This window comes from Streptomyces zhihengii, assembly GCF_016919245.1.
Classification (GTDB): domain Bacteria; phylum Actinomycetota; class Actinomycetes; order Streptomycetales; family Streptomycetaceae; genus Streptomyces; species Streptomyces zhihengii.
On the sequence record NZ_JAFEJA010000001.1, the window covers coordinates 6,248,571 to 6,412,500 of the forward strand.

Genomic DNA, 163,930 nt, shown 5'->3' on the forward strand with positions numbered 1-163,930 from the left:
CTCGGCGGTCAGGTAGACCCCGGGCCGTCCGGGCACCGCGATCGGCGGCCACCCCGGAGTCGCGCGCAGCGCGTGCGCCGGGCGCGGGCGGTACGGGGCGGGCGTCTCCTTCGCGAAGGTGTGGACCCGGGAGACGTCGGCGAGCATCTGTACGAGACCCTCCTCGTCGCCGAATCGTCGCCACATCTCCGCCGCGTGCAGCGCGCTCGCGAGTCGGCGAGGGTCGTCCGGGCCGAGGGCGGCCCACTCAGGCGTCCCGTACGTCGGGAGGTCTTCGTCCGTCCATGCGATACGGGCGCCAGCCCACAGTTCCGTCAGGGCGTGCGCACTGACACGCGCCTCTGGGCTTGACTTGCGATCACTCAGGTAACCGGGCATTCTGGCTCCGTCGAGTAACTGATCTAGCCGCTGTGAACGGCTTGGTCTACGAAAAGCCCCGGTTCCCGCCGGGGCTTTCGTCTTTCACCACCACAGCCCCGGTCGCCGAGTTCGGCGCCGGGGCTGTTCGGCTGTGGAGGGGCTGGTCTAGGCGGCCTGCGAGACCGTGTCCTCATCCACCGGCGGGGCGACGGTCACCGTCCTGAAGAGGGCCCGCAGCTCGGTGATCTCGCCCCCGGTGAGCGGGGGGCGAGCGGCGACGAACGCGGCAATGAAGTCGTCCGTGGACTGCCCGGGGCTCGGGGTGTGCCAGCCGTCCATCAGGCGGCACCCCGCTTCTGGGCGGTGTCGTTCTTCGCCGTCCGCCCGTTGCGGGGGAAGGTGGCGACGAGCGGGGCGAGCGCGTCGGCGAGGGTGGTCATGCCGACCGCCTTGGCGTAGTTGTGCAGCACGCTGACAGACGGGGTGGAACGGCCGGTTTTGTACAGCGTGATCGCCGTGGAGTGCAGGCCGATCCGGCGACTGACCTCGGCGGCGGAGAGGCCGGCCGCGAGCCGGGCGGCGCGCATGGGCGTGACGTCGGGCATGGGTTCCCCCTGGTGGATTGGTGCCGAACTCGGCGGCGATGAACTCGCCCTGACCGGCCATAAGTGATCAGTTCCACTAGAAACGGCCGTAACTTGAGTGCAGGGCCGTGAGCTGTGAGAACGCGTGAAATCACCTAGGTAAAACGGGGGGCGGCTCAGACCAGCGCCCCGAGGAGCGGCCCCGCGAGGGCCGGCGGGCACGCGTTGCCGATCTGCTGCCCGATGTCCTTCCCAGACCATGGCCAGTCGCCGGGGAAGGACTGGAGGGTCCCCGCCTCGCCGGGCGTGAACCGGGACTGCTCCACCCCGTCCAGGCCCACCACGCGGTTCCGGAAGATCTTCCCCGTCACCGTGAACGCGGGCTCGGAGGAGTGTCGACGCCCCCGATTCCTCGGGTCGCCGCCGGTGCCGTAGTTGGACACCACCTCGAACTCGCCCCGGCGCGGCATGACGTCGCCCATGGTCCGCGTGGCCAGGCGCCCGAGCACGGGGTGCGTACGGTGCCGGTCGTGCGTCGGCGAGGGGAGCGTCACGGAGCCGTCCAGGCGAGCCAGGAGCACTGCCCGGCGGCGTGTCTGCGGCACGCCGAACTCCTCCGTGTTCAGCACCCCGTATGCCGTGCTGTAGCCGAGCCCGGTGAGCACTTCGGCGTACGCCTCCCACACGGGGAGCACGGTGGGCACCTGTTCCAGGAGGATCGCCCGGTACGGGGCCCCGTCGCCGTGTGCCTCCAGGGCCCAACGCAGCGGTTCCAGGACGAGGGAGGTGCGCTCGTCCAGCTCGCCCGCGGCGGCCACCCTGCCTCGTACGCTCGCGTCTCGGACGGCGGCGAGCACGGTGGTGAGTACCCGACGTCCGGCGCCGTTCCCGGTGACGCTGAAGGTCTGGCACGGCGGGCCGCCCGCGAGGACGTCCTCGCCCGGCGCGTCCTCGGGGCCGTAGTCGCGAACATCGCCGTGGACCGTGGGGAGCCCGGCGGCCCGGCGGGTGGCGACCGCACCGGCGTCCCACTCGAACCCGGTCAGGTTGACGCCCAACTCTCGGGCCGCACAGTCGATTCCGCCGGGGCCGGCGAACAGGTCGGGCATCGGTCCTTCACCGCCCCGTCTTGCTCGTGCTCGCGGCCCGGCCGAACACCGTGCGGCTCGTGTTGGTCGCCGTGTTGGTCGTCTGCGAGACGGGCCCGGCGTAGTTGTTGGTCACCGTGGTCACGGCCGTGCCCGCGTCCTTCGCGGCGCGTCCGGCGGTCCGGAGGAGTCCGCCGAGGGCGAGCGCGAACACCGAGGGTGCGCCCGCCGCGACGGCGAGGGTCACGGGGTCCACGGTGCTGAGCGCGAGGAGCACGGCGGAGATGCCCGCACCGGCGAGTGCCGTGCCGCCGCCGGCAGCGAGCATCACGGTGGCCAGCTCGGTCGTGCGGGCCGACTGCGGCGCCCGGCCCGGCTGCGCCACGGGGAGCGCCCCGGTCGGCTGTGGCGGGGAGCCGTCGCGATACGACGTCGGGACCGCCGTCCCGAGGAGGTAGGCCGACGCGTCGCGCTCGGCCGGGGAGAGGTCCACGGAGTCGTTCACGATGCCCTCCAGGGCGTGAGAGAGGGCCCGACGGGAGTGCCGGGCCCTCGGGTGATCTGCGGTGGTTTGTACGTCGGCCAGCACCCCGGCCAGACCTCGGCCGGACCTCGGACGACGTCCTAGGTCTGGCCGAGGTGCGGGGCGGGTCCGTCCTAGGTGCGTCCTAGGGCGTGACCTGCGGTTTCTTTCGGTCGTCCTGGGTGGTGTCCTAGGTGCAAACCGTGATCTAACGGACCTCGGACAGGTCATCCAGTCGGTACCCGAGCGACCGCTTCCCGTCGGGGCCGTCGACCTTCGGCGTCGGCACCTCCAGGCCCTCGGCGTCCAGCCACTCGGCGAGGAGCTTCCCCGCCCGCGAGCGGAACTGTGCCTCGCTCTCCCCGTCCTCCGGGGCGTACTGCGGATCGACACCAGCGAGGTAGGCGAGCACCTCGCCCTTCGTCGCCACGCCCCGGCCCGTTGCGGTCACGGCCGCGATCAGGTGGTCCAGGAGCCGGGGCGCCGCCGGGGCGGCGGTGGCGCCGAGCGGAGCCATGCCCGGCATGGTGCCCGCCTCGGCGCGCAGCTCGGTCGCCCGCCCGATGATCTGCTCCACCTCGTCGTCCTTGTAGAAATACCCCCGGACCAGCTCCGGCTCCGCCGACTCACCGGACATCAGGATCCCCACACCACGCTGGGACTTGAGGATCGTCTGAGCGTTCTGACCGGCCGACGCGTACCCCTTGCCGAGGATGGTGTCTGACGCCTCCGGGGTCATGCACCGCATGGCCCACCGGACCGAGAGGAGGTCTCGCACCGACGTCGGCACCGAGTCGGACGAGGGCTTCTGCGTGGCCGCGAGAGACGCGATACCCAGCGCCCGGCCCTGCGAGACGATGAGCTGGAACAGGCGGTTCAGTTCCTCGCGCAGCTTCGCCGGCGCCCCGGCCACGTAGGACGCCCACTCGTCCACGAAGAGGATCGCGAGCGCGAGTCGCCGATCCTTGACGGCCAGCTCGGCGGACACCTTGCGGGCCCCGTGCTCGCGCAGCGCCGCCCGGCGGGCGGGGACCTCCATCTCCCACACGTGGGTCAGGATCGAGAGGAGCGCCTCCGGGTCGCCCGCCGTGTCGATCATCTCCGCGATCGACTCGAACGGGACGAGGTCGAACCCGGCCTTCCCGTCCGCGAGGTACAGCCGCGTGTACGGGTCGAGCGCCGCCGCGAGAAGGACGTTGTTCACGGCCGCCGACTTGCCCGCACCGGGCTCGCCGCCGAACAGACCGGAGCGCTCCACCCAATCGGTCTCGATGGGCTTGCCCCGCATGGAGACGCCCATCGGCACGGGCTTGAACAGGTCCATGCGGCCCGCCGTGAGGAGCGGCCCGGGGGAGGGCTTCCCGGTGAACGGGATGCGCAGGTTCACCCGGAGATGGATCCGTCCCTCGCGCTCGCCGCGACCCTGGTGTACCTGCGTGATCGAGACGCCCATCGCGGAGGCGAGACCCTTCACGGCCGACAGCGCCTTGTCGGTCGGCATCCCCGAGGGAAGGTCGAACACCACCTCGTACGCGTCGCCGTCCCGGGTCAGCGCCACGGGGGACAGGAGCTTCAGGATCTGATCGTCCTTCAGGACCCCCGCGTCCCGGTACGCCGCGTTCAGCGTCTCGTCGGTGAGCTTCCCGCCGTCCCCGAGGGCCACGGAGTCGGACGTCCACGTCTCGCCCGCGTCGGTGCGCCGACCGATCAGAGCCAGGACGAACGACGTGGCGGCGCAGGCCACCAGGGACCCGTTCGTGACGTCCCCGAGGGCGAGCACCGAACCGACCTCGGCGGCGACCAGCGGGGCGGCCACCGCCGACGCCCGCCACGCCCGCCGAGCCCGCGTCGCCTTGCGCACCTTGGCCAGGGCGGTCATGGCGGCGGCCGAGTCCTTCGACGCGTCGTCCATGACCTTGGCCAGCTTGTTCTTCTTGTCACCCGGGATCAGCTTGTGGGCGTGAGCCCGGCGGGCGGCCCGATACGCCTCCTGCGCCCGACGCGCCTCGTGCTTGGACCGGTCGATGTCAGCGCCCTCCACGCCCTTGACCCACCGGGTCGTCCGGGCGAGCCCCCGCCAGACCTGCGCCGCGTGCCCGTGCTCACCGCCCTGGCGGCGCACCCAGCGCCGGAACCCGTGAACGGAGTTGACTCGGGCGACGCGGCCCCGGCCCTTCCACCCGGCGCCGTTCTTCACCCATGCGGGCGTCAGCGGGGTGGTGCCCGCCGGGTCGGCGGATACCTCGGGGAGCGGGTTGGCGGCCACGGTGGCGGCGGCGGTCGGGCGGAACCCGTCGCCGCCCCACACGGACGCGTTGGCGACCAGGGCGTCCCACTCGGGGTCGGGGGCGCCCGCGGGGGTGGTCTCGTGCGTGCTCATCGTTCGTTCCCTCCATGGGAAGGGCCCGGCGGGGGTGGCCGCCGGGCCCGAGTTGGTCGTGTACGTTCGTGGCGCCCCGCCCCCTCACTAGTCCTGAGGGGGCGGGGCGCTCTGCCTGGTGCGGGTCAGTGGCTCTCGCGCTCGTCCTTCACCGCGTCGCGGATCCGCTTTGCGTACTGGTTCGAGCGACCGAGGAGCTTGGCGACCGCCGGGGTAGAGAACCGGGCCGGAGCCGCGTCGTAGAGCTTCCGCGCCGCGTCCAGGTCGGCCCCCGCGAGAGGCTCCACGTCGTCCTTCCGGGCCGTCCTCCCGGGCCGCGACAGCCCAATCCCCCCAAGGGGCCCACGCTTCTTCGCGGGGCCGCCAGAGGGGCGCTGAGAGCCATCGCTCTCGCCCTCCGGGAAGAGGTCCGAGAGGAGCGCGTCCACGGCCAGCGCCTCCGGCGAGAACCCGTCGCCGTCCTCGCCCGCGTCGCGGAACCGACGGCCCGAGTCGACCGACCGGGCGCGCAGTGCCGGCGTCATGCCGAGTACGTCCGTGCCGTGCTCGATCCGCCACGCCCGGCGCCACGCCTCCGACTCGGTCAGCGCCCCGTCGTAGTCGGCGAGCACGAGAGAGCGGGCGATGCTGGCGACCGCCTTATGGGCGCTCTCCCGGTCCCTCGTCCGGCGCTTCGCGGCCCCGTCGCGCTTCCGGTCCTCACGGGTCCGGGTGCTCGGGTGCGTCCGCCGGTCCCAGAGGATCGCGGCGAGCGGGGCGAGCACCCCGAACGCGACACCGAGGACGCCACCCCAGTGCAGGAAGTTCAACACCCCCGCGAACGCGGCCAGCGTGAACGCGCCTGCGCGCAGGGCCCCGGTCGGCCGGTGGTCCCTCTCCGCCCTCGCGGCCAGCGCCGTGAACGCCCACGTGGCCGCCTCGATCGCGAACGCCCCAAGGGTCGCCTCCAGGGTGTTCGCGCCGTGGTCCCGGAAGTAGCCGAGCTGCGAGCTGTACGACGCGACCAGCGCGGCGCCCATGACCGAGAAGACGAACAGCGTGGCCGCCTCGGACGCGGCCTTCGCGACCAGCGCCGAGCGGCGGGCACGGGCCGCCGCCCTCTTCGCGGCGCGCTCCTTCGCATCGGCCGCGTCCTGCGACCGGCGCCGCTTGTCCTCGGCCTCGGCGTCCTTCCGGCGCTCCTCGGCCCGGAGCCGCTCGGTCTCGATCTTCGCCTTCAGCTTCAGTTCAGCGTCGGCGGCCCGGTCGGCCCGCCGTTCTGCGCGATAGTCGCTCATGTCGTCCGTCCTCTCAGGACTCGTTCACGGGGATGCCGGCATGCCGTAGCTCGGTCATCCGGTTCGCCTTCCAGCGGGAGCCGGAAGGGGTACTGGCCAGGAACACCAGCCGGTTCGCCTGCGGGTGACTGACCCGCCAGTGACCGCCGGGGGTCCGCTCGATGTGCGCCCCGGCCCGGCGCAGTTCGCGCAGGAGCCGGGAGACCTCGCCCGCCATCACGCGGTACGCGGGGCCGGGCGCTTGGGCTTGGTCCGCTTCGGCGCCGGGGCGGTGGTGGTGGGCACGGCCGCCGGCGGGAACTTCCGGTTCAGCGTCCAGCCGAGGACCAGGACCAGGACCAGGAGGGCCGGTCCGGGGATCGTCCCCAGAATCGTGGCGCCGCCCTGGACGATCAGGGCGGCCGGGGCGGCGGCGGCCGGGGCGATGCCGGTCAGCAGCAGCCATGCGACGAGCACGATCAGGAGCGCGACGGCGGGGCGGATACGGAGTTTGGGCGCCTTCATGGCGGGGTCCTCTCGGGTGGGCGTGAGAGGGGCGCAGCCGTGCGCTGCGCCCGAGGGTGGTGCGGGTGGCGCTGGTCAGACGGAGGCGAGAGCCAGGGTGGCGAGTCCGAGCGCGAGCACGTGGGCGGTCTGGTCGACGTGGGCGGCCCCGCCGTGCTCGGCCCATGACGTCTGCCGCATGCGGGTCATCCACCAGCGGACGGGCCACCGGCGGTCGATGAAGGCATGCGTCCCGCCGATCCACGTCAGAGCGGCGAGCGCGACCGGCAGGGAGATGGTGGCGCCAAGCACAGTGACGGCGACCGCGAGGGCGATGCCGCAGGAGGCCACGTGGGTCGCGGCGTGAGCGAGGTTCGCCCGCCACCCCTCGGCCCCGGCGTCCGCCTTGTGCGCCGCCTGGTGGTCGGTCTGGAACGGGTAGTCGGCCGCGAGATGGCCGAGGTAGAGCAACACGAACACGGTCGCGAACACGACGGTCCCCTCAGAGATCGAAAAGCGCACCCGCCTCGGCGGGCACCGAGGCGGCGCCGAGCTTGCGCGCGGTGCGGGTGACCGCGTCGAAACAGGCGACGCAGAGCGCGCGCCCGTCGGCGGTCACGTACAGGCGACCCGAGCCCTGGCACGGCTCGGAGTTGCGGGCCCCGGAGTGCCGGGCACCGCAGCGGCCGGGGCAGGCGCAGTGCCCGCCCGCGGCCGCCACGGCCCGCTCCCACTGCGCCGTCACGACGAGCGGGCGACGCATGGTGCTCACGCCGGAACCGCCATCAAGGCGGCGCGCGCCCGGCGGAAGTCGTCACGGCGCGGCCGGTAGGTGCTCGCGGCCACGGCCACCTCGGCGGGGGTGTAGCGGGTGCAGGCCCTCGCCGGGCGGCGGCCCGCGTGGCTCGTGCCCGCCCGGCCCTCGCACCCGGCCTTCACCGCGTTGCGGCGCAGGCTCGCCGCCATGGACCGGGCGTCCGAGGGGCGCAGCCCGGCGGCGATGCAGTGGCCGGCCGCAGTGGCCACGCCCCGGCGCCGCAGCTTGGCGGCGGCCCGGTTGGTGCGCCGCCGGTCGGCGAGCACGCGGTGTGCAGTGCGTTTCATGGGTGCTCCTCACAGGTAGCGGAGGGGCGTCTGCCGTTCGGCGGCCCCAGCGCCCCTCGGTGGCTTCGTGCCGTACCGCCGTGATCGCGGTCCGAGGGGCTCCATCACCGGTGCTCCGCAGTCGCCCGCGAAGCCTTGGACTGGTGATCCGTCCCGGCCGCCCTGCCCAGGTAGCGCTTGCGCGCTGGCGGCTCGACACCCTCGCCCCGATCTGTCCCGGGACCCTTCCGCCCACGGCGATGCCCGGGGCTTTTGGGCCCCGTGCCGTTGGCGACGAGAACGAAGCTAGACCGGTTGACAACCGGATGTCAACCGGTTGACGACCGGTTGGTCCGCGCGTAACGTCAGGGCGACCAGCGAGCACAGGAGGCAGGGATGAGCGGATACGCGGAAATCGCAGCTCACTACAGGGATGCGATCGTCAACGGCGACTTGAGCCCGGGTGACTCGATGCCCTCGTATGCGGCCGTCGCGGAGGAGCACGACGCCAACCGGACCACCGTGATCCGGGCGTTCGACGTCCTCCGGTCCGAGGGTCTGATCGTCACCAAGCCGAGCAAGGGCAGCGTCGTGGCGACCCCGCCCGTGGCCGTGACGGGCGCCGGCCGGGTCGACCGGATCCGCCGCAACGGTCAGCAGTACGCGCGGGGCGAGGTGTCGAGCGGGCACCGGACCGTGCGTCGATCCATCGACGACCCCGAGGTCTGCCAGGCGTTGGACCTGGAGCCCGGCGACGAGTGCGTCATCCGGATCCGAGTGTTCGAGCGGGACGGCAAGCCGACCAGTGTCGGCCTTTCGGTCTACCCGCCGCGAACCACGGCCGTGGTGCCCGAGCTGTCCGAGGAGGCCCAGATGAACGGGTTCTTCGGCGGCCTGTACACCGAGCGGACCGGCCGGGAGGTCGTGGCCGGTCAGCGGACCGTCGGGGCCAGGCAGGCTTCACAGAACGAGCTGAACGACCTCGCGATCGACGCGCCCCCGCACGCGGCCGTGGCGGTGCTGGTGGAGCGGGTGACCTACCACGACGAGGGCGGCCCGCTCGCGTACTGGGAGGACGTCCATGCGCCCGGTTCCCGGATCGCGATCACCCCCGCCAAGTAGTCGCCCGTGCCCGCCCGTCCGCGAGCATGCCGACGCAGAAAGCCCCGGACCGCATATGGCGGTACCGGGGCTGTGGCAGTGAGAGACCCCGTCGCGGTGGTGTGCGACGGGGTCCGTGTCAGAACCTGGTGAGAGGAAATGACGTGATCGACCCTACTCCGGGCGGGACGGTCGTCTACGTGCTCGGACTGAAGGGCATGGACCCCGTGAAGATCGGCGTGTCCCGGAACCTCCCCGAGCGAATCAGGTCCCTACAGACGGGGGCCCCAGCTCAGCTTGAGATTCTGTGGACCACCCCCGGGGGTCAGTCGCTTGAGACGCGGCTCCACTCCGCGTTCCAGCGATACCGAACGCACGGGGAATGGTTCAACCTGGCGCAGCTCGGTGACCCCGTGACGATCGTTCGAGAGGCTGTACGCGCCATCCACGGGGGAGAGCCTGCGTCGATTCCCGTAGGGGCTCAACGGTGTCTGCCTTCGGCGGCGAGCGGCTCGGACGACTGGGACCCCGACTGGTGGAGGCACCGCTTCCCCGGCTCTCGGACGTATTCCCTGGACTCGCCGTGGGGTGACGACTGACCGTCCGCGAGCACGACAAAGAGCCCCGCCCGGATCGCCGGGCAGGGGCTCTGTCGTGTCTGCGCAGGCCGGGGCGGTGCTACCAGCCTCGCGCCCACCACTCGCCGAGGTGGGGGCGCTCGTCGCCGAGTGTGGTGTCCTTGCCGTGTCCCGGGTATACCCACGACTCGTCCGGCAGGGTGGCGAAGAGCTTGGTCTCCAGGCCCTCCATCAGGGAACGGAAGTCGTCTGGCTGTGTTGTCCGTCCAGGACCGCCGGGGAAGAGGCAGTCGCCGGTGAAGACGTGCGGATGGCCGTGCGGGTCGTCGTAGACGAGCGCGATCGAGCCCGGCGTGTGCCCGACCAGGTGGCGGGCGGTGAGCTCGACGCGTCCCACCCGCACGGTGTCCCCGTCGTCGACCGGTACGTCGGTCGGGACGGGGATGCCCTCGGCGTCGTCCCGGCCCGCGTAGGTGCGCGCCCCGGTCGCGGCGACGACCTCGGCGAGCGCGCCCCAGTGGTCGCCGTGCCGGTGGGTGGTGACGACCGCGGTGACCGAGTCGTCGCCGATCAGGCCGAGCAGGGTCGCGGGCTCGGCCGCGGCGTCGATCAGGATCTGCTCGCCGGTCGCCCGGCAGCGCAGCAGATAGGCGTTGTTGTCCATCGGGCCGACCGCGACCTTGGAGATCATCAGGTCCGTGAGCTCGTGCACGTCCGCCGGGCCGCCGACCTTCACCACACCGCTGTATGTCATACCGCTCAGCCTAGCCAAGCACCCCGTCCCCCAGGCCCTCAGAGGGGCGGCAGGGCGGGCAGGGGGCCGCCCGTCGTGCGCAGGGCCGTGCCGTCGCGGCGGCCCGCGAGCCAGCCGACGACGTCCGCGGGCGTGCCCGTCACCGTGACCGGCGCACCCGTGTCACCGCCGGTGGTCCACTCGCCCGCGTCGGTCACGATCCGCGTCGGGGGCACGGTCGCCAGGCCGCTGAAGCGCCGCGCGAGGAAGTCGGTCTCGCGCCCGGTGAACTCCTCCGGCAGGTCCTCCAGCTCGTAGCCGACGGCCAGGTCCACGTGGTGCAGCTCGACCTCGACGAGCCGGCGGAACGGCACCCGCGCCGCCCGGTCGGTGACCCCGTTGCGCAGCTCGACCGTGCGCTCCCAGTCGGCCGGGACGGCGCCCTGGGCGTCGAAGCGGGCGGCGCTCTCGCGCAGGTCGGCGAGGTGGGCTTGCAGCGGGCGGGGGGCGTCGCGCGCGATGTCGGCGTCGCGTGCGTCACCGCTCACGTACATCGGCAGGCCCCGGAGAACATTTACGAGCGCGTCGGCGTTACGGGAGATGTGGGCCAGCACGTGTCCCCGGCTCCACCCGGGAAGCCGTGACGGCTCGGCCGCTGCCGCGTTGTCGAGGTGGGCGGCTGCGTTCAGCAGCCGCTCGGTCGCCTCACGTACAGAGGCCAGGTCATGCGCGTGATCGATCATGCGCCTGACGATAGCTCCGCCACACGATCGGGTGAAGCGGGCTGAAGAGGTCCGTAAATCGAATGCGCGTGCTATACGCTCGGTGGAGGCATTCTTGTAAGTCAGGCATCCATCGTTCTGGCGGCCCCCCACAGGCAGGCATCAGCCGCGGCGGGGGCTGTGCCCCCGCTTCTCTCTAGAAAGGTGCGGACCGGCGTGGCCGACCGTCTCATCGTCCGTGGCGCGCGCGAGCACAATCTGAAGAACGTCTCGCTCGACCTCCCGCGCGACTCCCTCATCGTCTTCACCGGGCTCTCGGGGTCGGGCAAGTCGTCCCTCGCGTTCGACACGATCTTCGCCGAGGGGCAGCGCCGCTACGTCGAGTCGCTCTCCTCCTACGCCCGGCAGTTCCTCGGGCAGATGGACAAGCCCGACGTCGACTTCATCGAGGGCCTCTCCCCGGCCGTCTCCATCGACCAGAAGTCCACCTCGCGCAACCCGCGCTCCACGGTCGGCACCATCACGGAGGTCTACGACTACCTCCGGCTGCTCTTCGCGCGCATCGGCAAGCCGCACTGCCCCGAGTGCTCCCGGCCGATCTCGCGGCAGTCGCCGCAGGCCATCGTCGACAAGGTGCTCGCCCTCCCGGAGGGCAGCCGCTTCCAGGTGCTCTCCCCGCTGGTGCGGGAGCGCAAGGGAGAGTTCGTCGACCTCTTCTCCGACCTCCAGACCAAGGGCTACAGCCGTGCCCGGGTGGACGGGAAGACCGTCCAGCTCGCCGAGCCGCCGGTCCTGAAGAAGCAGGAGAAGCACACCATCGAGGTGGTCATCGACCGTCTCACCGTGAAGGACAGCGCCAAGCGCCGGCTGACGGACTCCGTGGAGACCGCCCTCGGCCTGTCCGGCGGCATGGTCGTGCTCGACTTCGTCGACCTCCCCGAGGACGACCCCGAGCGCGAGCGGATGTACTCGGAGCACCTGTACTGCCCGTACGACGACCTCTCCTTCGAGGAGCTGGAGCCGCGCTCCTTCTCCTTCAACTCGCCCTTCGGCGCCTGCCCCGACTGCACCGGCATCGGCACCCGCATGGAGGTCGACCCGGAGCTGATCGTCCCCGACGAGGACAAGTCCCTCGACGAGGGCGCCATCCACCCCTGGTCGCACGGCCACACCAAGGAGTACTTCGGCCGCCTGATCAACGGGCTCGCGCAGGCGCTCGGCTTCTCCACCGACATGCCCTGGGCCGGGCTGCCCGCCCGCGCCAAGAAGGCGCTGCTGTACGGCCACAAGACCCAGCTCGAGGTCCGCTACCGCAACCGCTACGGCCGCGAGCGCGCCTGGACCACCCCCGCCTTCGAGGGCGCCGTGCAGTTCGTCAAGCGGCGGCACTCCGAGGCGGAGAGCGACTCCAGCAGGGAGCGCTTCGAGGGGTACATGCGCGAGGTGCCGTGCCCCACCTGCGAGGGCACCCGCCTCAAGCCGATCGTGCTCGCCGTCACCGTGATGGAGAAGTCCATCGCCGACGTCGCGGCGATGTCGATCAGCGAGTGCGCCGACTTCCTCGGCCGCCTCAAGCTCGGCGCCCGTGACAAGAAGATCGCCGAGCGGGTCCTCAAGGAGGTCAACGAGCGGCTGCGCTTCCTCGTCGACGTCGGCCTGGACTACCTCTCGCTCAACCGCGCGGCCGGCACCCTCTCCGGCGGCGAGGCCCAGCGCATCCGGCTCGCCACCCAGATCGGCTCCGGTCTCGTCGGCGTGCTCTACGTGCTGGACGAGCCCTCCATCGGCCTCCACCAGCGCGACAACCACCGCCTGATCGAGACCCTGGTCAGGCTGCGCGACATGGGCAACACCCTGATCGTCGTCGAGCACGACGAGGACACGATCAAGGTCGCGGACTGGGTGGTCGACATCGGCCCCGGCGCCGGCGAGCACGGCGGCAAGGTCGTGCACTCCGGTTCGCTGAAGGAGCTGCTGAAGAACGCCGAGTCGATGACCGGGCAGTACCTGTCCGGCAAGCGGTCGATCCCCACGCCCGACGTGCGGCGCCCGGTCGACCCGGGCCGCCGGCTCACCGTGCACGGCGCCCGGGAGAACAACCTCCGGGACATCGACGTCTCGTTCCCGCTCGGCGTGCTCACGGCCGTCACCGGCGTCTCCGGCTCCGGCAAGTCGACCCTGGTCAACGACATCCTCTACACCCACCTCGCCCGCGAGCTGAACGGCGCGAAGTCGGTCCCGGGCCGTCACACCCGGGTCGACGGCGACGACCTCGTCGACAAGGTGGTGCACGTCGACCAGTCGCCGATCGGCCGCACCCCGCGCTCGAACCCGGCGACGTACACCGGTGTCTTCGACCATGTCCGCAAGCTGTTCGCGGAGACGATGGAGGCCAAGGTCCGGGGCTACCTGCCCGGCCGCTTCTCCTTCAACGTCAAGGGCGGCCGCTGCGAGAACTGCTCCGGCGACGGCACCATCAAGATCGAGATGAACTTCCTGCCGGACGTGTACGTCCCCTGCGAGGTCTGCCACGGGGCGCGCTACAACCGGGAGACGCTGGAGGTCCACTACAAGGGCAAGTCCATCGCCGAGGTGCTGGACATGCCGATCGAGGAGGCGCTCGACTTCTTCGAGGCGGTCCCCACGATCTCCCGCCACCTGCGCACGCTCAACGAGGTGGGCCTCGGATACGTCCGGCTCGGACAGTCGGCGCCCACCCTCTCCGGCGGCGAGGCGCAGCGGGTGAAGCTGGCGTCCGAGCTCCAGAAGCGCTCCACCGGCCGCACGGTCTACGTCCTGGACGAGCCGACCACCGGTCTGCACTTCGAGGACATCAGCAAGCTGATCAAGGTGCTGTCCGGGCTCGTCGACAAGGGGAACTCGGTCATCGTGATCGAGCACAACCTCGACGTGATCAAGGTCGCCGACTGGGTCGTCGACATGGGCCCCGAAGGCGGCAGCGGCGGCGGTCTGGTGATCGCCGAGGGCACCCCGGAGCAGGTCGCGGGCGTCCCGGCCAGCCACACCGGCAAGTTCCTCCGCGAGATCCTGGACGCGGAGCGGATCAGCGACGCGACCCCGGTGCCCGCGGCGCGCAAGCCGGCCCGGAAGACGGCGGCCAAGAAGACCGCGGCGAAGACGACGGCCGCCAAGACCACCGCCGCGAAGAAGACGGCGGCGGCAGCGGGGCGCACCCCGCGCCCGCGCAAGGCGTGAGCGTCCGGGCCGGGCGCGGGGGCAGACGCCCCCGCGCCCGGCCCGCGTCGTTCCCCGCGCATCGCAGGCGGGGACCGGCCCGCGTCGTCCCCGCACACCGTCGGTCGCGCCCGGCCGGTCAGAGCGGGGGCAGCTCGGCGGCGTACGGGGGCTCGGCGCCCGTGCGGGAGCAGGTCACGGCCGCGGCGCGGGCCGCGAAGGAGAGGACGTCGTGCCAGGCGTCCGGTCCGAGGCTCCGCAGCGCCCCGGGGGACAGGGCGTCCCGCGCGGCCAGCGCGTGCAGCAGCGCCGCGTTCACCGTGTCGCCCGCGCCGATGGTGTCGGCGACGGTCACCGGGGCCGCGGGCACCGAGACCTCCCGTCCCGACGCGGTCCGTACGGACAGGCCCGCGCCCGCCCGCGTCAGCACCACCGCCTCCGGCCCGTCGGGGCCTCCGGGGACGCCGCCCAGCCAGCCGGCGTCGTCCTCGGACAGCTTCAGCAGCGTGACGTGCGGGAGCCAGCCGGCGAAGCGCGCGCGGTAGGCGTCCGCGTCCGGGATCAGACCGGGCCTGATGTTCGGGTCGAGCAGGGTGAACAGCCCGCGCCCCGCCTCCCGCAGCAGCAGCGCCTCGTAGGCGCTCGCCCCCGGCTCCAGCACCAGCGAGCAGGTGCCCAGCGCCAGGGCGCGCGCCCCGGCGGGCAGGGCGGCGGGCAGCGTGAACAGCCGGTCCGCGGTGCCCTCGGCGTAGAAGCCGTAGCCGGCCGAACCGTCCGCGCCGATCGCGGCGACCGCCAGCGTGGTCGGCTCCGGCCCCCGCTGCACCGGCGAGACGTCCACCCCCGCGGCGCGCAGCCCGCCGAGCAGGGCCTCCCCGAAGCCGTCGTCCGACACCCGGGAGCAGAAGGCGACGTCCGCCCCGAGCCGGCCGAGGGCCAGCGCCGTGTTGTACGGCCCCCCGCCCGGCCGCGGCAGCAGCGCGGGCAGCGGTGCCCCGGCCCCGTGCGGGACCAGGTCGATCAGGGCTTCACCGGCGACGACGATCACGGGCCAGAACGTAACCCATGGCCCGGCGGGCCGACAGGGAGCCCGCCCCCGGGGCCCCGGCCGGCCGCCGGTATCGTCGGGTACGTCACCGAGGTCCCCGGACACCCGGCCCGCAGGGGCCGCGCAGGTCATGGACGTCGTGCGGGTCGCCGAGGTGTGTCACCCGCGGCGTACCCCCGGCTCCCGCCCCGGTCGCGCCACGACGAACCGACCCGTGGAGTCCCCCATGCCCGGCCGCCCGACCGCCCGCCGTACCGTCCTGAAGGGCGCGGCCCTCGCCGGCGCCGCCGGGCTCGGCGCCGCCGCCTGCTCCACGGACTCCAAGCTGGGCCACGCCGAGGTCCCGACGCCGACCGCGCCCGTCGACCTCGGCGCCGCCGACGCGGTGCCGGTGGGCGGGGCGAAGCTCTACCGCGAGCAGCGCCTGGTGGTGCACTGCCCGGCCGTCGGCCAGTACAAGGCGTTCAGCGCCCAGTGCACCCACGCCGGGTGCGTCCTGGACAAGGTGGAGGGCACCGAGGGCAACTGCCCCTGCCACGGCAGCCGCTTCGACGTCACCACCGGCAAGGCACTGAAGGGCCCGGCGACGGTGCCCCTGCCCGAGGTGCCCGTCCGAGCGGAGAACGGCACGCTGGTGGCCGGCCCGGAGGCCTGAGCCCACCCCGAGCGCCCCGCCCCCGGGGCCCACGCCCGCCCCGGCGCGCTCACTCCCACTCCCACTCGATCCCCAGCACCCCCGGCCGCACGCTCTGCTCCAGCAGGTGCACCGTGCGGTGCCGGGGGCTGACGGCGAGTTCCGTGCGGACGCCGCGCGGGGTGCCGTCCGCCGCCCCGGCGAAGCGTCGGCAGCGCAGCGGCAGCGCCCCCGGGCCGAAGCGCACCTGGAGCAGGTACTGCCCGCCCCGGCCGCCGAAGGCGCGCACCGAGGCGCCGCTGGGCCCGCCGGTGCCGTCCTCGAACCCGTAGCCGAAGACGTACGTCTCACCCACCCGCAGCGCCGCGTCGAAGAGCAGCTCGGCCGCCACCGTGCCGGTGGCCCGGTCCCGGCGGATCCGGCCGGGACGGCAGTTCTCCAGCGCGCTGACCTCCACCCGGTCCGGGTCGCACCCGCTGTCCCCGCGGTGCACGGCGAGGAAGCGGTCGACCCCGTCCCGCCGGGCCCGCACCACGTGCAGCGCGTCCCGCCCCAGCAGCCGCCGGTCGGCGCCGATGCGCACGTGTTCCTGGAGCACCAGGGTCTCCAGCCCGCCGCGCGGCGGGCCGTCCCGGGCGAGCAGGCGCTCCGCCTCGCCCGTGAGCCCGGCGAGCCCGCGGTGGGACCCGGGGGCGGGCGGCCGGTGCCCCCGGGCGCCGGCCGCGTCCGCGCCGAGCAGCCGGATCAGCGACTGGGCGGGCAGCTCCAGCACCTCCTCCAGGGCGCGCACGGCCCGCAGCGACTCGGGGCGCCGCGGCCTGCGGGCGCCCTGCTGCCAGTAGCAGAGACTGGTCACGCCGACCTTGATGCCGCGGTGCGCCAGATGGTGCTGGACCCGCTGGAGCGGCAGTCCGCGCACCGAGAGGGCAGCGCGCAGCGCCTGGTGGAAGGGGCCCGTGTTCAGCACCCGCGCCAGGTCGGCCTCGGTGTGGCCCATGCTTCCTCCGGCTCGCTCGCTGCGGTGGGGGGTGCGCCGTGGTGCGACCGCCGGGGGTGGGCGGGGGCGGCCCGCCGTGCGGGGGACGGAGGTCCTCACGTCCCGGCCGCGTCGCCGACGGCGCCGTGCCCCTGGCATTGAAGCGTGCCGGCCCCGCGCCGACAAGAATTCCGACGGCCTTGGACCATGGTCATGTCCCTGCCCGCGGGCGACCGGGGTGTCACCGCCCGCCAGTAGGGTGGGCGGCATGGCCGACCCCTCCAGCTACCGCCCCAAGCCGGGACAGATCCCCGACTCGCCGGGGGTCTACAAGTTCCGGGACGATCACCGCCGGGTGATCTACGTCGGCAAGGCGAAGAGCCTGCGCCAGCGCCTCGCCAGCTACTTCCAGGACCTGGCGAACCTCCACCCGCGCACCCGCACCATGGTCACCACGGCCGCCTCCGTGGAGTGGACGGTGGTGTCCACCGAGGTCGAGGCGCTCCAGCTCGAGTACTCATGGATCAAGGAGTTCGACCCGCGGTTCAACGTCAAGTACCGCGACGACAAGAGCTACCCCTACCTCGCCGTCACGCTGAACGAGGAATTCCCCCGCGTCCAGGTGATGCGCGGCGCCAAGCGCAAGGGCGTCCGCTACTTCGGGCCGTACGGGCACGCCTGGGCGATCCGCGAGACGGTCGACCTGATGCTGCGGGTCTTCCCCGTGCGCACCTGCTCCGCGGGCGTGTTCAAGAACCATGTGCAGCGCGGCCGCCCCTGTCTGCTCGGCTACATCGGCAAGTGCTCCGCGCCCTGCGTGGGCCGGGTCACCCCCGAGGAGCACCGTGAACTGGCCGAGGAGTTCTGCGACTTCATGGCCGGCCGCACCGGCACCTACATCCGCCGCCTGGAGAAGCAGATGGCCGAGGCGGCCGAGGAGATGGAGTACGAGCGGGCCGCCCGGCTGCGCGACGACATAGGCGCCCTCAAGCGCGCCCTGGAGAAGAACGCGGTGGTGCTCGCCGACGCCACCGACGCCGATCTCATCGCCCTCGCCGAGGACGAACTGGAGGCCGCCGTCCAGATCTTCCACGTCCGCGGCGGCCGGGTGCGCGGCCAGCGCGGCTGGGTCACCGACAAGGTCGAGGCCGTCGACACGGCGGGCCTGGTCGAGCACGCCCTCCAGCAGCTCTACGGCGAGGAGCGCGGCGACGCCGTGCCCAAGGAGGTCCTCGTCCCGGCGCTGCCCGAGGACGTCGACGCCGTCTCCGCCTGGCTCGGCGGGCGCCGGGGGGCGAACGTCTCGCTGCGCGTGCCCCAGCGCGGCGACAAGAAGGACCTGATGGAGACGGTGCAGCGCAACGCGCAGCAGGCCCTGGCCCTCCACAAGACCAAGCGCGCGGGCGATCTGACCACCCGCTCCCGCGCCCTGGAGGAGATCGCCGAGGCCCTCGGCCTGGACTCGGCGCCGCTGCGCATCGAGTGCTTCGACATCTCCCACTTCCAGGGCGACGACGTGGTGGCGTCCATGGTCGTCTTCGAGGACGGCCTCGCCCGCAAGAGCGAGTACCGCCGCTTCCAGATCAAGGGGCGGGTCGGGGACACCCAGGTCTGGCACGGCGAGGGCCAGGACGACGTCCGCTCGATGCACGAGGTGATCAGCCGGCGCTTCCGGCGCTACCTCGCGGAGAAGGACCGCACGGGGGAGTGGATCGGCGAGGACGCGCCCGAGGGCGAGGAGGCCGACGACGGGCGCCCGAAGAAGTTCGCGTACCCGCCCCAGCTCGTCGTCGTCGACGGCGGCCGCCCGCAGGTCGCGGCCGCCCAGCGGGCCCTGGACGAGCTCGGCATCGACGACGTCGCGGTCTGCGGCCTGGCCAAGCGCCTGGAGGAGGTCTGGCTGCCCGGCGACGACGACCCGGTCGTGCTGCCGCGCTCCAGCGAGGGCCTGTACCTGCTGCAGCGGATCCGTGACACCGCGCACGACTTCGCCATCCGCTACCAGCGCTCGAAGCGGACCAAGCGGATCCGCACCAGTCCGCTCGATACGATCCCGGGTCTCGGGGAGACCCGCAAGCAGGCCCTGATCAAGCATTTCGGCTCGGTCAAGCGCTTGCGGCAGGCGACAATCGAGCAGATCTGCGAGGTCCCGGGCATGGGCCGCAAGACGGCCGAGTCCGTCGTCGTGGCCCTCGCCGGGGCGGCTCCGGCCGCACCCGCCGTGAACACGGCGACAGGAGAGATCATTGAAGAGAACGACGGGGGCAGCACGCCATGACTGAGCACGACCGAGACGGAGCAGCAGACGTGAGTACGGGCAACGCCCATGAGCCCGCCGACAGCGCAGCGGACGTGGCCATCCCCGAGCTGGTGATCATCTCGGGCATGTCCGGCGCCGGGCGCAGTACGGCGGCGAAGTGTCTGGAGGACCTCGGCTGGTTCGTCGTCGACAACCTGCCGCCCGCCCTGATCCCCACCATGGTGGAACTCGGCGCCCGGTCGCAGGGCAACGTCGCCCGCATCGCCGTCGTCGTCGACGTCCGGGGCCGGCGCTTCTTCGACAACCTCCGCGAGTCCCTCGCCGACCTCGACGCCAAGCAGGTCACCCGCCGGATCGTCTTCCTGGAGTCGTCCGACGACGCCCTGGTGCGCCGCTTCGAGTCGGTCCGCCGGCCCCACCCGCTCCAGGGCGACGGCCGGATCGTCGACGGCATCGCCGCCGAGCGCGACCTGCTGCGCGAGCTGCGCGGCGACGCCGACCTGGTCATCGACACCTCCAGCCTCAACGTCCACGAACTGCGCGCCAAGATGGACGCCCAGTTCGCCGGCGACGAGGAGCCGGAGCTCCGCGCGACGGTGATGTCGTTCGGCTTCAAGTACGGGCTGCCGGTCGACGCCGACCTCGTCGTCGACATGCGCTTCCTGCCGAACCCGCACTGGGTCCCCGAGCTGCGCCCGTTCACCGGCCTGAACGAAGAGGTGTCCAACTACGTCTTCAACCAGCCCGGGGCCAAGGAGTTCCTCGACCGGTACACCGAGCTGCTCCAGCTCATCGCGTCGGGCTACCGCCGCGAGGGCAAGCGCTACGTGACCGTCGCCGTCGGCTGCACGGGCGGCAAGCACCGCTCGGTGGCCACCTCCGAGAAGCTGGCGGCCCGCCTCTCCGCCGCCGGCGTCGAGACCGTGGTCGTGCACCGGGACATGGGGCGCGAGTGACCGGACGCACCCTCCGGCTGCGACGGCTGCGCAGGACCACGCGCACGCCGGCGGCCCGGAAGCGCGGCGCGCAGCCCAAGGTCGTCGCCCTCGGCGGCGGCATGGGCCTGTCCGCGTCGCTCGCGGCCCTGCGCCGCATCACCGGCGACCTGACCGCGGTCGTCACGGTCGCCGACGACGGGGGATCCAGCGGCCGGCTCCGGGAGGAGCTCGGCGTGCTGCCGCCCGGCGACCTGCGCAAGGCGCTCGCGGCGCTGTGCGGCGATGACGACTGGGGCCAGACCTGGGCCCGCGTCATCCAGCACCGCTTCCAGTCCCAGGGCGACCTCCACGAGCACGCGGTCGGCAATCTGCTGATCGTCGCCCTGTGGGAGCAGCTCGGCGACCACGTCCAGGCCCTGGACCTGGTCGGCAGGCTGCTCGGCGCCCAGGGCCGGGTGTTGCCGATGTCCGCGGTGCCGCTGGAGCTCCAGGCGCTGGTCCGGGGCCACGACCCGGCCCGTCCGGACGACGTCGACACCGTGCGCGGCCAGGCCACCGTGGCGCTCACGCCCGGCGAGGTGCAGTCCGTCCACCTCGTGCCGCACGACCCGCCCGCCGTCCCGGAGGCCGTCGAGGCCGTGCTGGACGCCGACTGGGTGGTTCTCGGGCCCGGATCCTGGTTCTCCTCGGTGATTCCGCACCTCCTGGTGCCGGAGCTGCTGGACGCGCTGGTGGAGACGAGGGCGCGCCGGGTCCTCTCCCTCAACCTCGCCCCGCAGCCCGGCGAAACAGATGGCTTCTCACCGCAGCGTCATTTGGAGGTTTTGGGACGACACGCGCCTAAACTCGCCCTGGACGTGGTGCTGGCCGACGAGGCCGCAGTGCCCGACCGCGAGTCCCTCGACGACGCCGCCAAGCGGCTCGGAGCCGCGGTCGAGCTGGCTCCGGTGGCCTCTCCCGACGGTGTTCCGAAGCACGACCCGGAGCTGTTGGCCGCCGCGTACGACCGTATTTTTCGGATGCATGGAAGGATCGGCCCATGGCGATGACGGCAGCGGTGAAGGACGAGATCTCCCGGCTCCCCGTCACCCGGACCTGCTGCAGAAAGGCGGAGGTCTCGGCGATCCTGCGGTTCGCGGGCGGCCTGCACCTGGTCAGCGGACGCATCGTGATCGAGGCCGAGCTGGACACGGGCATCGCCGCGCGCCGTCTGAAGCGGGACATCCTGGAGATCTTCGGCCACAGCTCGGAGCTGATGGTGATGGCACCGGGCGGTCTGCGCCGCGGGTCGCGCTTCGTCGTCCGGGTGGTCGCCGGCGGTGACCAGCTCGCCCGGCAGACCGGTCTCGTCGACGGCCGGGGCCGGCCGATCCGCGGCCTGCCGCCGCAGGTCGTCTCCGGCGCCACCTGCGACGCGGAGGCCGCCTGGCGCGGCGCGTTCCTGGCGCACGGCTCCCTCACCGAGCCCGGCCGGTCCTCCTCGCTGGAGGTCACCTGCCCCGGCCCGGAGGCCGCGCTGGCGCTGGTCGGCGCGGCCCGCAGGCTGTCCATCGCCGCCAAGGCCCGTGAGGTCCGCGGCGTCGACCGGGTGGTCGTCCGCGACGGGGACGCGATCGGCGCGCTGCTGACCAGGCTCGGGGCGCACGAGTCGGTGCTGGCCTGGGAGGAGCGGCGGATGCGCCGCGAGGTCCGCGCCACCGCCAACCGGCTGGCCAACTTCGACGACGCGAACCTGCGCCGCAGCGCCCGTGCCGCGGTCGCCGCGGGTGCCCGGGTGCAGCGCGCCCTGGAGATCCTCGGCGAGGAGGTCCCCGAGCACCTCGCCGCCGCGGGACGGCTGCGCATGGAGCACAAGCAGGCGTCCCTGGAGGAGCTCGGCGCGCTCGCGGACCCGCCGCTGACCAAGGACGCGGTGGCCGGCCGGATCCGCCGTCTGCTGGCCATGGCCGACAAGCGCGCCCAGGATCTGGGCATTCCCGGGACGGAGTCCAATCTGACCGAGGAGATGGCCGACGGCCTCGTCGGCTGACGGCCCTCGGCCGCGTCCCGCGTCAACCGCCCTGCTGCCGACGCCCTTTCGGGTGTCGGCAGCGGTGTGTCCGGGGCCCGGCGCCCGCGCGCGGCCGTCGGCGGGCGGCGTTCCTTACTGGCCAGTACGCGACGCCGCAAGACATACGGGCTGTTCCTGATGTCACTCGGCAGCCTCCGGAGAGGTAGGGTCGGAGGCGGTCGGGGACATCCCTATAAAACTCGCCGGCGTCGAAAACCGGCGTACCTAACGAGGAGATCGGTTCGTGACGATCCGCGTAGGCATCAACGGCTTTGGCCGCATCGGTCGTAACTACTTCCGCGCGCTGCTGGAGCAGGGTGCTGACATCGAGATCGTGGCTGTCAACGACCTGGGTGACACCGCGACCACCGCTCACCTGCTCAAGTACGACACCATTCTGGGCCGCCTCAAGGCCGAGGTGACGCACACCGCCGACACCATCACCGTCGACGGCCACACCATCAAGGTGCTCTCGGAGCGCAACCCCGCCGACATCCCGTGGGGCGAGCTGGGCGTCGACATCGTCGTCGAGTCCACCGGCATCTTCACCAGCAAGGCCGACGCCTCGAAGCACATCGAGGGCGGCGCGAAGAAGGTCCTCATCTCGGCTCCGGCCAAGGACGAGGACATCACCATCGTGATGGGCGTCAACCAGGACAAGTACGACGCGGCCACCCACCACGTCATCTCCAACGCGTCCTGCACGACGAACTGTGTGGCGCCGATGGCCAAGGTTCTGGACGAGAACTTCGGCATCGTCCGCGGTCTGATGACCACGGTCCACGCCTACACGAACGACCAGCGCATCCTGGACTTCCCGCACAAGGACCTGCGCCGCGCCCGCGCCGCCGCGGAGAACATCATCCCCACCACCACCGGTGCCGCGAAGGCCACCGCGCTGGTGCTGCCGAAGCTCAAGGGCAAGCTGGACGGCATCGCCATGCGCGTCCCGGTCCCGACGGGCTCGGCCACCGACCTGGTCGTGCAGCTGGAGCGCGAGGTCACCAAGGACGAGGTCAACGCCGCGTTCAAGAAGGCCGCGGACGGCGAGCTCAAGGGCATCCTGTACTACACCGAGGACCCGATCGTGTCCTCGGACATCGTCAGCGACCCCGCCTCCTGCACCTTCGACTCCTCCCTGACCATGGTCCAGGAGGGCAACTCGGTGAAGATCCTCGGCTGGTACGACAATGAGTGGGGTTACTCCAACCGCCTCGTCGACCTCACGGTCTTCGTCGGCAACCAGCTCTGACCAGCGGCAGGGTCTGATTCCGATCCTGCACGAGAGCACCAAGACGTGAGTGGCAGGGCCCGGACGGCGCAACGCGGCGCCGGTCGGGCCCTGCCGCGTGTGCAGCCTTCCGAGGAGCCGTAGAACCATGAAGACCATCGACCAGATGCTGGCCGAGGGGGTCGCGGGCAAGCGGGTGTTCGTCCGCGCCGACCTCAACGTGCCGCTCGACGGCACGACCATCACCGACGACGGCCGTATCCGCGCCGTGCAGCCCACCGTCGCGCGCCTGGCCGAGGCCGGCGCCCGTGTGGTGGTCGCCTCGCACCTGGGCCGCCCGAAGGGCGCCCCGGACCCCGCCTTCTCCCTCGCCCCCGCCGCCGCGCGGCTCGGCGAACTGCTGGGCACCGACGTCGCCTTCGCCACCGACACGGTGGGCGAGTCGGCGCGGGGCGTCGTCGACGCACTGGCCGACGGGCAGGTCGCCGTCCTGGAGAACCTGCGCTTCAACCCGGGCGAGACCGCCAAGGACGACGCCGAGCGCGGCGCCTTCGCCGACGCGCTGGCGGGCCTCGCCGACCTCTACGTCGGCGACGGCTTCGGTGCCGTGCACCGCAAGCACGCCTCCGTCTACGACCTCCCCGCCAGGCTGCCGCACGCGGCCGGCCTGCTGATCGCGACCGAGGTCGGGGTCCTCAGGAAGCTCACCGAGGACGTCCGGCGCCCGTACGCCGTCGTGCTCGGCGGCTCCAAGGTCTCCGACAAGCTCGGCGTGATCGACCACCTCCTGGAGAAGGCCGACCGGATCCTCGTCGGCGGCGGCATGGTGTTCACCTTCCTCAAGGCCCAGGGCCACGAGGTCGGCTCCTCGCTGCTCCAGGAGGACCAGATCCCCGTGGTCCAGGAGTACCTGAAGCGGGCCGAGGCGCTCGGCGTGGAGTTCGTGCTCCCCGTCGACGTGCGGGTCGCCGAGCGGTTCCCGGACCTGAAGACCAAGGCGCCCTCCGACCCGGAGACCGTCGCCGCGGACGCCATGCCCGCCGGCCGGATGGGCCTCGACATCGGTCCCCGGACCAGCGAGCTCTACGCCGCGAAGCTCGCCGACGCGGGCACCGTCTTCTGGAACGGCCCGATGGGTGTCTTCGAGCACCCCGACTACGCGGAGGGCACCGCCGCCGTCGCGCAGGCGCTCATCGACTCCCCGGCGTTCACCGTGGTCGGCGGCGGGGACTCGGCCGCCGCCGTGCGGATCCTGGGCTTCGACGAGAATGCGTTCGGACACATTTCGACCGGCGGCGGCGCGAGCCTCGAATACCTCGAGGGCAAGACGCTCCCCGGCCTCGCCGCACTGGAGGACTGACCCTCGATGACTGCTGTTGACAACGGCCGCACCCCGCTGATGGCGGGCAACTGGAAGATGAACCTCAACCACCTCGAGGCCATCGCCCACACCCAGAAGCTCGCCTTCGCCCTCTCGGAGAAGGACTTCGCGGCCGTCGAGGTCGCCGTGCTTCCCCCCTTCACCGACCTGCGCTCCGTCCAGACCCTGATCGAGGGCGACAAGCTCGCCATCAGGTTCGGCGCCCAGGACATCTCCGCGCACGACTCCGGCGCCTACACCGGTGAGATCTCCGGCTCGATGCTGGCCAAGCTGAAGTGCGCCTACGTCGCCGTGGGCCACTCCGAGCGCCGTCAGTACCACGCGGAGACCGACGAGATCTGCAACGCCAAGGTGAAGGCCGCCTTCAAGCACGGCATCACGCCGATCCTGTGCGTCGGCGAGGGCCTGGAGATCCGCAAGGCGGGCGACCAGGTCGCGTACACCCTGGCGCAGCTCGACGGCGGGCTGAAGGACGTCCCGGCCGAGCAGGCCGGGACGATCGTCATCGCCTACGAGCCGGTCTGGGCCATCGGCACCGGCGAGGTCGCCACCCCCGAGGACGCCCAGGAGGTCTGCGGCGCGATCCGCGGGCGTCTCGCCGAGCTGTACTCGCAGGAACTGGCCGACAAGGTCCGCATCCAGTACGGCGGCTCGGTCAAGGCCGGCAACGTCGCCGCGATCATGGCCCAGCCGGACGTCGACGGAGCCCTGGTGGGCGGCGCCGCGCTGGACGCCGACGAGTTCGTGAAGATCGTCCGCTTCCGCGACCAGTGAGTATGCGGTAGCGCCGATCCGGCGTACCCTTGCGGGGGCCGAGGCTCACGTGTGCTGTGCGGTTTCACCCGCACGGCGGGCCCCGGTCCCCGCTTTTCCTTGCATTTCGTTGCTTTTCCTTCATTACCGTCCTGATCAGTCCGAGGAAGTTGGTCCAGCCGTGGTTATGGGGTTCTCGATCGCCCTGATCGTCTTCAGTCTGCTGCTGATGCTGCTGGTGCTGATGCACAAGGGAAAGGGCGGCGGCCTCTCCGACATGTTCGGCGGTGGCATGCAGTCCTCCGTCGGCGGTTCCTCGGTGGCCGAGCGCAACCTCGACCGCATCACCATCGTGGTCGGTCTGCTCTGGTTCGCGTGCATTGTCGTACTGGGTCTGCTGATGAAGCTGGACAGCTGAGCGGACTCCTGGCCGTACCGCGCCGGGCTGTAACTCCAATCACTGGACGCGCGTTGGGCCTTACGTAGACTGGGGCACTCGCGGCGCAGCCGCTGTGAAACGCTGTGCAGCACCATCACGCAGGGAGTTACGACCGTGGCAAGTGGCAACGCGATCCGGGGAAGCCGGGTCGGAGCGGGGCCGATGGGCGAGGCAGAGCGAGGCGAGTCCGCCCCGCGCCTCCGCATCTCCTTCTGGTGCTCGAACGGGCACGAGACGCAGCCGAGCTTCGCCAGTGACGCACAGGTCCCCGACACCTGGGACTGCCCGCGATGCGGGTTCCCGGCCGGACAGGACCGGGACAACCCGCCGGACCCGCCGCGCACCGAGCCGTACAAGACGCACCTGGCGTACGTACGGGAGCGGCGCAGCGACGCGGACGGCGAGGCGATCCTCGCCGAGGCGCTCGCCAAACTGCGGGGCGAGATCTAGACACAGAGGTCCGGCCGGGCACCGAGAGGTGCCGGCCGGACTTTTCCTTTCGGACACGTTCCGTCCTTTCGGACGTGCCCGTCTTTTCGGACGTGCCCGCGGCGCTGCCGCCTCACCGGCCCTCCTGATCAATTAGGTTGGAGGCGCAGCGGGGCATGCACGCACGTACGAGAAGAAGTGGGCTGATGTCCGAGATGAACGCAGAACGTCCTACGAGGCTCGACCAGATGTCGCAATGGGCCGCTCTGGGCAAGCACCGCGAGCAGTTGGGCGGGACCCATCTGCGCGAGCTGTTCGAGGCGGACCCGCGGCGCGGCGGCGCATACGTCCTGCGGGTCGGCGATCTGTACCTGGACTACTCCAAGCACCTGGTGACGGACGAGACGCTGGCCCTGCTGCGCGACCTCGCGGGCGCGACCGGCGTCGCCGCCCTGCGCGACGCGATGTTCCGCGGCGAGAAGATCAACACCACCGAGGACCGGGCCGTCCTCCACACCGCGCTGCGCGCCCCGCGCGACGCGGTGATCGAGGTCGACGGCGAGAACGTCGTCCCCGCGGTCCACGCCGTGCTCGACAGGATGGCGGCCTTCTCGGAGCGGATCCGCTCGGGCGAGTGGACCGGTCACACCGGCCGCCGCATCCGCAACGTCGTCAACATCGGTATCGGCGGCTCCGACCTCGGGCCGGCCATGGCTTACGAGGTGCTGCGCTCCTACACCGACCGGGAACTGACGTTCCGGTTCGTCTCCAACGTGGACGGCGCCGATCTGCACGAGGCCGTCCGCGACCTCGACCCGGCCGAGACGCTGTTCATCGTCGCCTCGAAGACGTTCACCACGATCGAGACGATCACCAACGCCACCTCCGCCCGCCAGTGGCTGCTCGGCGGGCTGGACGCCGGTCCCGAGGCCGTGGCCAAGCACTTCGTGGCCCTGTCGACCAACGCGGAGAAGGTCTCCGGCTTCGGCATCGACACGGCCAACATGTTCGAGTTCTGGGACTGGGTCGGCGGCCGCTACTCCTACGACTCCGCCATCGGCCTCTCGCTGATGATCGCCATCGGCCCGGAGCGGTTCCGGGAGATGCTCGACGGCTTCCACCTCGTCGACGAGCACTTCCGCACCGCCCCCGCGGAGGAGAACGCGCCGCTGCTGATGGGTCTGCTGGGCGTCTGGTACGGGGCGTTCTTCGACGCGCAGTCGCACGCCGTGCTGCCCTACTCCCACTACCTGTCCAAGTTCACCGCCTACCTCCAGCAGCTCGACATGGAGTCCAACGGCAAGTCGGTGGACCGCGACGGAAACCCCGTCAGCTGGCAGACCGGCCCCGTGGTCTGGGGCACCCCCGGCACCAACGGGCAGCACGCCTACTACCAGTTGATCCACCAGGGCACGAAGGTCATCCCGGCCGACTTCATCGGCTTCGCCCGGCCCGTGCCCGGGCTGCTCGACTCCCTGGTGCCCCAGCACGACTTGCTGATGGCGAACTTCTTCGCCCAGACCCAGGCCCTCGCCTTCGGCAAGACGCCCGAGGAGGTCCGCGCCGAGGGCGTGCCCGAGGAGCTGGTCGCGCACAAGACCTTCCGCGGCAACCACCCGACCACGACGATCCTCGCCGAGGACCTGACCCCGTCGGTGCTCGGCCAGTTGATCGCCCTGTACGAGCACAAGGTCTTCGTCCAGGGCGCGATCTGGAACATCGACTCCTTCGACCAGTGGGGCGTCGAACTGGGCAAGGTCCTCGCCAAGCGGATCGAGCCCGTGCTCACCGGCCAGGAGGGCGGGGAGCGGCTCGACAGCTCGACCGCGACCCTGGCGGCCGCGTACCGCGCACTGCGCGGGAGGTGACCCGGTGAGGGGGGAGGACGTGGTGCGGCTGCGGCCGCCCGCCAACCGGCTGAACGAGCGCGCCGTCCTGTGGTGGCGCGTCCGGTGCCTGCTGACGACCGCCGTGCCGGTGGGCGTCCTGGCGATCCTGGGGGCGTTCATCGAGCCCGCGCGGGCCTGGCTGTGGGGACCGGCCGCGGTACTCGCCGCGGCCGGGCTGGCCGGCACCGCGTTCCTCCCCTCGTGGTGGTACCGGGTGCACCGCTGGGAGGTCACCGACGAGGCGGTGTACGTCCGCACCGGGGCGCTGTGGCAGGAGTGGCGGATCGGGCCCATGTCCCGGATCCAGACGGTCGACACCGTCCGGGGGCCGCTGGAGCAGGCGTTCCGGCTGGCGACCGTCACCGTCACGACGGCCTCGGCCAAGGGCGAGATCCGCATCCAGGGCCTGGACCACGAACTGGCCGCGGACCTCGCCGAACGGCTCACCCGCATCACCCGGGCGACGCCCGGGGACGCGACATGAGCGAGCGGACGGCACCCGGCCTGCTCGCGGCGGGGGCCGGCGACGCCACCCCGCCCGAGGGGGAGTGGCGGCGCCTGGACCGCCGCACGGTCCTCGCCCGGTGCCTCGTCATGCTGGGCGTGGCCGGCAGCGCGGGCCTGCCCGCGCTGCTCGGCCTCCTCGGCGGGCGCCCGTTCTGGCAGGCGCTCGCCTGGGTGCTCGCGGGCGCTGCGGTGCTCGTCGGCGGCGTCACGGCCGCCGACGGCATCCGGGTGCACCGGACGGGCTACCGCCTCGGCCCCGAGCGGGTCGAGCTCCGCAGCGGCCTGCTGCTGGTCAAGAGGCGCTCGCTGCCCCGTGAGCGCATCCGCAGCGTCGACCTGACCGCCAACGTGCTGCTGCGCCTGCTCGGGCTCGTGCAGGTGCGCATCGGCACCGGCGAGCAGACCGGCAGCGGCGAGTCCACCCTGCTGCTGGACGCGGTGTCCCGCGCCGAGGCCGAGCGGCTGCGCGGCGAACTCCTGGCCCGTCCGGCCGCCGGAGCGCCTCGGGCGGACGGCGACGGGACGATCGCCTCGCTCGACCCCGCGTGGATCGCCTACGCGCCGGTCTCCTTCGTCGCCCCGCTGCTCGGCGGCGCGGCGGCCGGGGCCGTGATGCAGGTCAGCGAGTGGTTCGGAGCCCAGGCCGAGGTCATCGAATGGATCGGCGACCGCTTCGCCGAGACCCCCCTCGTCTGGGCGGTCCTCGTCATGGCCGGGACCGCGCTCGTCGCCGGGGCCGTCGGAGCGCTCGGCCTGTGGGTCGAGATGTGGTGGAACTACCGCCTGGAGCGGGAGCACGGCGGCACGCTGCGGATACGGCGCGGGCTCCTCACCTCCCGCTCGACCTCGATCGAGGAGCGGCGGCTGCGGGGGATCGACCTGGTGGAACCCCTCGGCGTGCGGCTGTTCGGCGCGGCCCGGCTGGACGCGGTCGCCACCGGCCTCGTCAAGGAGACCGAGAACGAGCACACCGACCGCAAGACCCTGCTGCCGGTGGCGCCCCGGGCCGTCGTGGACCGGGTCGCCGCCCAGGTGCTGCGGGAACCGGCCGCGCCGACGGACCCCTCGCTGCTCACCGGCCACCCGCGCGCGGCCCGCGGCCGCAGACTGCGATGGGCCCTGGCGACGGCGCTCGCGCCCGCGGCGGTCCTCGCCGTGCTCGGCGCGCTCCTGACCCCGGTACTGCTGTGGACCGCCCTCGCCTGCGCGGCCGTCGCCGTCCCGGTCGCCGTGGCGCTGGCCCTGGACGCCTACCGCAACCTCGGCCACGGCATCTCCGGCGCCTATCTGCTGACCCGCTCGGGCACCGTGCGCCGCAGCACCGTGGCCCTCCAGCGCACCGGGGTGATCGGCTGGACGGTCCGCCGTTCGCTCTTCCAGCGCCGCGCCGGGCTGCTCACCCTGACCGCCACGACGGCGGCGGGCGCGGGCGCGTACCACGTCCACGACGCGGACGCCTGCGAGGCCCTCGCCTTCGCCGCGGACGCCGTACCGGGCCTGCTGGAGCCGTTCCTGGAGCGCGACCACCCCTGACCCCGGCTTTGCCGGGACACGCGAACGGCCCCCGTCCGGCTGAGCGCCGGTCGGGGGCCGAGGTGCGCGCGGGCTACGCCGAGTGCGGGGGCAGCAGGTCCCGGGGGAGCCCGGAGGCCGCCGCGGCGTCCAGCAGCCACAGGGTGCGGGCGCGTCCGCGGGCGCCCGCCGCCGGTGCCTGCACCTCGCCCGCTCCCGAGAGCGCGATCTGGACCGCCTCCGCCTTGTCCTCGCCCGCCGCGAGCAGCCACACCTCACGGGCGGCGCGGATCGCGGGCAGGGTCAGCGAGATCCGGGTCGGCGGCGGCTTCGGCGCGCCGTGCACACCGACCACCGTCCGCTCCGTCTCACGGACCGCCGGCAGCTCCGGGAAGAGCGACGCCACATGGGTGTCCGGCCCGACGCCCAGCATCAGCACGTCGAACACGGGCACCGGCCCGTGGTCCTCGGGCCGCGCCGCCGCCGCGAGTTCGGCCGCGTAGGCCGCCGCCGCGGCGTCCGCGTCGGCGCCCTGCGGGCCGTCCGACGCGGGCATCGCGTGCACCCGGGCCGGGTCCAGCGGGACCCGGTCCAGCAGGGCCTCACGGGCCTGGGTGACATTGCGCTCGGGGTCGCCGTCCGGCAGGAAGCGCTCGTCGCCCCACCAGAGGTCGAGCCGCGACCAGTCGACGGCGTCCCTCGCCGGGGCCGAACCCAGCGCCGCCAGCAGGCCGTTGCCGTTGCGGCCGCCCGTCAGCACCACCGAGGCGGTGCCGCGGGCCGCCTGCGCGTCCACGATCCTGGTGATCAGGCGCGCCGCGGCGGCCTGGGCCATCAGTTCCTTGTCGCGGTGGACGACCAGCTCCGGGGCGCTCACTCGGCCGCCTTCCGGGCCGCGGTGGTCTTCTTCGCCGCCGTCTTCCGCTTCGGGGCCGCGGGTGCCTCCTCCGGCGCCCGCTCCCCGTCCGACGGCTTCGCCTCCCCGGCCGGCTCCGCGCCGTCGCCGAGCCGGTCCACGCCGAAGCGCAGGGCGGAGGCGTAGGTGTCGTCCGGGTCGAGGCGCCGCAGCTCCTCGGCGATCAGTTCGGACGTCTCACGCCGCTTGAGCGCCACCGCGCGGTCCGGCTGGCCCTGGATCGACAGGGTCGCGAGGGACCCGTCGGGCCGGTCCAGCACGATCGGGCCGCAGGTGGACTCCATCCGGACGGAGGTGAGGCCGGGCCCCTTGGACGGCAGCCGCCGCACCGGGACGTCCAGCCGGTCCGCCAGCCACATGGCCAGCAGCTCGCAGCTCGGGTTGAACTCCTCGCCCTCCACCTCGACCCCGGTGACCTCGCAGGTCACCTGGTCCAGGGCGGCGGCGAGCATGGAGCGCCACGGGGTGATCCGCGTCCACGAGAGGTCGGTGTCGCCCGGCGTGTACGCCTCGGCGCGGGAGACCAGCTCGCGGACCGGCTGCTCGGCGGAGTAGGTGTCGGTGACCCGCCGCTGGGCGAGCGCGCCCAGCGGGTCGGACGCCGGGTCGGTGGGGGCGTTCACCGGCCACCAGACGACGACGGGCGCGTCCGGGAGCAGCAGCGGGAGCACCACCGACTGGGCGTGGTCGGCGACCTCGCCGTACAGCCGCAGCACCACCGTCTCGCCCGTACCGGCGTCGGCGCCGACCCGCACCTCCGCGTCGAGCCGGGCCTTGGCCCGGTCGCGCGGGGAGCGGGAGACCCGCTTGATGACGACGAGGGTGCGCGAGGGGTGCTCGCGCGAGGCGTCGTTCGCCGCCCTGAGGGCGTCGTAGGCGTTCTCCTCGTCGGTCACGATGACCAGGGTGAGGACCATGCCGACGGCCGGGGTGCCGATCGCCCGGCGGCCCTTGACCAGCGCCTTGTTGATCTTGCTGGCCGTGGTGTCCGTAAGGTCGATCTTCATGGCCGGCGCCAGCTCCGTCCGTCTCGTGCGAGCATCTCGTCGGCCTCCACCGGGCCCCAGGTGCCCGCCGGGTACTGCGCGGGCTTGCCGTTGCCGTCCCAGAACTCCTCGATCGGGTCGAGGATCTTCCACGACAGCTCGACCTCCTCCACCCGCGGGAAGAGGTTCGAGTCGCCGAGCAGGACGTCGAGGATGAGCCGCTCGTACGCCTCGGGGCTGGACTCGGTGAACGACTCGCCGTAGGCGAAGTCCATCGAGACGTCCCGCACCTCCATGGAGGTGCCGGGCACCTTGGAGCCGAAGCGCATCGTCACGCCCTCGTCCGGCTGCACCCGGATGACCAGGGCGTTCTGCCCCAGCTCCTCCGTGGCGGTGGAGTCGAACGGGGAGTGCGGGGCGCGCTGGAAGACCACCGCGATCTCGGTGACCCGGCGCCCCAGCCGCTTGCCGGTGCGCAGGTAGAACGGCACCCCGGCCCAGCGGCGGTTGTCGATCTCCAGCTTGATCGCGGCGTAGGTGTCGGTCTTCGACCGCGGGTCGATGCCCTCCTCCTGGAGGTAGCCGACCGCCTTCTCGCCGCCCTGCCAGCCCGCCGCGTACTGCGCGCGCACGGTGTTCTCTGCCAGATTCCCCGGCAGCTTCACCGCGCCCAGGACCTTGGTCTTCTCCGCCGCCAGCGCGTCGGCGTCGAAGGAGGAGGGCTCCTCCATCGCGGTCAGCGCGAGCAGCTGGAGCAGGTGGTTCTGGATGACGTCGCGGGCGGCGCCGATGCCGTCGTAGTACCCGGCGCGGCCGCCGATGCCGATGTCCTCGGCCATGGTGATCTGCACGTGGTCGACGTACGACCGGTTCCAGATCGGCTCGAAGAGGGTGTTGGCGAAGCGCAGCGCCAGGATGTTCTGGACGGTCTCCTTGCCCAGGTAGTGGTCGATCCTGAAGACCTCGTTGGGCGGGAAGACCTCGTGCACCACCTGGTTGAGCTGCTCGGCGCTGCGGAGGTTGTGCCCGAACGGCTTCTCGATGACCGCGCGGCGCCAGGAGCCCTCCTTCTGGTCGGCCAGCCCGTGCTTCTTGAGCTGCTGGACGACCTTGGGGAAGAACTTGGGCGGCACCGAGAGGTAGAAGGCGAAGTTGCCACCGGTGCCCTGGGCCTTGTCCAGGTCCTCGATGGTGGCCTTGAGCTCCTCGAAGGCGGCGTCGTCGTCGAAGGTGCCCTGGACGAACCGCATCCCCTGGATGAGCTGCTGCCACACCTCCTCGCGGAACGGGGTGCGCGCGTGCTCCTTGACCGCGTCGTGGACCTCCTGTGCGAAGTCCTCGTGCTGCCACTCACGGCGGGCGAAGCCGATGAGGGAGAAGCCCGGCGGCAGCAGCCCCCGGTTCGCCAGGTCGTACACGGCGGGCATCAGCTTCTTGCGGGACAGGTCGCCCGTGACACCGAAGATCACCAGGCCCGACGGCCCCGCGATACGCGGGAGCCGTCGGTCGGCGGCGTCACGGAGCGGGTTCGCTCCGTCCATACCGGACAAGGTGGGTCAGCCCTCCGAGGGTGCGAGGCGCTTGAGCTCCGCCTCGGTCGAGGCGAGCAGGTCGTTCCAGGAGGACTCGAACTTCTCCACGCCCTCGTCCTCCAGCAGCTGGACGACCTCGTCGTAGGAGATGCCGAGCTTCTCGACCGCGTCGAGGTCGGCGCGGGCCTGCTCGTAGGTGCCGCGCACCGTGTCACCGGTGATCGCGCCGTGGTCGGCGGTGGCGTCGAGGGTGGCCTCCGGCATGGTGTTGACCGTGCCCGGGGCGACCAGCTCGTCGACGTACAGCGTGTCCTTGTACGCCTTGTCCTTGACGCCGGTCGAGGCCCACAGCGGACGCTGCTTGTTGGCCTGGGCCTTGTCGAGGGCGGCCCAGCGGTCCGAGGAGAAGACCTCCTCGAACGCCTCGTACGCCAGGCGGGCGTTGGCCAGGGCCGCCTTGCCGCGGGCCTTCCCGGCCTCCGGGGTGCCCAGCGCGTCCAGGCGCTTGTCGATCTCGGTGTCCACCCGGGACACGAAGAAGGACGCCACCGAGTGGATCTTCGACAGGTCCAGGCCGCGCTCCTTGGCCTTCTCCAGACCGGCCAGGTAGGCGTCCATGACCTTGCGGTAGCGATCCAGCGAGAAGATCAGCGTCACGTTGACGCTGATGCCGAGGCCGATGACCTCGGTGATCGCCGGCAGACCCGCCTCGGTGGCCGGGATCTTGATGAGCGTGTTGGGGCGGTCGACCAGCCAGGCGAGCTGCTTGGCCTCGGCGACCGTCGCGTGGGTGTTGTGCGCCAGGCGCGGGTCGACCTCGATCGAGACCCGGCCGTCCTGGCCGTCGGTCGCGTCGAAGACCGGCCGCAGGATGTCGGCGGCGTCGCGCACGTCGGCCGTCGTGATCATGCGGATGGCTTCCTCGACGGTCACCCTGCGGGCCGCGAGGTCCGCGAGCTGCTGGTCGTAGCCGTGGCCGTCCGAGATCGCCTTCTGGAAGATCGACGGGTTCGTGGTGACGCCGACGACGTGCTGCTGGTCGATCAGCTCGGCGAGGTTGCCGGAGGTGATCCGGGTGCGGGACAGGTCGTCCAGCCAGATCGCGACGCCTTCGTCGGAGAGGCGCTTGAGTGCGTCTGTCATGAGAGTTGCATCTCCTGTTTGTCGTGTACCGGCGTCAGCGCGCGGCGGCTTCGATCGATTCCCGGGCCGCGGCGGCGACCGCGTCGGCGGTGAAACCGAACTCGCGGAACAGGACCTTCGCGTCCGCGGAGGCGCCGAAGTGCTCCAGCGAGACGATGCGGCCGGCGTCCCCGACGTAGCGGTGCCAGGTCAGGCCGACACCGGCCTCGACCGCGACACGCGCCCGCACGGACGGCGGGAGCACGGATTCCCGGTACCCCTGCTCCTGCTCCTCGAACCACTCAACCGAGGGCATCGACACGACCCGTGTCGGGACGCCGGCGGCCTGGAGCTGCTCACGGGCCTCGACGGCGAGCTGCACCTCGGAGCCGGTGCCGATCAGCACGACCTCCGGAGCGCCGCCCTCGGCCTCGAACAGCACGTAGCCGCCCTTGGCCGCGTCCTCGTTGCGCTCGTACGTCGGCACGCCCTGGCGGGTCAGCGCCAGACCGTGCGGGGCGCCCACGCCGAACTCCTTCGTCCAGCGCCGCAGGATCTCGCGCCAGGCGATCGCCGTCTCGTTGGCGTCGGCCGGGCGGACGACGTTCAGCCCGGGGATGGCGCGCAGCGAGGCGAGGTGCTCCACCGGCTGGTGCGTCGGGCCGTCCTCGCCGAGACCGATCGAGTCGTGCGTCCACACGTAGGTGACCGGCAGGTGCATCAGCGCGGAGAGGCGGACCGCGTTGCGCATGTAGTCGGAGAACACCAGGAAGGTGCCGCCGAACACACGGGTGTTGCCGTGCAGCGTGATGCCGTTCATCACCGCGGCCATCGCGTGCTCGCGGATGCCGAAGTGCACCGTGCGGCCGTACGGGTCGGCCTCCGGCAGCGGGTTGCCCGCGGGCAGGAACGACGACGTCTTGTCGATCGTCGTGTTGTTCGAGCCGGCCAGGTCGGCGGAGCCGCCCCACAGCTCGGGCACGACCGCGCCCAGCGCCTGGAGGACCTTGCCGGAGGCGGCGCGGGTGGCCACACCCTTGCCCGTCTCGAACTCGGGGAGCTTCTCCTCCCAGCCGGCCGGCAGCTCGCCCGCGCGGATCCGGTCGAAGTCGGCGGCCCGCTCCGGGTTGGCCGTCCGCCACGCGGCGAACGACTTCTCCCACTCGCCGCGCACGTCGCGGCCCCGGTCCAGCGCGCCACGGGTGTGCGCGACGACCTCGTCGGAGACCTCGAAGTGCCGCTCCGGGTCGAAGCCCAGGACGCGCTTGGTGGCCGCGACCTCCTCGTCGCCCAGCGCCGAGCCGTGCGCGGCCTCGGTGTTCTGCGCGTTCGGGGCGGGCCAGGCGATGATCGAGCGCATCGCGATGAACGACGGGCGCCCGGTCTCGGCCTTGGCGGCCTCGATCGCCGCGTGCAGCGCGGCCGGGTCCAGGTCGCCGTTCTCCTTGGGCTGCACCCGCTGCACGTGCCAGCCGTAGGCCTCGTAGCGCTGGAGGGTGTCCTCGGAGACCGCGGTCTCGGTGTCGCCCTCGATCGAGATGTGGTTGTCGTCCCACAGCAGGACCAGGTTGCCGAGCTTCTGGTGGCCGGCGAGCGAGGACGCCTCGGCGGAGATGCCCTCCTGGAGGCAGCCGTCACCGGCGATCACGAAGACGTGGTGGTCGAACGGCGAGGTGCCGGGGGCCGCCTCGGGGTCGAACAGACCGCGCTCGTAGCGGGCGGCCATGGCCATGCCCACGGCGTTGGCGACACCCTGGCCGAGCGGGCCGGTCGTCGTCTCGACGCCCGTCGTGTGCCCGTACTCGGGGTGCCCGGGGGTCTTGCTGCCCCAGGTGCGGAACGCCTTGAGGTCGTCCAGCTCCAGGCCGAAACCGGCCAGGTAGAGCTGGGTGTAGAGGGTCAGCGAGGAGTGGCCCGCGGACAGCACGAAGCGGTCGCGCCCCGTCCAGTCGGCGTCCGCCGGGTCGTGCCGCATCACCTTCTGGAAGAGGGTGTAGGCGGCCGGCGCCAGGCTCATGGCCGTACCCGGATGGCCGTTGCCGACCTTCTGTACGGCGTCCATGGCCAGGACGCGGGCGGTGTCGACCGCTCGGTCGTCCAGTGCGGTCCACTCGAGGTCTGTGGTGGTCGGCTTGGTGCTCACCCTGAGTCAGGGCTCCTCTCCACATGTCGAATCCCGGTGACGAGGGGTGTACCGGGCGCTGCCGAGCCTACCCTCGCAAAGGTGCCCGTCCTTTCGAGCGGGCGTCATATCGGTGGCCCGGTTCTTGCGATCGCCGCGACCCGGGGGAACCCTCCGGGGGTGTTACGGGGCCCCGTCGGGGCACCCGGCCGCGGACACTGCCAGCGTGCCGCCGCGGGACCCGTTCCGCCTCCCGGGCCCCCGGCCGTCCGGGGCCGCCGGCGGAACGCCGGTGCGCACGTATATACGGACGGCTTCCCCTGACGGCTCAACACGAGCCGACCCCCGCGAAGATCGGCGTCCGGGCAACGTCTAGAGTGGCGTGGTACGCGCAAGTCCTCACCGGGTTCTCACAGCTCCCCAGCCCTTCGGGCATGGGAGAGCGCCCGCCGGGCTTGCTGGGATTTCTCTGTCAGGGGTGTGCGTGACGGCCGTCGAGTCCCGACCCGCAGGGGTCGTCTTGGCTTCCGGCCCGGGGGGCCGTCGGCCGTTCGGGGCCCGCGTCAGGGCGTTCGTGGCGCTGACGAAGCCGCGGATCATCGAGCTGCTGCTGATCACCACCGTGCCGGTGATGTTCCTGGCCGAGCAGGGTGTGCCCGACCTCTGGCTGGTGGTCACGACCTGCGTCGGCGGATACCTCTCCGCCGGTGGCGCCAACGCGCTCAACATGTACATCGACCGCGACATCGACGCGCTGATGGACCGCACGGCGCAGCGCCCGCTGGTCACCGGCATGGTCTCGCCGCGCGAGGGGCTGGTCTTCGGCCTCGTCCTCGCGGTCGTGTCCACGCTCTGGTTCGGCCTGCTGGTCAACTGGCTCTCCGCGGCCCTCGCGCTCGGCGCGCTGCTGTTCTACGTCGTCGTCTACACGATGCTCCTCAAGCGCCGCACGGCGCAGAACATCGTCTGGGGCGGCATCGCGGGCTGCATGCCGGTGCTCATCGGCTGGTCCGCGGTGACGAACTCGATGTCGTGGGCCGCCGTCATCCTCTTCCTCGTCATCTTCTTCTGGACGCCGCCGCACTACTGGCCGCTGTCGATGAAGGTGAAGGAGGACTACGCCCGCGTCGGTGTGCCGATGCTGCCCGTCGTCGCCGGCAACACGGTCGTCGCCCGCCAGATCGTCCTCTACAGCTGGGTGATGGTGGCCGTCTCGCTGCTGCTGACCCCGCTCGGCTACACCGGCTGGTTCTACACGGCCGTGGCCCTCGCCGCAGGCGGCTGGTGGCTCTGGGAGGCGCACGCGCTCCAGAGCCGCGCCCGGAGCGGCGCGACCGGGGCGAAGCTGAAGGAGATGCGGCTGTTCCACTGGTCCATCACCTATGTCTCGCTGCTCTTCGTCGCCGTCGCGGTGGACCCCTTCCTGCGCTGAGCGGCAGCCGGGAGGGTGGCTCATGCCACCCGCCCCCGCCGTGGCCAGGGCCACTACCCGCCGGTAGCATCCTGGCCATGGCAGACACCCAGGTTGAGACGAGCGCGCACGAGGCCGAGCCGGACGCGAAGGCGGCGCGCAAGGCGGCGAAGCTCGCCAAGCAGATCCAGGCGTTCTCCGCGGCACACGGCGGTGCCGAGGGCCAGCTCGCGTACCTCGGCCAGATGGGCACCCGCATCGTCCTCGTCGGCGAGGACGGCGGCTGGGGCGACCTCGTCGCGCCGAGCCACGCCGTCGCCGTCAGCGCCGCCGAGAAGTCCGGGATCACCCTCCACGAGTCCTTCGACGGCGACTTCGCCGCCAAGGTCCGCACCGGCCCCTACGAGTGGACCCGCATGGCGGGCATCCAGGTCGGCGGCCCGTCCAACGGCTGAGCAACACCTCGCACCGGGGTCGCCCGTCAGGTCCTGTGGAAGCACGGTCCTGGACAGGGAGCTCCCGATGATCGACGCCGCGTCCTCGGTGCGTCTGGTCGACCAGTACTGCCACGGGGTGCTCCGCACGGAACTGGAACTGGGCCTCGGCACCTTCGAGGCCCGGACCGACCCCTCCCCGGGGCCGCCGGCGGCCGGCACCACCCTCTTCGACACCCGGACCGGCTTCGCCGTCAGGCGCTGGTGCCCTCCGCTGCTCGGTCTCGAAGCCCACTGCCCGCCCGCCCGCTAGCTGGCCCGCCGACGCGAGCTGGGTGCGGTCGAGGCGGGCAGACGGCTGCTCAGGGGCACCGGCATCGACGCCTACCTCGTCGACACCGGGCTGCCGGGCGACCTCGCGGGGCCCGGCGAGCTCGCGGCCGCGGGCGCCGCCGACGCCCGCGAGATCGTCCGCCTCGAACTCCTCGCCGAGCAGGCCGCCGACATCGGCCCGGCGCTCGCGCGCACCGGGGCGCGGGCGGCCGGGGCGCCGGCGCAGACGCTGGAGCCGGCGCCCTTCGGCAAGCTGCTGTTCTCCAGCGGGGCGCGCGGTCTGCCGGAGTCCCATGTGGTGGGCGCCGGAGTCTTCCGCGAGGCGGTGAGCCGGGTGCTCGGCGGCCGGGTCGGCGACGGGGCCTGGTCCCGGGCGGACGCCGAACGCGTCACGGGCATGCTCGCCTCGGGGAACGCGCGGCGGGTGTACGGCCTGCCCGGCCCCTGAAGGGCCGGGCGCGGCCGGAGATCAGACGGCCGAGAGGGCGTCCGCGGGACGGCCGGGGGAGGGGACCTCGACCACGGGCCGCTCGCGCAGGCTCAGGGCGAGACGGACCACGGCGATCCACATCAGCGCCGAGCCGAACATGTGCACGCCCACCAGGATCTCCGGGACGTGGGTGAAGTACTGCACGTAGCCGATCACGCCCTGCGCCAGCACCACCAGCAGCAGGTCCCGGGCGCGGGCCCGGGTGTCGTCCGGGGCGTCCACCACCCGGAGCACCAGCCACATGGCCACGGCCAGCGCGCAGACCACCCAGGCGGCGATGGCGTGGATGTGCGCGGCGGCGGTCCAGTCCCACGGCATCCGCGCCACGTCGCTGCTGTCGCCCGCGTGCTTGCCCGACCCCGTCACCGAGGTGCCCAGCACGATCAGCAGGGCGGTGACGCCGACGATCGCCCAGGACAGCCGGCGCACCGGGCGCGGCACCCGCGGGCGCGGCGCCCCGTCGCCCTCGCCGGTGCGCACCCAGGTGACCGTCGCCACCGTCAGCAGACCGGTCGCCAGCAGGAAGTGCCCGGCCACGCTCCAGGGGTTGAGCCCCGCCCAGACGGTGATCCCGCCGATCACGGCGTTGGCGCACACGATCCAGAACTGCAGCCAGGTCAGCCGGCCGAGCCCCCGGCGGCGCGGCTTGGTGGCGCGCACCGCGATGATCGCCCAGCCGACGGCCGCGGAGAGCACGTACGTCAGCATCCGGTTGCCGAACTCGATCGCGCCGTGGAGGCCCTGCTCGGGCGTCGCGAACAGGCTGTCGTCCGTGCACTTGGGCCAGGTGTCGCAGCCGAGGCCGGAACCGGTCAGCCGGACGGCGCCGCCCGTGACGATGATGAGCACGCTCATCAGGACGGCGGAGAGCGCCGCCCGCCGCAGGATCCGGGGCGACGGGGTCCAGCGCTGGGCGATGTAGGCGAGGGGGGTCTGCACGGGCCCTATCGTAGGCGGGGGCTTGTGCATCCGTTCACGAGGGGTCGGTTCCGGGCGGAAACGTCATGCGGAAGCGCGAACCGTCCCAGTGGTCCTCCTCGTCCCACCACAGGGCGAACCGCCAGCGTGCGGCCTCGCCCGGCCGGTCCGGGGAGCGCAGGAACGCGTCCGTCAGATCGGCCGCCACCGCCGCCGCCGTGCGGTCCGTCACCGCGTCCATGCCGCGCCACGGGAACGCCATCGGCCGCCAGGAGCCGTCGCCCGCGCACACGTCGAACCGCCACACCGCCCGCCAGCACCGCGCCCGCAGGATGCGGTGCACCTCGGCGCGTTCCAGGGCGAGCCCCTCGGCGATCACGTCGGGCGCCAGGCCCTCGATGCGGCCCGCGATCACGGCGAGCGGCAGCAGCCGGTGCGGCAGCAGCTCCCGCTTGTGGAGCTGGGTGAGGCCGCCGTCGAAGGGGCAGCGCCGCAGCCTGCGTTCGAGCTGGTCGCCCAGGTGCTCCAGGACCGCGGCGTGGGCGCGCTCGGACGGGTCCGGCACCGTCCACGCGGCATGGAAGGCACGTTCCGCCCGCACCGCGGACTCGGCCGCGTCCACCGGACGGCCCAGTTCCTCCAGCCGGTCGCCGAGGAAGGCGTGGGCCTGGGCGAGCCCCTCCCGGTTGCGCGGATCGCCCTGGTCCAGGGACTCCCAGACGGCGATGGCCCGGTGGGTCGCCTCGACGGCGGCGAGACCGGCCAGCCGGTCCTCCGTCCCCGGCTGCTCGCCCTGCGGGTGGAAGGCGTAGCGCGGCAGGCCGAGATCGTCGCTGAGCGGCTCGGCGAGATAGACGGCCTGGCTGATCAGGGCCCTGGCGAACCAGCGGGCGTGCTCCGGGTCGTGGCCGGCGGGCTCGGCGCCGTGGCGGACGGCGGCGTCGACGGCGGCCAGCGCGTCGACGCGTCTGCCGATGTCGAAGTGGTGGCGGGCCAGGTCGCTGTAGCGCAGCCCGAGCCTGGCGGTGAGGGAGAGATCGTGCACGGCGTGCGGGGCGAGCGCGGCGATCAGATCGGTGAGCATCCGCTCCCGCTCGCGGGGAGCGGCTTCGGGGCGGCCCGACCTGACCTTCGCCCATTGCGCGTCAAGTCGGAGTACGGCACAGCGTTCCATCCAGACCTCCGGTCGTGCGGGTCCCGACGGAAGCATCCTGGCGCGCGCCTCACTCCCAGCGGAAGAGCCGGGCTGCGGCACCCAGTCCGAGCACGGCCCACACGGCGAGAATGCCCATGTCGGCCCACGGCACTCCCGCACCGTCCCGCAGCACGTCCCGCAGGCCGTCGGACAGGGCCGCGATCGGCAGCAGCGCGAGCACGTCGGCGACGCCCCCGGGGAAGCGGTCCAGCGGCACGATCACGCCGCCGCCCACCAGGAGCAGCAGGAAGACCAGGTTGGCCGCGGCCAGCGTCGCCTCCGCCTTCAGGGTCCCCGCCATCAGCAGCCCCAGCCCCGAGAAGGCGGCGGTCCCGAGGACGAGCAGCAGTACCACCCACAGCGGATTGCCCCGCGGGGACCAGCCGAGGCCGAACGCGATCACCGTCAGCAGCAGGATCTGGAGGACCTCGGTCGCCAGCACCGAGAGCGTCTTGGCGCACATCAGCGCCCAGCGGGGGATCGGCGAGGCGCCGAGCCGCTTGAGCACCCCGTAGCGCCGCTCGAAGCCGGTCGCGATGGCCTGGCCGGTGAACGCGGTCGACATCACCGCCAGGGCGAGGACCCCGGGGGCCAGGAAGTCCACCGGCTCGCCCGCCCCGGTGTCGACGATGTCGACCGTGGAGAAGAGGACCAGCAGCAGCGACGGGATGATCACGGTGAGCAGGAGCTGCTCCCCGTTGCGCAGCAGCATCCTGGTCTCGAACGCGGCCTGGGCGGAGATCATGCGGGCGAGGGGTGCCGCGCCCGGCTTCGGGGTGTACGTGCCGGCGCTCATCCGCGCAGCTCCTTGCCGGTCAGCTCCAGGAAGACGTCCTCCAGCGTGTGCCGCTCCACCGAGATCCGGTCGGGCATCACCCCGTGCTGGGCGCACCAGGAGGTGACGGTGGCCAGCAGCTGCGGGTCGACGCTGCCGCTGATGCGGTAGGTGCCGGGGGTCGGCTCGGCGGCCGCCGAGCCGTCGGGCAGGGCCTTCAGCAGCGAGCCCAGGTCGAGACCGGGACGGCCGGTGAACCGCAGGGTGTTCTCGGCGCCGCCCCGGCACAGCTCCTCGGCGGTGCCCCGGGCGATCACCCGGCCCCCGTCCACGATCGCGACCGTGTCCGAGAGCTCCTCGGCCTCGTCCATGAAGTGCGTGGTCAGCACGGTGGTGACGCCGTCGGCGCGCAGCTCGCGCACCAGCTCCCAGGTGGAGCGGCGGGCCTGCGGGTCGAGCCCGGCGGTCGGCTCGTCGAGGAAGACGAGCTCGGGGCGGCCGACGACGGCCATGGCGAGCGCGAGGCGCTGCTGCTGGCCACCGGAGAGCCGCCGGTAGGAGGTGCGGCCGCAGCCGCCCAGCCCGAGCCGCTCGATCAGGGCGTCGACGTCCAGCGGGTGGGCGTGCAGCCTGGCCATGTGCCGCAGCATCTCCTCGGCGCGCGCGCCCGAGTAGACGCCGCCGGACTGGAGCATCACACCGATCCGCGGGCGCAGCCGGGCGGCGTCCGCGACCGGGTCGAGGCCGAGGACGCGCACCGTGCCCGCGTCGGGGCGGCGGTAGCCCTCGCAGGTCTCCACGGTGGTCGTCTTCCCGGCGCCGTTGGGGCCGAGCACGGCGGTCACGGAGCCGGTGGCCACATCGAGGTCCAGGCCGTCCACCGCGGTCTTCGATCCGTACCGTTTGACCAGGCCCCGGACCCGGACGGCCCACTCGTCGCTCATGCGGGGAAGTCTAAGGACCCGCCCGGGCGCCCCTTCCCGCGCCCCCGGGACCCCCGCGGCCCGCGGCGTCCCGGGGACCTCCCCGTCCGCCGTCGGGACCCGCGTCCACCGCCGCCGGATGGCGCGTACGGGCGGCCGCGCCCGCGGGTGGGACGGCGCGGACGGGGCACCCGGCCGCCATGCCCGTCCTCATCGGCACCTGCGGCTGGCAGTACCGGGACTGGCGCGGCGGGCTCTACCCCGAGGGGGTGCCGCAGCGGCTCTGGCTGGAGGAGTACGCCCGGCACTTCCCGGCAGTGGAGAACGACGGCGCCTTCTACCGGCTGCCGGAGCGCGGCACCTTCGCCGCCTGGCACGACCGCACACCCCCCGGCTTCGTCATGGCGGTGAAGGCCGGCCGCTTCCTGACCCATGTCCGGCGCCTGAAGGACCCGGGGGAGCCGGTCGCCCGGCTGATGGACCGGGCGCGGGGGCTCGGGGAACGGCTGGGGCCCGTGCTGCTCCAGCTCCCGCCCACGCTCCGCGCCGACCCCGGCCTGCTGGACGCCGTGCTCGGGAGCTTCCCGCGCGGTGCCCGGGTGGCGGTAGAGCCGCGGCACGACTCCTGGTGGACCGACCGGACCGCCGGCGTCCTCGCCGACCGGGGGGCCGCGCTCTGCTGGGCGGACCGCGGCTCGCGCCCGGTGACCCCGCTGTGGCGGACGGCCGGCTGGGGGTACGTCCGCTTCCACGAGGGCCGCGCGAGCCCCTGGCCCGGCTACGGGCGGCGCGCGCTGGCGTCCTGGGCCGAGCGGCTCGCGGACGCCTGGCCGGCGAGCGGCGAGGTGTACGCGTTCTTCAACAACGACCAGGGCGGAGCGGCGGTGCGCGACGCGGCCGGATTGCTCCGTGCGGTGGCCGCCACCGGGCGCGCCGCGGCGCCGCCGGCCGCCTCCCGGGAGTGACGCGCACAGCCGCCCGGACCTGCGGCGCAGCACTCCGCGTGATCGTTTCCGCAGGTCAGCTTAGGTATGCCTAAGTGATGCACGGCACCGCGCGGTGATCCGGACGCGGCTTGTCGTTCGCCGATGAATTACGCAACAATGGCGTTGTGAAAAACGCTGGCGAGGCTCCTCAGGAGGAACTCGCGACCGGTGAGCGCTCCACGCGCAACCGTGTCGCGCGCTCCATCCTGGACCACGGCCCCTCCACCGTCTCCGACCTCGCGGGCAGGCTCGGGCTCACCCAGGCGGCCGTCCGCCGCCACCTCGACTCCCTCGTCGCGGACAACGTCGTGGAGCCCCGTGAGCAGCGCGTCTACGGCGCGCGCACCCGCGGCCGCCCCGCCAAGGTCTTCGCCCTCACCGACTGCGGCCGGGACGCCTTCGACCAGTCGTACGACACGCTGGCCGTCGACGCCCTCCGCTGGATCGAGCGGAGCGCGGGCGGCGGAGCGGCGGGCGAGGCCGCCGTGGCCGCCTTCGCCCGGGACCGCATCGAGACCCAGGGCGAGAACTACCGCGCCGCCGTCGAGGCCGCGGCCCCCGAGGACCGCGCCGAGGCGCTGGCCAAGGCGCTCAGCGCCGACGGGTACGCTGCTACGGCCCGTACCGCGCCGGTCGGCGAGCAGCTCTGCCAGCACCACTGCCCGGTCGCCCACGCGGCCGAGAAGTACCCGCAGCTGTGCGAGGCGGAGACCGAGTTCTTCTCGAAGCTCCTCGGGACGCACGTGCAGCGGCTCGCCACCATCGCCCACGGCGACGGCGTCTGCACCACGTTCATCCCGCGCGGCTCCCCCAGGAGCGGCGCCGCACAGACCACCACACCATCAGCATCTGCAAGCACGGCCGGGAGGAACCCCGCATGACTCTCCCCACGGAGACTGCCCACCCCGAACTCGAGGGTCTGGGCACGTACGAATTCGGCTGGGCCGACTCCGACGCGGCCGGCGCCGCCGCCAAGCGCGGCCTCTCCGAGGAAGTCGTCCGCGACATCTCCGCGAAGAAGAACGAGCCGGAGTGGATGCTGAAGCTGCGGCTCAAGGGCCTGCGGCTGTTCGACAAGAAGCCGATGCCGAGCTGGGGCTCCGACCTGTCGGGCATCGACTTCGACAACATCAAGTACTTCGTGCGGTCCACCGAGGCGCAGGCCGCCTCCTGGGAGGACCTGCCCGAGGACATCAAGAACACCTACGACAAGCTCGGCATCCCGGAGGCGGAGAAGCAGCGCCTGGTCGCCGGTGTCGCGGCGCAGTACGAGTCCGAGGTCGTCTACCACCAGATCCGCGAGGACCTGGAGGAGCAGGGCGTCATCTTCCTGGACACCGACACCGCGCTCAAGGAGCACCCGGAGCTCTTCCAGGAGTACTTCGGCACCGTGATCCCGGTGGGCGACAACAAGTTCGCCTCGCTGAACACGGCCGTGTGGTCCGGCGGATCGTTCATCTACGTCCCCAAGGGTGTCCACGTGGACATCCCGCTCCAGGCCTACTTCCGCATCAACACGGAGAACATGGGCCAGTTCGAGCGGACGCTGATCATCGTCGACGAGGACGCCTACGTCCACTACGTCGAGGGCTGCACCGCCCCGATCTACTCCTCGGACTCGCTGCACAGCGCCGTGGTCGAGATCATCGTCAAGAAGGGCGGCCGCTGCCGCTACACGACCATCCAGAACTGGTCGAACAACGTCTACAACCTGGTGACCAAGCGCGCCGTCGCCTACGAGGGCGCGACCATGGAGTGGGTCGACGGCAACATCGGCTCCAAGGTCACCATGAAGTACCCGGCCGTCTACCTGATGGGCGAGCACGCCAAGGGCGAGACCCTGTCCATCGCCTTCGCTGGCGAGGGCCAGCACCAGGACGCCGGCGCCAAGATGGTCCACATGGCCCCGAACACCTCCTCGAACATCGTCTCCAAGTCGGTGGCGCGGGGCGGCGGCCGGACCTCCTACCGCGGTCTCATCGAGATCGGCGAGGGCGCGCCCGGCGCCAAGTCCAACGTGCTGTGCGACGCCCTGCTCGTCGACACGATCTCCCGCTCGGACACCTACCCCTACGTCGACGTCCGCGAGGACGACGTCTCGATGGGCCACGAGGCGACCGTCTCCAAGGTCTCCGAGGACCAGCTCTTCTACCTGATGAGCCGCGGCCTCACCGAGTTCGAGGCGATGGCCATGATCGTGCGCGGCTTCGTCGAGCCGATCGCCAAGGAACTCCCCATGGAGTACGCGCTGGAGCTCAACCGGCTGATCGAGCTGCAGATGGAGGGCTCGGTGGGCTAGGCCCCCAAGGCCCCGGGCACCCGCCCGGACCCGCCGTCCCGATCACGTCCCCGGGCTCACACGGTGAGCCCAGTGAGCGGGCCCGGCGGCGGCCGCGGCCGGAGCAGAGCTTCCGGCCGCGGCCGCCGAGGGCGCGCGAACGCACCGAATGCAGAAAGCGAGCAGACCGACAGCCATGGCTGAGGCTCAGAACATCCCGGTGGGCTCCACCACCGCCGGCTCCATCGCGGTGGCCGCGGAGTCGACCGTCGCCACCCGTATGAGCGCGCCCCCGTCGTTCGACGTGGCGGACTTCCCGGTCCCGCACGGCCGCGAGGAGGAGTGGCGCTTCACCCCGCTGGAGCGGCTGCGCGGGCTCCACGACGGCACCGCCGTCGCCACCGGGTCGGGCGTCAAGGTCGCGATCGAGGCGCCCGAGGGCGTCACCGTGGAGACCGTCGGCCGCGACGACGCGCGGCTCGGCCGCGCGGGCACCCCGGTCGACCGGGTCGCCGCCCAGGCGTACTCCGCGTTCGAGCAGGCCTCGGTCGTCACGGTGCCCAAGGAGACCGTGCTCACCGAGCCGGTCCGCATCGCCGTGCACGGCGAGGGCGGCACCGCGTTCGGCCACCAGCTCATCGAGCTCGGCGCGTTCGCCGAGGCCGTCGTCGTCATCGACCACACCGGTGACGCGGTCCTCGCCGCCAACGTCGACTACGTCCTCGGCGACGGGGCCAAGCTGACCGTCGTCTCCGTCCAGGACTGGGACGACAAGGCCGTCCACGTCGCCCAGCACAACGCGCTGGTCGGCCGGGACGCCTCCTTCAAGTCCGTGGTGGTCACCTTCGGCGGCGACCTGGTCCGGCTCCACCCGCGCGTCTCGTACGCCGGCACCGGCGGCGAGGCCGAGCTCTTCGGCCTGTACTTCACTGACAAGGGCCAGCACCAGGAGCACCGCCTCCTCGTCGACCACAACGTGCCGCACTGCAAGTCCAACGCGGTCTACAAGGGCGCCCTCCAGGGCGACGACGCGCACGCGGTGTGGATCGGCGACGTCCTGATCCGCGTCGCGGCCGAGGGCACCGACACCTACGAGATGAACCGCAACCTCGTCCTCACGGACGGCGCGCGCGTCGACTCGGTGCCGAACCTCGAGATCGAGACCGGCGAGATCGCCGGCGCCGGCCACGCCTCCGCCACCGGCCGCTTCGACGACGAGCAGCTCTTCTACCTGATGGCCCGCGGCATCCCGCAGGCCGAGGCCCGCCGTCTGGTCGTCCGCGGCTTCTTCGCCGAGCTCGTCCAGCAGATCGGTCTGCCGGACGTCGAGGAGCGTCTGATCGCCAAGATCGAGGCCGAGCTGGAGGCGTCCGTCTGATGGCCTTCGTCAAAGCCTGTGCGCTGAGCGAGCTGGAGGAGGACACCCCCCGCCGGGTGGAACTCGACGGCACGCCGGTGTCGCTGGTGCGCACCGAGGGCGAGGTGTTCGCGATCAACGACATCTGCTCGCACGCGAACGTCTCGCTGTCGGAGGGCGAGGTCGAGGACTGCGCCATCGAGTGCTGGCTGCACGGCTCCAGCTTCGACCTCCGCACCGGCAAGCCGTCCGGGCTTCCCGCGACGCGCCCCGTCCCCGTATACCCCGTAAAGATCGAAGGGGACGATGTGCTCGTCTCCGTCACCCAGGAGTCCTGAGTCACCCATGGCAACGCTTGAAATCCGCGACCTGCACGTCTCCGTCGAAGCCGACAACGGCTCCCGGGAGATCCTCAAGGGCGTCGACCTGACCGTGAAGCAGGGCGAGACCCACGCCATCATGGGCCCCAACGGCTCCGGCAAGTCGACCCTCGCCTACTCCATCGCCGGCCACCCCAAGTACACGATCACCGGTGGCACCGTGACCCTGGACGGCGAGGACGTCCTGGAGATGTCCGTCGACGAGCGCGCCCGCGCCGGCATGTTCCTCGCGATGCAGTACCCGGTCGAGGTCCCCGGCGTCTCGGTCTCCAACTTCCTGCGCACCTCCGCCACCGCGATCCGCGGCGAGGCTCCCAAGCTGCGCACCTGGGTGAAGGAGGTCAAGGAGGCGATGGCGGAACTCCACATGGACCCGGCCTTCGCCGAGCGCAACGTCAACGAGGGCTTCTCCGGCGGTGAGAAGAAGCGCCACGAGATCCTCCAGATGGAGCTCCTCAAGCCGAAGATCGCGATCCTCGACGAGACGGACTCCGGCCTGGACGTCGACGCGCTGCGCGTCGTCTCCGAGGGCGTCAACCGGGTGCGCGCCACGGGCGAGGTCGGCACCCTGCTGATCACCCACTACACGCGCATCCTGCGCTACATCCAGCCCGACCACGTGCACGTCTTCGCCGGCGGCCGGATCGTCGAGTCGGGCGGCCCCGAGCTCGCCGACAAGCTGGAGGCCGAGGGCTACGAGCAGTACACCAAGGGCGGCGTCGCTTCGTGAGCGACACCCCCCGGGCCGCCGGCCCGCAGCCGGCCTCCGAGCCGCGGGTGAGCCCCGCGGGCGGAGAAGCGTACGAAAGGGGATGGGCGTGACACAGCTCCCCGGCCTCCTCGACACCGAGGCGATCCGCAAGGACTTCCCGGTCCTCGACCGGGTGATCCACGACGGCAAGAAGCTCGTCTACCTGGACAACGCGGCCACCTCGCAGAAGCCGCGCCAGGTGCTCGACGCGCTGAGCGCCTACTACGAGCGCCACAACTCCAACGTCCACCGCGGTGTGCACGTGCTCGCCGAGGAGGCCACGGCGCTGTACGAGGGCGCCCGTGACAAGGTCGCGGCCTTCATCAACGCGCCGAGCCGCGACGAGGTGATCTTCACCAAGAACGCCTCGGAGTCGCTCAACCTGGTCGCCAACATGCTGGGCTGGGCCGACGAGCCCTACCGCGTGGACCGCGAGACCGAGATCGTCATCACGGAGATGGAGCACCACTCCAACATCGTCCCGTGGCAGCTGCTGTCGCAGCGCACCGGCGCGAAGCTGAAGTGGTTCGGCCTCACCGACGACGGGCGGCTCGACCTGTCCGGCATCGAGCAGGTCATCACGGAGAAGACGAAGATCGTCTCCTTCACGCTCGTCTCCAACATCATGGGCACCGTCAACCCGGTCGAGGCGATCGTCCGCCGCGCCCAGGACGTCGGCGCCCTGGTGCTCATCGACGCCTCGCAGGCCGCCCCGCACATGGTGCTGGACGTGCAGGCGCTCGGCGCCGACTTCGTGGCCTTCACCGGCCACAAGATGTGCGGCCCGACCGGCATCGGCGTGCTCTGGGGACGCCAGGAGCTGCTGGAGGACCTGCCTCCGTTCCTCGGCGGCGGCGAGATGATCGAGACCGTGTCGATGCACTCGTCGACGTACGCGCCGGCACCCCACAAGTTCGAGGCGGGCACGCCCCCGATCGCGCAGGCCGTCGGCCTCGGCGCGGCCGTGGACTACCTGAACTCGATCGGCATGGAGAACATCGCCCGGCACGAGCACGCCCTCACCGAGTACGCGGTGAAGCGGCTGCTGGAGGTCCCGGACCTGCGGATCATCGGCCCGACGACGGCCGAGGACCGCGGCGCGGCGATCTCCTTCACGCTCGGCGACATCCACCCGCACGACGTGGGCCAGGTGCTGGACGAGCAGGGCATCGCCGTCCGCGTGGGACACCACTGCGCGCGGCCGGTCTGCCTGCGCTACGGAATTCCCGCGACCACGCGAGCGTCGTTCTATCTGTACTCCACGCCGGCAGAGGTCGATGCTCTGGTCGACGGCCTGGAGCACGTCCGTAACTTCTTCGGATGAGGGGCTGACGACGCGTGAAGCTGGATTCGATGTACCAGGACGTCATCCTGGACCACTACAAGCACCCCCACGGGCGGGGCTTGCGGGACGGTGACGCCGAGGTGCACCACGTCAACCCGACGTGCGGCGACGAGATCACGCTCCGGGTGCGGTACGACGGCTCGCGCATCGCGGACGTGTCGTACGAGGGGCAGGGCTGCTCGATCAGCCAGGCCTCCGCCTCGGTCCTGAACGAACTGCTGGTGGGCAAGGAACTCGCCGAGGCGCAGAAGATCCAGGGCACCTTCCTGGAGCTGATGCAGTCCAAGGGGCAGATCGAGCCCGACGACGCCATGGAGGAGGTGCTGGAGGACGCGGTCGCGTTCGCCGGCGTCTCCAAGTACCCGGCCCGTGTGAAGTGCGCCCTGCTGAGCTGGATGGCCTGGAAGGACGCGACCGCACAGGCACTGGCCGGCGGCACCGACGCCGAGAGGAAGACGGCATGACCGAGAACGCCGGGGCGGCCCTGAAGCCGGCCTCCGAGGAAGAAGTCCGTGAGGCGCTGTACGACGTCGTCGACCCCGAGCTGGGCATCGACGTCGTCAACCTGGGCCTCATCTACGGCATCCACATCGACGACTCCAACGTCGCGACCCTGGACATGACGCTGACGTCGGCGGCCTGCCCGCTGACCGACGTGATCGAGGACCAGGCGAAGGCCGCGACCGACGGCATCGTCAACGAGCTGAAGATCAACTGGGTCTGGATGCCGCCGTGGGGCCCGGACAAGATCACGGACGACGGACGCGAGCAGCTCCGCGCGCTCGGCTTCAACGTCTGAGCCGGTCCCGCACCGGACCCGGCAGCACCGAACGGCCATGCCCGTCAGGCACACTGACGGGCATGGCCGTTTCCCTTTACCAGATCGCGATCGACTGTCATGACGCCCCGGCGCTCGCCCGGTTCTGGACGCAGGTGCTGGACTGGAAGGTCCTCTACGAGGACTCCGCCGAGATCGTCATCGGCGCGGACGCCGCCGCGCTGCCCGGCATCTGCTTCCTCACCGTCCCCGAGGACCGCACCGTCAAGAACCGCCTCCACCTCGACCTGAGCCCGGACGACCAGGCCGCCGAGGTCGCCCGCATCCTCGCCCTCGGTGCCACCCGTACCGATGTGGGCCAGGGCGAGGACGTGACCTGGGTGGTGCTCGCCGACCCGGAGGGCAACGAGTTCTGCGTGCTGCGGCCGAAGAAGACGCTGCTGGACTGAGCCCTCGCGGCGCGGCGGGGGCGGGTGGCGCGGGCGCGAGCCCGGGCGGGTCGTCGCGTCCCGGTCGGGACGGCCCGCCCCGGGCCGTGAGGACGGTCCGGGCGGCGGTCGCCCGGGCCCGCCGCCCCGGACCGCGCCCGGGGTCGTGTCAGGCCGGGCCGTCGTGGGCGAAGATCGCGTCGTGGGCGCTGAGGGCGGCCCTGACGCGGACCACGTCGGAGCCCGAGGTGGCGTCCAGGCCGGTGGCGTCCGCGGCGCGGCGCAGCCGGTAGTCCACCGTGTTCGGGTGGATCCGCAGGTGCTCGGCGGTGCGCTGCCGGCTGAGCCCGCACTGGAGGAACGTCCGCAGCGTGCCCAGCAGTTCGGGCCGGTCGGCGAGCGGGCGGACCAGTTCGGCGAGCGCGTCGCGGGCCGGGCCCGGCCGCATGAGCTGGTACTCCAGCAGCACGTCCGAGAGCCGGTGGACGCCGGGGCCCCGGCCCGAGGCGATCGCCACCGCGCGGATCTCGTGCACCAGCCCGGCCGCCGCGGCGACCTGCTCGGGCGCGGCGGCGGTCACACCCGCCACGATCTCCACCCCGGCGACCCGGCTCATGTGGGAGACCACACCCGCCAGCCAGTTCCAGTCGTCCTCGGTCACCTTCTCGGCCGGGACGCGGCGGGGGACGAGCACGATCCCGCCGTCGGCGCCCAGCGCGGAGAGCACGGGCGCGCCGACATGGCGTTCCAGTTCGACGCGCAGGCGTCTGCGCTTGCGCTTGACGGCGATCAGCGGGCTCACCCCGTCGGCCCGCTCGTCCGGGTGGGGCCCGACGGAGAGGCCGAGCACCAGGTAGCAGGGCGGCAGGTCGAAGCCCCAGTGGGCGCTCCTGGTCCGCACGTCGTCGCCGTCGAGCAGCGCCGTCAGCACCGCCTGCCGGGCCGACTGCTCCTCGCTGGCCGCCGCCTGCCGCTCGGTGAAGTACCCGGCCACCACGGTGGCGGTCATCTGCTCCAGGAAGCGGAGCACCAGCAGCCCGGCCTCCTGCACGGCCGCCAGATCGTCCGGCCCGGCGTGGGGCGCCATCCGCTCCAGGCACTCCTGGGCGCCCACGTGGTACGCGCGGATCACCGACTCCACCGGCACGCCCTCCTCGGCCCGCTTCGCGGCCGACTGGCGGAGCACCTGCAACTGGGCGTCGTCCGGCAGCTCACCGGTGCGCAGCACGGTCGCGCAGCTCCGGATGGCCTGCTCGACGACCCGGCGGATGTCGTTGCGCAGTTCCTCGTCGGGGAGGGTGCCGTAGACCGGGACATGGTCGACGAGCCGCTCCAGCACCGCCGAGGAGAGTTCGCGCAGGGAGCCGGCGAGCCGCTGGTGCAGAGGCACGCCGCCGTAGGCAGGCGGCACATAGCTGGCACTGTCCACGGGGCGACCTCGACACCTCAGAACTTACTTGCGGGTAACCAAGGTCGCCGCAGGAGGCACGGAGTGTCAAGCATGAGCACCGGGCTCGGGGTGGTGCGCCGCCGGCACACCCGCGGCCTCGGCGAGGGCCGGCCCGAGATTCTCCTTGCGCATCCGCTGGTCGACGTAGAGCAGGGCGAGGACCAGCGGCGGGAAGACCGCCGTCACCGCCTGGCCGATGAAACCGCCGAGCAGCACGAAGGCGAACGTGACCACGGCGACCGTGATCGCCGTGCCGCTCCCGGACGAGCCGTCCGACAGCGAGGCGGGCCCCGCGGGGAGCAGGCTCAGCAACTGGAGCGGCAACTGGACGAGGTACGCGGTCGCCGCCGCCATCACGAAGGCCAGCAGCGAGACACCGAAGACCCGCCACCAGGCGCCGCGCACCAGCTCCGCCGAGCGGGACAGCGAGCGGACGACGCCCTGGCGCTCGAAGATCGCGACCGCGGGCGCCAGCGAGAACCGCACCCACAGCCAGACCGCCGGCGGGCCGGTGAGCAGCACGCCGAGCAGGCCGCCGAGGAAGATCCAGCCGAACCCGGGCGCGCCGTCGGACAGCAGCGAGATGAACGCGAAGATCATGCCGAAGAAGGTCACGGCCAGCAGTACCAGCGGGACGGCCGCGATCAGCCCGCAGAGCAGCAGGCTGCCCAGCACCGCCCACACCCTCGGCAGCACCCGCCGCCACAGCGTCCCGAACGAGCAGGGCCGACCGAGCACCGCGTCCTGGAGGACCGCCGGACAGGCCGCGTTGACCAGGGCCCCCGCCACCAGCATCACGACGACACCGGCGAGGTAGACGCCGCCGAAGGCGGAGAGCAGCGGCCACAGCTCGTCGGCGCCGGCGGACTCCGGGGCATCGGCGATGTGCTCGATGTCGTGGGCGAACACCGCGTACGCCATGGCCAGCGCGGCGCCGAACAGTGCCACCGCCCCGCCGTAGGCCACGGCGGTGAAGCCCAGCAGCTGCTTCCAGTGCCGCCCGAGCGTCGCGAACGCCCCGCCGAGGACGCCGCCGACGCCGAGCGGGGGAGCCAGCGGGATCACCCCCGGCTTCGGCGGCACGGGCGGCGGCGCCCACCCGCCGCTCCAGCCGGAGGAAGGGCCCGGAAAGGGCGGGTGGGCGTAGGTCATCTCTGGTTCCCCCGATGCCGGACGACGGCGAACGGCGGTCACCGGGTCGGCGCCGCCGGACGAACAAGGTAGCGACCGCCGCGCGCCCGTCCGAACCCGCCCCCCGCCCCTTACCTGCGGGGAAGCGCCGGGACGAACGCGCCGGGGCCGGCAGCTTGGGGCGCGATCCGCTGGGCGGGCGGGCGGTCAGCCGGTCGGGGCGGTCGAGCGGTTGGCCGGTCGAGCCGGTCGGGGCGACCCTGGTCTCTCCCCCGCAGGGGCCTGCCCGGCGGTCACCGCGCTCCCGGGCGCGGGCCCGGCCCACGCCTGCCGTCCCCGCGCCGCCTGCCGCCCCGCCCTCCCGGCCCCTCGCACCCCTCTTGCTCCTCGCGCCCCTCCGGCCCCGCGGCGTCCCGCCGCCGACGCGGCGCGACCGGGAGGTGAGACCGGTTGGCCCGGGTGCGGCCCCGGCGGTTAGGTTTCCTGTCATGACTGACTCGTCCGACAGCACCACCGCTCAGCGCACCACCGGCGCCGTGGCCGCCGGTCTCGCCACCCTCTCCGCCGAGGGCGTCGTCCTCGACACCTGGTACCCCGCTCCCGCGCTCGCCGCGGAGCCCGGCCCCGCCGGCACCGAGCGGCTGACGGCCGAGCAGGCCGTCGGGCTCCTCGGCGAAGGCGCCGCCAAGGCCGTCGGCCCGGACGCCCGCCGGGGCGTCGAGGTCGTCGCCGTCCGCACCGTCATCGCGTCCCTCGACGACAAGCCGCTCGACGCCCACGACGCGTACCTGCGTCTGCACCTGCTCTCGCACCGGCTGGTCAAGCCGCACGGGCAGAACCTCGACGGGCTGTTCGGCCTCCTCGCCAACGTCGCCTGGACCAGCCTCGGTCCGGTCGCCGTGGACACCCTGGAGACCGTGCGGCTCAACGCCCGCGCCGAGGGCCTGCACCTCCAGGTGACCTCCGTGGACAAGTTCCCCCGGATGACGGACTACGTCGCCCCCAAGGGCGTGCGCATCGCCGACGCCGACCGCGTCCGCCTCGGCGCGCACCTCGCCGAGGGCACCACCGTCATGCACGAGGGCTTCGTCAACTTCAACGCGGGCACCCTCGGCACCTCCATGGTCGAGGGGCGCATCTCCGCGGGCGTCGTCGTGGGCGACGGTTCGGACATCGGCGGCGGCGCGTCCACCATGGGCACGCTGTCCGGCGGCGGCAACGTCCGCATCGTGATCGGCGAGCGCTGCCTCGTCGGCGCGGAGGCGGGCGTCGGTATCGCCCTCGGCGACGAGTGCGTCGTCGAGGCCGGCCTCTACGTCACCGCCGGCACCCGGGTCACCATGCCCGACGGCCAGGTCGTCAAGGCCCGCGAGCTGTCCGGCGCGAGCAACATCCTCTTCCGCCGCAACTCCGTGACGGGCACGGTCGAGGCCCGCCCGAACAACGCGGTGTGGGGCGGCCTCAACGAGGTGCTGCACAGCCACAACTGATCGCGGGCGGCCGTGCTCTGCGGCCGCCTCACCGATCAACGCCCTGACCTGCTGCCGAGCTGTCGGCAGCCGTCGACGTCGGGTCAACGCCGAGCGCCCTTCCACGGACCGGGAGGGCGCTCGTGCGTCGACGGAAGGGCACGTGATCTCCGTACCCGAGCACGTGCCGCACCCCGGACCGGGGGTCAGTCCGTGCTCGGGGCCGTGAGGTCCACCCATATCCACGGCTCGCGGTGCCACGCACGCACTTCCCCTACGACGAGGTCGACCGTCACGCCCACAGGCGGCAACTCCCGGGCGAGTCGCGCCACTCCCGGTTCGCTGCTCCGGCGAATCATGTCCAGCGAGGCGCCCACGGGTTCGTAGCCGTCGAGTTCCGCCGTGAGGCCCCACGGCTGGTGACCGGTGATCACCGCTTGGACGGCTTCGCCCTGACGGAGTTCGCTGAGGGGACGTCTCGCCTTGTCTGCCATGACGGCATCATCCCTCCTCGACCCACCACCTTTCCCGGCTCCCACCCCGTCCACCAGCGCCCCCGACGTGACCGGCGGGCGCGGGAGCGTTTCGTCCGCACGGCGGGGCCGTAGCCCTGTGTTCGCTGCCGGGCGGCCCCTTCCGGCGGCGCGCTGCGCGCATGCAGGCAGGGGAGAGACCTCACCGGGGTGGTGGCCGGCCGACGGAAGGCGTCTGCTTGGATGCCGCAGGTGACGACGAATGCCTTCGCCGCCCGTGCGGACGACGCCGATGGCGACCGACTGAAGGCCCTGCTGGAACGTGCGGCCACGGGCCGGGACGGTCAGGCGTGGAGCGACCTCTGGACGGAGCTGTACCACAACGGTTCTCTGGACGTGGCTCATCCGCTGGTGCTGCACACGCTGGCGGACATGGCGGAGGCGGACGAGGCCGACGTGGCGGCTCCGGCCCTCCATCTGGCAGGCGCCCTGCTCGTGCAGGCCGATCAGCGGTACGAGAACCGGAACCTGCGGCGCGAGTACGCCCCTGACGTCGCCCGGCTCCTGGGTGCCGCGAACCGGTGGCGGCAGCTCTCCACCGCCGGGAGCGACTACTGCCCTCTGATCGAGGCGGTCCTCAACCTGGAAGGAGACATCCTCTGGGCAGAGGCCCTGTTCGAGGGCATCCTCAGCGAGGAGTACGAGCTCGAGTGCCCCGACCCCGACGGGTGCGCTCCGGTCTGGGTGGTTCTCGGAGAGCGGGGCTTCTTCAGTACGGCGGAGGACTACGCCCTCTCCGACGACGAGATCGAGACCTTTCCGCTCCACCCCGCCGACCCCCGCGCGCTGGACGGGCTCGGCAGGCGTCTTCACGACCTCGCCCTGCGGGACGGATACGACGACGTGGCGCTTGTCCTGCGCCATGTGTTCGGCGACGCGACCTGTCCCGTGTGCCGTCGGAGATTCTCCGTGGCCGGGCAGATCGCCGGCCTCGGCTGAACCCCCATCGTGTGACTCTGCGTAACCTCTGGCCCGTCTATCGGATAGTCAGGGCGACGCAGAGCCGTACGGCTCTGTCCGGACGGGCGGATGAGGCGAGGATTCAGATGAAGACCAGGCCTGCTGTTCTCACGACGGGCGCGCTGTGCGCGCTGCTCGCGGTGCCGGTGCAGACGGGGGTGGCGCAGGCGGACGAGACGCATCAGAACTCGCACAACGGGTCGCAGTTCAGTCTCGTCCGCACGGGGCAGATCGACGATCCGATGGAGGACGTGCTGGAGCACGCGGCGATCCTGGGCAGCGGGACGACGACCAGCGACGGCGGCGAATGACCGGTTCCGGTACGGCGTGGCAGGGGCCCGCCCGGAGGTCCGGGCGGGCCCGTGTGCGGTCGGCGGGGGTCAGGACGGGTTGAGGGTCCACTTCTGGTTGGCGGCGCCGGTGCAGCTCCAGATCTGGGCGCGGGTGCCGTCGGCGGAGGAATTGCCGGTGGCGTCCAGGCATTTGCCGGCCGCGGTGTTGACGACGTCGTGGGTGGCCGGGTTGTAGGACCACTGCTGCGCGCCCGTGCCGTTGCAGGTCCAGAGCTGGACGGGCGCGCCGTTCGCGGTGGAGGCGCCGCTCACGTCGAGGCACTTGCCGAGGGCGCGGACGGTGCCGTCCGTGCCCGCCGTCCAGCGCTGGGCCGTGCTGCCGTTGCAGGCGTACAGCTGGACGGCGGTGCCGTCGGCGGTCGCGCCGCCGGCGACGTCCAGGCACTTGCCCGCCAGGCCGGTGAGCGTGCCGGTGGTCCCGCCGCCGCCTCCGCTGCCGGGCGTGCCGGCCCAGGTGAAGGTGGCGGTGGTGCGGGCGGGCAGGGTGTAGGTGAAGGACTGGTTTCCCCAGTTCACCCGGACCGACTGGGCGGAGGTGCCGCCGTTGTGGGCGATGAGCGCCTTCGAGCCGTCGGGGTTGCGCCAGGCGACGTTCTGCACGGTCCCGTTGGCGGTGGAGGCGATGCGGTACGCGCCGGGCCGGACGAACTTGGTCAGGTGGCCCGTCGTGTAGTACTCGACCGTGTAGTCGACCTGACCGGCCCGCGCGCCGCCCTCCTGCACGGTGATCAGTCCGGTGCAGGTGCCGCACCCGCCGTTGTGGGGGCCCATGTTCTGGTTGAGCGCCAGGCTCCACTTGACCAGGCTGCTGCTCCAGTTGCGGGCGTAGCCGACGATGTCGGCCATGTCCTCGTTGTGCTGGTTGCCGATCCAGGTGCCGCCGGAGTGCTCGGTGCTGAACTGCTTCACCGACGGGTACTGGTCGTGCACCTGGGTGCCGACCGCCGGGTCGCCGAAGTAGCCGTGCCAGGCGATGCCGCCGAACAGCGGGTCGTTGCGCACGCCCGCGTCGTTCAGGATCGGCGCGCCGAAGTTCGCGTAGTCGCCGTAGTTCCAGTCGTGCACCAGGATCTTGGTGGTGATCCCCGCGGCGCGGAAGGCGGGGTAGACGTGGTTCTTGGTGAACTCGACCAGCCCGGACGGGTTCCAGCTCATGCCGGGGTAGTTCATCGCGGTGGGGTTGCCGGCCTGGCAGCAGTTGGGCTCGTTCTGGACCGACAGGTAGTCGACCTTCACCCCGGCCGCCTGGTAGCTCTGCACGTACTTGACCAGGTACTGGGCGTACAGCGGGTAGTACTCCCACTTCAGCCAGCCCATCTGGTCCATCCGGCCGTTGTCCTTCATCCAGCCGGGCGCGCTCCACGGCACGCCCTTCACCCGCAGGGCCGGGTTGAGCTGGCGGGCCTGCGAGGTCAGCAGGCGCACGTTCGTGTCGTAGCCGTTCGCGCCGAAGTCGTTGAGGTCGCAGCAGGTGTCGTCGAGCGAGACGTGGCCCGGCCGGGACAGGTCGGAGGCCCCGATGGGGTTGCGCACGAAGGACAGGCCGATGCCGTCGGTGGGGGAGAACAGCTTGCGCATCACCGCGTCCCGTGTCGCGGCCGAGACGGCTCCGCCGCGCAGCAGATGGGCGGTGGTGTCCGTGATGGAGGCCCCGCCGCCCTCGAACTGCTGGTAGGTGGTGTTCTCGTCCACCGTGACGGTGTGGTTCGCCGAGCCGCCGGCGGGGCCGAAGGCGATCGGGGCCTGCTGGGCGAGTCCGCGGGTGACGGTACGGCCGCCGGAGTCGGAGGTGGTGGTCAGCCAGACGTCGACCCGTTCGCCGGCCGCCTGCGCGGTGCCGGGACCGGCCATGACCAGGCACCCGGCGACGAGGGCGGTGGCGGTGAGGGAGGTGAGGGACCGGCGTACGGCGGGGCCCGGGCGGCGTCGCTCCCGGGTGCCGGGCGGCCGGCCCGCCGGGCGCCGTACCGAGGTGATCACACGCCTAATTGCGTCATGCACCTGACACTCCTTTGTGTGCCGGACCGGGCCGTTCCCGTGGGGGGTGCCCGGGCGGGGCCGAGGGGAGGGCGCGTCAAAGTCCTGAAGGCGCGCGAGCACCCGAGCCCTGGACGGGGGACTTTTCTCAAGCCATGAAGTTAAGAGGGGGGCCTCGGTGCGTCAACCCTCGGCGCAGAAGTTGCCCGCGGGTGCCCGCCGCGCGTTCCGGACGCGGCGAGTGCCCCGGCGATCGTTCAGGAGTTGAAGGGGGAGGGGTCGGGAAGGGCGCGGCTCGCGGGCTCCCGGCCGCCTGCGGCGAGACGCTCCCAGGCCGCGACCAGCCGCTCGGTCGTCGGGGTGTCCGCCGCCTGGAGCGGCTCGCGCACCGGACCGGCCGGCCGGCCGAGCGCGCCCAGCAGCGCCTTCGCCGTGACCGTGCCGGGCAGGCCCGCCGCCATCATCTCCCGCACCAGCGGCAGGGTCCGCTGGTGCAGGCGCAGGGCGCGGGCGTTGTCACCGGCCTCGTGCGCGTCGAGGATCTCCCGCAGCGGACCCGCGGCCACGTTGGCGACCGTGGAGACGAACCCCGCGCCGCCGACCGCCCGGAGCGGCAGGTTCAGCTCCTCGCACCCGGAGTAGTAAGCCAGGTCGCTCTCCGCGATGACCCGTGCGCTGCCCATCAGGTCGTACGCGCAGTCCTTCACGGCGACGATCCGCGGGTGCCCGGCGAGCCGCAGCATCGTGTCCGGCTCGATGCGGGTGCCGGTGCGGCCGGGGATGTCGTACAGCATCACCGGGAGGCCGCAGCCGTCCGCGATCCGCCGGAAGTGCGCCTCGACGGCGGGCTGCGGCGGGCGGCTGTAGTACGGGGTGACCGCGAGGACCCCGGCGGCCCCGGCCTCCTCGGCGGCCCGGGCCAGCGCGACGCTGTGCCGGGTGTCCGCCGTGCCGACGCCCGCGACGACCGGGACGCGGTCGCCCACGGCCTCGACGACCGCGCGGATCAGGGCGGACTTCTCCGCGTCGGTCGTGGTGGGCGACTCGCCGGTGGTGCCGGAGAGCACCAGTCCGTCGCAGCCCTCGTCGACCAGTAGGGCGGCGAGCTTCCGCGCGCCCCCGGTGTCGAGGGCTCCGTCGTCGGTGAAGGGCGTGACCATCGCGCACAGGGCGCGGCCGAAAGGGTGCGAAGTGGGCATGGCAGCAGTCTGCTCGCCCCGACCGCGCAGCTCCAGTTACACCTTCTGGGGTCGACGATGAAGCAACGCTGTGCGATGGGCGGTGCCGGGCGGCCTGCGACGGGCCGCCCGGCACCGCGCCGGCTCACGGGCGGAAGCGCAGCACCTGCGGGTCGTGGTCGCTGTTCTGGTCCGCGAACTCCGCGTTGATGTGCACGCTGTCGTACGTGAAGCCGGTGATCGAAGGGCTGGTCAGGATCTGGTCCAGCACCTGGCTGTTGCCGTCGTAGATGTACGAGTAGCGCTCGGAGCGCGGCAGGGAGGTGATCGCCGCGCGCAGGGCGCCGTCCGCGGTGAGGGCCTTCGTGGTGCCGGAGAACTCGAAGTCGTTGATGTCGCCGACGACGAGGACGTCCGCCCGGCGGTCGGCCTTCAGCACGTCCTTGACGAAGGCGTTGACCGACTGGGCCTGGAGCAGCCGCTTGGCCTCGGAGGAACGGTTCGGCGGCTGGTGGTGCGAGGCCAGGGACTCGTCGCCGCCCTTCGAGCCGAAGTGGTTGGCGATCACGACGACCGGACGGCCCCGGAAGGAGAACTCGCCGGCCAGCGGCTTGCGGCTGCTCTCCCAGGCCGCGTTCGCCGGGTCGATCCTGCCGGGCGAGTGGGTGAGGGCCGCGCGGCCCCGCTCGCGGACCACGCCCGTGGCGGTCGTCGCGTCACCGGCGCCCCGGTCGGTGAAGGAGACGCGCTCCGGGTTGAACAGGAACACCTGGCGGATGTTGCCGCCGGGCTCGCCGCCGTCCTTGTTGTTCTCCGGGTCCACCGAGCGCCACTCGTACGCCGGTCCGCCCGCGGCCTTGATCGCTTCCGTGAACTTCGCGACCGTCTGCCCGGCCGCGACCGTGCCGTCGTTCTTCGCCCCGTTGTCGTCCTGGATCTCCTCCAGCGCGAGGATGTCGGGGGAGGCGAGGTTCTCCACCACGCCCCTCGCCAGCGCGTCGAACTTCTCCTGCGGGTCGGACGGGTCCAGGTTCTCGACGTTGTACGTGGCCACGGCCAGTTCGCCGGAACGCTGCGGACGGGTGCGCTCGCGCTCCAGGCCGCAGTCCACGACCGTGCCGAGGGCGCGCGCGGTCAGGGTGTAGCCGCCGTACTGGTTGAAGTCGAGCGGTCCCTCGGTGACGCCGGCGAGGACGTCGCCCACGTTCGCGGACGGGAAGGGCTGCTCGGCGAGCGGGGTCAGCGACTGCACCTTGAGGCGGCCGGTGTTCTGCGCCGTGTAGGAGCCGTAGACCGTGCCGCCGCGCAGGTTGGGGTGCTCCCACGGCTTGACCGTGACCCACAGTTCCGCGTGCGCGTTGGTCGCCCCGACCACCCGGGAGGTGCCGACGCGGATGTTGGTGCCCTCCAGGGACTCCCAGTAGTCCAGCGCGTAGGTGCGGGGCCGCAGCGGGAGGCCGTTGATGCTGCCCCCGGCCGCCGCGTCGCCCTCGGGCGCGTACGCCGACGGCACGGACCAGGCGGAGACGGTGACGGGCGCGGGCACCGCGTTGCCCTGCGAGACGACCGTCACCGCCGGCTTGGCTATCTGGGTCAGCGACTGGTTGCCGGAGGCCGCACCGCCCGGCACGTACTCGCCGACCGTGCCCGAGACCAGCACCCGGTCGCCGACGGCGACCGTGGGCACCGAGCCCGTGTAGACGAAGACGCCCTCGGAGGTCGCCGGGTCGCCGTCGCCCTCCGGGTCCTGGAACCAGAAGCCCCGCGAGCCGTACGTCCGCACACCCGTCACGATGCCCGGCACGTCGGCGACCTGGCCGCCCGCGAGCGGCGACAGGCGGGTGGTGCCCTGGATGTCGTGGATGCGCACCGGGTCGCCCTCGGCGGCCCCGGCGGGAGTGGAGCCGGCGAGCAGACCCGCGGCGAGGGCGGCGGCGACCAGCGTCGCGACGGCGGGTGTTCTCGGTACGGCGGAGGAAGGCATCACGGTACTCCGGGAGGTCGGGGTGAGGGTGGTGCGCCCGGTACCGCACACGGACCGGGCAGGTTCTACGCGCGTCAATCTCTTGTCTGGGCAGGGCACTTGTCAAGGGTGCGCAGATGTACGACGGCCCAAGCCCCGGTGAACCCCGCGGGCGCTGCCCGCGGCCCGCCGGACGAATCCCCGGGCGGCGGCCGGGGCCACCCGATTACGTCTACGCTGGGAGGCGCCCGCCGCCGCGCACCAGGCGCGGGCGTCCGTAGACACGCGGAGGAGAACCGCCAGATGCCCGAAGACCGTCCCACCCTTCCGCCGGTCCTGCTGCCACCGGAGGCGGAACTGGCGCGGGCGGCCCTCGCCGCGCCGCTGCTGGCCCGGGCCGTGCGGCTCGCGCGCTGGGCGGGGCCGGAGACCCGGGTCGGCGCGGGCGGCGAACTGGTCACGGAGCAACTCGGCGCGGCGGCACGGGAGCTGGGCCTGCCCGACGGGCCCGACGACGACGGCCCCGCCTACGCGGGCGAGGCCTGGCGGGTCGCCGTGGAAACCGGCCTGGTCGAGGTCGAGGACCCGCAGGACGACGCGGCGGGGACACCGGACGACGACGAGGGCACCGCCCCGGGCGACGACGAGGACGCCGGCGGCGCGGTCGCCGGCGACAACCTCGCCCTCGTCACCAAGGGATCGCCGCAGGACGTGCTCGGCCTGTGGCTCGACGCGCTCGACGTCGTCCTCGCCGACGCCGCCGCACCCGTCATCGACGACCTCCACGACGTCATCGGCGAGGACGGCGGGATCGACTTCGACGCCCTCGACTGGGACCCGGAGGCGGAGGCCGAGTTCCTGGAGGGCGTGCTCGGCAACCTGTACCTGCTGACCGTCACCGAGGCCGGCCCCGGCGACCAGCCCGTCCCGCTGCCCGTGCTGGCCGCCTCCATGGTGGTCCCCGACGACATGGGCGAGCCCACGGACGACGTGCTGGAGCAGGTCTCCGAGGCGATGATGCGCCTCGACGACCAGTTCCGGCTGCTGGAGCCGGTCGGCCTGGTCGACTACCAGCCCGTCGACGAGGCGCTGATGGTCGAGGAGGGCGAGGAGCAGGAGCCGGCCGCCGTCGACGACGAGGACGTCTCCCGCTACGGGCTCGTGCGGCTCACGCCCCTCGGCCTGTTCGGCATCCGCTCCCGGATGCTGGAGGCCGGCGTGGCCGCTCCCGCCGTGGGCGACCTCGCGGACAAGGGCGCCGACGTGCTCCTCGGCGGCCTCACCGGCTACCCCGAACCGGCCGCGCGCGCCGAGACCCTCCAGTGGCTCGCCCCGCGCACCCCGGCCGACGCCGCCCGCGAACTGCTCGCCGCCGCCCGCGGCGGCGACCGGGACGCGCCGCTGCGGCGGCTCCACTGCCAGCAGGCGCTCGCCCTCGTCGGCGCGCACGCCGAGCCCGAGGTCCGCGCGGTCCTGGACGACGCCGAACTCGGCGGCCTGGCCCGGGTCTGGCTCGCGGAGCACGGCGCGGCGGATGTGCCGCCCCCGCCGGAGTCGATGATCTTCTGGCTGGCGATCGACACCATCGCCGCCCAGTTGGACGCCGACGGCGAGGCCGACGAACTCCAGGACCTGGTGGAGGGCCTCGTGGGCCAGCACAGCGGGTTCTTCGACGCGGCCTGGCGGGTGGAGCACCCGGCGACGGCGGACGTCCTGGAGGCGATGGGCCGCCTGCACCGCGACAAGCACCTGGCGAAGGAGGCCCGCAAGGCGGCCTTCAAGTCCCGCTCCCGGGGCGGCGGCGCCGCGTAGCGGCGCCCGGGGCCGGCCCCGGGCCGGGGTGCCTTCGCGGGGTCCGTGCCCGCGGGAGCGGCTGGGCGTGGTCCCGCGCAGAGGCTGCCCGGGGAAGGCCCGCCCGACGTCCGGCGTTCAGGCGGTGTTCGTGCGGGGGCGAGAAGGTGTGGCGCGTATCAGCCACCCGGAATGCGCCCCTCAGGAGACCTGAATGCCGCTCAGCCGCAGGGATTTCACCCGGAACTCCGCTCTCACCGGTGCCGGGGTCGCCCTCACCGGCGCCGTCGGATCGCTCGCCACCGCCCCCGGCGCCCTCGCCGCCGAGGACCGCCACGACGGCCACGACGGCGAGGCCCACGGCGACGGCCGGGGCCGCGAGCCCGGCTACGGCCCCCTGGTGCCGGACCCGGAGGGGCTTCTCGCGCTGCCCGCCGGCTTCTCGTACCGCGTCCTCACCCGCACCGGCGTCACCACCCTGGAGTCCGGCGAGTTCACCCCCGGGAAGCACGACGGGACCGCAGCCTTCGAGGGCCCGCGCGGCGCGACGCTGCTCGTCGTCAACCACGAACTCTCCGGCGCCCGTTCCGGCGTCGCCCACCCCGTGCCCGCGGCCGAGGGCCTCGTCTACGACCCCGCCGCGCCCGGCGGCTGCACCGTGGTCGAGACCCGTCGCGGCGGGGAGGTCGCCCAGTGGGTCGGCATCGCCGGCACCGCACAGAACTGCGCCGGCGGCACCACCCCGTGGGACACCTGGCTGACCTGCGAGGAGACCGAGGTCAAGGCCGGTCAGAACGGTATGACCAAGGACCACGGCTACGTCTTCGAGGTCGACCCCCGCGACCGGCGCGCCAACCGCGACCCCGAGCCCGTCAAGGCGCTCGGCCGGTTCGCCCACGAGGCCGTCGTCGTCGACCCCCGGCGCGGCCACCTGTACCTCACCGAGGACGCCTCCAACCCCAACGGCCTGCTCTACCGCTGGGTCCCGCCGCACGGCTTCACCCACGGCCGCGGCCGGCTGGGCACCCTCGCCGACGACGCGGGCGTGCTCCAGGCCGCCCGCTGCTACGACTCCGGCGGCCGGTTCGTGGACGACCTGTCCCGGGCCACCCGCATCGGCACCGTCTACGGCGTCGACTGGGCCGAGGTGCCCGACCGGGACGCGCGCACCGTGTCCCTGCGCAAGCAGTTCACGGACGACGAGGTCACCCGCGGCCGCAAGCTCGAAGGCATGTGGTGGGGCGACGGCGGCGCCTACATCGTCTCCTCCTACGCCCGCGAGGAGAGCCCCGAACAGCACGACGGCCAGGTCTGGTTCTACGACCCCCGGCGGCGGACCCTCACCCTCAAGGTGCTGCTCGGGGTGAACCCGGACCCGGACGCCGACGGCGCCTTCGACGGCCCCGACAACATCACCGTCTCCCCGTACGGCGGCCTGGTCATCGCGGAGGACGGCGACGGCGTGCAGCACCTGATCGGCGCCACCGACAGCGGCCGCACCTACCCCATCGCCCGCAACGAGCTGAACGCCGGCACCGAGGACGACCCGGACTACAGCGAGTTCGCCGGAGTCGTCTTCTCCCCGGACGGACGCACCCTCTACGCGAGCATCCAGACGCCCGGCATCATGTTCGCCATCACCGGCCCCTGGAAGCGCCAGCCGAACCGCCGCTGACGGCCCGTCCCCGCCGGGCGCGTCACCGGCACGGCTCCGGCCCTTAATTGCGTGGCGCGCCCTGCGGACCGGTCACTACAGTCCTCCCCGTGGACCCCGCCTCCCGGCGCGCGGGCCGCGGTCGCGCCGTGCAGGCGCACCCGCCGCCCGCCCGATCCCGGGAGCCGGATCCACGGGGCGGCCCGGTGCGACCGGCCGACGGATACTTCCACGACAGAGACTGCGGGTTCGAATCCCGTCCGGCTCCGTGCCGGTAGCTCAAATGGACAGAGCACCCTGTTCCGTCACCGAACCTGATCTCGGGCCGCCCGCCCCGCACTTCTCTCATCCGCGGAAATCCGGGGGGATTTTCCCATCACCCGTTTCAACAGCGCCGCAGCGCGCGACGAAGCAGCTCCCTACTCCTACGTCGACCGGCACGGACGCGTCCTCTTCGGCGACGAGGAAGCGCCGCCGGACCGGCCGCGCCCCGTGGGCCGCCCCGTCGAGGGCGGGCAGCTCGTCCGCCCGGCCGCCCGGCCGGACGTCCTGCCGCCGGCGCGCCCGCGCACCTACGAGGGCGGCCCCGGCTTCGCCCGGGACCCGCGCACCGAGCTCTTCCTTCTCGCCGTCGCCCACTTCACGGACACCGGGACCTTCTACGAGTCCGCCCGCGACCGCGACAGCCGCTTCACCTCACTGGTGAGCACCCTCGCCGTCGAGGACCCCGCGTGGACCGCCGGCCTGCTGGGCTGGCTGCGCACCGGGGCACACCTGCGCACCGCCTCGGTCGCCGGCGCCGCCGCGTTCGTGCACGCCCGGCTGGCCGCGGGCGCCGCCGGGCAGGACACGTTCAACCGCCGGGTCGTCGACTCCGTGCTCCAGCGCGCCGACGAACCGGGCGAGCTGCTGGCCCACTGGACCGCCGCCTACGGGCGGGCGGTGCCCAAGCCGGTGAAGCGCGGGATCGCCGACGCGGTGCGCCGCCTGTACGGCGCCCGCTCCCTGCTCAAGTACGACACGGAGAGCAGGGCCTTCCGCTTCGGCGACGTGCTCGCCCTGACGCACGCCTCGCCGGACCCGGCGAAGCCGTGGCAGGGCGACCTCTTCCGGCACGCGCTCGACCGGCGGCACCGCCCCGGCACGGCGCCCGTGCCCGCCTCGCTGCCCGTCCTCGGCGCGCACCGGGAGCTGATGGCGCTGCCGGCGGGGGAGCGCCGCGCGGTCGTCACGGGCCCCGGCGGGGCGGAGCGGCTGGCCGCTGCCGGGATGACCTGGGAGGCGCTGGCGGGCTGGCTCCAGGGCCCGATGGACGCGGCGGCCTGGGAGGCGGTCATCCCCTCGATGGGCCCGATGGCGCTCCTGCGGAACCTGCGCAACTTCGACGAGGCGGGCGTCGGCGACGAGGCGGCGGCCGAGGTCGCCGCGCGGATCGCGGACCCGGCGCAGGTGGCCGCCGCGCGGCAGTTCCCGTTCCGCTACCTGGCCGCGCAGCGGCACGCGCCGTCGCCGCGGTGGGCCGACGCGCTGGAGCGGGCCCTCGGGCACTCGCTGGCCAACGTGCCCGGGCTGCCGGGGCGGACCCTGATCCTGGTGGACCGCTCGGGCTCGATGTGGGACCCGCTGTCGGAGCGGTCCGTGCTCAACCGCGCGGACGCCGCCGCGCTCTTCGGCACCGCCGTCGCGATGCGCTGCGAACAGGCCGACCTGGTGCAGTTCGGCACCTCGCACCACCGGGTCGGCTTCACGCCCGGCGAACCCGTCCTGGGCGTGATGAAGCGCTTCCGGATGCTCGGCGGCACCGACACCGTCCGGGCCGTGCGCGCGCACTACGACGGGCACGACCGGGTGCTGATCGTCACCGACGAGCAGGCGGCCGACGGCCCCCGGCGCGGGGTGACCGATCCCGTCCCGGACGAGGTGCCCGTCCACACCTGGAACCTGGCGGGCTACCGCTGGGGTCACGCGCCCGCCGACGGGCCGCACCGGCATGTCTTCGGCGGACTCAACGACGCCGCGTTCCGGATGGTTCCCCTGGTGGAGAGGGGTGCGGCGGCCGACTGGCCGTGGTTGTGACCTTACCGGCATGGTCAGCGGGCGGCCGGAGGGCGCATACTGCCGTCAATGACCACGTCAGCCGGATCCCGGCGCCATCTGCCCACCAGTCCCTTCAACCGGCCCGCCCCCGACGCCGAACCGATCGAACGGTACGACGTGGGTGACCGGGTCTCCCACGACCAGTTCGGCCTCGGACGGGTCCTCGCCGTCGAAGGCGACAACGCCGCGGTGTTCGTCGACTTCGCAGGCCGTCAGGGGCGGATCCTCAGCCCCTTCACCAAACTGGCGAAGCTCTGACCAGCTCTCCGCGGGGTGCCCGCCGCCCCCGACGGGCACCCCGCGGAGAAATCACAGCGCCTGCGCCGCGGGCTTGACCATGCCGCGCACGGTGCGCGACTTCACGAAGTCGCCCATGGCCGTCATCTCCCACTCGCCGGTGAACTGCTTGATCAGCTTGGCCATCATCACGCCCGTCTGCGGCTCGGCGCCCGTGAGGTCGAAGCGGACCAGCTCCTCGCCCGTCGTCGCGTCCAGCAGCCGGCAGTACGCCTTCGCCACCTCGGTGAACTTCTGACCCGAGAAGCTGTTCACCGTGAACACCAGCCCCGTCGCGTCGGCGGGGAGGCGGCCCAGATCGACCACGATGACCTCGTCGTCGCCCGCGCCCTCGCCCGTCAGGTTGTCGCCGGAGTGCTTGACGGAGCCGTTCAGGATGGACAGCTTGCCGAAGTAGCAGCTGTCGAGGTGGTTGCGGTTGGGGCCGTAGGCGATCACCGACGCGTCGAGGTCGATGTCCTTGCCCCGGAACGCGGGCTCCCAGCCGAGACCCATCTTCACCTGGGACAGCAGCGGGCGGCCGCCCTTGACCAGGGAGACGGTCTGGTTCTTCTGGAGACTGACCCGGCCCTTGTCGAGGTTGATCTTGCCCGCGCCGGGCGCGGGAGCGGGCGGCGCCGGCGGGGCGGGCGGGGCGGCGGGCACCCGGGGGTCGGCCACCGGGGCGGGCCGGACGGGAGCGGGCGCCACGGGCGCCGGCTGCACGGGGGCGGGCGCGGCCGCGGGCTCCTCGTCGACGGAGACCCCGAAGTCGGTGGCGATGCCCGCCAGGCCGTCGGCGTACCCCTGGCCCACGGCACGGGCCTTCCAGACGCCGTTGCGCCGGTAGATCTCCACGATCACGAGGGCCGTCTCGGTGCCGAGCCGCGGCGGGGTGAAGCTGGCGAGCACGGCCCCGTCGTCGGCGCCGCGGACGGTGGCGGTCGGCTCGATGCCCTGGAACGTCTGCCCCGCCGCGTCGGGGCTCGCCGTCACGACGATCTTCTCGATGCCCGCGGGGACGGCGGCGGTGTCGACGACGATCGCGTCCGGCGAGGTGCCGCCGCCGGAACGGTAGGTGACGCCCGGGCCCTGGGGCTGGTTGTAGAAGATGAAGTCGTCGTCGGAGCGCACCTTGCCGTCGGCGGTGAGCAGCAGGCCCGATACGTCGAGCCGCACCGGGGCGGCGACGTCCACCGCCACGCGGGTGACGGTGAGAGGGATGTTCGAGCCGGGGGTCATAGCTGTCATGACTGACGTAACGAGCGAGGGCGCTTTACCGTTCCCTTACCCTTCGCGTCCGTTCCGGTGACCCCCGCGCGGCCCCCCGCGGACCGCTCCTGCGGTCCGCCGGGGTCACCGGTTGCGGGGGTGGGCGCGGGCCGTGCGTTCGTTGCCGAAGCGGTAGGCGCCCGTCCAGCGCGCCATCACGAGCTGGGCGTCGCCCGACTCCACCTCGGCGAGGAACTTCGCGGCCCGCGGGCCGCGCAGCGTGGCGGCCGTGCGGCCCCGGTGGGTGACGACGACGGTGCCGTCGCCGCGCTCGGTCCAGTCGAATCCCGTGGGTCTGCCCATGCCGGACATCCTGGCCCGGACCGGCCCCCGGGGGCACGCGCTTTTCCCGGGGGCGGGGCGGTGCGCCGCCGGCGTCAGTGGGGCCAGCGGGGCGGGTCGGTGGTGAAGTGGCCGCCGAGGCAGGCGTGCTCCGCCTTCTCCGGGTCCAGCTCCCCGTGCTCGGCGAGGAGCTTCGGCGCGTACTGCTCCGAGTCGTCCTGCGGCTCGTAGCCGAGCGCCCGCGCGGTCGACAGGTCCCACCACAGCCGGGTGTTGGCCGACGAGCCGTACACGATGCTGTGGCCGACGTCCTCGGCCGTCAGGGCGGCGTGGAAGAGCCGGGCGCCGTCGCCGGGGCTCATCCAGACGGAGAGCATCCGCACCGAGGTCGGCTCCATGAAGCAGGAGCCGATCCGCACCGAGACCGTCTCCAGCCCGTGCCGGTCCCAGTAGAGCTGGGCGAGGTCCTCGCCGAAGCACTTGGACAGGCCGTAGAAGGTGTCGGGCCGGTGGCGCGTCTCGACCGGGATGAGATCGCCCGGGGCGACCGGCCCCGGGCCGGCCGGGCGCGGCACGTACCCCACGGCGTGGTTGCTGGAGGCGAAGACGATGCGGCCCACGTTCTCCTCGCGGGCCGCCTCGTAGAGGTGGTAGGTGCCCTCGATGTTGGCCCGGAGGATCTTGTCGAAGGTCGACTCCAGCGAGATGCCCGCCAGGTGGATGACGGCGTCGACCCCGCGGACGGCCTCGCGGACCGCCTCCCGGTCGGCGAGGTCGGCGACGACGGCGTCCGGCTCGCCCTCGATGGGGACGACGTCGAACAGGCGGAGCTCGTAGCCGTAGGCGGGCAGCAGCCCGCGCATCAGGGTGCCGAGCCCGCCGGCGGCGCCGGTGAGCAGGACGGTGCGGGGTGCCGGCATCGGTGGGTCTCCCTCAGGACTCATGGCCGCGGGCTCACGGCCATGGCGTGTCACATGGGTGGTGTCAGGTGCGTGGACTCAGGTTCGTGGACTCGATTCACATCCGTGGACACGCTAGGAAGTGCTCCGGGGTGGCGTCAAGTGTCCCGCGAGGTGGGTGCGTCGGGGTGTGGATCGCCGCCCCGCTCCTTGACCTGCGCGCGCGGGCCGGACTAGCGTGGCATCGTTCAGAAATATGGACGTCGATCAGAATTGTGCACGAGCGGAGGCTCGGTGCACGGCCAGGGAGCGCCCGTGACCTCAGAACCGCTCGCCGCCGATCCCCTCGCCGCCCGGCTCACCGGGGGCAGGGGCCCGCTGTTCTTCCCCGTCACCGCGTACGGACCGGACGGCGGGATCGACCTCGCGGCCTTCCGCGCCCATGTGCGCGCCGGGGTCGACGCCGGGGCCGCCGCCGTCTTCGCCTGCTGCGGGACCGGCGAGTTCCACGCCCTGTCGCCCGAGGAGTTCCGCCTCTGCGTGCGGGCCGCCGTGGAGGAGAGCGCGGGCCGGGTCCCCGTCCTCGCCGGCACCGGCCACGGCACCGCGCTCGCGATCGCCTACGCGCGCGCGGCCGAGGAGGAGGGCGCCGACGGGCTGCTCGCCATGCCGCCCTACCTCGTCGTCGCCGACCAGCCCGGCCTGATCCGCCACTACACCGAACTCGCGGCCGCCACCTCGCTCGACGTCATCGTCTACCAGCGCGACAACGCCGTCTTCGCGCCCGACACCGTGGTGGCCCTGTCGCGTGTCGAGCGGATCATCGGCCTCAAGGACGGCCTCGGCGACCTCGACCTGATGCAGCGCATCGTCAGCGCCGTCCGCACCGCGGAGCCCGGGCGCGACTTCCTCTACTTCAACGGGCTGCCCACCGCCGAGCTCACCGGCCTCGCCTACCGCGGCATCGGCATCGGCCTCTACTCCTCCGCCGTCTTCGCCTTCGCCCCCGACATCGCCCTCGCCTTCCACCGGGCCCTGACCACCGGCGACGACAAGACGGTGAACCGGCTGCTCGACGGCTTCTTCGTGCCGCTGGTCGAACTGCGCAACCGGGGCCGCGGCTACGCCGTCTCGCTCGTCAAGGCCGGCGTGCGGCTCGGCGGACTCGACGTCGGCGAGGTGCGCCCGCCGCTGTGCGAGCCCACCGCCGCCCACACCGAGGCCCTCGCCGCCCTCGTCGCCCACGGGCGCACCCTGCTGGAGGACGCCGCGTGAGGACGTCCGCCTTCCTCTACCCGTGGGACGTCGTGGGCGACCCCGAGGCGCCCGGACGCCTCGCCGGCCTCGGGATCCGGCAGGTCACCCTCGCGTCGGCCTACCACTCCACCCGCGCCCTGACCCCGCGCCACCCCCGGCACCGGATCGTCACCGCGTCCCACGCCGCCGTGCTCTACCCGCCCGGCGCGGACCACTGGTCCGGTCACGCCCTGAAGCCCTACGAGGCGGGGGAGTGGGCGAGCGGCGACGCCTGGGGCGAGGCCGCCGGGGCACTCGCCGCCGCCGGACTCGACGTGCACAGCTGGGTGGTCCTCGCCCACAACTCCCGCATGGGCGCCGAGCACCCGGAGACCTCCGTGGTGAACGCCTACGGCGACCGCTACCCGTGGGCGCCGTGCATCGCGCGGCCCGCCGTGCGCGACCACCTGGTCGCCCTCGCGGCCGAGGCCGCGGTCCGCCCCGGCGCGGGCGGCACCGAGCTGGAGTCCTGCGGCTGGTACGGCCTCGCCCACCTCCACGCCCACGACAAGACTGCCGGGGTCGGCCTCGGGGACGGGGCCCAGTACCTGATGTCCCTGTGCTTCTGCGAGGTCTGCGAGGAGGGGTACGAGGCCGTCGGCATCGGCCGGGGCCGGGCGGCGGAGGCCGTGCGCAAGGCGCTGGAGCCCGTCTGGCAGGGCACCGCGGCGCCCGGCGCCGGCGTCCGGGACCTGCTCGGCGGCGAACTCGCCGACGCCTTCGCCGCGTTCCGCGACGGCACGGCCCGCTCGCTCCAGGAACGGGCGGTGGCCGCCGTCCGGGCCGCCGGACCGGACGGCTTCCAGGTCCTCCTGCACGCCGACCCCGAGATCCACCACTGCGGCGCCAACGCCGGCGTCGACCCTGCCCACATCCTCTCCGTCGCCGACGGAGTGGTGGTGCCGTGCACCGGCGGCCCCGGGCTGCTCGCGCCGTTCGTCCCGCACACCCGCCCGGACACCGTCCTCGCGGCGAACCTCACGGTGGTCTCGGGCATGGGCGGCAGCCCCGGGTCGCTCGCCGCCGACGCGGCCCGCGCCGCCGCCGCCGGCGCCACCGAACTGCGGCTCTACCACGCGGGCCTGGCCTCGGACGCGGACCTGGCGGCCGTCCGGGACGCGCTGGGCGCCCCGGCCTGACCCCGTCACGCCGCGGCCGGGTGCCGGAGGCGCGCCGCCCCCGGCACCACGTCACGCCGCCGCCCCGGGTGCCCTCACGGGTGCCCGGAGCGCGCGGACGCCTCCGGCACCCGGCCGCGGCGGGCCAGCAGCACCGCCACCACCAGGCCCAGCAGCCCCGTCACCGGCAGCAACAGCCGCACGTCCACGACGGCCACCAGACCGGCGCCGACCGCCAGCGTCACCGCGTTCGGCAGGAACATCAGCGTGCTCGCGGTCGCCGCCGTACGCCCCAGCACCGCGTCCGGCGTCTCGCGCTGCACCGCGGTCATCGCCGCCAGCAGCACGCACGGCAGCCCGAGACCGATCCCCGCGCTGCACACCAGCGCCACCGCGTCGTACGGCAGCGCCCGCAGCGCCACCGACACCGCGAACAGCGCCACCCCCGCCGCCGCGAGCCGGCGCTCACCCGCCCGCCGCAGCAGCGGCCCCGCCAGCAGACCGCACAGCACGGAGCCCGCGCCCTGCGCCGTGTAGAGCACACCCGTGAACGCGGGCGAGCGGTCCAGCACCGAGTCGGTCACCGCGAAGACCAGCGCCCCGTTGATCCCGGCCAGCGCCATCGCCGCCGCCCCGCCGGCCACCAGCGGCCCCAGCACCGGCGAACGCCGCAACTCCCGCGCGCCGGCCCACGCCCCGGCGAAGGGACCGGGGCCCTCCCGCGGCCCCGGCGGCTCCTCCCGCACCCGCAGCAGCGCGAACACCCCGGCCGCCGCGGCGAACGACACGATGTCCAGCAGCGCCACCGACGCCCCGCCGAACCGGGTGAACAGCGCCACCCCCACCAGCGGCGCCACCAGCTTCATCCCCTCGTTCGCCGCCATGCGCAGGCCGTTGACGTCGCCGAGCAGCCGGGCGTCCACGACCTTCGTGACGATGCCCGCCTCGGCGGCGTCCTGCATCACCGAGACGGCCCCGTACACCGCCAGCACCGTGAACAGGATCCACACCCGCCCGGCGGAGTCCACGGCCAGCAGCGGGAGCAGCAGCACCGCCATCGCCAGGTTCGACCACACCAGCAGCGGCCGCCGCCGGAACCGGTCCGCGACCGCGCCCAGCAGCGGGCCGGCCAGCGTAGGCGCCCACATCGCGAAGGCGGTCAGCGCGGCCAGCGAGTCGGAGCCCGTCAGCGACTTCACCCAGACCCCGGCCGCGAGCCACATCGCCGACGTCCCGAACCCGGAGACCACCACCCCGGCCAGGTACATCCCGGCTGCTGCTCTTCCCGGGCTCGGTTCGCCTCCGGGGCGCTCAAGACGGTCCCGACGGTCGACCGTGCCTGCCTTCCCCGGGCTCGGTTCGCCTCCGGGGCGCTCAAGACGGTCCCGACGGTCGACCGTGCTCGATCCCTCGTTCCTCGGGACCTCCGCGCGCTCTCCCTTTCGGCACCGCCCGCGCCCCTTCGGCTCACTCGCCCCTCTGCCCGGGTGCCGCCTTCGTCTCCGCACCGCCCGCACACCCCTTCGGCTCCTCGCCCGCGGGGCCCGTCCGGCCCCCGGCGAGGACGCTCGCAGCTAAGGCACCCCGTACGGATCGGGCAGTCGGCCTAGGAGGCGGCGGGCCGGGCCTCACAGCGCAGTGCGGCCGCCGTCGCCAGCGCGCCCGCTCCCTCCCACAGGCCCACCCCGAGGAAGCCCGCCGGTGCGCGGCCCGTGACCACGGCGAGGGTGAACACGGCGCAGGTCAGCAGCCGGAACGGCACCGTCCAGCGGAAGAACGGCTTCCAGTCGGACAGTGCCGCCAGCACGTAGTACACGCCCACGTTCACCGCCGCCATCGAGGAGGCGGTGACGAAGACCTCCGTGTGGTCCCCCTCCGCGCGCCGCCCCCGCGGCACGGCCTCGAACCCCATGACCGCGAGCAGCGCGCCGGGCGCCAGCAGCCCCACCACCCCCAGCAGGGCGGCGAGCAGACCGAAGACGGCCATGGTCCAGCCGGACGGGGAACGGGGCAGTACGCGCACAACGGCCTCCAGCGAAAGGGGAGTCGGGGATCACGGAGCCCCTGCATACCCTCTGCGCCCGGCCCGCGCCCACCCCTTTGTCCGCCCGTCCCCTCGTCAGCCCGCGGCGCCAAGGCCCGCGGCGCCAAGGCCCGCGGCGCCAAGGCCCGCGGCGCCAACGCCCGCGGCGCCAACGCCCGGCGGTGCGAACGCCCGCCTCAGCGCACGACGTCGAACACGTTGAGCTGGAGACCGTTGGCGTACGCCGCGTGCTCGACGAGCTTCAGCTTCTGGGCGTCCTTGTCCGTGGTGCTGAACAGGCGCTTGCCCGCGCCGAGCAGCAGCGGGAAGACGAGCAGGTGGTAGCGGTCGATCAGCCCGGCGTCCGAGAGCGCCCGGTTCAGGCCGGCGCTGCCGTGGACGAGGATCGGGCCGCCCTCCGTCTCCTTCAGCGCGGCGACCTCGTCGAGGGAGCGCAGGATCGTCGTCTCGCCCCAGTTCCCGACGAGGCCGTCCTCGCCGAGGGTGGTGGAGACCACGTACTTCGGCATCTCCTTGTACTCGGCGAAGTCCTCCATGTCCGGCCACACCGGGCTGAACGCCTCGTAGCTGGTCCGGCCGAACAGCAGGGCGGTGGCCTCCTGCTGCTCCCTGCCCTTGATCTCGTACGCCTCCGGCACGAACTCGACGTCCTTGAAGGTCCACCCCGAGTTCCGGTAGCCGGGCTCGCCGCCGGGGGCCTCCACGACCCCGTCGAGTGACACGAAGGCGGAGGTGATCAGAGTGCGCATGTCCAGGTCCTCACAGTGGTTCGGGCGTCCGGCCGTTGGGGCCGGTGCGCGCATTCGACCACAGGGGCGGGTGCGCACCAGCCGTATTGTCAGACCCCGGCGCGCGGCGGAACTCATCGGTCACCGCCCGGCGCGTTTCCCCGCCCCCGGACCGCGAGCACCCAGGGCTCAGCCGGCGAGCGCCGCCGCCATCATCTTCTGCGCGACCGGCGCCGCCAGCCCGTTGCCGCTCACCTCGGACCGTTCGGCGCCCGAGTCCTGCACGATCACCGCGACCGCGACCTGCTTGCCGCTGCCGGGGTCCTCGGCCCAGGAGGTGAACCAGGCGTACGGCGTCCTGCTGTTGTTCTCGCCGTGCTGGGCGGTGCCCGTCTTGCCGCCGACCTCGGCGCCGGCGATCCGCGCGTTCGATCCCGTGCCGTCCTCGACGACCGTGACCATCGCGCTGCGCAACTGCTCCGCGACGGACGAGGAGACGATCCGCCGCTCGTCCGGGTCCTCGTACGACTCCAGCGTCCCGCCGTCCCCGTCCACCACCTCGGAGACCATGTGCGGGGAGGCCAGCACACCGTCGTTGGCGAGCGCGGCCGACACCATGGACATCTGGAGCGGTGTGGCGGTCACCGAGAACTGCCCGATGCCGCTCAGCGCCGTCTGCGCGTCGTCCATGCCGGTCGGATACACACTGGCCCAGGCGCGCACCGGGACGTCCAGCGCGTCGTCGTTGAAGCCGAACTTCTCGGCCATGGCCCTGACCTTGTCCTGCCCGAGGTCCACGGCCAGCTTCCCGAAGACGTTGTTGCAGGAGTACCGCAGCGCCGTGCGCAGCGAGGCGTCCTCGCAGGGCGCGGCGGGGTTCTCGTTGGTGAGGTCCTTCGTGGAGCCCGGCAGCGGGTACGGGTCGGGGCTGTCGGTCCGCTCGTCCACCGAGCCGTACAGGCCCTCCTCCAGCGCGGCGGCCGCGACGACCAGCTTGAACGTCGAACCGGGTGGGAGCGGCTGGCGCAGCGCGCGGTTCACCAGCGGCTTGTCGGGGTCGTCGAGCAGCTTCTGCCAGGCGTCGCCGTCGCCGGTGCCGCTGATCGCCGACGGGTCGTACGACGGCGTGCTCACCATGCCGAGGACGTCCCCGGTCGCCGGGTCGAGGGCCACGGCGGCGCCCTTGGCGTCGCCGAGCGCCTCGAAGCCCGCCTTCTGCACGGCCGGGTCGATCGTCGTCAGCACGTCGCCCGGCTTCTGCCGGGCACCGGTCAGCGCGTCCAGCGGGTCCTTCAGCCGCTCGTCGGTGCCGTCCAGCACACCGGCGTGGATGCCTTCGAGCTGGGTGGCCCCGTACGCCTGGGAGCTGTAGCCCGTGACCGGGGCGTAGAGGGCGCCGTCGGTGTAGGTGCGCTGGTAGGCGAGATCGCCGTGCTCGGTCCGCGCCGAACCGGTGACGGCGGACCCGGCCACGACGATGTCGCCCAGCGGCTGCGCGTACTGCGCGATGGTCCGGCGGTGGTTGTTCTCGTTCGTGGCGAGTGCGCGCGCGTCGTACGCCTGCACCCAGGTCGCCCGCACCAGCAGGGCGAGCACCAGCAGCAGACTGAAGACGGCGGCACGCCGGATCGTCGTGTTCATCTCCCGGAAGGACGAGCACCCTCCGGCGGAACGTTCCGCCTCGCGGCTTTTCTCAGGATTTCCTCATCGGCGCCGGGGCCGCCCGCCGGCTGCCGGACGGATGTCCGGGGCGGGCGCGGGACCGGTCGCGGTGTGCGCGGACCGGTCAGCGCGGCGCGATGAACCCCGACTCGTACGCCGCGATCACCGCCTGCGTCCGGTCGCGGGCCCCGGTCTTCGCCAGCACCGCCGCCACATGGGTCTTCGCCGTCGCCGGGCCCACCCCCATCCGGGCGGCGATCTCCGCGTTCGTCAGGCCCCGCGCCATCAGCCGCAGCACCTCGGCCTCCCGGTCGGTCAGCCGCGCCGCCCAGGCGGGCGCGGGCGCCTGCCGGCGGCCGTACTCGGCGGCCAGCGACCGCACGGCCGCGGGGAACAGCAGCGAGTCGCTCGCCGCCACCAGCCGCACCGCCCGCACCAGCTCCTCCGCTGCCGCCCGCTTCAGCAGGAACCCGGCCGCCCCGGCCCGCAGGGCCTCGTAGACGTACGCGTCGTTCTCGAAGGTCGTCACCACCACGATCCGCGGCGGGTCCGCCATGGACGCGAGGATCCGCTCCGTCGCCCGGATGCCGTCGACCTCCGGCATCCGCACGTCCATGAGCACCACGTCGGGCCGGGTCTCCCGGACCACCGTGACCGCCTCGGCGCCCGTCGCCGCCTCGCCGGCGACCTCCAGGCCGTCCTCCGCCTCCAGGATGACCCGCAGCGCGGTGCGGACCATCCGCTCGTCGTCGGCCAGCACGATCCGGACCGCGCCGCCCGCGCTCACCGGCCGCCCCCGAACGGCAGCAGCACCGACACCCGCCACACCCCGTCGTGCGCCCCGGCCGCCGCCCGTCCGCCGAGCAGCACCGCCCGCTCCGTGACACCGCGCAGCCCCCGGCCGCCGCCGGGCCGCACCACGGGCGCCGCGGCGGGCAGCGGATTCTCCATCGTGATCTCCAACTCCTCGCCGCGTACGGCGATCCACAGGGACACCGGGTGACCCCCGGCGTGACGCAGGGCGTTGCTCAGGCCCTCCTGCACGATCCGGTACGCCTCGCGCGAGACGTGCGCCGGCACGGTGCCGGGCTCGCCCGCCACCTCCAGCGCCACCGGCACACCGCTGCGGGACACCAGCCCCCGCACGGCGTCCAGGGCGGGCCCGGACGGCTCCCCGCCGGCCTCGCCGTCCTGCCGCAACAGGCCCAGGACCCCGTCCAGTTCGGCGACCGTGCGCCGGGTCGTCTCCTCGATCGCGGCCAGCGCCTCCCGGACGAACTCCACGTCGCGGTCCAGCACACGCCGGGCGGCACCGGCCTGGAGGGTGACCGCGGAGAGGGCGTGACCGACGGAGTCGTGCAGTTCGCGCGCCAGGCGGTTGCGCTCCGCCAGTTCGGCCGCCCGCCGCTCGGCCGCCGCCAGCCGGTCCGCCGGTGCCGGGCCGAGCAGGACGACGGCCCGGCCCGCGAGCAGCGCCCCGACCGCCGCCGACACCGCCGCGAGGGCGAGCAGCATCCCGAGACCGGCCGGCGGCAGCAGCACCGCCGCCAGGGGTGAGCCGTCCACCCCCAGGTAGGTGCGCACATCCGGCAGCAGCGGCGTCAGCAGCAGTGCCACGGCGAACGGCGGCACCGCCAGCGAAGCCCCGCTGACCAGTGCCCCGACCCCCAGATGCAGGACGAACCAGCACGCCGTGCGCAGCCGTGCGGCCCTGCTGCGGGCGGGCCCCTCCGCGAAGCGGTCGGCCCCCGCGCCGCACAGGGCACGGGCCGCGCCCACCGCCAGCGGCCGGGCCACGGGGAAGAGCCCGGCGAGCGCGGCGAGCGGCAGCGCCACGGCGTAGGCGCCGAACTGGTGGGCCGCGGAACCGGCGAGGGCGTTCTCGCCGCCGCCCACCAGCGGGCCCACCACCACGGTGCCCACCAGCCAGAACGGCATCAACAGCGCGCCGCCGAGCACCAGATGGACCCAGCGCAGCCGCGCCCGGGGGCCGAGCAGCGCCCCGGAGGCGGCCCGCAGACGGGACCGGGCGCTGCTCGCGCGCCGCGGCGGCGGAGGCGGGGTGTGGCGGCTCGCGGGTCGTGCCGGCTGGTGGGTCTCGTCGTGGTGGGCGGGGCGCGCCGGTGTGGCGGTCTCGTCGTCGTGGGCCGGTCGTGCCGGTGTGGCGGTCTCTCCGCCGAGGGCTCGCCGCGGCGGCGGAGGCGGGGTGTGGCGGCTCGCGGGTCGTGCCGGCTGGTGGGTCTCGTCGTGGTGGGCGGGGCGCGCCGGTGTGGGGGCCTCCCCGTCGGCGAGTCGCGCCGCCGCGCCGGGCCCGCCGTCGCTCACGTGTCGCGCCGGCGCAGCAGGGCGGCGATCGCGCAGCTCAGCAGCAGGCCGGAGATCATCGCCCCAGCGTAGGTCAGCGTCAGCGGCACCGTGGCCCGGTTCGCGTCGTCCGACGACGGCAGCAGGGTGGCCAGCAGCATCCAGCCGCCCCACGCGCCGAGCGCGCCCGCCGAGGTCCACGCCACGGCCAGCACGGGCCGCAGCGGCCACGCCGGCACCGCCCGGAAGGCCAGCACCAGCACGGCTGCCGCGGCGACGACGGCGAACGAGGCGTGCATCGCCTCCAGTACGCGGAAGTCGGTGCTGCGCTCCGCGACGGTCCGCGGGGGCAGCGCCCGTGTCGAACCGGCGGCCCACAGCACATGCATCACGGCCGGCCCGAGCGCGAGCAGCGCGCCCGCCACGGCGCAGCCGCGCATCCGGGGACCGGTCGCCGCCGACGGCAGCTCCCACAGCGTCCCCTGCCACAGATGGCCCCAGCGCTGCCGGGCGTAGAGCACGAAGAGGGTGCCCAGGGCGATCCCCTGGACGATGAAGCCGGTGTAGACGACGTCGAACACCCAGGCGTCCAGGAACGGTTCGTCGGAGACGTCCCGGGTGCTGCTGCCGCCCAGGGCGCCCGTGGCCAGGTGCAGCGGGAAGCCGACCATGATCGGGGCGAGCAGCCCGGTGGCCGCCCACATCGGCACCGTCAGCAGCCAGGCCCGCACCCGCAGGCCCCAGGGCCGGGTCAGCAGCAGCGCCAGCACGATCACGGCACCGTCCATGAGCACGGTCAGGCCGTTGGCGGCCGCCGTGACGGCACGGTTCTCCAGCAGCACGCTGCCGTCCGGGATGCCGATCCGGCTGCCCGCGATCCAGGCGGCCTTGAGGGCGAGGTAGGGCAGGCAGGAGGCGATCGCCAGGGCGCGCAGCGCGGGGCGCAGCGGCCCGGGGCGCAGGATGCCGGACGGGACGGTCGGTGTCATGCCGTCCACCCTGCTGGCGGCGGGCGGGCGGGGGCGTCCCGCGCGGTGACGATCCGTCTCCGCCGCTCGGCGGAGACGGCCCGCCCGGAGAGCGCGGTTCGGCCCGCCCGCGTGGTGGAGGCGCGAGCGGGCCGGTGACCGCGGTGGCACGGATCCCGGGCGGTGGCACGGATCCCGGGTGGTGGTCCGCATCCGGGGCGGGGGAGCGGCGCCGGGCGCTGGTCCGTACCCCCGGCGAGGGGCGGCGGGCGGTGGTGCCGATCCCCGGCGAGGGGCGGCGGGCGGTGGTCCGTACCCCGGGCCGGGGAGCGGCGCCGGGCGGGGTCAGAGGCGGCGGGTGGCGAGGGTGAGGCGGTCGCGGGCGTCGAACAGCGCGTCCTTGATCATCTGCTCGTGCGCCGGGGTCAGCCGGGCGACCGGCACCGAGCAGCTGATCGCGTCGCGCGCGGGCGTGCGGTAGGGGATGGCGATGCCGAAGCAGCGCAGGCCGAGGGTGTTCTCCTCGCGGTCCACGGCGTACCCCTGCTCGCGGATCACCTGGAGCTCCTCGATGAGCTTCTCGCGGTCGGTGAGGGTGTGCTCGGTCAGCGGCGCGAGGGTCTCCGGGAGCATCTTGCGCACCTGCTCGTCGGTGTACGTGGCCAGCAGCGCCTTGCCCAGCGAGGTGGAGTGGGCGGGCAGCCGGCGGCCGACCCGGGTGAAGGGGCGCAGATAGTGCTGGGACTGCCGGGTCGCGAGGTACACCACGTTGGTGCCGTCGAGCCGCGCGAGGTGGATGGTCTCCGTGGTGTCGTCCAGGAGCCGGTCCAGCGTCGGCCGGGCCGCCGCGACGACCTCGTCGCCGTCGATGTACGAGGTGCCCACCAGCAGGGCGCGCACGCCGATGCCGTAGCGGGTGCCGGTGGCGTCCGTCTCCACCCACCCCAGCTCGACCAGGGTGCGCAGCAGCATGTAGAGGCTGGACTTGGGGTACCCGACGGCCTCCTGGACGGCGGCGAGCGAGTGCATCCCCGGACGGCCGGCGAAGTACTCCAGCAACTCCACCGTCCGTACGGCCGACTTGACCTGCGACCCACCCGAATCGACAGCTGACATCACTCTTCGCCCCTTCTTGACCGCGTGGAACGGCCGGAAATAAGGTCCCAGCATATTCATCACCCGGGACGCTGTTCAGAATACCGAACAACCCAGGTGGATGGCAGAGAACGGAAGGATGCCGCGGTGACAGCAGTACAAGTCTGGAGCGTCGACCCTCGCACCGGGAAGCAGCGCGAGGCCGTCGCGGTGGAGGCCACGGCGGAGGACGTCGACGCGGCGGTGCGCGCCGCGCACGCCGCCCGCGCGGGCCTCGCCGACCGCACCGTACGGGCCGCGTTCCTGCGCTTGGCCGCGCAGTTCCTGGAGGAGTCCGCGGACGCGCTGATCGCCGCAGCCGACGCGGAGACCGCCCTCGGCACGGCCCGCCTCACCGGCGAACTGGCGCGCACCCGCTACCAGTTGCGGGCCTTCGCGGACATCGTCGACGAAGGCGCCTTCCTCGGCATCGTCATCGACCACCCCGACGACACGGCCACCCCGCCGGTGCCGGACCTGCGCCGCTGGAAGGTGCCGCTCGGCGTGGTCGCCGTCTACTCCGCGTCCAACTTCCCCTTCGCCTTCTCCGTCCCCGGCGGCGACACGGCCAGCGCCCTGGCCGCCGGCTGCCCGGTCGTCGTCAAGGCCCACCCCGACCACCCCGCGACCTCCGAACTGGTGGCCGCGCAGCTCCGCCGGGCCGCCGCCCACCACGGCATCGACGAGGCCGTCGTCGGCCTCGTGCACGGTTTCGACGCGGGTGTGCGGCTGGTGTCCCACCCGCTGATCACCGCCGCCGGCTTCACCGGCTCCATCCGCGGCGGACGGGCCCTCTTCGACGCGGCGGCCGCCCGGCCCGTGCCGATCCCCTTCCACGGCGAACTCGGCTCGCTGAACCCGGTCGTGGTGACCGAGGCCGCCGCCGCCGAACGCGGCGCCGACATCGGCGCCGGACTGGCCGGGTCCATGACCCTCGGCGTCGGCCAGTTCTGCGTCAAGCCCGGCCTGGTCCTGGTCCCCGAGGGGGACGGCGGCGACCAGCTCGTGAAGAGCCTCGCCGGCACGGTGGCCGACACCCCCGCGGGCGTCCTGCTGGACGCCCGGATGCGCGAGAACTTCGTCGCCGGAGCGGCCGAACGCGCCGCCCTGCCCGGCGTCGGCGCCCCCGTCGAGGCGGGCCCCGGCGACGAGCACACCGTCCGGCCCGGCTTCCTGACCGTCGACGCCGGGCACCTCGGCGAGGGCGGCGCGCACGACCTGCTGCTGGAGGAGTGCTTCGGCCCGCTGACCGTGGTCGCCCGCTACACCGACCGCGACCAGGTCACGGCGGTGCTGTCGCGACTGCCCGGCAACCTCACCGCCACCGTCCAGCTCTCCGGGGCCGAGGCCGACGGCGACCCCTCCGCCGCGGCGCTGCTCGCCGAGCTCACCCCGCTCGCCGGACGCGTCCTGGTCAACGGCTGGCCCACCGGTGTCGCCGTGGCCCCCGCCCAGCACCACGGCGGGCCCTACCCCGCCACCACCTCCACCTCCACCTCGGTCGGCGGCACCGCCGTCGAACGGTGGCTGCGCCCGGTCGCCTACCAGACCACCCCCGAGGCACTGCTGCCCCCGGAGCTCCGCGACGACAACCCGCTCCGCCTTCCCCGGCGGGTCGACGGCCGGCAGGAGAACTGACCGCCCATGGAACTGAAACTCCCCGAACTCCCCTTCCCGCTGCGCGCCTACGGCCCCGAGGCGGACTGGTCGTACGCGGACGGGCTGCTGACCGTCACCGCGGGCCCCCGGCAGGACCGCTTCGTCCCGCCCACCGGCCCGGTGTCCGGGCCCGCGTCCGACGCCCCGCGGCTGCTCGGCGCGCCCGAGGGCGACTTCCAGCTCATCGCGCGCGTCGACGTCCGCTTCGCGGCGGCGTTCGACGCGGGCGTGCTCTACGTCCACGTCGGCGAGCGGGAGTGGGCCAAGCTCTGCATGGAGCTCTCCCCGGAGCTGCCGACCGTGTGCACGGTCGTCACCCGGGGCCACTCGGACGACGCCAACTCCTTCACCGTGGACGGCGAGCGCGTCTGGCTGCGGGTCAGCCGCACCGGCAGCGCCTTCGCCTTCCACGCCTCGACGGACGGCGAGCGCTGGACGTTCGTGCGCACCTTCTCCCTCGGCGACGAGGAGAGCGCCGAGGGCCTGCTGGTGGGCTTCATGGCGCAGTCGCCCGTGGGCGAGGGCTGCGCGGTCGCCTTCGGCGGGATCGAGTACCGCGCGGGGTGGCCGGCGGATCTGCGCGACGGGAGCTGAGGGCACCGCCGGGGGTGCGTGCCGGTTACTCCGGCAAGCGCCCCTGCGGCCCTTGCGGCCCCGCCCGCCGGTCCTGCGCTCAGGAGGCCCGGCGGCCCGCACCCCCGGCGTCCCGGCCACGTGCCGGGCCTCCGGCTTCGCCCGGGCCGCCGGCCCCGCTCGGCGGCCCGGGGCTCCGGCCCCCGGACGGACTGGCGGAGGGGCCTCCGCGGCCTGGCAGTGCGGGGGTCCGCCCCTGGCGGTCCGGTCCCTCGCCGGTCATGCGCTCAGGAGGCCCGGCGGCCCGCACCCCCGGCGTCCCGGCCACGTGCCGGGCCGCCGCCCCGCCCGGGCCGCCGGCCCCGCCCGGGCCTCCGGCCCCGGTCCGGCGACGGAGAGCACCCCCGCGCGGGGTGGCGCCGCGGCCTCCGTCCGGCGGGGCGTGGCCGCCGCCCCGGGGCCCGCCCGGGCCCGCGCTCCGGGTGGGAATGCGGGGAGACCGTCCCGCGTTGCTCCCTGAGCGGCCCCCCGGGCCGCATCCCCGCAACCCCCGGAGTGAAGAGACCCTCATGCGCGTCGAGATCTGGTCGGACATCGCCTGTCCCTGGTGCTACATAGGCAAGGCCCGCTTCGAGAAGGGGCTCGCCGCCTTCGCGCACCGCGAGCAGGTCGAGGTCGTGCACCGGTCCTTCGAGCTGGACCCGGGCCGGGCCCGGGGCGAGGTCGCCCCCGTCGTCGACATGCTGGCGAAGAAGTACGGCCGGACCCGTGAGGAGGCGCTGGCCATGGAGGAGCACGTCGCCTCCAACGCCCGCGCCGAAGGGCTCGGCTACCGCACCGAGGGCCGGGACCACGGCAACACGTTCGACATCCACCGGCTGCTGCACCTGGCCAAGGCCCGCGGCCGCCAGGACGCGCTGCTGGACCTCGCCTACCGGGCGAACTTCGCGGAGGAGCGCTCGGTCTTCGACACCGCCGTCCTCGCCCGCCTCGGCGTCGAGGCGGGGCTGGCGGAGGACGAGGTGAACGCCGTCCTCGCCGACCCCACGGCGTACGCGGACGACGTCCGCGCCGACGAGAGCGAGGCGGCCGCCCTGGGCGCGACCGGCGTGCCGTTCTTCGTCCTCGACCGGCGGTACGGACTCTCCGGCGGCCAGCCCGCCGAGGTCTTCACCCAGGCCCTGGACCAGGCATGGAAGGACCGCGCCCCCGAGCCGTCCGCCGCCCCGGACGCGGGCGTCTGCGACACGGACGGCTCCTGCGAGGTCCCGGCCTGACCCACCCCGACGAGCTCCTTCGGTGCCGGCCCCGGGCGGGTGCCCGGGCCGGCACCGGTCAGCCCCGGGCGGTCCCCGACGGGGTCAGGGCGCGGGCGAAGGCGATCCCCGGCCGCCCGCCGAGCGTCACGCTCCCGGTGCGGACGAATCCGGTGCGGGTCAGGACCGTCAGGGAGGCCCGGTTGTCCTCGGTGGTGGCGGCGCTCAGGCCGGTGAGCGCGTAGTCGTCCGCCGCCCGGGCGCAGATCGCGCGCACGGCGGCGGTCGCGAGGCCGCGCCCCGCGGCCTCCTCGGCGATCCGGTAGCCGAGGTCCGCCGAGCCGTCGGCCACGTCGACGAGGTTGATCCGCCCGACGATCCGTCCGTCCTCCACGATCACATGGAAGTGGCAGACGCCGGTGGCCTGTTCGGCGAGGAGCGCCGCGATGCGCTCGTCGAACTCGGCGAAGTACGCGTCGCCGCGGTCCGGGATCGAGGCGGCGAACCAGGCGCGGTTGCGCCGCTCGAAGCGGAGGAGCGCGGCGGCGTGATCGGCGCGCAGCCGTTCCAGGGCCGGGGCGGGAGCGTGGTCGGGTGCGGGCATGCGGGCACCCTACGGGCCGTCCCCCGGGCATCGCACCGCAATTGACCCCGGGCCCGCGGCGGCGGAGGGTGTGCGCATGGAGACCACACCGAACGGGACGGGTCCGCTTCCTTCGGCCGCCGCCGAGTTCGCTCCGGCGTCGACGTATCTGAACACCTCCGTGTGCGGGCTGCTGCCGCGCCGGGCGGTCCTGGCGGTGAACACGCTCGCCCGGGAGCTCGCCGAGGGCAGACGGGGCGGCTCGGGGGAGTGGGACGAAGTGGAGGCCGTCCGCGCCTCCTTCGCCCGGATCGCCGCGGTCGACCCGTCCCGGGTGGCGCTCGGCGGTTCGGTGTCGGTACACGTCGGGCTGATCGCCGCGTCGATGCCGCCCGGCGCGGAGATCCTCTTCCCGGAAGGGGAGTACGCCTCCGTCATCACCCCGTTCACCGTCCGCGGCGACCTCGAACTGCGCTACGCGCCACTGGAGAAGCTGGCCGACGCGGTGCGCCCGGGCACCGCGCTGGTGGCGCTCTCGTCCGTGCAGTCCGCCGACGGCCGGGTCGCCGACCTGGCCGCCGTGCGCGCCGCCGCGGCGGCCCACGGGGCCAGGACCCTGCTGGACGCCAGCCAGTCGGCGGGATGGCTGCCGCTGCGGGCGGGGGAGTGGGACTACACCGTGACCGGCGGCTTCAAGTTCCTGCTGTGCCCGCGGGGAGTGTCGTTCCTGACGGTCTCCCGGGCCGCGCAGCAGGCGCTGCCGCCGGTGCACGCGGGCACCTTCGCGGCGGAGCGCCTGTGGGAGACGGCGTACGGACCGATCGGCGAGCTGGCGCACTCCGCCCGCCGCTACGACGAGCCGCCGGCCTTCCTCGCGTACCACGCCGCGCGGCGGTCGCTCGGCCTGGTCGAGGAGGTGGGGGTGGACGTGCTGCACGACCACGCCCTGGCGCTGGCCGCCCGGTTCCGCGCGGGCCTGGCGGAGCTGGGCCACCGGGCGGTGAGCGAGGAGTCGGCGGTGGTGGCCGTCCCCGGGCTGGGGCAGGACACGGCCGAGGCGCTCGCCGCCGCCGGGATCGTGGTCTCGGTGCGGGCCGGCCGGCTGCGGGCGGCCTTCCACCTGTACAACTCGGCGGCCGACGTGGACCGTCTGCTGGACCGCCTCGCCCCCTGAACCGGACCGCGCCGCACCGCCGCGGCTCCTGGACCGGGGCGTTCCGGACCGCCGAGGGCCCGCGGACCGGACCGGTGCGGGCGGCGCCGGACGGCCGCGGCCCCCGGACCGGGCGTCACGCGGGAGCCCCGGGCCGCTGACGTCCGCGCCGCGCCCGGCCCCGCGCCGCGCCCGGCCCCCGCGCCCCGCCGACCCCCGCGCCCGGACAGCTCCGGCTACGCCTGCCGCGCGCCGCCCCCGGTGCCGCGGACCTCGGGGCAGTCGGCGGTCTCCTTGCAGAGGCTGTCCTCCACCTTGGCGAGCAGGCGGGCGAGTTCCTGCCGCTCGCCCTGGTCGAGGCCGGCGAGGGTCCGCTCCTCCAGCCGCGTCCAGGCGTGGGAGACGTCGGTGAGCAGGGCGCAGCTCCGCTCCGTCGCCTCGACCATGACCGCGCGCCGGTCGGAGGCGTCCGGGCAGCGGCTGACGTGGCCGGTCTGTTCGAGGCGCTGGAGCATCTTGGTCACGGTCGACGGGTCGAGCCCGACTTCCTTGATCAGCTCGGACTGGCGCACCGGGCCGGCCCCCCACAGCCGCATCATCAGGAATTCCTGGCCCGGGTAGAGGTCGAGGGCCTTCAGCAGCTTGCCGGCCGTGATCCGGTGGAGCCGGGCGACGCGGGACAGGGCGTGGCTGACCGGGCCGCCGCGGGCGGCGAGGGGCAGCGTCTCCGTACAGGCGGGGTCGGCCTGCGTCTCGGGCGCGGCGGTCATGGGGCCTCCTCGGCCACGGGCCGGTGGCCCTGCGGCGCTGGTCTGCTGCGGGGGCGGGGGCGGTCGGCCCCCGGGGTTCCTGTGCGTCCGGATCCTGGCGGGTGCGCGCACCCGGACGGAAGAGCTTTGTTCACGATGCTGCCACACAGCTTAACTTGGTCGGCCAATTAACCGTGTACAGTGTCCACGAGTCAATTGCTTGGCCGACCACATAACTGTTTGGGGAACGCTCATGACCACGGCATTCGACCCGGTCCTGCTCGGCGGCAAGCGCCTCGCCAACCGCATCGCCATGGCCCCCATGACCCGCAGCCGCGCCTACGGTCCGGGCCTCACGCCGACGCCGTCCGTCGTGGAGTACTACCGGCAGCGGGCGAGTGCCGGTCTGATCGTCACCGAGGGCATCCAGCCCTCCGTGGTGGGCCAGGGCTACCCGGACACCCCGGGGCTGCACACCCGGGAGCAGATCGCGGCGTGGCGCGAGGTCACCGACGCGGTGCACGCCGAGGGCGGCACGATCTTCGCCCAGCTCATGCACGCCGGCCGGATCGGTCACCCGGTGCTGCTGCCCGACGGTCTCACCCCGGTGAGCGCCTCCCCGGTCGCCGCCCGGGGCAAGGTCTACACCCACGACGGGCCCGTCGACTTCGTCACCCCCGTGGAGCTGGACGCGGACGCCGTACGCGCCACCGTCGCGGACTTCGCCGCGGCGGCCCGTGCCGCCGTGGAGGCCGGGTTCGACGGCGTCGAGCTGCACGGGGCCAGCGGTTACCTGATCCACCAGTTCCTCGCGCCCAACACCAACGTGCGCACCGACGAGTGGGGCGGCCAGGGGGAGGCCGAGGAGAACCGCGTCCGCTTCGCCGTCGAGGTGGTGCGCGCCGTGGTGGACGAGATCGGCGCCGAGCGCACCGCGCTGCGCCTCTCGCCCGGCAACCCCTACAACGACATCGACGAGCCGGCGCCCGACGCCGTGTACACCGCGCTCGCCCGGCGGCTGGAGCCGCTCGGCCTGGCGTATCTGCACGTCATCGAGTCGCGGCCGGGGCAGCGCGAGCTGGTGGACACCCTGCGCAAGCTGTTCTCCGGCCCCGTGGTGCTGAACGCGCTCAGCGAGGGCCCCACCGGGCCCGAGGCGCTCGCGCTGATCGAGGACGGCACCGCCGACCTGATCTCCTTCGGGGCGCTCTTCCTCGCCAACCCCGACCTGCCGGCCCGGCTCGCGGCAGGCGGCCCGTACAACACCCCCGACCCGGCGACCTTCTTCGGCGGCGACGACAAGGGCTTCACCGACTACCCGGCCCTCGTCTGATCCCACCGCACGCCCGGTTCCCACGGGCAGACGCACGGGTCGCAGCACGCGCACGGGTTCCGCCGCGCACGGGTCGCACCACGCGCACGGGTTCCGCCGCGCACACGTACGAGCGGGGCCGGCCTCCGAAGGGGAAGGAGGCCGGCCCCGCTCGTGCGCGCCCCGGCGACTGCCGCGCCGGGGACGTTCCGCCGCGCTACCGCACCGGGGTGAAGTCCCGGGCGCCGATGAAGTCGGGCCGGGGCACCGGCGCGGCGAACGGGTCCACCGCCGTGTTCTCCACGCTGTTGAACACGATGAACACGTTGCTGCGCGGGTACGGGGTGATGTTGTCGCCCGAGCCGTGCATCGCGTTGCAGTCGAACCAGGTCGCCGATCCGGCGCGGCCGGTGAACAGCCGGATGCCGTGGGCGTCGGCGAAGCCGGTCAGGGCCTCGTCCGAGGGCGTGCCCGCGTCCTGCATCTGGAGCGACTTCTTGTAGTTGTCCTTGGGCGTCTCACCGGCGCAGCCGAGGAACGTCCGGTGCGAACCCGGCATGATCATCAGACCGCCGTTGGTGTCCCGGTTCTCGGTCAGCGCGATCGAGACGGACACGGTCCGCATGTTCGGCAGCCCGTCCTCGGCGTGCCAGGTCTCGAAGTCCGAGTGCCAGTAGAAGCCCGAGGCGCCGAAGCCCGGCTTCACGTTGATGCGCGACTGGTGCACGTAGACGTCGGAGCCGAGGATCTGCCGGGCCCTGCCCACCACCCGCTCGTCCCGCACCAGCGCGGCGAAGACCTCGCTCAGCCGGTGCACCTCGAACACCGACCGCACGTCCTGGGACTGCGGCTCGATGATCGAGCGCTCGTCGGCCCGTACCGCGGGATCGGCGACCAGCCGGTCCAGCTCGGCCCGGTAGAGCGCGACCTCGTCGTCGCCGATGAGCTGGTCGACGGTGAGGAAGCCGTCGCGCTCGAAGCCCATCAGGTCGGCCGTGGCGATCGGCCCCGGCGTCCCGGGCGCGGACCACACGACCGGGTCCTGGCGAGGGGTGGTCACCTCCCTGGCGCCCCGGGTGGGATACAGATCGGTACGTGCGGGTGCGGTGGTCATGATCAGCCCTCCTCCGTCAGCAGCGGGTACACACCGTTCTCGTCATGGTCCTCCCGTCCGGTCACGGGCGGGTTGAAGACGCAGACGCAGCGGAAATCGGTCTTCGGGCGCATCGTGTGCTTCTCGTGCCCGTCCAGCAGGTACATGGTCCCGGGCTCGATCCAGTGGGTCTCGCCGGTCTCGTCGTTGGTGAGTTCGGCCTCGCCCTCGACGCACAGCACGGCCTCGATGTGGTTCGCGTACCACATCGACGTCTCCGTGCCCGCGTACAGGACGGTCTCGTGCAGCGAGAAGCCGACCTTCTCCTTGGCGAGCACGATGCGCTTGCTCTCCCAGGTGCCGGAGGCGGACCTCACATGACGGTCGGTGTTCTCGATGTCCTTGAACGATCGGACGATCACGGTGCTTCGGTACCTCTCGGTCGTGTGCGGTCAGGCGGTCTCGCGGACGGAGCGCGCCAGGATGCGCAGGCCCTCGTCCAGTTCGTCGGCGGAGACGGTCAGCGCGGGGAGCAGCTTGACCACCTCGCTCTCGGGGCCGGAGGTCTCCAGCAACAGGCCCAGCTCGAAGGCGCGGGCGCAGACCTTCCCGGCGCGCGCCTTGTCCTCGAACTCCATGCCCCACACCAGGCCGCGGCCGCGGAAGCTCACGCCCTCGCCGCCGAACTCGTCGACGATCGAGAGCAGCGCCCGCTCGACCTGCTCGCCGCGGGCGAGGGTCTGCTTCTCCATCTGGCCGTCGGCCCAGTACGTGTTCAGCGCGGCGGCGGCCGTCACGAAGGCCGGGTTGTTGCCGCGGAAGGTGCCGTTGTGCTCGCCGGGCTCCCAGATGTCCAGCTCGGGCCGGAACAGGCAGAGCGACATGGGCAGTCCGTAGCCGCTGATCGACTTGGACAGCGTGACGATGTCCGGCGTGATGCCCGCCTCCTCGAAGGAGAAGAAGGCGCCGGTGCGACCGCAGCCCATCTGGATGTCGTCCACGATCAGCAGCATGTCCTGCCGCTCGCACAGCTCCTTCAGCGCGCGCAGCCACTCGGGTCGGGCGACGTTGATGCCGCCCTCGCCCTGGACCGTCTCCACGATCACGGCGGCGGGCTTGTTGAGGCCGGAGCCCTGGTCCTCCAGCAGCCGCTCGAACCACAGGAAGTCCGGGACCTGGCCGTCGAAGTAGTTGTCGAACGGCATCGGGGTGCCGTGCACCAGCGGGATGCCGGCACCGGCCCGCTTGAAGGCGTTGCCGGTGACGGCGAGCGAGCCGAGCGACATGCCGTGGAAGGCGTTGGTGAACGAGACGATCGACTCGCGCCCCTTGACCTTGCGGGCCAGCTTCAGCGCGGCCTCGACCGCGTTGGTGCCCGTCGGCCCCGGGAACATGACCTTGTAGGGCAGGTCGCGGGGGCGCAGGACGATGTTCTCGAACGACTCCAGGAAGTTCCGCTTGGCAGCGGTCGCCATGTCGAGGCCGTGGGTGATGCCGTCGCGCTCGATGTAGTCGATCAGGGCGCGTTTGAGGACCGGGTTGTTGTGGCCGTAGTTCAGCGAGCCGGCACCGGCGAAGAAGTCGAGGTAGGTGTGGCCGTCCTCGTCGTGGAGGTAGCTGCCCTGCGCGCGGTCGAACACGGCGGGCCAGCCGCGGCAGTAGCTGCGGACCTCGGACTCGAGGGTCTGGAACACACTCAGGGCGGGCGGGGTGATGGTCACGGAAGTCTCCAGGTGTGGGGGGTCAGGCGGCGATCGGACCGATGCGGTACAGCACTTCCGGCTGATGCGTCCCCTCGGGGAACAGCTCGCCGTCGAAGAGGACTTCGCGGCTCAGCGGCGCATCGTGGCGCTGTGCGTAGGAGGTGAACAACCGGTCGGACGCCGTGTTGTCCGGCGTGATGGTCGTCTCGATCTCACGGACCCCGCGACCTCCGGCGACCTTGGCCGTCAGAGCGTCGAGCAGGATGCCGGCCAGACCCCTGCCGCGGTGCGCCTTGTCCACGGCCACCTGCCAGACGACGAGCGCCTCCGGGCGGTCGGGTCGTACGTAGCCGGTGACGAAGGCGATCGGTTCACCTCCCGGCCCGCGCGCCACGACGGAGGTGGCGGCGAAGTCGCGACACCACAGCAGGTAGCTGTACGAGGAGTTGAGGTCCAGGACCTCGGAGTCGCGGGCGATGCGCCAGATCGCGGCTCCGTCCTCCACTCGTGGGGTGTCGATCTCCAGGGGCTCCGCGGACTCCAGAGATCCGCGGAATTCGTCTCGGGGTCGTACAAGGTCTTCTTGTGCGGCGGTCATGTGAATTGAATTTACCGAGCAAATTTCAAAATTGCATCGCGTGCAGGGGTTGGGTGGCGGCGCGATCCGTGTTATCGCGCGGGCGCGGGCCCTCGCGCGGGCCACCCGGAATTCCCCCGTGTTTGTGGGGATATAACCGGGCGAAGCGAACTTTGTGTGGTGTCGGTCACACCTTGGACCGTTCCGGTGACGGTCGAGGATTGCCTTCGAAACGATAGGTATCGAGGCGTTTAGGCCCCATGATCGGGGGCAGCAGAATGCGGGGAGATGTTCACCCCAATTTGCTGTGCGCGTTTATCGGCAACGCTCTGTGAATTACGGTTCTTATGTTTGGGTGCGCGTTCCCGGGGGAATTTCCGCGTGCTCGGGCGCCGCCCGCGCGGAAATCCCCCGGGAGGAGTGTCACCAGGCCGCGCCCGCCGCGCGCAGCGCGCCCTCCAGGTCCACCGCGCGGCCCTGCGCCGCCAGGGCGGCGCCCAGCGCCGCGAGAGAGGACTGGACGGCGCCCCGGGTCGCGTCCACCCCGTAGTGGTTGACGCGGATCATCTCCTTCGCCAGCGCCCCGCCGCCGGCGATCAGCGGCAGCGCAGGGTCGGCCGCCAGGGCCGCCGCCACCAGGTCCCGGGCGTCCACGCCCTCCGGGGCCCGCAGCGTGGTGGCCACCGGCGCGGCCTCGCGCGCCTCGTGGACGTAGGGGGCCAGACCGCCGCCGAGGGCGAGGGCGCCCGCCCGGGTGGCCGCCGCGGCCGACGCGTGCCGCGCCGTCACGGCGTCCAGGCCCTCGGACTCGATGCGCTCAAGGCACGCCTCCAGCGCCAGCATCTCCAGCTGGGCCGGAGCGTGCAGCAGCGCCTTGCGCCCGCCGTCGATCCAGCGCTCCTTCCAGTCCAGGAGCGAGAGGTACGAGCTGCGGGGCGCGTCCGGGTTCGCCGCCATGCGCTCCCAGGCGCGGGCGCTCACCGACACCGCCGAGACGCCCGCGGGGCCGCCCATCGCCTTCTGCGCGCCGATCACGCACAGGTCGACGCCCCACGCGTCGGGCAGCAGCGGCTCGGCGGCCACCGAGGCGACCGCGTCCAGCATGAACAGCGCCCCGTGCGCCCGGACCACCTCGCCGATCTCCGCGACCGGGTTGGTGTTGCCCGTGGCGGCCTCCGCGTGCACCAGGGAGACGAAGTCGATCTCCGGGGCGGCGGCCAGCGCGTCGGCGACCATGCCGGCCGTGACCGCGGTGTGGAACGGGACCTCCAGGTCGACCACCCGCGCACCGCACGCGCGCAGCCAGTTGCCGAAGGTCTGCCCGTACGGCCCGGTGACCACGTTCAGCGCCGTGGAGCCGCGCCGCGCTCCGCCGCGGATGCAGCCCTCCAGCGGGAGCAGCGCCTCGCCCTGCGTGATCACCACGTCCTGCGCGGTGTCCAGCAGGGCCGCGACCCTGCGCTCGATGGCGGCGAATCGGGCTGCGGTCAGCGGGGCCAGGTCCAGCAGGGGGTGCGTCACGGTGTCGCTCGGCTCTCTCGGTCGTCGATCGGTCCGGTGGTCCGGTGGTCCGGTGGTCCGGTGGTCCGGTGGTCCGGTGGTCCGGTGGGTGTCCGGTCCCGCGACCGAGCGTACCGAGGGCCTCGTACAGTGCCTGACATGAGCGATCACACGGTGCTGCACGTGAAGGGGCGGGTGCTCGTCGGCCCGGGCGAGGCGCGCGACGAACTGTGGGTGGTGGACGGGCGGATCACCTACGAACGCCCCCGTGCCGAGGCGGTCACCGTCCGCGGCTGGGCGCTGCCCGGTCTGGTCGACGCCCACTGCCACGTGGGGCTCGACCGGCACGGCCCGGTCGACGCCGCCACCAGCGAGAAGCAGGCGCTCACCGACCGGGAGGCGGGCACGCTGCTGATCCGCGACGCCGGCTCCCCGTCCGACACCCGCTGGATCGACGGGCGCGAGGACCTGCCGCGGATCATCAGGGCGGGCCGCCACATCGCCCGCACCCGCCGCTACATCCGCAACTACGCCCACGAGATCGAGCCCGCCGAACTCGTCGCCTACGTCGCCCGGGAGGCCCGCCGCGGCGACGGCTGGGTCAAGCTCGTCGGCGACTGGATCGACCGCGACGCGGGCGACCTGACCGCCTGCTGGCCCGCCGGCGCGGTGCGCGAGGCCATCGCCGAGGCGCACCGGCTCGGCGCCCGGGTGACCGCGCACTGCTTCGCCGAGGACTCGCTGCGCGACCTGGTCGAGGCCGGCATCGACTGTGTCGAGCACGCCACCGGCCTCACCGACGACACCATCCCGCTCTTCGCCGAGCGGGGCGTCGCCATCGTCCCCACCCTGGTCAACATCGCCACGTTCCCGGATCTCGCGGCCGGCGGCGAGGAGAAGTTCCCGCGCTGGTCCGCCCATATGCGCCGGCTGCACGCACGCCGCTACGAGACCGTGCGCAACGCCTACGACGCGGGTGTGCCCGTCTTCGTGGGCACCGACGCGGGCGGGTCCCTGGCGCACGGTCTGGTGGCCGACGAGGTCGCCGAGCTGGTCACGGCGGGCATCCCGGCCGTGGCGGCGCTCTCCGCGACCACCTGGGGCGCCCGGGAGTGGCTGGGCCGGCCCGGCCTGGAGGAGGGCGCCCCGGCGGACCTGGTCGTCTACGACGAGGACCCGCGGGCGGACGTGCGGGCGCTGGCGGCGCCGCGGCGGATCGTGCTCCGGGGGCGTGTGGTCGGCTGACCGGGGCCGCGCGGCGGGCGCGGGGCGGTGCCGGCCGGCCGTGGGCCGGCGCGCGGCGCGGTGTTGACCGGCCGTGACCCGGCCCGTGCGGGCGTCGTTGAAGCACCTTCGCGCGCGCCCGCCGCGGCGACCGGCGCACGACCCCGCAGGGGTGACGGGAGGGGGCTCGGGGAACGTCTGTGCCACGGGAATCGAATAGGGGCGCGGAAACCTCACTTTAGGGTGAACTCACCTCAGGTGTCTGTCAGTTCACTCTCCGTGCGTAAAGATTCGGGTGTCTTCGCCGCCCGCCCACATGTCCCCGTGGACGGCAGCGGCACCGTGTCTCCCGTGGGGGTTCCACCACCGTGAACAGCAACACCTTCGTCCCGTCCGCACGCGTGCCCGCGCGCCGGCTCGCGGCGGCGACGGCCGCCGCCGCGCTGATCGCCGGACCGCTCGCCCTCGCCGCTCCCGCGCACGCCACCGGCGCCGAGGGAGCGGCGAGCGCGGTCGTGCTCCGTACGGGCCTGGACGTGGCCCTGCTCGACAAGACGGTCCACGTCCCCCTGAAGGCCGCGCTGAACGAGGTGCGTGCCCCGGGGAACGCGGAGAAGACGGCGCTCAGCGTGACGCTGGACGGCGTCGACAAGGGGCGGCCCGTCCAGGTGCTGCGCGCCGACGTGGCCACCGCGAAGGCGTCGGTCGAGGGCGGCAGGGCCGAGGCCTCCAGCAACCTCGCCAAGGCGCGGGTCCATGTCCCCGGGCTCCCGCTGCTCTCCGTGATCGAGGTCCAGCAGGTCACGTCGACGGCGGTGTGCGAGGCCGGCAGGAAGCCCGTGGCCACCTCGAACGTGCTCGGCCATGTGAAGGTCCTCGGCAAGAAGGTGACCCTCAGCGCCGGCGGCCCCACCGTCGTCGAGGTGCCGGCCGTCGGCACGGTCTCCCTCGAACTGTCCAGCACCCGTACCACCTCGACCACGGCCGCCGCCGCGGCCCTGGAGCTCAAGGTCTCGGTCGACCCGCTGGACCTGGGCGTCGCCGAGGTCGAGGGCGAGATCACGCTCGCCGAGGCGACCTGCACCTCGCCCGCCGAGGCGGCCCCGCCCGGCGAGCCGCAGGAGCCCGAGCAGCCGGAGGAGGCCGCGCCCCCGGCCGCCGACACCGAGCAGCCCGGCCGGGACGTCGCGGCGCAGTCCGCGGCGGAGCCCGAGCCGAACCTGGCCGCGACCGGCGGCAGTTCGGCGACGCCGTACCTCGCGGGCGGCGCCGGCGTGCTGCTGGTCGCGGGCGCCGCGGCGATCGTCGTCACCCGCCGCCGCTCGCGCGCCGAGGGCTGAGAGACCGCACGCGCCCGGTGCCCGTGCACCGGGCGCGTGCCCGGGCGGCCGTCCCGCCCCGCCGGGCCCCACCGAGGGGGAGGGGCCCGGCCCCGTGCGCGGCCGGGCACCGGGGTGCCCGGCCGCGCCCGGGCCCGGCGAAGGACGCCCGCCTGCCCGGCCGCACGGGACCGCCGGCCTGCCCGGGATCGCCCGGCCCCGGGCACACCGCATCCCCGCCACTGGCTCCGCACGGCGCGCGGCACATCCGGTCCGCCGCGCGGCCCACGGGCACGCCGCCCGCCCGTGGCTGCGTACGTCCAGGCCACGGGCCGTCCGCCGGTTCGGGGAGCATGTGCCGCGCACGCCACGTCCGGGCGCAGCGCCCGGGAACGCCTCGCGGCGCAGCGGGGCCCTCAGGGGCCCTGCGGCCCGGGTGCCGCGACGCGGGCACGGCCCCGTGCGCCCCGGGGGTGAGCAGGCGCCGTGCGCGCTGCCCCGGGCGGGGCGCCGGGGCCACGTCACCGCGCCGCGTGCGCAGCCGGCGGCACCGGGGCTCCGGGGCGGCTCGGAGCCCCGGCGTGACCGGGCTGCCCACGTCGCGGATGCCCCCGACAGCGGGGACCCGGGCAGACCGACGCCCGGGCCCGCGAGCACGCCGCTCCGCCCGTGGCCGCGCACGTCCCGGCACGGCCCTCCGGGCGCACGGCCCCCGGGGGCGCACCGCTGCCCCGCGGGGTCAGCCGACCGCGGTCAGGGCCTGGTCCAGGGCCAGCAGGAAACGATTCGTCGTCGCCCGGTCGCGTACCGCCAGCCGCAGCCACTCCCCGTCCAGCCCGGGGAACGTGTCCCCGCGCCGGACGGCGAAACCGAGCGACCGCAGCCGCTCGCGGACCTGTGCCGCCCGCCGGACCCGGATCAGCACGAACGGTGCCGCCGCGTCCTGGACCGCGACGACCTCGTCGAACTCCGCGAGCCCCGCCAGCAGATGGGCCCGCTCGGCCGCCGTCCGCACGGCGGCGCTCTCCGCCTCCGCGAGCGCGTCCGCCTCCATGCACGCCTCGGCCGCGACCAGCGCCGGCGTGGACACCGGCCACAGCGGCTGCGCCCGCTCCAGCGCCGCGATCGTCTCCGGCTCGGCCAGCACGTATCCGATCCGCAGCCCCGCGAGCCCCCAGGTCTTGGTGAGGCTGCGCAGCACGACGAGGCCCGGCACGTCCGTGCGGCCCGCCAGGGCCTCCGGCTCGCCGGGCACCCCGTCCATGAACGCCTCGTCCACCACCAGGTACCGCCCGGGGCGGGCGAGCGCGGCGATGTCCCTGCCCGGGTGGAGGACCGAGGTCGGGTTGGTCGGGTTGCCGACGACGACCAGGTCCGCCTCCTCGGGCACGGCGTCCGGGCGCAGCCGGAATCCGTCCTCCTCGCGCAGCAGGACGCGGCCCACCTCGTGGCCGGCGTCCCGCAACGCGGCCTCCGGCTCGGTGAACTGGGGATGCACGACCACGGGCCGGCGGACCTTCAGCGCGCGGGCGAGCAGCACGAAGGCCTCCGCCGCGCCGGCCGTCAGCAGGACCCGGTCGTCGGACAGCCCGTGGCGCCGGGCGACGGCGGCACGGGCCGCCCGGCCGTCGGGATAGGCCGCGAGCGAGCCCACGGAGCCGGCGATGCGCTCGCGCAGCCAGCCGGGCGGGGTCCCGGCGCGGACGTTGACCGCGAGATCGATCAGCCCCGGTGCGGCGTCGCGGACTTCGGCGTCACCGTGGTGCCGCAGGTCGTGACCGCCCGGCGGCCCGGAGCGTCCGGCGGGGTCGTCGTGGTCAGCGCGCGTGTACATGGCCGCCGCCGTGGGGGATGACAGGAGGACGGAACACGGATCTCTCCTCGGAACGTGGGGGGTTGAAAGGCACGACCGTCATCATGTCGTCTGCCGTCCCGTCCCGGCAGATGCCCCGGGACGCCCGGTGCCCCCGCGGGCGATGGCACATGTCACACCCGCCGGCCTTCCCACCGGTCGCGAGGTGCGTCTGGGGACCACCAGCGCACCGCCCCCGGCGAGCGCGGCGGCCTCCGCGACCGAGGGCGTGCCCACGGCGGCGAGCACCGCCGCGGAGCCGCCGGGGACCGGCACCGCGGCCAGCAGGGCGGCCGGGTACGCCGTCACGGGCACCCCGAGCCGTGCCGCCGCCGCCACGATGCCCGGCTCCGCCGCCTTCGTGTCGAGCGTCGCCAGCACCCGCACCTCGTCCGCACGCAGCCCGGCCGCGCGCAGCGTTTCGAGCACCAGCTCCACCACCTCGTCCGCCGGGACCCCGCGCGAGGCCCCGACCCCGACCACCAGCCCGTCGCCGCCGCCGTTCCCCTCCCCGCCGTCCCCGTCGGCGCGGTCCCCTTCCCCGCCACCGTCCCCGCGGACCCTCGCCCGCGCCGCCGCGACAGCCGCCGCTCCACACCCGACCGTGGCAACCGGGTGAACGGGACCGCCGGCGGTGTGCGCCGGGGCGGGCCGATGGGCTAGCAAGGGCGCATGGCGGTGTTCGTCGCGCTCGGCGCGTTCCTGATGACGCTGTTCGGCGGCTGGATGGCGCACCGCGTCACCGACCGCCGGCATCTGGTGCTCGGCCTCGCGGGCGGACTGATGCTCGGGGTGGTCGGACTCGAACTGCTCCCGGAGGCACTGGAGTCCGCGGGGCACGAGGTGTTCGGCGTGCCCGAGGCGCTGCTGCTCTTCGTCGGCGGTTTCCTCACCGCCCACCTGGTGGAGCGCCTGCTCGCGGTGCGCCGGGCCGCGCACGGCGCCGACCCCGGGGCGCGGGTCCCGCAGGTGGGGCTGACGGCGGCGGCCGCCATGGTCGCCCACAGCCTGATGGACGGCATCGCGCTCGGTGCCGCCTTCCAGGTGGGCGGCGGCATGGGCGCGACCGTCGCCCTCGCCGTCATCACCCACGACTTCGCGGACGGCTTCAACACGTACACGATCACCAGCCTGTACGGGAACACCCGCCGCAAGGCGACCCTGATGCTGCTCGCCGACGCGCTCGCCCCCGTGCTGGGGGCTGCCTCCACCCTGCTGTTCACGCTGCCCGCCGAACTGCTCGGCGGCTACCTCGGGTTCTTCGGCGGCGCGCTGCTCTACCTCGCGGCGGCGGAGATCCTGCCCGAGGCCCACCACAGCCACCCCGCCCGCTCCACCCTGCTGTGCACCGTCGGGGGAGTGGGCTTCGTCTGGCTGGTGGTCGGCATCGCCGAGTGACCTCGGGGCCCGCCGCCCCTCGCCGCCGGGCGCACGCCCGCGCCGCCGCACGCCGGCTCCGCCTCCGGGCGACCCCCCGCCCCGCCGTCCCCGCTCACGCCCCGGCCGGCCCCGCCACGCCCGCGTCCCCGGACACGCCCGCGTCCCCGGCCGTGTCCGGCGCACCGGCCGTGTCCGGCGCGCGGCGCGCGCCGACGGGCGCGGACGGCGCCACCGGCACGTCCGCGCAGGACGCCACCAGGCGCGCCGCGACCTCCGGCCGCTGCGCCCAGTGGGTGTGCAGGTAGCTGGCGTGCACGCCCCCCTGCACATAGCCCTCGACCCGCCGCTCCGGGCGGACCATGCCCCACGCGGGGACCGGCCCGGCGCCGGGCTCCAGCGCGGTGCGGTGGAACTCGTGGCCGCGCAGCCGTGTCCCGGACGCGGCCAGCGGGCTGTCGGCCACTGCGACGGCCTCCCGGTAGCCGAGCGTCAGCCGGCCCGTCATCCGCGCCTCGGCGTCCAGCACCCCGCACATCGGCTTCCCGTCCAGCGACTTCGCCAGGTACAGCAGCCCCGCGCACTCCGCCGCCACCGGCGCCCCGGACCGCGCCAGGGCGGCCACCGCCCGCCGCAGGGGCTCGTTGGCGGACAGCTCGGGCGCGTACACCTCGGGGAAGCCGCCGCCTATCACCAGGCCGCGGGTGCCCTCGGGGAGCCGCTCGTCGCGCAGCGGGTCGAAGGCGGCCACCTCGGCGCCGGCCGCCCGGAGCAGCTCGACGTGCTCGGCGTACGAGAAGGTGAACGCCGCCCCGCCGGCGACGGCCACCACGGGCCGCTCCCCGCCCCGGGCACGCCCCGCGGCCTCCGGATCCCAGGGGGCGTCCGTGAGCGGCGGCGCGGAGCGCGCCAGCGCCAGCAGCGCCTCCAGGTCGCAGCCCAGGCGCACCTGTTCGGCCTGCGCCCGCACCGCGTCCACCGCGTCGGCGTGCCGCTCGGCCACCGGCACCAGGCCCAGGTGCCGCGACGGCGTGGCCACGTCGGCGGCCCGCCGCAGCACCCCCATCACCGGCACGCCGGACTCCTCCAGCGCCTCCCGCAGCAGGTGCTCGTGCCGGTCGGTGGCGACCTTGTTGAGGATCACCCCGCCGATCCGCACCTCCGGGTCCCAGGAGGCGAAGCCGTGCACCAGCGCCGCCACCGACCGGGACTGCGACGACGCGTCCACCACCAGCACCACCGGCGCCCGCAGCAGCTTGGCCACCTGCGCCGTCGACGCCAGTTCGCCCTGCCCGGCGGCCCCGTCGTAGAGCCCCATGACGCCCTCCACGACAGCCAGTTCGCAGCCGCGCGCGCCGTGCGCGAACAGCGGCGCGATCAGGGAGGTGCCGCACTGGTAGGCGTCGAGGTTGCGGCCGGGCCGCCCGGTCGCCAGGGCGTGGTAGCCGGGATCGATGTAGTCGGGGCCGACCTTGTGCGGGGACACGGCGAGGCCACGGCCGGCGAAGGCGGCCATCAGGCCCGTCGCGACCGTGGTCTTGCCCGCCCCCGACGACGGAGCGGCGATGACGAGACGTGCTACCACTCGATGCCCCGCTGGCCCTTCTGCCCCGCGTCCATGGGGTGCTTGACCTTGGACATGTCGGTCACCAGGTCCGCGAAGTCGATCAGCTTCTGCGGCGCGTTGCGGCCCGTGATCACCACGTGCTGGGTGCCCGGCCGCGCGCGCAGCACCTCGACGACCTCGTCGGTGTCGATCCACCCCCAGTGCAGCGGGTAGGCGAACTCGTCGAGCACGTACAGCTTGTGGGTCTCGGCCGCGAGGTCGCGCTTGACCTGCTCCCAGCCCTCGCGGGCCTTGTCCTCGTTGGAGGGCTCGCCGTCGGCGGGCGCCCGCTGGATCCACGACCAGCCCTCGCCCATCTTGTGCCAGGCCACGGTGCCGCCCTCGCCGCTGGCGCCCAGCACCTTCAGCGCGTTCTCCTCGCCGACCTTCCACTTGGCCGACTTGACGAACTGGAACACCCCGACCGGCCAGCCCTGGTTCCACGCCCGCAGCGCGAGCCCGAACGCGGCCGTCGACTTGCCCTTCCCGACGCCCGTGTGCACGAACACCAGGGGGCGGTTGCGGCGCTGGCGGGTGGTGAGTCCGTCGTCCGGTACGACGGTCGGCTGTCCCTGCGGCATTACGCGGCCCTCCTGGCGGCGGAAACTTCCCTGACGTCCCTGACGAGTCCGGCGATCGCGTCGGCGCGCAGCTCGTCCAGGGTGACGGCGGTGCCGCCGAGTTCGCCGGCGAGGGTGCCGGCCAGTCCGAGCCGTACATACCCCGACTCGCAGTCGACGACGACGGCCGCGGTGCCCTCCGCGGCGTGCAGGCGCGCGGCGCGCAGCGCCTGCCCGAAGGCGTCGCCCGCACCGGTCGCCCGCCCGTCCGTCACGATCACCAGCAGCGGACGCCGGGACGGGTCGCGCAGCCGCTCGATCCGCAGCGTCTCGTGCGCCGTCAGCAGCCCCTCGGCGAGCGGTGTGCGCCCCCCGGTCGGCAGGGACTGAAGGCGCGCGGCGGCCGTGTCGACGGAGGAGGTCGGCGGCAGCGCCACCTCGGCGTCGCGCCCGCGGAAGGTGATCAGCCCGACCTTGTCGCGGCGCTGGTAGGCGTCGAGCAGCAGCGACATCACCGCGCCCTTGACGGCGCCCATCCGCTGCCGTGCCGCCATGGAGCCGGAGGCGTCCACCACGAAGAGCACGAGGTTGCCCTCGCGCCCCTCGCGGGTCGCCTGCCGCAGATCGTCCCGGCGCACCACCAGCCCCGGCCCGCTGCGCCCGCGGGCGCGCTGGTGGGGCGCGGCGGCCTGCACGGTCGCCGCCAGGTGGAGCTTGGTGAGGGTGCCCCGCGGGCGGCGCGAGCCGGTGGTGCGCCCGTGCTCGGTCCGCGCGCGGGACCTGCGCCCGGCGGCGCCGTCGCCGAGTCCGGGCACGCTGAGCATCCTGGTGCGGAACGGCTCCGACGCGCCGACGGGCCGGCGTTCGCCGGGGCCGCCCGCCGGTGCGGGGGCGGGCTCCCGGTCGCCGGAGCCGCCGGCCGGGGCGTCCTGTCCCTGCGTCTGCGGCGGCACCCCGCCACCGGGGCCCCCGTCGGGACCGCCGTCACCGGGACCGCCGTCACCCGGGCCGTCGTCACCGGGTCCGGGGTCGGGCTCGGGGTCCGGGTCGGGGTCGTCGCCGGACTGTCCGAGCGCCTCGTCGAGCTTCGACTCGTCCAGACCGGGCGCGTCGAAGGGGTTGCGCCGCCTGCGGTGCGGCAGCGCGAGCAGCGCGGCCCGCCGCACGTCCTCCTCGGCGACCTCCGCCCGGCCGTCCCAGGCCGCCAGCGCGGTGGCGGTGCGCGCCATCACGATGTCCGCGCGCATCCCGTCCACCTCGAACGCGGCGCAGGTGGCCGCGATCTGACGCAGCACCGCGTCGCCGAGCACCACCTCGGGCAGCAGCTCCCTGGCCGCGACGATCCGCTCCCGCAGCGCCGCCTCCTCCGCCGCCCAGCGCGCCGCGAAGGCCGCCGGGTCGTCGTCGTACGCCAGCCGCCGCCGCACGACCTCGACGCGCAGCGCGGGGTCGCGGGAGGCCGCGACCTCCACGGTGAGGCCGAAGCGGTCCAGGAGCTGCGGCCGCAGCTCGCCCTCCTCCGGGTTCATCGTCCCGACCAGCAGGAAGCGCGAGGCGTGCCGGACGGAGACGCCCTCGCGCTCCACGTAGGACGCCCCCATGGCGGCGGCGTCGAGCATCAGGTCGACGAGGTGGTCGTGGAGCAGGTTGACCTCGTCCACGTAGAGGATCCCGCGGTGCGCCTCGGCCAGCAGGCCCGGCTCGAACGCCTTGACGCCCTCCGCGAGCGCCCGCTCGATGTCCAGCGCCCCGACCAGCCGGTCCTCCGACGCGCCCACCGGCAGCTCGACCATCGGCGTCGGGCGGCTCGCCGCCGCGCCCCCGGTGTGCGGCCCGTCCGGGCACTGCGGGTCCGGCGCCTCGGGGCGGCAGGCGAACCGGCACCCCTCCACCACGTCCATGGCGGGCAGCAGACCCGTCAGCCCGCGCACGACCGTCGACTTGGCGGTGCCCTTCTCGCCCCGTACGAGCACACCGCCGATCGCCGGCGACACGGCGTTGAGCAGCAGGCTCAACCGCATGTCGTCCATCCCGACGACCGCCGTGAACGGATAGGGGATGCTCATCGCCTGCTCACTCCTTCACTCGCTGCCTCGACGTCCATGACCTTCACCGTGCCGCCGGGGCACCGGGCGGGACGAACGGCAGTCCCTCCGGGGGCCCCTGCTCGATCAGCCGCAGCAGACCGTCCGTGTCCGCGTGCTCCTCGATCAGGTCGCCGAGCCGGTCGAGCTGCTCCTCGCGCAGCGCCCCGAAGGAGGTGTCGGGCGCGGGCACGAAGCGCCGCCCGGCCTGCGCCGCCACCTGCCGCAGGAACGCCCGGCGGAAGCCGTCGCTCTCCAGCGAGCCGTGCCAGTGGGTGCCCCACACCGAGCCCACCCGGCAGCCGTCCAGGAAGGGCTCGCCGCCGAGCACCTCGGCGACGCCGTGGTGGATCTCGTAGCCGTCGACGCGCTCGCCCAGTGCCTCGCCCACCGGCCTGGCCAGCGTCTTCTCGCGGGCGAACCGCACCCGCACGGGCAGCAGTCCGAGTCCTTCGACCTCGCCCGCCCGGGACTCGACGTCGTCCTCGATGTGCGCGCCGAGGGCCTGGAAGCCGCCACAGATCCCGAGCACCGGCCGCCCCTGCGCGGCCCGCCGGGCGAGCGCGGCGGCGAGCCCGCGCTCGCGCAGCCAGGCGAGCGCCCGGACCGTGCCGCGGGTGCCGGGGACGACCACGAGGTCGGCGTCGACGAGCTCCTCCGGCCGGTCCACGAAGCGGACCACGACGCCCGGTTCGGCGGCCAGCGCGTCCACGTCGGTGAAGTTGGACATCAGCGGCACGGCGCAGACCGCGACCCGGAGCACGTCCTCGCCGACCGGCGGCGCGACGACGGACTCGCGCACCGCGCCCCGCAGCGACACCCGCAGCCCGTCCTCCTCGTCGATGCCCAGCCCGTGCGCGTACGGCAGGACGCCGTAGGTCCGCCGCCCGGTCAGACCGTGCAGCATCTCCAGGCCGGGCTCCAGCAGGGTCACGTCGCCGCGGAACTTGTTGACGAGGTAGCCCGCGACCAGCGACTGGTCGGCCGCGTCCAGCAGCGCCGTGGTGCCGAAGAACTGCGCGAACACCCCGCCCCTGTCGATGTCCCCGACCACCAGCACCGGCAGCCGGGCGGCCCGTGCGATGCCCATGTTCACGATGTCGGTGCGCCGCAGATTGATCTCCGCCGGGCTGCCGGCGCCCTCGCAGATCACCGCGTCGTAACTCTCCCGCAGCTCCTCCAGGCAGGCCGTCACCGGCTCGAACAGCTCCTGCTGCCGGTTGCCGTGGTAGCCCCGGGCGCTCATCTCGCCGACGGGTCTGCCCATCAGCACGACCTGGCTGGAGCGGTCGCTCCCGGGCTTGAGCAGCACGGGGTTCATCAGCGCCGTCGGCTCCACCCGGGCGGCCTGCGCCTGCATCGCCTGCGCCCGCCCGATCTCCGCGCCCTCGCGCGTCACGAACGAGTTCAGCGACATGTTCTGGCCCTTGAAGGGCGCGACCTTCACGCCCCGCCGCACCAGCCACCGGCAGATCCCGGCGGTCACCACGCTCTTGCCCGCGTCCGATGTCGTCCCCGCGACCAGCAGTCCGCCGCCGCTCATGTCCGCCTCCCCCTCGTCGCCGCGCGGACCAGCCGCGCGCCCGCGCAGACGGCCAGCGTCAGCACGCCGACCCGGCGCGACAGCCGCACCGCCCGCTCGATGTCCCCGAACTCCACCGCCCGGCCGCCCCCGTTGAGGACGGGCCGGTGCTCGACGCGCCCCGCGTACGACAGGGTCCCGCCCAGCCGTACGCCGAGCGCCCCCGCGAACGACGCCTCCACCGGGCCCGCGTTGGGGCTCGGGTGCTTGTCCGCGTCGGCCCGCCAGGCCCGTACGGCGCCCCGCGGGTCGGGGCCCGCGAGCACCGCGAGCACCGCGGTGAGCCGCGCTCCGGGCCAGCCGGCCACGTCGTCGAGGCGCGCGGAGGCCCAGCCGTAGCGCAGGTACCGGGGCGAGCGGTGGCCCACCATGGCGTCCAGGGTGTTGACCGCCCGGAAGCCGAGCAGCCCCGGCACACCGGCGACGGCGCCCCACACCAGCGCCCCGACGACCGCGTCGGAGGTGTTCTCCGCGACGGACTCCACGACGGCGCGGGCGATCTGCGCCTCGTCGAGCGCCTGCGGGTCGCGGCCGCACAGATGGGGCAGCCGGGCGCGGGCGGCGCCGAGGTCCCCGGCCGCGAGCGCGTCCCCGACGGCGCGCGCCTCGCGCCCCAGGGTGGTGCCGCCGACGACGGCCCAGGTGGCGGCCGCGGTCAGGGCGACGGATGCGGCGGGGGAGCGGCGCACCGCGCGCGCGGCGAGCAGGCCCGCGCCGATCGCGCCCCCGGCGCACACCGCGGTGTGGAGGACGCCCCGGCCGCGGTGGTCGCGCCACAGCAGCCGTTCGACGGCGCCGGCGGCCCGTCCGAAGGCGGCCACGGGGTGTCCGCGGCGCGGGTCCGCGAGCAGCAGGTCGGCGGCGAGACCGGCGGCGGCGCCGCAGGCGAACACCCGGTCCGCAGATGTGCGTTCGGCACCCATGGGGTCAGCGGCCCCCGGGGTGGGAAGGGGCGGGCAGGGCTGAGCCGCGGCCGGGCATGACGACGAGTCCTCACTCAGGGTCCGCGCCCTGGTTCGACGTGACCGGCGGTGAGAGTTCCTGGCTCCCCGGGAGGTTCCCCGGGTCACAGTGGCGGGACCGCGCCGGATTCGCACCGGACTTCCTCTGCTGCCGCCGTATTGGCCCCGGCAGTCCACCACGCCCGCGTACGCCCGTCAACTCACCCTTGACCTGCGACGGGACAGTGTGCCGAGGCCCACACCGCGGACAGCGCGGAAGCCGGGCGCGACGGCACCGCGGGGGTGCCGCCACGCCCGGCTCCCGGACGTGTCACGGGCCGCTCGCGGCCCGGTGTGCGGTCGTCAGTCGACGACCAGGTAGATGCCGAACGCGACGGCCACCGCGCACAGGGCGAAGCAGACGTACGCGCCGGTGCGGGCCAGGGCCACCGAGCCGCCGGAGGCCGTGGCCGACTCCTGCTTGCTGAGGCCGATGATGCCCAGGGTGAACAGGCCCACCAGGGCGACGGTGGCGACGAGGCTCACGCCGAACACGGAGCCGAGAGCTGCCCAGTCGATCTTCATGCTGCTGCTTCCTTACACCGTGGCCGGACGGGCCGGCTCGGTCTCGGCCGGCTCGGACGCCGGGGCCGGGATGGTGGTCTTGAACTCGCCAGCGGGCGGCGGGGCGACGGCGGCCATGGCGGTGGTGACGACACCCGCCGGCTCCTCCTCGCCCGGCTCCACGTCGTTGACGTTGGTGTGGTCGACGACCTGGCGGCGGGAGACGAGCCAGATCGCGAGGCAGGACGCCACCAGGAAGACGGCGACGACGGCGACGCCCCAGTCGCCCTGCTTGGTGACGAACTCCGAGGCCGCGGCGACCAGACCGGCGGCCGGCAGCGTCAGACCCCAGGCGACGAACATCCGGGTCGCCGTGGACCAGCGGACCACGCCGCCCTTGCGGCCGAGGCCCGCGCCCATCACGGCGCCGGAGCAGGAGTGGGTCGTCGAGAGGGAGAAGCCCAGGTTGGAGGAGGCCAGGATGACGCTCGCGGCGCTGGTCTGGGCGGCGAAGCCCTGCTGCGGCTGGAGGTCGGTGAGGCCCTTGCCCATGGTGCGGATGATGCGCCAGCCGCCGAGGTAGGTGCCGAGCGCGATCGCGACACCGGCGGAGACGATGACCCACAGCGGGGGGTTCGAACCGGGGGCGAGCACATTGCCGGCGACCAGGGCGAGGGTGATGATGCCCATCGTCTTCTGGGCGTCGTTGGTGCCGTGCGCCAGGGAGACCAGGCCCGCGGAGGCGATCTGGCCGGCGCGGTAGCCCTTGGCCGTGGCCTTCTCGTCGGTCCGCTTGCCGAGCTTGTACGTCAGCCGGGCGGCCAGCATCGCGCCGATGCCGGCGACGAGCGGGGCGGCGATCGCGGGGATCAGCACCTTGGTGACGACGACGCCGCCGTTGACGCCGGAGAAGCCGACGGACGCGACGGTGGCGCCGATCAGGCCGCCCATGAGGGCGTGCGACGAGCTGGACGGCAGACCGACCAGCCAGGTCAGCAGATTCCAGAGGATGGCGCCGACGAGCGCCGCGAAGATGACTTCAGGTGAGATGCCTGATTCGTCGACCAGACCGCTGGAGATCGTCTTGGCGACCTCCACGGAGAGGAACGCGCCGACGAGGTTCAGAACGGCGGACATGGCCACCGCGGTCTTGGGCTTCATCGCGCCGGTCGAGATGGTCGTCGCCATCGCGTTGGCGGTGTCGTGGAAACCGTTCGTGAAATCGAACACGAGCGCTGTCACGATCACAATCGCGAGCAGCAAGGTGATGTGTTCCATTTACCCAGGCAATCGTTTGACGTCATTGACGTGTGGACCGTAGGCAACCTGGATGAACGGAAGATGAACTGGGTCGGGCGCTGTGGTGACCGCAAGTGGCGTCAAGACGTTCCGTTTCCCGTTCCGGACCGCCGTCGACCGCAGGGGGCGTTCACTCGAACACCCTGTGTCGCGCCCACCCCGCCGGGACCCCGTGACGGCATCCGGCGGCGCGGGCGGGGCACGGCCTGACAGGATCGGCCCATGACCGCTCAGGCACACGGCGACGCGATCGAACAGGCATGGCGGGACCTGGTGGCGACGGCCCGCAGGACCGCCGCCGAAGGGCTCGTCGTCGGCACCTCCGGCAATGTCTCCGTACGAGTGGACGGCGATGTCGTCCTCGTCACCCCCAGCGGTGTCCCCTACGACCGCCTCGGCCCCGGGGACGTCCTCGGCGTCGGCCTGGACGGCGAGCGGGTCATCGGGTCGGGGGTGCCCACCAGCGAGCTGCCGCTCCACCTGGCGCTGTACCGGGCGACCGGCGCCCGCGCCGTCGTCCACACCCACGCCGTGCACGCGACGGCCGTCTCCACCCTCGTGTCCGAACTGCCGCCCGTCCACTACATGACCGCCGCCCTCGGCGGCCCCGTCCGGGTCGCCCCCTACGCCCTCTACGGCACGGCGGAACTGGCCCGGAACATGCTGGCCGCCCTGCGCGACCGCACCGCCTGCCTGCTGGCCAACCACGGCACCGTGGCCCACGGCGACACCCTGGACCAGGCGTACGACCGCACGGCCCAGCTCGAATGGATGTGCCGCCTGTGGCTCACGGCCTCCTCGGTCCCCGGCCGCACCCCCGCGCTGCTCTCCGACTCCCAGCTCGCCGACGCGGCCGGCCGGCTGCGCGACTACGGCCGGCGCCCGCCGGACGCCCCGCCCGCCTGACCGGTCCGGGCCGCCGGGCGGCGGCCGCCGGCTGGCAGACGTCGGCTGCCTTGCCGACACTGGAGCGGTGCGCCCGGCTACAGCGACGGCAGCGGCCGTCACCACCCTGATCGGCGTCGGCGCGGCCACGGTCGCCGCCGGACGCTACGCCAGCAGCGCCGCGCTCAGAGCGCCCGCCCGACGCGCCCTGCCCGGCGATCCGCGGCTGACCGTGCACGGGACCGAGCCCGGCAGGATCACGCTCACCCGCAGCCTCGTCTCCCTGCGACCGGGGACCTGGGGCCTCACCGGCTCCGGCGTCCACGCGGTCGTCGGCCCGGTGATCGACGGGGCCGCGGCCTCGGCCGACACCGTCGTCCGGCGGCTCGACCGGGTCGCCGACGGCGGCCTCGCCCCGGGAGCGCGGGTCCGGCTCACCCCCCGGCTCCACAAGGGCGACCCGGCCACCGCGCTCGGCATCCCCTACTCCGACGTCCTGGTCCCCGGGGAACTCGGCGCCCTCCCGGCGTGGATGGTCCCCGGTGCCCGCGGCACCTGGGTGATCACCGTGCACGGGATCGGCACCACCCGTGAGCACCCGCTGAACCTGCTCGGCTTCCTGCGCCAGCAGCGGTTCCCCGTGCTGAACCTCGCCTACCGCGGCGACGCCGGCGCCCCCCGGCCGCCGGACGGCCTCAGCCACCTCGGCGACTCCGAGTGGCGCGACCTGGACGCCGCGATCCGCCACGCCGTGCGGCACGGCGCCGAGCGCGTCGTGGTCCACGGCTGGTCCACCGGCGCGGCGATGGCGCTGCGCGCCGCGGCCGGCTCGGCGCTGCGCGACCGGATCGCCGGCCTGGTCCTGGACTCGCCCGTGCTGGACTGGGAGGTGACCCTGCGCGCCCTGGTCGCGGCCCGCCGCACGCCCGCCCCGCTGCTCCCGCTGGCGGTCCGCGCCGCCCAGGGCCGCACCGGAGCACACGCCGGCCGGCTCGCCGGAGCCGCCGACCCCCTGGCCGTCCGCGTCCCGACGCTGATCTTCCACGGCCCCGGCGACACCCTCGCCCCCTGGGACGGCTCGCGCCGGCTGGCCGGCGAGCGGCCGGACCTGGTCACCCTCCACACCGTCGACGGAGCCCCGCACGGCGCCATGTGGAACGCCGACCCCGCCCGCTACGAAGAGGTCCTCCGGCGCTTCCTCACCCCCCTGGCGTAGGGCGGCCGGCGGCACGGGACGGCTCCCGGGGAAGGCCCCGGGAGCCGTCCCGTGCCGCTCCGTTTGGGCTTTCGGGCCGTGAGCGGGAAGACTGCTCCCGTGACGTCCCGAAAGCCTGATGAGCAATTGGCGCGCAACTCCAGACTCCGTCTCGTCCGCCCGCGTCCCATGGCCAGTGCGCGACGGGCCGTGACGACCCGGCGTACCCGCCCGGCGACCCGCCCGCCGGAGGGCACGCCCGCCCCCGCCGAGCTGGCCCGCCAGGCCCGCTCGGTCCTCGCCGACGCCGTGCGCATCGCGCGCTGGGCGGCCGTCGAACGCGGCCCCGCCGCGGCCCGCTCGGTCCCCGAGGCGCGGCAGCGTGCCGCCGCCGCGCTGGACCTGACCCCGGAGAAGGTGCGCGCGGGCTGGGACCGCGCACGCCTGGCCGGTCTCATCGAGATGCACGGCGACGCCGCCCGCCCCGGCTGGCGGCTGCATGCCTGGGACCGCGACGACATGGCCGTGCTGCGCGGCTGGGTGGCCCTCTTCGACGCCTGGTCGCTGGCCCACCCCGCCCCCGCGGACGTGGCCCCCACCGCCGTGGCGGAGGTCGTCGAGGCCGTGCCGCAGGTGCTCTCCCTGCTCCAGCTCTCGGCCGGCCCCGTCGCGACCGAGACCCTCCTCGACCTGCTCCAGCAGCGCGTGGCCGAACTGCGCGAGGAACGCTGCGAGGTGCCCCCCGCCAAGGCCGAGCCGGCCAAGGCCGAGCCGGCCAGAGCCGAACCGGCCGGGACGGCGGCCGGCGAGGTCCCGGTGTCGGCGCTGCTCGACTGGTCCCTCGAAGGGCTCGCCTCCGTGGGGGCCCTGACCCTGGACCGCGGACAGGCCACGCTCACCCCGCTGGGCAACTGGGCGGTGTGGGTCAAGCTGGAGCAGATCTGCGTCGCCGCGCAGAGCCCGGCCGGCAACATCGAGCAGTCCGCCGAGGACATGCTGCGCGGCTGCGCCCGTCTGACGCCGGGCCCCGCCCGTGCCGAGTACCGGGCCTGGATCGCGGCCCGCACGGTGGCCGGCGCGGTCGGCGAGCTGCTCGGCGTCGCCCGCGGCGAGGACGCCCTGCTGCGGGGCCTGGCCTTCGAGGCGCTGCGCGTCGTCGGCGCCCCGGCCGAGGCCGAGGTGCGGGCGGCCGCCGGGGAGCCGTCGCTGCGCCCCTACGTCCTGCTCTGGCTCGCGGAGTACGACGGCGCCGACCCGGAGGACGCCGCCGACGTCCTCACCCGGGAAGAGGCCACCTGGCTCTGGGTCGACACCGCGGCGGCCGTCGCGGACCACGGCGAACCGCAGTTGCTCCTGCGCCACCTGGACTCCGCGGTGCAGGGCACGGTCCCCGCGCTGATCGAGGAGGTCAGGGCCGGCGGGCACCCCCGCACCGTCCAGGTGCTCGTGGCGCTCGCGGCCGCCCACCCGGACCCGGCGCTCGCCAAGGCGGTGCGCCGCGCGGCCTTCCAGGTGCACACCGGCGGCGTCTGACCCGGGCGCGCCGGGGGCGGGCCGGGGTCTACGACGACCCCGCCGCCCCGGGCGCGTACGTGCCGAAGCTCCAGATGTTGCCCTCCAGGTCGCGGGCCATGTAGTCGCGGGCGCCGTAGTCCTGGTCGGCCGGCGCCGTCACGATCTCGGCGCCCTGCCCGGCGGCCCTCGCGTGGTGCGCGTCCACGTCGTCGACATGGACGAAGACCCCGGCCGGGCCGGCGTCCCGCATCAGCCTGTCGAACTCGCTCCCGGTGCCCCGGCTGCCCAGCATCACCATGCCGTTCCCGTGGACGAGCTCCGCGTGGGCGACGGAGCCGTCCTCGTTCTCGTACATCGCGTGGACGGTGAAACCGAAGGCGTCCGTGAGCTGCCGGACGGCCGCCTTCGCGTCCGCGTAGACCAGCGTGGGACAGATGTTCGGTGACTGCGGCATGGCGTTCGCTCCTCGCCCGCTCGGCCGGCGGATGTGATCCGGGTCTCAGTCTGGCACCGCCGTCCGCCGGGCGCGGGCGCGCGCCGGGCCTCAGCGGAACGTGTCGCAGCGCGCCATGTCCCCGGTGCGCAGGCCCTGCCGGAACCACGCCTGCCGCTGCTCGGCCGAACCGTGGGTCCAGGTGTCGGGGGTGACCCGGCCCTGGTAGCGCTGCTGGATCCGGTCGTCGCCCACCGCGGCCGCCGCGTCGAGCCCCTCCAGGACGTCCGCCTCGCCGAGCTCGGTCAGCAGCGGCCGTCCCGTCGTCTCGTCGGGGGCCGTCGTCGCGTGCCGTGCCCAGACCCCGGCGTAGCAGTCCGCCTGGAGCTCCACCCGGACCGCTGCCGACCCGGCGCCCTGCCGGCCGTCCTGCGCGCGCCCGAGGACACCGGTCAGGTTCTGCACGTGGTGGCCGTACTCGTGGGCGACGACGTACGCCTGCGCGAACGGGCCGCCGGAGGCGCCGAACCGGTCCCGCAGGTCGCCGAAGAAGCCGAGGTCGAGGTAGACCTGCCGGTCCGCGGGGCAGTAGAAGGGGCCCACCGCCGAGGTGGCGGCCCCGCACCCGGTGCCGGTCCGGCCGGTGAAGAGCACGGTCCTGGCCTCGGTGTACCGGCCCTGGCGCCGCCGGAACTCGGCGCGCCAGTAGTCCTGCACGCTGTTGACCACCGCCACGATCCGGCAGTCCTCGCGGCTGTTGGCGTCGGAGCCCCGCCGGCAGGCACGCGCCACCTCCGCCTGCGAGGACTCGGACACCGCCGGCTCCTCCTCGCCGGACGACAGCCCGAGCTGCTCGGGGCCGACGCCGAAGAGGAGGCCGAGGATCAGCGCGACGATCCCGGCGACACCGCCGCCGATCGTGGCCCGGCCGCCGGGCACCCGGCTGCCGCGCACGTCGCGGACCTCGGAGGTGTCCAGGCCGGCGTCGTCGTCGAACTGCACGGGCGGCCTCCGCTCCTCGGCGGCGGACGCCCGCCACTCCCGGCGAGTATCGGCCGCGGCGCCCCGGCCCGCCGCCCGCGCCCCGGTACGACCCGGCCCGCGCGGGGCGCGCACGGGCGCCGCCGGACGCGGCGTGGCGCCGGTCACGGTGCGCCCGACCCCGGAAAAACACTTGCCGTGCCCCGTTAGACTGGCCGTATGGCAATTCTCCTTGTGCCTTAGACGGCGTCGAAGCGTCGCTCACCCGTCCCTTCCGCCGTCCAGACCGCCCTGGAGTCTTCCCCCGTGATCACCGCATCCGGTATCGAGCTGCGCGCAGGTGCGCGCGTCCTCATCGAATCCGCCTCCTTCCGCATCGCCAAGGGCGACCGCATCGGCCTCGTCGGCCGCAACGGAGCCGGCAAGACCACCCTCACCAAGTGCCTGGCCGGCGAGGGCATCCCCGCGGCCGGCACCATCGCCCGCTCCGGCGAGGTCGGCTACCTCCCGCAGGACCCCCGCACCGGCGACCTCGACGTGCTGGCCCGCGACCGCATCCTGTCCGCCCGCGGCCTGGACACCCTCATCCGCAAGATGCGGATGAACGAGGAGCGCATCGCCACCGGCCAGGGCGCCACCCGCGACAAGGCGCTGCGCCAGTACGAGCGCCAGGAGACCGAGTTCCTGACCAAGGGCGGGTACGCCGCCGAGGCCGAGGCCGCCACCATCGCCGCCGCGCTGGGCCTGCCCGACCGGGTGCTCGGCCAGCCGCTGCACACCCTCTCCGGCGGTCAGCGCCGCCGCGTCGAGCTCGCCCGGATCCTCTTCTCGGACGCCGACACCCTGCTCCTCGACGAGCCGACGAACCACCTCGACGCCGACTCGATCGTCTGGCTGCGCGACTACCTGAAGACCTACCGCGGCGGATTCATCGTCATCTCCCACGACGTCGACCTCGTCGAGACGGTCGTCAACAAGGTCTTCTACCTGGACGCCAACCGCTCCCAGATCGACGTCTACAACATGGGCTGGAAGCTCTACCAGGCACAGCGGGAGGCCGACGAGAAGCGCCGCAAGCGAGAGCGCCAGAACGCCGAGAAGAAGGCCGCCGCGCTCAACTCGCAGGCCGACAAGATGCGCGCCAAGGCCACCAAGACCGTCGCCGCGCAGAACATGGCCCGCCGCGCCGAGCGGCTGCTGGCCGGCCTCGACGACGTCCGGGTCGCCGACAAGGTCGCCAAGCTCCGCTTCCCCGAGCCCGCGCCCTGCGGGAAGACGCCGCTGACGGCCGAGGGCCTCTCCAAGTCCTACGGCTCCCTGGAGATCTTCACCGACGTCGACCTGGCCATCGACAAGGGCTCCCGGGTCGTCATCCTCGGCCTCAACGGCGCGGGCAAGACCACCCTGCTGCGGCTGCTCGCCGGGGTGGAGCAGCCGGACACCGGCCAGGTCACCCCGGGCCACGGCCTCAAGCTCGGCTACTACGCCCAGGAGCACGAGACCCTGGACCCGGACCGCACGGTCCTGGAGAACATGCGCTCCTCCGCGCCCGACCTCGACCTCGTCGAGGTGCGCAAGACCCTCGGCTCGTTCCTCTTCTCCGGCGACGACGTCGACAAGCCGGCCGGTGTGCTCTCCGGCGGCGAGAAGACCCGTCTCGCTCTCGCCACCCTGGTCGTCTCCTCGGCGAACGTCCTGCTCCTCGACGAGCCCACCAACAACCTCGACCCGGCCAGCCGCGAGGAGATCCTCGGGGCGCTGCGCACCTACAAGGGCGCGGTCATCCTCGTCACCCACGACGAGGGCGCCGTCGAGGCGCTGGAGCCGGAGCGGATCATCCTGCTGCCGGACGGCGTGGAGGACCTGTGGGGCGCGGACTACGCGGATCTGGTCGCCCTCGCCTGACGCGGACGGGGCTCCCCGGGGGCCGATGATCCACTCCGTCTGGATCATTCGGCCTACGTCTGCTCCGTCATCTGTGTGAGGACGTCTCGTACCACGGCGTGGCGCCTGGCGGACGCCTGCGCTCCGCCCCCTCCCGGGCGCCCGCCGGTGAAGGCGTCGCTGACCAGCAATTTCGGCCCGGCGGCTGGATCTTTTCGGCGGCACACATGAATGGAAGATGGCGTTCCGCTCGTGGCGGCCGGCCGTCCCGTCCCCAAGCGTTCCGTACTGACCCTGTCGAATGGGTGGCCAGGATGCCCGGGAGGGGTGATCATGAGAAGTCCAGAGCGCACTTCCCATGAGGAGGCACGGGTGGCCGAGACTCTGAAGAAGGGCAGCCGGGTGACCGGCGCCGCGCGCGACAAGCTCGCGGCAGACCTGAAGAAGAAGTACGACTCCGGGGCGAGCATCCGGGCGCTGGCCGAGGAAACCGGCCGCTCCTACGGATTCGTCCATCGGATGCTGAGTGAGTCCGGAGTCGTCCTGCGTGGACGTGGCGGAGCGACGCGGGGCAAGAAGGCCGCGTCGGCCTGATCTCCGTATCGGCAGAAAGGCTCCTTCGGTACACCGGTTCTTCTGCGGTGGCCACCCGGGCGGCCGGACGGCTCCCCGGGTGGTTACTGTGCAGTAGCTCATTTTCACGGGCATGACTGCACCGAACCGGAGGCGTCCCATGACTTCGCTCGACCCTGTGCTGGACAAGGACGGCGTACGACTCACCGTCGACGGCGCCGTCGCCACGGTGACCCTGACCAAGCCGGACAAGCGCAACGCCCAGGACTTCGCGCTGTGGCGGGCGTTGACGCAGGCCGGCCGGTCGCTGCCGGGCGACGTGCGGGTCGTGGTGCTGCGCGGCGAGGGCAAGTCCTTCTCCGCCGGCCTCGACCGGCAGGCGTTCACCCCCGAGGGTTTCGACGGCGAGCCGTCGTTCATCGACCTGGCACGCGGGTCCGACGCGGAGACCGACGCGGCCATCGCCGGGTTCCAGGAGGCGTTCACCTGGTGGCGGCGGCCGGACATCGTCACGATCGCCGCCGTCCAGGGCCATGCGATCGGCGCGGGCTTCCAGCTCGCCCTCGCCTGCGACCTGCGGGTCGTCGCCGAGGACGTGCAGTTCGCCATGCGCGAGACCGCGCTCGGCCTGGTGCCAGACCTGACGGGCACCCACCCCCTGGTGTCCCTCGTCGGCTACGCCCGCGCGCTGGAGATCTGCGCGACGGGACGCTTCGTCCACGCCGAGGAGGCCGAGCGCACCGGTCTCGCCAACCTCGTCGTCCCCGCGGAGGAGCTCGACGCCGCCGTCCGCGACCTCGCCGCGGCGCTCCTCGCCGCGCCCCGCGACGCCGTCGTCGAGACCAAGGCCCTGCTCCAGGGCGCGGCCGGCCGCGGCTACGACGAACAGCGCGCCGCCGAGCGCGCCGCGCAGACCCGCCGGCTGCGCGACCTCGCCGGCCTCTCCGACTGACCGGACCCCTCCGGCACGGACACCGGCCCTCCGGCCCGCCGGACGCCTCCGGCGCGGCGGCGGGCTTCTCGGCGCGGATGGACCGGACGCCTCCGCAGGCGGCCCGCCCGGCCCGCCGGACGCCTCCGGTTCCGGAGCGGACCCCGTGGCCCGGACGCGCGGCGGCATCGCCGTGCGCCCGGGCCTTCCGTGTGTCCGGGCCCCCCGATCAGGTGCCGTTTCCCCGGCCCGCCGCATTGCCGGAGCGGGACGGGGCACCCGCACTTAATGTGGGCACGGGGCCGTGCTCCGTGTCCTGGCGGACACGGGACGGGATCAGGCCCGGGGGAGGAAGTCCACGCCCGGAAAGGATCACGTGATGAGCGAGTCAGGCGACCGCCGACCCCAGAGTGCAGGCGACCAGACGGGTGACTCCCGCAGGACGCCCGTCAGCAAACGTCCCGAGGCCGGTGTGCGGGGACGCACGACCATCGCCGACGGAGTAGTCGAGAAGATCGCGGGCCTCGCCGCGCGGGACGTGGTCGGCGTCCACGCGATGGGCAGCGGGCTCTCCCGCACCTTCGGCGCCGTACGCGACCGCGTCCCCGGCGGCGGCGGTGGCCGGTCCAACGTCACCCGCGGGGTCAAGGCCGAGGTCGGCGAGGTCCAGACGGCCCTCGACCTGGAGATCGTCGTCGACTACGGCGTCTCCATCTCCGACGTCGCCCGTGCCGTGCGGGAGAACGTCGTCGACGCCGTCGAACGCATGACCAGTCTCGAAGTCGTCGAGGTCAACATCGCCGTCAGCGATGTGAAGCTGCCCGACGAGGAAGAGGACGAGCCGGAGCAGCGAATCCAGTAGAGGAGCTCCAGATGAGCATGGCCGTGGTCGGCATGGTGGCCGGCATGGCTCTCGCGTTCGCCGGATACTTCGGCGGATTCGGGGCGTTTGTGCTGGTCGCCGCATTGGGGGCGGTCGGCTTCGTGGTGGGCCGCTTCCTGGAGGGCGACCTCGAGGTGGGCGACTTCTTCCGGGGCCGCGACCGCGGCGACGGGCGGAGGTGATCCGCGATGGCGGCCGCTGAGGCCCCCGCCGCACGGGCGGGACGAGTGGCGGCCGCCGAACGCGGATCGACCACCGTCGCGGACCGCGTCGTGGCCAAGATCGCCGCCCAGGCGGCACGCGAGGCACTCGGCGGCGTCCCGCCGGACAGCGCCGCGCCGCACGCCATGGTCGTGGTGCACCACGACACCGCCCGTGTGCGGGTCAGCCTCGAACTCGACTACCCCTCCGACATCGGCGAGCGGTGCGCCGCGGTGCGCCGGCGGGTCACCGAACGGGTGACCACCCTGGCCGGCATGGACGTACCCGAGGTCGCGGTGCAGGTGGAGCGGCTGCACTCGCCCCACACGCGGCGCGGCGCGAAGGAGAGGATCCGATGACCGAGCCGGAGCCCGAGGCGGAGCCGAAGGCCGACGGAGGGTCCTCGAAGGCGACGGGGCCCGTCACCGAGATGGACCAGTCCTCCTCGGCCGCCGACTACCGGCCGGCGGCCGCCGACGACGGCCCCACCGGACGTTTCTGGTCCGGGCGTCGCACCCCCGCCGCGCTCGTCGCGGTGGTGGTGCTCGGCGCCGCCGGTCTGCTGCTCTACGACGTCGCCGCGGTACGCGCCGACCGGCCGGCCATGCAGTGGCGGCGCTCCCTCGCCGACCACCTGGCCGAGTGGCGGCTGGACGAGGTGGGCGTGCTCGCGGTCTCGGCCGCCGTGGCGCTCCTCGGCCTGGTGCTCGTCGCCGTGGCCCTGACCCCGGGGCTGCGGGCGCTGCTGACGATGCGGACCGGCCGCGCCGGGGTGCGGGCCGCGCTCGACCGGGAGGCGGCCGCGCTCGTCCTGCGGGACCGGGCGATGGAGGTCTCCGGCGTGCAGTCCGTACGGGTGAAGATGCGGCGCTCCAAGGCGTCGGTGCGGGCCCGGTCGCACTTCCGGCCGCTGGACGAGGTGCGCGCCGATCTCGACACGGCCCTCGGCGCGGGGCTGAAGGAACTCGGTCTCGCCCGGCCGCCGGCGCTCGCCGTGCAGGTGGGACGGCCGTCGGCCAGGAAGAAGTGAGGACGCATGCTGCGCACAGTCAACCGGGTCGTGCTCGCCCTGGCCGGGCTGGTGCTCCTGTGCACGGGAGGGGCGGTGCTCGCCGCCGGGGCCGGTCTCGACGTGCCCTCGTGGTGGCCGTGGTCCGGTCCCGACGACGTCCTGCTCAGCGAGGCGCAACGCACCCGGTGGCGGGACGAGGGCTGGTGGTGGCCGGTGGTCATCGCGGTGCTCGCCGTCCTGGTGGTGCTCGCCCTGTGGTGGCTGCTCGCGCAGCTGCGGCGGGCCCGGCTCTCCGAGGTCCTGGTGGACAGCGGTGACGGCGAGGGGGCGCTGCTGCGGGGGCGTGCGCTGGAGGGTGTGATGGCGGCCGAGGCCGAGTCGCTGGAGGGCGTCTCCGCAGCCCGGGTGCGGCTGGCCGGCCGGCGCAGGACCGCGCCCGAGGCGAGGATCCTGCTCCGGATGGAGCCGCACGCCGCCCCCGCCGAGACGCTGACCCGGCTGGTCGACGAGGCGGTCGGGCACGCCAGGGAGTCAGCCGGCCTGGCCGATCTGCCCGCCGAGGCCAGGCTCCGGGCGTCGAAGCACGGGGCGCAGCGGGTGACCTGACGGCCCCGCGCGCACGGACAGAGCGGGACGCGGCTCCTTCCCCCGGGGGAAGGAGCCGCGTCCCGTGCCGTGTCGGAGGCCGTGCTGTCAGAAGCCGTGCCGGGAGCCGCCGTCGACGGGCACCATCACGCCCGTCAGGTACGAGGCGGCGGGGGACAGCAGGAACGCCGCCACCTTGCCGAACTCCTCCGGCGTCCCGTACCGGCGCAGCGGGATGCGGGACTCGTTCGCCGTGCGGGCCGCCTCCGGGTCGCCGGAGAGGGCGTCGAGCTCGCGGACCCGGTCGGTGTCGATCCGCGACGGCAGGACGCCGACCACCCGGATGCCCCGCGGCCCCAGCTCGTCCGAGAGCGACTTGGCGAAGCCGGCGAGGCCCGGCCGCAGTCCGTTGGAGATGGTCAGGCCCGCGATGGGCTCGTGGACGGAGCCGGACAGCACGAAGCCGATCACCCCGCCGTCGGACAGCTCGCCGGCCGCCGTGCGGGCGAGGCGCACCGCGCCGAGGAAGACCGACTCGAACGCCGACTGCCACTGCTCGTCCGTGTTGTCCGCGACGAAGCCCGGCGCCGGGCCGCCCACGCTGATCAGCACGCCGTCGAAGCGGCCGAAGTGCGCCCGGGCCGCCGCGATCAGACGCCCGGCGCCCGCCGGGTCGGCGTTGTCCACGGCGAGCCCCACCGCGTCGGGGCCGAGCTCGGCCGCCGCGTCGGCGACCGTCTTCTCGTCCCGGCCCGTGAGGACGACCTTCGCGCCGTCCGCGACGAGCTGGCGGGCGGAGGCGTTGCCGAGGCCGCGGGAGCCGCCGGTGACGATGTAGACGCGGTCCTTCAGTCCAAGATCCATGGCCCTATCCTGCCGTGTCGTACTCCTGGAGCGCGAGGGCGGTGTTCACCAGCCCGATGTGGCTGAACGCCTGCGGGAAGTTGCCGAGCTGCCGGCCGGCGACGGGGTCGTACTCCTCGGACAGCAGCCCGAGGTCGTTGCGGAGCGACAGCAGCCGCTCGAACAGTTCGCGGGCCTCCTCGTGACGGCCCGTCATGCACAGCGCGTCGGTCAGCCAGAACGAGCACGCCAGGAAGGTGCCCTCGTCGCCCGGCAGGCCGTCGACGGAGACGCCCTCGGTGCTGTACCGGCGCACCAGCGGGCCGTTGCCCAGTTCGGCCTGGACGGCGGCGATGGTGCCGAGCACCCGGGGGTCGTCCGGCGGCAGGAAGCCGACGTGCGGGATGAGCAGGGTCGCCGCGTCCAGTTCCTTCGAGCCGTAGGACTGGGTGAAGGTGTTGCGCTCCGGGTCGAACCCCTTCTCGCAGACCTCCCGGTGCACCGCGTCGCGCATCTCCCGCCAGCGGTCGACCTCGCCGTGCAGGCTGCGGTCGGCCTCCAGGGTGCGCACCGCGCGGTCCGCCGCGACCCAGGCCATGACCTTGGAGTGCACGAAGTGGCGGCGGGGCCCGCGCACCTCCCACAGGCCCTCGTCCGGCTCGCGCCAGGCGGTCTCCAGGAAGCCCAGCAGGCTGAGCTGGATGTTCCAGGCGTGCCGCTCGGTCTTCAGGCCCGCCTGACGGGCGATGAAGAGCGAGTCGATGACCTCGCCGTACACGTCGAGCTGGAGCTGGTTGGCGGCGTCGTTGCCGACCCGGACGGGGACCGAGCCGCCGTAGCCGCCGAGCCAGCTCAGCTCGAACTCCGGCAGCCGCCGCTCTCCCGCGAGGCCGTACATGATCTGGAGGTCGGCCGGGTCGCCCGCGACGGCGCGCAGCAGCCAGTTGCGCCACTCGGCCGCCTCGTCGAGGTAGCCGACCGCGAGCAGCGCCCCCAGCGTCAGGGTGGAGTCACGCAGCCAGCAGAACCGGTAGTCCCAGTTCCGTACGCCGCCCAGTTCCTCGGGCAGCGAGGTGGTCGGTGCGGCGACGATGCCGCCCGTGGGGGCGTAGGTGAGGGCCTTGAGGGTGATCAGCGACCGCATGACCGCGTCGCGGTAGGGGCCCTCGTAGCGGCACTTCGACGCCCAGGCCTCCCAGTCCTCCAGGCAGTGCCGCAGGGACTCGTGGGGGTCGACGAGATCCGGGCGGCTCTGGTGCGAGGGGTGCCAGGTGAGGATGAACGACACGGACTCGCCCGCGGCGACGGTGAACGAGGAGCAGGTGGAGAACTGCTGTCCCCAGGTCTTGACCTCCGGCTCGCTGCGCAGCCACACCGAGTCGGGACCCGCGACGGCCACCCGGTGCCCGTCGGAACGGCGCATCCAGGGCACCACGCTGCCGTAGTCGAACCGCAGCCGCAGCGTCCCGGCCATCTCCACGCTGCCGCTGACGCCCTCCACGATGCGCACGACGTCGGGTGCCTCGTCGCGCTGGGGCATGAAGTCGAGCACGCGCACGGTCCCGGTGCGGGTCTCCCACACGGTTTCGAGGACCAGGGAGTCCCCGACGTAGCGGCGGCCGGTGCAGCGGTCCGCGCCCTTGGGCGCGATCCTCCAGTGGCCGTTCTCCTCGTCGCCGACGAGTGCCGCGAAGCAGGCGGCGGAGTCGAAGCGGGGCAGGCACAGCCAGTCGACGGAGCCGTCCGCACCGACCAGCGCGGCGGTCTGGAGATCGCCGATGAGGGCGTAGTCCTCGATACGTTGGGTCACGCTCTGGCGTGTTCCCGCAGGAGAAGGCCGTTAAGCAGCCGCGGTGACCGGCTCCGGCGTGTTCTGCCCGGAAGCCGCCGCCCTGTCCCGCTTCTCGCGGCGGACCAGAATCACCCACCCGAGGGGCACGGCGGCGGCGAACAGCCACCACTGGACGGCGTACGCCATGTGCGCGCCGATGGATCCGTGGTCCGGCGCCGGGATCTGCTCGGGGCCCGCGTCGCCGGACGCGGGGTCCGTCTGCTCCAGATAGCCGCCGAGCACCTCGCGGTCGAGCAGCTCCGCCTGCTGCCCGCTGTTGATCAGCATGACCTGACGGGGCGGCAGCCCGGCCAGGTCCCTGATGCCGCTGGCGCCGGTGGTCTCGTCCGCCTTCAGGCGTCCGGTGACGGTGACCGTCCCGCGCGGCGGGGCGGGCACCTCGGGGAAGGCCTTCTGGTCGTCGGCGGCCGGGACCCAGCCCCGGTTGACCAGGACCACCCGTCCGTCGGAGAGCACCAGCGGGCTCAGCACGTGGAAGCCGACGCGGTCGTCGGCGTTGGTGCGCCGGCGCACCACGACCTCGTGCCCGGTGTCGAACGTGCCGGTCGCGGTGACCGTGCGCCAGTAGTCGCCGCGGGGGACGGTGTGACCGGGGGAGGTGAGCTCCTCCACGGGCACCGGCGCGGCGTCGAGGTTCCGCGCGATCAGCCCGTTCTGCTCGACGCGGTGCTCATGCCGGTGGAACTGCCAGAAGCCCAGCTCGACCATCGTGGGGATCAGGACGAGGGCCAGGAGGGTGAGGGTCACCCACTGCCGGGTCAACAGGAAGCGGTACACGGCTTCGACCGTACCGGTAGCGGCGGCGGCCGCGGACAAGGGGGTCCCGTCCGGGGCCGCCGGACGCGGCGGGCGTCACACCCGGTCGACGATGCCTGCCCTCCCCTCGGCGCGGGCGCAGTGGGCCCCGCAGTACCAGTGGCCCTCGACCTCGACGCCCTGGCCGATGATCTGGACCCGGCAGTGCTCACAGATGGGCGCCATGCGGTGGATGGCGCAGGAGAAGCAGTCGAAGACGTGCACCGCGCCCTGCGCGTGCACCTCGAAGGACATGCCGTAGTCGTTTCCGCAAACCTCGCAACGTGCCATGCGCCACAGGGTGAAACGCTTCGCCTCCGCAGCCGGGAGGACGGCGGGCGAGTCGCGCCGCTTTCACTCCGATGCGGGTGCGGGACCGGGCGGGCGGCCCCGCGCGGCACCGGGGGCGGCCGGGAGGACGTCGCCCAGGAGCTGGGTGAAGGCCGCCTCGTCCACCACGGGGGTGCCGTAGGCCGCCGCCTTGACGGCCTTCGACGTCGAGGCGCCCGGATCGTTGGTCACCAGCAGGCTCGTCAGCCGGGACACGCTCGTCGCCACGTGCAGGCCCGCCTCGACGGCCCGGTCCTCCAGCAGCTCGCGCTCCGTCGAGGTGTCGCCCGAGAACGCCACCCGCATGCCCTGCCGCAGCCGCCCGCCCGGCTCGTAGCGGCCCGGGTTCGGATGGGGGCACGGCGGCCGCTTGCGCGAGGGGCGCCAGCCGTGCCCGTACGAGGACTGGTAGCCGACCCGCGGGGCCGCCGGGGACTGTGTCCACTCCGTCAGCGGCAGGCACTCCAGGAGCGGCAGGCGCACCCCGTCGCGGGCCGCCGCGTGCAGGCTCGGCCGGAACGCCTCCGCCAGCACCCGGGCGTCGTCCAGGGCGTGGTGGGCGCGCTGCTGCACGACGCCGAAGTGGGCGGCGAGCGACTCCAGCTTGAGGTTGGGCAGCGGGAGGCGGAGCTCCTTGGCGAGGGCGATGGTGCACAGCCGCTGCCGGGTCGGGGCCTGGCCGCGGGCGCGTGCGTACTCCCGGGAGATCATGCCCCAGTCGAACGAGGCGTTGTGCGCGACCAGTACGCGCCCTTCGAGACGCGACGACAGCTCCCCGGCGATCTCGCCGAACAGCGGGGCGCCCTCCAGCACGTCGCTCGTCAGACCGTGGATCCACACCGGGCCCGGATCACGCTCGGGGTTGACCAGCGTGTACCAGTGGTCCTCGACCCGTCCCCGGGCGTCGAGCCGGTAGACGGCGGCGGAGATTATCCGGTCGTCGCGGGCGAGGCCGGTGGTCTCCACGTCGACGACCGCGTACCCGGAGGGGTACGCGGCCGGCCACGCCGTCGCTGCGGTCGTACGGTCGTCGAGCATGGTCACAGAGAATACGGGCCGCCGCCGACAGCGTTCCCCCGCCCCGTCCGCCGCCGCCCCGCCCCCGCCGGGCCGCGCCCGCTCCGGCGGCAAGCCCCTTTCGTGGTCAGCGGGTTGACGCCGTGTCCCGCGCAGGGGGTGAGACCCTGCGGGACGTGACGGACGAGACGCACGGCGCGGGACCCGGGAAGGAACCCGGCGGCGAGGGCGCCGGACAGGCGGACGAGGAGCACGGCGAGACGCACGGCGGGGGCCTCGGCACCCGCCTCAACTGGCTGCGCGCCGCCGTCCTCGGGGCCAACGACGGCATCGTCTCCACGGCGGGCCTCGTCGTCGGCGTCGCCGGCGCGACGGCCGACCGGGCCGCCCTGCTCACCGCCGGCCTCGCCGGGCTGCTCGCGGGCTCCATGTCGATGGCGGCCGGTGAGTACGTGAGCGTCTCCACCCAGCGGGACTCCGAGAAGGCGGCGCTGGCGGCCGAGCGGCGCGAGCTGAGGGAGCAGCCGGAAGCCGAACTCGACGAGCTGACCGAGCTGCTGACCGACCGGGGGCTGTCGCCGGACGTGGCCAGGGAGGCCGCCGTCCAGCTCACCGAACGCGACGCGCTGCGCGCCCACGCCCGGGTGGAGCTCGGAATCGACCCGGACGAGCTCACCAACCCCTGGCACGCGGCGGGCGCCAGCTTCCTCGCCTTCACCGTCGGCGCGCTGCTCCCGCTGCTGGCCATCGTGCTCCCGCCGGCCGGCGCGCGGCTGTACGTGACCGTGCTGTCGGTGCTCGCCGCGCTCGCCGTCACCGGCTGGTGGAGCGCCCGCCTCGGCGCGGCGCCGCCCCGCCCCGCGATCCTGCGCAACACCGGCGGCGGCGCCCTCGCGATGGCGGTGACGTACGCGGCGGGGAGCCTGCTGGGGGCGACGGGGCTCTGAGACGGGGGCGTACCGTGTGGGTGGTACATCCGTTCCCGCACCGCCAAGGACCAGCACCATGCGCGCCACCGTCATCCACGCCCCGCACGACATACGCGTGGAGGAGGTGGCCGACCCGGTCGTCCGGCAGCCGGCCGACGCCGTGGTGCGCGTGCTGCGGGCCTGCATCTGCGGCAGCGACCTGTGGGCCTACCGCGGCGAGTCGGCACGGCAGCCCGGCCAGCGCATCGGACACGAGTTCCTCGGCGTCGTCGAGGCGACCGGCGCGGACGTGACCGCCTTCGCGCCCGGCGACCTCGTCGTCGCCCCGTTCGTCTGGTCCGACGGCACCTGCGACTACTGCGCCGAAGGGCTCCACACCTCCTGCCCGCAGGGCGGCTTCTGGGGGTCGGTGGGCTCCGACGGCGGCCAGGGCGAGGCGGTCAGGGTGCCCTTCGCCGACGGCACCCTGGTCAAGCTGCCCGCGGACGCCGCGTCCGACGACCGGCTGCTGACCGCGCTGCTCGCCCTCTCCGACGTGCTGGGCACCGGCCACCACGCCGCCGTGGGCGCCGGGGTCACCCGCGGCTCGACGGTCGCCGTCGTCGGCGACGGCGCCGTGGGCCTGTGCGGGGTGCTCGCCGCCAGGCGCCTGGGCGCCGAGCGGATCATCGCGCTCGGCCGCCACACGGCGCGCACCGACATCGCCCGCCTCTTCGGCGCCACGGACGTCGTCGCCGCCCGGGGCGAGGAGGCCGTCGCCGCCGTGCGCGAACTGACCGGCGGCCACGGCGCCCGGGCGGTCATCGAGGCCGTCGGCACCGAGCAGTCGATGCGCACCGCCGTCGGCATCACCCGCGACGGCGGCGCGATCGGCTACGTCGGCGTCCCGCACGGCAGCGGGACCGGCCTCGACCTGTCCGTCATGTTCGACCGCAACATCGCGCTGCGCGGCGGCGTCGCGCCGGTGCGCGCGTACATCCCCGAACTGCTCCCGGACGTGCTCGACGGCACCGTCGACCCCTCGCCCGTCTTCGACCTGGCCGTCCCCCTCGACGGGGTGCCCGGCGGCTACCGGGCGATGGACGAGCGCACCGCCCTGAAGGTCCTCGTCACCCCCTGACGGGCGCCGTCCCGCCGGGCCGGGCGCGCCAGGCCGGCGCGTCCGCGCCCAGCAGGCCCGAGGGCGCGGCCCAGTCCTCGGGACCGCCGGCGTAGGCGACGGCCGGGCGGGCGTGGCGCAGCACGCCGCGGGGCGTGGCCCGCTCGGTGAGCCAGCGGCCCTCCGCGTACCCCTCCGGGGCGGGGGCCGGCCCCGCGTCCAGGCCGTGGGTGAGCCAGGCGGCCGTCTGCGCGAGGGCGACCTCCACCAGCCGGGCGCCCCCCGCCGTGTGCTGCTCCGTCAGCGACCGCAGCACGCCCGCGGCCAGCAGATACCCGGATCCGTGGTCCAGCGCCTGGGTCGGCAGCGCACCGGGGGACGCGCCGCCGCCCTCCTCCAGCGCGATGCCCGACGCCGCCTGCACCAGGCTGTCGAAGCCGCGGCGGCCGGCCCAGGGCCCGTGCCGCCCCCAGGCCGAGAGCCGGGCGACCACCAGACCGGGGCGCCGGGCCGCCAGCTCCCGCGGGGTCAGGGCGTACCGGTCCAGCGCGCCGGGGCGATAGCCGGTCAGGACCACGTCGGCCGAGGCGAGCAGCTCCTCGAAGACGCCGCGGTCGTCGCGCCGGGCCAGGTCCAGCAGGGCCGACCGCTTGCCGAGGCCCGTGTCGTCGTGGGCGTCCTGGCTCTCCGGCAGACCGGGGGAGTCGATCCGCAGCACGTCCGCCCCCAGCAGCGCCAGGGTGCGCGAGGCCACCGGCCCCGCCAGCACCCGGGTGAGGTCGAGCACCCGCAGCCCCGCGCACGGCAGACCGGGGCCGGCCGGGGCGCGCCGGGGGCCCTCGCCGCCGATCCGGTCCGTCACCAGCAGCGGCCGCCCGGCCACCGCCGCACCCTGGGGGTGGGCCGCCCACTCGTCGGCCGTGCGCACGGCGACGGCCAGGCCGCCCGCGGCGTACACGGTCTCCTCGACATCCCGTGCGCGCCGCCCGCCGAGCACCGCCGCGACGGCGGCGACACCCCCGTCCTCCCGGGCGTCCGTGTCCTTCGGCAGGCCGAGCGCGGCCAGCAGCCGCGCCCGGTGGTGCGGATAGTTGGCGTGGGTGCGCACCCAGCCGTCGGCCGTCCGCCAGAAGCGGGACAGCGGCGCGAACGTCGTCGGCGCGACGCCGCCGACCCGCACCAGCCGGTCGCCGAGGAAGGCCGTGGTGACCGCGCCGTCGTCGACCGTCACGGCGGGGACGCCGCCCCCGCCGCGCAGGGCGGCCAGTTCGGCGGCGGCCAGCGAGCAGACCGCCACCGCGGACCGCGCCAGCTCCCGCACCGGCAGCCGGGACGGCAGCGCGCCGGCTCCCGTGAACGTCACCCGTTCCAGCAGGGCCGGGGCGCCGCCGAGGGCCGCCCAGGCCCCGGCGGTGCCGCTCGCAGGACCGGCGGTGTCCCGGGGCGCGCCGGGAGATGTGTGAGCCATGCAGGCAGTGTGCCACCGGCGCCGGGCACGCGAAGGGGCCCGGTGCGTCACCGCACCGGGCCCCTCGTCGGACGGAGCGGCTACCAGCGCACGGCGTCCAGGGCGTCGGCGACGCCCGTGCCGTAGAAGCCGTTGTCACGCTTCGTGCCCTCGCACACGGCGTCGACGGTGCCGTCGCCGTTGAAGTCGTACGGGTTGGTGCACGGCCTGTCGTCGGCCTGGGCGTACAGCAGACCCTTCACCAGCGCCGGGGGCGCGTAGGGGTGGGTCGACTTGATCAGCGCGACGACACCCGCGACGTGCGGGGAGGCCATCGAGGTACCGGCCTTGTAGCCGTAGCCGCCGCCCGGGAGCGTGGACAGGATGCGGCCGTCGACGGCGGGCGCGTCCGGCGTCTGGTAGCGGGTCGAGTCGCCGCCGGGGGCGGAGATGTCGACGACGCCGAGGCCGTAGTTGGAGTACGAGGACTTCAGGTCCTTCGCGCCCAGCGCGGAGACCGTCACGACGCCCGGCAGGAAGCCCGGGATGTCGAGGCACTCGCGCGGGTTGATCTTCCGCTCGACCGGCGTGCTGTCGTTCGGGCTGGACGTGTCGGTGATCTCGTCCGCCGCCAGGTCACGGGCGGTGTTGCCGGCCGCCGCGACGTTCACGGTGCCCTTGCCCTCCGCGTAGCGGGTGGCGCGGGCGACGGCCTCGACCAGGGCCTTCTGGTCGGGGTCCTTCTTGCAGTTGTACAGCCACGGGTCCGTGTAGTAGCTGTTGTTGGTCACGTCGACGCCGTGCTCGGCCGCCCACACGAAGCCGCAGACGACGGCCTCCGTGTAGAAGAACCCGTCCGGCTGCGAGACCTTGATGCCCGACACCTTCACACCGGGCGCGACACCCGTGATGCCGGTGCCGTTCTTGGCGGCGGCGACGGTGCCCGCGACATGGGTGCCGTGGTCCGACTCGCCGGGGCCCGGGCGCCAGGCGCCGTCGGCCGTGTTCGGCGCGCCGCCCACGCAGCTCACCGAGGCCGCGCGGTCGAAGTTGGGCGCCAGGTCCGGGTGGGTGTCGTCGACACCGGTGTCGATGACACCGACCGTGACCTTCTTGCTGCCGAGCGACTTCTGGTGGGCCTTGTCCGCCTTGATGGCGGGCAGGTCCCACTGGAGCGGCTCGAGCGGGTCCTGGCCCGCGACGGCGTCGGCCGCCGCGGCCTTCGCCTCCTCGGCGCTCAGCGGACGCTCCGAGTCGATGGCCATGTCGCCGGCCGTCGAGATGGGGGCGGTGCGCGTGGCACCGGCCGATTCGACGCCGCGCGCCTGACGGATCGTCTGCCCGAACGCAGGGTTCTGCGAGTGGACGACGATGACGCCTATCTGGTCGTACGCGTACACGATCGTGCCGCCGGCCGCGGCTATCGCCTTCTTGACCGCCTTGGCGTTGCCGTGCCCGCCCTTGACGTTGACCACGTAGGACAGCTTGGGGCCGTCCGTCGACACCGCGGCCGGGACATCACTGGTGACAGCCGCCGACGCCGTACCCGTCGGCAGGAATCCCAGCGAAGCCGTGAGCGCCAGACCGGCGGGCAGCGCGAGCGCACGCCGTCGTCTGGATCCCAGATGAGCCATGGGTTCTCCACATCATCCGTGACAACCGCCCAGACACCCCTTGCGAATGGGCGCGTTCATGACGAGTGAAGCTATCGCTGATCATGTCGGCACTTCAATGGATCCGGGCAACGGATGCCACCGGAAGGGCCCGCGGGCGGCCCGCGGGCGGCACGGAGACGGCGCGGTGCCGGCGCGGTGCCGGCAGGAAAAAGAACCGGCGTGAACCGGTTCGGCGCGCACGCCGTGCCGTTGTCAGGGAGTGGAACAGCAACCGGCCACCCCCGCCCGCACCACCTCCCTGACCCCGATCACCGCACCCGCGTCGCGAGGAGATTCCGTGACCACCGATGCACCGCCGCCCCCCGGCGGCTCGGACACCAGCCCGGCCCAGCCCACGACGGAGCAGTTCGTCCAGGTGCAGGAGAGTCCGGAATTCGGCGAACTGCGCAGTACGTACCGTTCCTTCGCCTTTCCGCTGACCGTCGCCTTCATCACCTGGTACCTGCTCTACGTCCTGCTCTCGAACTACGCGGGCGGCTTCATGGGCACCAAGCTCTTCGGCAACATCAACGTCGCCCTCGTGCTGGGCCTCGCCCAGTTCCTCACCACGTTCCTCATCGCCTGGTTCTACTCGCGGCACGCGGCCGCGAAGCTCGACCCGAAGGCGGACGCCATCAAGTCCCGTATGGAGGCCGACGTATGAGCCCCGCCCTGCACCTCGCGGCGGAGAACGCCACCACCGAGCACCGGCCGCTGATCATCACCCTGTTCGCCGCCTTCGTCGTGGCGACCCTCTTCATCACCGTGTGGGCCGGACGCCAGACCAAGGACGCGTCCGACTTCTACGCGGGCGGCCGCCAGTTCACCGGCTTCCAGAACGGCCTCGCCATCTCCGGCGACTACATGTCCGCCGCGTCCTTCCTCGGCATCGCCGGCGCCATCGCCCTCTTCGGCTACGACGGCTTCCTCTACTCCATCGGCTTCCTGGTCGCCTGGCTGGTGGCCCTGCTCCTGGTCGCCGAACCGCTGCGCAACTCGGGCCGCTACACGATGGGCGACGTGCTCGCCTACCGGATGCGCCAGCGGCCCGTCCGCACCGCCGCCGGCACCTCCACCATCGTCGTCTCGATCTTCTACCTGCTCGCGCAGATGGCGGGCGCGGGCGTCCTCGTCTCGCTGCTGCTCGGCATCACCAGCGACGCCGGAAAGGTCGCGATCGTCGCCCTGGTCGGCCTGCTGATGATCGTCTACGTCACCATCGGCGGCATGAAGGGCACCACCTGGGTCCAGATGGTCAAGGCCGTCCTGCTCATCGCGGGCACCCTGCTCATCACCTTCATGGTGCTGTGGAAGTTCAACTTCAACATCTCCGACCTGCTCGGCAAGGCCGCCGAGAACAGCAAGCACGGCGCGGCGTTCCTGGAGCCCGGGCTGAAGTACGGCGCCACCGAGACCTCGAAGCTGGACTTCATCTCGCTGGGCATCGCCCTGGTGCTCGGCACCGCCGGCCTGCCGCACATCCTGATCCGCTTCTACACCGTCCCCACCGCCAAGGCCGCCCGCAAGTCCGTGAACTGGGCCATCGGCATCATCGGCGCCTTCTACCTGATGACCATCGCGCTCGGCTTCGGCGCCGCCGCGATCGTCGGGCCGGAGACGATCACCGAGTCCAACAAGGCGGGCAACACGGCCGCGCCGCTGCTCGCCCTGCACATCGGCGGCACCGACTCGGCCTGGGGCGCGATCCTGCTCGCGGTGATCTCCGCCGTCGCCTTCGCGACCATCCTCGCCGTGGTGGCCGGCCTCACCCTGGCCTCCTCCTCGTCCTTCGCGCACGACATCTACGCCAACGTCATCCGCAGGGGACAGGCCACCGACAAGGAGGAGGTCCGCGCGGCCCGCTGGGCGACCGTCTTCATCGGCATCGTCTCCATCGGGCTCGGCGCCCTCGCCCGCGACCTGAACGTCGCCGGCCTGGTGGCCCTCGCCTTCGCCGTCGCGGCCTCCGCGAACCTGCCGACGATCCTCTACAGCCTCTTCTGGAAGCGGTTCACCACCCAGGGCGCCCTGTGGTCGATCTACGGCGGCCTCGCGACCTCCGTGCTGCTGGTCCTCTTCTCCCCGGTGGTCTCCGGCAAGGCCAGCTCGATGTTCCCGGACGTCGACTTCGCCTGGTTCCCGCTGGAGAACCCGGGCCTCATCTCCATCCCGGTCGGCTTCCTGCTCGGCTGGCTCGGCTCCCTGCTCTCCAAGGAGGAGCCGGACAAGGGCAAGTACGCGGAGCTGGAGGTGAAGTCCCTGACCGGCGTGGGGGCCCACTGACCGGACAGACGTACCGGGTGGCGCGGCCGTGTCGTAGGGTCCTACGACACGGCCGCGCCCCGGCTCGTGTCAATCGGACCGGTTCGCCGGCGGCGCCCTGGCGTAGGCTCGAAAGCGTCGTATCCGCGAACCGGGGAGGGGGCCCACAGTGCTCATCGACACCTATGGCCGGGTGGCCACCGACCTGCGCGTCTCCCTGACGGACCGCTGCAACCTGCGGTGCACGTACTGCATGCCCGAAGAGGGCCTGCAATGGCTGGGGAAGAGCGATCTGCTCACCGACGACGAGATCGTGCGGCTGATCCGCCTCGCCGTCACCGGCCTCGGCGTCGAGGAGGTGCGCTTCACCGGCGGCGAGCCCCTGCTGCGCCCCGGACTCGTCGGCATCGTCGAGCGGGTCGCCGCGCTGGAGCCGCGCCCCCGGATGTCGCTCACCACCAACGGCATCGGCCTCGGCCGCACCGCCGCCGCCCTGAAGGAAGCCGGTCTCGACCGGGTCAACGTCTCCCTCGACACCCTGCGGCCCGACGTCTTCAAGACCCTCACCCGGCGCGACCGCCACCACGACGTCCTCGCCGGCCTCGAAGCGGCCCGCGCCGCCGGCCTCACCCCGGTCAAGGTCAACGCCGTCCTGATGCCCGGCCTCAACGACGACGAGGCCCCCGAGCTGCTGGCCTGGGCCGTCGAGCACGACTACGAGCTGCGCTTCATCGAGCAGATGCCGCTGGACGCCCAGCACGGCTGGAAGCGCGACGGGATGATCACCGCGGGTGACATCCTGGCCTCCCTGCGCACCCGCTTCACCCTGACCCCCGAGGGCGACGGGGCCCGCGGATCCGCACCCGCCGAGCGCTGGCTCGTCGACGGGGGACCGCAGCGCGTCGGGGTCATCGCCTCGGTGACCCGCCCCTTCTGCCGCGCCTGCGACCGCACCCGGCTCACCGCCGACGGGCAGGTGCGCAACTGCCTCTTCGCCACCGAGGAGACCGATCTGCGGACGGCGCTGCGCTCGGACGCCCCCGACGAGGAGATCGCCCGGATCTGGAAGCAGGCCATGTGGGGAAAGAAGGCCGGATCCGGACTGGACGATCCGTCCTTCCTTCAGCCCGAGCGGCCGATGTCAGCCATCGGCGGCTGATTCCCCGGCGGCCTCCCGGCGCTGCCACTCGGCCAGCGCCACCACGTCCTTCAGGAAGCCCCGCACTCCGAGGAACTGCGACAGGTGCTCGCGGTGCTCCTCGCAGGCCAGCCACGTCTTGCGGCGCTCGGGGGTGTGCAGCTTGGGGTTGTTCCAGGCGAGGACCCAGACGGCCGCCGTGCGGCAGCCCTTCGCGGAACAGACCGGGGTTTCGTCACTCACCGGATCATTGTCGCAACATGGCGACGCCGAGCAGCCACGGGGGGAGCTGCCCGGCGTCGGTCCGTCGCTCCGACGGGGGATGCGGAGCGCGTACGAAGTATGTCACGGGTAACGGCCCGGCGGGCACAGGAACTTCATGATTGATCTGAGCTTTTCTTGAGGTTCTCGGACTGTCCGGTTTCCGGGCGTCCGGCGGCGGGGAGCGCCGCGGCCGCGGGGTGCGCGGGCCCCGGCAGATACGCCGAGGGCAGCGACGGCGCGTTCTCCCGGCCCGCGTTGGCGATGACGACCGCGACATACGGCAGCAGCACGCCCAGCGCCAGGGCCACCACGGCCACATGGCGTTCGACGTCCCACAGCACCGCGGCCAGCACGACCGACACCGTCCGCACCGACATCGAGATCACGTAGCGCCGCTGCCTGCCGCGCACGTCGTCGGCGAGGCCCTGGCGCGCGCCCGTGATCCGGAAGACCTCCGGCTCACCCCGTCTGTGCATGCTCCACCACCCGCATCCCGCGCCGGACGTTCCCGGACGGCCGTCCCTGACAGTCACCCCACGGTACGCCGGGGCCCGCGCCGCCACGAGAGGGGGTGGCCCGCCCCGGAGCGCCGGCCGGCCCCCGCCCCGGGCCGGATCCGCCCCGGGCCCGTCGCCGTCCGAGCCTGTCACGGGCCCGGCGGGCGGCCGCCCCCGACGTGCGGCCCGCCGCAAGCGGGCAGAGACTGACAGGCGTAACGGCTCACACGGAGCGGTTCGAGGAGGCGGACATGGGCTGGTTGTGGGCGATCATCGTGGGATTCGTGCTCGGCCTGATCGCGAAGGCGATCATCCCGGGCAAGCAGCACAGCCCTCTCTGGCTGACCACGATCTTCGGCATCATCGGCGCGATCATCGGCAACGCCCTCGCCAGGGCCTTCGGCATCGACGAGACGGCGGGCATCGACTGGGGGCGGCACATCCTCCAGCTCGCGGCCGCGGTCGTCATCGTCTTCCTCGGCGACATGGCCTATGTCTCCGTGCGGGGCGGAAAGCGGGAGCGGGCGTAGACCCCGCCCCCGGGGACGACGGACGGCCGCGGCCGGGAGACCTTCGAGGTCTCCCGGCCGCGGCCGTCGCGTGCGTCCGGGCTCAGCCGGCCGTGACCTCGACGGCCGCCAGGTTCCGCTTGCCGCGGCGCAGCACCAGCCAGCGCCCGTGCAGCAGGTCGGCCGCCACCGGCACCGCGTCCTCGGCCGTCACCTTCACGTTGTTCACGTAGGCGCCGCCCTCCTTCACCGTGCGGCGCGCACCCGAGCGGCTCGGTGCCAGGCCGACCTCGGTCAGCAGGTCGACGACCGGCAGCAGCTCCGGCACCCGGGCGTGCGGCAGCTCCGACAGGGCGGCGCGCAGCGTCGCCTCGTCCAGCTCCGCCAGCTCGCCCTGGCCGAACAGCGCCTTGGAGGCGCCGACCACCGCGGCGCACTGGCCGGCGCCGTGCACCAGCGTCGTCAGCTCCTCGGCCAGCGCGCGCTGCGCGGCACGCGCCTGCGGACGCTCGGCCGTCTGGAGCTCCAGCTCCTCCAGCTCCTCACGGGAGCGGAAGGACAGGATCCGCATGAACCGGGAGATGTCCCGGTCGTCGGTGTTCAGCCAGTACTGGTAGAACGCGTACGGCGTCGTCATCTCCGGGTCGAGCCACAGCGCCCCGCCCTCGGACTTGCCGAACTTGGTGCCGTCCGCCTTCGTCATCAGCGGCGTCGCCAGCGCGTGGACATGCGCGTCCGGCTCCAGGCGGTGGATCAGGTCGAGCCCGGCCGTGAGGTTGCCCCACTGGTCGCTGCCGCCCTGCTGGAGCACGCAGCCGTAGCGCCGGTACAGCTCCAGGAAGTCCATGCCCTGGAGGAGCTGGTAGCTGAACTCCGTGTAGCTGATGCCCTGTTCGGACTCCAGCCGGCGGGCGACCGAGTCCTTGGTGAGCATCTTGTTGACCCGGAAGTGCTTGCCGATGTCCCGCAGGAACTCGATCGCGGACATGCCCGCGGTCCAGTCCAGGTTGTTCACCATGACCGCGGCGTTGTCCCCCTCGAAGGAGAGGTACGGCTCGATCTGCGACCGCAGCCGGTTCACCCACAGGGCGATCGTCTCCGGGTCGTTCAGCGTGCGCTCGGCCGTCGGCCGCGGGTCGCCGATCTGCCCCGTCGCGCCGCCCACCAGCGCCAGCGGCCGGTGCCCGGCCTGCTGGAGGCGGCGGACGGTCAGCACCTGCACCAGGTGGCCCACGTGCAGGGACGCCGCGGTCGGGTCGAAGCCGCAATAGAAGGTGACGGGGCCGTCCGCGAGAGCCTTGCGCAATGCGTCCTCGTCCGTGGACTGGGCGATCAGCCCGCGCCACGTCAGCTCGTCGACGATGTCCGTCACAGTTCTTCCGTCCTCGTACCCGTGGTCCGTCATGAATCGTGGGCCAGTCTATGGCCCTCCCGCGGCCCGGAGGCCGGGGGAGGAGGCCGTCAGACGCCCTTGCTGACCGAACTCATGTTGAAGTCCGGCACCCGCAGCGCCGGCATGGCCGCCCGGGTGAACCAGTCGCCCCACTCGCGCGGCAGCGTCTTCTCCGTCCGTCCGGCCTCCGAGGCCCGGCCCAGCAGGCCGACCGGCGACTCGTTGAACCGGAAGTTGTTCACCTCGCCGACCACCTCGCCGTGCTCCACCAGGTACACGCCGTCCCTGGTGAGACCCGTCAGCAGCAGGGTGGCCGGGTCGACCTCGCGGATGTACCAGAGGCAGGTCAGCAGCAGACCCCGCTCCGTCGAGGCGACCATCTCCTCCAGCGACCGCTCGCCGCCCGCGTCCAGGATCAGGTTGTCCGCGCCCGGCGCCACCGGCAGACCGGTCAGCGCGGCGCTGTGGCGGGTGGTCACGAGCCGCTCCAGCTTCCCGTCGCGCACCCATTCGGCCGGCGCCAGCGGCAGACCGTTGTCGAACACCGAGGCGTCGTCCCCGGAGGAGTGGGCGATCACGAACGGCGCCGACTCCAGACCCGGCTCGTGCGGATCGCTGCGCAGCGTGAGCGGCAGCGGCGACAGCCGCTCGCCGACCCGGGTGCCGCCGCCCGGCTTGGAGAAGACCGTACGGCCCTCGGCCGCGTCCCGGGCCGCCGACGACCAGAGCTGGTAGATCAGCAGATCGGCGACCGCCGTCGGCGGCAGCAGCGTCTCGTAGCGGCCGGCCGGCAGCTCGATCCTGCGCTCCGCCCAGCCGAGACGCCGCGCCAGCTCGGCGTCGAGCGCGCCCGGGTCCACGTCCTTGAAGTCCCGGGTCGACCGCCCCGCCCACGCCGAGCGCGAGCGGTCCGGCGACTTGGCGTTCAGCTCCAGCGTGCCGCCGGGCTGGTCGTGCCGCAGCCGCAGACCCGTCGAGGTGCCGATGTACGTCGACGTCAGCTCGTGGTTCGCGAAGCCGTACAGCTCGCGGCCGCCCGCCCGGGCCCGCGCGAACGCCTCGCCCAGCGCCGGGGCGAAGTCGGTGAAGACCGCCGACGTCGTCTCGGCCGGAGCGTCGGTGAAGTCGGGGGACGCCGGCACACCCGACACCAGCGGCTGCGCGTCCTCGGCCGGGCCGGCGCCCCGGGCGGCGTCCTCCGCCGCCCGGACCAGGGCCTGGAGGTCCTCCGACGTCACGGCCGACCGGGAGACCACCCCGGACGCGGTGCCCTCGGAGCCGTCCACGGTCGCGACGACGGTGAGGGTGCGCCCGCGGGTGACGCCGTTGGTCGTCAGGGCGTTGCCGGCCCAGCGCAGGTTCGCCGACGACTGCTCGTCGGCGATCACGACGCAGCCGTCGGCCGTGGACAGCTCGAGCGCGCGCTCGACGATCTCGTGCGGCCTGGTGGTACGAGCGCTCATCGACCCGCCTCCTGGGTGGTGTTCAGACTGTGCTTGCCCGGGGGGCGACCCCCGGACCCCCGGCAGGGGGTCCCCGGCGTGATGTCCACGCTCATCGACCCGCCTCCTGGGTGGTGTTCAGGATGTTGACGCCCCGGAAGAGGGCGGAGGGGCAGCCGTGGGAGACCGCGGCGACCTGGCCCGGCTGGGCCTTGCCGCAGTTGAAGGCGCCGCCGAGGACATACGTCTGCGGCCCGCCCACCTGCTCCATCGACCCCCAGAACTCGGTCGTCGTCGCCTGGTAGGCGACGTCCCGGAGCTGCCCCGCCAGCCGGCCGTTCTCGATGCGGAAGAAGCGCTGCCCGGTGAACTGGAAGTTGTGGCGCTGCATGTCGATCGACCACGAGCGGTCGCCGACCACGTAGATCCCGCGCTCCACCCCGCCGATCAGGTCCTCGGTCGACAGGCCGCCCGGATCGGGCCGCAGCGAGACGTTCGCCATCCGCTGCACCGGCACGTGCGAGGGGGAGTCGGCGAAGGCGCAGCCGTTGGAGCGGCCGAGGCCGGTGAGCTTCGCGATCCGGCGGTCGAGCTGGTAGCCGACGAGCGTGCCGTCCTTCACCAGGTCCCAGCTCTGCGCCTCGACGCCCTCGTCGTCGTACCCGATCGTCGCCAGCCCGTGCTCGGCGGTGCGGTCGCCGGTCACGTTCATCACCGTGGAGCCGTACGCCAGCTTCCCGAGCTGGTCGAAGGTCGCGAACGAGGTGCCCGCGTACGCCGCCTCGTAGCCGAGCGCGCGGTCCAGCTCCGTGGCGTGGCCGATCGACTCGTGGATGGTCAGCCACAGGTTCGACGGGTCGACGACCAGGTCGTAGCGGCCCGCCTCGACGCTCGGGGCGCGCATCTTCTCCGCCAGCAGCCCCGGGATCTCCTCCAGCTCCGCGTCCCAGTCCCAGCCCGTGCCGGTCAGGTACTCCCAGCCCCGGCCGACCGGGGGCGCGACGGTGCGCATGGAGTCGAACTCGCCGGACGTCCCGTCGACGGCGACCGCGGTGAGCTGCGGATGCAGCCGCACCCGCTGCTGGGTGGTGACCGTGCCCGCCGTGTCCGCGTAGAACTTGTTCTCCTGCACGGTGAGCAGCGAGGCGTCCACGTGCGCGACGCCCTCCGCGCCGAGCAGCCGCGCGCTGAAGTCGGCGAGCAGGCCCGTCTTCTCCTCGTCCGGCACCTCGAAGGGGTTGACCTCGTACGAGGAGATCCAGGTCTTCTCGGCGTGCACCGGCTCGTCGGCCAGCTCCACCCTCTCGTCCGAGCCGGCGGCGGCGATCACCTTCGCGGAGAGCTTCGCCATCGCGACGGCCTGACCGGCCACCCGGGCGGCGGCGTCCATGGTCATGTCGACCCCGGAGGCGAACCCCCAGGCGCCGCCGTGCACCACCCGCACCGCGTAGCCGAGATCGGTGGTGTCGGACGACCCGGCGGGCTTGGCGTCGCGCAGCCGCCACGATGCGCTGCGCACCCGCTCCAGCCGGAAGTCGGCGTGCTCGGCGCCGAGCGCGCGGGCCCGGGCGAGCGCCGCGTCGGCGAGCGCGCGCAGCGGCAGCGCGAGGAACGCCGCGTCGAGGGAATGAGGCACGGAATGTCTCCTAATCGTCGAGACGTGGTCGCCCCGATCATGTCGCGCCGGGAGGGCTCTTTCCAGCGAGTTCGCCCGGAGGGGAGCGGAGGGTCTTCTGTAGGGACCCGACAGTGCCGGACACACGGCGCTGTCAGGCCCCGATTCTCCGTACGGGGTCCCGGACCGATAGTTTGCAGACGTACCAGACCGCAGAGGGAAAGGGTGATCCGTTGAGCCGCTCGGTTCTCGTCACCGGAGGAAACCGGGGCATCGGCCTCGCCATCGCCCGCGCGTTCGCCGCGGGCGGCGACAACGTCGCGATCACCTACCGGTCCGGGGAGCCCCCGGCCGGTTTCCTGGCGGTCAAGTGCGACATCACCGACGCCGAACAGGTGGAGCAGGCCTACAAGGAGATCGAGGAGAAGCACGGTCCCGTGGAGGTGCTGGTCGCCAACGCCGGTGTCACCAAGGACCAGTTGCTGCTGCGCATGTCGGAGGAGGACTTCACCTCCGTCCTCGACACCAACCTCACCGGCACCTTCCGCGTCGTCAAGCGCGCCAACCGCGGCATGCTGCGCGCCAAGAAGGGCCGCGTCGTGCTGATCTCCTCGGTCGTGGGCCTGCTCGGCTCCGCGGGCCAGGCCAACTACGCCGCCTCCAAGGCCGGGCTGGTCGGCTTCGCCCGCTCGCTCGCCCGTGAGCTCGGGTCGCGCAACATCACCTTCAACGTCGTCGCCCCCGGTTTTGTCGACACCGACATGACCCAGGTGCTCAGCGACGAGCAGCGCGCCGGCATCGTCGCCCAGGTGCCGCTCGGCCGTTACGCGCAGCCGGATGAGATCGCCGCCGCGGTGACGTTCCTCGCCTCCGACGACGCCTCGTACATCACTGGAGCCGTCGTTCCCGTCGACGGCGGATTGGGCATGGGTCACTGATCACATGAGCGGAATCCTCGCCGGCAAGCGCATCCTCGTCACCGGTGTGCTGATGGAGTCCTCCATCGCCTTCCACACCGCCAAGCTGGCCCAGGAGCAGGGCGCCGAGGTCATCCTGACGGCGTTCCCCCGGCCCACGCTGACCGAGCGCATCGCCAAGAAGCTCCCGAAGCCCGCCAAGGTCATCGAGCTCGACGTCACCAACGACGAGCACCTGAACCGCCTGGCCGACCTCGTCCGCGAGGAGCTCGGCGGACTGGACGGCGTCGTCCACTCCATCGGCTTCGCCCCGCAGGACGCCCTCGGCGGCAACTTCCTGAACACCCCCTTCGAGTCGGTCGCCACGGCCATGCACGTCTCGGCGTTCTCGCTGAAGTCGCTGACCATGGCCTGCCTCCCGCTGATGGAGGAGGGCGGCTCGGTCGTCGGCCTCACCTTCGACGCGCAGTTCGCCTGGCCCCAGTACGACTGGATGGGCCCGGCCAAGGCCGCGCTGGAGGCCACCAGCCGCTACCTCGCCCGTGACCTCGGCAAGCAGAAGATCCGCTGCAACCTGATCTCGGCGGGCCCGATCGGCTCCATGGCCGCGAAGTCCATCCCCGGCTTCAGCGACCTGGCCAAGGTGTGGGACGACCGCTCCCCGCTGGAGTGGGACATGGCCGACCCGGAGCCCACCGGGCGCGGTGTCGTCGCCCTGCTGTCCGACTGGTTCCCGAAGACCACGGGCGAGATCGTCCACGTCGACGGCGGCGTGCACATCATGGGTGCCTGACCTGCGAGGACACCGACGGGCGACGCCCCGGCACCGCTTTGGGCGGGGGCCGGGGCGTCGCCCGTTCGGCCCTGTGGCCGGGCGGCCGCACCCGGGGGCGGCGAAGCTGAGGGAGCAATCTTCCTTGTGGTGCTTTTGCGGCGCTCCGCGCGCCGCAGTTCGGCCGAGGGGGTCCTGCTTGTGCGTACGACATGGCGTGACGCCTCCGTCCTGGCCGCAGCGGCGCTCCTGCTGTGGACGGTTCCGACGGCCTCCCAGTCCTTCCGCCAGCAGGCGGACCGCCCCTCACGGCACAGCGTCGAACGGCCCCCGGTCTACCGGGCCGACTGCCGCACCGAGATAGACGGCTCCACCGTCACCGCGTACTGCCACAACCCCAACCCCGGCGCCGACCGGGTGCGGCTGCACGTCGAGTGCGACCGCTGGTGGGACGTCGACGCCGACACCGCGGCCGTCGACCTGTTCCCGGCCGGATACGCCGAGCTCACCCAGCGCTGCTGGAAGGAGATACGCGCGGTCTGGGTCAGCCACCAGCCCCCGCGGGCCGCCTGAGGCACATGAAGGGGTAGCTCGCCGCCTCCGCGGCCGCGGTCTCCCCGTCGCCCGCGCGGATCGCCTCCACCAGCCGCGCGTGGTCCATGTGGTGGGCCGGCCGCAGCTCCCCGCCCACGTCGTCCCGCAGCCAGTCGCGCAGCAGGTCGGCCAGGTCCGCGTACAGCTCCGTCAGCACCTCGTTGTGCGAGGCCGCCACCACGGCGAGATGGAAGGTCGCGTCCGCCGCGACGAACCGCTCGGCCTCGCCCGACTCCCACGCCTCCTCCCGCCGGGCCAGCAGCGCGTCGAGCTGCGCCAGGTCCTTGGGCGTGCGCCGCTCGGCCGCCAGCCGCGCCCCCGACGACTCCAGGGTGGAGCGCAGCTCGGCGACATGGCGGGGATCGGCGTCGGCGAACCGGCGGTGCATCACCCCGGCCAGCTCGCTCGTCGCCACCACGTACGTCCCCGAGCCCTGCCGGATGTCCAGCAGCCCGTTGTGCGCGAGCGCGCGCACGGCCTCGCGGACCGTGTTGCGGGCGACGCCGAGCTGCTCGACGAGCTCCGGCTCGGTGGGGATGCGCGAGCCGACCGGCCACTCGCCGGAGGTGATCTGGTTCCTCAACTGCCCGATGACCTGGTCCGACAGCGCGGAACGCCGGGGGGAGGTCAGCGCCATGGTGCTCCCTTTCGTGAAGGCCGTCCCGGCCCGTGCCGCGCACGAGTGGACAACCAATCATCCCATGATTCTATGATGGTGCACATGTCTGACGAGACCCGAACCCTGAGACCCGCTCGCGCGGCAGCCCCGTCGTCCCAGGATTCTGCCGCCCGCCCCGCGCCCGGTGCGCGTACGGTCTGGGCCACCCGGCTCGTCGTCGCCGGCATCGTCCTCGCCGCGCTCAACCTCCGGCCGGCCGTCACCAGCCTCGGTGCGCTCCTGGAGGAGGCCCGCGTCGACCTCCACATGAGCGGCACCGTCACCGGTCTGCTCACCTCGGTGCCGGCCCTGTGCTTCGCCGTCTTCGGCACCACCGCGCCCCGGCTCGCCCGCCGCTTCGGCCCCGCGGCCGTCGTCTGCGCCGGCATGGCCGCCATCACCGCAGGCCTGGTGATCCGCCCCCTCGCCGGCGGCGCCGCGGGCTTCCTCGCCGCGACCGCGCTGGCCCTCGTGGGCATCGCGGTCAGCAATGTGCTGATGCCGGTCATCGTCAAGAACTACTTCCCCGACCGGGTCGGCCCGATGACGGGCGTCTACTCCATGGCGCTCGCCGCCGGCACCTCGCTCGCCGCGGCCGCCACCGTGCCCATGACGTCCGCCCTGGGCGGCAGTTGGCGCACCGGACTCGCCGTCTGGGCCGTACTCGCCGCCGCCGCCGTGCTGCCCTGGCTGGCCCTGCTCCGCGACCGCGCCGGATCCGGGACCATGCCCGGCGCCGCCGGCCGCGCCGCGGACACCCCCGCGCCCCCGATCACCCGCAGCCCCACCGCCTGGGCCCTCGCCTGCTTCTTCGGACTCCAGGCCACCGGCGCCTACATCACCATGGGCTGGATGCCCCAGATCTTCCGCGACGCCGGGGTCTCCGCCTCCGCCGCGGGCGTGCTGCTCGCCGTGACCATGGCCATGGGCATCCCGCTGGCCTTCGTGATCCCCCGGCTCGCGGCCCGGATGCGCAACCAGGGCCCGATCGTCGTCGCCCTCGGTCTGTGCGGGGTCACCGGCTACCTGGGCCTGTTCCTCGCCCCGGCCGCCGGGGCATGGGCGTGGGCGATCCTGCTGGGCGTGTCCAACTGCGCCTTCCCGCTCGCCCTGACCATGATCGGCATGCGGTCCCGCACCGGGGCCGGGGTCGTCAGGCTCTCCGCGTTCGCCCAGTCCGCCGGCTATCTGATCTCCATCCCCGGGCCGCTGCTGGTCGGCGTGCTCTACCAGCACAGCGGCGGCTGGACGGTGCCGCTGCTGCTGATGGCGGGGCTCCTGGTGCCGCAGATGGTGGCGGGCGTGTTCGCGGGGCGGGACCGGACGATCGAGGACGAGAAGCGGATGCGAGACTGACCCCATGCCTGTGCTCGAACCGAACCCCCAGAACGGCCAGCGGAAGCTCCTCGGGATCTTCGGCCTGATCCTCCTCATCGGCGTCGTCATCTCGATCATCGCCACCATCGCCGCCCCCTGAGCCGCCCGGCCGCCGCGCCGGGCGGTCCCCGCGTGTGGCGACTGCGCCGGGGTGCGCCCGACGGTATCCCCGCGTGGGGCGACTGCGCCGGGGTGCGCCCGACGGTATCCCCGTGTGGCGAGTGAGCCGAAGGGGCGCGGGCGGTGCCGAAAGGGAGAGCGCGCGGAGGTCCCGAGGAACGAGGGATCGAGCACGGTCGACCGTCGGGACCGTCTTGAGCGCCCCGGAGGCGAACCGAGCCCGGGGAAGGCAGGCACGGTCGACCGTCGGGACCGTCTTGAGCGCCCCGGAGGCGAACCGAGCCCGAGGAAAACAGGCACGGTCGACCGTCGGGACCGTCTTGAGCGCCCCGGAGGCGAACCGAGCCCGGGGAAGGCAGGCACGGTCGACCGTCGGCGCCGTCTTGAGCGCCCCGGAGGCGAACCGAGCCCGGGCAAGATGGTGGTGCTGGCACCACCAACCCTTAGGGGGGCAGGCTCAGGGGGAAGTGGGTGGCTCGCCGGATGGGGCGGGGGTGACGTGGTCCGTAGATTCGGGGTACTGAATCCACGGACCCCGGGAGCCGGCCATGCCGCACCGCACGCAGACCCCGTCCCACCCCAGGACCCCGGGGGTCGGCGGTGCCCGTCTGCCCTGGTGGGCGCTGGCGCTCCCGGTGCTCGCCTTCGCGGCTCTGCTGACGCTGATCGCCGGTCCCGCCGAGGCGCACGCCGCCGGCGGGAGCTCTCCGGCGGCGGGGCAGGTCGTCGAGCTGATCCGTGGGCTGCTGATGCGCTGACGGCCCCGCCCCCTTCGGGGGGAGACCGGTCAACTCCCTGCGCCCACTGGCGCAATTCATGCGAAGCTGGGTTTCATGAGCGCCGCTGTGTCTTCCGGTGGGACACCCCCCGGATCTCCCGAATCCCGCAGGATCGTTCTTCTCCGGCACGCCAAGGCCGACTGGCCCCAGGTGTCCGACCACGAGCGCCCGCTCGCCGAGCGCGGCCGAAAAGACGCGCCCGTCGCGGGCCGCCGCCTCGCCGAGACCGGCATCCCCTTCGACCTCGCCCTGTGCTCCACGGCCGACAGGACGCGAGAGACCTGGAAGCTCGCCGTCCAGGAGCTGCCCCACCGCCCGCGGACGGTGTACGAGGAGCGGCTGTACGAGGCGTCCCTCGGTGATCTGCTGGCTCTGCTCGGCGAGACCCCGGACGACGTGGCGGATCTCCTGGTGATCGGCCACAACCCGGGGATGCACGCGCTCGCGGACGCGCTCGCCGGCCGTGCGGAAGGGGACGCGCTGTCCCGGATGAGCAGGGACGGCTTCCCGACCTCGGCCTTCGCGGTGGTCTCCTTCAGCGGTCCGTGGAAGGACGTCGAGCACGGCGTCGGCACGCTCGTCGACTACTGGACGCCGCACGACTGACACGGCACGACTGACACGGCACACCGCCACCACCACCGGCACCGCGCCGGCGGGCACTCCCCGTGCCCGCCGGGCACGCACGACGAGGGCCCCGGCGCATCCCCGCGCCGGGGCCCTCGTCGTGCGGGTGTCTCAGTGGTCGCCCGAGCCGTCGTCCGCGGCCTCGACCTCTTCGCGGGTGATGCCGAGCAGATACAGCACGGTGTCCAGGAACGGCACGTTCACCGCGGTGTGCGCGGCCTCGCGGACCACGGGCTTGGCGTTGAAGGCCACACCGAGGCCCGCCGCGTTCAGCATGTCCAGGTCGTTGGCGCCGTCGCCGATCGCCACGGTCTGCGCCAGCGGGACCCCCGCCTCGGCCGCGAAGCCGCGCAGCAGCCGCGCCTTGCCCGCCCGGTCGACGATGTCGCCGACGACCCGGCCGGTGAGCCTGCCGTCCACGATCTCCAGGGTGTTGGCCGAGGCGAAGTCCAGGCCGAGACGCTCCTTGAGGTCGTCGGTGACCTGGGTGAAGCCGCCCGACACCACGCCGACCTGGTAGCCCAGCCGCTTGAGGGTGCGGATCAGGGTGCGGGCGCCCGGCGTGAGCCGTACCTCGGCGCGCACCTTGTCCACCACGGAGGCGTCGAGGCCCTCCAGCAGTGCCACCCGGGCGTGCAGGGACTGCTCGAAGTCCAGCTCGCCGCGCATGGCGGCGGCCGTCACCTCGGCCACCTCGGCCTCGCAGCCGGCGTGGGCCGCGAACAGCTCGATGACCTCGTCCTGGATCAGCGTCGAGTCGACGTCCATCACGATCAGGCGCTGGGCGCGCCGGTGCAGCCCGGCCGAGACGACGGCCACGTCGACGCCGATGCCGTGCGCCTTGGTGGCCAGGGCCGTGCGCAGTGGTTCGGTCTCCACGCCGGAGACCGCGAACTCGACGGCGGTCACCGGGTACTTCGCCAGCCGGAAGATGCGGTCGATGTTGGCGCCGGTGCCGGCGATGGTGGCCGCTATGGCGGCGGTCGACTCGGCGGTCAGCGGGTGCCCGAGCACGGTCACATGGGAACGGCCGCTGCCGCGCGGCCGGTTGTCGCCCGTGCCGGAGATGATCTCGGCCTGGAGCTTCAGCGACTCGGCCCAGCTGTGCACGGTGGCGCGCAGATCGCCCTCGGTGGCCAGGCCGGCCGCCGGAGCCGTGACCAGGGCGCACAGGACGAGCCTGCCGCGGGAGACGACCTGCTCGATGTCGACCACGTCGACGGCGTAGGCGGCGAGGGTGTCGAAGAGGCCCGCGGTGATACCGGGCCGGTCCTTCCCGAAGATCTTGACGAGAAGGGTGGGGACGTCGGTGCCGGGAGGGGTCTCGGATGCGCTCATGGTGCTACCACCGTATCGGGCGGGCGGTCCGGGGAGAGCCTCCGTCCCGCCTGCCGGACAGTCGCGCCCCCGGCGCCGCCAGGGCGTCCGGACCGTCCCGTTCGGCACCGTTGTGTCGCCTGGGTGGCGACCTCGGACGGTTCGTGACGTGATGGCCGGACACCGGTGCCGGGCGCCCGCTCCCCGCCGGCGACGAAGCGTCGACGAAGGTCCCAACTCCGTACCGAACAGGCTCTTCACGAGGCCTGGCTTTCGAATGACGGACCGGGCCTGAAATAGTTCCCCACGATGTTCGCCATCCCTAGACTCCCGGTAACGGGGGAAGCTCGGGGGACAACTAGTGGGGCATGGAGTGCCGGAACTCGTACTGGAATTGAACGGAAGGACCTGGACTCTCGATCCGTCCAGGTCGTACACCCTCGGCCGTGACCCGCAGGGTGATCTGGTGATCGACGACGCAAGGGTCTCGTGGCGCCACGCGACGATCAGCTGGGGCGGGCGCGGCTGGGTCATCGAGGACCACGGCAGCACCAACGGCACGTATGTGCAGGGGCAGCGGGTCCAGCAGATGGAGCTCGGCGCCGGCTCGGCCGTGCATCTGGGCAACGCCACCGACGGCCCGCGGCTGAGCCTCAGCGCCGCCGCCGGGGCCTACAGCGCGCCCGCCGCGGCGCCCCAGCAGGCCGCCGCCGCGCAGCAGGGCTGGCAGCAGCCCCAGGCTCCGGCGCAGCAGCCGCACGCTCCTGCTCCGCAGCAGCCGCACCAGCCCCAGCAGCAGGGCTGGCAGCAGCAGCCGCCGCAGGTCCCGCACCAGCAGGGCGCCCCGAGACCGCAGGGTGCGTCCCCGGTCCACGGCGACCGCAGCCCGACCACGTTCCACCAGTTCTCGCTGGGCCGGGTGATGCGGATCGGCCGTGCGCTGGAGAACGAGCTGGTCGTCTCCGACCTCCAGGTCTCCCGGCTGCACGCCGAGTTCACGGCGACGCCCGACGGCCGGTTCGAGATCCGCGACCTCGGTTCGCACAACGGCACGTACGTCAACGGCCAGCCGATCGCCAAGTCGTCCACGGTCCTCATCGGCCCGAACGACATCGTCGGCGTCGGCCACTCGACGTTCCGGCTCGTCGGCGACCGGCTCGAGGAGTTCGTCGACACCGGTGAGGTCTCCTTCTCCGCGCGGCACCTCACGGTGACCGTCGACGGCGGGAAGCAGATCCTGCGCGACGTGTCCTTCGGTGTGCCCGAGAAGTCGCTGATCGGCGTCATCGGCCCCTCCGGCTCCGGCAAGTCCACCCTGCTCAAGGCGCTCACCGGCTACCGGCCCGCCAACCAGGGCGACGTCCTCTACGACAACCGCAGCCTCTACAAGCAGTTCGCCGAGCTGCGCCAGCGCATCGGACTGGTCCCGCAGGACGACATCCTGCACAAGGAGCTCACCGTCCGTAAGGCGCTGAAGTACGCGGCGAAGCTGCGCTTCCCCGCGGACACCACCGAGGCCGAGCGCGAGGCGCGCATCGGCGAGGTGCTGCGCGAGCTCAAGCTCGACATCCACAAGGACAAGAAGGTCACCGCCCTCTCGGGCGGCCAGCGCAAGCGGGTCTCCGTCGCGCTGGAGCTGCTGACCAAGCCGTCGCTGATCTTCCTGGACGAGCCGACCTCCGGTCTCGACCCGGGCATGGACCGCGATGTGATGCAGCTGCTGCGCGGGCTGGCCGACGACGGCCGCACCGTCCTGGTGGTCACCCACTCCGTGGCCGAGCTCGGTCTGTGCGACAAGCTCCTGGTCATGGCGCCGGGCGGCGCGGTGGCCTACTTCGGTCCGCCGGAGGAGGCGCTCAACTTCTTCGGTTACAGCACGTGGGCGGACGTGTTCTCGGCGTTCGAGAACTACCGCGACTACGACTGGGCGGGCCGCTGGAAGGGCTCGCAGCACTACCAGATGTACGCGGCCGACATCGACGCCGTCGCCCCCCAGGCGGTCAACATGCCGCCGCCGCAGCAGATCCGCCCGCCGAAGCCGCAGAGCTGGGGGTCCCAGCTCCTCACCCTGATCCGGCGCTACGTCTCGGTGATCGCGTCCGACAAGGGCTTCATGGCGCTGATGCTGATCCTGCCGGCGGTGCTCGGCGCGGTCAGCCTGGTCATCGACCCGGACAAGGGCCTGCTGGTCAACGTCAACGAGCAGACGGGCCGGATCATCCCGAACGGCACGGCCACCACCGTGCTGCTCATCCTGGTGGTCGGCGCCTGCTTCGCCGGTGCCGCCAACTCCGTCCGTGAGCTGATCAAGGAACGGGTGATCTACGAGCGGGAACGCGCCACGGGCCTGTCCCGCTCCGCGTACCTGATGTCGAAGGTGATCGTCCTCGGCCTGATCACGGTGATCCAGGGCGGTCTGGTCGGCGCGATCGGCTTCGCCACCCGCGAGCTCCCCGAGGAGGGGCTCGTCCTCGGCAGCATGGTGATGCTGGAGCTGTCGCTGCCGATCATGGCGCTCGGTTTCACGTCCATGATGTTCGGACTGATCATCTCGGCCCTGGTCAAGACCGCCGAGAAGACCATGCCGCTGCTGGTGATGTTCGCGATCATCCAGGTGGTGTTCACCGGCTGCCTGTTCATCCTGCACGGCACGGTCGGCGTCAACGAGTTCTCGTACCTGATGCCGTCCCGCTGGGCCGTCGCCGCCGCCGGCGCGACGCTGGACTTCAACCGGATCAACCCGAACACGGACGATCCGTCCAGCACCGACCCGCTGTGGGACAACGACGCCGCGGCCTGGGGCATCGACATGGCCGCCCTGCTCGTGCTCGGCGCGCTGTGCGGTGTGCTCGTGGCGCGCTTCCTGCGCCGTCACGAGCCGGAGGTCATGCGCAAGTGACCGCCGCGCAGGCGACGCCGGAGGGCGCACCCCGTACGGGGTGCGCCCTCCGGCGTCTGTCGTGCGCGCCGCCTCGTCGCGGGGCAGTCTGCGGGGTGCCTCAGTAGGCGCTGTTCACGTTGTCCATGGAGCCGTACTTGTCGGCCGCGTAGTTGCAGGCGGCGACGATGTTGGCGACCGGGTCGTACTGGTCCTTCTTGGTGCCCGGGACGTGGTAGTAGTCGAAGGTCGGCTTGATGACCTGGAGCAGGCCCTTCGACGGCACGCCGTTGATGGCGTTGATGTCCCAGTTGTTGATGGCCATCGGGTTGCCGGAGGACTCGCGCATGATGTTGCGGTGGATGCCCTCGTAGCTGCCCGGGATGTCGTGCTTCTTCATGATGGACATGGCCTCGCGGATCCAGCCGTCCAGGTTGTTCGGGTAGGTCACCTTCGCCGGCTTGGCGGCGCGGGCGGACCGGTCGGCGGCGGCCTTCGCGGCGGCGCGCTTCTCCGCGGCGGCCTTGGCCGCGGCCTTCTTGGCGGCCTCGGCCTTCTTCGCGGCGGCTGCCTCCGCCTTCTTCTTCGCCTGCGCGGCCTTGAACTGGGCCTCGAAGGCGGTCTGCTGCGTGGCGATGCTCTCGCGGACCTGTGCGGCCTGCTCGGGGTTGACCTTCCACGCGACCGGGGCGGCCGCGGCGACCTGGGTGGTCGTCTCCGCCTCGGCGTCGCCGGGGGCGAGCGTGAGCGCCACGGCGGCGGAGGCGGCAACGGCGACGCCGGTGACCGCGGCCTTGCGCGATCGGAGACGACGGAGGGCGGTGGTGTTGAACGCGGACATACAGACGTACCTCTTCGAATAGCGGAAAGTCGCCTCAGGCCGGATCGGCTCTGCGCTGTTCGGAAGCGACGTCGGCAATTCTTAGCGGCGGCAAAATGCCCTGGCAAAGGTGTGACGTACGATCCGTCATAGTGGATCACCCTTGCCCCATACGTCCGTTTCACCCGTGAAGTACCGGCTCACACGCCCTTTATGTACGTACTAGCGTGGTTCGTAAGTGACCTGCGTCCTATGCCCGGCCTCACACGGGGGACACGCCGGACTCACCCCCTGTTGCATCAGCAATCCACAGTGTGAGGCTCCTCCGCCGGAAGGATGAGGTGGACGTCCCCGAACTCGTGCCAGAGGTAGCGCCGCCTCAGCGCCTCGGCGTACGCGCGGGCCAGCGCCCGCTCCCCGGCCACCGCCGCCAGCATCAGCAGATGGGACGCCGCCGGCTCGTGCAGCCCCGTCAGCAGGCCGTCGACCACCCGCACCCCCCGGCGCGGCGTCACCACCAGGTCGGTCCAGCCCCCCGCGGGCGCCACCACCCCCGACGGGTCCGCCGCCGACTCCAGCGCCCGCACGGCCGTCGTCCCCACCGCCACCACCCGCCCCCCGGCAGCCTTCGCCGCGTTCACCAGCCACGCCGTCGACGCCGGCACCTCGAACCGCTCCGGGTACGGCGGCTCGTGAGCCTCCGCCGACGCCACCCCCGTGTGCAGCGTGAGCGGCGCGAACTGCACCCCCCGGCTCACCAGCAGGGCCACCAGCTCCGGGGTGAAGGGCCGCCCCGCGCTCGGCATCTCCGCTGAACCGGAACCGTCGGGCGAGGGCAGCGCGAACACCGTCTGGTACGCCTCGGCCGGACGGTCACGGCGCGTGTAGCCGTACCGGATGGGGCGCCCGTACCGCGCCAGCAGCCCGGGCACGTCCACCGACACCGTGCCCCACCACAGGCGGTCCGCCCCCGCCGCCAGCGGCTCCCCGAGCACCAGCAGCCCGCCGCCCGGCAGCCGCACCGACGCCCCCGGCGGGCCGCCCGCACGGGGCAGCGTGGTCCCCGAGCCGTCCGGCCGCCGCAGCTCCACCGCCCACCGGCCGCCGTCCCCGCGTGTGGAGAAGTGGACCACCACCGCCTCGGTCCCGATCCGCCCGTCCACCGCGGCCGGCAGCGTCGCCGAGGTGTTGACGACCAGCACGTCCCCGGCCCGGAGCTGCCCCGCCAGCTCGCGGAACGCGTGGTGCGACACCCGCGTGCCGCGCGACACCATCAGCCGGACGTCGTCCCGCCCCGAGCCCCGCTCCTCCGCCGGCTCCCTGGCCGAGAGCTCGTCCGGCACCCGCAGCCCGGCCAGGGCCCCCGCGGCGGTCACCGGGTCTCCAGCAGCGCCGGGGCCGTGTAGCGGCCGCTCACCGGCCGCCGCGCGAGAAGCGCCAGGAACCCGGGCACCACCGACTCCGGCTCCGGACGCGGATCGTCGTCGTCCGGCACCGCCGCCGCGTACAGGTCCGTCCGCATGTCGCCCGGGTCCACGCTCCACACCCGCAGCCACGGCTCCTCCACCGCCAGCACCGCGGCGAGCTGGTCGAGCGCCGCCTTCGACGCCCCGTAGCCGCCCCACTGCGGATACGCCTCGGCCGCCGCGTCCGAGCTCACCACCACGACCGAGGCCGCCGCGGAGCGCCGCAGCAGCGGCAGCGCCTCCCGCACCAGCCCCAGCGCGGCCACCGTGTTGGTCTCCAGCGCCGCCCGCAGTCCCGCCACCGGCAGCTCCGCCAGCCGCACCAGCGGCTCGGCGCCCAGCGCGCTCGCGTTGCTCACCAGCAGATCGAGCCCGCCCAGCTCACCGGCCGCCGCCACCAGCGCCGCCCGGTGACCGGGGTCCGTCACATCGCCCGGCACCGCCACCACCCGGGTCCCGTGCGCGCCGGCGTCCCGCGCGCTCTCCCTCAGCACCGCCCCGGTGCGGGCGCCGAGCACCAGGTCCCAGCCCTGCCGTGCCAGCCCCGCCGCCAGTGCCCGGCCCAGACCCTTCGACGCCCCCGTGATCACCGCTACCGGCATGACGTCCGTCCCTTCCCTCGTCCCGCTTCCGTTCCTTCGCCGCCAACCTAGGAACGCGGCACGGCCCCCCGCCTCGTGCGCCGGGACCCTTGGACGAGGGCACTTCGACCTACGCCGCCAGGCCCAGGACCGGGCCGTCCACAGGCCGATACGGCGGGCGGCGACCCGCCGGTACGGTGAGGCCATGAGTGACCGACCGAGCTCCGGCCTCGCCGAGGTGAGCACCGCCATCCTCGCGATGAGCAGGCATCTCGAGGTGCGCGACGTGCTCAAGACGATCGTCTCCTCGGCCCGCCGCCTGCTCGACGCCGAGTACGCGGCGCTCGGCGTGCCCGACGACCACGGCGGCTTCGCCCAGTTCGTCGTCGACGGCGTCAGCGACGCCCAGTGGAAGGCGATCGGGCCCCTGCCGCGCCAGCACGGCATCCTCGCCGCGATGCTCCAGGACGCGCGGACCGAGCGCCTCGCCGACGTCCGCAAGGACCCCCGGTTCGAGGGCTGGCCCTCCTCCCACCCCGACATGTCCGACTTCATCGGGCTGCCCGTCAAGGACGGCGACGAGGTCATCGGCGCCCTCTTCCTCGCCAACAAGCGCTGCCCCAAGCCGGACGGCGTCTGCGGCTTCACCGAGGAGGACGAGGACCTGCTGCGGATGCTCGCCCAGCACGCCGCCATCGCCCTCACCAACGCCCGGCTCTACGAGCGCAGCCGGGAGCTCACCATCGCCGAGGAGCGCTCCCGGCTCGCCCACGAGCTGCACGACGCCGTCAGCCAGAAGCTCTTCTCGCTCCGGCTGACCGCCCAGGCCGCCGCCGCCCTGGTCGACCGTGACCCGGGGCGCGCCAAGGGCGAGCTCCAGCAGGTCGCCGCGCTCGCCGCCGAGGCCGCCGACGAGCTGCGCGCCGCCGTCGTCGAGCTGCGGCCCGCCGCCCTCGACGAGGACGGTCTGGTCAACACCCTGCGCACCCACGTCCAGGTCCTCGACCGCGCGCACGGCGCGAAGGTCGGCTTCGGCACCAGCGGGATCAGGGCCCTCCCCGCCGCCCAGGAGGAAGCGCTGCTGCGGGTCGCCCAGGAGGCCCTCCACAACGCGCTGCGCCACTCCGGGGCGGACACCGTCGACGTGGCCCTCGTCCGCCGCGGGCAGGGCGTCGTCCTCAGCGTCACGGACAACGGCAAGGGCTTCGAGCCCCGGGCCGTGCGCCGGGCCGGCCGGCACCTGGGCCTGGTGTCGATGCGGGACCGGGCCGGCGGCGTGGGCGGCAGGCTCAGCGTGGAATCGGCGCCCGGCAGGGGCACCACGATCGAGATGGAGGTCCCCGGTGGCTGAGCGGAAGATCCGCGTCCTGCTGGTCGACGACCACCAGGTGGTGCGGCGCGGCCTGCGCACCTTCCTGGAGATCCAGGACGACATAGAGGTCGTCGGCGAGGCCGCCGACGGCGACGAGGGCGTGGCCCGCGCCGAGGAGCTGAAGCCGCACGTGGTCCTCATGGACGTCAAGATGCCGGGCACCGACGGCATCGAGGCCCTGCGCCGGCTGCGGGAGCTGGCCAACCCGGCGAAGGTGCTGATCGTCACCAGCTTCACCGAGCAGCGCACGGTGGTCCCCGCGCTGCGCGCCGGGGCCGCGGGCTACGTCTACAAGGACGTCGACCCCGAGGCACTGGCCGGCGCCATCCGCTCCGTCCACGCGGGGCACGTCCTGCTCCAGCAGGAGGTCGCCGGGGCGCTGCTCTCCCAGGACGCGCACGGCGGCACGGGCGGCCGGGGCCCGAGCCTGACCGAACGCGAGCGCGAGGTGCTCGGCCTGATCGCGGACGGCCGCTCCAACCGGGAGATCGCCCGCGCGCTGGTGCTCTCCGAGAAGACGGTCAAGACCCATGTCTCGAACATCCTCATGAAGCTGGACGTCGCCGACCGCACCCAGGCCGCGCTGTGGGCGGTCCGGCACGGCATGACCGACTGACCGGCCGGTCCGCCCGCCGGGCACGGGGGAGAGGCCCGCGCGGGCGGGCACGGGCACGGGGGACGAAGCCGGGCGGGCGGGCACGGGGCCGGGGGGCCGGCCGCGCGGCGGGCACGGAGGACGAGCCGCGCGACGGAAGGTCACGCTCCGATCAGAGATTCATACTGTCGGGTGGATGTCACTCACATGGCGCATCCTCCGGTGCGCCCCCGCGTTCTCCAGGGCGTGCTGCGGCGGCCGGCCGCGGCAGATGTCCCAGGAGGAACGAAGCAGTGAAGAACCTGAAGAGGGCCGCGGCCCTCAGCATGATCGCCGGCAGCATCGTGGCCGCGGGCGCGGGCGCCGCCTCCGCCACCACCGGTGGCGCGCACGCCCACGGCGAGGCCGTGAAGTCCCCGGGCGTCGCCTCCGGCAACCTGGTCCAGGTCCCGGTCCACGTCCCGGTCAACGTGTCGGGCAACTCGGTCAACGTGATCGGCCTGCTCAACCCCGTGTTCGGCAACGCCGCCGTCAACGGCTGACCCGCCGCACCCGAACGCCCCGGCCGCGCACCCACCGCGGCCGGGGCGTCGTGCGTCGCGCGACCGGCGTCCGCGGAGCCGTGACCGTCTCGCCCCCGCCCTCCACCGCGGCCGGGGCGCCGCGCGTCCCGCGCCCCCGGAGCCGCGACCGCCGGGGAGCCGCCGCGCACGAGGCCCGCCGTTCACGGATCCCGCGAAGGGCACCTGGCGAGGACGGGCCCGCGGGGGAGGCCCCGCGTCAGCCGCGGCCGCGCTCCCGCTCCTCCACATACGCGTTGTACGCTGCCACCTGCGCCCGCCGGGCCACCCTCTCCACCGGCCGCAGCGCCTCGGCCCGCGCCGCCATCTGCGACGCGCTCACCGCCCCGCCGTGCCCGTTCCCGTACGCCAGCGAGATCAGCAGCCCGATCCGCCGGGCCAGCTCCAGCACCCGCACCGCGCGCGGCGGGTACCCCGGGGCCAGCACCTCGCCCGAACCCCGCTCCGACCGCGCCCGGTAGGCGTCCAGCGCCGCCTCCGCCACCGGGCCCGAGGCCGCCACGTCCAGCCGGGTCAGCACCTCGGTCGCCTCCCGCAGCGCCTCCGCCAGCTCCCGCTCCGCCTCGCCCAGCGAGGGCACGTCGGCCGGCGGAGCCTCGCGCACCGGCAGGCAGTGCCACACCACCTCCGCGTGCACGTCCCCCGCCGGACCCGCCTCGTACACCTCGGGCACCAGCCCCCACGCGGCCCCCGTGCCGACCACCGCCTCCCCGGCCTCCAGGGCGCGCGCGTTGAACTCCGGCGGCCCGCTGAGCCCCAGCGGATGCCCCGGCGCCGGCAGCGCCACCCGGTACCCGGTCACCCCGAGCGACCGCAGCCGCCCCAGGGCCAGCGTGAGCCCGACCGGCGCCGCCTCGCCCGGCAGGCCCTCGACACGGTGCACGGCGTCCTCGCCGACGATCGCGAGCGCCGCCTCGTCGGGCGACACCTTGTGGGCCAGGAGGGCGTTGCCCCAGGCGGCCAGACGTCCTGAACGCGGTTCCGAAAACATGCCCACACCCTAGGTAACGGTCCGCCGCCGCGGGGAGCGCCCTCGCCCCCTCCGCGGGACGGCCCCGGCACCAAGCGCGGGACCGGGCACCGGCACGCCCGGCGGGTGGCGTAGGTTTTCCCTGGGTGGTGTGCCCACAGGTGCACAAAAGTGCCCGGAAGGCACACACGCACCCGAAGACCTCGACGATGCATGGGGAGACAACGCGCTCATGAGCGATGTACTGGAGCTGGTGGACGTATCCGTGGTCCGCGACGGACGCGCTCTGGTGGACGACGTCTCCTGGTCGGTCAAGGAGGGGGAGCGCTGGGTCATCCTCGGCCCCAACGGCGCCGGCAAGACGACCCTCCTCAACGTCGCGTCCAGCTACCTCTTCCCGACCACCGGCACGGCCCGCATCCTCGGCGAGCGCCTCGGCGGCGTCGACGTCTTCGAGCTCCGCCCCCGCATCGGCGTGGCCGGCATCGCCATGGCCGAGAAGCTCCCCAAGCGCCAGACCGTCCTGCAGACCGTGCTCACCGCCGCCTACGGCATGACCGCCACCTGGCACGAGGACTACGACGAGGTCGACGAGCGGCGCGCCCGCGCCTTCCTCGACCGCCTCGGCATGACCGAGTACCTCGACCGCAGGTTCGGCACCCTCTCCGAGGGCGAGCGCAAGCGCACCATGATCGCCCGCGCCATGATGACCGACCCCGAGCTGCTGCTCCTGGACGAGCCCGCGGCCGGCCTCGACCTCGGCGGACGCGAGGACCTCGTGCGGCGCCTCGGCCGGCTCGCCCGCGACCCCTACGCCCCCTCGATGATCATGGTGACCCACCATGTCGAGGAGATCGCCCCCGGGTTCACCCACGTCCTCATGATCCGGCAGGGCAAGATCCTCGCCGCCGGCCCGATGGAGACCGAGCTCACCTCGCGCAACCTCTCCCTCTGCTTCGGCCTGCCGCTGGTCGTCGAGCGCACCGCCGACCGCTGGACCGCCCACGGGCTGCCGCTCGGCTGACCCGCCCCACGGGCCCCACCCGCCGCCGCTCCCCGCCGCGGCCGGGCCGTGCCCCCGTCCGGCCCCCGTCGAAAGGCCGCCCAACCCGCCCCGAAACAGCGGGCATTTGCCCATGCCCCCTGTCCCCACCCCGACCGGCGCACCTACCATGACGGCGTGGACATCGACGCATGGGTGTGGTGGCTGATCGGCGCGGTCGGACTGGGCATTCCGCTCGTGCTCACCGCGATGCCCGAGTTCGGCATGTTCTCCGCGGGCGCGGTCGCCGCCGCGGTCGTCGCGGCCGCGGGCGGCGGTGTGGTCGCCCAGGTCCTGGTCTTCGTCGCCGTCTCCGTCGCCCTCATCGCGGTGGTGCGCCCGATCGCGGCCCGCCAGCGGAAGCAGCAGGGGGCGGGCTTCGCCAGCGGGGTCGACGCCCTCAAGGGCCGCCAGGCCGTGGTCGTGGAACGCGTCGACGGCGCCGGCGGCCGCATCAAACTCGCAGGGGAGATCTGGTCCGCCCGCTCCTTCGACGACTCGCTCGTCTTCGAACCGGGCCGGCAGGTCGACGTGGTGGAGATCGACGGCGCCACCGCGGTCGTCATGTGACGGCCCGTCCGGTCGGATCCCGGCCCCGGGTCCGCGACCGAACGGGCCGAACGGCCCACAGCACGGCCCCTGTTCTGGGAAACTGATCATCGACAAGTGCAGGACCACGCGGGCCCGGCCCGCGGCACACGCTCGGTCCGCTCATCACCGGCAGCGAAGGGCACGGGGAACGCGATGCAACCGATCATCATCGTCCTGATCATTCTGGTGGTGCTGGTCTTCATCGCCCTGATCAAGACGATCCAGGTCATCCCGCAGGCCAGCGCCGCCATCGTGGAGCGGTTCGGCCGCTACACCCGCACCCTCAACGCGGGACTGAACATCGTCGTCCCGTTCATCGACTCCATCCGCAACCGCATCGACCTGCGCGAACAGGTCGTCCCCTTCCCGCCCCAGCCGGTGATCACCCAGGACAACCTCGTCGTCAACATCGACACGGTCATCTACTACCAGGTCACCGACGCCCGCGCCGCCACCTACGAAGTGGCCAGCTACATCCAGGCGATCGAGCAGCTCACCGTCACCACGCTGCGCAACATCATCGGCGGCATGGACCTGGAGCGGACCCTCACCTCCCGCGAGGAGATCAACGCCGCCCTCCGCGGCGTCCTCGACGAGGCGACCGGCAAGTGGGGCATCCGCGTCAACCGCGTCGAGCTCAAGGCCATCGAACCGCCCACCTCCATCCAGGACTCGATGGAGAAGCAGATGCGCGCCGACCGCGACAAGCGCGCCGCCATCCTCACCGCCGAGGGCATCCGGCAGTCCCAGATCCTCACCGCCGAGGGCGAGAAGCAGTCGGCCATCCTGCGCGCCGAGGGCGAGGCCAAGGCGGCGGCCCTGCGCGCCGAGGGCGAGGCCCAGGCCATCCGCACGGTCTTCGAGTCCATCCACGCCGGCGACGCGGACCAGAAGCTGCTCGCCTACCAGTACCTCCAGATGCTCCCGAAGATCGCCGAGGGCGACGCCAACAAGCTCTGGATCGTCCCCAGCGAGATCGGCGACGCCCTCAAGGGCCTCAGCGGCGCCATGGGCAACTTCAACCCCATGGCCGGCATGGGCGGCGGCGGAGGCGGCGTCCCCAAGCAGACCGGCGGCACCGCCGACCGCCGGGAGCAGCCCCCCATCGACTGACGCCGGAACCCCTCGTGCATGATCGGTGAGGCCCCTCGACCTTCACGGCGGGGAGGCGTCTCACCGAACGCGGAGGGCATGGCGTGTCCATCTGGGAGCTACTGGCGGTCTTCGCCGCAGGAGTCGGCGCAGGCACCATCAACACCATCGTCGGATCGGGAACGCTGATCACGTTCCCGGTCCTGCTCGCCGTCGGGCTGCCACCCGTGACCGCGACCGTCTCCAACGCCCTCGGACTGATCCCCGGCTCCATCAGCGGCGCCATCGGCTACCGCGAGGAACTCAGGGGCCAGCGCCCCCTGATCCTCCGCCTCGGAGTGGCCGCCGCCATCGGCGGCCTCGGCGGAGCGGTGCTCCTGCTCATGCTGCCCCCGACGGCGTTCGAGACCATCGTCCCCGTCCTGGTCGCCCTCGCCCTGGTCCTGGTCGTCCTCCAGCCCAGGATCTCCGCCGCGGTCCAGCGCCGCCGCGAACGCACCGGCACCGTCACCCGGGCCGACGGCGGACCCGTCCTCTTCGGCGGGCTCCTGCTCGCCAGCGTCTACGGCGGCTACTTCACCGCCGCCCAGGGGATCATCTACCTCTCCCTGATGGGGATGCTGCTCGACGACACCCTCCAGCGCCTCAACGCGGTGAAGAACGTCCTCGCCGCCATCGTCAACACCATCGCCGCGCTGTTCTTCCTCTTCGTCGCCGACTTCGACTGGACCGCCGTCCTCCTCATCGCCGTCGGCTCCGCCATCGGCGGCCAGCTCGGCGCGAAGATCGGCCGCCGGCTCCCCCCGTTCGCCCTGCGCGTCTTCATCGTCGTCGTCGGCGTCTTCGCGATCGTCCAGCTCCTCCTGCGGTAGACCCCGCGGGCCCGCACACACCGGAGCCCGTCCCCGTGCGCTCACGGGGACGGGCTCCGGTGTGTGCGGGGCGGCTACGCGGCGGGCGTGGCCGTCAGCCAGTCGGGCAGCGCGTCCCGCTCACCCGACCGCAGGCCGAGCAGCATCGCCTCCGCGGGGGAGGGCACGAACGGCTGGTGCAGCAACGGCATCCCGGCCTGCTCCGGAGTCCGGTCCGCCTTGCGGTGGTTGTCCTCCGCGCACGACGCCACCGTGTTCATCCAGGAGTCGGCGCCACCGCGCGACTTCGGCACGACGTGGTCCACGGTGGTCGCGCGCCTGCCGCAGTAGGCGCACCGGTGCTGGTCCCTGACCAGCACACCCCGCCGCGACCACGGCGCCTGTCTTCGGAACGGCACCCGTACGTACCGGCACAGCCTGATCACCCGCGGCACCGGAAGCTCCACGGCGGCCGCACGGACACGGAGCGCGGGGTGGGACTGCTCGACCACGGCCTTGTCCTGCAGAACCAGCACCACGGCACGGTTCAGGGACACCGTCGACAACGGCTCGAAGCTCGCGTTCAGCACCAGCGTGGTCCGCATTCTGCCCACCTCCCGTTCGCCGGCCCGGCCCCGTCGGCGGGCTCGGGCTCGGGCTCGCAACAACTCTGGCCGGGCGCGCCGGGATGGACAACGCAATATCTGTGCCTGCCGGAGAGACGAACCCCCGACCCCTGGCAACAAAACTGCCCTGCCCTGATCTCTCCAGAACCAGGGCAGGGCAAACGGAAAACGAACAATCGGCTCACACCGTCAGGTCACGACCGGCGCCTCGCCGGGCACAGCCGCTCAGCTTCCGGACGGACTCGCGTAATGGGCGATCAACTGCGCACGGCCGAGCGTGTGGAAACGCAGATTGAATCCGACGGCCGCCGGCGGGGTGTCGGCGTCCGGCCCCAGCTTCTCGGTGTCCACCGCGTACACGGTGAACACGTACCGGTGGTCCTCGCCGGGCGGCGGGGCCGCACCGCCGAAGTTCTTGGAGCCGTAGTCGTTGCGGGCGTGGACCGCCCCGGCGGGCAGCCCCGCGAACGAGCCGCTCCCCACACCGGCCGGCAGTTCGGTGACCGAGACGGGGATGTCGAAGAGCACCCAGTGCCAGAAGCCGCTGCCCGTCGGCGCGTCCGGATCGAAGCACGTCACGGCGAAGCTCCTGGTGCCCTCCGGGAAGCCCTCCCAGCGCAACTGCGGCGAGGTGTCGCCCTCCGCGTGCACCTGGGCGTTCTTCAGCACGGAGCCCGGCTCGATGTCCTCGCTCACCACGGTGAACGACGGCACCGGCGGATGGAAGTCGTGCGGAAGAGGCGCCCGCTGCTGCTCGGTCACGTCAATACCTCCGAATCGGCTGTACCAGTGGGTCTTCGGCTCCGAGCCTAGAGTCTTCCTCAGAGCCAGTTGCGCCGGCCGCCGACGTCGGCGAGCCACTGGTTCAGGTACGCGGCCCAGTCCGTCGACCCGAAGTCGTGGTGACCCACCCGGAACGCCTTGTACGAGTCGCTGCCCTCGCTGAAGAGGCCCGGCTTCTTGTCCATCTCCAGGATGACGTCCATCTCGCGCTCGTCCGCGACGAACGTCAGCTCCACCTGGTTCAGACCCCGGAACTGCTGCGGCGGCAGGAACTCGATCTCCTGGTAGAACGGCAGCTTCTGCCGCGTCCCCCGGATGTGCCCGCGCTCCATGTCCGCGCTCTTGAAGCGGAAGCCGAGCTGCACGAACGAGTCGAGGATCGCCTGCTGCGCCGGCAGCGGGTGCACATGGATCGGGTCGAGGTCGCCCGAGTCGACCGCGCGCGCGATCTCCAGCTCGGTGGTCACCCCGATGTCCATCCCGTGCAGACGCTGCCCGGCGATCGTCGTCACCGGCGTCTCCCAGGGGATCTCCAGCCCGAACGGCACCACGTGCACCGCGCCGGCCTTCACCTCGAGCGCCCCGCCCAGACGCACCTTGGTGAACTCGATGTCCTGCTTGACCTCGTGGTCACCGCCCTCGACCTCGACACGGGCCTGGAGACCGACGGACAGGCCCTCGATCTGCTGGTCCACCGAGCCGCCCTGGATGCGGACCTCGCCCTGGACGACACCGCCCGGCACCACGTTCTCCTCGGACAGCACCGTCTCCACGGAGGCACCACCGGCACCCAGGCTCGCGAGCAGCTTCTTGAAGCCCATGTCCACTCCCTCTCTTGCGCTTCTCTTCCGCTACGGGTCGCACGGGCACCGCCGCCCCCGCCGGCCGGACGGCCACCGGTGCGGGTTCCCTGCGTACGCCCGATACATACGCCCGGAGGCCGCGGTCGGTTCCCCGGTACGCTCGGTCCGATGACCGAGAGCCCCGACCGTACGCCGCTGCCCCGCTCGTTCTTCGACCGCCCGGTCCTCGACGCCGCCCCTCAGCTCCTGGGCCGCACCCTGGTCCGCCGCACCGGCAGCGGCCCGATCCACCTGCGCATCACGGAGGTCGAGGCGTACGCGGGGGAGTCCGATCCCGGTTCCCACGCCTTTCGCGGCCGCACCGCGCGCAACGAGGTCATGTTCGGCCCGCCCGGACACGCGTACGTGTACTTCACTTACGGCATGTCAAGGCGGTCAGCATGAACGTTGATCTCCTCGCCCATCCTGCCGAAGAGGTTGCCCCCAGGCTGCTCGGGAGCGTCCTCACCTCCAGGACCCCCGAGGGAACCGTGAGCATCGCCATCACGGAGACCGAGGCGTACTCCGGTACGGCTGACCCAGCCTCCCATGCCTACCGAGGCCAGACACCCCGTAACGCCGTCATGTTCGGACCCGCAGGACACCTGTACGTCTACCGGTCCCACGGTCTCCACTGGTGCGCCAACATCGTCACCGGGACGGACGGCATCGCCTCGGCCGTCCTCATCCGGGCAGGCAGGGTCATCGAGGGCGAGGACCTGGCACGCAAGCGGCGAGGGGAGAGGGTGGAGAGTCCACGGCTTGCCCGAGGTCCGGGGAACTTCTGCCAGGCACTCGGCATCACGGCGGAGCACAACGGCGCAGACCTCCTGACAGGTACCTCGGTCGTGCTGTCCGAGGGTGAGCCGGTACCTGCCGCGCTCACCCAGGTCGGTCCCCGGGTGGGCGTGAGCAAGGCCCACGACTGGCAACACCGGTTCTACCTAGCCGGTGATCCGACGGTCTCGGCATACCGACTGAGCCCGCGAGCCAAACCGGCCACGGGAGCCTGAGCCGCTGTGTGCCTCGCTGACGGCTCGCCGGCGAGTCGGTGTGGAAGTTGGGTCAGGCGATGCATGATCGTCCGCGAGCGCGGCTCGTGACGCGTTCCTGGCCGGTCGAGTGACTGCCGACGTGCGTCGGCTCAGGCCAGACGAGTGGGCGTGACTGCGCGCTTCAACTCATCTGGCGAGTGGGCGGTTGAGTTGGCGCGCTGAGCGAGGTGGACAGTCGGGAGTGCAGTGACACCCGGCCGCCCGCCTGGCCCGGATCCTTGCGAGGATCCTCGGCATGACCTCGTTCTCGGCCGATCCTGATGGCTCCGACGCCCCCTTCACCGGGATCGGCGATCCCGTCCTCGTCGTCACGGACAAGCGGCGAAGCCTTGTCGCCGTGGCTGGCGAGCGCGAGTACGACGAGGCGGAGACGGTTGGTCTCTTCCACGTCACCGACCGCGCCCGCCGTCGCTGGCTCTTGCTATCTCGGTACCCCGTGACCGCGATGGCTTTCCATCCGACTCTCCCGCTTCTCGCCGTGGGATCAGGCGAGTACGACGGCGGCTACTTCTTCGAGGGGGAGCTTCTCCTCGTCCACTTGGAGACCGGTACCGCCGTGTCACTCATCGAACACCACCTCGGCCGCCAGGTCCTCGGACTGGAGTGGCTGAGCCATCAAGAGCTTCGCGTCCTCATGGCGCCGCCCGACGACTGGAAGGACGGCAAAGCCCACGTGGAAGGACACACCGCCGTGGTGCACCGCTCCGACTGGACCACGGTCGAAGCCAAGTCGCTCACCGGCCGCGATCTGGCGGGCCCGCGAGGGCCGGCGCCTCGCCTCGACCACCGTGAGGCTGCCAAGCGCGCGGTCGCCAGGCTGGCCGTGCCCCAGACTCGGCGACACGGCATCAGTGGAGCACACGGGTGACGATCGGTCTCCACGAATCGCCAGATGAAGCGCTCAGTCACAGTGAGGTGGCCGGGGTGCGTCAGCGGATGGCCGGACAGAGCAGCGCCACACGGGACGGCTCCCTGAACGGGGTCCTCCCTCTCTCGTAGCTGAGTGATCTCCGGGCCCTTCTCGCCGGGTATGACGACGGGCCCCGCCCGACTCTCGTCAGACAGGGCCCGTGCTCACTTCGCGCGGACAGCCGACTCGGCCCTCCGCGACCGGATCTCAGGGGTTCCGGAACGTGATCCGGCAGTGCTCGCCCTTGAAGGACCGGACCCCCCGACCGCGCGGCATCAGCTCGACTCGCTCGCAGACCTGCATGACGACGGTCCGCACGTAGTCGATGCGGTCGGGGTCCTCGTAGTCCAGTTCCTCCCACAGGTACTCGACGTCGCCCAGGTCGACACGCGCCCGCTGTGATGCCAGGTCTGCCAGCTCGGCCCTGATCTTGGTCAGGTCGGCGTCACACCTGCCGATGCCCGCCCGCAGGGTCGACGCGTCGATGTCCCCTACGGCGAACATCTCCGCCAGGGCGGTGCGCCTCTCGGATGCGGCCGTCTCCTCGGCCAGCAGTTCGGCCTCTCGCTCCTCGTCCGCGGCATCCGTGGCCGGTGCCGCGTTCCACTCCTCGGCCCTGTCGATGACCTTCCTGACCACGAACGAGTCGAGCGGGTCCGCTGGGCAGGTGATGCACCGGCCACCCGAGCAGGTGTAGATGCGGTACCGCTCGCCCGCCGCGTTCTTCTTACTCCACCCTTGAGTGACGACGGCCTGACACTTCGAGCAGCGGACCACGCCGGACAACAGGGCCTTGCGCTTACCGCCGCCGCCCGTGTTGCGCTCGGGGT

At 73.3% G+C, this 163,930-nt stretch carries 161 protein-coding genes, 1 tRNA gene, 2 pseudogenes and 1 riboswitch (2 of these 165 only partly in view); of the genes and pseudogenes, 82 read left to right on the forward strand and 82 right to left on the reverse strand.

Features of this window, described 5'->3' with window-relative positions:
• The 12 genes from JE024_RS42665 to JE024_RS26580 all read right to left on the reverse strand — a co-directional run.
• Positions 1 to 378: the 5' portion of a DUF2742 domain-containing protein gene (locus tag JE024_RS42665; RefSeq protein ID WP_507232747.1), read on the reverse strand. It extends 27 nt beyond the left edge of the window; the window shows 378 of its 405 coding nt (coding positions 1-378); the start codon lies at positions 376 to 378; its stop codon lies beyond the left edge, outside the window.
• Between the two features lie 147 nt (positions 379 to 525).
• Positions 526 to 699 (reverse strand): hypothetical protein, encoded by a 174-nt coding sequence (locus tag JE024_RS26530; RefSeq protein ID WP_205375992.1) that lies wholly within the window; start codon positions 697 to 699, stop codon positions 526 to 528.
• The gene (locus tag JE024_RS26535) at positions 699 to 965 is read right to left on the reverse strand and encodes a helix-turn-helix domain-containing protein (RefSeq protein WP_205375993.1); all 267 of its coding nucleotides are present in this window, start codon (positions 963 to 965) and stop codon (positions 699 to 701) included. Before JE024_RS26535 ends, JE024_RS26530 begins: the two co-directional genes overlap by 1 nt.
• A 155-nt stretch (positions 966 to 1,120) precedes the next feature.
• Positions 1,121 to 2,053 (reverse strand): DNA cytosine methyltransferase, encoded by a 933-nt coding sequence (locus JE024_RS26540; protein ID WP_205375994.1) that lies wholly within the window; start codon positions 2,051 to 2,053, stop codon positions 1,121 to 1,123.
• A 7-nt stretch (positions 2,054 to 2,060) separates the two neighbouring features.
• The gene (locus JE024_RS26545) at positions 2,061 to 2,537 is read right to left on the reverse strand and encodes a hypothetical protein (RefSeq protein WP_205375995.1); all 477 of its coding nucleotides are present in this window, start codon (positions 2,535 to 2,537) and stop codon (positions 2,061 to 2,063) included.
• A gap of 226 nt (positions 2,538 to 2,763) precedes the next feature.
• Positions 2,764 to 4,935, reverse strand: coding sequence for an FtsK/SpoIIIE domain-containing protein (locus JE024_RS26550; protein ID WP_205375996.1), 2,172 nt, complete (start codon positions 4,933 to 4,935; stop codon positions 2,764 to 2,766).
• Positions 4,936 to 5,060: 125 nt separating this feature from the next.
• Positions 5,061 to 6,212, reverse strand: coding sequence for a DUF2637 domain-containing protein (locus JE024_RS26555; RefSeq protein WP_205375997.1), 1,152 nt, complete (start codon positions 6,210 to 6,212; stop codon positions 5,061 to 5,063).
• Positions 6,213 to 6,225: 13 nt separating this feature from the next.
• Complete coding sequence (locus JE024_RS26560) at positions 6,226 to 6,429, reverse strand: hypothetical protein (RefSeq protein WP_205375998.1); 204 nt, start codon at positions 6,427 to 6,429, stop codon at positions 6,226 to 6,228.
• Positions 6,429 to 6,716, reverse strand: a complete 288-nt coding sequence (locus JE024_RS26565) for a hypothetical protein (protein ID WP_205375999.1) — start codon at positions 6,714 to 6,716, stop codon at positions 6,429 to 6,431. The genes JE024_RS26560 and JE024_RS26565 overlap by 1 nt, the downstream gene beginning before the upstream one ends.
• Before the next feature lie 75 nt (positions 6,717 to 6,791).
• Complete coding sequence (locus JE024_RS26570; protein ID WP_205376000.1) at positions 6,792 to 7,187, reverse strand: DUF3307 domain-containing protein; 396 nt, start codon at positions 7,185 to 7,187, stop codon at positions 6,792 to 6,794.
• A 10-nt stretch (positions 7,188 to 7,197) separates the two neighbouring features.
• Positions 7,198 to 7,467 (reverse strand): hypothetical protein, encoded by a 270-nt coding sequence (locus tag JE024_RS26575; RefSeq protein WP_205376001.1) that lies wholly within the window; start codon positions 7,465 to 7,467, stop codon positions 7,198 to 7,200.
• The gene (locus tag JE024_RS26580) at positions 7,464 to 7,799 is read right to left on the reverse strand and encodes a hypothetical protein (protein WP_205376002.1); all 336 of its coding nucleotides are present in this window, start codon (positions 7,797 to 7,799) and stop codon (positions 7,464 to 7,466) included. Before JE024_RS26580 ends, JE024_RS26575 begins: the two co-directional genes overlap by 4 nt.
• Positions 7,800 to 8,174: 375 nt before the next feature.
• Between JE024_RS26580 and JE024_RS26585 the strand changes: the two genes are divergently transcribed.
• Together JE024_RS26585 and JE024_RS26590 are read left to right on the forward strand one after the other, a co-directional pair.
• Entirely contained in the window at positions 8,175 to 8,900 is a 726-nt protein-coding gene (locus tag JE024_RS26585; RefSeq protein ID WP_205376003.1) for a GntR family transcriptional regulator, read from the forward strand.
• 143 nt (positions 8,901 to 9,043) lie between these two features.
• Positions 9,044 to 9,478: a GIY-YIG nuclease family protein gene (locus JE024_RS26590; protein WP_205376004.1), complete on the forward strand. Its 435-nt coding sequence runs from the start codon at positions 9,044 to 9,046 to the stop codon at positions 9,476 to 9,478.
• A gap of 79 nt (positions 9,479 to 9,557) precedes the next feature.
• Here the strand turns inward: JE024_RS26590 and JE024_RS26595 are convergent, their stop codons facing one another.
• Both JE024_RS26595 and JE024_RS26600 read right to left on the reverse strand, forming a co-directional pair.
• A complete protein-coding gene (locus JE024_RS26595) occupies positions 9,558 to 10,211 on the reverse strand; it encodes an MBL fold metallo-hydrolase (protein WP_205376005.1) in 654 nt (217 codons plus the stop codon).
• Positions 10,212 to 10,249: 38 nt separating this feature from the next.
• Positions 10,250 to 10,933, reverse strand: coding sequence for a maleylpyruvate isomerase family mycothiol-dependent enzyme (locus JE024_RS26600; protein ID WP_205376006.1), 684 nt, complete (start codon positions 10,931 to 10,933; stop codon positions 10,250 to 10,252).
• A 195-nt stretch (positions 10,934 to 11,128) separates the two neighbouring features.
• Here JE024_RS26600 and uvrA point away from each other — a divergent pair, with 195 nt between their 5' ends.
• The gene (gene uvrA, locus JE024_RS26605) at positions 11,129 to 14,128 is read left to right on the forward strand and encodes an excinuclease ABC subunit UvrA (RefSeq protein WP_205376007.1); all 3,000 of its coding nucleotides are present in this window, start codon (positions 11,129 to 11,131) and stop codon (positions 14,126 to 14,128) included.
• Between the two features lie 118 nt (positions 14,129 to 14,246).
• Here the strand turns inward: uvrA and JE024_RS26610 are convergent, their stop codons facing one another.
• Positions 14,247 to 15,155 carry a carbohydrate kinase family protein gene (locus tag JE024_RS26610; protein WP_205376008.1) on the reverse strand — a complete coding sequence of 303 codons (909 nt, stop codon included), beginning with the start codon at positions 15,153 to 15,155 and terminating at the stop codon, positions 14,247 to 14,249.
• Positions 15,156 to 15,381: 226 nt separating this feature from the next.
• On the opposite strand from JE024_RS26610, the gene JE024_RS26615 reads away from it, so the two are divergent.
• Positions 15,382 to 15,810, forward strand: coding sequence for a Rieske (2Fe-2S) protein (locus JE024_RS26615; protein ID WP_205376009.1), 429 nt, complete (start codon positions 15,382 to 15,384; stop codon positions 15,808 to 15,810).
• Between the two features lie 49 nt (positions 15,811 to 15,859).
• On the opposite strand, the gene JE024_RS26620 is transcribed toward JE024_RS26615, so the two are convergent.
• Positions 15,860 to 16,786 (reverse strand): hypothetical protein, encoded by a 927-nt coding sequence (locus JE024_RS26620; RefSeq protein ID WP_205376010.1) that lies wholly within the window; start codon positions 16,784 to 16,786, stop codon positions 15,860 to 15,862.
• A 247-nt stretch (positions 16,787 to 17,033) separates the two neighbouring features.
• On the opposite strand from JE024_RS26620, the gene uvrC reads away from it, so the two are divergent.
• The 12 genes from uvrC to JE024_RS26680 all read left to right on the forward strand — a co-directional run bounded on the left by uvrC (position 17,034) and on the right by JE024_RS26680 (position 30,175).
• Positions 17,034 to 19,043 (forward strand): excinuclease ABC subunit UvrC, encoded by a 2,010-nt coding sequence (gene uvrC / locus JE024_RS26625; protein ID WP_205376011.1) that lies wholly within the window; start codon positions 17,034 to 17,036, stop codon positions 19,041 to 19,043.
• Positions 19,040 to 19,981 carry an RNase adapter RapZ gene (rapZ, locus tag JE024_RS26630; protein ID WP_205376012.1) on the forward strand — a complete coding sequence of 314 codons (942 nt, stop codon included), beginning with the start codon at positions 19,040 to 19,042 and terminating at the stop codon, positions 19,979 to 19,981. Before uvrC ends, rapZ begins: the two co-directional genes overlap by 4 nt.
• The gene (locus JE024_RS26635) at positions 19,978 to 21,012 is read left to right on the forward strand and encodes a gluconeogenesis factor YvcK family protein (RefSeq protein ID WP_205376013.1); all 1,035 of its coding nucleotides are present in this window, start codon (positions 19,978 to 19,980) and stop codon (positions 21,010 to 21,012) included. The genes rapZ and JE024_RS26635 overlap by 4 nt, the downstream gene beginning before the upstream one ends.
• A complete protein-coding gene (whiA, locus tag JE024_RS26640; protein WP_005318962.1) occupies positions 21,003 to 21,992 on the forward strand; it encodes a DNA-binding protein WhiA in 990 nt (329 codons plus the stop codon). Before JE024_RS26635 ends, whiA begins: the two co-directional genes overlap by 10 nt.
• A gap of 265 nt (positions 21,993 to 22,257) precedes the next feature.
• Positions 22,258 to 23,265, forward strand: a complete 1,008-nt coding sequence (gene gap, locus JE024_RS26645) for a type I glyceraldehyde-3-phosphate dehydrogenase (protein ID WP_205376014.1) — start codon at positions 22,258 to 22,260, stop codon at positions 23,263 to 23,265.
• Between the two features lie 127 nt (positions 23,266 to 23,392).
• On the forward strand, positions 23,393 to 24,604 hold the full coding sequence (locus JE024_RS26650; RefSeq protein WP_205376015.1) for a phosphoglycerate kinase: 1,212 nt from the start codon (positions 23,393 to 23,395) through the stop codon (positions 24,602 to 24,604).
• Between the two features lie 6 nt (positions 24,605 to 24,610).
• Positions 24,611 to 25,399, forward strand: coding sequence for a triose-phosphate isomerase (gene tpiA / locus JE024_RS26655; RefSeq protein ID WP_205376016.1), 789 nt, complete (start codon positions 24,611 to 24,613; stop codon positions 25,397 to 25,399).
• 166 nt (positions 25,400 to 25,565) lie between these two features.
• The gene (secG, locus tag JE024_RS26660; RefSeq protein ID WP_147990402.1) at positions 25,566 to 25,796 is read left to right on the forward strand and encodes a preprotein translocase subunit SecG; all 231 of its coding nucleotides are present in this window, start codon (positions 25,566 to 25,568) and stop codon (positions 25,794 to 25,796) included.
• 135 nt (positions 25,797 to 25,931) lie between these two features.
• Positions 25,932 to 26,267, forward strand: coding sequence for an RNA polymerase-binding protein RbpA (locus JE024_RS26665; RefSeq protein WP_003957010.1), 336 nt, complete (start codon positions 25,932 to 25,934; stop codon positions 26,265 to 26,267).
• A gap of 185 nt (positions 26,268 to 26,452) precedes the next feature.
• The gene (gene pgi / locus JE024_RS26670) at positions 26,453 to 28,114 is read left to right on the forward strand and encodes a glucose-6-phosphate isomerase (RefSeq protein WP_372449845.1); all 1,662 of its coding nucleotides are present in this window, start codon (positions 26,453 to 26,455) and stop codon (positions 28,112 to 28,114) included.
• Between the two features lie 4 nt (positions 28,115 to 28,118).
• A complete protein-coding gene (locus JE024_RS26675; RefSeq protein ID WP_205376017.1) occupies positions 28,119 to 28,619 on the forward strand; it encodes a PH domain-containing protein in 501 nt (166 codons plus the stop codon).
• Positions 28,616 to 30,175, forward strand: a complete 1,560-nt coding sequence (locus JE024_RS26680; protein ID WP_205376018.1) for a PH domain-containing protein — start codon at positions 28,616 to 28,618, stop codon at positions 30,173 to 30,175. Before JE024_RS26675 ends, JE024_RS26680 begins: the two co-directional genes overlap by 4 nt.
• Before the next feature lie 73 nt (positions 30,176 to 30,248).
• Here the strand turns inward: JE024_RS26680 and pgl are convergent, their stop codons facing one another.
• From pgl to tkt, 5 genes are read right to left on the reverse strand one after another with little or no spacing between them, the layout of a single operon-like run.
• Complete coding sequence (gene pgl, locus JE024_RS26685; RefSeq protein ID WP_205376019.1) at positions 30,249 to 31,031, reverse strand: 6-phosphogluconolactonase; 783 nt, start codon at positions 31,029 to 31,031, stop codon at positions 30,249 to 30,251.
• A complete protein-coding gene (opcA, locus tag JE024_RS26690) occupies positions 31,028 to 32,077 on the reverse strand; it encodes a glucose-6-phosphate dehydrogenase assembly protein OpcA (RefSeq protein WP_205376020.1) in 1,050 nt (349 codons plus the stop codon). Before opcA ends, pgl begins: the two co-directional genes overlap by 4 nt.
• Complete coding sequence (gene zwf, locus JE024_RS26695) at positions 32,074 to 33,597, reverse strand: glucose-6-phosphate dehydrogenase (RefSeq protein WP_205376021.1); 1,524 nt, start codon at positions 33,595 to 33,597, stop codon at positions 32,074 to 32,076. Before zwf ends, opcA begins: the two co-directional genes overlap by 4 nt.
• A gap of 15 nt (positions 33,598 to 33,612) precedes the next feature.
• Complete coding sequence (gene tal, locus JE024_RS26700; protein ID WP_205376022.1) at positions 33,613 to 34,731, reverse strand: transaldolase; 1,119 nt, start codon at positions 34,729 to 34,731, stop codon at positions 33,613 to 33,615.
• 34 nt (positions 34,732 to 34,765) lie between these two features.
• Positions 34,766 to 36,853 (reverse strand): transketolase, encoded by a 2,088-nt coding sequence (tkt, locus tag JE024_RS26705; protein ID WP_205376023.1) that lies wholly within the window; start codon positions 36,851 to 36,853, stop codon positions 34,766 to 34,768.
• Between the two features lie 463 nt (positions 36,854 to 37,316).
• On the opposite strand from tkt, the gene JE024_RS26710 reads away from it, so the two are divergent.
• From JE024_RS26710 to JE024_RS26720, 3 genes and pseudogenes are all read left to right on the forward strand, one after another.
• Positions 37,317 to 38,264, forward strand: a complete 948-nt coding sequence (locus JE024_RS26710; RefSeq protein ID WP_205376024.1) for a heme o synthase — start codon at positions 37,317 to 37,319, stop codon at positions 38,262 to 38,264.
• 77 nt (positions 38,265 to 38,341) lie between these two features.
• Complete coding sequence (locus JE024_RS26715) at positions 38,342 to 38,698, forward strand: hypothetical protein (protein ID WP_205376025.1); 357 nt, start codon at positions 38,342 to 38,344, stop codon at positions 38,696 to 38,698.
• A gap of 67 nt (positions 38,699 to 38,765) precedes the next feature.
• Positions 38,766 to 39,458 (forward strand): annotated as a pseudogene (locus tag JE024_RS26720) (hypothetical protein).
• 21 nt (positions 39,459 to 39,479) lie between these two features.
• On the opposite strand, the gene JE024_RS26725 reads toward JE024_RS26720, so the two are convergent.
• The 4 genes from JE024_RS26725 to JE024_RS26740 form a co-directional block, all read right to left on the reverse strand.
• Complete coding sequence (locus JE024_RS26725) at positions 39,480 to 40,469, reverse strand: COX15/CtaA family protein (protein WP_205376026.1); 990 nt, start codon at positions 40,467 to 40,469, stop codon at positions 39,480 to 39,482.
• Positions 40,470 to 40,473: 4 nt separating this feature from the next.
• The gene (locus JE024_RS26730) at positions 40,474 to 41,502 is read right to left on the reverse strand and encodes a hypothetical protein (protein ID WP_244883084.1); all 1,029 of its coding nucleotides are present in this window, start codon (positions 41,500 to 41,502) and stop codon (positions 40,474 to 40,476) included.
• A 139-nt stretch (positions 41,503 to 41,641) separates the two neighbouring features.
• A complete protein-coding gene (locus JE024_RS26735) occupies positions 41,642 to 42,409 on the reverse strand; it encodes an ABC transporter permease (protein WP_205376028.1) in 768 nt (255 codons plus the stop codon).
• Positions 42,406 to 43,332 carry an ABC transporter ATP-binding protein gene (locus JE024_RS26740; protein ID WP_205376029.1) on the reverse strand — a complete coding sequence of 309 codons (927 nt, stop codon included), beginning with the start codon at positions 43,330 to 43,332 and terminating at the stop codon, positions 42,406 to 42,408. Before JE024_RS26740 ends, JE024_RS26735 begins: the two co-directional genes overlap by 4 nt.
• Before the next feature lie 179 nt (positions 43,333 to 43,511).
• Here JE024_RS26740 and JE024_RS26745 point away from each other — a divergent pair, with 179 nt between their 5' ends.
• The 10 genes from JE024_RS26745 (at position 43,512) to JE024_RS26790 (ending at position 51,635) form a co-directional block, all read left to right on the forward strand.
• Entirely contained in the window at positions 43,512 to 44,276 is a 765-nt protein-coding gene (locus JE024_RS26745) for a DUF72 domain-containing protein (RefSeq protein WP_205376030.1), read from the forward strand.
• Between the two features lie 146 nt (positions 44,277 to 44,422).
• Positions 44,423 to 45,178, forward strand: a complete 756-nt coding sequence (locus JE024_RS26750; RefSeq protein ID WP_205376031.1) for a helix-turn-helix transcriptional regulator — start codon at positions 44,423 to 44,425, stop codon at positions 45,176 to 45,178.
• Entirely contained in the window at positions 45,175 to 46,596 is a 1,422-nt protein-coding gene (gene sufB, locus JE024_RS26755; RefSeq protein WP_187739896.1) for a Fe-S cluster assembly protein SufB, read from the forward strand. The genes JE024_RS26750 and sufB overlap by 4 nt, the downstream gene beginning before the upstream one ends.
• Positions 46,597 to 46,771: 175 nt before the next feature.
• On the forward strand, positions 46,772 to 47,953 hold the full coding sequence (sufD, locus tag JE024_RS26760; protein WP_205376032.1) for a Fe-S cluster assembly protein SufD: 1,182 nt from the start codon (positions 46,772 to 46,774) through the stop codon (positions 47,951 to 47,953).
• The gene (locus tag JE024_RS26765; protein ID WP_147990421.1) at positions 47,953 to 48,270 is read left to right on the forward strand and encodes a bifunctional 3-phenylpropionate/cinnamic acid dioxygenase ferredoxin subunit; all 318 of its coding nucleotides are present in this window, start codon (positions 47,953 to 47,955) and stop codon (positions 48,268 to 48,270) included. The genes sufD and JE024_RS26765 overlap by 1 nt, the downstream gene beginning before the upstream one ends.
• Before the next feature lie 7 nt (positions 48,271 to 48,277).
• The gene (sufC, locus tag JE024_RS26770) at positions 48,278 to 49,042 is read left to right on the forward strand and encodes a Fe-S cluster assembly ATPase SufC (RefSeq protein ID WP_205376033.1); all 765 of its coding nucleotides are present in this window, start codon (positions 48,278 to 48,280) and stop codon (positions 49,040 to 49,042) included.
• Positions 49,043 to 49,130: 88 nt separating this feature from the next.
• Positions 49,131 to 50,387: a cysteine desulfurase gene (locus JE024_RS26775; RefSeq protein ID WP_205376034.1), complete on the forward strand. Its 1,257-nt coding sequence runs from the start codon at positions 49,131 to 49,133 to the stop codon at positions 50,385 to 50,387.
• A gap of 14 nt (positions 50,388 to 50,401) precedes the next feature.
• Positions 50,402 to 50,872: a Fe-S cluster assembly sulfur transfer protein SufU gene (gene sufU / locus JE024_RS26780; RefSeq protein ID WP_205376035.1), complete on the forward strand. Its 471-nt coding sequence runs from the start codon at positions 50,402 to 50,404 to the stop codon at positions 50,870 to 50,872.
• Positions 50,869 to 51,207 carry a metal-sulfur cluster assembly factor gene (locus JE024_RS26785; RefSeq protein ID WP_147990425.1) on the forward strand — a complete coding sequence of 113 codons (339 nt, stop codon included), beginning with the start codon at positions 50,869 to 50,871 and terminating at the stop codon, positions 51,205 to 51,207. Before sufU ends, JE024_RS26785 begins: the two co-directional genes overlap by 4 nt.
• Positions 51,208 to 51,269: 62 nt before the next feature.
• The gene (locus JE024_RS26790) at positions 51,270 to 51,635 is read left to right on the forward strand and encodes a VOC family protein (RefSeq protein ID WP_205376036.1); all 366 of its coding nucleotides are present in this window, start codon (positions 51,270 to 51,272) and stop codon (positions 51,633 to 51,635) included.
• A 148-nt stretch (positions 51,636 to 51,783) separates the two neighbouring features.
• On the opposite strand, the gene JE024_RS26795 is transcribed toward JE024_RS26790, so the two are convergent.
• Positions 51,784 to 53,043: an RsbRD N-terminal domain-containing protein gene (locus tag JE024_RS26795; RefSeq protein ID WP_244883085.1), complete on the reverse strand. Its 1,260-nt coding sequence runs from the start codon at positions 53,041 to 53,043 to the stop codon at positions 51,784 to 51,786.
• A gap of 66 nt (positions 53,044 to 53,109) precedes the next feature.
• On the reverse strand, positions 53,110 to 54,216 hold the full coding sequence (locus JE024_RS26800) for a hypothetical protein (RefSeq protein WP_205376037.1): 1,107 nt from the start codon (positions 54,214 to 54,216) through the stop codon (positions 53,110 to 53,112).
• Positions 54,217 to 54,683: 467 nt separating this feature from the next.
• Between JE024_RS26800 and dapD the strand changes: the two genes are divergently transcribed.
• Positions 54,684 to 55,685 carry a 2,3,4,5-tetrahydropyridine-2,6-dicarboxylate N-succinyltransferase gene (gene dapD / locus JE024_RS26805; protein ID WP_205376038.1) on the forward strand — a complete coding sequence of 334 codons (1,002 nt, stop codon included), beginning with the start codon at positions 54,684 to 54,686 and terminating at the stop codon, positions 55,683 to 55,685.
• Between the two features lie 185 nt (positions 55,686 to 55,870).
• Here dapD and JE024_RS26810 read toward each other — a convergent pair whose 3' ends face one another.
• A complete protein-coding gene (locus JE024_RS26810) occupies positions 55,871 to 56,158 on the reverse strand; it encodes a hypothetical protein (RefSeq protein WP_205376039.1) in 288 nt (95 codons plus the stop codon).
• Positions 56,159 to 56,389: 231 nt separating this feature from the next.
• On the opposite strand from JE024_RS26810, the gene JE024_RS26815 reads away from it, so the two are divergent.
• Together JE024_RS26815 and JE024_RS26820 are read left to right on the forward strand one after the other, a co-directional pair.
• Positions 56,390 to 57,136, forward strand: coding sequence for a hypothetical protein (locus JE024_RS26815; protein WP_205376040.1), 747 nt, complete (start codon positions 56,390 to 56,392; stop codon positions 57,134 to 57,136).
• A gap of 107 nt (positions 57,137 to 57,243) precedes the next feature.
• The gene (locus JE024_RS26820; RefSeq protein WP_205376041.1) at positions 57,244 to 57,468 is read left to right on the forward strand and encodes a hypothetical protein; all 225 of its coding nucleotides are present in this window, start codon (positions 57,244 to 57,246) and stop codon (positions 57,466 to 57,468) included.
• 69 nt (positions 57,469 to 57,537) lie between these two features.
• On the opposite strand, the gene JE024_RS26825 is transcribed toward JE024_RS26820, so the two are convergent.
• From JE024_RS26825 to JE024_RS26835, 3 genes are all read right to left on the reverse strand, one after another.
• On the reverse strand, positions 57,538 to 59,361 hold the full coding sequence (locus JE024_RS26825; protein WP_205376745.1) for a ricin-type beta-trefoil lectin domain protein: 1,824 nt from the start codon (positions 59,359 to 59,361) through the stop codon (positions 57,538 to 57,540).
• A gap of 383 nt (positions 59,362 to 59,744) precedes the next feature.
• Positions 59,745 to 60,686: a 4-hydroxy-tetrahydrodipicolinate synthase gene (dapA, locus tag JE024_RS26830; RefSeq protein WP_205376042.1), complete on the reverse strand. Its 942-nt coding sequence runs from the start codon at positions 60,684 to 60,686 to the stop codon at positions 59,745 to 59,747.
• A gap of 124 nt (positions 60,687 to 60,810) precedes the next feature.
• On the reverse strand, positions 60,811 to 62,649 hold the full coding sequence (locus JE024_RS26835; protein WP_205376043.1) for a DUF8508 domain-containing protein: 1,839 nt from the start codon (positions 62,647 to 62,649) through the stop codon (positions 60,811 to 60,813).
• Positions 62,650 to 62,931: 282 nt separating this feature from the next.
• Between JE024_RS26835 and JE024_RS26840 the strand changes: the two genes are divergently transcribed.
• From JE024_RS26840 to JE024_RS26860, 5 genes are all read left to right on the forward strand, one after another.
• Entirely contained in the window at positions 62,932 to 64,440 is a 1,509-nt protein-coding gene (locus JE024_RS26840) for a hypothetical protein (RefSeq protein WP_205376044.1), read from the forward strand.
• Positions 64,441 to 64,633: 193 nt separating this feature from the next.
• Complete coding sequence (locus JE024_RS26845; RefSeq protein ID WP_205376045.1) at positions 64,634 to 66,094, forward strand: alkaline phosphatase PhoX; 1,461 nt, start codon at positions 64,634 to 64,636, stop codon at positions 66,092 to 66,094.
• Positions 66,095 to 66,254: 160 nt separating this feature from the next.
• Positions 66,255 to 66,342 (forward strand) — tRNA-OTHER (locus JE024_RS26850).
• Between the two features lie 223 nt (positions 66,343 to 66,565).
• On the forward strand, positions 66,566 to 68,149 hold the full coding sequence (locus JE024_RS26855; protein WP_205376046.1) for a TROVE domain-containing protein: 1,584 nt from the start codon (positions 66,566 to 66,568) through the stop codon (positions 68,147 to 68,149).
• A 48-nt stretch (positions 68,150 to 68,197) separates the two neighbouring features.
• Positions 68,198 to 68,428, forward strand: coding sequence for a hypothetical protein (locus JE024_RS26860; RefSeq protein WP_205376783.1), 231 nt, complete (start codon positions 68,198 to 68,200; stop codon positions 68,426 to 68,428).
• Positions 68,429 to 68,479: 51 nt separating this feature from the next.
• On the opposite strand, the gene JE024_RS26865 is transcribed toward JE024_RS26860, so the two are convergent.
• The 3 genes from JE024_RS26865 to JE024_RS26875 all read right to left on the reverse strand — a co-directional run bounded on the left by JE024_RS26865 (position 68,480) and on the right by JE024_RS26875 (position 70,920).
• Complete coding sequence (locus JE024_RS26865; protein ID WP_205376047.1) at positions 68,480 to 69,697, reverse strand: TerD family protein; 1,218 nt, start codon at positions 69,695 to 69,697, stop codon at positions 68,480 to 68,482.
• Between the two features lie 105 nt (positions 69,698 to 69,802).
• Positions 69,803 to 70,021 carry a hypothetical protein gene (locus JE024_RS26870; RefSeq protein ID WP_205376048.1) on the reverse strand — a complete coding sequence of 73 codons (219 nt, stop codon included), beginning with the start codon at positions 70,019 to 70,021 and terminating at the stop codon, positions 69,803 to 69,805.
• Between the two features lie 74 nt (positions 70,022 to 70,095).
• Positions 70,096 to 70,920: an NAD-dependent epimerase/dehydratase family protein gene (locus tag JE024_RS26875; RefSeq protein ID WP_205376049.1), complete on the reverse strand. Its 825-nt coding sequence runs from the start codon at positions 70,918 to 70,920 to the stop codon at positions 70,096 to 70,098.
• A gap of 294 nt (positions 70,921 to 71,214) precedes the next feature.
• On the opposite strand from JE024_RS26875, the gene JE024_RS26880 reads away from it, so the two are divergent.
• The gene (locus JE024_RS26880; protein WP_205376050.1) at positions 71,215 to 72,174 is read left to right on the forward strand and encodes a 5-dehydro-4-deoxyglucarate dehydratase; all 960 of its coding nucleotides are present in this window, start codon (positions 71,215 to 71,217) and stop codon (positions 72,172 to 72,174) included.
• Positions 72,171 to 73,334, forward strand: a complete 1,164-nt coding sequence (locus tag JE024_RS26885) for a hypothetical protein (RefSeq protein WP_205376051.1) — start codon at positions 72,171 to 72,173, stop codon at positions 73,332 to 73,334. Before JE024_RS26880 ends, JE024_RS26885 begins: the two co-directional genes overlap by 4 nt.
• A 74-nt stretch (positions 73,335 to 73,408) precedes the next feature.
• On the opposite strand, the gene JE024_RS26890 is transcribed toward JE024_RS26885, so the two are convergent.
• The 8 genes from JE024_RS26890 to JE024_RS26925 all read right to left on the reverse strand — a co-directional run bounded on the left by JE024_RS26890 (position 73,409) and on the right by JE024_RS26925 (position 82,135).
• Positions 73,409 to 74,581: an MFS transporter gene (locus tag JE024_RS26890; RefSeq protein WP_205376052.1), complete on the reverse strand. Its 1,173-nt coding sequence runs from the start codon at positions 74,579 to 74,581 to the stop codon at positions 73,409 to 73,411.
• Between the two features lie 338 nt (positions 74,582 to 74,919).
• On the reverse strand, positions 74,920 to 75,300 hold the full coding sequence (locus JE024_RS26895; RefSeq protein WP_205376746.1) for a hypothetical protein: 381 nt from the start codon (positions 75,298 to 75,300) through the stop codon (positions 74,920 to 74,922).
• A 233-nt stretch (positions 75,301 to 75,533) separates the two neighbouring features.
• Entirely contained in the window at positions 75,534 to 76,106 is a 573-nt protein-coding gene (locus JE024_RS26900) for a dihydrofolate reductase family protein (protein ID WP_205376053.1), read from the reverse strand.
• Positions 76,107 to 76,274: 168 nt separating this feature from the next.
• A complete protein-coding gene (locus JE024_RS26905; protein WP_205376054.1) occupies positions 76,275 to 77,726 on the reverse strand; it encodes a penicillin-binding transpeptidase domain-containing protein in 1,452 nt (483 codons plus the stop codon).
• A 145-nt stretch (positions 77,727 to 77,871) separates the two neighbouring features.
• Positions 77,872 to 78,486, reverse strand: coding sequence for a response regulator (locus JE024_RS26910; RefSeq protein ID WP_244883231.1), 615 nt, complete (start codon positions 78,484 to 78,486; stop codon positions 77,872 to 77,874).
• A gap of 44 nt (positions 78,487 to 78,530) precedes the next feature.
• Positions 78,531 to 80,072, reverse strand: a complete 1,542-nt coding sequence (locus tag JE024_RS26915) for a sensor histidine kinase (RefSeq protein ID WP_372449846.1) — start codon at positions 80,070 to 80,072, stop codon at positions 78,531 to 78,533.
• Entirely contained in the window at positions 80,069 to 81,040 is a 972-nt protein-coding gene (locus tag JE024_RS26920; protein ID WP_205376056.1) for a hypothetical protein, read from the reverse strand. Before JE024_RS26920 ends, JE024_RS26915 begins: the two co-directional genes overlap by 4 nt.
• Before the next feature lie 324 nt (positions 81,041 to 81,364).
• A complete protein-coding gene (locus JE024_RS26925) occupies positions 81,365 to 82,135 on the reverse strand; it encodes an IclR family transcriptional regulator (RefSeq protein WP_205376057.1) in 771 nt (256 codons plus the stop codon).
• Positions 82,136 to 82,261: 126 nt separating this feature from the next.
• Here JE024_RS26925 and JE024_RS26930 point away from each other — a divergent pair, with 126 nt between their 5' ends.
• From JE024_RS26930 to JE024_RS26940, 3 genes are all read left to right on the forward strand, one after another.
• Positions 82,262 to 83,791, forward strand: coding sequence for an aldehyde dehydrogenase (NADP(+)) (locus JE024_RS26930; RefSeq protein WP_205376058.1), 1,530 nt, complete (start codon positions 82,262 to 82,264; stop codon positions 83,789 to 83,791).
• 6 nt (positions 83,792 to 83,797) lie between these two features.
• Positions 83,798 to 84,406, forward strand: coding sequence for a DUF1349 domain-containing protein (locus tag JE024_RS26935; RefSeq protein WP_205376059.1), 609 nt, complete (start codon positions 83,798 to 83,800; stop codon positions 84,404 to 84,406).
• 548 nt (positions 84,407 to 84,954) lie between these two features.
• Complete coding sequence (locus JE024_RS26940) at positions 84,955 to 85,662, forward strand: DsbA family oxidoreductase (RefSeq protein ID WP_205376060.1); 708 nt, start codon at positions 84,955 to 84,957, stop codon at positions 85,660 to 85,662.
• Positions 85,663 to 85,720: 58 nt separating this feature from the next.
• Here the strand turns inward: JE024_RS26940 and JE024_RS26945 are convergent, their stop codons facing one another.
• Positions 85,721 to 86,245 carry a GNAT family N-acetyltransferase gene (locus JE024_RS26945; protein ID WP_205376061.1) on the reverse strand — a complete coding sequence of 175 codons (525 nt, stop codon included), beginning with the start codon at positions 86,243 to 86,245 and terminating at the stop codon, positions 85,721 to 85,723.
• Positions 86,246 to 86,321: 76 nt separating this feature from the next.
• On the opposite strand from JE024_RS26945, the gene JE024_RS26950 reads away from it, so the two are divergent.
• Positions 86,322 to 87,398, forward strand: coding sequence for an aminotransferase class V-fold PLP-dependent enzyme (locus JE024_RS26950; protein ID WP_205376062.1), 1,077 nt, complete (start codon positions 86,322 to 86,324; stop codon positions 87,396 to 87,398).
• Between the two features lie 215 nt (positions 87,399 to 87,613).
• On the opposite strand, the gene JE024_RS26955 is transcribed toward JE024_RS26950, so the two are convergent.
• Positions 87,614 to 88,147 (reverse strand): MarR family winged helix-turn-helix transcriptional regulator, encoded by a 534-nt coding sequence (locus tag JE024_RS26955; protein ID WP_205376063.1) that lies wholly within the window; start codon positions 88,145 to 88,147, stop codon positions 87,614 to 87,616.
• Between the two features lie 232 nt (positions 88,148 to 88,379).
• Between JE024_RS26955 and JE024_RS26960 the strand changes: the two genes are divergently transcribed.
• A complete protein-coding gene (locus tag JE024_RS26960; protein ID WP_205376064.1) occupies positions 88,380 to 89,459 on the forward strand; it encodes an alkene reductase in 1,080 nt (359 codons plus the stop codon).
• A gap of 196 nt (positions 89,460 to 89,655) precedes the next feature.
• Here JE024_RS26960 and thpD read toward each other — a convergent pair whose 3' ends face one another.
• The 5 genes from thpD to JE024_RS26985 form a co-directional block, all read right to left on the reverse strand.
• Entirely contained in the window at positions 89,656 to 90,552 is an 897-nt protein-coding gene (gene thpD / locus JE024_RS26965) for an ectoine hydroxylase (protein ID WP_205376065.1), read from the reverse strand.
• 2 nt (positions 90,553 to 90,554) lie between these two features.
• On the reverse strand, positions 90,555 to 90,953 hold the full coding sequence (locus tag JE024_RS26970) for an ectoine synthase (RefSeq protein ID WP_187739868.1): 399 nt from the start codon (positions 90,951 to 90,953) through the stop codon (positions 90,555 to 90,557).
• Positions 90,954 to 90,983: 30 nt separating this feature from the next.
• Positions 90,984 to 92,252 carry a diaminobutyrate--2-oxoglutarate transaminase gene (gene ectB, locus JE024_RS26975; protein ID WP_205376066.1) on the reverse strand — a complete coding sequence of 423 codons (1,269 nt, stop codon included), beginning with the start codon at positions 92,250 to 92,252 and terminating at the stop codon, positions 90,984 to 90,986.
• 22 nt (positions 92,253 to 92,274) lie between these two features.
• A complete protein-coding gene (ectA, locus tag JE024_RS26980; protein ID WP_280521567.1) occupies positions 92,275 to 92,832 on the reverse strand; it encodes a diaminobutyrate acetyltransferase in 558 nt (185 codons plus the stop codon).
• Between the two features lie 402 nt (positions 92,833 to 93,234).
• A complete protein-coding gene (locus JE024_RS26985) occupies positions 93,235 to 94,332 on the reverse strand; it encodes an aminotransferase class V-fold PLP-dependent enzyme (protein ID WP_205376067.1) in 1,098 nt (365 codons plus the stop codon).
• Between the two features lie 138 nt (positions 94,333 to 94,470).
• Here JE024_RS26985 and JE024_RS26990 point away from each other — a divergent pair, with 138 nt between their 5' ends.
• Together JE024_RS26990 and JE024_RS26995 are read left to right on the forward strand one after the other, a co-directional pair.
• A complete protein-coding gene (locus JE024_RS26990) occupies positions 94,471 to 95,556 on the forward strand; it encodes an amidohydrolase family protein (protein WP_205376068.1) in 1,086 nt (361 codons plus the stop codon).
• Positions 95,557 to 95,903: 347 nt separating this feature from the next.
• Positions 95,904 to 96,875, forward strand: coding sequence for an SCO1860 family LAETG-anchored protein (locus JE024_RS26995; RefSeq protein ID WP_205376069.1), 972 nt, complete (start codon positions 95,904 to 95,906; stop codon positions 96,873 to 96,875).
• A gap of 718 nt (positions 96,876 to 97,593) precedes the next feature.
• On the opposite strand, the gene cobC is transcribed toward JE024_RS26995, so the two are convergent.
• Both cobC and JE024_RS41250 read right to left on the reverse strand, forming a co-directional pair.
• On the reverse strand, positions 97,594 to 98,688 hold the full coding sequence (gene cobC, locus JE024_RS27000; protein ID WP_244883086.1) for an Rv2231c family histidinol phosphate aminotransferase CobC: 1,095 nt from the start codon (positions 98,686 to 98,688) through the stop codon (positions 97,594 to 97,596).
• Positions 98,689 to 98,769: 81 nt separating this feature from the next.
• Positions 98,770 to 99,189 (reverse strand): cobalamin biosynthesis protein, encoded by a 420-nt coding sequence (locus JE024_RS41250; protein WP_244883087.1) that lies wholly within the window; start codon positions 99,187 to 99,189, stop codon positions 98,770 to 98,772.
• A gap of 189 nt (positions 99,190 to 99,378) precedes the next feature.
• Here JE024_RS41250 and JE024_RS27005 point away from each other — a divergent pair, with 189 nt between their 5' ends.
• On the forward strand, positions 99,379 to 100,104 hold the full coding sequence (locus JE024_RS27005) for a ZIP family metal transporter (protein ID WP_205376070.1): 726 nt from the start codon (positions 99,379 to 99,381) through the stop codon (positions 100,102 to 100,104).
• Positions 100,105 to 100,198: 94 nt separating this feature from the next.
• Here the strand turns inward: JE024_RS27005 and JE024_RS27010 are convergent, their stop codons facing one another.
• The 7 genes from JE024_RS27010 to JE024_RS27040 form a co-directional block, all read right to left on the reverse strand.
• On the reverse strand, positions 100,199 to 101,668 hold the full coding sequence (locus JE024_RS27010; protein WP_244883088.1) for a cobyrinic acid a,c-diamide synthase CobB: 1,470 nt from the start codon (positions 101,666 to 101,668) through the stop codon (positions 100,199 to 100,201).
• Positions 101,662 to 102,270 carry a cob(I)yrinic acid a,c-diamide adenosyltransferase gene (cobO, locus tag JE024_RS27015; RefSeq protein ID WP_205376071.1) on the reverse strand — a complete coding sequence of 203 codons (609 nt, stop codon included), beginning with the start codon at positions 102,268 to 102,270 and terminating at the stop codon, positions 101,662 to 101,664. The genes JE024_RS27010 and cobO overlap by 7 nt, the downstream gene beginning before the upstream one ends.
• On the reverse strand, positions 102,270 to 104,315 hold the full coding sequence (locus tag JE024_RS27020) for a putative cobaltochelatase (protein WP_205376072.1): 2,046 nt from the start codon (positions 104,313 to 104,315) through the stop codon (positions 102,270 to 102,272). The genes cobO and JE024_RS27020 overlap by 1 nt, the downstream gene beginning before the upstream one ends.
• Before the next feature lie 43 nt (positions 104,316 to 104,358).
• On the reverse strand, positions 104,359 to 105,876 hold the full coding sequence (locus JE024_RS27025) for a cobyric acid synthase (RefSeq protein WP_205376073.1): 1,518 nt from the start codon (positions 105,874 to 105,876) through the stop codon (positions 104,359 to 104,361).
• Positions 105,873 to 106,838: a cobalamin biosynthesis protein gene (locus JE024_RS27030; protein WP_205376074.1), complete on the reverse strand. Its 966-nt coding sequence runs from the start codon at positions 106,836 to 106,838 to the stop codon at positions 105,873 to 105,875. Before JE024_RS27030 ends, JE024_RS27025 begins: the two co-directional genes overlap by 4 nt.
• A gap of 90 nt (positions 106,839 to 106,928) precedes the next feature.
• Positions 106,929 to 107,070, reverse strand: a riboswitch (cobalamin riboswitch).
• A 149-nt stretch (positions 107,071 to 107,219) separates the two neighbouring features.
• Positions 107,220 to 107,441: a hypothetical protein gene (locus tag JE024_RS27035; protein ID WP_205376075.1), complete on the reverse strand. Its 222-nt coding sequence runs from the start codon at positions 107,439 to 107,441 to the stop codon at positions 107,220 to 107,222.
• 12 nt (positions 107,442 to 107,453) lie between these two features.
• Positions 107,454 to 108,698: an inorganic phosphate transporter gene (locus JE024_RS27040; RefSeq protein WP_205376076.1), complete on the reverse strand. Its 1,245-nt coding sequence runs from the start codon at positions 108,696 to 108,698 to the stop codon at positions 107,454 to 107,456.
• 243 nt (positions 108,699 to 108,941) lie between these two features.
• On the opposite strand from JE024_RS27040, the gene JE024_RS27045 reads away from it, so the two are divergent.
• The 3 genes from JE024_RS27045 (at position 108,942) to JE024_RS27055 (ending at position 112,332) form a co-directional block, all read left to right on the forward strand.
• Positions 108,942 to 109,625, forward strand: a complete 684-nt coding sequence (locus JE024_RS27045; RefSeq protein ID WP_205376077.1) for a class II aldolase/adducin family protein — start codon at positions 108,942 to 108,944, stop codon at positions 109,623 to 109,625.
• 67 nt (positions 109,626 to 109,692) lie between these two features.
• Entirely contained in the window at positions 109,693 to 110,820 is a 1,128-nt protein-coding gene (locus JE024_RS27050; protein ID WP_205376078.1) for an alpha/beta hydrolase, read from the forward strand.
• Positions 110,821 to 110,988: 168 nt separating this feature from the next.
• Positions 110,989 to 112,332 carry a hypothetical protein gene (locus tag JE024_RS27055; RefSeq protein WP_205376079.1) on the forward strand — a complete coding sequence of 448 codons (1,344 nt, stop codon included), beginning with the start codon at positions 110,989 to 110,991 and terminating at the stop codon, positions 112,330 to 112,332.
• 28 nt (positions 112,333 to 112,360) lie between these two features.
• On the opposite strand, the gene JE024_RS27060 is transcribed toward JE024_RS27055, so the two are convergent.
• Both JE024_RS27060 and ypfJ read right to left on the reverse strand, forming a co-directional pair.
• Positions 112,361 to 112,768, reverse strand: a complete 408-nt coding sequence (locus JE024_RS27060) for a VOC family protein (protein ID WP_205376080.1) — start codon at positions 112,766 to 112,768, stop codon at positions 112,361 to 112,363.
• A 90-nt stretch (positions 112,769 to 112,858) separates the two neighbouring features.
• The gene (ypfJ, locus tag JE024_RS27065) at positions 112,859 to 113,749 is read right to left on the reverse strand and encodes a KPN_02809 family neutral zinc metallopeptidase (RefSeq protein WP_205376081.1); all 891 of its coding nucleotides are present in this window, start codon (positions 113,747 to 113,749) and stop codon (positions 112,859 to 112,861) included.
• Positions 113,750 to 114,034: 285 nt separating this feature from the next.
• Here ypfJ and JE024_RS27070 point away from each other — a divergent pair, with 285 nt between their 5' ends.
• From JE024_RS27070 to amaP, 8 genes are all read left to right on the forward strand, one after another.
• Complete coding sequence (locus JE024_RS27070; protein WP_205376082.1) at positions 114,035 to 115,633, forward strand: ABC-F family ATP-binding cassette domain-containing protein; 1,599 nt, start codon at positions 114,035 to 114,037, stop codon at positions 115,631 to 115,633.
• A gap of 351 nt (positions 115,634 to 115,984) precedes the next feature.
• The gene (locus tag JE024_RS27075; RefSeq protein ID WP_005319113.1) at positions 115,985 to 116,206 is read left to right on the forward strand and encodes a helix-turn-helix domain-containing protein; all 222 of its coding nucleotides are present in this window, start codon (positions 115,985 to 115,987) and stop codon (positions 116,204 to 116,206) included.
• A gap of 139 nt (positions 116,207 to 116,345) precedes the next feature.
• Positions 116,346 to 117,137 (forward strand): enoyl-CoA hydratase/isomerase family protein, encoded by a 792-nt coding sequence (locus tag JE024_RS27080; RefSeq protein ID WP_205376083.1) that lies wholly within the window; start codon positions 116,346 to 116,348, stop codon positions 117,135 to 117,137.
• Between the two features lie 358 nt (positions 117,138 to 117,495).
• The gene (locus JE024_RS27085) at positions 117,496 to 117,978 is read left to right on the forward strand and encodes an Asp23/Gls24 family envelope stress response protein (RefSeq protein ID WP_205376084.1); all 483 of its coding nucleotides are present in this window, start codon (positions 117,496 to 117,498) and stop codon (positions 117,976 to 117,978) included.
• Between the two features lie 11 nt (positions 117,979 to 117,989).
• Positions 117,990 to 118,181 carry a hypothetical protein gene (locus tag JE024_RS27090; RefSeq protein ID WP_205376085.1) on the forward strand — a complete coding sequence of 64 codons (192 nt, stop codon included), beginning with the start codon at positions 117,990 to 117,992 and terminating at the stop codon, positions 118,179 to 118,181.
• Positions 118,182 to 118,187: 6 nt separating this feature from the next.
• Entirely contained in the window at positions 118,188 to 118,559 is a 372-nt protein-coding gene (locus JE024_RS27095; RefSeq protein WP_205376086.1) for an Asp23/Gls24 family envelope stress response protein, read from the forward strand.
• Positions 118,556 to 119,230, forward strand: coding sequence for a DUF6286 domain-containing protein (locus tag JE024_RS27100; RefSeq protein WP_205376087.1), 675 nt, complete (start codon positions 118,556 to 118,558; stop codon positions 119,228 to 119,230). The genes JE024_RS27095 and JE024_RS27100 overlap by 4 nt, the downstream gene beginning before the upstream one ends.
• Before the next feature lie 6 nt (positions 119,231 to 119,236).
• Positions 119,237 to 119,818, forward strand: a complete 582-nt coding sequence (amaP, locus tag JE024_RS27105; protein WP_205376088.1) for an alkaline shock response membrane anchor protein AmaP — start codon at positions 119,237 to 119,239, stop codon at positions 119,816 to 119,818.
• A gap of 87 nt (positions 119,819 to 119,905) precedes the next feature.
• Here amaP and JE024_RS27110 read toward each other — a convergent pair whose 3' ends face one another.
• The 5 genes from JE024_RS27110 to JE024_RS27130 form a co-directional block, all read right to left on the reverse strand.
• Complete coding sequence (locus JE024_RS27110; protein WP_205376089.1) at positions 119,906 to 120,661, reverse strand: SDR family oxidoreductase; 756 nt, start codon at positions 120,659 to 120,661, stop codon at positions 119,906 to 119,908.
• Between the two features lie 4 nt (positions 120,662 to 120,665).
• Positions 120,666 to 122,450 carry a glycoside hydrolase family 15 protein gene (locus JE024_RS27115; protein ID WP_205376090.1) on the reverse strand — a complete coding sequence of 595 codons (1,785 nt, stop codon included), beginning with the start codon at positions 122,448 to 122,450 and terminating at the stop codon, positions 120,666 to 120,668.
• Positions 122,451 to 122,480: 30 nt separating this feature from the next.
• The gene (locus JE024_RS27120) at positions 122,481 to 123,269 is read right to left on the reverse strand and encodes an SURF1 family cytochrome oxidase biogenesis protein (RefSeq protein WP_205376091.1); all 789 of its coding nucleotides are present in this window, start codon (positions 123,267 to 123,269) and stop codon (positions 122,481 to 122,483) included.
• 75 nt (positions 123,270 to 123,344) lie between these two features.
• Entirely contained in the window at positions 123,345 to 123,578 is a 234-nt protein-coding gene (locus JE024_RS27125) for a metallothionein (protein WP_100106509.1), read from the reverse strand.
• A gap of 63 nt (positions 123,579 to 123,641) precedes the next feature.
• The gene (locus JE024_RS27130) at positions 123,642 to 124,655 is read right to left on the reverse strand and encodes a DEDDh family exonuclease (protein WP_205376092.1); all 1,014 of its coding nucleotides are present in this window, start codon (positions 124,653 to 124,655) and stop codon (positions 123,642 to 123,644) included.
• Between the two features lie 275 nt (positions 124,656 to 124,930).
• Between JE024_RS27130 and JE024_RS27135 the strand changes: the two genes are divergently transcribed.
• Both JE024_RS27135 and JE024_RS27140 read left to right on the forward strand, forming a co-directional pair.
• Positions 124,931 to 125,581 (forward strand): VIT1/CCC1 transporter family protein, encoded by a 651-nt coding sequence (locus JE024_RS27135; RefSeq protein ID WP_244883235.1) that lies wholly within the window; start codon positions 124,931 to 124,933, stop codon positions 125,579 to 125,581.
• A 58-nt stretch (positions 125,582 to 125,639) separates the two neighbouring features.
• Positions 125,640 to 126,683: a zinc-dependent alcohol dehydrogenase family protein gene (locus tag JE024_RS27140; protein ID WP_205376094.1), complete on the forward strand. Its 1,044-nt coding sequence runs from the start codon at positions 125,640 to 125,642 to the stop codon at positions 126,681 to 126,683.
• Here the strand turns inward: JE024_RS27140 and JE024_RS27145 are convergent.
• Together JE024_RS27145 and JE024_RS27150 are read right to left on the reverse strand one after the other, a co-directional pair.
• Positions 126,673 to 128,130 carry a CoA transferase gene (locus tag JE024_RS27145; protein ID WP_205376095.1) on the reverse strand — a complete coding sequence of 486 codons (1,458 nt, stop codon included), beginning with the start codon at positions 128,128 to 128,130 and terminating at the stop codon, positions 126,673 to 126,675. The genes JE024_RS27140 and JE024_RS27145 overlap by 11 nt on opposite strands.
• An 80-nt stretch (positions 128,131 to 128,210) precedes the next feature.
• Positions 128,211 to 129,743, reverse strand: coding sequence for a S8 family peptidase (locus JE024_RS27150; protein ID WP_205376096.1), 1,533 nt, complete (start codon positions 129,741 to 129,743; stop codon positions 128,211 to 128,213).
• A gap of 319 nt (positions 129,744 to 130,062) precedes the next feature.
• Here JE024_RS27150 and JE024_RS27155 point away from each other — a divergent pair, with 319 nt between their 5' ends.
• The 3 genes from JE024_RS27155 (at position 130,063) to moaA (ending at position 133,185) form a co-directional block, all read left to right on the forward strand.
• On the forward strand, positions 130,063 to 130,428 hold the full coding sequence (locus JE024_RS27155; RefSeq protein WP_205376097.1) for a DUF485 domain-containing protein: 366 nt from the start codon (positions 130,063 to 130,065) through the stop codon (positions 130,426 to 130,428).
• Positions 130,425 to 132,047 (forward strand): monocarboxylic acid transporter, encoded by a 1,623-nt coding sequence (locus JE024_RS27160; protein ID WP_205376098.1) that lies wholly within the window; start codon positions 130,425 to 130,427, stop codon positions 132,045 to 132,047. Before JE024_RS27155 ends, JE024_RS27160 begins: the two co-directional genes overlap by 4 nt.
• Positions 132,048 to 132,195: 148 nt before the next feature.
• Positions 132,196 to 133,185: a GTP 3',8-cyclase MoaA gene (moaA, locus tag JE024_RS27165; protein WP_205376099.1), complete on the forward strand. Its 990-nt coding sequence runs from the start codon at positions 132,196 to 132,198 to the stop codon at positions 133,183 to 133,185.
• Here the strand turns inward: moaA and JE024_RS27170 are convergent.
• Positions 133,168 to 133,407: a hypothetical protein gene (locus tag JE024_RS27170; RefSeq protein ID WP_205376100.1), complete on the reverse strand. Its 240-nt coding sequence runs from the start codon at positions 133,405 to 133,407 to the stop codon at positions 133,168 to 133,170. The genes moaA and JE024_RS27170 overlap by 18 nt on opposite strands.
• A gap of 134 nt (positions 133,408 to 133,541) precedes the next feature.
• A complete protein-coding gene (locus tag JE024_RS27175; RefSeq protein WP_205376101.1) occupies positions 133,542 to 133,904 on the reverse strand; it encodes a DUF3099 domain-containing protein in 363 nt (120 codons plus the stop codon).
• A gap of 272 nt (positions 133,905 to 134,176) precedes the next feature.
• Between JE024_RS27175 and JE024_RS27180 the strand changes: the two genes are divergently transcribed.
• Positions 134,177 to 134,455 (forward strand): GlsB/YeaQ/YmgE family stress response membrane protein, encoded by a 279-nt coding sequence (locus tag JE024_RS27180; protein WP_205376102.1) that lies wholly within the window; start codon positions 134,177 to 134,179, stop codon positions 134,453 to 134,455.
• 82 nt (positions 134,456 to 134,537) lie between these two features.
• On the opposite strand, the gene tyrS is transcribed toward JE024_RS27180, so the two are convergent.
• The 3 genes from tyrS to JE024_RS27195 form a co-directional block, all read right to left on the reverse strand.
• The gene (tyrS, locus tag JE024_RS27185) at positions 134,538 to 135,806 is read right to left on the reverse strand and encodes a tyrosine--tRNA ligase (RefSeq protein ID WP_205376749.1); all 1,269 of its coding nucleotides are present in this window, start codon (positions 135,804 to 135,806) and stop codon (positions 134,538 to 134,540) included.
• Positions 135,807 to 135,895: 89 nt separating this feature from the next.
• The gene (locus JE024_RS27190) at positions 135,896 to 137,290 is read right to left on the reverse strand and encodes a metallopeptidase TldD-related protein (RefSeq protein WP_205376103.1); all 1,395 of its coding nucleotides are present in this window, start codon (positions 137,288 to 137,290) and stop codon (positions 135,896 to 135,898) included.
• Between the two features lie 91 nt (positions 137,291 to 137,381).
• Positions 137,382 to 138,905, reverse strand: coding sequence for a TldD/PmbA family protein (locus JE024_RS27195; RefSeq protein ID WP_205376104.1), 1,524 nt, complete (start codon positions 138,903 to 138,905; stop codon positions 137,382 to 137,384).
• Positions 138,906 to 139,117: 212 nt separating this feature from the next.
• Between JE024_RS27195 and fabG the strand changes: the two genes are divergently transcribed.
• From fabG to JE024_RS27210, 3 genes are all read left to right on the forward strand, one after another.
• Positions 139,118 to 139,822: a 3-oxoacyl-[acyl-carrier-protein] reductase gene (gene fabG, locus JE024_RS27200; RefSeq protein WP_205376105.1), complete on the forward strand. Its 705-nt coding sequence runs from the start codon at positions 139,118 to 139,120 to the stop codon at positions 139,820 to 139,822.
• Between the two features lie 4 nt (positions 139,823 to 139,826).
• Positions 139,827 to 140,594 carry an enoyl-ACP reductase FabI gene (gene fabI, locus JE024_RS27205; protein WP_205376106.1) on the forward strand — a complete coding sequence of 256 codons (768 nt, stop codon included), beginning with the start codon at positions 139,827 to 139,829 and terminating at the stop codon, positions 140,592 to 140,594.
• Positions 140,595 to 140,774: 180 nt separating this feature from the next.
• Positions 140,775 to 141,146, forward strand: coding sequence for a hypothetical protein (locus JE024_RS27210; RefSeq protein ID WP_205376107.1), 372 nt, complete (start codon positions 140,775 to 140,777; stop codon positions 141,144 to 141,146).
• Here JE024_RS27210 and JE024_RS27215 read toward each other — a convergent pair.
• On the reverse strand, positions 141,118 to 141,804 hold the full coding sequence (locus JE024_RS27215; RefSeq protein WP_205376108.1) for a FadR/GntR family transcriptional regulator: 687 nt from the start codon (positions 141,802 to 141,804) through the stop codon (positions 141,118 to 141,120). The two genes, JE024_RS27210 and JE024_RS27215, sit on opposite strands and share 29 nt — an antisense overlap.
• 84 nt (positions 141,805 to 141,888) lie before the next feature.
• Here JE024_RS27215 and JE024_RS27220 point away from each other — a divergent pair, with 84 nt between their 5' ends.
• The 4 genes from JE024_RS27220 (at position 141,889) to JE024_RS27230 (ending at position 144,707) form a co-directional block, all read left to right on the forward strand.
• Entirely contained in the window at positions 141,889 to 143,181 is a 1,293-nt protein-coding gene (locus JE024_RS27220; protein WP_205376109.1) for a CynX/NimT family MFS transporter, read from the forward strand.
• A gap of 4 nt (positions 143,182 to 143,185) precedes the next feature.
• Positions 143,186 to 143,302, forward strand: coding sequence for an SGM_5486 family transporter-associated protein (locus tag JE024_RS41965; RefSeq protein WP_280521568.1), 117 nt, complete (start codon positions 143,186 to 143,188; stop codon positions 143,300 to 143,302).
• 568 nt (positions 143,303 to 143,870) lie between these two features.
• The gene (locus tag JE024_RS27225; RefSeq protein ID WP_205376110.1) at positions 143,871 to 144,080 is read left to right on the forward strand and encodes a hypothetical protein; all 210 of its coding nucleotides are present in this window, start codon (positions 143,871 to 143,873) and stop codon (positions 144,078 to 144,080) included.
• Between the two features lie 75 nt (positions 144,081 to 144,155).
• Positions 144,156 to 144,707: a SixA phosphatase family protein gene (locus tag JE024_RS27230; protein ID WP_205376111.1), complete on the forward strand. Its 552-nt coding sequence runs from the start codon at positions 144,156 to 144,158 to the stop codon at positions 144,705 to 144,707.
• Positions 144,708 to 144,839: 132 nt separating this feature from the next.
• On the opposite strand, the gene serB is transcribed toward JE024_RS27230, so the two are convergent.
• Positions 144,840 to 146,066, reverse strand: coding sequence for a phosphoserine phosphatase SerB (serB, locus tag JE024_RS27235; protein ID WP_205376112.1), 1,227 nt, complete (start codon positions 146,064 to 146,066; stop codon positions 144,840 to 144,842).
• Positions 146,067 to 146,406: 340 nt separating this feature from the next.
• Here serB and JE024_RS27240 point away from each other — a divergent pair, with 340 nt between their 5' ends.
• Entirely contained in the window at positions 146,407 to 148,944 is a 2,538-nt protein-coding gene (locus JE024_RS27240; protein ID WP_205376113.1) for an ABC transporter ATP-binding protein/permease, read from the forward strand.
• Between the two features lie 100 nt (positions 148,945 to 149,044).
• On the opposite strand, the gene JE024_RS27245 is transcribed toward JE024_RS27240, so the two are convergent.
• From JE024_RS27245 to JE024_RS27255, 3 genes are all read right to left on the reverse strand, one after another.
• Positions 149,045 to 149,764: a transglycosylase SLT domain-containing protein gene (locus JE024_RS27245; RefSeq protein WP_205376114.1), complete on the reverse strand. Its 720-nt coding sequence runs from the start codon at positions 149,762 to 149,764 to the stop codon at positions 149,045 to 149,047.
• A 278-nt stretch (positions 149,765 to 150,042) separates the two neighbouring features.
• Entirely contained in the window at positions 150,043 to 151,119 is a 1,077-nt protein-coding gene (locus JE024_RS27250) for an S-adenosylmethionine:tRNA ribosyltransferase-isomerase (protein WP_244883089.1), read from the reverse strand.
• On the reverse strand, positions 151,116 to 151,811 hold the full coding sequence (locus JE024_RS27255) for an SDR family NAD(P)-dependent oxidoreductase (RefSeq protein WP_205376115.1): 696 nt from the start codon (positions 151,809 to 151,811) through the stop codon (positions 151,116 to 151,118). Before JE024_RS27255 ends, JE024_RS27250 begins: the two co-directional genes overlap by 4 nt.
• Positions 151,812 to 151,995: 184 nt before the next feature.
• Between JE024_RS27255 and JE024_RS27260 the strand changes: the two genes are divergently transcribed.
• From JE024_RS27260 to JE024_RS27270, 3 genes are all read left to right on the forward strand, one after another.
• The gene (locus JE024_RS27260) at positions 151,996 to 153,141 is read left to right on the forward strand and encodes a GAF domain-containing sensor histidine kinase (RefSeq protein WP_205376116.1); all 1,146 of its coding nucleotides are present in this window, start codon (positions 151,996 to 151,998) and stop codon (positions 153,139 to 153,141) included.
• Entirely contained in the window at positions 153,134 to 153,778 is a 645-nt protein-coding gene (locus tag JE024_RS27265; protein WP_205376117.1) for a response regulator, read from the forward strand. The genes JE024_RS27260 and JE024_RS27265 overlap by 8 nt, the downstream gene beginning before the upstream one ends.
• Positions 153,779 to 154,050: 272 nt before the next feature.
• Positions 154,051 to 154,299, forward strand: a complete 249-nt coding sequence (locus tag JE024_RS27270) for a chaplin (RefSeq protein ID WP_205376118.1) — start codon at positions 154,051 to 154,053, stop codon at positions 154,297 to 154,299.
• Between the two features lie 238 nt (positions 154,300 to 154,537).
• On the opposite strand, the gene JE024_RS27275 is transcribed toward JE024_RS27270, so the two are convergent.
• Positions 154,538 to 155,329: an Rv1486c family protein gene (locus JE024_RS27275; RefSeq protein WP_205376119.1), complete on the reverse strand. Its 792-nt coding sequence runs from the start codon at positions 155,327 to 155,329 to the stop codon at positions 154,538 to 154,540.
• A 211-nt stretch (positions 155,330 to 155,540) separates the two neighbouring features.
• Here JE024_RS27275 and JE024_RS27280 point away from each other — a divergent pair, with 211 nt between their 5' ends.
• From JE024_RS27280 to JE024_RS27295, 4 genes are all read left to right on the forward strand, one after another.
• Entirely contained in the window at positions 155,541 to 156,332 is a 792-nt protein-coding gene (locus JE024_RS27280) for an ABC transporter ATP-binding protein (protein WP_205376120.1), read from the forward strand.
• A 156-nt stretch (positions 156,333 to 156,488) separates the two neighbouring features.
• On the forward strand, positions 156,489 to 156,920 hold the full coding sequence (locus JE024_RS27285) for an NfeD family protein (RefSeq protein ID WP_205376121.1): 432 nt from the start codon (positions 156,489 to 156,491) through the stop codon (positions 156,918 to 156,920).
• Between the two features lie 174 nt (positions 156,921 to 157,094).
• Positions 157,095 to 158,054 carry an SPFH domain-containing protein gene (locus tag JE024_RS27290; protein WP_147990507.1) on the forward strand — a complete coding sequence of 320 codons (960 nt, stop codon included), beginning with the start codon at positions 157,095 to 157,097 and terminating at the stop codon, positions 158,052 to 158,054.
• Between the two features lie 83 nt (positions 158,055 to 158,137).
• Complete coding sequence (locus JE024_RS27295; RefSeq protein ID WP_205376122.1) at positions 158,138 to 158,905, forward strand: sulfite exporter TauE/SafE family protein; 768 nt, start codon at positions 158,138 to 158,140, stop codon at positions 158,903 to 158,905.
• 74 nt (positions 158,906 to 158,979) lie between these two features.
• Here the strand turns inward: JE024_RS27295 and JE024_RS27300 are convergent, their stop codons facing one another.
• The 3 genes from JE024_RS27300 to JE024_RS27310 all read right to left on the reverse strand — a co-directional run bounded on the left by JE024_RS27300 (position 158,980) and on the right by JE024_RS27310 (position 161,114).
• Complete coding sequence (locus tag JE024_RS27300; RefSeq protein ID WP_205376123.1) at positions 158,980 to 159,489, reverse strand: HNH endonuclease; 510 nt, start codon at positions 159,487 to 159,489, stop codon at positions 158,980 to 158,982.
• Positions 159,490 to 159,735: 246 nt separating this feature from the next.
• Positions 159,736 to 160,272, reverse strand: coding sequence for a YbhB/YbcL family Raf kinase inhibitor-like protein (locus tag JE024_RS27305; RefSeq protein WP_205376124.1), 537 nt, complete (start codon positions 160,270 to 160,272; stop codon positions 159,736 to 159,738).
• 59 nt (positions 160,273 to 160,331) lie between these two features.
• Positions 160,332 to 161,114, reverse strand: coding sequence for a sporulation protein (locus JE024_RS27310; protein ID WP_205376125.1), 783 nt, complete (start codon positions 161,112 to 161,114; stop codon positions 160,332 to 160,334).
• A 150-nt stretch (positions 161,115 to 161,264) separates the two neighbouring features.
• Between JE024_RS27310 and JE024_RS27315 the strand changes: the two are divergent.
• The 3 genes and pseudogenes from JE024_RS27315 to JE024_RS27325 form a co-directional block, all read left to right on the forward strand.
• Positions 161,265 to 161,522, forward strand: a pseudogene (locus tag JE024_RS27315) (DNA-3-methyladenine glycosylase); the annotation flags it as partial.
• Positions 161,523 to 161,536: 14 nt separating this feature from the next.
• Entirely contained in the window at positions 161,537 to 162,148 is a 612-nt protein-coding gene (locus tag JE024_RS27320) for a DNA-3-methyladenine glycosylase (RefSeq protein WP_205376126.1), read from the forward strand.
• A 277-nt stretch (positions 162,149 to 162,425) separates the two neighbouring features.
• Entirely contained in the window at positions 162,426 to 163,058 is a 633-nt protein-coding gene (locus tag JE024_RS27325) for a hypothetical protein (RefSeq protein ID WP_205376127.1), read from the forward strand.
• Positions 163,059 to 163,307: 249 nt separating this feature from the next.
• Here the strand turns inward: JE024_RS27325 and JE024_RS27330 are convergent, their stop codons facing one another.
• Positions 163,308 to 163,930: the final stretch of a recombinase family protein gene (locus JE024_RS27330; RefSeq protein WP_205376128.1), read on the reverse strand. It continues 826 nt past the right edge of the window; only the last 623 of its 1,449 coding nucleotides appear in the window; its start codon lies beyond the right edge, outside the window; its stop codon occupies positions 163,308 to 163,310.

Bases quoted from the DNA above. Each gene is read 5' to 3' on its own strand.
- JE024_RS26530 (WP_205375992.1), bottom strand. From the start codon at position 699: ATGGACGGCTGGCACACCCCGAGCCCCGGGCAGTCCACGGACGACTTC.
- JE024_RS26535 (WP_205375993.1), bottom strand. From the start codon at position 965: ATGCCCGACGTCACGCCCATGCGCGCCGCCCGGCTCGCGGCCGGCCTC.
- JE024_RS26540 (WP_205375994.1), bottom strand. From the start codon at position 2,053: ATGCCCGACCTGTTCGCCGGCCCCGGCGGAATCGACTGTGCGGCCCGA.
- JE024_RS26550 (WP_205375996.1), bottom strand. From the start codon at position 4,935: ATGAGCACGCACGAGACCACCCCCGCGGGCGCCCCCGACCCCGAGTGG.
- JE024_RS26555 (WP_205375997.1), bottom strand. From the start codon at position 6,212: ATGAGCGACTATCGCGCAGAACGGCGGGCCGACCGGGCCGCCGACGCT.
- JE024_RS26560 (WP_205375998.1), bottom strand. From the start codon at position 6,429: ATGGCGGGCGAGGTCTCCCGGCTCCTGCGCGAACTGCGCCGGGCCGGG.
- JE024_RS26565 (WP_205375999.1), bottom strand. From the start codon at position 6,716: ATGAAGGCGCCCAAACTCCGTATCCGCCCCGCCGTCGCGCTCCTGATC.
- JE024_RS26580 (WP_205376002.1), bottom strand. From the start codon at position 7,799: ATGAAACGCACTGCACACCGCGTGCTCGCCGACCGGCGGCGCACCAAC.
- JE024_RS26585 (WP_205376003.1), top strand. From the start codon at position 8,175: ATGAGCGGATACGCGGAAATCGCAGCTCACTACAGGGATGCGATCGTC.
- JE024_RS26595 (WP_205376005.1), bottom strand. From the start codon at position 10,211: ATGACATACAGCGGTGTGGTGAAGGTCGGCGGCCCGGCGGACGTGCAC.
- JE024_RS26600 (WP_205376006.1), bottom strand. From the start codon at position 10,933: ATGATCGATCACGCGCATGACCTGGCCTCTGTACGTGAGGCGACCGAG.
- JE024_RS26615 (WP_205376009.1), top strand. From the start codon at position 15,382: ATGCCCGGCCGCCCGACCGCCCGCCGTACCGTCCTGAAGGGCGCGGCC.
- JE024_RS26620 (WP_205376010.1), bottom strand. From the start codon at position 16,786: ATGGGCCACACCGAGGCCGACCTGGCGCGGGTGCTGAACACGGGCCCC.
- uvrC (WP_205376011.1), top strand. From the start codon at position 17,034: ATGGCCGACCCCTCCAGCTACCGCCCCAAGCCGGGACAGATCCCCGAC.
- rapZ (WP_205376012.1), top strand. From the start codon at position 19,040: ATGACTGAGCACGACCGAGACGGAGCAGCAGACGTGAGTACGGGCAAC.
- whiA (WP_005318962.1), top strand. From the start codon at position 21,003: ATGGCGATGACGGCAGCGGTGAAGGACGAGATCTCCCGGCTCCCCGTC.
- JE024_RS26650 (WP_205376015.1), top strand. From the start codon at position 23,393: ATGAAGACCATCGACCAGATGCTGGCCGAGGGGGTCGCGGGCAAGCGG.
- tpiA (WP_205376016.1), top strand. From the start codon at position 24,611: ATGACTGCTGTTGACAACGGCCGCACCCCGCTGATGGCGGGCAACTGG.
- secG (WP_147990402.1), top strand. From the start codon at position 25,566: ATGGGGTTCTCGATCGCCCTGATCGTCTTCAGTCTGCTGCTGATGCTG.
- pgi (WP_372449845.1), top strand. From the start codon at position 26,453: ATGTCCGAGATGAACGCAGAACGTCCTACGAGGCTCGACCAGATGTCG.
- JE024_RS26680 (WP_205376018.1), top strand. From the start codon at position 28,616: ATGAGCGAGCGGACGGCACCCGGCCTGCTCGCGGCGGGGGCCGGCGAC.
- opcA (WP_205376020.1), bottom strand. From the start codon at position 32,077: ATGAAGATCGACCTTACGGACACCACGGCCAGCAAGATCAACAAGGCG.
- zwf (WP_205376021.1), bottom strand. From the start codon at position 33,597: ATGGACGGAGCGAACCCGCTCCGTGACGCCGCCGACCGACGGCTCCCG.
- tal (WP_205376022.1), bottom strand. From the start codon at position 34,731: ATGACAGACGCACTCAAGCGCCTCTCCGACGAAGGCGTCGCGATCTGG.
- JE024_RS26715 (WP_205376025.1), top strand. From the start codon at position 38,342: ATGGCAGACACCCAGGTTGAGACGAGCGCGCACGAGGCCGAGCCGGAC.
- JE024_RS26725 (WP_205376026.1), bottom strand. From the start codon at position 40,469: ATGCACAAGCCCCCGCCTACGATAGGGCCCGTGCAGACCCCCCTCGCC.
- JE024_RS26730 (WP_244883084.1), bottom strand. From the start codon at position 41,502: ATGCTCACCGATCTGATCGCCGCGCTCGCCCCGCACGCCGTGCACGAT.
- JE024_RS26735 (WP_205376028.1), bottom strand. From the start codon at position 42,409: ATGAGCGCCGGCACGTACACCCCGAAGCCGGGCGCGGCACCCCTCGCC.
- JE024_RS26740 (WP_205376029.1), bottom strand. From the start codon at position 43,332: ATGAGCGACGAGTGGGCCGTCCGGGTCCGGGGCCTGGTCAAACGGTAC.
- JE024_RS26745 (WP_205376030.1), top strand. From the start codon at position 43,512: ATGCCCGTCCTCATCGGCACCTGCGGCTGGCAGTACCGGGACTGGCGC.
- sufB (WP_187739896.1), top strand. From the start codon at position 45,175: ATGACTCTCCCCACGGAGACTGCCCACCCCGAACTCGAGGGTCTGGGC.
- sufD (WP_205376032.1), top strand. From the start codon at position 46,772: ATGGCTGAGGCTCAGAACATCCCGGTGGGCTCCACCACCGCCGGCTCC.
- JE024_RS26765 (WP_147990421.1), top strand. From the start codon at position 47,953: ATGGCCTTCGTCAAAGCCTGTGCGCTGAGCGAGCTGGAGGAGGACACC.
- sufC (WP_205376033.1), top strand. From the start codon at position 48,278: ATGGCAACGCTTGAAATCCGCGACCTGCACGTCTCCGTCGAAGCCGAC.
- JE024_RS26785 (WP_147990425.1), top strand. From the start codon at position 50,869: ATGACCGAGAACGCCGGGGCGGCCCTGAAGCCGGCCTCCGAGGAAGAA.
- JE024_RS26790 (WP_205376036.1), top strand. From the start codon at position 51,270: ATGGCCGTTTCCCTTTACCAGATCGCGATCGACTGTCATGACGCCCCG.
- JE024_RS26800 (WP_205376037.1), bottom strand. From the start codon at position 54,216: ATGACCTACGCCCACCCGCCCTTTCCGGGCCCTTCCTCCGGCTGGAGC.
- dapD (WP_205376038.1), top strand. From the start codon at position 54,684: ATGACTGACTCGTCCGACAGCACCACCGCTCAGCGCACCACCGGCGCC.
- JE024_RS26810 (WP_205376039.1), bottom strand. From the start codon at position 56,158: ATGGCAGACAAGGCGAGACGTCCCCTCAGCGAACTCCGTCAGGGCGAA.
- JE024_RS26820 (WP_205376041.1), top strand. From the start codon at position 57,244: ATGAAGACCAGGCCTGCTGTTCTCACGACGGGCGCGCTGTGCGCGCTG.
- JE024_RS26825 (WP_205376745.1), bottom strand. From the start codon at position 59,361: ATGGCCGGTCCCGGCACCGCGCAGGCGGCCGGCGAACGGGTCGACGTC.
- dapA (WP_205376042.1), bottom strand. From the start codon at position 60,686: ATGCCCACTTCGCACCCTTTCGGCCGCGCCCTGTGCGCGATGGTCACG.
- JE024_RS26835 (WP_205376043.1), bottom strand. From the start codon at position 62,649: ATGCCTTCCTCCGCCGTACCGAGAACACCCGCCGTCGCGACGCTGGTC.
- JE024_RS26840 (WP_205376044.1), top strand. From the start codon at position 62,932: ATGCCCGAAGACCGTCCCACCCTTCCGCCGGTCCTGCTGCCACCGGAG.
- JE024_RS26845 (WP_205376045.1), top strand. From the start codon at position 64,634: ATGCCGCTCAGCCGCAGGGATTTCACCCGGAACTCCGCTCTCACCGGT.
- JE024_RS26860 (WP_205376783.1), top strand. From the start codon at position 68,198: ATGACCACGTCAGCCGGATCCCGGCGCCATCTGCCCACCAGTCCCTTC.
- JE024_RS26865 (WP_205376047.1), bottom strand. From the start codon at position 69,697: ATGACAGCTATGACCCCCGGCTCGAACATCCCTCTCACCGTCACCCGC.
- JE024_RS26870 (WP_205376048.1), bottom strand. From the start codon at position 70,021: ATGGGCAGACCCACGGGATTCGACTGGACCGAGCGCGGCGACGGCACC.
- JE024_RS26875 (WP_205376049.1), bottom strand. From the start codon at position 70,920: ATGCCGGCACCCCGCACCGTCCTGCTCACCGGCGCCGCCGGCGGGCTC.
- JE024_RS26890 (WP_205376052.1), bottom strand. From the start codon at position 74,581: ATGTACCTGGCCGGGGTGGTGGTCTCCGGGTTCGGGACGTCGGCGATG.
- JE024_RS26895 (WP_205376746.1), bottom strand. From the start codon at position 75,300: ATGGCCGTCTTCGGTCTGCTCGCCGCCCTGCTGGGGGTGGTGGGGCTG.
- JE024_RS26900 (WP_205376053.1), bottom strand. From the start codon at position 76,106: ATGCGCACTCTGATCACCTCCGCCTTCGTGTCACTCGACGGGGTCGTG.
- JE024_RS26905 (WP_205376054.1), bottom strand. From the start codon at position 77,726: ATGAACACGACGATCCGGCGTGCCGCCGTCTTCAGTCTGCTGCTGGTG.
- JE024_RS26910 (WP_244883231.1), bottom strand. From the start codon at position 78,486: ATGGTCCGCACCGCGCTGCGGGTCATCCTGGAGGCGGAGGACGGCCTG.
- JE024_RS26920 (WP_205376056.1), bottom strand. From the start codon at position 81,040: ATGACACCGACCGTCCCGTCCGGCATCCTGCGCCCCGGGCCGCTGCGC.
- JE024_RS26925 (WP_205376057.1), bottom strand. From the start codon at position 82,135: ATGTCAGCTGTCGATTCGGGTGGGTCGCAGGTCAAGTCGGCCGTACGG.
- JE024_RS26935 (WP_205376059.1), top strand. From the start codon at position 83,798: ATGGAACTGAAACTCCCCGAACTCCCCTTCCCGCTGCGCGCCTACGGC.
- JE024_RS26940 (WP_205376060.1), top strand. From the start codon at position 84,955: ATGCGCGTCGAGATCTGGTCGGACATCGCCTGTCCCTGGTGCTACATA.
- JE024_RS26945 (WP_205376061.1), bottom strand. From the start codon at position 86,245: ATGCCCGCACCCGACCACGCTCCCGCCCCGGCCCTGGAACGGCTGCGC.
- JE024_RS26950 (WP_205376062.1), top strand. From the start codon at position 86,322: ATGGAGACCACACCGAACGGGACGGGTCCGCTTCCTTCGGCCGCCGCC.
- JE024_RS26955 (WP_205376063.1), bottom strand. From the start codon at position 88,147: ATGACCGCCGCGCCCGAGACGCAGGCCGACCCCGCCTGTACGGAGACG.
- JE024_RS26960 (WP_205376064.1), top strand. From the start codon at position 88,380: ATGACCACGGCATTCGACCCGGTCCTGCTCGGCGGCAAGCGCCTCGCC.
- thpD (WP_205376065.1), bottom strand. From the start codon at position 90,552: ATGACCACCGCACCCGCACGTACCGATCTGTATCCCACCCGGGGCGCC.
- ectA (WP_280521567.1), bottom strand. From the start codon at position 92,832: ATGACCGCCGCACAAGAAGACCTTGTACGACCCCGAGACGAATTCCGC.
- JE024_RS26990 (WP_205376068.1), top strand. From the start codon at position 94,471: ATGAGCGATCACACGGTGCTGCACGTGAAGGGGCGGGTGCTCGTCGGC.
- cobC (WP_244883086.1), bottom strand. From the start codon at position 98,688: ATGTACACGCGCGCTGACCACGACGACCCCGCCGGACGCTCCGGGCCG.
- JE024_RS27005 (WP_205376070.1), top strand. From the start codon at position 99,379: ATGGCGGTGTTCGTCGCGCTCGGCGCGTTCCTGATGACGCTGTTCGGC.
- cobO (WP_205376071.1), bottom strand. From the start codon at position 102,270: ATGCCGCAGGGACAGCCGACCGTCGTACCGGACGACGGACTCACCACC.
- JE024_RS27020 (WP_205376072.1), bottom strand. From the start codon at position 104,315: ATGAGCATCCCCTATCCGTTCACGGCGGTCGTCGGGATGGACGACATG.
- JE024_RS27025 (WP_205376073.1), bottom strand. From the start codon at position 105,876: ATGAGCGGCGGCGGACTGCTGGTCGCGGGGACGACATCGGACGCGGGC.
- JE024_RS27030 (WP_205376074.1), bottom strand. From the start codon at position 106,838: ATGGGTGCCGAACGCACATCTGCGGACCGGGTGTTCGCCTGCGGCGCC.
- JE024_RS27035 (WP_205376075.1), bottom strand. From the start codon at position 107,441: ATGAAGATCGACTGGGCAGCTCTCGGCTCCGTGTTCGGCGTGAGCCTC.
- JE024_RS27040 (WP_205376076.1), bottom strand. From the start codon at position 108,698: ATGGAACACATCACCTTGCTGCTCGCGATTGTGATCGTGACAGCGCTC.
- JE024_RS27045 (WP_205376077.1), top strand. From the start codon at position 108,942: ATGACCGCTCAGGCACACGGCGACGCGATCGAACAGGCATGGCGGGAC.
- JE024_RS27055 (WP_205376079.1), top strand. From the start codon at position 110,989: ATGGCCAGTGCGCGACGGGCCGTGACGACCCGGCGTACCCGCCCGGCG.
- JE024_RS27060 (WP_205376080.1), bottom strand. From the start codon at position 112,768: ATGCCGCAGTCACCGAACATCTGTCCCACGCTGGTCTACGCGGACGCG.
- JE024_RS27080 (WP_205376083.1), top strand. From the start codon at position 116,346: ATGACTTCGCTCGACCCTGTGCTGGACAAGGACGGCGTACGACTCACC.
- JE024_RS27085 (WP_205376084.1), top strand. From the start codon at position 117,496: ATGAGCGAGTCAGGCGACCGCCGACCCCAGAGTGCAGGCGACCAGACG.
- JE024_RS27090 (WP_205376085.1), top strand. From the start codon at position 117,990: ATGAGCATGGCCGTGGTCGGCATGGTGGCCGGCATGGCTCTCGCGTTC.
- JE024_RS27095 (WP_205376086.1), top strand. From the start codon at position 118,188: ATGGCGGCCGCTGAGGCCCCCGCCGCACGGGCGGGACGAGTGGCGGCC.
- JE024_RS27100 (WP_205376087.1), top strand. From the start codon at position 118,556: ATGACCGAGCCGGAGCCCGAGGCGGAGCCGAAGGCCGACGGAGGGTCC.
- amaP (WP_205376088.1), top strand. From the start codon at position 119,237: ATGCTGCGCACAGTCAACCGGGTCGTGCTCGCCCTGGCCGGGCTGGTG.
- JE024_RS27110 (WP_205376089.1), bottom strand. From the start codon at position 120,661: ATGGATCTTGGACTGAAGGACCGCGTCTACATCGTCACCGGCGGCTCC.
- JE024_RS27125 (WP_100106509.1), bottom strand. From the start codon at position 123,578: ATGGCACGTTGCGAGGTTTGCGGAAACGACTACGGCATGTCCTTCGAG.
- JE024_RS27130 (WP_205376092.1), bottom strand. From the start codon at position 124,655: ATGCTCGACGACCGTACGACCGCAGCGACGGCGTGGCCGGCCGCGTAC.
- JE024_RS27140 (WP_205376094.1), top strand. From the start codon at position 125,640: ATGCGCGCCACCGTCATCCACGCCCCGCACGACATACGCGTGGAGGAG.
- JE024_RS27145 (WP_205376095.1), bottom strand. From the start codon at position 128,130: ATGGCTCACACATCTCCCGGCGCGCCCCGGGACACCGCCGGTCCTGCG.
- JE024_RS27150 (WP_205376096.1), bottom strand. From the start codon at position 129,743: ATGGCTCATCTGGGATCCAGACGACGGCGTGCGCTCGCGCTGCCCGCC.
- JE024_RS27160 (WP_205376098.1), top strand. From the start codon at position 130,425: ATGAGCCCCGCCCTGCACCTCGCGGCGGAGAACGCCACCACCGAGCAC.
- JE024_RS27175 (WP_205376101.1), bottom strand. From the start codon at position 133,904: ATGCACAGACGGGGTGAGCCGGAGGTCTTCCGGATCACGGGCGCGCGC.
- JE024_RS27180 (WP_205376102.1), top strand. From the start codon at position 134,177: ATGGGCTGGTTGTGGGCGATCATCGTGGGATTCGTGCTCGGCCTGATC.
- JE024_RS27190 (WP_205376103.1), bottom strand. From the start codon at position 137,290: ATGAGCGCTCGTACCACCAGGCCGCACGAGATCGTCGAGCGCGCGCTC.
- fabI (WP_205376106.1), top strand. From the start codon at position 139,827: ATGAGCGGAATCCTCGCCGGCAAGCGCATCCTCGTCACCGGTGTGCTG.
- JE024_RS27215 (WP_205376108.1), bottom strand. From the start codon at position 141,804: ATGGCGCTGACCTCCCCCCGGCGTTCCGCGCTGTCGGACCAGGTCATC.
- JE024_RS27220 (WP_205376109.1), top strand. From the start codon at position 141,889: ATGTCTGACGAGACCCGAACCCTGAGACCCGCTCGCGCGGCAGCCCCG.
- JE024_RS41965 (WP_280521568.1), top strand. From the start codon at position 143,186: ATGCCTGTGCTCGAACCGAACCCCCAGAACGGCCAGCGGAAGCTCCTC.
- JE024_RS27225 (WP_205376110.1), top strand. From the start codon at position 143,871: ATGCCGCACCGCACGCAGACCCCGTCCCACCCCAGGACCCCGGGGGTC.
- JE024_RS27230 (WP_205376111.1), top strand. From the start codon at position 144,156: ATGAGCGCCGCTGTGTCTTCCGGTGGGACACCCCCCGGATCTCCCGAA.
- serB (WP_205376112.1), bottom strand. From the start codon at position 146,066: ATGAGCGCATCCGAGACCCCTCCCGGCACCGACGTCCCCACCCTTCTC.
- JE024_RS27245 (WP_205376114.1), bottom strand. From the start codon at position 149,764: ATGTCCGCGTTCAACACCACCGCCCTCCGTCGTCTCCGATCGCGCAAG.
- JE024_RS27255 (WP_205376115.1), bottom strand. From the start codon at position 151,811: ATGCCGGTAGCGGTGATCACGGGGGCGTCGAAGGGTCTGGGCCGGGCA.
- JE024_RS27260 (WP_205376116.1), top strand. From the start codon at position 151,996: ATGAGTGACCGACCGAGCTCCGGCCTCGCCGAGGTGAGCACCGCCATC.
- JE024_RS27275 (WP_205376119.1), bottom strand. From the start codon at position 155,329: ATGTTTTCGGAACCGCGTTCAGGACGTCTGGCCGCCTGGGGCAACGCC.
- JE024_RS27280 (WP_205376120.1), top strand. From the start codon at position 155,541: ATGAGCGATGTACTGGAGCTGGTGGACGTATCCGTGGTCCGCGACGGA.
- JE024_RS27290 (WP_147990507.1), top strand. From the start codon at position 157,095: ATGCAACCGATCATCATCGTCCTGATCATTCTGGTGGTGCTGGTCTTC.
- JE024_RS27300 (WP_205376123.1), bottom strand. From the start codon at position 159,489: ATGCGGACCACGCTGGTGCTGAACGCGAGCTTCGAGCCGTTGTCGACG.
- JE024_RS27310 (WP_205376125.1), bottom strand. From the start codon at position 161,114: ATGGGCTTCAAGAAGCTGCTCGCGAGCCTGGGTGCCGGTGGTGCCTCC.
- JE024_RS27320 (WP_205376126.1), top strand. From the start codon at position 161,537: ATGAACGTTGATCTCCTCGCCCATCCTGCCGAAGAGGTTGCCCCCAGG.
- JE024_RS27325 (WP_205376127.1), top strand. From the start codon at position 162,426: ATGACCTCGTTCTCGGCCGATCCTGATGGCTCCGACGCCCCCTTCACC.